This is a genomic window from Bacillus sp. MZGC1 (assembly GCF_002998605.1).
Taxonomy (GTDB): Bacteria; Bacillota; Bacilli; order Bacillales; family Bacillaceae; genus Bacillus.
The window spans coordinates 171,611-401,757 of sequence record NZ_PVRE01000003.1; the positions used below are offsets into that span (position 1 = coordinate 171,611).

Genomic DNA, 230,147 nt, shown 5'->3' on the forward strand with positions numbered 1-230,147 from the left:
TCATATTAAAATAATGATAATACAGGTTTTCATGTCTTAGGACATGGTTTTCAACATCACGATATGCGAGAGCTTTCGCTTCTTTGATCAATTGATGTGTCTCTGGTATTTCTTTTCCTGTCCAGTCTTGTTTCCCTGTCATTAAGTATTGCTCGATTTCCTCAAAGATTTTTGCAAAGTTGGCTTCAATCTGTTCGCTGTAGCGTTTGAGCTTTTTATCGACACTTGGCATATACAAGTTCATGATAAGTGCTACGCCAACACCAATTGTTATCAGCAGCAGCTCATTCCAGATGAGGTGAAGGGTAATCCCGCCAGACATGTATAAATGGAGAATGATGACTGAACTTGTGACAATCCCTTCTTTAATGCGGAGCAAAACGGTTGTCGGAATAAAGACAAGCAGCATCAGACCAATCACAAAAGGATGATACCCAATCAGATCGAAAAATAGATAAGAAAATAAAATGGCAAGACTGCATGCTGCAAAGCGGGCTCCCGATGCTAAGAGGGACCTTTTCTTTGTCACCTGAATACACAGAATCGTAATAATCCCGGCAGCCGAATAATTTTGAAGGCCGAGCAGTTGTGCAATATAAATGGCGATCGCTGTTCCTAGTGCTGTTTTCAGCGTTCGGTAGCCGATTTTAAACATGATGTGATTCACTCTTTTCTGTCTTGTTTCCATTCACTTTTGTGAAATGATGAACTTTTTTTACTTTCCCCATTATAATCAAAAAAAGAAGGAGATGTTAAGTCGCCTTCTCTTTTTTCTTTATAATATTTTTTGTAAGAAGTCTTGCGCGCGCTGTGACGACGGCGATTCAAAGAATTGCACAGGGTTTGCATCCTCTACAATTTTCCCATCATCCATAAAGATCACGCGGTCAGCCACTTCTTTTGCAAAGCCCATTTCATGTGTGACGATCACAAGTGTCATTCCAGATTGAGCAAGCTCTTTCATGACCTCTAGGACTTCCTTGACCATTTCTGGATCTAGTGCAGAAGTTGGTTCGTCAAACAGCATGATGTCTGGAGTCATCGCAAGCGCACGTGCAATTGCCACACGCTGCTTTTGACCGCCTGACAAACGGTTCGGAAAATCATCTTTTTTCTCTAAAAGCCCTACCTTTTTCAGCAGATCTTCAGCTTGTTTGATGCTGTCTTCCTTCGATTGATTCTTCACATTCATTGGCGCATACGTGATATTTTCCAGCACGGTTTTATGCGGGAACAGGTGGAAATGCTGAAACACCATTCCGATGTTCTCACGCACTTTGAGTGCATTGGTTTTTGGGTTTGTGATTTCGGTATCCTGAATTGTAATGACACCAGAAGTCGGCTTTTCAAGCAAGTTGATGCAGCGAAGAAACGTCGATTTTCCTGAACCAGATGGTCCAATGACTGCGACAACTTCCCCTTCTTTAATGGTGGTGTCGATCCCCTTTAATACTTCATTTTTGCCAAAAGATTTTGTGAGTTTCTCTATGTTAATCATTTGATTTTAACTTCCTTTCCACCGATTTGCCGACAAAGGTGAGAACAAGCACGATGACATAATAGATAAGACCCGCAAAAATTAGCGGTTCAAGATAATTATACGTGACGGCACCTGCTTGATAGGCTCGTCTCATGACATCTCCCAGTCCAATAACTGTCACAATAGCTGATTCTTTTGTCAGTGTAATCGTTTCATTCACAAGTGCAGGTGAAATATTTTTAAATGCCTGCGGAAGCAATAAGTCCTTCATCATTTTAGCATAAGGGATGCCTAAAGCAACGGCTGCTTCTTTTTGACCTTTATCAATCGCATTAATACCAGCACGAATAATTTCAGATACGTATGCCGCAGAGTTTAGTGAAAATGCGGCTACAGCAGCCCAGTATTGATCGATTTGAAACCCGAGAAGCTGAGGCAGACCAAAATAAATAATGAGCAATTGAAGCACAAGCGGTGTGCCTCGGAAGATGGATGTATAAAAATCTGCAAGCCAAATGAGCGGCTTAAATACACTAATTTTGCAAAGCGTTAATAAAATCCCTAAGATAAATCCAAGAAAAAGTGATACCACAACAATAGAAAGTGTGACCTTAAGCCCTTCTAAAATAAAGGGCATCTGAGGTATTACATCTTTAAAATCTAACATGACAGTCTCCTTTTTTATGCCTTCATACGAAATCAAAAAATAAAACAGGAAAAAAGTTCAACATAAGTTGAACTTTTCAGCGCTTTCTACTGAATTTTCATGAATGACGCTGATCCTTTTCCTGACTTATTTTTCATCAGCAAACCATTTTTTAATTAATTTATCAAGTTCGCCATTGTCTTGCATTTCTTTTAATGATTTATTAAATTTAGCTGTTAAGTCGCTATTTTTCTTGAATGCAATGGCTGAACCTTCGTTTGAACTATTCAATCCAAATGCTTGGAAGTCTTTTTCTTTTTTCAAATAACCAGCAGCTACTTTATCTTCAATAATGGCTGCATCAAAACGACCTGCTTTGATTTCTTGAATGATATCAGAGATTTTATTACGGTCTTCCACTTTTAAGTTATATTTCTTTTGCAAACCGTTTGCTTCATCCTGCTGGATTGAACCTAATTGAACGCCGACTGTTTTATCTTTTAAGTCTTTCTCTGTTTTCATTCCGCTAGATTTCTTTGAGACAACTAAGTTTTTAGCATTGTAATAAACATCAGAGAAATCTAATTGTTTTTTTCGTTTTTCTGTAGGGGTCATGCCTGCAAGGACAATATCAGCTTTATTTGTTTTAAGGGCTGATACAAGGCTTGCAAAATCCATATCTTGAATTTCTAGCTTGTAGCCGTTCTTTTTCGCTAGTGCTGTTGCAAGATCGACATCAAAACCGACAATTTTATCTCCGTCTTTTGATTCAAATGGCGGATAATCTGCCGATGTCGCCATAACGAGTGTTTTGTCATCTCCTGATGCGTTTGAATTATTAGAAGAAGTTCCGCAAGCTGCGAGTGCAGCTGCAAGACCAGCTGTCATAAGTAATAATAACCACTTTTTCATAAGATAATGCCTCCCAGTATTTAAAATCATGTATTGTTTTGAATATTTATTCACTATAATGTATTTTAAACACTTTCTTTTTAAGATGCAATAGTATTTTGCTAAAATTATTTTGATTCAATGGTCTTATAAAACAAAAAGCAGACCGATCTAAAGACCGGACTGCTTTATATTTCATCATTCAAACGTCACACGTTAAATTTCTTCGCAATGCTCATCGAATGCAGCTTGAAGCTTTGACACGACTTCCATTGGCTCGTGTCCTTCAATTTCATGACGTTCGACCATTTTAATGATCTTTCCATCTTTTAATAATGCAAAGGATGGTGAAGATGGCGGGAAGCCTTCAAAGTATTCACGGGCTCTTGCTGTTGCCTCTTTGTCTTGTCCAGCAAACACTGTCAACAATTGATCTGGACGCTTATCGTAATGAACAGAATAGCCTGCAGCTGGTCTTGCAATACCGCCAGCACATCCGCATACTGAATTCACCATCACAAGTGCTGTGCCTTTTTTAGACAGTGCTTCATCTACCTCTTCAGATGATGTAAGCTCAGTATAGCCTGCCTGTTTGATCTCTTCTCTCGCTTGTTTCACAATATCATTCATAAATAAATTAAAATCAATATTCATTGTCCGTCCACTCCTTTAGCATGCCAAAACCATTTTAACAACATCATATCAAGGAAAACGCCTGCGGGCAAATGTGTTGTCTTTTCATCCCCCCACTTTTTCCGAACATCGTTTATGAGCTGTCAAATTGGGGAAAAGTGATGATAAAGAGATGAAAGGGAGAACTGCGTGATGGCACAATTCAAAAAAGCGATGCTCATTTATAATGGAAATGCTGGACAAAAAAACATGGAAAAAATTCTCGGTCAAACAGTACCTCTTCTTTCTCTACATATTGATGAACTCATTCTTAAACCAACAAAACAGCCAAATGATGCTTATCAATTCTGTCGTGCAATTGATGAGACGATAGAATTGCTGATCATATTAGGCGGAGATGGAACCGTGCATGAATGCATGAATGGCATCGGCGGTTTAGAAAAAAGGCCGGCTGTAGCGATATTACCAGGCGGGACATGCAATGACTTTTCTCGAACGCTTGGTATTCCGCAACAAATGCAAAAAGCCGCTCAAATAATTGTAGACGGCATAGAAAAGAAGGTCGACTTAATCAAAGCAGGAGATCGATACTTGTTAAACTTTTGGGGCATCGGGCTGATTGCAGACACATCCAACAATATTAATGACAAGGAAAAAGCTGTACTCGGCAAAATCAGCTACTTCACAAGTGCCCTGCGCACCTTGCAGCAAACAGATCCTTTTCACGTACGAATTGAAACAGAGGAGGAAAGCTGGGAAGAAGAAGCCGTCATCGTTCTTGTCATGAATGGACATTTCATCGGGACAAATAAAATTGATTTGCCCAATGCAGCAATTGATGATGGGAAAGCAGAAATCTTAATTTGCAGAAATACGAGCTTCTCTGCTCTAAAAGAAATCTTTTCTATGAACCGGGAAGAACTGGAGGATTTCACCGGGGACCTCTCCCTCATTCAAGCATCCAATATTCAGATCCATACAAAGGAGGAAATGGATGCTGATACAGATGGCGAAGTGTATATGACAGCCCCAACTTCTTTAGAAGCGTTAAAACAGCATTTGACCTTTATTGTTCCAGCAGAATAAAGAAAACGCCCGAGATCATTCTTTTTCGGGCGTTTTTTTGATATAGCGTCTGTATAAATATTCAAGTGCATAGCCAAGCAGCGTCCCAGCAAGAAGAGAAATTCCTAAGAGGCTATTTGCTGCTCCTTTAAATCCACCGACAATCAGCAAGCAATACACAATTTGAATCATTGAAACGATTGATATGATGAGTAGTAATCTTTCAGGATGATTGCGTGATTTAGAAATATATCGAAGAAAAGCGAACGCAATTGCTGTGATAAACATGAGCCCAACCGTTAAAAACGCAAAAAAGTCTAATCCAGACATATCACCGCTCCTTTCTCATTATGTAGAAATCCCCCTCTCCATATCGGGAGGGGGACATTCTTGTTTTAGTAAACAGATGTCTGCTCGTCAATGCCTTCAAGGATTTGTTTTATTCGTTGAAGGAATCTGCCGCATACAAGACCATCAAGTACTCTGTGATCTAATGAAAGACAAAGGTTGACCATGTCTCTTGCTGCAATCATGCCGTTTACAATCATTGGACGCTTCACGATCGATTCTACTTGTAAAATCGCCGCTTGCGGGTAATTAATGATTCCCATGGATTGTATAGAACCAAATGATCCCGTGTTGTTTACAGTAAAGGTGCCGCCTTCCATGTCACTTTGCTTCAGCGTTCCTTGTCTCACCTTGGAAGCAAGCTCATGAATTTCTTTGGCGATGCCCTTAATCGTTTTTTCATCCGCATCCTTAATGACTGGAACAAAAAGAGCGTCATCAGTCGCAACAGCAATCGAGACATTGATTGCTTTCTTTTGAACAATTTTATCTCCAGCCCACATGCTGTTCATTTCTGGGAATTCCTTTAAGCCCTGAGCCACTGCTTTGACAAAGAACGCAAAGAACGTCAAATTAAAGCCTTCTTTTGCTTTAAATTGGTCCTTGAGCTGATTTCTTCTTGTCACAAGGTTTGTCACATCGACTTCCATCATCGTCCATGCGTGCGGAATTTCATGTTTGCTTCTCAGCATATTTGCCGCAATCGCCTGCCTAATTGGCGTGACTGGCAGTTCAACATCACCAGGCATTGTAGAGACGGAAGGGGCCGCTTTTGGTTTTGATGGCTGCGCAGGCTCCGGCTTTACCGCCTGTTCATTAACAGGTGCTGCCTTCTCTTGTACGCCGCCGTTTTCAATGAGCTGAAGTAAATCTTTTCTTGTGATTCGTCCGCCTGCTCCGGTTCCTTGAACAGCCGCTAAATCAATGCTGTGCTCATCTGCTAAACGAAGGACTGCTGGAGAGTAGCGTTTCTTTTGACTTTGATTCTCTTTTGTTTGATCTGCTTCAGGTGCTTCACTTTGCTCAGGTGCCGCTTCTTCTTTCGCACTCTGCTGCGAGCTGCCCTCTACTTCAATTTCACAGAACACTTCTCCTACTTGCAGCGTATCGCCTTCTTCAGCCGATAGCTTTGTAATCGTTCCTGTAAAAGATGACGGGACTTCTGCGTTCACTTTATCCGTCATGACTTCCGCAATCGGATCGTATTTATTCACATGATCGCCAGGTGAAACGAGCCATTTGCTAATGGTTCCTTCTGTTACACTTTCACCTAGCTGAGGCATTTTCATTTGTTCAATTGCCACTTGAAACCCTCCTCTTTCTTAAAACGCCGCTAGCTCTCTCATTTCAGCTTCTACCTTATCTGGATTGACCATGAAGAATTTTTCCATTGGCGGCGCATAAGGCATTGCCGGGATTTCTGGTCCGGCTAGACGTTTGATTGGTGCGTCTAAATCAAATAAGCAATGCTCCGAAATGATCGCCGCTACCTCACTCATGATGCTGCCCTCTTTTGTATCTTCCGTTAGAAGAAGCACTTTGCCTGTTTTTGATGCCGCTTCAATAATGGCTTCCTGATCGAGCGGGTACACTGTTCTCAAATCGAGAATATGCGCAGAAATGCCGTCTTTCGCAAGGCGGTCTGCTGCTTGCAGCGCAAAATGGACACAGAGGCCATATGTAATGACCGTGATATCATCGCCTTCACGTTTCACATCTGCTTTTCCAATAGGGAGTGTGTAATCCTCCTCAGGTACTTCTCCTTTGATGAGACGGTAGGCACGTTTGTGTTCAAAGAACAATACAGGATCTGGATCACGCACCGCAGCCTTTAAAAGACCTTTTACATCATAAGGTGTAGAAGGCATGACAATCTTCAAACCAGGCTGATTGGCAAAAATCGCTTCAACCGATTGTGAATGATAAAGCGCCCCGTGTACACCGCCCCCGTAAGGTGCGCGGATGACCATTGGACAGCTCCAATCGTTATTTGAGCGGTATCTGATTTTCGCAGCCTCTGAAATGATTTGGTTGATTGCAGGCATAATGAAATCCGCAAATTGCATCTCCGCAATTGGGCGCATTCCATACATCGCTGCCCCAATACCTACACCAGCAATGGCTGATTCTGCAAGAGGTGTATCCATGACGCGCGCCTCTCCGAATTGCTCATAAAGACCCGCTGTCGCTTTAAATACGCCGCCCTTTTTCCCGACATCCTCTCCGAGCACAAACACTTTTGGATCTCGTTCCATTTCTTCTTTCATCGCCAGTGTAATGGCGTCTATATATGACATAACAGGCATTTTTCTTCCCCCTTACTCCGCATACACGTAACGAAGTGCGCTTTCTGCATCAGCATAAGCAGCGTTTTCCGCTTCATCAGTCGCTTCGTTTACGATTTGCATGATTTCTTTTGTCATCTCTTCTTTCATTTCAGAAGTCATGACGTTTCCTTCAATTAAATACGTTTCATATTGGATGAGCGGATCTTTCTTTCTCGCTTCGAGCACTTCTTCTTTTTCTCGATAGCTTGAATCATCATCATCACTTGAATGCGCAGTTAAACGGTAAGAGATCGTTTCAATCAACGTTGGCCCTTCGCCTCTTGCCGCACGGTCTCTCGCTTCTTTGACAGCGGCATATACTTCAAGCGGATCATTGCCATCAACGGTTACACCAGGCATTCCGTACCCAATTGCACGATCTGAAATGCGTTCACATGCCACTTGTTTGTCATACGGCACGGAAATCGCGTACTTATTGTTTTCACACATGAAAATAACAGGCAGCTTATGCACAGCAGCGAAGTTAGCGCCTTCGTGGAAATCACCTTGGTTTGAAGAGCCCTCACCGAACGTGACAAAGCTGACAAAGTTTTTCTGCTCCAGACGTCCAGCAAGTGCAATCCCCACTGCATGAGGAACCTGCGTTGTGACAGGTGAAGATCCCGTCACAATTCGATTTGATTTTTGTCCAAAATGACCTGGCATCTGTCTTCCGCCCGAGTTTGGATCGTCTTGTTTTGCGAAACCAGACATCATTAAATCTTTGGCTGTCATCCCAAATGCGAGGACAACCCCCATATCACGGTAGTAAGGTAAGACGTAATCCTCTTCTCTATTGAGAGCAAAAGCAGCACCGACTTGCTGCGCTTCCTGCCCTTGACAAGAAATCACGAATGGAATTTTACCAGAACGGTTTAAAAGCCACATCCGTTCATCAATTTTCCTTGCTAGAAGCATTGTTCTATATATATCAATTGCTTGTTCATCTGATAATCCTAATTCCTGATGACGCATGTTACTCATCCTATTTCCCTCCTTGATTAAAAATGGATCGCCTTCCCGTCAACAGCAAGAGCTGCCTCACCAATCGCCTCTGATAAGGTTGGATGCGGGTGGATCGTTTGCCCCACTTCCCACGGCGTTGCATCAAGTACTTTGGCTAATCCAGCTTCAGATATCATATCTGTTACATGAGGACCAATCATATGAATCCCTAAAATATCATCTGTCTTTTGATCGGCAATGATTTTGACGAATCCATCAGATTCCCCGTACACAAGCGCTTTACCGATCGCCATAAATGGAAATTTTCCCATTTTCACTTCGAAGCCTTGCTCTTTTGCCGCCTGTTCAGTGAGTCCAACACTAGCGGTTTCTGGGTGAGAGTAGACACATTTAGATACGAGCGTTTCATCGAGCGGCTTTGGATCTTTCCCAGCCATATGTTCCACAGCAATCATGCCTTCGTGTGAAGCCACATGTGCCAGCTGAAGCCCGCCAATGACATCTCCTATTGCGTAAATATGCGATTCTTTCGTTTGATAATGTTCATTCACGACAATGCCTTGTTTTTCTGTTTGGATGTCCGTGTTTTCAAGACCAATGCCTTCAATATTTGGTACTCTGCCGACTGAAAGAAGAAGTTTTTCCGCTTCAAAAGTCTGAATGTCTCCATCCTTTTCTGCTTGAATCGTCACGAGATTCTCCTGCTTTTTGATGGTATCTGGCAGTACTTTCGCATTTTTCACAAAGGTGATGCCTTTTTTAGATAAAAGCTTTTCCATTTCTTTAGAAATGTCATGATCCTCTGTTGGCAATATGCGATCTGCAAATTCAATCACAGTCACCTTCACACCAAAATCATTGAGCATGGAAGCCCACTCAATTCCGATCACCCCGCCGCCGACAATGAGCATTGACTGTGGAAGCTCTGGCAGTTCAAGTGCATCATCTGATGAAAGAATGTGCGTCCCATCTGCTTCAAGCCCAGGCAGCACCCGCGGTCTTGAACCTGTCGCAATAATGACCTGCTTTGGAATGAGCATTTCATTTTCATCTCCATTTGCCATTTCTACGGAGATGGTTCCTGGCATTGGCGAAAAGATAGATGGACCAAGGATACGGCCGATCCCTTCATAGACATCAATTTTTCCTTGTTTCATTAAGTGTTTGACGCCGCCTGCTAGTTTCTCTACAATCTCTGTTTTTCTTTTCTGCACATTGGCAAATTGCAAGGCAATGCCGTTTGCCTCAACGCCAAAATCAGCAGCACGTTTGACGGTTTGATAGACTTCTGCACTTCTAAGCAGCGCTTTAGACGGAATGCATCCTTTATGCAGACATGTTCCGCCAAGCTTTTCTTTTTCTACAACTGCTGTTTTCAATCCAAGCTGTGAGGCACGGATGGCCGCTACATAGCCGCCTGTGCCTCCACCAAGAATGACGAGGTCATATTCAGTTGCCATGACTTGTCACTCCTTTCTTCATTCGTTGATCATTTGGGTATTCTTTCGGTGATTCTTCTTCTTTTAAAATACGAAGTGCACCTTCTGCTAAGGATTGCAGTTCATTTTCGCCTGGATACACGACAACATCTGAAATCCAGTCAATGTATCCTCTAATACTTGATGTAATTTGTTTGCTGTACGCAAGTCCGCCTGTTAACACAATGACGTCAACTGCTCCTTTTAAGACAGCACTAGCCGCACCGATTTCCTTGGCAATTTGATAGCACATCGCTTCATAAATCAGCGCCGCCCGTTCATCGCCTGCTTCAATCATGCGCTCCACTTTCACAGCATCTGTCGTGCCAAGGTAGCCCGCAAGTCCGCCTTCACCAATAATGCGTTTCAGCATTTCCTCTTGGCTATACTCACCAGAAAAGCAAAGATTGACGAGGTCACCTGTTGGCAGGGTCCCCGCTCGCTCCGGGCTGAAAGGTCCTTCGCCATGCAGTCCGTTATTGACATCAATGACTTTTCCTTTTTCATGTACACCAATGGTGATGCCGCCGCCCATATGCGTAATAATCATGTTCAAATCTTCGTAACGCTTCCCAAAGGATGCAGCCGTTTTTCTTGCGACTGCTTTTTGATTTAATGCATGGAAGATGCTTTTTCTTTCAATCGTTGGCAGCCCTGAAATACGAGCAATTGGTTTTAGTTCATCCACCACAACTGGATCGACAATAAAAGCTGGGATGTTCAGGCCAAGTGCAATTTCTCGTGCAATGATACCGCCCAGATTTGATGCATGCTGGCCGGCATATCCTTCTTTCAGGTCTTCCACCATTTGCTCATTGACTTCATATGTGCCTCCTTCGATAGGCCGGAGAAGGCCGCCGCGTGCGCACACTGCATCAAACTTTGAGATGTTCATCCCTTGTTCATGCAGCGTTTTCAGGATTGTTTCTTTACGAAATGAAAATTGATCAATGATATGTGGGAATTGCTTTAATTCCTCATCTGTATGTCTGAGTGTCGTTTCAAAAATAGATCGTTCATTGTGAAACACACCGATTTTTGTTGAAGTAGAGCCAGGATTAATTGTGAGAATACGCCATTCTTTTGTCAGCAAAAACAAAACCTCCGTTTCAACTCATTCTTCAAATTAGCGACGACTTAAAATATGTTGACCATTTTGCAGGAATTGGCTTCTTGATTTGCGCATTCTTTCAATTCGCTCCTCTGCCAATCGGTCTGCCGCTTTATAAGTCGGAATGGCATCACGGTTTGAAATTTCAATGACACGTTCAATATTTTGGTAAATACCTTCCACTTTTTTCATCGCACGATCTGCATTATAGCCATAAAGCTCATCAGCAACGTTAATCACGCCGCCTGCATTGATCACATAATCAGGTGCATAGACAATGCCCATTTCATGGATAAGATCGCCGTGATGCGTTTCTCTCAGCTGGTTATTGGCTGCACCTGCGATGACCTTTGCTTTCAACTTAGGAATCGTTACATCGTTAATCGTTGCACCAAGTGCACATGGTGCATAAATATCACATGCTTGATCATAAATATCGTCAGGGTCTACTGCTTTTGCACCAAAGTCTTCAACAGCTCGCTTTACAGAGTCTTTGTTGATATCTGTGACAATTAGCTGTGCACCTTCTTCGTGCAGGTGTTTACACAAATTGTAGGCCACATTCCCAACACCTTGGACAGCAATTGTTTTTCCTTCTAATGAATCGGTCCCAAATGCAGCTTTGGCAGCAGCTTTCATCCCTTTATATACACCGTAAGCCGTAACAGGAGACGGATTTCCGGAAGAACCAAATGCAGGAGAAATACCTGTCACAAAGTCTGTTTCTTCATGAATAAGATCCATGTCTTCTACCGTTGTACCGACATCCTCCGCTGTGATATAGCGGCCATTCAATCCTTGAATGTAGCGTCCAAACGCACGGAACATTTCTTCATTTTTATCTTTTCTCGGGTCACCGATGATGACTGTTTTCCCGCCGCCAAGATTCAGGCCTGCTGCTGCGTTTTTATAAGTCATCCCTCTTGCTAGACGTAACGCATCTTCGATCGCTGCTTCTTCGTTTTCATACGTCCACATTCTCGTCCCGCCTAGTGCTGGCCCAAGTGTTGTATCATGAATAGCAATAATGGCTTTTAAGCCAGACTGTTCATCCTGACAAAATACAAGCTGCTCATAATCGTATCGTTCCATATATTTAAAAAGTTCCATTGTTTATTCCTCCTATGACTTCCGCTTAATTTGATGTACAGATGGCAAGTGCAATTGAATAAAGCTTACTTTCGGCTGTATCCGATCGGCTTGTTAAGGCAATCGGCGCCTTCGCTCCTGCCACCACAGCTCCCACCTTTGCATGTGCAAAGTAGATGAGAGATTTATAAAGAATGTTCCCTGCTTCAATCGTTGGCACAAGCAAAATATCTGCATGACCGGCGACATCACTCGTAATATTTTTATGAGAAGCTGCCGTTTGAGAAATGGCATTGTCTAAAGCAAGAGGTCCATCAATGAGGCAGCCAGAAATTTGACCTCGCCTATTCATTTGTGCCATACTTGCCGCTGTCAAAGTTGAATCCATTGCCGGGTTCACGACCTCTACCGCAGATAACACTGCCACCTTTGGCATGTCGTTTCCGACAGCTTGTGCTACTTGAACAGCATTGATCGTGATCTCTTTGAGCATATTTAAATCGGGCGCGATGTTCATCGCAGAATCCGTGACATAAATAAAACGATCAAAGCCCGGCACTTCGAATGCCGCGACATGTGATAGGACACTCGCTGTCCGCAGCCCGTACTCTTTATTCAGTACCGCTTTTAAAAGAACGGCTGTCGGGACATGCCCCTTCATCAATATATCTGCATGCTTCTCACTCACTGCCTGCACGGCAATTTTGGCTGATTCTTCAGGAGAATCCGAATGAATAATATCTATCCAGTCCTCATTGATCTCATGCTGTTTCACCAGCTCCTTCAGGTTGCGTTTGTTCCCAACCAGCAGGAAGCGAGCGACCTTTCGTTCAATTGCCATCTTGATGGCATGAAGCACTTCTTCGTCTTCTGCATGAGCCACAGCAGCAGTTTTATTTTGCAGCTGGGCGGCTTTCATAATCAGATCGTCAAGCTTCATATATGTCCACCTTTCCTTATGCTCGGTTCATGGTTTTCATATGCAAGTTCTGTGCCAGCTTGAAATGCAGCGACATAAGGCATTTCGCATGAAATACATGCAATTTTTTGCAGGTAACATGCATTTTATTGCATGCTATCTTTTGCAAGTTGATATTTATCCATTTTATAGTAAAGGTTTCGAATGCTAATCCCTAACGTTTTCGCTGTTTTCGTGCGGTTGAATTGATGCTTTTCAAGGGTTTGTTTAATCAGCTGCGCTTCAAATGCCTCAACAGCATCCGAAAGTGTCTCTCCCTCAAATTGACTGACAGCCAGTTCCTGCTGCTCTTTTTCTTCCTGCTCTTCTGACTCCATGAAGGAAATATGATCTTCATCGATCCATTCTTCTTGCGGGTTCAAAAAGATCATGGCTCGTCCAAGGACATTTTCCAGTTCTCTTACGTTTCCAGGCCAGCTGTAGGATCGAAGTCTATCGAGCGCCCCTTCCGTTAAGCCGCTCACATTTCGTCCATAGTCTAAATTGATCTTCTGGATGAGACGTTTGCTTAAGGAGTCAATATCTTCAAGGCGCTGCCTTAGCGGCGGAATAGAGATCGGATATCTGTTCATGCGATAATATAAGTCCTCTCTGAACTTTCCTTCCGCCATCGCTTTTTCAATATTGACATTTGTTGCGGTGATCACACGTACATCAACAGGGATGGCTTTTGTTCCGCCTACTCTGACAATTTCTTTCTCCTGCATGACGCGTAATAATTTCGCTTGTGTACTTGGCGTCATTTCACCAATTTCATCCAAAAAAATACTGCCGTGATTTGCCTCTTCAAACAGCCCTTTTTTACCGCCGCGCCTTGCACCAGAAAACGCTCCTTCCTCGTAGCCAAAAAGCTCTGACTCTAAAAGGGTTTCCGATAAGGCCGCACAGTTGACTCTTACAAAGCGATTATATTTCCGGTCACTTTCATTGTGTATAGCGTGCGCGAACAGCTCTTTCCCAGTACCTGATTCTCCCCTGAGTAAGATGGTGGCTGGTGTTTTTGCCCCTAGCTTTGCCTGCTCAAGTGCCACAAGCATTTGCTCACTTTCTCCAATAATGTCTTCAAATGTGTACTTTGCCTCAAGTGTCCGGATGAGCTGTCTTGCTTTATTCAATTCATTGGTGAGTGATTGAATTTCTGATACGTCATGAATGACGCCGACACTGCCTTTTAGAATGCCATCAACGATCACTGGCGCTACGTTGACGATCACATCCTTCTTATTTGGTCCGACTTTCATTCTAACGCCTCGAACCGGCCTTCTCGTTTCAAGCACCTTCAAATGCATGCTTTCGCCTTCAGAAATATCCGCACCTGCTGGTTTGCCCACAACTTCTTTGTCTGTTAACCCCGTCATTTTCGTGTAAGCTCGGTTGATTAAAATTCCTTTCCCCTGCTCATCTACGACGGATATCGCTTCATCCGATGATTGAATAATAGCCTCAAGCATTGTCCGCACTTCTTTGAGGTTTGTGACTTCCTCCGCAAGCTCCACCGCATCTGTAATATCTTTGAAGATCGATAAAGCGCCCAGCATTCTTCCTGCGTCATCAATAATTGGCAAACGCGTTGTGACAATTTGTATTTGCTGATTCAGAAATTGTTTTTGATTAAATTCAGGCTCCCTCGATCTTAAAATATAGGGAAGCTTTGTGTTTGGAATGACTTCACGTATGTGACGGCCAATCGCATCTTTTTGCGAACATCCAACCATTTTGGCAGCCGACCGATTAAATAGGACGACTTCTTCATCCATATTAATAAAAATCATGCCATCGTTCGTTGCATTAAAAATGCGGTCATGTTTATAGGTTTGTTCCTTTAATATTTGAATGAGCTGATGCTTTTCTGACATTAATTCTGATATGACGTATGCCATCGAACTCGGAACAATGACAGCATGCTCTCGTTTTTCTTTCATCAGTTCTTTAAGCACAGCTGAACTGCCCGTTGTTTCAATGATGATATCAATGTCATCTTTTATGTATTCTTTCCAATCCGTTGTCGTATCGATTCCATTCTTTTTCGCTTCTACCATCCCCGGTGCCCCAAGATCAAGGTCGGCGATCGCAACGATTTGAATCATATTTGTTTTCAGCAATGTTTCAAGCAATATTGATCCACCGTGTCCTGCACCGACAATCAAGACTCTCTGCATCCCGTTACCCCTTTATATGAAAAAATTTGCACACCATATTTTTCCGTTGCAAAAAATTGCACAACTCTTATATTACCACGTTTTCCTTTCTTGACAAAATATTTTTTGAATTAGACAATGGAAGTAAATGACGTTTAAGGGGACATTTGATGGGGAGAATACTTGCATTAGTGATTATTTTAATACCTGGCGCGCTTGCTGCACTTGGGATTAAGCTGCTGCGTGACACGGTTTTCGGCATCATCATTGCACCATTTCCATTTTTATGGCTGCAAGGAATTGCAGGGTTGTTATTTTTAGGAGGAGGTCTTTATGTAGTCGCTGGCTTTATTTTATATAGAGACCGCAAACGCAATAAAGTGACCACCCGCTTTAAGCAGAGATAGACATGAAAAAAGACCCGCTTCTGATAGCAGGTCTTTATTTCATTTCTTCTCTTATTTTGACGGCTCTGTCAGGAAAATCAGTGAAAATTCCATCGACACCTAAGGAAAACATGCTTTTCATCTGCTTTTCACTGTTTACCGTAAATGGCCTGATCACTTGCTGAGCGGCACGGAGAGCCGACACGACTTCTTTTGTCACCCCTGCGCCCTTTATATTCGGATGATAACCTCTTGCAGGTACTGTTTTCAAGTACATCTCCGGCTGATGAATCACATCCATTGTGAGAACAGCAAGCTCAACATGCGGCATCAGCTTGTGAAAAAGAGCTAAACTCCCATGATGAAACGATGAGACAAGTACACGATCTTCTATTTGAAAGTGTTCAATTTGCTCCTTTACTTTCTCTTCAATACCAGGATATCGATAAATGGAATTTTTCAGTTCAATATTGATGATGAGTGATGGTTGCTGCGTCACTAACTCCAATACTTCCTCTAAAAGAGGAATGGATACAGCACCGGTTTCTTCATAGAAAGAATGACTCGCATCTCCTGCTTTTAACTCTTCATATGTATGGTCTTTCACTAAGCCCTTCATATTCGTTGTTCTGTTCAGCTTCTCATCGTGAATGACAGCAAGCTTGCCATCTTTCGTCAGCTGAACATCGAGCTCAATTCCGTCAGCTCCAGAATGGAGTGCATGCTCAAAGGCTATCATGGTATTTTCAGGGTAGATTCCTTTAAAACCTCTGTGTGCAAAAATTTTCGTCATAGGTCACCTCTAAGTATGATGCTTCCTTTCATTATGACGTGTCTCTTTTCATTTTTCCAGTTTGAGCACATAAAAAAACCTCTTCTGATTAGTACGAAGAGGCTCACAGGTAAATTCGATCACGTAATCGCTCTGATGGCTTGCTCTGTCGTCTCTGCGTCAAGAGCAAAAAGGGAAGAAACAACTGCGACTGCTGTAACGACGGTTACACCTAACAACAACTTTTTCATAAGATAACCTCCACTTTCTTTTGAAGTATTTGTGCATCGAATTTCTTTTCAAGAAAACGAATGGCGTTTTGATAGTCATTTCGTTCCTTGAAGTATTTCGATATTTGTTCAGACAAATCCTCAAGCTCCACATATAATCTATTTTTTTCTATGTAGTCTAATTTTTCAGAGAATACGTCTGCTGCTCCACTATTTTCGCACATCAAATCCAAAATTTCAAATTTTACTATATATTCATTATTTTGGATATCGCAGCTATACTGAATACCCTCTTTAATATATTCCTTCGCCTCTTGATCTCCTAGATGAACCAAGGCATTTGCCAGAACATATAAAGATTGGATGTAATAATGGCTATTGTCACGGTGAATTTGAATGCCCATCCCTTTTTTGGCATATTGTGCGCTTTTTTCATAATCAGGCTTCGCATAATAAAGAACGGCTAAATTGTGATAGCATTTCCCAATCAGCACTTCATTGTTAATGCGTTTACTTTTCTCAAGTGCTTCTTGGTATTTTTCTTCTGCTTCTTCAAATTGAAACAAATCAATACAATTACTTGCATGTAAAATCAAACTGTCAATCGCCTGCGCTGTATACTCTTCATGCGCTTTGAACGTATCGATGGCTTTTTTAATATGATTAATGGATATGAAATTTTGTTTCAGTTCGTAATAGATTGAAGCAACCTTATGGTGAAAAGTTCCTACTTCCAGGTCTTCATTCACACGTTTTAGGCGCTGTTCTGCAATTTTGTAAAAACTGATGGCTTCATCATACTTTTTCACATATGCAGCATATTGGCCTTTGTAAAAGTAAAAATAAAAATTAATAATGTCATCTGCTTTCTCATCGAGCGTTCCGACACTCTTCATAATGTGATTGGCTTTTTCAATATTTCCAAGTAACATTTCATGTCTGCCATTAACAAGCTGATAATAAAGGAGAACTTCACGGTCTTCATCTGTATTTTTTAGCAAATTCTGAATTTTCTCTTTATAGACAGCAGATTTTTCTAGGTCATTCTGAGAAATGACCCTCGTCCACTTGCTAATTTCGTTCGCTACCTCAGCAGAGTGGATTTTCAGCTTTCCCATAACCTCACCCTCTTCTTCTCATTATTATAGCATAGTAAAAGAATGTGAAAATTATTAAATTCGACAATGGGAATATTCAGTTCAAATGGCACAATCTCTAAGAAGCCAGTGACTTTAAAACGCCAACCAATCAGGTCAATAGAAATAGAACTTTCGATCTTATTTGCTTTATTTACCAAATCCATCAGACCTTTTCCTCTCATCCTTTTCCTTACGAATGAGCTTTTTCTTCTTCTATTTGAAGACCAAACAATTGATTGGCGTAGCTGATTACCACTAATTTATGACATACCCATTTCTTTCATGCTTTATTTTTCATTTTATTCCGAAAATAAAGCAAGCCGAGTTGTCCAAATGAAACAATAAGATGATTGTATCAATACAACCAATTTTTAACAATATTTTTCGAAATAAAAAAACGCCTCTTTGCAGAAACGTTTTTTTAAGAGAATGAACTAGCTAGCTCTATGCTCTAAGCGCAGACGATCAGCCACCATAGCAATAAATTCAGAATTGGTTGGTTTCGCTTTAGACATGCTGACTGTATAACCAAAGAGTGAGGAAATGGAATCGATGTTTCCTCTGCTCCAAGCAACTTCAATCGCATGACGAATCGCTCGTTCTACCCTGCTGGCAGTCGTGTTAAATTTCTTCGCGATGTCTGGGTACAACACTTTTGTGATGCTTCCGAGAAGCTCAATGTCATTGTACACCATCGAAATCGCTTCTCTTAAGTATAAATATCCTTTAATATGAGCGGGTACGCCAATCTCATGAATAATCGTCGTAATGCTCGCATCTAAGTTTTTACGTTTCGGTTCAGGTTTGTTCCGAAGGACACTGTTTTGGATAGATGAAGATCGATGTGTGACTTGTGTGCCGTTTCCACTGACTTGACGAATATGACCGACTAGGTTTTCCATATCAAATGGCTTTAAGATGAAATAGGATGCGCCCAAATCAACTGCTTTTTTCGTGACATCTTCTTGTCCAAACGCCGTTAGCATAATCACACTTGGCTGTTTGGTCATGTCATTGTTTTCACGGAGGCGTTCCAGTACAGCAAGACCGTCTAAATGAGGCATGATAATATCTAAGAGGAGAACGTCGGGCTCTTTATCTTTAAATAATGTCAGACATTCCTGACCATTATACGCCACGCCAAGTACTTCCATATCTTCCTGTCCCTCAATATACTCTGTCAAAAGGCCAACAAGCTCTCGATTGTCATCAGCTACACACACTTTAATTTTCTCCACGTTCTTTCCTCCCCAATGTCGATTCCTTTAGTCTTTTGCATTTCTCTTCTGAGTGTTCAATTCGACAAAACCATGCTATCCCCTTTAAAAAACTTTAATTTTCCGAATAATAGAGCATTATCTAGCTTTTTCTACGTTTTTCTTAACGAATCGACGATTATTGCAATTTGACAACATACTATTTTCCATTTTGTCGAAAAATCTCTTTTTCCTTATTTTATAACATGATGGCAGAGAAAGAAAGGGGAGAAAAAAACTGCCGGGAGATTCGCGGCAGTTTGATGATCAGCTTGCTTTTTTGTTTTTTTGATAAAGATCGATTCCTGCTTCTGACAGCATCCATTCAATGTGTACGCCGTACCCGCTTGTCGGATCATTGACAAATACGTGTGTGACCGCTCCAATGACCTTTCCGTTTTGGATGATGGGGCTTCCGCTCATGCCTTGGACGATACCGCCCGTTTTACTTAAAAGACGTTCATCTGTTATCTTCAATACCATCCCTTTTGTTGCCGGGAATTTCTGCGGTGTCGTGCTGACGATTTTAATATCAAACTTCTCCACTTTATCATGATCCACAACGGTTAAAATTTCTGCTGGACCTTCTTTTACTTCATTTGATAAAGCGACTGGAAGCGGTTTGTCTGATACATGATTTTCAAGCTTTTCGGTTAACGTACCAAAGATACCAAATGGGCTGTTGCGGGAGATATCCCCTATCGTTTTTCGTTCGGAAGAGAATCTCGCCAATTTTTCTCCAGGGTTGCCTCCTGTGCCTTTTTCAATTGATGTCACGGTTGATCTGACAATTTCACCATTGTTGACAACGATTGGTTTTTTTGTATCCATGTCAGAAATCACATGCCCAAGGGCACCATATTTTTTAGAAGATGGTTCAAAGAAGGTCATCGTGCCGATTCCTGCTGCGGAATCTCGAATGTAAAGACCAATTCGATAGGTGCCTTCACTTGCATCTTTTGCGGGTGTTAATGTTGTTTGAAAGGTTTTATGGTCTCTTTTTATGAGTAAACGAAGCGTTTCACCTGTTTTTCCTGCTTTCTGGATAAATGGGGTGAGGTCATTCATTTTCTCCATCTTTTGACCATTGATTTCAATGATCATATCCCCTGATTGAATGCCTGCGGCTTCGCCTGGTGATTTTTTGCCGTCTGCTGTTGTGATTTGATGAAAACCTACAACGAGAACTCCTACAGAGTGGAGCTTGACGCCAATGGATTGTCCTCCAGGAACTACTTTTAATTCAGGGAGAACGTCGACTTTTGTTTTCTTAATAGGAAATCCTTTAAAATCATAAACAATTTCGGCTTTTCCCGCCTTTTGTCCTGTCACTTCAAGCTGATTCTTTTTCTCTGAAAGACTAAAGGCTTGTGAAGAAGCATTGGCTGACGCTTCTATTGATGTGTCAATTGAGTGCTTCTGTTTTTCAAATACAGCAACATTTGTTGGAATGCTGATGTATTCCTTCACTATGCTCATAAACCCTGTACTTATTAAAGAAACAAGGAGAATCACACCAATGGCTTTTCTCATCTTTTCGGGCATTCATTTTTCACTCTCCTCGCTCCTTACCCACACCAGAACACTCATGTTTTGGCTACATCTTTACTTTTGCCTTCTTCGCTAGGATTTATAACCGGCACCTATAGAAAATGATTGGATAAATTGATAAAAGAAAAAGACGATTTCACGGGTATATACAGCGATTTTGACACAATATAAAAAAGGCAGCTGATTTTTCAGCTACCCTGTTGTTTTGACATCATTTGCTTGATGAAGCAATTCTTTTGCGTGCTGTTTTGTCAGCTCAGTGACTTCCACACCCGCAATCATCCTGCCAATTTCACTCACTTTTTCTTCATGACTTAATGGTTTGACGCTTGTCAGTGTTCTGCCGGCTTTAGAGCGTTTAGAAATGAAGAGATGCGTGTCAGCCATTGCTGCTACTTGCGGGAGGTGCGTAATGCAGAGCACTTGTGAGCCAGCCGCCACTTTGTAAATTTTTTCGGCAATCGCCTGTGCCACTCTGCCGCTTACGCCCGTATCCACCTCATCGAAAATAATGGACGTGACTTCTTGTTTGGCTGAGAAAATACTTTTCACGGCGAGCATGACACGTGAAATTTCTCCACCCGAGGCAACTTTTGATAAAGATTTCATCGGTTCGCCAGGATTAGTAGAGATCACAAATTGAGCTTGGTCGATTCCGTTTTTTCCAAGCTGGACGGGCTTTCCATCTAGCAGCGGATTATCCGTGCTGCTAAAAGGCGCATACCGAATGGAAAAGGATGTATCAAACGTTGACTTCTCCATATACAAATCTTTTAGTTCTGTTTGAATTTGCTTCGCTAGTTTTTTCGCCCATTTTTTACGAAGCTCTGAAACGTTAAGTGCTTCAAGCAGGGCATCACGGCTCATTGCATCCAGTTTGTTTTTAAGCGTCTGCAGGTGGCTGTCTCGATTTTGAATTTGATCTATTTCTTCTTCTATCTTCGCCGCATACTCCAAAATTTCCTCAACCGTTGTCCCATATTTTCGTTTTAACTGCTTCATTTCATTCAGCCTAGATTCAATAAAATCAAGACGTGCTGGGTCGAACTCTAATTGATCCAACATGCTTCGCATTTGGAACGTCGAATCCTCTAATAAGTAATAGGAGTTCGACACTTGTTCGGATAGCTTTTTCAGATCGTCGTTGATCTCAGAAACCTGCTCGAGCTCGCTTGATGACATGCCAACCCAATCAAGTCCTCCCTGCTCATTGCGCAAGGCATTATATGCGTTTTGAAGTGAGGAAAAGATTTTTTCGTAGTTGCTGATCTGATGGCGCTCTTCTTGAAGCTTCTCATCTTCTCCCGGCTCTAATTGTGCCGCTTCAATCTCCTCTAGCTGAAATTGCAGTAAATCTAACCGGTGCACCATCTCTTGCTCATTCTCAGAGAGCTGTTTTAGCTTTTGGGCTGTCTTTGTATATTGCTCATATGCTTCTTGATATTGTGACAAAGCAGGTGCAATTTCTTCTGCTCCAAATTGATCGAGCAAATGCAGATGATTTTCATCCTCCATCAATAACTGGTTATCGTGCTGCCCATGTATATCGAGCAAAAGGCGTCCTACCTCGCGTAAAAGTGAGATCGTGACAAGTTTGCCATTGATGCGGCAGATGCTTTTTCCGTTATTGTTAATATCACGGCGAAGAATCATCATTTCATCCGATGCGTCAATTCCCTGCTCTTCGCATAAAGCAAATACAGGGTGATCGGCTGGCACAAGAAAAAGCCCCTCCAGCTCTGCCTTTTTTTCACCATAACGAACAAATTCAGACGACCCTCTCCCTCCTACAAGAAGTGAGACTGCGTCAATCATGATGGATTTTCCAGCACCTGTTTCCCCTGTTAGGACTGTGAGTCCTTTTTCAAACGAAACCGTTAACTCTTCAATGATTGCAAAGTTTTTAATGGTTAGTTCTGCTAACACTCATTTGACACCTCTTTTTGTAAACCTGATTCTTTATAGAAGCTCTAAAATTTTGCTCGAAACTGTCTCCGTATCATCTGGTGTGCGGCAAATGATCAAAATGGTATCATCTCCGCAAATGGTTCCCATGATTTCTTCCCAATCTAAATTATCCATTAAAGCCCCAATGGCCTGAGCATTACCGGGCATGGTTTTGAGGACGATTAAATGACTGGCAGCATCCATTTTGATAAATGCATCCATTAAGGATCGCTTCAGTTTAGACAGCGGGTTAAACCGCTGATCCGCAGGAAGACTGTATTTATATGTTCCATTGTTCGTCGGCACTTTCACTAAATGTAATTCTTTAATATCTCTTGAAACGGTCGCTTGTGTGATGTTATATCCATCGGCTTTTAAAATATCGACTAGTTCATCCTGTGTTTCAATCTCTTGGCCCGCAATGATTTCCCTAATCTTAATATGCCTTTGACCTTTATTCATGTTTGACCCCCCTAGGCGTTTGATCTCAGTTTGTCTTTACGTTCTATGTTATATGAACCACAGTTCAAAAAACAAGCATTACGTGAGAATCGGTCAATTCTCGTCTTTTGACCATGTAAAAAGGAATAATAGCGAGCTATTATTCCTTTTGTTTCGATGATCTCATGTGTCAGCCGGCTCAGGGCTGTTTTTCTTTTCTTTCAATACAGAATGGGCTTCCTTGACGACCTTTTCAAGCTCTGAAGCCGGAAGTGCCGCATTCTCTTCTTGATCGGAATGAAGCACTAAATGAAGAAGGAACTCAATATTCCCGTCTCCACCAGTAATAGGCGAAAATGATACATCCTTTACATCATAGCCTTCTTTTGCAGCAAACTGATTCATCTCTTCCAGTACACCGAGGTGGACGGACGGATCTCGCACAATGCCTTTTTTCCCAACAAGCTCTCTGCCTGCTTCAAATTGAGGCTTGACGAGTGCAATACAGTCTCCGCCTGGGACAAGAATGTGCTTTAAAGCCGGCAGGATGAGTTTAAGTGAAATAAAAGAGACATCAATTGATGCTACTTCTGGCAACCCTTCAGTAAAATCTGCTGGGACGGAGTGACGGAAATTGGTGCGCTCCATGACGATTACCCTGTCATCCTGCCTTAATTTCCACGCAAGCTGATTGTAGCCAACATCAACAGCATATGATTTGACCGCTCCATTTTGAAGAGCACAATCTGTAAATCCGCCTGTTGATGAACCAATATCGATTAGCAATTTCCCTTCAACGGTTAAGTCGAATTCTTTGAGTGCTTTTTCGAGCTTTAACCCGCCGCGGCTCACATATTTCAGAGGGTTCCCCTTCACAGTGAGCGGAGTATCACGAGCGATTTTCTCTCCTGGTTTATCCAAACGGTTTTCATTTGAGTAAACGATCCCTGCCATGATGGCACGCTTTGCTTTCTCTCTCGTTTCCATTAGTCCTTGTTCGACTAATAAAACGTCAAGTCGTTCTTTCTTTGATGTCATGATCCAATTCCTTTTCTTGGTGCTGCGGGAAGCAGGTCACGTAAAGAGTCAGCAACGTGTGCTTTCGTCAGACCAATTTCTTCAAGCAGGGCATCAACACTTCCATGCTCAATAAATTCATCTGGAATGCCCATACGCTCTACTTTGATATGAGATGCTTTCTTATCGTGTATATATTCTAAGACGCTGCTGCCAAATCCGCCTTGGAGCACAGCTTCTTCAATCGTTAAAATCGGAATACCTTCAGAAAGAATGTCATTTAACATCGCTTCATCAAGAGGCTTAATAAAACGAGCATTGACGACACGAATTGATTTCCCTTCTTTTTGAAGTTCTTCTGCTGCTTGAAGCGCCATTTTAATCGTAGTACCAAATGTTAAAATGACAGCGTCCTTCCCTGGACGAAGAACCTCCCAGGACCCAATCGGAATGGTTTTCAGCTGTTCATCCATTTTGACACCCAGCCCATTACCGCGCGGGAAACGCATAGCAATAGGACCGTCATCGTACTGAATGGCTGTATTGACCATGTGCTGTCCTTCATTTTCATCTTTTGGCATCATAAGTACCATATTCGGCATATGACGCATAAAAGCAATATCAAACACACCTTGATGGGTTTCTCCATCTGCACCGACAAGTCCCGCACGATCAATGCCAATAAATACGTTGAGGTTCTGACGGCAAATATCGTGCAGCACTTGGTCATAGGCTCTTTGCAGGAACGTTGAATAAATCGCTAAAAATGGCTTCATGTCCTGCGTCGCAAGCCCAGCTGCCATTGTGGCTGCATGCTGTTCGGCAATTCCTACATCAAACATCCGCTCTGGAAATTCCTTCGCAAAGCCTTCAAGCTTTGAACCAACAGGCATCGCAGGCGTGATCGCAACAATCCGCTCATCTTCCCGCGCCAGCTTTCTGACCGTTTCACTGACGAGACCACTCCAAGACGGAGCTGCTGCTGCCGGTTTTACAAAATCACCGGTATCGATTTTGTATGGACCAGTACCGTGCCAAGTCCCGATTTTATCGGATTCTGCCGGTTGATAGCCTTTTCCTTTTTTCGTAATGACATGCAGAAGAACTGGACCTTTTGTTTTCTTTGCATATTCAAGATTTTCAAAAAGATCTTCATACGAATGTCCGTCTACAGGACCTAAGTAAGTAAATCCCATTTCCTCAAAAAACATGCCAGATACAAGTAAATATTTGAGGCTGTCTTTGATACGCTCTGCTGTGGCAGCAAGCTTTCCGCCTACAGCTGGAATGCGCTTGAATAAATATTCGAGCTCGTCCTTTACCCATTGGTATTTGCCTGCTGTACGTAATCTGCCAAGCATTGTGTGAATCGCACCAACGTTTGGTGCAATACTCATTTCATTGTCGTTTAATATGACAATCATATCTTTCTTTTCATCACCGATATGATTCAAAGCTTCCAGCGCCATCCCTCCGGTTAGTGCACCGTCTCCGATAATCGGCAGGATATATTCATCTGTCCCTTTAATATCACGCGCTGCCGCCATACCCATCGCACCAGATAACGAGGTTGAACTGTGACCTGTCTCCCAAACGTCATGTTCGCTTTCATTTCGTTTAGGAAAACCGCAAAGCCCTTTATATTGACGAAGTGTATCAAACTCCGACCCTCTTCCCGTTAACAGCTTATGAACGTAAGACTGATGTCCAACATCCCAGAGGAATTTGTCTTTTGGGCTGTCAAATACTTTATGAAGCGCAACAGTCAGTTCAACGACTCCCAGGTTCGGACCGATATGCCCGCCAGAGTTAGCTAAGGACTCAATTAAAAACATGCGAATGTCAGCGCTAAGCTCCTCTAATTCTGCATTTGACATTCCTTTTAGAAACGTTGGATTTTTTATTGATAAAAGATCCAATTAGGATCAACTCGCTTTCAACAAAATTTCTATATACAGCTATAATGCCTTATTCCTTTGAAAACCAATAGGGAATAAGAGTTGTCTCATCATAATAAACTGTTTACAGTTTACCACAATTGCTCGAGGACCCTCAAATCTAGGCTGTTTTTAATGATCTCTTGAGGCAATTAGATCACATAAATCATGCAGCAATTGCTGCTCTAATTGAAGATTTGAGACAATTTCTTTTGCACGTGTGATGTGCTCATGCAGTTTTTCTTTTGCTCCTGAAAGCGTTAATAAAGAAGGATATGTCGACTTTTCATTTGCTGTATCAGAGCCGACCCGTTTGCCGATTTTTTCTTCGTTTCCTTCAAGATCTAAAATGTCATCACGGATTTGAAACGCAATGCCAATATGATAGCTGAATTCCCTTAGCTTTTCGATATCGTCATCTGATGCTCCTGCCAGCATTGCACCTGCCGCGACGCTGAACGTAAGAAGCTTTCCTGTTTTACGGGCGTGAATGGATTCTAGTTCAGCAAGCGATACTTGTTTTTGCTCTGCTTCCATGTCGTCAAATTGACCGCCAACCATTCCTAGTGCACCTGCTGACTTTACAAGCTCCTCTACAATTCTGAGCTTTTGGTCAGCTGAGACGCTGCTAGACAGCTGTGATGTAATCAGGCGGAAGCTTTCTGTTAAAAGGGCATCACCTGCGAGAACCGCTGTTGCTTCTCCGTACACTTTATGATTTGTCGGTATTCCTCTGCGAAGGTCATCGTCGTCCATGCAAGGAAGGTCGTCATGTATCAATGAATACGTATGAATCATCTCAACTGCACAGCCGACAGGTATACCGTCTTCTTCGTTTTTACCGTAGGCATGTAATAGAGCAAGAACGAGAACAGGTCGAAGCCTTTTCCCGCCCGCTTTAAGAGAATAGAGCATAGAAGATTTCAGGTCTTCTGGAATCGTCAATTCCTGAACATATGTAAATAAATAATCTTCAATGGCCTGTTTTCGTGTTGTTAAAAATTCATTTAAATTACTTGTCACCAGCATCTGCCTCCTTCACTGAGAAGGGAGCCAGCTCACCGTCCTCTTTTAAAATGAAATCCATTTGCTTTTCAACATGCTGTAATTTTTCATGACAAAGCTTCGAAAGGGTCATGCCTTCTTGGAAATAATGAATGGCCTGCTCAAGTGGTACATCTCCTTCCTCGAGCTTTCCCACAATCTCCTCAAGACCTTTCATCGCCTCTTCAAATGTCATTTGTTCTTCTTTTTGTTTATTGGATTCTGTCATGATGATTGCCCCTCCTTCTCAATAACCTCACAAATCAGACGTCCATCTTTCATCGTGATAGTCAGCTGATCCTTCGTCTCTACTTGGTTCACACTTTTTATCAGTTCTTCTTCTTTATAGGCTAAGCTGTAGCCTCTTTCCATCACTTGAAGTGGATTTAATGCATTTAGTTTACCAAGAACCGATTGGAACTGCGAATGAATTGTTTTCATTTGCACATTCATACTGCGGATGAGCTGTTCTGATTCATTGGCGTGGCGTTTTTTCGCCTGAAGCAGCTGCTCTTTAGGATGAAGCGGCTTCAGCCTGTATGTTTGTCTGTCTAGTTGACTGCGTTTTTGCTCAATTTGTCTCGTCAGCTGTTTTTGAAAACGGTCAAATACCAAATCAAATTGCTGCTCTTTTTGCTCCTGTAATCGTTTTGGAAAACGGAAGGCATACGAGGATTGCAGCGCCACAAGACGGTCTTTCGCTTGTGAGGTTTGATTCTTTACCGCTCTTGTCAGCCGTATATCGATTGATTTGATTCGTTCAATTAAATCGGTCGTGCTTGGAACAGCAAGTTCGGCTGCTCCTGTTGGTGTGGGTGCTCTCATGTCTGCAGTGAAATCACTGATCGTAAAGTCTGTTTCGTGCCCAACTGCAGATATGATTGGAATGTCTGATGCGAAGATGGCCCTTGCGACAGCTTCTTCATTAAAGGCCCAAAGTTCTTCAATCGAACCGCCTCCTCTTCCGACAATCAAGACATCACAGAGCTGTTTTTCATTCGCTTCCTTGATCCGTTCTACGATGGAACGGGTCGCATGTTCACCTTGGACAAGCGCCGGAAGCACAATGATTTTCGCCTGCTGATAGCGCCGGTTGATGGTCGTAATGACATCTCGAACAGCAGCTCCTGTTGGAGATGTAATCACACCAACAACCTCTGGATATTCAGGAATTGGTTTTTTATAGCGCGCATCAAATAAGCCTTCACTTGCCAGCTTTTTCTTCAGCTCTTCATAAGCAAGATGAAGAGCACCAACACCATCAGGCTGCATTTCTTTTGCATATAATTGATAGTTGCCGCTTGGTTCATATACTTGAATCCCGCCGCGTACAAACACCTTCATTCCGCTCTTAGGAGAGAAAGGCAGCTTAGACGCAGAGCGCTGGAACATGACAGCTTGCATGCGTGCGTTTTCGTCTTTTAAGGTGAAGTACACATGTCCTCTTGAATGAATCTTTACATTGGATAGCTCACCTTTGATCCAAATATCTTCTAAATGCGGATCAACATCAAATTTTCTTTTTATGTATTTTGTAAGGGCTGTGACCGTCACAAAGGCTTTTTCACTCATGACGTATTCCTCCTCTTCAAAAACGCACATTCATCCACCAGCAGCATGCAGGTGGATGAATGGATAAAGCTTATGCTAATGTACGTTTTGCTGATTTAACCGTATTGTGTGCAAGCATCGTAATCGTCATTGGACCGACTCCGCCAGGGACTGGTGTGATATAAGAAGCTTTTTCTTTTGCCTCTTCAAAATCAACATCTCCAACAAGCTTCCCATTATCTAAACGATTGACTCCTACATCAATAACAATAGCGCCTTCTTTAATTTGGTCAGCTTTAATAAAGTTTGCTCGACCGACGGCAACAACTAAAATGTCCGCTTTCAACGTATGTTCTGAAATATTCACTGTTCTTGAATGGCAATAAGTAACCGTTGCGTTTTCGTTTAACAGCAATTGCCCTACTGGTTTACCGACAATATTGCTGCGTCCCACAACAACGACTTCTTTTCCAGAAAGATTAACACCCGTTTTGTTTAGTAATTCAACAATGCCTGCTGGTGTACATGGAAGGAATGTGTCCTCCCCAAGCAGCATTTTCCCGATATTCAATGGATGGAAACCATCAACATCTTTTTCAGGTGAAATACGTTCAATAACGGCTTTTTCAGAAATATGTTTTGGCAGTGGAAGCTGAACAAGAATCCCGTGGAATTGGTCGTTCGCATTGTACTGATCAATCAGCTGAAGCAATTCTTCTTCTGTTAAAGAAGCATCTAAATGGTCAAGCTGGAAATGCATCCCCATTGCTTCTGCTGCTTTCTTCTTCCCGCGCACGTAAGAAAGTGAAGCCGGATCATCACCGATTAGAATAACGGCAAGACCAGGTGTGACACCTTTTTGTTTTAGCTCTTCTACTTCTTTTGCTAATTGCTCACGCTTTTCTTTTGCTGTTTCTTTCCCATCGATGATTGTTGCTGTCATGTCGAATCCTCCTATTGCTGCTTTAGGTCGTTTTTAATGTTTGAAAGTACACCATTTACAAATTTCGGTGCTTTATCATCACCGAATAATTTGGCCAATTCAATCGCTTCATTCATCGAAACACTAAGCGGGATATCTTCTTGATACACCATCTCGTACACAGACAGCCTTAAAATGGCTCTGTCTACGTTTGCAATACGATCGAGTTTCCAATTCACTAGATGCTGTGAAATCATGTCATCGAGCTTGTCCTTTTGTTCAAGCACACCGAAAACCAGTTCCTCGAAAAAAGGATCTGATTCTTGTTCATCCAGCGCATGTGTAATGGCCTCTTTCGGATCAATATTGCTCACATCAATTTGAAATAATGTTTGTAGCGCCTTTTCTCTTGCAGTTCTTCTTTTCATTATTTACTCCTTTAACCACTTTATCCGCTTGTCGTTAAGCCATACAGAGATCATAACATATTTTGCCCATGGTCGCACCAAGATCCATGCGAGCTGTGACGAAAAACGAATCAATCAACGCGTGAGATCATTATTATTCGGAAATGACCCAAAAATGGGCTTTAAAAAACCAAAGAGGCAATGCCTCCTTGGTTTCACTTGAACTCTTTTTTTACATTTCTTGATCTACTTCAGCCTCAGATGCTTTAGTATCAAATTGAATACCAACGACATGAATATTGATTTCATTAATCGTCAAGGCAGTCATGTTCAAAAGAGTTTGACGGATATTTTCTTGGACAGCAGTGGATACCTTTGGAATGGATAGGCCAAATTGAACCACACAGTATACATCGATTGTGATGCCTTCATCAGAGACATCTACTTTCACACCTTTACGGTGATTTTTCTTACCAAAGCGTTCTGCTACATCAGCAGCGAAATTGCCGCGCATTTCGGCAATGCCTTCGACTTCTGAAGCGGCGATCCCAGCAATGACCTCAATCACTTCTGGTGCAATTTGCACTTTTCCCAATTGATCTTCATCAAGGTTCATTTCAAGCAAATTGTTTTCTGACACGATCATTCACCTCCGAAAGCTATGATTATTTCATGATTTGGTATGTTTCTAAAAACTTCGTATTAAAATTACCGCTCACAAATGTTTCATGCTCAAGCAATCTTAGATGGAATGGGATCGTTGTGTAGACTCCTTCAATGACGAATTCTTGAAGCGCGCGTTTCATTCTCGCAATCGCTTCTTCTCTCGTCTTACCATATGTGATCACCTTTGCAATCATACTATCGTAATATGGCGGAATCACATAGCCCGGATAAGCGGCAGAATCAACACGTACTCCTAGACCGCCTGGCGGAAGATACATTTTAATTTCACCAGCTGATGGCATGAAGTTTTTCTCTGGGTTCTCTGCATTAATACGGCATTCGATCGCCCATCCTGCATATACGACATCCTCTTGTGTAAGAGAAAGTTTTTCACCTGATGCAACTTTAATTTGTTCTTTGATCAAGTCAACACCTGTGACCATTTCTGTTACAGGATGCTCTACTTGAATACGGGTATTCATTTCCATGAAGTAGAATTTCTCTTCATTATAATCATAAATGAATTCGACTGTTCCAGCACCAGTGTATTCAACAGCTTCTGCTGCTTTTACGGCTGCTTCACCCATTTGCTCACGGATGTCTGCATTCAGCGCTGGTGATGGCGTTTCTTCAAGAAGCTTTTGCATTCTTCTTTGGATCGAGCAATCACGCTCTCCTAAGTGAATGGTATGGCCATGCTGATCTGCAAGCACTTGGATTTCCACGTGTCTAAAGTCTTCAATGAACTTCTCTAAATAGACGCCAGGGTTACCAAAGTTTTGCGCTGCTTCCTGCTGCGTGATGGTAACACCATTAATGAGCTCTTCTTCGGTACGAGCCACACGGATTCCTTTACCGCCTCCGCCGGCAGTTGCTTTAATAATGACAGGATACCCAATACTTGCTGCTGTTGAAACAGCATCATCAAGATCTTTTACAATTCCTTGAGAACCAGGAACAATCGGAACCCCGGCATTTTTCATTGTTTCCCTTGCGACATCTTTCGTTCCCATTTTGGAAATCGCTGACGCAGTTGGACCAACAAAGATGACATTGCATTCCTCGCAAAGCTCTGCAAAGTCTGCATTTTCAGCAAGGAAGCCGTATCCTGGATGGATGGCATCTGTCCCTGTTAATTTTGCTACACTGACAATATTCGTGACATTTAAATAACTATCTTTTGAAGCAGTCGGTCCGATGCAATATGCTTCATCAGCCATTTGAACATGAAGCGCATCGCGATCCGCTTCAGAAAATACCGCAACTGTTTCAATTCCAAGCTCTTTACAAGCGCGGATAATTCTAACTGCGATTTCTCCTCTGTTTGCAATTAATAGCTTTTTAATCATGATCGTACTCCTTACTCTGCTTTCACTAGAAAGAGGGGTTGTCCGAATTCTACAAGCTGACCGTTCTCAGCTAATACTTCGACGATTTCACCTTTTACTTCTGCTTCGATTTCATTAAACAGTTTCATCGCTTCTACGATGCACACAACTGTGTTTTCCTTCACCTTAGAACCTGTTGTCACGTATGGACCTGCTTCTGGTGAAGATGAAGCATAAAATGTGCCAACCATTGGGGATGTGATTTTATGCAGATTTTCAGACGCAGCTGCCTCTTGTGCAGGGGCTTCGGTCTGAGCTGGAGCTTGTGCTTTAGGAGCTTGTTGAGCTGGAGCTGCTTGGACAGGAGCCACTGGTGCCGCAACTTGCTGAACGACTTCTTTATTTTTCTTCAGTTTGATTTTTGCACCTTCGTTTTCGTACGTAAATTCATCAATTGTAGATTCGTCAATTAATTTAATCAGTTCATGAATTTCTTCAATTTTTAACATGGATTTGCACCCCTATGTATGGATTTATCTTTTTCTTATAGGCTAGTACTAAAAGTACATACTATAACCATCTTACAGGAGGATTTCAATGAATTCAACTACTATTGTGGCGAAGCGCCTCGCGAAAGCACCTTGGAGAGGGCGCCAAACCGCATCAAAAAACGCCCTTTTCGGCAAGGGCGCCTGTTCATTTTTTATTGATTGGAGGGCTCAAAAGTGACAGCTACGTTATCAAGACCTCTCATTTCTTTTGTGACCATATCAATAATATCGGCCGCTTGGGACTTTGATTTTTTGTCAGAACGAACCGTGATGCTCACTTTATCTCCTTCAGCACTCACTAGCGCATCTTTATATCCTTTTGTTTTAATTAAGGTTTCGAGCTGACGCTCCGTCCCTTCTGCCTCACTAAGCGCTGTCATTTGATCATACGCTTCACTTTTTTCTTGTGCTGTTGCATCATCACTGGATACGATTTCGTTGAACTCTTCGCGCTGTTTGCTTCGTTTATCTTCAAGCTCTAATCTGTATGTTGTAAAAAGCTCATCGTCTGTTTGCTCCGACACAGCCTTTCCTTCTTCACCGCTTGTTTCGATATCCTCTTGTTTGCCATTTGTTTCTTTGTCAGTGAACTTCTCATCAGTGCCTTTTTCCGTTCCTTTGTCCGTCCCTTTTTCTGTTTCAGTCTTTTTCTCTTCCGTTCCTTTTGATTTCATATCTTCTACTGTCACTGCATTTTCACCTTGTGGAGACATGATATAGTACACACTTAAGACGACAACTAAACTTAGCATCGTTAATAGCCAAACCGTTTGTTTTTTTAACATCATTCCGAATCCTCCTTGATTTTTTTAGGGGCAACAGCCACTCTATGGCTCGGTACATCAAGCACTCGTGTAACCGCTTCAATGATGGTTTTCTTTATTTGAACGTTGTCTACTCCTTGAGCAACAACGAGGACACCGCGAATATCTGGTTTTTTCGTTTGAACCACTACAGGTGTTTCTTCATTGCCATTTTTGATGATGACAATTTCTTCTTCTTTTGTTTGATCAGTGACACTTCGCACGCCGCCTTCTTTATCTGTTTCCTCGGTCGTTGTGCTTTTATTGGATTTGTTTTTTTCAAACACTTTTAAAGAAGTTGCGTCTACATTGACCACAATCGATACATCCTCAACGCCAATGATGGTCTCTAAAATTTCTTTCAGCTGATTTTCGTATTCTTGCTCCACATCCTCAATCGAATTCTTTGATTTACTTGACGATGCCGGCTTGAATACCTCCTGCTCTTGTGAGGATGTTTTTTTAGAAGCAGGAACAGCAGCCTGTTCTTTGCTTGATGGCGGTGACAAGATCTGACTGACTAACATGAAAGATACGCCGATGATGAATACAAGCAGCAAGTAATGGTGCTTCGTTAATTTTGGTTTCCCTTCACCTTTTTCAGGCGGCTGCAAGAATGATTTCAGCTTTTGTTTCCAGTCCTTGTTATTCATGATCTGCTGCGTCACCTCCCTCAATGTTCAGCGCAATGTGCTCAGGACTCGTATTCCAAACATCAGCAAGTGTCTCTTTCAACCTCGTGATCTCTTTGCTAGAAGATTCAGCGCTTTCCTCCTTTTGCGTGGAGAGATCAATGTCCACCTTTGCCACCGTTTCTACAGCATCACCTGTGAGCGGGGAAAGAACTGCTTTGATGCGAAATTGATCCGCCTCCATATTCTGATCCAGGTGCTCCTCATCTGCCAGCACTTCTACGTGTTTCATTTCATAGCTCTCCTTCTCCAGTGGCTCCTTTGCGCTTTTTTCTAGTTGGACAGCCATTTGCTTTAAAATATATGCACGCTGAGAGGCTTGTATTTCTTTTTTTTCTAAATTCATCTGATTTTTTATTTCTTCTGACTGTGCTTCTTCCTTCCCCTTCATCAATTCCGAAAAAATTTGGTCAGGGTCTGCCCGAAATAAAGCAAAGATCGGATTGAGCATCACCACAATCAGCAGCAGGCTGACGACCATTTTGGCATACTTTTGCATGCTTGAATTGGGAAGCAGAAGATCAATGACAATCGCAAATAAGATAAAGAGAATAATACTTGTGATCCATTCCGTGAGAAAACTCAAAAGGTGTCCCCTCCTTACTTCATCATCATGGTCAAGTTGCCAGCAGTGATAATGACGGTAATGCTTAAAAAGAACATGAGCGACACGACAGCAAGTGCGGCAAAGATATAAAGAACACTTTTTGAAATGACATCAAGACAGCTGATGATCGGTCCGCCTCCTAATGGCTGAAGAATGGCTGCGGCAAGCTTATATATAAGGGCTAGCGAGAGCACTTTAATCGCCGGGAAGGCGGCAATTGAAATGAGAATGGCAACGCCAACAAGTCCGACCGTATTTTTGAGTAACACAGAGGCACTGATCACGGTATCCGTCGCATCTGTAAACATTCTGCCAAGGACAGGGATGAAATTTCCGGTAATAAATTTGGCTGTACGAAGAGCGATTCCATCCGTAATTGCAGCAGATGCACCTTGCACAGAAATGACGCCAAGAAAGACAGTTAAAAAAACGGCTAACCCGCCTATCGCCACATTTCTTAACAGCTGGGCAAGCTGGGTGACCTTGTATTGTTCGGTCAGCGTACTGACAATGCTCAATATCGCAGATAAAAAGATAAGGGGAAGAACGACATATTGAATAAAAACGCCGCTCGTATTCATCAAAAATAAAATAACGGGATGAAAGAATCCGGCTGAGACAAGCCCGCCTGATGAAGCAATAAGTGCTAATAAAAGAGGAATAAGAGCAAGAATAAAACTGGTCATCGTTTGAATGGCTTCTGTTGCATAAGAAATCGCCACATGAAAGCTGTTGAGTGCAATAATGATCAGCACCATATAAACAAGAGCGTATGCGACTTTACTGACGGTGCTTTGCTCAAACGCATTCTGCAAAAGCTGCAAAAGCGAACAAAAGATGGTGAGTAAAATCAGTGTACCTAGGAGCTTTCCGTTTGCTATCACCTCGTGAAAAAGATAATGAACAAAGGCTTTCAGCCATGTTTGGGGAGACAGCTCTTTATCGCCATCAATCATTTCCTTCACTGTGCCTTTTTGGCTTTCTGGCAGAAAGCCGCCATACTCGTCCAATATGGTTTCCCAAAAGTCATTGATGGATTGAAGCTCTAGTGCATCAGCCTGTCCATTCGCCACTTCTTCTGCTGCTGGTTCTTCATTTGATAAAGGTACTTTCTCTTCTGCACCTGCATGCGGAGCGATCAGCCAGAAGAAAAGCATCAGTCCCATAACAGCTGTCACCCGTTTCATTGTCATCACCTCTTTTCAATTACGTCATGGACGGGATCATACCTAAGATGGTCTCAATGATGACTGTTAAAATAGGGACTGCCATGACCAAGATGAGAATTTTGCCGCCAAGCTCTATTTTTGATGCAATGGCGCCTTGTCCAGCATCTTTTGTCAGCTGGGCGCCGAATTCTGCAATATAGGCAATGCCAATAATTTTTAAAATGGTTTCAACATACTTCATATTGACGCCGGCGCTTGCCGCAATTTTTTCAATCATCGAGATAATGGCATAGATTTGATCAATTAAATAAAGAAAAATCACACATCCTGTAAAAACAACAAGCATAAAGGCGAAGGTCGGCTTTTGTTCTTTGACGATTAATGCTAAAAAAGTAGCGATTAAACCAAGTCCAACAATTTGTATGATTTCGATTTGTAAGCCCTCCCCTATCCTTGAAATAGAAATACGGCTTTAATCTTTTTAAACAAATCATCTACAATGGTTGCCACCATAAACAAAATGTAGATAAACCCAAGCAGCGTGACCCACTGAGCGTACTCCTTTTTCCCCATTTGATCTAAAATCGTATGGAGGAATGCCACAACGATGCCTACTCCCGCAATTTGAAAAATGACGTTTACATCAACGCCCATGCTCTCGACTCCCTTCCTCTCACATCAATAAAAGAATCAGTAGTAATCCGCTTAAAAATCCGAGACTTCTGACCATTTTTTCATTTTTCGCTTGGGCAATTTCAGCTTCCTTCTCCTCCGATTCCAAATGACCTAAAGCAAGCTTGATATACTTTTGCTGAGACGTGACATCATGCTGGCCAAGTGTTTCTCCAAAGTGCTTCAGTGCCTCATATTCGCCTTTTTTCAAAACGGTTTTTTTCCAAACATCCTCAAGACTCTCATTCCATGCATGCCGTGCCGAAAAAGTTCCGACTTTGAGTTTTTCTGCAAATTGTTCAAATAACCGATTCACAGGAGGACCTACTTGCGACGCAATTTGCTCTGCAGCCCGCGCTAGAGGCGTTTGCCCATACATAATTTCAGCTTCAAGAGACTGGAGCGCAAACCGAAGCTGCCGAATTTGTTTCGGCCGGTCGCTATATCGTTTGGCAAACTCGAACCCTCCCCAAGTCGTAGCCGCGACAATCAAGATAGCGCCAATGAGCTTTAACATACGTCCACTCCCCGCCTCCATTTCATCTCTTGTCCGTCTTGGTCATATATCCGCCTAATCGTGCCGGGACCATTCTTGCGATTTAATTCAACATATCGTTCAAATACTCGAAGCTCCCATAACGGCTTCAATGATGGGCGTCTATACACATCTTCAAGTGAATAGCCATGAACTGAGACGATAATGGTGACTCCGGCATGAATCGCTTCTAAAAGTGCCTGTACATCCTCGCTTTTTCCGATTTCATCGACAATCATGACCTCTGGACTCATAGATCGAATCATCATCATCAAACCTTCAGCCTTTGGACACGCATCGAGCACATCAACCCGGTGTCCAAACTGGTGCTGCGGCACCCCTCTTATACACCCAGCGATTTCGGAACGCTCATCTATAATGCCTGTTTTTTTAGGAGGAATTGCTTTTGTGCCAGTACTAGCCAGTCTTGCTACATCCCGCAATAATGTCGTTTTCCCTGTTTGCGGTGGACCGATGATGAGTGTATTGCACCAGTGCTCGTCATATAAATAAGGAAGAAAGGGAAGCGCAATCCCGATTTTTTCTTTTGCGATGCGGATATTAAATGAAGAGATATCTCTTAATCCTTTGACAATGCCGTTTTCAACGATCACCTTTCCTGCAATTCCCACCCGGTGTCCGCCAGATATGGTGATGTAGCCTTGCTTTAGCTCCTCTTCAAGTGTGTACATGCTGTAATTGCTCAGCCTGCCTAATAGCTGAGACGCATCTTCTCCTGTTGTGCGATAAGAAAGAAAGCGCGGTTTTCCTCTTTGCATCAATTCAATAGGACGATCCGTGCGAATGCGGATTTCTTCTATTTGATCCCATTCTGCTTCTTTTAGCAGTCTAAGTTCTTGTCCAATCGAGTGCGGGAGAATATCCAACAAACTCCGCAACGAATTCCCCTCCTTTTTTTCTTCTCTAAAATGTATGATGGGAGCCGTTAATTATGCCAAGCCGTTTCACTTATAGATCCCAACAAGAATAAACACGACACCAATGAAAATAAAGACGAGCTTGGCATAGGATAACTGCCCTGCAATTTGATAGATTCCAATCGTCATCGTGATAATAAAAATGAGCGGCCCAATGATCGCCAATATACTATTGATGACAACCGCTTTTCGAACGTCATTTGTGACTAAAATGAGGATGGCGGCCGTCAGTTCAATCGCTGCCGATAAGAACCTCATGCCGGCCATTGCAGCTACTGACGGATGGATGCCTGGGAAAAGAAATGGTTTCATATAGAACCTCCAGCTTTTTTTACACTATATGCTTGTCTAGATGGAAGTAGTCTTGTTTTTCAGAAAGGAAAAGAGATGAATGAGAGAATTGAGAGAAGGTCTGCCTTTTGAGGAGTCTTACATGTTTTACAATAAAAAAAGACTGTAAACACGACGTTTACAGTCAAAGCGTGTAGACAAACCCTCGCATTCGGTGTCAGTCCTGCGCGCCGATGCTCACGAATGGCAAATTCGCTCCGCTTCGGTGCTCGTCCTTCCTAGACTTCAAAGGTTTTCTATCACGCTGAAAAGAAGACAAAGGGCTAAAATAAACGTCATTTTAGCCCTTTGTCAACAATCTAAAAAGACTGTAAACACGAGGTTTACAGTCTTTCTTCGTTCATTACGCTCTTGACACGTATGAACCGTCTGATGTATTAATGACTAGTTTATCTCCTTGGTTCACAAAGAAAGGAACGTTGACGATTAAACCAGTTTCAGTTTTTGCAGGTTTTGAGCCACCTGATGTTGTGTCACCTTTAATACCAGGCTCTGTTTCTACTACTTCTAGTTCTACCGTGTTTGGAAGTTCTACTCCAAGTGTTTCAGCACCGTACATCACAATTTGAACTGACATATTTTCTAGCAAATATTTCAGCTCATCTTTAATTTGTGTTTCACTTAGTTCAAGCTGCTCATAAGAACTTGTATCCATGAAGACATGCTGGTCGCCATTTGCGTACAAGTACTGCATTGTTTTTGTTTCAATTTGAGCTTTCGCTACTTTTTCGCCTGCACGGAATGTTTTTTCTTGAATGGCACCAGTACGCAGGTTACGCAGTTTCGAACGAACAAACGCTGCGCCTTTCCCTGGCTTTACGTGTTGGAAATCCACTACACGCCAAATACCGCCGTCCACTTCAATTGTCAGGCCTGTACGAAAATCGTTTACTGAAATCATTTTGTCATCCTCCTACATTTCACCATCATAATATGATAAGTTCTTTCGGTGAGTGGGTCAATCGTTTATTGCCGTCAGCTGTCAGGACAATATCATCCTCAATTCTCACGCCGCCGACATCCGGCAAGTAAATTCCCGGCTCAACTGTCACGACCATTCCTTCTTCTAAGACGACCTCTGATCGTGAGGAAAGGCCTGGCGCTTCATGTACTTCCATCCCTAGCCCGTGGCCAGTTGAATGCCCGAAGTATTGACCATAGCCATACTTTTCAATGATGTCACGTGTGATGCGATCAGCTTCTTTTCCTGTTAAGCCTGGCTTGATTCTATCCACACCAGCGTTTTCTGCTTCTAATACGATATGATAAATTTCCTTTAGCTTATCGCTCGGTGTGCCGACAGCAATCGTTCTAGTCATATCAGAACAATAACCTTTATAGTAAGCACCAAAATCGAGTGTGACTAAATCACCAGATTCAATCACCTTTTCACTCGCTCTTCCGTGCGGCAGGCTTGAACGAACACCTGAGGCGACAATCATATCGAATGAAGATCCTTCAGCGCCTTCTTTTCTCATGAAAAATTCAAGCTCGTTCATGACAGCAATTTCCGTCAAGCCCGGCTTGATGTAAGTGAGAATATGATCAAAGGCGTGATCTGCAATCTTCGCAGCTTCCTCTAATATCTTAATCTCTTCACTAGACTTAATCAAGCGCAACTTTTCAACTGATTCTGAGACCGGAACAAGCTCTATATCGCCTGCTTTATCTGCATACTGCTGGTACGTGGCAAATGTCATATGATGTTGTTCAAACCCAAGGCGTTTTATCCCAAATTCCTTTGCCGTTTGGGCTGCGGTTTCCACGATGTTTCCTTTATGTTCAATAATGTCGTAGCCTTTTACTTGGTCCTTCGCTTGCTCTGTATAACGAAAATCCGTGATAAAAGCTGCCTGGTCCTTTGAAACAACTGCAAGACCGGCTGAGCCAGTAAAGCTGGTCATGTACTGTAAATTAAAGCTGCTCGTAATGACAAGACCATCGATCTCTAATTCAGATAAAAGTGTTCTTAACTTTTCAAGTTTCATGATACTGCTCCCCCTTCACTCACTAAATAACGAATCGCCAATTTATACCCTTCTAAACCAAGACCAACGATTTGCCCTTGGCATACTGGAGCAAGTACAGAATGATGGCGGAATTCCTCTCTCTTATGAACGTTTGAGATATGTACTTCGACGACGGATAAAGAAATACTTGCAATGGCATCTCTCAGCGCATAGCTGTAGTGTGTAAAAGCACCCGGGTTAAACACGACTCCATCGTACTGATCTTCTGCCTCGTGGAGCGCATCAATCAAATCCCCTTCGTGATTCGATTGAAAGAACGTTAACTGGATATTGGCTCTTTCTGCAAACTGGAACAAATCCGTTTCTAAATCTGTCAGCGTCTTACTTCCGTAAACAGCCGGCTCTCTTTTGCCAAGCCTATTTAAATTGGGCCCATTCAGCACAAGAAAATGAGGCATACAACCACTCCTTCACCCTAATTCAATCTATATCGAGATCTGTTTCTTTTTCATTAGAAACCTTTCGTTTCCAAAAATATTTTATCATATGAATAGGTGATTTACACTTTATTCTGTCTTTTTCCCGAGTGCCCTTGCAAGCTTCTGACTCGTTAATTCATTATATTCAAACGAAATACTGTACCCGACAAACATGCCATATAAAATATATAGGCAAAATGTCGTGACGATGGTGCTTTGCTGCAAATCTTGGACTTGCTTTACATCTGGGAAAATCGGATTAAATACGTAAAAAACGAGCAGCCATAAAAGCGCGCCATATATCAGCCCCATCCAATAGCCTTTGATTCGTTTTAAAACCCCATAATAAATAAAGGCTGCTCCAATCGATAAAACCCCTAAAAGCACAATACTAATAAAAGTGCCAAGTCCTCCCTTTTTCCACTCTCCGAGCACAAAAGGCTGAAGGAGCATATTGGGACTCACCTCTGAGAAATGAAACATATGGGTCAGAAACCCGATAAAGCCCCAAAAAACACCGCCAACAAAGCCTGTCGCAGCTGCTCTTGCCCACAGCGATGACGTTTGTACAGCCTGATTTGTCTCTTCTTGGTTTTTCTTTTCATCACGTTTCATTTGTGAACACCTCCAGCAAGTAGTATGTCCAAAATGTCATAAAAAAAAGGATTTCCATACGTGAGTGTAAAATTTTTATAACAGGGTATACTGGCTAAAAAGAGGTAGATAGAATTCTAGTAGATAATCGACTTGTGCGCTAGTGATTTCCCCTCATTTCCTGTACAATAAAGGTATAAGGAAATGCATGTAAATTACAGGAAACAGGCAGGTTGATGAAATATGTCCAATCAAACAAAACGTCCAGCATATGGAGGGCAGGCAGTTGTCGAAGGTGTCATGTTTGGAGGTAAAAAGAACTATGTGACAGCGATTCGGCGAAAGGATCAGTCCATTGAGTTTTTGAAGCTTCCCCGGACCTCCAATAAACGAACCGCCTTTCTCAAGAAAATCCCCTTTGTCAGGGGTGTTGCTGCACTTGTTGAAGCAAGCGCAAATGGCAGTAAGCACTTGAACTTCTCCAGCGAGCGCTATGACTTAGATCCTTCAGAAGATCATACTCTTGAAAAAGAACAAAAAAGCTCGAAATTATCCATGATTTTCGGCATTGCTGTAATCGGAGTTCTCTCTCTTCTCTTTAGTAAATTTGTCTTTACCCTAGTACCTGTCTTTTTAGCTGAACTGGTGCGGCCCGTCTTTTCAGGGAATTTCGCACAAATCGCAGTGGAAACATTCTTTAAACTGGTCCTGTTATTAGGCTACATTTACTTTATTTCCATGACCCCTTTAATTAAAAGGGTATTTCAATATCATGGCGCAGAACATAAAGTCATAAACTGCTATGAACAGAATCTTGACATCACAGTGGAAAATGTACAAAAACAATCACGGCTGCATTATCGATGCGGTAGCAGCTTTATTTTATTCACTGTCATTGTCGGAATGTTCGTCTATTTACTCGTACCGACAGATCCTTTATGGGTGAGAGTTCTGAATCGCTTGGCGCTCATTCCGGTTGTTCTGGGCATTTCATTTGAAGTGCTTCAGCTCACGAACAAACTCCGAGAAGTGCCTGTGCTTAAAGTGCTTGGCTATCCTGGCCTTTGGCTGCAATTGCTCACAACAAAAGAACCCTCTGACGATCAAGTCGAGGTAGCCATTGCAAGTTTTAATGAACTTCTTCGTTTAGAGGAAGCGTCTGAGAAACAAGCATCAGATTCTGCTCATCAAGTGATCTAACTTATAAATCCGGTAAATTCCTTCGGAGGTGGACAGTTATGAATCGCCGAGTACATCCTGCTTTTACCATTATTTTCGCTTTAGGTGTTTTGGGATTTGTGTATTTACTCACAACGAATCCAGGCAGACTTTTTACAATGCTGCTATCAGTTGTGATCATTGGAGCGGTTCTATTTTTCCTATTTAGATGGCTGATGAATCGAAGAACTGGAACAGAGGGCAATCTTTATCGTAAAGCAGTCAAACAATCAAAACGTCGCTACCAGCAGCCTAAACCAAAAACGAAAAGCCAGATGAAAAATCGGGTCACTCATTTGCGAAGCGTGCCGACTGACCACAAGTCTAAGCCCGTCCTTCTCAAAAAGAAAAGCCAAACACAGTTAACTGTGATTGAAGGCAAGAAAAACAAAAAGAAAAATCGCGCCTTGTTTTAAAATGTCCAGCTTTTTAAAAATTGCTCGGCTTTCTGTCTGCCTAGATCGACAAGCGCCTTTTTCTTTTCTGTCTTCAGATGAAAATCAGTGGCAATGACGTGTTCTACAGGAATAAAAATAACATGACGTTCGTGTTTTGTGGCAATGTGTCTTTCGTCATGAGCACCACGCATCGTTTCAAAAAGAGCGCCAAACAGTTCAAACGCATTGCGGATGGAGTGTTGAGGGCGTTCTTTTTCGTTTGGGGTTAATGTGACACCGACGAACGGTCTTTTTTTCTCTTCCGCAAACAACCAAATTGGAAAATTGCTAAGCACTCCTCCATCCACAATGGTACAAATGCCTTTTGATGACCTTAGTTTGACAGGCTCGAAAAAATACGGCAGGCTGCAACTCATCCGAATCGCCCTTGCAACGGAAAAGCGCTCTGGATTTAAGCCGTATGAAGGAAGGTCGTCTGGCAGCACGAGGATTTTCCCATTTGTTAAATCGGAGGCAACAATTTTCAGCGAATCTTTTTTGAGATCTCCAAATACGGTAACCCCTTTTCGTTTTAAAACGTCTGTCAGCCATTTTTCCAGCCGGTCGCCTTTGTACAGACCGAGGCGCCAGTAAATGGATACCCACCTGAGCATTTGAAACGGAATGAATTGGCATCTCCTGTCAAGTAAGTGATGTTCCTCCATTTCATCTAAAAGCTCCCGAATCTCCTGACTAGTAAAACCTGCTGCGATGAATGAAGCAATGATCGCTCCAGCACTTGTACCAGCAAGGCGGACAAATTGATATCCTCTCGCTTCAAGCGCTTCATAGGCACCCGCAAGTGCTGCCCCTTTAATGCCTCCACCTGAGAACACACCATCTATCTTCATCAAGGAGCCCCCTTTGATATCACGCTATTAATAGTGTAAGAGCATATGCTTTCAATTAGAACTTTAATCAAAAAGGACACCCATGCTGAGGGTGTCCTTTCAGCGCGCGGACAAACCCTCGCATTCGGTGTCAGGTCTGCGCTCCGGTGCTCACGAATGTCAAATTCGCTCCGCTCCGGTACTCGTCCTTCCTAGACTGCAAAGGTTTTCAAGTCACGCTGAAAAAACAGAAGACAAAGGGCTAAAATAAAGTTCATTTTAGCCCTTTGTCAACAATATGAAAGAACACCCTTGCTAAGGGTGTCCTTTTTCTTAAGATTCTTGATTTGTTTGTTCGTTTTTCTTTTGAATCGCTTTCAGCTGAACAGATCGCTCGTCGTTTTCTTCAAAGAATTGAACAAGATCGCCGATGCGGTCAATGCTGTTCCAGCTGAGATGATGTTCAATGCCTTCTACATCATCATAAATTTTCTCTTCATCTACACCAATGATTCTTAAAAATTGCTCTAGCAGTTCATGTCTGTATACGAGACGTTTTCCAATTTTTTTGCCTTTCGGGGTTAAAATTAGACCACGATACTTCTCATAAATGAGGTATTCATCTTTATCTAGCTTCTGAACCATTTTTGTTACAGAGGAGGGATGGACAGCGAGTGCTTCTGCAATATCAGAGACTCTGGCATATCCTTTTTCTTCTATCAGCATATATATTTGTTCAATGTAATCTTCCATACTAGGTGTAGTCATAAAACCCCTCCATAATGCACCTTTACTTAATAATCATAACAATTCTACACCATCGCCCATTAAAAAACAAGGAGTGTCCACTGTCTTAACGCTTGTAATTCCACTCGTCTGAGGCATATTTCGTTTTGGCGAGATGATGGACAAACGCTAATTCTTCATCTGTCAGCTCATAAGGCACAAGCTCAATATTTAACCCTTTTTCAAATCCTCGTTTAAACGCAACACGCGCATCGTCTATTGTACAAGTTCGGTCTGAGATTTCATTGATGGCGACCGCTTTGTTTTTAAAGCTCCGCTGCATCCGCTCTCTCACACGGTCGTTTGGATAAAGAAATAAATCGAACAATTTGTCCTCATCAAGGTCAATTAAGATGGAGCCGTGCTGGAGGATCACTCCTTTTTGTCTCGTTTGAGCACTGCCTGCTACCTTTCTGCCTTCTACGACAAGCTCATACCAGGAAGGAGCATCGAAGCATACAGACGATCTTGGATTTTTTAAGCTTTCTTTTTCTTTATCTGTACGAGGAATGGCAAAATATGCATCGAGTCCCAGTTCTTTAAAGCCCTCTAAAATGCCTTCTGAAATGACGCGGTATGCCTCTGTCACCGTCGCTGGCATTTCTGGATGTTCCTCTGACACAATCACGCTGTAGGTCAGCTCCTGATCATGAAGAACCCCCCGCCCTCCAGTTGGTCTACGGACAAACCCAAGACCATAGCGCTCGACTGCTTCCATGTTGATTTCCTTTTCAACATGCTGAAAATATCCAACAGACAATGTCGCCGGATTCCATCCATAAAAACGGATGACAGGCGGGATGAGCTTCTCACTATGCCAATAAAGCAAGGCTTCATCCATTGCCATGTTAAAGGCAGGGTCTTGATTTCCTGTATCAATGAAACACCATTTCTCTTTTTGCATATAAAAATCCCTTCTCTTTTACGTAGTCAATGTTAGATGATGGTGATGGCCACCGGTTTTCTCTCTTCATCAGTCTATCAAATAGGGAACGAATTGAAAATAATTCTTACCATTTATGATGACAAGTTTCTTTTGCTTTACTATAATAGTATTTGTCTAAAACGTACCATCAGACAGGCTACTGTGCTGATGCTCAAGAAGGAGTCGAGTTGTATTGTCAATATTCAACTATATCGTCCTCTCACTTTGTGGACTTTTCGTTCTTTATTCCATCGGCAGCTACATTTATCAGCAGCGCATTATGAAAACGCTGACGGAAGCAGAATTTATTAAAGGTTACCGCAAAGCTCAACTCATTGATGTGAGAGAGCCAAATGAGTTTGAAGGCGGACATATTTTAGGGGCAAGAAACATCCCCCTTTCCCAGCTAAAGCAGCGCAAAAATGAAATTCGTCCTGACAAGCCTGTTTATCTCTATTGCCAAAACAATTTAAGAAGCGGAAAAGCAGCTCAAACTTTACGTAAAAACGGCTGTCGTGAGATTTATAATTTAAAAGGCGGCTTTAAAAAATGGGGCGGCCGCATCAAAACAAAGAACTAACAAAAAAGACTCTGGGAGCGTGGTCCCCCTGAGTCTTTTTTTCTTTATCTTTCAAAAACGAGGACTGGATTCCGCGCGGCCTTTGTTTCGTCCATTCGTTTGACGACCGTCGTATGCGGCGCTTCCTGTACCACTTCTGGATTCTCTTCTGCTTCTTTGGCAATCTGAATCATCGCTTCGATGAAGGCATCAAGAGTTTCTTTTGATTCTGTTTCAGTTGGTTCAATCATGATACATTCCTCTACATTGAGCGGGAAGTAGATCGTTGGCGGATGATAGCCAAAATCAAGTAATCGTTTAGCAATATCGAGTGTCCGCACACCTAATTTTTTCTGACGTTTACCTGAAAGAACAAATTCATGCTTACAGTGACGGTCAAATGGCAAATCGAAATGAGCACTTAAGCGGCGCATCATATAGTTCGCATTTAACACGGCATTATCCGTTACAGCCTTTAGGCCGTCTGGACCCATAGAGCGAATGTACGCATATGCTCTGACGTTAATGCCAAAGTTGCCATAGAACGGCTTCACGCGGCCAATTGATTCTGGTCGATCATCATCAAAGTAAAAGCGGCCTTCCTTCTTCACAAGTACCGGCTTTGGCAAGTACGGAATCAAATCCTTTTTTACACCAACAGGACCTGAACCAGGGCCTCCGCCTCCATGTGGACCTGTAAAGGTTTTATGGAGATTTAAGTGAACGACGTCAAACCCCATATCCCCCGGTCTTGCTCTGCTTAAAACGGCATTCAAGTTGGCTCCGTCATAATAAAGCTTACCGCCAGCTCCATGAACGATTTCAGCCATTTCTAAAATATTTTCTTCGAATAGACCGAGTGTATTCGGATTCGTCAGCATTAAAGCAGCTGTTTCTTCATTGACAACACGGCGCAGGTCCTCTAAATCAACAAGCCCATTCGCATCAGATGCGACGGTAATGGTTTCAAATCCGGCCACTGTCGCAGATGCCGGGTTCGTTCCATGGGCAGAATCAGGCACAATGACTTTTGTTCGCTTATGGTCTCCTCTTGCTTCATGGTACGCACGGATCATCATGAGTCCTGTCCATTCCCCGTGTGCTCCTGCCGCAGGCTGTAATGTCACAGCGTCCATCCCAGTAATTTCTTCAAGATGAGCACCCAGGTCGTGGAGTAACTCTAATGCACCTTGCACAGTGTCTGCCTCCTGTAGTGGATGGACTTGCGCGAAGCCTGCAAGGCGTGCGACCTTTTCATTAATCTTCGGATTATATTTCATCGTACAAGAGCCAAGAGGATAAAATCCGGAATCGACCCCATGATTACGTCTTGATAATGCTGTATAATGACGCATGATATCAAGCTCAGATACTTCAGGAAGCTCAGCATCCTCATGACGGATATACGTGTCATCAAATAAAGACGGGATCTCCTGTTCAGGTACATCTAAATCAGGCAGGCTATAACCAATTCTTCCTTCTTTGGATAATTCAAAAATAAGCGGCTGATCTTGTTTATTCATGGCGATCCCCCAATTCCTTAATGAACGTATCAATTTCTTCTTTCGTTCTTAGCTCTGTTACGGCGACAAGCATGTGATGTTGAAGCTCTGGGTAGTCTATCCCTAAGTCATAGCCGCCGATGATTCCTTTTTCAAGCAATCGTTTATTGGCTTCTTTCACAGGCTCTTGTAATTTGATCACAAATTCATTAAAATGGGCCCCTTCTATATCAGCAAGCAGTCCATATGTTTGAGCCTGCATCTTAGCATAGTGCGCTTTTTGCACGTTTTGATAGGCGATGTCTTTGATGCCTGTTTTTCCGAGTGCTGTCATGGCAACGGAAGCGGCTAATGCATTTAATGCCTGATTCGAACAAATATTGGACGTCGCTTTATCTCTCCGAATATGCTGCTCACGCGCTTGAAGGGTCAGCACAAACCCACGAACACCATTTTCATCTTCTGTCTGCCCGACTAAACGACCTGGCACTTTTCGCATCAACTTTTTCGTCACAGCAAAATATCCGCAATGCGGCCCGCCAAACGCTGCTGGAATGCCAAACGGCTGTGCATCACCAACGACAATGTCTGCCCCAAGTTTACCTGGCGGCGTCAGTAACCCGAGTGCAAGCGGATTACTTGAGACAATGAACAGACTTTTTCCTTTATGCGCAATAGGTTCAATGTCTTTTAACGGTTCGACGACACCAAAGAAGTTTGGATATTGCATAAGAACTGCTGCTGTATCGTCACAGACGGCCTTCTCTAATGCTGCTAGATCCGTCTGCCCTTTTTTTGCAGGCACTTCAACAACTTCGATGTGCTGTCCTTTGGCGTATGTTTTTAGCACTGCTCTTGATTCAGGGTGAACCGTTTCAGAAACAACCACTTTTTTCTTTTTTGTGTGTCCCGCAGCCAGCATCGCCGCTTCAGCTAATGCCGTCCCGCCATCATACATCGAGGAGTTGGCAAGATCCATACCCGTCAGCTCAGCAATCATTGTTTGAAATTCAAAAATGGCTTGTAGTTCACCTTGCGAAATCTCCGGCTGATAAGGTGTGTATGCTGTATAAAATTCGGAACGTGAGATGACATGATCAACAATGACAGGCTGGTAATGATCATATACACCGGCACCAAGAAACGATGCATAGGAAACCGTATCCTTATTCTTTGCAGCTAATCGGGATAATTCCCTTACAAGCTCTGTTTCAGATGCGGCTTCTTTAATGTTGTATGCTCCTTTAAATCTCACTTTTTCTGGGATATCTGAAAAAAGCTCATCAATCGACTGAACGCCGATGACATCCAGCATTTCTTTTTGATCTCGCTCGGTTTGCGGCAGATACCTGTGCTTCATCCTCTATTCCCCCTCGTTATTTGGCTCTTTTATAAAATGGTGTTGCGACGATTTTAGCTTTTAGACGTTTTTTGCGAACTTGTACTTCCACCTCTGCCTGAAGCTGCGCCTGAGAAGATTCGATCAAAGCAAGCCCGACATTTTTCTTTAATGTTGGGGATTGTGTGCCGGTTGTGACAACCCCAATCTGCTTTTCTCCTGAAAAGACCGGATAGTCTGTGCGCGGAATCCCTTTATCGATCATTTCAATGCCGACAAGCTTTCGCTTCGCTCCCTCTTCTTTTTGCTTTTTGAGCGCTTCTTTGCCAATAAAATTGGCTTCTTTATCCGTTTTGACAGCAAAGCCAATCCCGCCTTCTAATGGAGAGATATCCTTTGTCAGCTCCTGGCCATAAAGCGGAAGTCTTGCTTCAAATCTTAAGGTGTCACGTGCACCGAGCCCGCACGGTATTAACCCTTTTGGCTCGCCTGCTTCTAATAAAGCCGACCAGATGTGGACCGCATCTTCTGACTGGCAGTAGATTTCAAAGCCGTCCTCCCCTGTGTAGCCCGTTCTTGAAACAAGCACTTCTTTTTGAGCGACCTCAGCTTTTGATAAAAATGTAAATGGCTTGAGAGATGTCACCTCTTCATCCGCCACATCTTTCATAATGTCAGCAGCAAGAGGTCCTTGAAGGGCTAGCAAGGCGATTTGATCCGAGACATTTTGGATCAATACGTCGTTCTCATCTTGATGCTGAAGCAGCCAATCCACATCTTTTTCAATATTTGATGCATTAATGACAAGCAGATAATTGTTCTTTTCTTTTTGATAGACGAGCAGATCATCCACCGTCCCGCCATCTTCATAGCACATGGCTGTATATAGTGCCTTACCGTCTGTCAGCTTAGACACATCATTGGTTAATAACCTTTGTAAAAAAGGAAGGGCATCTTGACCTTTGATTTCCACCTCACCCATGTGAGACACATCAAAAAGCCCTGCTTTTGTTCGAACAGCTTCATGTTCTTCTTTAATGGAAGAAAATTGGACAGGTAATTCCCAGCCCCCGAAGTCAATGGTTTTTGCGCCAAACGTTTCATACGCATGAAAAAGCGGTGTTCGTTTCAACATCAATCGTTTCCCCCTTTTTTCTTTCAGTGCAGATCACAAGCTGAATTTTCAGAAAAAAATCGCAGCAAAAAAGGACAGAGCGCTCCCTTTTATCAAAAAGAAGTCTCTGTCCTTGCACCTGAAAGTTTACAGCACAACAGCATTGTGCGTTTTCCCCTTTGGTGGTTTGCTAAAAATCGATGAGCAAACACTCTCCAGAGTTGCGTCCGGTAAGAGTACTTTTGCCTGAGAGATTCACTGAAACGATTCAGCTTGCTCCTTCGGCGCCTGCCAGTGCTAAATAACCGCCAAGTCTCTCCCCATACCATCATCCGCTCATATTCTTCACATTTATTGGACATACTATCAAAATGGGTGACTTATTTTCTAGATCACTTACCAACATCCTACCATTAGAAACGGATGAAGAGCAACAGAAAAATCATTAACATTTTTCAAACAAACATTCACTATCGTTCGCTTTTATTCATATATCTAGTCTTTTAAAGACCTCTTAAAAAATGAAGCGTTTAAATACAGAACAATTTTATCATTAACCTATTAGAAAGGCAGGCGATCACATTGAATATACAAACGATTTTTGATCAGGAATGGGCAAGTGAATTTCAGCAGCGGCTTGCAGCAGACGGCCCCTGGGCGAACTGGGACATGTACCGTTTAGCGACGCAGGTTCAAAAAGTCACAGCCATTGATTCATTTGAAGGACTGCAAGCTCCCGCGCACCTGCCTGCATTCACGCCTTTAAAACATCAGCTTGAAGTAGCCAGAAGAGTCGTAGAAGAGATGAACGGAAAAGCCATTTTAGCAGATGAAGTGGGACTTGGAAAAACCGTAGAAGCAGGACTCATTATCAAAGAATACATGATTCGTGGACTTGCAAAAAAAATTCTCATACTTGTCCCCGCCTCCCTTGTGTCTCAATGGGTACAGGAGCTGCGGACGAAATTTTACATTGATGCTGTTGAACAAAAAAAGAGCTACGTGTGGGAGCAGTGTGACGTCGTGGTTTCCTCCATTGATACAGCCAAAAGACAGCCGCATCGAGACACCATTTTATCAATTGCCTACGATATGGTCATTATTGATGAAGCACACAAACTGAAAAACAATAAAACGAAAAACTATGAATTTGTGAGAAATCTAAATAAGAAATTCTGCCTGCTGCTGACAGCGACACCTATCCAAAACCGTATCGGAGAAATATTTAATCTCGTTTCCCTTCTGAAGCCAGGCCACCTCGGGAATGAACATCAGTTTAAAGATGTCTTTGCCAAAAAGGATTTACAGCTTGAAGACCACGACCGATTAAAACAGCTTGTGAATAAAGTGATGATTCGTAACCGAAGGCAAGACACGGGCATCGAGTGGACAAAACGGCATGTCAAAACGATTTCCATTGATTTCTCTCCAACGGAACAAGCTTTATATGATGAAATCTGCAAGCTGAAAGAGAACCCGTCTTATACAAAGCACATGTTTTCCATCATGACCTTGGAACGTGAATGCTGTTCAAGCCGCGAGGCGGTCTATATGACGATTAAAAAAATGCAGGAAGATGAAAAACATATCCTTGGATCTTCTGCTATAGCGCAAATTATGGAGAAAATCAATCAAGTTCAGCAAAACACAAAGGCGCTTGAAGTCGTCAAGCTTATTCAGCAGTTAAATGAAAAGGTCATTATTTTCACCGAATACCGCGCGACACAAATATATTTACAATGGTTTCTTCAGCAAAATGGCATCAGCTCCGTTCCTTTTCGAGGCGGCTTTAAGCGGGGCAAAAAAGATTGGATGAAAGATTTATTTAGAGAACGGGCGCAAGTGTTAATTGCGACAGAAGCGGGCGGCGAAGGAATCAACCTTCAGTTTTGTAACCAAATCATCAACTACGATCTTCCGTGGAACCCGATGCGTCTAGAACAGCGAATTGGACGTATCCACCGCCTTGGACAAGAGCGAGATGTCCACATTTACAATATGGCAACAAACGGAACCGTTGAGGAACATATCTTAAAGCTTTTATATGAAAAAATTCAGCTGTTTGAAAACGTCATTGGCGATCTAGATGATATTTTAACGCGAATAGATATCAAAGATGCCGAAACAGAACTACATCAGATTCTCTTTCAGCACGAATCAGACGGAGACATGAAAAAGAAATTAACCCAGTTTGCTTCCTATTTATCAGAAGCAAAAACACCACTTTTAGAAAAAAGACAGCAAGGCTCATAAAGGAGAGTTGATCAATGGAGCAGCGTGACATACATACCTTTCTTCTCCGTTTCTTTCAGGCAAATCAATGCGACATACTAGAAGAAAGTGCAGGACATATGACCGTACAACTAACCATCGATATGGATAAATTGATTATGAACCGCCCTTTTTATTGGCACTGGCTTGAAAAAACTGGTGGTGTACCAGAGCCGCGGCAATTGACCCTCATCACCGATCAAAAAAAAGTGGATGATACGATTGAGGGTGAATTTATCCACTTTGGCTCCCCTCGTTTATTTCAAATATTTGAAGCTGTCAAACAGCAGGGCCGTTTTATCCGTCTCTATGAACGAGTCACTCCGCTCACGAACAACCAGATCGCACTCGAGCCATGGCTTGGTCTCAATGTGAAAATTTCTTATCTCGCAGATCGAAAGAAGGATAAACTTTTATCACTAGGACTTCATCTAATACGCGGAGAAGTCGTTGAACAATTTCAAGAAAAGCTGGAAACCCGTGAGCTGTCATCTCAAATTCCCGATTATTGCTTTACAATGAGTACAATGATCAAGCCAGAAAGCGGAGTCAAACGGCTCTATAGTCTAATGGAGCGTTACGCCCATGAGGAACCAGACAATTGGGCGGTGAGAGCTGTTCAAAAATGGAAAGAAGACACTGAACTTTTAAACCAATTTTATGAAGGGACTTCAGACACGTCTGTAGAATATGAAATAGAAAGACAAGCACTTAAAACTTTATACGAACCAAAAATCAGTCTTACGATTGAAAATGGCGGACTTTTTTACTTACAGCAAAAAAGAGGAGGTTGACCCATAGGTCCCCTCCCTTTCATGTGACATACAATTTTCGATCAGCCAAAAGCAACGTTTGTCTGTTTGTATTGGGCGGAAAAATGACGCAAGCAAACTATGAGGTCTTACCACCTGTGTCTTTCCATTTCATGCGTTAAGTGCCTGAAATACATGATTCAGTATTTTAGGAGGGTATTTGTATGGAAAAGAAAACGAACATATTAGACAGTGAATGGATTGAATTATTACTTGAAGCTCGTAAAGCAGGGCTAACAGTTGAAGAAGTCCGTCAATTCCTCAAATCAAGTGAAAAGTCCTCTGAGTCTCACCCTCTGGTAAGAAGTCATTCTATCAAACCTTTCTGAATGTGCTATAATATCGAAAGGAAGGTGATGACATTGATTGGCCAGCGTATTAAACAATACCGCAATGAAAAAGGCTACTCACTATCAGAACTGGCCGAAAAGGCTGGGGTAGCGAAGTCTTATTTAAGCTCAATAGAAAGAAACTTGCAAACAAACCCCTCCATTCAATTTCTTGAAAAAGTCTCCGCTGTTCTGGACGTCTCGGTTCATACACTGTTACACGAAAAAGATGAAACCGAATACGATGGTCAATTAGATAGTGAATGGGAAAAACTAGTTCGAGATGCAATGACATCAGGGGTTTCGAAAAAGCAATTTCGTGAATTTTTAGATTATCAAATCTGGAAAAAAAATCAAGAAGAGGAGTAAAGCGCACATTTTAGCGCATACTCCTCCAATTGCTATGCAGAGCTTGATATCAGTCTAAAGACTGGCTTTATTTTTTATCTTCGCTGTGTGCTTTTTCGTTTTCTTTCACGTAGCCTTTTTCATCCGTATGCTTTTTGGGATTGATCGTTAAACCATTCCACTGAGTCGCTTCGAAGGAAAGATCAATTTGAATCGCATCGCCTTGGTATTTATTTTGGATATAGTGACCAGCTTTATCCTTCGTCTGGTCATTGACAAATTCAATGATCATTTCCATTTTATCGTAATCAAACGGGTTCTTTGGAATGCCGTCATACTCTGGAGCCACTGTTCCATCAACAGTTGCTACATTAATCTTCCCACTTTCATGTAAAAACTTCTCATCGACGGCATGACGAAGCTTTTCAAATGCGGTCTGATCCTGTTTTGACGTTAGTTGATGCAAGTCAAGCAGGTTTGCATGGTCTAAGATAATATTTTTCGGATAACCATTTCCACCTTCGGCTCCAACCGTAAGAACACTCACCTGAAACTGGCTGAGAAATTCTTCAGCTGTATTCTTACCGCCATTCTTCGCGGAAGCTCCGTCTTGAAACTGGCTGTAATCAAGACTCATCAGCACTTGATTGATCGCAAGCGATCCTTTATTTTCAAAATGAAATTCTTTCTTGATCCGATCACCAGGTTTTAAGTTCGCAAGGTTGATGGCGCCGGAGTTCTCTTTTGCTGATAAATCCAGCTCTCCTGTCGAGTAGACCGCGTTTGCCTTTTCTACATCGTTAAACGCCGCCCATGTCCCCCCGCCGATTAATGCAAGGCCTAAAGCCCCTGATAATACACCTAAACGAATTGATCTTTTCTTTGCCATGAATGAACCCCCTAATAAATTGTTTTATTGAAACCTAATTAGGTTACAAACGAAAATTTAAGCTTGTTCCTCTGACATATGTAAATCAGCCGTGTGTCTTCGGTGTTTTGCAGCGCCCACAAAATGAAGAGTGGAATAAACGAGCAGCATCACACCTGGTATAATGAGCAGCAACGCAGTTCCAGCCGAAGTCCCTGCATACGATAGAAGCTTTCCTGCATAAGGAATGTTCACACCGGTATACTGCGCAGCCACCTGATCCGCTTTTACTAGCGTGCCGTCCTGATACATATTGTGGTCACCTTTCGTCTCAAAGGCTTTATTTGCTCCCTTTCCTTTCACCCCAACAATTCGGTGGGTCACATAAGACTGGTCCTGCTTCGTTTGAAACGTGATAATATCTCCTTTTTTAAGCGCCTCCGGTGAAGTCACTTCTTTTACGACAATGAGTGAGCCAGTCGAAAATTCTGGCTCCATTGATCCAGATAATACTTGCTTGAATTGATAACCGAAAATCTGAGGATCTCCCCCAGTAGTTCTTGAAGACAATGCGACAATAATACATGCAATCATCACCGTGAACACCACCACATAAAGAATACTTCCAGACATCTTCATCCATTTTTTCATGACCTCTTCTCCCCTTCGCCTATCATTGTTTCATTTCAAAGGCAGCTCCATTTAGGATGCCTTTTCCTGACACTTTGCGAGCTGCATATGTTTAGACCATATAAATGCTTCTTCAGATCCTTCAAAACCTTTAGGATAATAGATTTTAAACGCATAGATTCCATTCGTTTTTGCTTTATCTGTCGTGACAGTCGTTGTTTCTTGTGAAAGAAGAGACTGTATAGAGCCTTTTGCAAGAATATGACCATCTTGTAGCGGCTTCTGCTCACTTTTCACTTTATGTAATTCCCATTTCCATTCAGAGTGTGCAATAGATTGTCCACTATTTTTTAATGTCATGCTCAAGCTTTGAGGCGCGCAGACTGTTCCTTTGTTCATCGTTTGATCGATGAGTTCCAAATGACTTCTATCCCATTTGGTAGGCTGACAATGCTGATCCGTCTGTTCAAAATTTTCGCATGTTTTCATGACAAAGTTTGAGTGCTCAACATCGTTAAAAGAAGCGTTCGTTGTTGAGATCAAAAGAGATGTGAAAATCAAACAAATGGTACAAAAGAGTACAAAGAGCGACTGTTTCATTCATTCTCCAACTCCTTGAACGATTGTTCTTTAATAAGAACGATTACATACAGTATAAGGAAATACCTATAAAACCCAAAACGTCAAATTAGTCCATTTTGTTCTTAAACAAGAACTATTACGAGAAAATTCTTCCATTTTCTCATTCTTTCGCCGTATTCAATAATTTTTTGTGTGACATTTGTACTTCTTAAAAATTTACATAAAAGTGCAGCATTTGGTCAGAATAATAACAGGTGAGGTGATGTGAAGTGAAATATGGAAAGATGATAATCATGCTCAGTTTACTGTTGAGCCCTATGATACACGACGCCAATCCTGCTGATGCGAAAGGTTTCACTGCCGCCGCAGATCAATGGGAAACACGGGCAGTCAAAGAAGCAAAGAAACGATATCCGCTGGCACAAGTCTTATTCAAACAAAAAGTATGGGACCGTCATCGTGAGAAGGAATCTGTGAAACAGTATCATATTACGTTAAAAGACCACGCCAAAGAATTTGGGGTATTTGTCACTATTTCTTATAACCCTTACTCAAACAAGGTCAATAAAGTGATAGTTGTGGAAGAATACAGCTAAAGGGGCATAAAAAAACCGCCTGCTGGCGGCTTTTTACTTTCGTCGATGTCGCTGACGTTTTTTTAACATCATTGAAAACCCAAACGGCAGAACCCCAAATAAACGCTGTGAAAATGGCGGTTTCGTTTCCATTTTCTCTTGTTTATGTTCCTTCCTTTCGTCACGTGGTGTATTCATATATTTAATGATTTCCTGCGTCATATATTTTACATAGTCATTGGTTTTCAACACATTCACCTCTTCTTTCTTCAAGTGTTACCTAGAAGAGGATCATTTTATACACTGGCTATTCAGGGTTTGCCCATTTCATGATTTCACGGGTCTTCCAATCCAGCACCAGTTCCCGCTCATCTGATAAACCATCCTTTGTTTTCACACTGACTAACATGAGGATACGCTTTTTCTTTTGATCGCATGTCATCTGCTTCAATGTCACGCGGCCTTCTTCAGTGTCAATATGGGTATGCTGCTTTTCACACAAACGATGTAATGTACGGGCAGCTTCACTCGCCCCCACCCTGAAAAGCTGCTGTTTTTTATAAAAAGAAATCGTCAGCTCTGCACTTCTCAGCTCTTTTTGAAACCCTATCGTCATTGATCCTAGGATCAAGAGAAAAAATAGAATCGCAGCTAGTACATGCGGATAGATAAATCCTCCTTCTCTTTTCACGATGTAGGAACCACCCCTTTATATATGAAAAAAACGGCTTCATACACCTTACCAGATTCATCTGTGACTTTCAGGATGGCTCTATATTGATTCGTTCTGACACGAAATTCTTTCACCTTTTGCAATAAAGGAAGATGGCCTGCTTGATCCATTCGCTTCCGAAGCATCTCTTGATATGGCTCAATCGTTACCACTCGCCCTTGATCAGATACATACTCTAACGCTTTACCTCCTTGCACCGATCTAACAGCCGTTGCACGGCTTAATTCCTCATCTAATTGCAGGACAGTCTGTTTCCACTCCATTTGTGAAAATCGGTTAATCTCTTCAAAAGGACGGGCTTTCTCAGCTGTAGAAAAGATTAGTACACAGCCAAAAGAAAGGAACAAAAATAGCTGTAATTGCCACAAAGCCTGGACAAGGGTAAAACCTTGTTCACCGTTCAGCAACATGGTGAAAGCATATGGTCTGCTTTTTTTGTATTTTGTATGATACACATCCCTTCTCTTTACTCCAATTGAATACATATGTGACGTCGCCTCGTTTCTTTTTGACAGAAGGTTTTGTACCATCTATGAACGATTCATTCATCTGTTCATGCAAGATTTGGTAAGCTTCAAGTTTGGCTCTTACTTCATTTTTCCCTATCATGATTTTTTCATAGGCTGGCATGAGCACAAGGGCTGCAAATAGGAAGATATGACAAGCAAACAGCGCCTCAATCGTACTAAACCCTCTATTGTTTTTGAACATGGATTCGCCCGCTTCCTAAATAGATCGTGAGTTTATACGTTTGACTGCCAAATTGAATGATGAGAGACCCGCCGCTGCTTGGATGTCCGTTTACATTAAAATAGATACCTTGTGGAAATGTAGAAGCCTTAATGCTTCCCTTTTGTTGCTGAAAAGAAGTAATGACTTCGCCATCCTTCTGATCGATTACCTGATACGATACATGTGGCGGATGGAATTCAACATACACACGTGTTTTTTTGATAAATGCAGTATAAGCAGCCAATTGAAAATCTTGTTTCATGATGTTCACTTGTCTTTTGGCTTCAGCGTCTTCTATTAAATTGGGGATTTTTCCTCCTATGATCGACAATAGAATCGATAGAACAAGTAAGATCATTAGCTGTTCAATGAGGGTAAAACCCTTCTCATGAAAAATCAATTTATTCATGCTTCACATGGCCGTTTTGAATGACAATCGCTTTTCCATTAGGACACGTTAATCCCTTTTTGACATAGCCTTCTTTTTCTAATTCAGCTAAAGATGGTGTCTTGCCATCATGCTCTAATTCATATGCCATCACCTGTGTGCTCACCATTGATTTAAGCCCTTCACAGCCCTTTGCTTGAATCGTTTGGTGGTGACGAGTGATATTCGGGATGGTAATAAGTAAAAGAATCGAAATCACGAGCATGACAATTAACATTTCTAACAGGGTAAATCCTTTATCATTCATGTCTTTGTCCTCCTTCTTACACTTGCTCCATGAGTTGATACATTGGTAAAAGAATAGATAGATACACAATGAGTATAAGAAGTGCTGTCACACCATAGATCACCGGCTGCAGCCACGAAATCCATTTTTCAATTTTCAGCTCTGCATTCTCTAATAGAAATTGGCTGTACGTGTACATTTCTCTTGCAAGCATCCCGCTCGCTTCACCATGCTCGATGACGGCTGCAAAATGTTTCTCGAAAAAAGGAGACGAGCTTACTTGATGTGCCATGCTTTCTCCTTTTCTTAGCTCTTCAATCATCTGTTCTGATATTTCTTGAAGAAAGGGTAAGTAGCTTTGCTGTTTAAAAGCTAGCAAGCTCTCGTACATCGATAATCCAGCTTGAAGCAGTCCGCTTAACTGAAGAGAGAAAAGGTACGTATGCATCAGCCGCATTCCTTTATATAAAAAAGGAAACCTGCTTATCACCCTCAGCTTCTCAAGGGTGGACTTTTTCTTAAAAAAGACAGCATAGTATCCGGTCAAACAGATACACACACAGCCGATGAGGAGGAGAGAAACATGCAGCAATTGAAAAAGTCCAAACATACCTTGAATCAGCCATGACATTCGGGTATCCATCGAGGAGTACAAGAGAGAAAATTGAGGAATGATCATTTGTTGAACGAGTATGAGCACGACCAAAACCGTAAAGATGAGGAAGATCGGGTAACGTAACATGCGTTTAAACGTGTCTACCTGTTTGATTTTTTTCTCTAAAAACCGCGCGCTTTGTTCAAGTGCTTGTGCTAGACTGCCATGCTTTTCGGAGAAACTTAATATGGCAATGACTTCCCGCTGAAATTGGAGTCTCTCCAGCACCACATAAAAAGGCTCCCCTTCGAGCAGCCACTGAATGCCCGGTGTTAATTGTTGCTGCTGCTCATTCGACAACTGGATATTCACCATCGTTAATGCCTCAATCACTGTATATCCAGCCTGAATCAATTGAGCAAGTTTTGATAGACATTCCGCTTGGTCCTTTTTAGACCATGCTTTAGAGGCTTGCTTCTTCATAAACCCAGCGATGATAGGTGTTTTTCGATAAATAGCCTAGTGCCACTCCTTTACGAATTAATCTTTGCAGTGTTTCATATGACGAGTGAGCATATTCTCCTTTAGCCTCCTTGATACACTCACCTAGCTCCTTTCCGAACAGCAGTTCAAATACATTTGTTCGTCTGACCGATCGATTTAATTTACAGTAAAGCTGACATGTTTCTCCGCAAAAAGGACAGGTGAGCTCGATTAATCGCTGCGCAGCAATCGCAACCATCGTTTGTTCGAGTTCATTCATCGTGACACCAAATTCAAGCATACGATAAAGGGCTCCTTTTGCATTTTTCGCATGAAGCGTACTCATCACTAAATGGCCTGTCAGTGCTGCTCTAATTGCCGTTCGGGCCGTTTCGGCATCTCTTATTTCTCCTAGCACAATCAGATCTGGATCATGTCTTAAAATAGCACGTAATCCTGCGGCATATGTGATGCCGGCTTTTTCATTCACTTGAACCTGTAACACTTCTTCATTTCTTGTTTCCACAGGATCTTCAAGTGTAATAATATTTCGGTTGAAATTCTTTTTTGCAAACTGGATTAATGAATAAAGGGTTGTTGTTTTCCCTGAATTTGTTGGACCGGTAAATAAAATCAGCCCATGCGAATGATTCAAAAATGATAATAATCTGATGGAGGCTTTCGGAAATAGTGACAGATGTTTTATTTTTGGAACATGATCCTGCGGCAATATTCTAATCACTAAACTCTCATCATTTACAGTTGGTAAGGTAGACATCCGAATAAACACCTGGCCGCTTCTTAGCATCACAGCTAGTGACCCATTTTGCGGCCTCCTTTTTTCCCCGATATCCATGGATGATAAAAATTTAAAATGAGCAATGAGCCGCTCGCCGCTTTTTTTATCAATGGTTCGCTGCTGAATTAAATCTGAGTCTACGCGGAAAGATACCGACGCTTCCTTTTCTTTTGGAACAATATGCACATCAGATGCTCTCATGCGGCATGCTTCTTCTAGCAGCTCTTGTCCCAAATATTCAATACCATACAAATGGTTCACTCCCTTCTCTGACCATATTGTAAGTTGGAGGAACCTGTCTGACAAAAGAGCATTTTATCATTTTAACGACTAAGCATGCGAAAAAATCATCAGCTTGCGATGGAAAACGTGGTTTTTTAAAAAAGAGCATATAAAAAAACCTGACTTTTACAAGTGCAGGTTTTTTGGTCATGTGGCTTCTTGCGGCTGTTCTTCAAAAATACGAAATCCTCTTTTTTCTAAAGCTTTTGCAAGGCTGTGTTCAGTATTTACTTTTGAGAAATCAATGCCCAATTTCACGACGGTTTGAGCAATTTCTGGGCGGATGCCTGAAATAATCGTCTCGATTCCTAGAAGCTTCGCACTATCCACCACTTTAAAGAGCTGATAAGCAACCATCGTATCAACGACCGGTACGCCTGATATATCAATAAACAAATGCGTTAGACGCAGTCTTGAAGCCTGTTCTAGTACGGATTCTAGAATAATTTTGGCCCGGTACGTATCAATCTCTCCGATGAGCGGCAAAATCCCAATTTCCTTTGAAACTGGAATAACAGGAGCACTCAGTTCCTGAATCATCTCTCTTTGTGCATTTAGCTGACTCAGTGTCACACGGTCGTATTCTTCTGATAAACGCTCGATCATATTATCAAACGTGGAATGAAAATGCTGATTCCACCCGCACACATCTTGGAGCGTCACTTCAAGCTCGGTTTCTAGTATGAATTTCTCGATTCTCGAACAGAAAATCTGACGGAATATCTTAAATTGTCCAATGATTTCATATAAAGGCACCTCGTGAACGGCTCGATCACGTGCAATATCAACAGACCATTTTTTTAAATGATTTTCTACTTTGTCTGACAGCGTCACAAGCGTTGCTGCAATGGTTTGAATAAACGCTGTGTTCTGTTCCTTCAGCTTCATTTCCGTTTCCTCTGAAGCATGTTTGGAATATAATGAGCCTTCTTCTGTTCTTGTTTTCAGCCATTCTTCGGTCATGACAGGGGCTTCTTTTAGGATAAATTCATATAATTGCTTAGATTTTTCATTTTTCATTTACTTCTTCCGCTCCTTTTTCACTTAAAACTAGTGACATACAACTTTTATGTATAAATGACCGCAGATGGTGAACAATATCATTACACGTTTGATATTGGGCTATAGCCAAGTGGTAAGGCAATGGACTTTGACTCCGTGATCGTTGGTTCGAACCCAGCTAGCCCAGTTCAGCACAAAAACGAAGACGGCTGAAGAATGTTTCAGCTGATCTTCGTTTTTATTAGGAAACTGATTGATGAATCGCTTTCTTTTTTGATATTTTCATGAGTTCTCCGGGATTATAGCCTACTACTAATTTATTTCCATCAATGATAATTGGCCTCCGGAGCAGTTTTGGTTTTTCAATGAGAAGCTGAAGAACCTCGTTTACTTTTAAATCATTAATATTTAAATTTAAGCTTTTAAAAGCCTGGCTTCGTGTGGCTAAAATTTCATCCATTCCTTCTGTTGTTAAGGAAAGAATCTTTTTTAATTCATCTAGGGTTGGCGTTTCTCTGAAAAGGTGACGCTCTTTAAAATCAATTTGATTCGCCTTTAGCCAATGTTTTGTTTTGCGGCAAGACGTGCAGCTCGGGTATGAATAAAAAGTAATGTCACTCATTAGTCTTCCTCCTTAGGTCGTTAACCTTTTCTCTTATGGAGTAAGTACCCTCATGTATTTCGGCATAAACACGTTTTGATCACTTTTTCAAAAAAATTTTTTCTACTTGTAAAATAAATGTTCACACGTTGTCAAAAATGTAAATGTTTACATAACAAGTGGTGATCAGCTATAATATGAATCAAAGGGGTTTTTTTAAGGGGAGGGAAAGAAATGAATCGCATGTTCCGCGTGCTTGGCTTTTGGACGGGTATTTTTGCTGTCATGTTCTATTTAGGGCATATGAAAGATGCATCGCTGCTGTTCTTCGGTCAAACCGTTCTTTTTGTATTTTTATCCTACTTGAATTTATCCGAAAGAATGTATATTTACATTTTCGGAGCGTACTTGACGATTTTCTTTGCCGGATTTACATATTATTCGATCTTCATCATGGTTCCCGGTACCGGACATTAATTGAAAAAAGCGTCTCTTTAAAAAGAGATGCTTTTTTCATACCTGTGTTTAAAGAGAAAAACCATTGATAAACGGATTTTGCTCCTGCTCTGTGAGTACAGTGGTTTCACCGCCATGTCCACTTAAAACAAGAGTTGATTCTGGTAATGACAACAATTTGTTATGAATCGATTGAAGCAGCACTTCTTGACTGCCCCCTACTAAATCTGTTCTCCCGATGCCACCTTCGAATAACGTGTCACCAGAAATCACAAATCCTTCTTCCGCCGAATAGTAAGACACACTGCCTGGTGAATGCCCAGGTGTATGGAACATCTCTAATGTAAACGATCCAATTTGAAGAGTTCCTTCTGACGTAATTAATTTTTCTGCTTCTTTGACCGTAATTCCATTCCCAATCAATCGAGCTGAACCGTTTAATTCAGCGTTCGTCAGCCATTCCTTTTCATTCTCGTGTACATAGAGTGGCACTCCCCACTCTGCACGCACCTCATCTGCCGCACCGATATGATCAAAATGAGCATGTGTCAGTAAGACAGCAAGCGGTGTGAGCTGTTTTTCTTTTATATAGGAAATCAGCTTTTGTGCTTCACCGCCTGGATCAAAGATTAAGCATTCTCCGTGCTCATTTTTCCAAATATACGCATTCGCTTGTACATAGCCTAGTGGCATTCTTCTCCAATTCATTTTCATCACCTACTTTATTCATTCTTTTTTATTATGAAGGCTACACAATAAAAATTCAAACAATCGTCAACTGGAATCTACTCGACAAGCTTTATGAAAACGGTTAAAATGAAAAGAAAGGAAATCAAGGGGATTGATGACAAAGGGGGACTTTCACATGATGCTCGTCATTATTTTTGGTCTAGTCACGATTTTAGCTGCACTCGGGATCTATCGCTCACTTAAAAAAGTGAACGTACTTGCCATCGCTTTTGCTGGCGCGACATTTTTGGTTTTTGGATGGTTTACTGTCATGACCATCATCTATAGCGGTTATCCAACCGCACATTAAAAGCCTGCAAATAGCAGGCTTTTTTTATTGATTCAAGTGCTTATTCACGCTTTCTATTTTACTTGTAAGCGTTGTGGTTTGATCCCGCCTGTCATCAATGCGGATATTGGTCGCTACGCGGTGCAATCCCTTTTCAAAAGGTGCTTCATGAATGCGCTGAATGACTTCAAATAAAACAGATAATTCACCTTCAATTAACGTATTCATTGGTGTTAATTGATAATTAATTTTCCCTTCTTTTTGAAAGCCTTCTAAAATTCTTTGTACATCTGCTACATAAGCACTGACACTTGGTGTTTCAGTACCTATTGGAATGATGGTCACATCTGCTATGGCCATGTTTCTTGCCCCTTTCCATTGAATCCTAATGTTTTCTCGTCCTCATTGTAACCTATTCACAATCAATCATGCCATGCTCACGTTGCATTTAAAGAAGGTTTGTCTCGTTCTATCGTCAAATCCGCCCTCTCTACCTTCCCAATCTTTGTGAATAGAAGCAGGCATATCCCTGACACAGCTTCAATGATGCCGCCAGCCGCAATGACATACCCAGACCCAAATAGTGTCGCCATATAGCCGCCAATGAGAGCGCCTAACGGAATCATGAAGAAGGAGATCATGTTGATAATCGCATACACTTGCGGCTGATCCTCTGCTTTTACTGACAATTGAATCATTGTATGTTCAGGCACGTTGACTGCACTGATGGCAGCCCCTAAAGCAAAGGCTGATATAAACACAAGTGGTAAAAATGCGTTCATGCCTGTGATGAAGAACGAGATTCCATCAACGATCCCGGCACCTATAAACAGCAGCCCATACCGGTTCACTTTTACCTTTGTCAAAACAAACCCCATCAAGAAGGCACCTAGTGCCGTTGTGACTTTAATAAATGAATAGATAACTGGTCCACTATGTAAATCCTCTGTTAAATAAATAACAGACAATGCTTCCCATGGTGCTGCAGCGAAGTTTGAACAGACACAAAAAATCGCCAATGGAAACAAAATATGATGCCTTTTAACAAGTGAAAATCCCCGAATTAATCTTTTGCCGTATGATAACCCTTTTTTGGCTTTATCGATGATGACTTCTGTTTCATATGTAATCATTAATACCAATAAAGCGGAGAAGAGATAAAGAGGAATGATCACAAGCATTGTATACCCTACCCCTACAAACGCAATCATGACACCACAAATCGTTACCGTCACAAGCCTGACCACATGACTTGCTGATTGGATAGTTGCATTCGCTTTTTGTATGAGGTCCTCATGGACAAGCTTTGGAATAATTGATACGGACGCCGGTTCGTAGGAGCCACCAGTCGCCGAATGAAGCAGCATACAGCCAATCACAAGTGCTAATGGCGTGAAATCATAAAAGTAACTGACCACGATCACAAGGATTATCGCTCCTCTTGTTAAATCAGCAAAACACATCCAAAATTTCAATTGATGCGGCTTCATCATTGGGGTAATCAGCGGCCCAACAATGGCTTGCGGAACAAAGCTGACCGCAATAAAAAAAGCTGTTCCAATTGCCCCTTTCCCGCCTAGTACTAAAAGCCACAAGATGGTGTTGAAAGATAAACTATCAGCTGTTATTTTGCACATTTTAGAAATAAATAAGTAAGTGAAATTCCTTTTCCACAGGCTTTGAGCACTCAATGTTCGACATCTCCCTAAAACATATCCTTTTTTTTACATCCGTACTTTTCACAATAGCTCACAAGGCGGCCTTCGTCAATTGCTCTAACATTATTTTTATTGACAATAAGAAATTGATTCACGTTCAAATGTAAAAAGCACCTGACAGGTGCTTTTTAACACTTACATGCTTCCCATAACAGCCGCTTTGTTTTCTCATAGATGGTGTCAAATTGATTCATGGAAAGAGGATTTTTTCCTAGACCAAGCTCGACTGTATAGCCCTCATTGTGAAATTGATAAATAAACCAATCGCGATAGCCTGCATAGCTGTCAAGATATCGAACCGGTTTATAGCCGCTTACTTGCTCGAATCGTTTGACCGTTTCTTTTGAGATGGCAGGTTCGTGGCCAAGAAAACCCCAGTATATCTCTTCTCCTTGTGTATGGAGAGCGATCAGCCGGTCAAAGCGTTTTCGTAACGCTAGATTTGCCATCGCTTTCGCTTCTGGTTCTGTTAACGGCTCGCGCCCTGGAAACCCCCGATTGGACGGTGCCTTAGGCTCATGACGGTAGTATTCGACCTCCCAATAAGCTGGAAATTGATTGTTCAAATCCACCCCTCGAATATTTGCTTTCCACTCCTGATAATCAGCATATCCACCATGTAGCGGTGTGAATTCTTCACTGCTGAGACCTAGCGACTCAGGTCCATTCCGAACGAGGTCTACGCCATCTGGATTCACCATTGGCACGATGGAGAGAGCTGTGGTTCGCAGAATATGAACGGCTTCATGATGTCTTGCTTGCACCGGGTCAGATGCGGCTAAACACAGCGATTTCAGCCATTTTATTAAAACAGACGTCGTGATCCATTCATTTGCATGAAAAGAGGCATTCAAATGAATAGAATGTAAATGCTGAACAGGCTCTGTTCGGATTTCATAAATAGGTGTATCAAGCACTGAATGACCTATTATGCTGATTTGAAGAAAAGGAAATGCGGCTTTCAAGCGGCTCAGCTCTTCTTCTAATTGAGCACTATCATATTCAAAGGTTCCATTGATCCAATCATCGGATTGCTGCAGCCTGTAAGGCGCAATAAATTTCTGCAGCTCACCTATGGAAGAAAATGAATGGATGCCTTCCGGAAGTCTATATCCCGGTAAAAGAAGGTGATCAGTGCTTGTTTGATTGGATAAATGAAAAGCCGCATTCCCTATCCCTAACTGTTTTGCCACATTATCCTTTCCCGCTTCATCCAGCTGCCATTCAATTTTCCCAAACGACGTTGTCTTCATTTACATCCCTCCTCTCATACTATATGAGCCGGCAGACAAAAAAAGAAAACCTCTGCATCTAAAAATAGCAGAGGTTTTCTCATATGTTAGGACGCCTTTTTCAGCTTCGTTTCATCTTCTTTTTTGGATGGAGAATGGTCCGGGCTGTTCCGGTCATAAAATCTAAGGAGATCACCGTAGATGATTTGATCAGAGAATTGGAGCTCTTGCTTTGCCTTCTCTTCATAAGACTGACAAACGGTCTCATCATCTCTTGGCTCACCCGTTTCTTTATTGTAGCAAACTCCATCTGTGAAAACACTGTCCTTCGTAATAAAGCTGCCATCACGAAGCACGGTAAAGTCATTCTTATCTTTTGATAAAAGATCATGACCAAATTGAATCTGTTTACTTGTATCAATTCCTAAAAGATTGAGTATAGTTGGACGGATATCGACTTGACCGCCTACCGTATCAATTTCTTTTGGATGTTGATCTGTGATCCCTGGAATGTGTACAACAAACGGGACTTTTTGAAGCTGCACTTCTTCAAATGGCGTAATCTCTTTATTTAAAAATTGTCCCATTGCTTCGTTATGGTTTTCTGAAATTCCATAGTGATCCCCATATAAAACAAAGATGGAATTTTCGTACAAACCTGTTTCCTTCATCTTTTCAAAGAAAATCTTCAGCGCCTCATCTTGATAACGCACTGTAGGAAAGAACTTGTTTAACGTTTTGCTCTTAGAATCATATTCATCAATGAGCTTATCTTCTTCATCTAGATCAAATGGAAAGTGATTCGTTAATGTAATCAATCTCGTATAGAAAGGCTGCGGGATCGATTTCATCAATTCCGCTGACTGTTCAAAGAACGGACCATCTTTCAAGCCCCAGCCAACTGAGTTCTCTTCATTCACATCAAATGATTTAATATCAAAAAACTTATCGTAGCCAAAGCTATCGTAGATCAGGTCACGATTCCAGAAACTTTTGTTATTCGCATGAATAACAGAAGAGTGATACCCCTCATCCTTTAACAACTCAGGTGTGGCTGTATACTCATTGCTTGGGTTTGTGAAGAACACAGCCCCTCTTCCAAGTGGATAGAGAGAGTTATCAACAATAAACTCTGAGTCCGATGTTTTCCCTTGACCTGTTTGATGATAGAAATTAGTAAAGTTGTAGCTTTTCTTGATTAGTTTGTTTAAAAATGGGGTAATTTCTTTCCCATTTAATTTTTCATTGACCACAAAGCTCTGAGTAGACTCTAGGGAGACAAGAATGACATTTCGCCCTTTCGCTTGACCAAACGTTTTTTCATTACGGTCGGTTTGATTTGCGCTTACATAGTTTTCAATTTCCGTTAAGCTATTGCTGTCGGCAAGGGCTCGTTGAGCAGACTGCTTCGATTGCAACACTCCATCATAAATATGGAAATTATATAAGCTAATATTTTTCACCAGCATCTCACGGTCAAATGAGCGAGTGAGCAGTTCTGGTCTTTCTGTTTCAGCCAAACCAAGGTTAAAGAAGAAAGTGGCTGCCACAAATAAATAATAAGCTGCTCGTTCTTTTCGTGAAATGGTGACATCCGTTCTAAAGGAAGGCTGCTTTTTATAGAGCCACATTAAAATCATAATATCAACGAACATCAGAAAATCGACTGGTTCAATTAAAGAGGTAATACTTGACCCGAGGTCACCCATATTGTTTGTTTGAAATAGGACGGGGATGGTTAGAAAGTCACTATAGAATCGATAAAACACAATGTTAGCTAACAAAATGAATGTCAGGATAAAACTCATCACGATGATATATCGATTGCGATTTTTTTCTTTCATAAATAAACCGATACCGAAGATAAACAAGAGAAAGCTAAGCGGATTAATAAACAGGATAAACTCCTGCATGAAATTTTCTATTTTAATATTAAAGCTAGATTTATAGATAACATAGGTTTTGACCCACATTAACAATGTCGCAATCAGTAAAAATGAAATCGCCTTTAATCTTTTCTTTCGCATTGTAACCTCCTTATGCTCTAAGCATGCACTCAAGTTAGGGAATACCCTAATTATTGGTGCTTCTTCAAAAATAACTAAACTATATCTTATCCTGTATGTGCTGGAAAATCAATGTCTTTTTCCTCATGACAAACTTATGAATATGCTAAACATTTCATTTCATGCCCATCTATCGCTTTTTTTAATAAAAATGACATCATGATGACTTTTTTGTTTAAGACAGCCACTTGTTTTTTGCCATCCATGCACCACCGATGACTCCTGCATCGTTTCCGAGTGAAGCAATCACGACTTCGACATCATCAGCGCAAGGCGGAAATGCGTGATGTTTAACAACGCGCTCTACTTTACTGCGAAGAAGCTCCCCTGCTTTTGAAACACCGCCGCCAATGACGATTTTTGTTGGGTTTAACGCACTGGCAAGATTCGCTAAGACTAGTCCAAGATGAGTCGTCACTTCTTCTACGACACGTATGGCAAGATCATCTCCACTTTCAGCGGCCCTAAACACATCCTTTGCAGACAGCGAAGTGAGCGTGCCAAGTGAAGATGTATGCTGCTCCGTTTCTAATTTATCCTTTGCAAGCCGAACGATGCCAGTCGCAGATGCAATGGTTTCAATACAGCCTGTTCTTCCGCAGTTACACGGTGCTCCTTGGAATGGAACGGCACAAATATGGCCAATTTCTCCGCCAGCCCCAGTCTCACCTTGAACAACTTCACCATTTACAATAATACCGCCGCCAACACCCGTGCCAAGTGTGACCATCAGGATATTTTTTGCACCATCTCCTGCCCCCTTCCACATTTCACCGAGTGCAGCAATATTCGCATCATTTTCTATGACAGATGGAAGTCCTGTCTCTGCCTCCAGGTGATCTTTGAGTGGATAGTTTGTCCAGCCGAGATTCGTTGTTTTATAGACAATCCCAGATACTTTATCTACAGGCCCAGGTGCACCCATTCCAATCCCAATAAGCGCTGATTTTGGCATACTGATTTCGAGCAGTTTGTGGTCAATTGATTTGGCAATATCGACTGTGATCGTCTGCCCTGATTTATCCGTAGGAATCTCCCACTTATGCTGAATTTCACCATATAGATTAATGAACGCAAGCTTAATTGTCGTACCGCCAAGATCAACTCCTACAAACCAATCCCCTATCATATGCCCTCCACCTTCACATTGTTTTTCGATTTAATTTGGCTAGTTCCATTTGAAGAATAGTCATTGCGTTTGACCATTCGGTCCGGTCAATAATGCCCGATGTATACATTTCCTTCAGTTCATCTGCCATAAATTCTAATTCCACTTCACGATCTCCGAAATACACATAATTTCCAAATCTCATGAGCAGCTGCTGTACATCATATAACGTTTTCATTATTTCCACCATTTCTTCTCATCAACAGATAGGATAAGCGTATTCATAAATGCGCTTTCAGTCAAGTCATTCAATGTGTTTGCGTGCTTTCAATATATTGTTTCAGTTTTAAAAATTGATCATTTTTTGGATCTTGGTTTAACCCTTTCTCGATTAGATCCTCCGCTTTCGCTGTCTCTCCTTTTTCAACGTACAACAACGATAAATGATACAGTTTATTTGGATCATCAGGATCTTTTTTAAGCGACTTTTGTAAAAATTCAATCGCTTTGTCAAGGTGGCCGAGCTGCGCTTCCGATAGTGCATATATATGGAGAGCATCAGCTGATGCATCCTTTTGGTGTACATATTCCTCTAATCGTTTACTTGCTTCGTTATAGTTCTTCTCATCAAATAGACTTGCTGCCTCACTTACTGCCGCCGCTTCCTTTTGATCGTCTGAATGAAACCCTGTATACAGTCCAAAACCGCCAATCAACAGCAGAACAGCACTAGCAAGAAACATTTTGACAGGCTGCACCTGTTTAGGGAGCCGGACAGCTAAAGCGGCTAAAAAACCGCCAACCAGACCGCCAAGGTGCCCTGCGTTATCAATACCTGATACGGTGAAGCCTATCCCTAAATTGATAAGGATGATCACAATAATATTTGTCCCCATCGTTCGAAAGAATAGCTTGCGGTTAGAAATTGCTAAATATAATAGCGCACCTAAGCAGCCAAAGATCGCACCTGATGCACCGGCTGCGATGGCCGTATTAAAGACAAAGCTCGCAATGGAGCCAAAAATGCCGGAAATGAAATAGATGAGCAAAAATCTCCCTGAGCCATAAATTCTCTCAACAGCCGCTCCGACAGACCAAAGAGCAAATGTATTAAAGAGTAAATGCGTCAAGCCAATGTGCAAAAACATTGGTGTAATGAGGCGCCACCATTCTCCATCTAAGATCAGCCCATTATTTTTAGCACCAAACGCTGTTAAAGTCGCGGTATTGGTACTTCCGCCAGATAGTTCAAGCAAAAGAAACATCACCACTTGAACAGCGATGAGCAAGTAGGTGAAAATCGGTCTGCCATTTTGAAAAACGGCCCGTTCTCGTTCACGCTGCTTTTCCTGATCATTAAATGCTTGAAGTACATTCATTTTAAGCTGCATGACATCCTCAGCTGTGTCTCTCTTCGCCTCTTCTACATCCAATGTTACCGAGGTGTTCAGCCATTTTTGCAGCTCGTTTACATCGTGCTGAAGAGTGTCTGCGTTCAGTAATACAGGTGTAACCGTCACCTTTTGTTTTTTCTGCGGCTGACCGTTTAAGTCTTCCCAATCATCTACAGGATCGTCAGCTGTAAATTGGAGCTGCAAGAGATGAAGAGACCGTTTACGCATCGCCTCTCTCAGCTGATTCACCCGATACGTCTGCTCTTCGATATCTCGAACAATCTCCTGTCTAAAATTCACATCTTTTCTATATAGACGGATGAGATCATACCCTGAGTTTCTTGGTGCTTCAAAAAATATTTCATCTTCTGGATACGGACTTTGAATCATCTCGTACCCTTTTTGCCTTAATTCATCAACAACTCGCCAAAATAGACTATCTATGACATTCATTCATTCGCGCTCCATTTTTTACATTATTATAACAAGAATCGTTCTGATCCGCATTTCTGAACAAAAAAATCCCGGCTTCTGCGGGATTAGAATGCTTGGCGAATAAATTTCGTCCGAAAATATGGGATTTTCATCAGCCACTTAATAAAAAAGTGACGCACTTGATTTTGACCTAAGATCAAATTCATCAGCCGATAACGATTTTGCACGAGAACGAATGCAAACAATGTGAACACAATGCTCCAAATCATTTTATTCATCATATTCCCTCCTATGTTCGTATCGTGGCTTAAATAGGATTTGTTTATGCATGAACGATCATTTTTATCGCTTACAATGGTTCTTTTCATTAGCCGGCTTTCACAATCTAATCCCTTGTTCTTTTGATTGAATATAATAGACCTCTTCACACTCTGATTGATCATAAGAAACGTCATTATTCACTTCCTCCCACATATTACGGAAGTATCTTTTCTTTCCACGAAATTTTTTCAAAACGGACCTCCTAGCAAAATGCCACTACATGCAGATTTGTTGATCAATGTGAAATCATATTGCGTTTCACCCTACCGTTACTACAACTCTGATGAAAGGATCTCAACACAAAAAGCCCGTTCTTTGGACAATCAGCGGACTTTTACTTTTGATATAATATACCTTTTTCACTGACAATCATAGACACCGGTATGTCGTGTGCTTCAGACGGCACATGTGTGATTTGCTGTAAAGACAGACAAAGTGCAATGGTTACACCGTGATAGTCAGCTAAGTAGCGGTCATAATAGCCGCCCCCAAATCCAATCCGGTAGCCTTTTTGATCGAAGCATACCCCAGGCACAATGATTAAATCAATGGTTTCTTTATGTACAGCTGTTGATACTTGAGGGTCTGGTTCCAATAGCCCAAAGTAGCTGGATGTCATCTTTGTTTGCGGTGTATATTCATAAAACATCATCTCTTTTGTTTTCGGAAAACAGGTAGGGATACATACTGTTTTTCCTTCTTCCCACGCTTTTTCAATCAGAGGCATTGTCGGTATCTCTTTTCCTCTAGACATTGTCAAAGCGATCGTTTTCGCCTGTTTCCATGCTGGCAGCTGCAATAAGTACTCATGAAGTAAAGCCGTGCTGCGCTCAAACTCTTCAGCGCTTATCTGATCCAGCTTGGCTAATGTTTGAAGGCGAAGCTCCTTTTTCATAAAGATCATCTCCCATCATAAAAAAACAGCAGGAAAATTCCCTGCTGCTTACTTTGTTTCACGATGTAAAGTTTGTTTTTTATCACGTGAGCAATACTTTTTGAATTCAACGCGATCTGGATTGTTTCGCTTATTCTTTTTAGTAATATAGTTACGCTCACCGCATTCAGTGCAAGCTAGAGTAATATTTACGCGCATATTTTTCCCTCCAAACTAAAATCAATTCACATTCAGACCTAACTATAATACCACTTCTAGCTTAGGAATGCTAGAATGTTTTTTCACCAATTTCATTTTGAGTGCATTCACTTACATATCGCATGGTTATGTCATGAAAAATCGTCTGCTCCCCTATAAAACCTTATCCTTTGTCGTACTGTATACATGAGACCCCTCTTCTCCCCGCCTCTTTCATTTATTTTGACAGCGAAGCAAGGTTTCATACCCGTTTTACATATAAAAAGAAAAAAGATGAAAAAAAGGTGATTTTCTTCAGCAATTCCTTTTGAAACTAGCTTTTTTATGGTATAAAAAAGAAGGGTCGAAAACTGTCTGAAACAATCTTGAAAGCCTTTTATGGCTTTCAGCATAAAAATATGAATAAAAGGTGATGAAACATGGAAATTGCAATTATCGGATTGCTTGTTGTCAGTATTGTACTGATCGCATTCTCATATTTTCAAAGAGAGCCGATTAAAGAAGTCGAGCAGGAACTTGAAACACTTCAACTATCTGCAATGCAAGAAATCTATAAACTGAAAAAGAAAATGAAAGTGCTTGAAGAAGAATTACTTGAAACAAACATCGTCGTTCGCAAGCATTCAGAAATTGATCCATCCATCGCAAGACAGATCATTTCAAAGCACCAAAATGGCATGTCTCCTGAGGCCATTGCGCGCGCTGAGCATGTATCTGTAGAAGATGTCAACATGATCATTAAAGACAACGAGAGGGTGCTTGTATGACGAAAAAAAGCATCCAAACGTTTGCAGCAGGTATGATTCTTGCAACTGGGGTTCTTGCGATTGTCTTTTTTCTCACTGGGAAAGACGAGGCAGCAGCTGATACAACAACAAAAGAAACCCTCGCACAGAAAGTAACAGACACTGACGTGAAAAACTATTTAGACTCCAAAAAAGAAGTCACTGTCAGCCGTGAAACGTACCAGCAGCTTCTTGACTATAAAGAAAAAGCGCTGAAGGCAAATGAAGACAGCGATTCTAAGAGTGATAAACAAAAGCCTAAAGGCAAATCGATCAAATTCGTGATTAAAAACGGTATGAGTACAAGTGATGTTTCAGACATGCTTGAAAAGGACGGCATCATCAACTCGTCTAAAGATTTTAATGATTACGTAATTGACGCCGGCTACCATAAAGAAATTCGTGCAGGCAAGTTCAATTTAAAAACAGGGATGACGTTCAAACAGATTGTCAAAGCCTTAACAAAATAACAACAAAAGCCCTCTGGCGGCACTGACCTCCAGGGGGCTTTTCTTATCCAAATCGACCAGATATATAATCATTCGTTCTTTGATCGTTTGGCTCAGAAAACATCACATTCGTATCATTAACCTCAACAAGCTCCCCCATTAAGAAGAATGCCGTTCGGTCTGATACCCTAGCCGCTTGCTGCATGTTATGCGTCACAATGGCAATTGTATATTTCTCTTTCAATTTCATAATCAATTCTTCAATCTTTAATGTTGAGACAGGATCAAGCGCTGATGTTGGTTCATCCATTAATAAGATGTCTGGGCTTGTGGCAATGGCTCTTGCGATACAAAGACGCTGCTGCTGACCGCCAGAAAGACCTAGAGCGGGCGCACTTAATCGATCTTTCACTTCATCCCAAAGGGCAACATCTCGAAGCGCTTTTTCAGCGATTTCTTTCAATTGCTGCTTGCTCTTTACTCCGTGAATTCTTGGTCCGTATACGACATTATCAAAGATAGACTGAGGGAATGGATTCCCTTTTTGAAACACCATCCCGACATTTTTACGCAGCTCCACTAAATCGACACGGCCTTTTAAAATGTTGTCACCGTTATACATCATATCCCCGGTGATTTTCACACCTGGCACTGTTTTGACCATAAGATTTAACGTTTTAATAAAGGTTGACTTTCCGCAGCCGGATGGGCCGATAATCGCTGTGACTTCATGCTCTCTAATCGCTAAGTCAATATGCTTCAATGCATGATGCTGTCCATACCAAAGGTTCATATCATTCACACGAAACACTTCTTTTTTTGCTGTTTCAGTTGCTACTGCATTCATCAAATCCACCCGCCTTATCCAAATCGACCATTGATATAGTCTTCTGTTTTTTGCTGCGCAGGACGTGTAAAGATACGTTCTGTGGCATCATATTCTACTAGATCTCCGTTTAAGAAAAAGGCCGTACGATCTGATACACGGAGCGCTTGCTGCATGTTGTGTGTCACAATGACGATTGAATAATCATTTTTCAATTCCCCTAATAGTTCTTCAATTTTCGCATTTGAGATGGGGTCTAGGGCAGAAGCCGGTTCATCTAATAGCAGAACACTAGGTTTCATCGCAAGTGTACGTGCAATACAAAGGCGCTGCTGCTGACCGCCTGACAATGACAAAGCAGATCTGTGCAAACGATCTTTGACCTCATCCCATAGCGCCGCCTTTGTTAAGCTTTCCTCAACCGCATCATCAAGCACAGATTTTCTTTTTTCCCCGGCATACTTTAACGCATGGGTGATGTTATTGTAGATCGATTTAGGAAATGGATTTGGCTTTTGGAAGACCATGCCGATTTCTCTTCTTAAATTCACCACATTAATGCGGTCATCCAAAATATTTAACCCTTCGTACATGATCGCCCCTTCACTTCTCGCACCTGGAATTAAGTCGTTCATGCGGTTAATGCTGCGTAAAAAGGTAGACTTACCGCAGCCAGATGGGCCGATTAATGCGGTAATCGCATTCTTCTCGATCTCGAATGAAATGTGATTGACCGCTCTTTTTTCACCATAATAAATGCTTAAATCCTGCACCTGTAAAATCTGTTCCGCTTGAAGTGGAGCCTTTTTCGCTGCAATTTCTTTTTTTTCTGCCAGCATTTGAACCATATCCCCTTCACACCTCTCTCACATTATTTTGACGTAAGCTTTTTATGAATAAATGAACCAAGCCATCTAGCTGCTAAGTTGAACAATAAGACTGAAAGCACAAGTACGGCTGATGCACCATTTGCAATGGCTTCTGCATCTGGAATGATTCCTTGTGTATTGACGTTCCATATATGAACGGCTAATGTTTCAGCCGGTCTAAAAACATTCAGCGGTGACGTATCAGAAAAAGGACTCCAGTTTGTGAAATCAAGGCGCGGTGTTGAGAGACCTGCTGTAAAAAGAAGAGCTGCCGCCTCACCAAAGACTCTTCCTGATGCTAAAATCGCACCGGTGATAATAGACGGGAGCGCACCTGGAATAAGAACCGTCTTGACTGTATGCCACTTCGTTACACCAAGCGCAAGTGATGCTTCCTTTTGATCCTTCGGTACAGAGCGCAGTGCATCTTCTGTCACCCTGACCATCACCGGCAGGTTAAACACAGTGAGCGCCAGAGCTCCTCCAATGATCGTATAGCCCCAGCCTGTTAAATTCACAAACATGAGTAAACCAAACATCCCAATGACGATAGACGGAAGTGAAGACAGCACTTCAATACATGTACGAATAAAATCTGTGACTTTGTTTTGAGGTGCATACTCTGCCATATACACTCCCCCGCCGACGCCAAGCGGGACTGTGATCAGCATCGTAATAAACAAAATATAAAACGAGTTAAACAGCTGATCCCTGATGCCGCCGCCAGAGCCAATCGCACTTGAGCGGGTTGTCAAAAAGTCGAAATTTAATTCTTTTGCACCGTTGAAAATGATATAAGAAAACAAACCAACGAGAATCGCCGTAATAATGGCAGCACATAATCCAAATATAAATGTGGCAAAACGATCGGTCATTTTGCTATTCATTAAATCTTCCTCCTAGACGACAAGTATCTGATAATGAGTATGAACATAAATGATACAACTAGAAGGACAAGTCCCATTGACCAAAGTGTATTGTTCTCAACACTTCCATACGTTGTGTGACCCATGTTTAACGTAATAATGGTTGTTAATGTACCAGCTGTATCCATAATGCTCTCTGGTAAATTACGCGTGTTTCCAATGACCATCTGTACAGCAAGGGCTTCTCCAAATGCTCTAGCCATGCCGAGCACGACCGCTGTCATTAATGTTGGCAGAGCTGCCGGGACAAGCACACGTCTAATCGTTTGCCATCTTGTTGCGCCTAGTGCATACGATCCCTCACGTAAACTTTTTGGTAGTGAAGCCATTGCATCAGTCGCAATGGATGTAACGGTTGGCAGGATCATAATAGACAGGACAATCGTTCCTGCTAGCACGCTATGTCCTGAGCCGCTTGACTTGAAATGTCCGATAAACGGCACCAATACTGTAAGACCTATGAATCCGTAAACAACGGATGGAATCCCTACAAGCAATTCAATGACTGGCTGGAGGATTTTACGTCCCCAAGCAGGTGCAATTTCTGTCATAAAGATGGCGCCTGCGATGCCTAGCGGCGCTGCAATGAGTGCCGATAGGAGCGTGACGGCGATTGATCCAAAGATAAACGGAAATGCACCGTACTGCGGGTTTTCTGCTGTTGGGTTCCAATTGATACTGGTTAAGAACTCAATTGGGCTTACACCATTTACGATGAAAGATTGTAAACCCTTAATGCCAAGGAAGATGGTAATGGCGATGGATACAGCAATCATTAAGAATGCGCAGAATCTCACCAAAATACTTCCTCTTACTTCATCCATTTGCCTATTTTTCTTCGAGCTGATCAGTCGATCGCTCGCTTCTGTATGTTCTATCTGCTTCATCTTTTTCTACACTCCTATGAATGTCATAAAAGGAAAAGTGAAAAGCTCCACTTTTCCTTCATCAGCAATTCAAGACCTCTTACTTATCTGTTTGTTTGCCTGTTGCGTCTCTTTCTACTTTCATATTAGAAACTGAGATGTAACCTTGGTCTTTGACGATTTCTTTTTGTACTTCATCACTCATGAGGTAATCTAAGAATTGTTTTGCTAGACCATCCGGCTCACCTTTTGTATAAGAATGCTCGTAAGCCCAAATTGTATATTTACCGCTTTCTACATTGCTTTCTTCCGGTTTCACACCATCAATGCTAAGCGGTGTAATTTTGTCATCTGTTAAATAAGAGAATGCTAGGTATCCAATCGCACCTGGTGTTTCTGCAATCAGTTTTTTCACTGTGTTTGAAGAATCTTCTGTGATTCCTTCTGCAGGTGTTGCACCATCAAGTGCATACTTCACAAATGTTGCACGAGTTCCTGAAGAGTCAGGTCTGTTCACAAGAGTGATTTTTTGGTCTTTCCCGCCAAGCTCTTTCCAGTTTTTGATTTTACCAGTGAAGATTTTTTTCAATTCGTCCTTTGTGATGTCTTTGACACCCACTTCAGGGTTTACAGCTGCGGCCATTCCAACAACTGCTACTTTGTGGTCTGTTAAAGCTTTTGCGTCGATTCCGTCTTTCTCTTCTGCGAATACATCTGAGTTACCAATTTGTACAGATCCTTCTGACACTTGAGAAAGTCCAGTTCCTGAACCGCCGGCTTGCACTTGAATATCGGCTTTTGGATGTTTATCCATGAATTTTTCTGCTGCCGCAAGAACTAAAGGCTGCATCGCAGATGATCCTGAGATGGTAATGGAACCTGATGCCTCATCTTTGTTTGAAGCATTTCCTTTACTGTCTTTTGAATCTCCGCTTGAGCTGCTGTTTCCGCATGCTGTGACGAATGCTAACAATGCGATAGTAAGGAAAGTAAGCAGCCATAATTTGTTCTTTTTCATTTCAAGAATACCCCCTGAATAATTTGTCCTACGAGTAATACATTAAAGGTTCTTTATTAATTTCGTTTAAATGGAATGTTAAGGTTTTGTAAATGTCGAAGTTTTGTAGAATTCTTGCGATGTTTTTTATGCATTTTGTCAATTTATCTCGAATAATTTGAAGAAAACGTAAAAAAACGCCCACAAAAAGTGAGCGTTTTTACCTAGAAAAGGTCTAGTCATTTGTTTCTGCTTCATTTTCAATTTTATTTTTGTTCTTCGCTTGTGTATCATTGCTTTCCTGTTTTGATTTCAGCTCAAAGTACTTGTCTAGTACTTGTTCACCGATATCATTTGTAATTGGATAGCGCTGATTGTAGTCTTGATACACCCACGGTACAACGACGGAAATGGCCACTTCTGGATTATCAGCAGGCGCATACGCAACAAGAGTGGTGTTATACGTCGGTGTGCCGCGTTTGCTTTTAATTGGGCCGTCATAGAATGATTGAGCGGTCCCTGTTTTGCCAGCCGGGTTGTATTTTTTGTTGCCAAAGTTCGAATAGGCTGTCCCTCGTGGGTTCTGCATAACAAGCTTGAAGCCTTGCTGAACACGCTTGATCTCATCACTCGTCATGTCTAGCTTATTCAATACGTCCGGTTTGACGGATTCTGTCACAGCACCAATGCCGCGCTGCGGATCTGGCTCTCTCACTTCTTTAACAAGCTGCGGACGTAAACGATATCCGCCATTGGCAACTGTTGAAACGTATTGCGCCATTTGCAGCGGTGTAAACGTATCATACTGTCCAATTGCATAGTCAAGCAGGAGACCAGATTGTGTAGACGTTCCCCGGTAGCCTGTCGCTTCGTTTGGCAGGTCAATCCCTGTTTTGACCCCAAGACCAAATTTACTGAAATTATAGCGGAATGTATCAAAAGCTTTCGGATCGATTGGGAGCGGCTGGTTCTTACGATACTCCCCTTTTCCAACGGCAATCGCTGTTTTAAACATATACACGTTAGATGAACGCTCGAGTGCCGTTAAATCATTAATGAGTCCCATATTTTGATAGGATTTCTTGGGCGGTGACTGCGCGATATACAGCGGTTCATCGTACTGGGTACTTCCTATGTGAAGCACGCCTGTTTTATATCCCGTCAGTACAGTTGCCCCTTTGACAGCTGAGCCCATCGCATAAGATGATGTCATCGTTCCTAATGCGTAGTCATCAAATTTGTATTTTCCGTTTTTGTTTGAAATCTGTTTCCCCGCAACTGAGAGAACCTCTCCATTTCTCGGGTCCATCATGACAACAAACGCGCGATCAAGAAGCTCTGTTCCGCCTCTTTGTTTCGCACTTCTCAAGTTCTTTTCAACGATTTTTTCAACCGCTTTTTGCAGCTGAATATCAATGGTGAGCACAAGATCTTTCCCGCTCTTTCCTTCTGTTAGCACTTTAGAGCTTGTCACATTGCCCTCTTTATCGGTTGTGCTCTGTTCTTTTTCCTTTTGGCCTTGCAGGACATCTTCATATTGATATTCTAGATAGCTTTTTCCTACACGGTCATTTCGGCTGTAGCCGAGCGATAAATAATGTTCAAGAAGTGACTGCGGAAGTCCTTCATCACTTGAGGACACACTGCCGAGCATACTGCGGAGCAGTCCTTTATACGGATAGCTGCGTGACCAGTCTGTCGTGACATCCACACCTGGCAGCTCGTCCAAATGCTCAGAGACGTAAGCAATTTCGCTTGGCTTCACATCTTCATTTTTAATGAACTGAGGCGTAAGTGCATAGCCTGCATCCATTTGTCTTTTAATGGCAAGCACTTGTAAGTCTTTTTTCGTCAGTTGATTTAATTCTTTGTCCGTGATGCGTTTTAGTTGAAGCTCATATAGTTTATCATCAGAGACCTTATCGTCACCCTTTAATTCCGATTCCTTTTGAACAAGCTTTTTCGCTTCATTCGGATGCGTTAAGATCCAGAAATCTTTTTTGTCACGATCTGTGATTTTTTTCGTACTCACATGAATCATATCCGCTAATTTTGTTGCCACTTTGAGCCGCTCTTCTTGTGAAGTTGTCGAGGTTCTCGTATATGTAATGGCATTTAGCGCTTTATTGCTGACAATCGTATTATAGTTTCGATCGTAAATTTTTCCGCGCGGAGCAGATGAGCTGACATTCACATCTTCTTGTTTTTCTGCCTGCTTTTTATAATCTTCTCCATTGACAATTTGTACAAATCCGAGTCTCACAACAACACCAGTAAAAATAATAAACGCAGCTAAAAATAGTAAATTCAGCCGGAGTGGAAGTGTTTTGCGCCCTTCCTTTGCGTCTTTTTTGTTTTTCTTGTTTCTCATCACATCACCTTTTCTATCAAGAAAGAAATGGCACCCCTTTTTGTGTATAAAAGGTGCCATCATCATTTTAGCGGTTTTTCTATTATTTATCTAGAAATTTGATGTTCCATTGGTAAGAAATTTTACCTTTCTCCCTTAATAAGGTTCGTGTGAGAAACTGGCTTTTGACCGTCAGTCTCTTTCATATCAGCTGTTTTTTCTTTTAAATGAATATCTTTTACAAAATAATAAATGAGTGTGTGTCCCGCTCCAAGCACAACAAGAGAAGCAGGAATTCCGAGCTCATCACCTAGTAAGGTGACAGACAGAAGAAACAACACAATGGAACAAATACGGCCAGCATTTAAAAACAGCTCTCTGACCACAATATATTCAATTCGGGCTTTCCTTGCATACCTTGCATGACCGATGACATCGTATGTTAAGGATACATATGGAACAAGCAGAAGCGGGTATCCTATCGCAATGGCTACCGCATACATGAGAAGTGATACATAGGACAAGTGAAAGACGATTAAGAACAAGGCGCCGTATAAAATCAGCCCGCCAAGCATAATGGCTTTCTTTCGCCACTTTTTCTTAATCAAACGTGTAGCGAAGAAATAAGCGAAAAAGGCAACACCGGAGTTCACTAAACCAAACGTCCCGAGAGCAAGCTCACTGTTTGTTGCAATAAACACAAAGACACTAATTAAGAAGACAAAGACCCCTTCACGAAGCCCTTGAAAAAAGTGAGCTGTTGTAATCTTACGCCAATTCTCGTCGGCATGGCGTTCTTTCCATATTTGCTTGATGATAAATTTCCCTTTTGACTGCCTTCTCTTGAGGAAAAAGCTCATCACAACCGCGAGGGAAAACAAAAAAAGCGATAACGTGAAAATCACCGTATAGCCTGTATCATCCGTTAATTGAGAAATGACAATCCCCGCAATGAGAGGACCGATCATGCCAGCAGTAGATGACAGCACTCCGAGAAACCCATTAAAGAAATCTCTTGTTTCAGGCTCAGTGATCTCAAAGGTAAGTACGTTAAAAGCAAGCCAGTAAAAACCATAGCCGATCCCAAGGACACTCCCTAATAAAACAAGCCGCGCGGCCGCTTGCTCTCCTGCCATTAAGACAATTAAGTAAAAAGCGGCTAAAAAGATAACGCCGAAACGAAGGACAAACGCCCGGTCTATTTTTTTAGCGAGCCGGCCTGCGAATAAAAATGTAATGGGCTGAAGCACAACAATAGCCAGATTGTAAATCGCAAGATCCGTGAATTTCCCAGACTGTTTCCATAAATACACGTTTACAAACGTATTAGAAAGCGCAATGGCAAGTGCGTATAATCCGCCAATCGTGAGGAGGAGCATTAAATCTCTTGTAACATCCATGTCCCCGAACATTTTCTTTAATCTGCTCATATATTTCATTCTCCTTTTCTACACAATAGTCTGTCTCATCAAAAGGCAGATATGTAAAAAAAGGAGGGAAAATATAAAAAGACCTGCTTCTCTAAAGAGCAGGTCTTTTCAAATCAAATGATTTATTTAGCTTCGCTGTAAAGGCGAGCCACTTCATCCCAGTTCACAACATTCCAGAAAGCTGAAATGTAATCAGGACGACGGTTTTGGTAGTTTAGGTAGTAAGCATGCTCCCAAACGTCAAGTCCTAGAATTGGTGTTTTTCCTTCAGTTAAAGGAGAATCTTGGTTTGGCGTGCTTGTGATTTCAAGTTTGCCATTGTTCACAACAAGCCATGCCCAACCAGAACCAAAGCGTCCTGCAGCTGCTGCAGCGAAATCAGATTTGAATTTTTCAAATCCACCTAATTCTTTTTCAATTGCATCTGCAAGTTCACCAGTTGGTGCGCCGCCACCGTTTGGTGAAAGAAGCGTCCAGAATAATGAGTGGTTAGCATGTCCTCCGCCATTGTTACGTACAGCTGTACGGATGTTTTCAGGCACAGAGTTTAGGTTAGCCACTAGCTCTTCGATTGATTGATCTTCAAGAGCTGATACACCTTCGATTGCTTTGTTTAAGTTTGTTACGTATGTGTTGTGGTGTTTTGTGTGGTGAATCGTCATTGTTTCCTTGTCGATATGTGGTTCTAATGCATCGTAAGCATATGGTAATTCTGGAAGTTTAAAAGCCATGGTTAAATTCCTCCTTAGAAATGTATGTACTGAAATGCTTCCTTAGGTCGTAAGCAAGCAATTCAACCTACTCAAAGAGTATCAAAAGAATTGGCTTGTTTCAATGTTATTGCTCATGATCTGAAACATTTCAGTGTTTATTTTGTATTTAGCCCTTTAGAAAAAGTTTTAAACTCCCTTTTTCTATTTAGCGAAGGACATAAAATAAAAAGATGCCCAGCATCAGCGCTTGAATCAATCCTTTGGCAAATACACCTGATATAAACCCGATTAATGAGCCTAATCCCACTTTCACACTCGTCTTCACATCTTTTTGATGAACAAGGAGCTCTGCAATGACACTTCCGATAAATGGACCAATGATAATTCCTGCAACGGGAATCACAAAAGGACCGACTAATAACCCAATGGTGCTTCCCCAAATAGCTGCACGACTGCCGCCAAAACGCTTGACCCCAATGAGGTTTGAGACATAATCTGCCGCAAATAATACCGCGGTAAACACGGCTTGAATGAGCCAGAACGTCAGTGTAAGCGGCTCGAAGCTGAAAAAGAAACCATATAGAATAAATCCGAGAACCATAAAGACCACGCTAGGGATAATTGGATAAACAAGTCCAACAAACGCAATGATAAATGCACAGATAACCAGAATCCAATACAGCACGTCCAAGTCACTGCCGCCTCCTTTTTATATGCTGTATACATTATGCCTCATTCCATCTATCTTAACCAGCGATGAAGGCCATACTTGTACTTGATAGATAGACATTGATACAATATGAGAAATAGAAAAGAATGTAGGAAGTGAATTGATTGAACGTATTTAAACTATTGTTAAAAGGCATTTATTCTCCAAAAGATATTGCTAAAGCACGGTTTACAGGGATTGGCAAAGCGATTTTATTCATTTTTATCCTTTCGATTATCGCAGCAGTTCCTCAGGGTTATCATATGAGTCAGGAGATCTCGAATGCGATGTCAGGATTTCAGCATGTGATCAAAAAAGATTTACCTGATTTCTCAATCGAAAAAGGAAAGCTTCAAGCGGATCAAAGTGAACCGATAGAAAAAGAAGAAAACGGCATTACGATCATTTTTGATCCTGCTGAAAAAATAAAAGCAAGTGAGCTTGAATCAAAGCAAACAGCCATCGCATTATTAAAAGAAAAAGCAGTGATTGCCATTGATGGCCAAATGACAGATATCCCGTATCAGCTGCTTGGCGGAACGCTGACAAAAGACGAACTTGCCCGCGTCACAAATCAGAATCAAGCGATTATTATCCCAGTCATCTGTGTGCTGCTGTATCTATCAACTGCGGCTCTCATGTTCATTAGCGCAACTTTCCTTGCGATGCTTGGTACATTTATTAAACGCATGCAGCAAAAAGAGCTGTCTTTCCAAATGCTTTGGAAACTCTCTGCTTATTCACTCACATTAACAACGGTCTTTTTCGCCATCATGAGTGCATTAAACACGCCTGTTGCGAATTCATTTTTATTAAATTGGGTCATTAACTTTATCTTCTTATACCTTGTCGTAAAGGAAATACCCGCTAAACATAAACCACTTGTCAAAAGTTAATGAGTAAATGAAAGCTCCCCCAACTTGGAGGAGCTTTTTATGTATGTTCATGCTCTATGATTCATCTGGATGAATCATCGCAAACAAATAATGATCCTCCCACACGCCATTAATCTTTACTTTTTTACGATTCAGTCCCTCATTTTCAAAACCTGTCTTTTCAAGCACACGAATGGAACCTATATTACCCGGCTTTACTCCAGCCTCAATACGATGAAGGTGCAGTTCATCAAAGGCATAATCGATGATTAAACGAATGGCTTCTGTCATATACCCTTTCCCGCCATGCTTTTCATCAAGTACATACCCCAGCCAAGCTCCTTCTATTGGGCCTCTTACGACAGAACTTAATGAGATCGTCCCAATTAAAGCATCTGTTTCATTTAAGAAAATACCATGCATGTAAGCTTCATCCCGTGCACATCTTTCCACACTGCGCTGAATTCGTTCAATTTGACGAGATAACGTGAAAAAATCATCTTTGACCAAAGGTGTAAATTGCTGAAAATATGAGCGATTCTCAAGTTCAAGTGTGAATAGTGATTGTGCATCATTTTCTGTTAGCGTTCTTACATATATATGCTGACTTAGTTTCTTCATAAACTCCCCCTTCTTTTATTTTATCATAATGGTCATAGAAGCTTGAAAAAAGCACCGCCAAGCGTAAAACAAAGTGTTTTTTCAATTCATTACAAGACTCACTAGAACTAACTAGAACCACGCTTTCCAGCTTTTCTCCTCATTTTGGTTCTATCATTTCAGGACATGCATAGACTGAAGTAAACTCTTAAAAGCGGTGAGTGAAATGCGGCGTATTATTTTTTTGCTAATCAGTTTGTTTGTCCTTTTTATTATCTTTTTTGATTTAAAAAATGGCACCATTCCTGTTGAAGAAGGTCCAGCTGTCCCTGCAAATGCCTTTCAAACACCTGAGAAAAAAGCATATAAGAATGTGACTGTGAAACAAGGTGAAACCGTCGTCTCTATCGTCCATACAAGCAAGCCACTTGATGAAGTCATTGAAGATTTTGAAGAGCTGAATCAAGGCGTCAAAGCAAACGAAATTCGGGCAGGCAGCACATATAAGTTTCCGGTGTATAAGAGATAAAACGTTAATTCCTTGTCATTCATACAAAGAGACTGTTACAATATGAACTGTAAAACAAGACGTACATGGCAAATGATTGCTTGTACACTAAGGAGCGATTGACAAGTGAGTGAAGTCACACATCGTACTAAAACGCGTCCCGTCAAAGTGGGACCTTTAACTATAGGTGGAAATAATGAAGTTGTCATCCAAAGTATGGCAACAACCAAAACACATGATGTCGAAGCGACAGTAGCTGAAATTAAGCGTCTTGAAGAAGCAGGCTGTCAAATCGTGCGTGTCGCATGCCCAGACGAGCGTGCAGCAAATGCGATTGCGGATATTAAAAAACAAATCAACATCCCGCTTGTTGTCGATATTCATTTTGACTACAAGCTTGCACTGAAAGCCATTGAAGCAGGTGCAGACAAAATTCGAATCAACCCAGGGAACATCGGAAGACGAGAAAAAGTCGAAGCTGTTGTGAAAGCAGCAAAAGAAAAAGGCATTCCAATCCGTATTGGGGTAAACGCCGGTTCATTAGAGAAAAAAATTCTTGATAAATACGGCTACCCAACAGCAGATGGTATGGTCGAAAGTGCACTGCACCACATTAAAATTCTAGAAGATCTAGATTTTCATGATATCATCGTCAGCATGAAAGCATCTGATGTTAACCTAGCAATTGAGGCGTACGAAAAAGCGGCAAAAGCGTTTGATTACCCTCTTCACCTTGGGATTACTGAATCAGGTACATTATTTGCAGGTACAGTCAAAAGTGCAGCTGGTCTCGGCGCTATTTTGAATATGGGGATTGGGAATACACTTCGCATCTCATTAAGTGCTGATCCAGTTGAGGAAGTGAAAGTAGCACGTGAACTGTTGAAATCATTTGGTCTTGCAGCAAATGCAGCAACACTGATCTCTTGCCCAACTTGCGGCCGAATTGAAATCGACCTCATAAGCATTGCAAATGAAGTCGAAGAATATATCTCCACGATTAAAGCACCGATTAAAGTAGCTGTTCTTGGCTGCGCTGTAAACGGTCCAGGTGAAGCGCGCGAAGCTGACATCGGAATCGCCGGCGCTAGAGGCGAAGGCCTATTGTTCCGTAAAGGTGAAATTGTTCGTAAAGTGCCAGAAGAAACAATGGTCGAAGAACTGAAAAAAGAAATCGATAAAATCGCTGAAGAGCATTATGCAAAAATGGAAGCTGAAAAAGAAAAAGCGAACGCATAACAAAAAACGCCTGACGTCACTGTCAGGCGTTTTCCTGTTCTTGTTAAAAGAACGGGGTGATAAATATGCCAAGGATGACGGAAACAATTCCGATCCCGATTGACCATGCGCCAAGCGCATGTGCTCCTTTTCTTCTTGCAATATAACCAACGACGATTGCCGCTACTCCTAATAGCACCGGCAAGACAAATAGTGAGATAATCGCAATTGCGAGTGCTGTATAGCCTATCCCCTTACTGCCTGAATCGTCACCTGCTTGGTCACGTTCTCGTCTGTCTACTCGATCTCTTGAAGCCTGATATGGCTCTGCAATTTCAGCAGCTGTTTCCTCTAGATAGCCATCATCATTACTAAAGTTTGTGTCGATTTCACGATCATTTCTTCTGAAATCTTCGTCTCTTTCCATGATCAATTCCCCCTTTTGGTTAATAGAAAGGAGCTTTTTTAGTATGAGCAAAAATGTCTGTTTCATGTTTGCTAAAACTTGCTGGAATTGTGAATTGATTATGTTACACTTTAAGAGTATAAAAATGAGGAGTGTGGGCATGTTACGTTTAGGAATTGATATAGATGGCACAGTGACGGCGCAGGACACCTTTGTTCCCTATTTAAATAAGTCGTTTCGATGTGCCATGACACTAGATGATATGACAGAATATGATTTGACGAAGCTTTTAAATATTTCTCAAGAAGAATTTTGGGGCTGGATGAATGAGCATGAGCCTCTTATATATAAACAGGCAAAGCCTGCTAAGGATGCAAAAGAGATTCTTGATCAAATGAAACATCAACACAGGCTGATTTATATTACAGCAAGAAGGCAGCATCACGCGGATATCACCTACGAGTGGTTTCACAAACACCACGTGCACTATGATGACATTGAGCTGGTTGGCGGTCATCATAAGCTCGAAGCTGTTCAAAAGCACAAGATTGATGTGTTTTTCGAGGATCATCATGGGAATGCTACGATGATTGCAAAAGAGGCTGACATTCCGGTTATTCTTTTTAACTCCCCTTATAATCAAATGCCCCTTGAAGACAGGATTATACGCGTCAACAACTGGCAGGAAGCATCTCAATGGATCAAACAATACGAGCAGCGTTTGGAAACTGCTTATTAATGTAGAAAAGCCGATACTTTAATATATCGGCTTTTGATTGTGGACAAAGAATGCAAGGGTTTGTCTACATGCTGAAACCGATACGTTTAATGTATCGGCTTTTTTGATGGAACAAGCTGACCTTCTTTCATGAGAAAATGGTACAGTGCTCCCTTCATGCCTGCCTGATTCAAGTAGTAGCACGTTTCCAGCTTCACCTGAATATTCTTCCATGCATGCAGTGTATGTAAATGTTTCTCAATGCTTGATAGTAAATCCGGTCTTGCACTTACGCCGCCGCCTATGAGGATTTTCTCTGGATTAAGAACAGTTGCTACATTGTAAATGCCAATGGCGATTCGCTTATACCACTGATCCACCAGCTTCTCAATGGACGGATCGTGCTTTGCCTTTTCAAAAATTTCTTGACCGTCTATTTGAGTACTTTGCGGAATTCCTTGCTTTTCTTTATAGCTGCGAATTAATCCAGCCGTTGAAGCACTGCTGTTGAGTGTTGTAAATTGTCCATTTTCTGTCTCTGTCAGCATCATGCCAAATTCACCGCCGCGGAAGGAAGCCCCGCGCACAAGCTGACCGCCAGCGAAAAGACCACCGCCAACACCTGTCCCAATCGTCATACAAATAAAGCTGTCACAATCTTTCGCATGGCCACTATATTTTTCTGCAAGAGCTGCACAATTCGCATCATTTTCAACTTCAACACGAAGAGATGTTTTCTCTTCTAGCAGTGTTTTTACATTTTGACCATTTAAGGCGATGATGGCTCCTGCAAATTCTGTATAACCTGTTTCACTGTCCACAAAACCCGGAAGACTAATAGCGATTCCGCTGACATCCGACGTTCTTTGATATTGCTTGACCACATCCGCCATAGCTTCTAAAAACGGTTCAAGCTGCCGGCAGTTCGTTTGATAGTCACCGCTCGTGACCAGCTCCCCATCCTGATCCATTAATCCATGTTTTGTTCTCGTCCCGCCTACATCGAACACGACATAATACGCCACTTTTGACCCCTCCCTTTACTCCAAAAGACGCAAATTGCTGCATCGTACCTTGTTCTCATTTTAATGAAACAGCCGCCCTTTGTAAAACGTTTTCAAAAAGACAAAAGAAAAAGCCAGCTCTGCGGCTGGCTTTTTCATGAGTGAACTTCCTTCGGTTCGCAGGAAGGACACGTTCCGTAGATTTCGAATTTATGTCCGCTAATGTGATAATCCTCTAAATCGGCGTCTAGCTTGTCCATAGGACAGGCATCGATCTCCTTTGTTTTACCGCATGCAAGACAAATAAAGTGATGGTGGTGATGAGAAAATGAGCATTTAAAACGAAAAAGCTTCTCCCCTGACAATTCCGTTGTTTCTAATATACCTAAGTCTTCATATAGCGATAAGTTTCGATATATCGTATCAAAGCTAAGACCTGGGTAGTCTTCACTTAGTGCCGTCAGCACATTTTTAGCGGTCAAATATTTATCAGAATCAGAAAACAATTGAAGCATATCTTCACGTTTGCTTGTATATTTGTAGCCTTTTTCCTTTAATAAATCAAGCGCTTCTTGTACGTTCATGATGATTCCCCCTTCTGAATTTTCCAATACTAATACATCCGATTAAAATCAAAATGGACAGCATCACAATGGTTCCGCCTGGCGCTAAATCTAGATAATAGCTTAAGATTAATCCGGCCAATACAGACAATTCACCGAACAAGATCGAAAGGAAGATCGCTTGTTTGAATCCTTTGGCAATGCGGATACTTGCCGCAACAGGAAGCGTCATAAGCGCGGAGACAAGTAGTGTGCCTACGATACGCATTGATGCCGCAATGACGAGTGCGACGACTAAGATAAAAATAAAATGAATCCATTTCGCTGAAATACCAGAAGCCTTTGCATGCTCTTCATCAAAAGAAAGTAAAAACAATTCTTTATATAAAAGCACGACAACTAACACAACAACGAGTGAGATCCCAACAATAATCCAAAGATCTAATCTCGAAACCGCACTGACACTTCCGAACAAATAACTAAACAAATCGGTATTAAAGCCATTCGCTAGTGAAATAAAGATGACGGAAATCCCGATACCACCTGATAAAATAATAGGAATCGCAAGCTCCTGATAATGCTTATACACGGAGCGCAGACGTTCAATAAACAATGAACCGGCAACAGAAAACGCCATCCCTAAGTACAGCGGGCTCACCCCTGTCAAGAGGCCAAACTTTTTATCAAGGAATAAGCTTGCTGCAATACCGGCAAGTGATACGTGACTGAGGGCATCTGCAATCAGCGAGAGCCTTCTCACGACGATAAATACACCAAGTAAGGGCGCAATAAAGCCGATCAGCATTCCTGCGATAAACGCATTTTGTAAAAATTCATAATGAAAAAATGGAAATAGCATTATTCATGTCCCCCATGATGATGATGGTCGTGATGAATCACTTGAATGTCATGTCCGTAAAATTGAGATAACGCTTGATCATCCATTGAATCAAACGTTTCTGCATCCCCGTGGAAATGAAGTGTCTGATTTAAGCAAGCCACATGGGTGACTTTATCAGAAACGGTGCCAACGTCATGTGTGACGAGAATTAAAGACATTCCTTTTTCTTTGTTCAATGTTTCAAGCAGCTGATAAAAGCCTTCTACTGTCCGCTGATCTACCCCAACCGTCGGTTCATCTAAAATGAGCAGCTTTGGCTGACTGACGAGCGCACGGGCAATAAAAGCACGTTGCTGCTGACCACCTGAAAGTTCACCGATGTTTTGGTGCTTTAAATCTTGTATGCCAACTGAGCGAATGGCATCCTCAACTTGCCATTTGTCCTGCTTGCTCATTCGTTTGAATAAACCAATTTTCGCCGTCAATCCACTTGCAACGACCTCGTAAACAGAAGCAGGGAAACCCGTATTAAAACTATTCGCCTTTTGAGAAACAAATCCAATTTGATCCCAGTCTCTAAATTTTGACGCAGGCGTGCCAAATAGCTTTAATTCACCTTGCTGTGGTTTAATGAGCCCAAGCAGGCATTTTAATAAGGTTGTTTTACCAGATCCATTCGGTCCAACAAGTGCTAGAAAGTTCCCTTCCTCTACTGTTAAATGAATGTGATCAATGACATTTCGCTGTCCATACGAGTACGAAATATCCTTCATTTCAATAATTGGCTTTGCCATGAATCTTTCCACCTTTAATCAATATAAAAAGAATGATTACGATTTATACAACAAAAAGAAAATGGCTTTTGCCATTTTCTCTGTCCATACATATATTTCATTATATAAAAGAAAGATTAAAAAGTAAAATAAAAGCTAATGAATGGCTGTTTTGAACTTACCGCCTTTTGTTTCATGCGTATCCATAATCGTAATAAATGCTTGACCATCAATTTCAAATACAATGGATTTTAGCTTTGTAATTTCAAGTCTTGTGACAACGGCGTAGATGACATCCTTTTCTTCATCTGTATAACCGCCTTTCCCTCTCAGCTTTGTCGTTCCCCTGCCAAGTCGATGAAGAATCGCATCTGAAATTTCATCATAATAATCTGACACGATAATGACAGCTTTTGTTTCATCAAGCCCTTGAATGACAGCATCAATTGTTTTCATTGCCAAATAATATGTCATGACAGAATACATAGCCTGCTCTGGTCCGAAGACAAAGCCTGCCCAAATAAAAATGAACACATTGACGATCATGACAAACTCACCGACGGAGAAAGGAATTTTTTTCGTCAGAAGAATTCCTAAGATCTCTGTTCCATCCATTGAGCCTCCATTACGGATGACAAGTCCAACACCAAAACCAAGTAATAGCCCGCCAAATACAGTGGCTAAGATCGGCTGATTTGTAAATGCCTCTACATGATGGAGTGAAGATTCAATCACGGCTAAGCTGACAATCCCAATCACAGTGGAAATGAGAAACGTTTTCCCAATATGTTTGTATCCTGATATCATAAATGGAATATTTAAAATGACAACAATCGTCGCAAAATTGATGAATGGGTTATCTGTAAAGAGATAATCCAAAATAAGCGAAATGCCGATGATGCCTCCATCAATAATATTGTTTGGCACTAAAAATAATTCAATGCTGACTGCTGCGCATGCAGCTCCTACTAGAATCAGGAAAATTCTCAAAATAAAATGAGGCACTGATTCCTTTCTATGCTGTTTACTATTTGCCATACGTTCTCCCTTCTACACATGTTAAATTTTCAATAATCATTTTATTCACTTTACTATTTTAGCATTTCACAGGGTAAAATAAAATTTTTTGCACATTTTCCGTTTTCGCCCATACATTATTACAGAGGGGAGGAATGGAATTGATTTTAATTCAAAAAATTGTCCTGCAGCGGCTTAATCAGATCACAGCAAATGATCTGTTAAGGTATGCGAAACAGTATGGTGTCAGTTTAACGTCAAACCAAGCTGCCGAGGTGGCCAAACTCATGAATGGGAAAAACGTTAATATTTTTAATGATGCAGAGCGTAACCGGCTTCTTAAGCAAGTGGAAGCGATTACTTCTAAACAGACAGCTCAGACTGTCAATGATCTGTTTAATCAGTTTACAAGTTAAGCAAAAAAGGGCCGCATTTAGCGGCACCTCATGATGTTGTATGCTTTTTTACTGACCCTTAATTTTATCTAGTAAGCCTTCGTCAAATTGCTTTTCTTTCAGCATCTCAATTTCGAATTTGTAAGGTGGTTTTTTGTTCTTTTTATCTTCACCTACATAAGGCGTTTCTAAGATTTTGGGCACATCTTGAAGTTGCGGGTGATGCACAATATAGTTCAGTGCATCGAAGCCAATTTCACCAAAGCCGATATTTTCATGTCGGTCTTTTCTTGCGCCTTGTACGTTTTTACTGTCATTAATATGAAGAACCTTGATTCGGTCAATACCGACGATTCGATCAAATTCTTCTAACACCCCATCAAAGTCAGTTACAATCGGGTAACCAGCATCGTGTGTGTGACACGTATCAAAGCAGACAGAAAGTGCTTCGTTATGTGTCACTCCGTCGATAATTTGGGCAAGCTCTTCAAAGCTTCTTCCGCACTCTGATCCTTTGCCTGCCATTGTTTCAAGTGCAATTTGAACCTTTTGCCCTTTTACGATGACTTCGTTTAAACCTTCAATGATTTTTTGGATTCCTGCTTCTGGTCCTGCTCCGACATGTGCACCTGGGTGGAGAACAATCTGCCCTGCACCTAGCGCTTCTGTACGTTCAATCTCAGAGCGAAGGAAGTCCACGCCAAGCTCAAATGTCGCTGGATTGACGGTGTTCCCAATATTAATAATATACGGTGCATGTACGACGATATCTGTCATACCATGCTCTTTCATATGCGCTTGTCCAGCTTCAATATTGAGGTCTTCAATTTTTTTGCGGCGCGTATTTTGCGGTGCACCTGTATAAATCATAAACGTATTCGAACCATAAGAGGCAGCTTCTTGACTCGCTGCAAGAAGCATATGTTTTCCGCTCATGGATACATGTGAACCAATCTTCAACAATGTTTCCCCCTACTTTCCATTACGCTTTGACTTTCTACGTTCCTGTCTCTTGATTTTGTCCATCTCACGTGTCATTTTCTTTTTATATCCAGGTTTGACGGCTTTCGGTTTTCTCACAAGACGCTTTGCTTTTTCTTCAATTTCATTAGGTGCTTTTTTACGTCTTTGACGCTTCAAGCGGTCATCTGCATCTCGCCATTCGCCATGAACAATGGTTTTGTTTTCAAACACAACGCCCATTTTCTCGATTTGAATGAGTGCATCCTCATCAGCAAGCTCATAAATAGTCATCGCAATTCCAGATGAACCAGCTCGAGCTGTTCTACCAACACGGTGAACATAAAAATCAAGATCAGATGGAAGTTCATAGTTGATCACGTGGCTGACGCCTTTAATATCAATTCCGCGGGCTGCAAGATCAGATGCCACAATATAAGTGAACTCTAAATCATCAATTTGTTTCATTACTTTTTTACGTTCGCGCGGCGTTAATCCGCCATGAAGCACTCCAACTTTCATTCCTTTTTCTTGTAGGAATGATGCGATTTCATCAACGGTTGTTTTTGTATTGGCAAAAATGATGCCTAAATAAGGCTGTACATTCGTCACCATTTCATGAAGCAATTTTAGCTTGTCACGCTGTTTAGATGGGACTAAAATATGCTGAATGTTTTCAGCTGTAATTCGTTTTGGTTCAACATGGGCATATTTTGGATTGTCCATATATTTTTTCAGGAACGGCTTTAGTTTTTCTGGAATAGTTGCTGAGAACACAAGCATTTGCAGCTGTTCTGGCATTTGTGAACCAATACGGTCCACATCTTCTAGAAATCCCATATCCAGCATTAAATCCGCTTCATCAATGACAAGAGATGTCGCTTTGTAAACATTCAGCGCCTGCTCATGAATGAGGTCAGCAATACGTCCAGGTGTACCGACGACCAAATGCGGCTGGGTTTTTAGCTTTTGAATGGATTTCTGCTTGTCCGTTCCGCCAATGTAAAGCTTTGCTTTCATCTCTTCTTCTGGAGAGGCATTCTTTAAAATCGTTTGGGCTTCTTTGAAAATTTGATTGGCTAATTCTCTTGTAGGTGCAGTAATCACAACTTGTACTTGCTCTTTGCTTGGATCAATTGAATGAATAAGCGGCAATAAGTACGCGTGAGTTTTTCCTGTTCCTGTTTGTGATTGACCAATCACGCTTTCTCCTTTTAACACAGCAGGGATGATTCTTTTTTGAATATCAGTTGGCTCATAAAAGCCCAGTTCATGAATAGCATCTATAATAAAAGGCTTTAATTCATATGTCGTAAATTTTGTTTCGTTCATGTTTTCACTCCTTAAGGCAATGCCTTTTTGCTCATCTCCTCATTATAGCTGATTTTCAGCAAAAAAACCATGTCCGCTTTTCTTACAGGAAACCAATTGATGCTTCCTTGCATAACCTATGAAGAGAAAGAGAATGCAGTAAGGGAGGTACAAGTATGTTAGGGCAAAAGCCTATGGGCGATTTTCAGCCGCACCGTCCCTCACGCCGGCATCTTGGAAATGGCGGACAACCCGGGATTTTTCAAAGAGGGCAGCAGCCTCCTATCGAACAGCCTTTTCAAGGGCAAGGCAATCAATTTCAGCAAATGATACCTCGCTCCCCGTCTGTACAGGGAGGCGGTATACGCGGAATGGGCGGAATGCCAGGAGGCGAAAGCCGTGCACTAGGCGGCGGCACAGGAATGAAAGGCATGCTCGCTAAATTTCTTCCTGGCGCAGGGGGAGCAGGGGTCTCTGGAGGTGGTGCGGGATTACAAGGAATCCAGAGCTTCACAAATCCTGCGACCCTCTCAAGCATGTTAGGAAATGTACAAAAAGTGCTCGGTATGGCGCAGCAATTTACGCCAATGATTCAGCAATACGGTCCTTTAGTAAGAAATCTGCCTGCGATGATTAAGCTGTACAGTCAGCTCGGCAGTGCGGATGATGAAACAGGCGAAGATGAAGAACCTAAAGAGATCGGCGAGGAAACAGAAGTGCCGCAAGAAGAAGCAGCACGAGATGATGAAATAGAAGAAAACAAAGAACCAGAGGACATCCTCGTCAAAAAAGCAGCTCCTCACACATCATCTGCTCCTGAAGCAAAACCGAAAAAAAGACCTGGCAGTTCTGTTCCAAAACTATATGTCTAGTGATCTTTTAACGGCGAAGTGTTCACTGCGTATAACAATCTTTGATATATGCGCTTACTTTGGCTATAATGGAAGCTAGAGAATGATAAAAAGCCGTTTTTTACGGCTTTTTATATTGTTCTTCTCTAGAAGCACTTCCCTACAGGAGGACGAATAAATGAATGTAATTAAAATTTCGCCGCGTGGCTATTGCTATGGCGTTGTGGATGCAATGGTCATTGCTAAAAATGCCGCACTTGATAAAAACTTGCCACGCCCAATTTATATATTAGGTATGATTGTGCACAACAAGCACGTGACAGATGCCTTCGAAGAAGATGGGATCTACACACTGGACGGACCAAACCGCATGGACATTTTAAAGCAGGTTGAAAGCGGAACAGTCATTTTCACCGCTCACGGCGTTTCACCTGAGGTTCGTCAAATTGCAGAAGAAAAAGGCCTTATCACCATTGATGCAACCTGTCCCGATGTAACGAAAACACATGAACTCATTTCAGAGAAAACAGCCGATGGATATGACATTATTTATATTGGGAAAAAGGGTCATCCTGAGCCAGAGGGAGCTGTCGGAGTAGCTCCTGACAAGGTGCATCTTGTCGAAACAGAAGCCGACATTGAGGCGCTCGATTTAACATCAGATAAACTGCTCATCACCAATCAGACGACGATGTCTCAGTGGGATGTTCACGATCTAATGGAGCTGATTAAAGAGAAATACCCTCACGTCGAGTACCATCAAGAAATTTGTCTTGCGACACAGGTACGTCAGGAAGCTGTTTCCGAGCAAGCTGGCCAAGCTGATCTTACCATTGTTGTCGGCGATCCAAAAAGTAATAACTCCAACCGTCTGGCACAAGTGTCCATGGAGATTGCTGGAACGCAGGCTTACCGTATTGGTGACCTAAGTGAGCTCAAGCTGGAGTGGCTGCAAGGCGTAAATACCGTTGCCGTTACTGCTGGTGCTTCAACACCAACACCTATTACAAAGGAAGTCATACGTTTCTTAGAAAACTACGAGCCGGATGATGAAGCAACTTGGAAGATTGAACGGTCGGTTCCTCTTTCGAAAATACTACCGCGCGTGAAAACAAAGAAATAAAGAAAACGTCAGAGCATAGCAGCTCTGACGTTTTTTTGTTTACATAAATTGAAATGGGTTTGTGTTCGATTCAGAAACAAAGAGCTGTACATCATACTTTTTATCTGAACATAGCGATTGAAGCTTCGCCTTTACGCCCTCTTTCATAATCTTTTCTGCATAATGCCCTGGGTCCACTACGTTCAGCCCGAGCATCATGGCATCATGGGCGACATGGAAATAAAGATCCCCTGTCACATACACATCAGCACCCATTCTTTTCGCTTGATGAATGTATTTATTTCCGTCTCCGCCAAGCACAGCCACTTTTTTCACAACAGCGTCCTGATCACCTACAAAGCGAGCACCATTTACATCCAGCTTTGTCTTCACAAATCGTGTAAAATCTCCAAGGGTCATAGGCTCTCTTAGCTCCCCTATACGGCCAAGGCCTTTTTGAATAGGAGGAAGATCTGTCGTGTGTACACTATAAGCGACTTCTTCATAAGGATGTGCTTTGATCATTTCACGAATCACTTGTTTTTCTATACTTGCCGGGAAAATGGTTTCAATCCGCACTTCTTTGACAAATTCCAATTGACCGCTCTCACCAATGAACGGATCCGCATCTTCTGATGGCAAAAAGCTGCCTGTCCCCTGATTTGAAAACGCGCAATGGCTGTAGTTGCCAATATGGCCTGCGCCTGCATTTCCTAAAGCTGTACGGATGGCTTCTTCAAATTCCTGCGGGACATACAGGGCAAGCTGTTTGATTTGATCTTCATATGTCGGGACTAACACACTTGTTTCTTCAAGCTCTAAAGCCTCCGCAAGCAAGTCATTGACTCCTCCATCAGCCACATCTAAATTCGTATGTGCCACATATACCGCAATATCATGTTTGATGCATTTCTCAATGATCCGTCCAGCTGGCTGATCTGTCGCTACATGTTTTAACGGACGGAAGATCGGTGGATGGTGAGCAATAATGAGATCCACATTTCTTTCGATCGCCTCATCTACCACATTCACTAATACATCCAAGGTGATCATGACATTGTTTACCTTTTTATTTAACGTCCCAATCTGGAGACCGATTTTGTCACCTTCTACGGCATATGCCTTTGGTGAAAATTGTTCAAATAATTGGATGATTTCATGTCCGTTTACTGTTTTAGCCAACAGTCAAAACCTCCTTTAGAATCTTTATTTTTACATGCAGCTCTTCAAGGCGCTCCTTATTCTCTTCTGCCCGCGCTGCCTGCTGAATTTGACTTTCTATTTTCTCCATATGCTGAAGCTCTTGCATCCACTTGCGCCGGAAGACGTCGTTTTGCTCTTTCGCAAGAAACGGACCAACTAGCATGCCTGTTTCAATCGACATCCCTTCATAGGCTTTATCTTTGTCGCCTTTTTCTGCGATCATGATTTCGTATATTTTGCCATCCTCTTCTAAAATGACTTCATCCATCAATTCATACCCCTCTTGATAGAGCCATAAACGAATGTGGTGAGCATGGATATTTGGCTGAAGAATGAGCCTCTCATGGCCTGCGAGCTTATGCTTGCCATCATTTAAAATGCTTGCGATGAGTGCTCCGCCCATACCTGCAATCGTGATAGCATTCACTTCGCCCTTTTCAATAACTTCAAGGCCATTGCCTTTTCTGACCGAGATCTGGTCATCTAATTCAAGTCTATGTACTTGCTGCTTCGCCGATTGAAGCGGTCCCTCTGTAATTTCACCAGCAATGGCTTTTACTGCTTTTTGATGCAGGATCGCATAGCATGGCAAATAGGCATGATCTGAGCCGATATCAGCAAAGACGGCCTCATGCGGTAAAAAGTCTGCGACTCTTTTTAATCGTTTTGATAAATTCATTTCATTCATACGTATCACTACTTTTCTTTAATGTTCATACTTGTCTATCTTATATAAATTATGGACTTTTTAAAAGTCGTTTTCAAATGAAAAAAGCTCTTCTGATGAAAAAGAGCTTTTTGCGTAACATTATTTAATTTTGGATACCCATTCCGACATTTCATCGAGCTTTTCATTCGGGATCAGCCCGCCTGGCATCCCGTTGCCGCCTTCTTGAATTTTCTTCTTGATGTCTGCCACTTCAAGCTTGTCTCCAACGCCTTTTAATGCAGGACCTGCGCCGCCTTCATAGTTTTCCCCGTGACAGCTCAAACAGTTTTGCTTATACAATTCTTCCGGCGTCGCATTCGCTGTCTCTTCTTGTTTTTGCTCCTCGCCTCCAGAGGCGATTTTGTCTTCATCTTTCAACCCCTTCATTGATAAGAAAAAAGTGAGTCCAATACCTAAAATGGCAATCAATAAGAATGGTATAAGTGGATTCCGTTTCATTTCTTTCATCCTCCCCTTTGTGAAAACCCCTTTGAGACTATGCAAACAATTCTAATTCTACTTTAATTTTACAAAAAGTAAACGAATTATGATACAAAACTTTGGTCAAGTTCACAGATTAGACAAAAATGATGCAAGATGAGAAATGAAGCCTTCAGCACTTTTTGATGTATTTTTTATACATCTTTTCTCTAAGAACGTTGCAAATTCATTTGTTATTCAGTAAAATATAATCAGATTGAAAAAAGCGTTTTCATTTTTGATGAAGAAAGAACGGATCTCTTTCAAGATCCGTCCAGTTTCTACTCTAAGAAGTCTTTTAATCGTTTACTTCTGCTTGGGTGTCTTAATTTACGCAGAGCTTTCGCTTCAATTTGGCGGATACGCTCTCTTGTGACGCCGAACACCTTTCCAACCTCTTCTAACGTACGTGTTCTTCCGTCATCTAGTCCGAAGCGTAGTCTCAGTACATTTTCTTCACGGTCCGTTAGCGTGTCTAATACATCTTCAAGCTGCTCTTTTAACAATTCGTATGCAGCATGGTCAGATGGAGATGTCGCCTCTTGGTCTTCAATAAAATCACCAAGATGCGAGTCATCTTCTTCACCAATAGGTGTTTCTAAAGATACAGGCTCTTGCGCAATTTTAAGAATTTCTCTTACCTTTTCTGGAGTTAAATCCATGTCTTCAGCAATTTCCTCTGGCGTTGGTTCTCTGCCTAGGTCTTGCAGAAGCTGTCTTTGAACACGGATCAATTTATTAATGGTTTCCACCATATGAACCGGGATCCTGATTGTTCTGGCCTGATCGGCAATCGCACGCGTGATCGCCTGTCTAATCCACCAGGTTGCATATGTTGAGAATTTGTATCCTTTGCGGTAATCAAACTTCTCAACTGCCTTCATAAGACCCATGTTTCCTTCTTGAATCAAGTCAAGGAACAGCATACCACGACCGACGTAGCGTTTCGCGATGCTGACAACGAGACGAAGGTTTGCTTCCGCTAATCTTCTTTTTGATTCCTCATCGCCTTCTTCGATCTTTTGAGCATACGTAATTTCTTCTTTAGCAGATAACAAATTGACGCGTCCGATTTCTTTTAAGTACATACGAACAGGATCATTAATTTTGACACCTGGTGGTACGCTTAAATCATTCAGGTCAAATTCCTCTTCTGCTTTAGCCAGCTGCTGAACATTTGGGTCTTCTGTCTCTTCGTTTTCACTGATGAGCTCTACACCCTGTTCGCCTAAGTATTCATAGTATTCATCCATTTGGTCTGATTCAATTTCAAAGCTAGACATACGCTCTGCAATTTCTTCGTATGTTAAAACGCCCCGTTTTTTACCCGTTTCAGTGAGCTTATCTCTCACCTGTTCAAAGGTTAATTCAGTTTCGGTTTCGTGGGCTTGTTTATCAGCCATTATGGATCCCTCCTTCCAAAGCTTGCAACGAATTCTAAAGTAACTTGCGATTTGCTTTCGCTCTGCTTTTCTCTCTTTATCAAACAGATGAGCAAATAGGAATAAAATAAATAATGATGAAGGCAAGATGCTTGCGGTCTTATGCTCCTCCCGTAAAGGATTCATTGCCAGCCGTAAGTCTTGTCATAAATATTAGACGTATTACTTCAGCGAACGGTTCAACTGAATAATTTCTTTTGCAAGTGTTGCCGCTTTGAAGAAATCTTTTTGCCTCTCCGCTTCTGCACGTTCTAGTTCTTTTTCCTTTATCATTGACAAATTCCGATGATTCAACACTTTTTTTACATAATCACTTAATTCAGCTTCACTTAGTTCGTCTCCAACTTGAATCATGAATATATCCGTCAGAAGCTGATTGATAATATCATCTTCTATACGGTTCATCAGATGCTGCGGCGTTGGTTCTTTGCCTTCTTCATACAAAGCATAAATGTACGTGGCCAGCGCCCTGTGAGAATCTATATTAAATTCAATACCTACTCTGTCAAGTACTTTTCGGATCACGTCATCACTTTTTAACATATGAGCAAGCAGCATTCGCTCTGCATTTTCATATGCTGGCCGCAGACGCTTTCTTCTTACCTGTGTTGACAGATGTGCACGCCGTTTTTCAAGCCCGCTTTCTTCCTGTGTGCTTTTGGCTTCTTGCCGCTGCTGTTTTTCAAACAGCTCCAGTTGTTCTTTTAATGAATCAAGTGAGATCGAGAACTCTCCAGCAAGCTGTTTCATGTAAATCTCTTGTTCCAAGGAACCGTTTAACCGGCTAATTTCTCGGAGTACCTGCTTCATATAAGTAAGCCGGTCTCCTTCGTCAGATAAATTCTTTCCCCTACGGAAAAAGTTCATCTTAAAAGTCATTAATGTCACACTTGCATCTATGATGTCATTCCTAAATTTCTCGCCGCCATATTTACGAATGTAATCATCTGGATCAAGTCCATCTGGTATCATGGCAACGCGAACTTTACATCCTCTTTTTCCAAGCAAATCTGATGCTTTCATGGTGGCTTCATAACCGGCCGTGTCAGAGTCATAGCAAAGAATGATCTCTTCTACGTTACGTCTGAGAAGTTTTACGTGCTCTTCTGTTAGAGACGTACCCATTGTTGCAACACTTTCGCCGACACCTGATGTGACAGCTGAAATGACGTCAGCAAATCCTTCGAAAAGAACCGCCCGTTCGCGTTTTCGTATATGCATACGCGCGTCATGAAAGTGATAAAGCAGCTTACTTTTATGAAAAAGTGGCGTTTCAGGACTATTCATATACTTAGGCTGCTGATCACCAAGCGATCTTCCGGAAAAAGCGACGACTGTCCCATGATGATCATGAATGGGAAACATCACACGATCCCTAAAGCGGTCAAAAAAGCCTGTTCCGTTTTCACGTTGAATCAAAAGACCAGCCTTCTCCATCATCACAGGATCAAACCCTCGTTTTTCTAAAAACTTGGTCACGAAATCCCAAGAGTCAAGAGCATATCCGATCTCAAACTTGGCAATTGTTTCATCCGTAAAGCCTCTCGCCCGTAAATAATCGAGTGCGTTTTGACCTTCCTTTGTATTTACCAGCAAATGGTGGTAAAATTTCTTAAGAAGCTCATGCGCTTCAATCATTTTATGATCTGCAGTGTCCTCTTGCTGTGAGGAGCTGACCTGAGCATTTGCTACATGATCAGGCAAATCAATATGGTACTTATCAGCAACATATGAAACGGCTTCAATAAATGAGTAGCCTTCCATTTGTCTGAGGAACGAAAATACATTACCTCCTGCACCACAGCCAAAACAATGGAAGATTTGCTTATCTGCTGAAACAGAGAATGAAGGAGTATTTTCACCATGGAATGGACAAAGACCGAAGTAATTTCGACCTTGCTTTCTAAGCTGTACGTATTCTCCAATCACTTCGACAATGTCTGCGTTTTTTTGGATTTGCTCCAAAAGTTCATCTGGTATACGTTTGCTCATCCTATAACACTCCGTCGTACATTATTCGCCTTTTAATTCAAAAATCCTTCATGATTCGACAGGATTTTTTGTAGCTGCGCAATAAATCGCTTTTTATCCTCTTCTAAAAGCTTTTTGGGACCTTTTCCATATACACCTTTTCTTCGCTGTTTACTGGAAACATGTCTGCGTTCCAAATCAAAATCAATTGTTTCGTTTGTGTACATCCGTCCTCTTTCAGACAGTACAATGACCTGTCTTGGAAGCAGTAAGGAGGCAAGACCAATGTCTTGGGTGACGACAATATCATGCGCGGCAGCTGAGTTCGCAATGACTAAATCCGCTGCTTCCTTATGTGTATCTACAAACCGCCAATCTTCAAGTGGAGATCTTTTGGTTTGAAAATGCTCATATGAAGCAATGAACGTCACAGGTACTTGAAATTGAGATGCGACAGAAAGGATTTCGTCTTTTACAGGACAAGCATCTGCATCGACATAAATCGTCCTCTCTTGTTTATGTTCATTCAGGTGACTAATTCTCCATCCCTCCACCTTATTCCTGCTTTAGAGAAGCAAAAAGACCATACTTTCCCCCCATATAGCAAACAACAGTAAAACTCATTTTGTCGAAAAGTTATGTTCAGAATCACTTGACTTCTGCCAATATTAGTTTATTCGTTCTTGACTTAACTTAAACCTAAAATCAATCATTTTATCACAATTTTTTATTATAATACAAATGCAGCAAATATGCCATTGTTTTTGTTTACCCGTTTCCCACCATAGGAAAAACCCAGGAGGAGCATCCTGAGTTTATTCGGAACCTCTTTTGGTCAGCATTTGATGAATGACATTTGCCGTTTCCTCAACTGCTTTATTCGATACATCAACGACTTGACAGTTAATGCGGTCCACCACTTTTTCAAAATACTCTAGTTCTTCTTTAATCCGCTCAATGTTCGCATAAATTGCGCGATCATTTAAACCTAGAGATTTCAAACGCTCTTTACGAATATGATTTAGTTTGTCTGGACTGATTTTTAGACCGATGCATTTTTTTGGATCAACTGAAAATAACTCCTCTGGCGGATCTACTTCAGGAACAATTGGAACGTTCGCTACCTTCAGCCGTTTATGCGCCAAGTATTGAGATAGTGGTGTCTTAGATGTGCGTGATACACCGATGAGCACAATATCAGCCTTTAGAATGCCTCTTGGGTCTCTGCCGTCATCATACTTCACTGCGAACTCAATGGCTTCAACCTTTTTAAAATAGTCCTCATCTAATTGACGTACACGCCCCGGCTCATGTTTCGCTTCATTTCCATAAGCAGTCTCCATTTTATCGATGAGTGGTCCGATGATGTCATAATAAACGACTCCGTTTGCTTCTGCCTCTTCAATTAAGAATTGGCGCATTTCTGGCACAACAAGAGTAAAGCAGACGATTCCGTTATCTGCTTTCGCCAGTGAAATGACTTCTTTAATCGTACCGACATCCTCTACATACGGGATTCTTCTAATATTTGAATGGTCTGATGAGCCGCCATCAAATTGGCTAAGTGCCGCTTTGACCACGAGCTCTGCCGTTTCTCCTACTGAATCTGATACCACAAAAATTACGCGATTACTCATAACATCCCCTCGCAGTCTTCTGTAATTAGATTATTTCATTCTCCGATAAGCTAACAAGTATTTTCGTCATGTTTGTTTTCGTAATTCTGCCGACCACTTCAAAGCCTTTATCCGTATCTTTTATAACAGGAAGTGCATCTATCTGCTTTTCAATCAAGTGCTTCGCCACATCCATAATGAAATCTTCCTTGCGGCAAACGGTGATGTTCGGCATTCTTGTCATAATAATATGGACAGGGATAGATGGAAGCTCCTGTTTTCCAATACTTGCGCGAAGGAGGTCTTTCCTTGACAACACGCCTGTTAAAATAGAGTGATCATCCACAACGAATAATGTGCCCACATCCTCTAAAAACATCGTACAAATCGCATCATAAACTGAAACATTCTCATGTATCACCACTGGAATGGATTGAAAATCTTTTACTTGAAGTTTTTTCAGCTTATCTGCTAGAAGCTGCGTGCCTGTTTTTCCTGTGAAAAAGTAGCCGACCCTTGGTCTTGCTTCTAAAAAACCTGACATCGTTAATATGGCTAAATCCGGTCTGAGGGTCGCCCTAGTTAAGTTCAGCCGATCGGCGATATGCTCTCCAGTGATCGGACCATTCTCTTTGACAATCTGTAAAATCTGCTCTTGCCGTTTATTTAACTCGATTGTACTCACCACCTTTAAATAGAGAGAGCGAATCTTTACTTTATGTATATCATTTTCATAACTCATCATATTATAGCGCATCTTTGTCCGAATGAAACAAAAATCCACTCAAAAACCGTGAATTAAATGAGTAAAAAACGATTGCCCTTCGAAAAAGGCAACCGTTCTTAGGTATTTATTTTACAATTAAATTGTTCATATTCGCAAATGATTGAATGACTTTGGCTAGTTTGACCATTTGCGCCAAACGATTTCGCTTCAGCTTTTCATCATCCGCATGTACCATTGTGTGATCGAAATAATGAACAATCGGTGTTTTTAACGTATCTAGCGCCTCAAGTGCTGCGCTGTATTGCCCTGCTGCTACATGTTCCTTGACAGCTGTCTCTACTTGTTGATACGCCTCATATAGCTTTTGCTCATGCTCATTTTCAAACAGCTCAGGCTGAATCTCTGCATCTTCCCCTTTTTTACTGATTGAAATGACGCGTCCTAATGCTTCTGCCGTTTCTTTGAAGCTTTCTTGTTTCACGCTCTCTTCAAGAACAGCTGCTTTTTTCACGACTGCATAAGGTTCAATATTTTCAACATCCAGCACTGCATCGACAACATCATGACGGATATGCTCTGCTTGGAGGACATATTTTAAACGGTGTGTCAAAAATTCAATCAGAGCAGCTTCATGTTCTGCTTCTACTTGAGCAAGTGCCAAAAGCTCTTTAAATGAAATATTCCAATGACGATCGAGCAGGATTTGAACGATACCGCTCGCTTGTCTTCTCAGTCCATAAGGGTCTTGAGAGCCTGTTGGAATGACATCAATTGAGAAGAAGGAACAAATAGAATCCAGCTTATCTGCTACTGCCACAATCGCACCAATCAAAGTGGAGGGCGCCTCATCACCGGCAAAGCGCGGCATATAGTGCTCGTTGATGCTCTTTGCCACTTCTTCATGTTCGCCAAGTGCTTTTGCATATTTCTCGCCCATGATTCCTTGTAATTCTGGGAATTCATAGACCATTTGAGTCACAAGGTCAAATTTCGAAATACTTGCGGCTCTTGCCACACGCTCTGTCGTTTCGTCATCTGCACCGACATGTGCTGCTAAACGCGTCGCAATGTCAGTCACTCTCTTTAGCTTATCGCCAATTGTGCCAAGTTTCTCATGGAATACGACCTTATCAAGCTTCTTAATATTGTCTTCAATGACTAGTTTTTCGTCTTCTTTATAGAAGAAGGCAGCATCTGATAAACGTGCACGAAGTACTTTTTCGTTCCCTCTTGCGACATTTTCAAGCGCTTCACTGTTTCCATTTCTCACCGTAATAAAGTGCGGCAATAATTCCCCTTGCTCATTTTTCACAGGGAAATAACGCTGATGCTCTTTCATTGTCGTTACCAATACTTCTTCCGGCAATGCAAGGAATTCTTCTTCAAAGGAACCCGATAGCACCGTTGGGTATTCTACAAGATTGTTGACCTCTTCTAGAAGCTCAGGATCAACAGGAATCACCCATCCTTTTTCTGAAGCTAGAGCATTTAGCTGCTCGGTAATGGCTTGTTTTCTTTTATCTGAATCTGCAATGACAAATTGATCGCGCAATGTTTGCTCATAAGAAGCAGGCGAGTCGATGATGGCTGCCTTACCAAGGAAACGGTGTCCTCTTGTCTCACGGCCGCTTTTCACCCCAGCAATGTCAACAGGTACAATCTCCTCTCCAAATAAACAAACAATCCATTTAATCGGACGGATGTAGCGTAAATCTTTGCTTCCCCATCTCATGTTCTTTGGAAAACTTAATGAAGTGGCGATCTCACCTAATGCTGGCAGAAGGTCTTTAACTTGCTTTCCTTCTTCAAACTTCTGCACATGGACATAATCCACTCCTTTGATCTCTTTAAAATAGAGATCATCTGTTGAAGCACCTTGTCCGCGGGCAAAACCTTCCGCTGCTTTTGTCCAGTTGCCTTCCGCATCTTGCGCAATCTTTTTAGCCGGACCTTTTGCTTCTTCTTTGATGTCTTCTTGTTTTTCTGCGACACCTGTCATAAGTACAGCAAGACGTCTTGGTGAGTTAAATAGAGTAACATCTTCAAATGAAATGTTTTGCGTTTCAAACCACGTTTTTACTTTTTCGCCTAGCTGCTTTGTGCTTTCTGACATGAAGCGAGCCGGCATCTCTTCTAAGCCGATTTCGAGTAATACATCTTGTTTATTCATGAGAAGCCGCCTCCTCTTTTAGCATAGGGAATCCCAATTTTTCTCGTTCTTCATAATAGGTTTTGGCTACTTTTCTTGCTAACTGGCGCACTCTTCCGATATATCCAGTTCGCTCAGTAACAGAAATTGCGCCCTTTGCATCGAGCAGGTTAAACGTATGAGAGCATTTGAGCACATAATCGTATGCTGGGTGAACAAGCCCTTTGTCCATTTGGCTATGCGCTTCTTTCTCATAGGTCGTAAATAGCTCAAACAACATGTCAGTATTAGATGTTTCAAATGTATAAACAGAGTGCTCATATTCAGCCATTAGGAATAAATCTCTGACCGTAAATCCGTCAGTCCATTCAAGATCGAAGACATTTTCTTTGTCCTGAATGTAGGAAGCAAGACGTTCAATACCGTATGTGATTTCAACGGAAACAGGCTTACATTCCAAGCCGCCGACTTGCTGGAAATACGTGAATTGGGTGATTTCCATTCCATCAAGCCATACTTCCCAGCCAAGTCCTGCACAGCCAAGAGATGGGTTTTCCCAGTTGTCTTCGACAAAACGAATATCATGTTTCAGCGGGTCAATACCAAGCGCTTTCAATGATTCAAGATACAGTTCTTGAATATTGTCAGGTGACGGCTTAATGATCACTTGGAATTGATGATGCTGATACAATCTATTTGGGTTTTCTCCATATCTGCCATCAGCTGGGCGTCTTGAAGGCTCAACGTACGCTACCTTCCACGGCTCTGGGCCAATGCTTCTGAGGAACGTGTATGGACTCATCGTTCCGGCACCTTTTTCTGTGTCATACGCCTGCATTAATACGCAGCCTTCATTTGACCAATGCTTTTGCAGCGTCAAAATCATGTCTTGAATATTCAATGATCGCACCTCCATCTTTTCTACACCATCCACTATGTATAGCGGGTGGGTCTAGAACCCCGCAAAAGAACACAAAAACTCCCGTCTCTATGCTCGCAAGGCTCCTTGCAAACATAGGGACGAGAGTTTTTCCCGCGGTTCCACCCTATTTGCTGGTGTCGTAGCATCCAGCCGCTTTGTTTTACGTTGCTCAAGAATGCCTTTCGTTACGCCTCCATCCTTAGCTCACACCGCCCTAAGGTCGCTTTTAATGAATTCTGCGTAAGTACTTCTTTCTGTCAATGCAACATATTTTATCTTAGATGATCTTACAAAAAGTCATGGGAGATGTCAACTTTTGTTTTCCCCGCCCATTAGCTTTTTCATGGATTCCATCTGATTCATGAATTTTTTTGATTTCAAATAAAGGCCTGAATACTCTTCATAGTAGTGATCGAGCACTTGACGAATTTCTTGTTTCGTCTGCGGTTTCACATCAACCTGACCGAGCCTTGATAAATCAAAATAATGAAATAAACGGAGCAGCCTTGCAGCTGCTGGGGATAAGGGCAGTTTATACGGATCTTTAGAAAAGCAATTTTGGCAAATGAAGCCGTTATCTCTAATAGAGAAATGAAACTGCCCTTCTTTTTGACCACAATGGACACATTGATCAAGTTCAGGCTTCATTCCCATTACTGATAACATTTTGACCTCTACGATAAATAAGATAATATCAGCATCTGTGCCTTCATTCAGATGACGCAGAGATTGAAGCAGGAGCTCAAACAAATAAGGGTTTGGCTTTTTTTCTTCTGTGCCTTTATCGAGTAACTCTGTCATATATGCGGCATATGCGGTCAAAAATAAATCCTCCCGAATGGTTCGCATACTTTCAATCATTTCGCCTTGCTGGAGCGTTCCAAGTCCTGTTGATGATTGGATCAGAAAGGTTCCGTATAAAAACGGCTGGCTTATGGCTGACAGGCGGCTGTTTGATTTTTTTGCACCTCTTGCCATCACGCCAATTTTCCCATGTTCTCTAGTGAGCAGCGTGACAATTTTGTTTGTTTCGCCATAATCTGTTGTTCTAAGGACGATTCCTTCACTTTTAATGAGCATTTGTCTACACTCCGAGCATTGGAGGGGGTCAAGAATTATAAGATTGGAAAATCAAATCGTGCTATCTCTTCTTCAAGTACATCGGGTCTTTCCAGGTTCTCCTTTTCTAACTCTTTGAAAAGCAGATACGTGTCAACGCTTCCTGTTTGTGAAAATACGTTCCATGTAAAATTCAACATAAAAACCCCACCTTTCTTTATTAGAAGCAGCAACGCTACATCCAACATATTAATTTTATCTTGACCAAGCTACCTCCATTTCATGATAAACAATTTTTACTAATCGAACCGCACCATTGTCAGATTTTATGACAACAACAGCGATTTTTTAATATTCGTCTTCTCTAAATCCGAAGTCACGAAGGTGAGTGGATTTATTACGCCAGTCCTTCTGAACCTTTACCCAAAGCTCCAGATACACTTTTGAACCGAGAAGTGCTTCAATATCTCTGCGCGCTTTTTGTCCCACTTCTTTTAATAAGCTGCCTCGTTTACCAATGACGATCCCTTTTTGTGAATCACGTTCTACGACAATGGTCGCCGCAACATGGATCTTGCCATTTTCATCTGGCTTAATGGATTCGATCGCAACTGCAATACTGTGCGGGATCTCTTCTCTCGTTAAATGCAGCACTTTTTCACGAATTAATTCAGAAATAATAAACCGCTCTGGATGATCTGTTACTTGATCTGCCGGATAAAATTGAGGGCCCTCAGGAAGATAACCTTCAATCTGCTGAAGAAGCGTGTCAATGTTGTTTCCTTCAAGAGCTGAAATTGGCACAATTTCCTTAAATGGATAACGTGTGCGGTATTCATCAATTAAAAGGAACAGCTCATCTGGGTGAATTTGGTCGATTTTATTGACGACTAGGAATACCGGTGTAGATGTTTGCTTGAGTCGTTCAATGATGAATTCATCACCCTTGCCATAGCCTTCCTGTGCATTGATCATAAACAAGATCAGGTCGACTTCCTTCAGTGTATTTGTAGCCACTCTCATCATAAAGTCACCAAGCTTATGCTTAGGTTTATGAATCCCTGGTGTATCGATAAAGATCGTTTGTGACGTGTTTGTTGTCAAGACACCTTGCACTTTGTTTCGTGTCGTTTGGGGCTTATCACTCATGATGGCGATCTTTTGTCCAATCACACGATTAAGAAAGGTTGATTTTCCTACATTTGGTCTTCCAATAATTGATACAAATCCTGATTTGAAGCTTTCGTTAGTCATTTAAATCCTCCGGTGAAAATGCGCCTGGCAATAGTTCGTTTACTGTTGTTTCGTATATATGTCCTTTTAAGTTCGTTAGAATCACTGGCATATCAGGTGCACACAGCTCTGAAATGACCTGTCTGCATGCGCCGCACGGCGAAACAGGCCGGTCTGTATCAGCCACTACCGCTAGCATTTGAAACGATGTGATGCCTTCTGAATAGGCTTTAAAAAGTGCTGTTCTTTCCGCACAATTACACATGCCATATGCTGCATTTTCAATGTTGCAGCCGCCATACACTTTTCCATCATTCGACAATAATGCTGCACCGACTTTGAATTTTGAATAGGGTACATATGCAAAATCTCTTGCTTTAACTGCTTCTGAAATCAACTCTTGTTTGTTCATTCCTAGTTCCCACTTTCAGAAGAAATGGACCCACTGTCACATTTATATTTTACATAATTCACGTGACATTTTCACGCCCATTTCTAAAAATGTTAATAAATAGTAATATTGTTCTATTGCATGATCTTCGGTAAGAAGATGATCACCCCAATCATAACCGAAATCGCGGCGTAAACGCAAACAGCGCCTGCTGCAGCGTCCTTCGCTCTCTCTGCAAGAGGGTGCTTATCTTCTGTCATCAGGTCCACTGTATGTTCAATGGCTGTATTGACAAGTTCAAGCGCAAACATCCCCCCGCATAAAAGCAAAACGATCATCCATTCGTATGGTTCAATGTGAAACCAAAAGCCGCAGATCACCACGATGATGGCTGCGACTGTGTGAAATCGAAAATTCCGTTCATTCAAGAAAGTTCGCCATATTCCTCTAAATGCATAATAAAAACTCCGAAAAAAACGGGCAAGCGGCCTTCTTTTCTTACGAAGATCTTGAAAGGCCATAATCATCCAAGATCTTTGTCTGTTTGGCGAACATTTCTTTTTCATCTTCTTCTGTCATATGATCAAACCCGAGCAAATGAAGGAACCCATGAATGGTGAGGAATCCAAGCTCTCTCATAAAGGAATGTCCATATTCCTCTGCCTGCTCTTTCGTACGGTCCACACTAATGATGATGTCGCCGAGTACAGGCGGAATATCATCAGCACCAATGATTTCAATTTCCCCTTCTCCTTCTTCCTCAAGTGCAAAGGAGATGACATCCGTTGGTGCGTCTTTCCCGCGGTATTCTTTATTGATTTGATGAATCTCTTCATTCGAGACGATCGTCACTGATAGCTCCGCTTGATCTTTGACCTCAAGGGCATCTGCAGCGAACTGAAGAAGCTTTTCCACTTCTTCAAGCTGCTCTTTTGATACTTGTCCTGTTTCATCTATTAAATCGATTAACAATGTCATTTACTTCACCTTCTGCTTCGGGGCATCTGGATATTCAATCCGAGAATGAAAAATCCCCTTTAATGTTGTACAAATCGTTTGACCAATAATATTTAATTCTTTAAATGTCAGATCACATTCACTAAATTGCCCATCCTGCATTTTATCTGAAATAATGCCTTTGACGAGCTTTTCGATTCGCTCTGGATTTGGATTATGCATCGATCGTACTGCCGCTTCAACGCTGTCCGCTACAGAAATAATTGCCGCTTCTTTTGATTGCGGTTTTGGACCAGGATAACGGAATTCTTCCTCTGTCACCTGATCATCACGCTCTTTTGCCTTATAGTAAAAGAACTTTAACAGTGACTTCCCGTGATGCTGTTCTGCAATATCGACAAGCTCTTCAGGAAACTTCTTTTCTCTCAGCATATCAGCTCCATCTGTCGTATGGGCAATAATGATATTTTTACTTAGCTGAGGAGAAAGCTTGTCATGCGGATTATCAATGTTCATTTGGTTTTCGATAAAGTATTGCGGTCTTTTCGTTTTCCCAATGTCATGATAATAAGCGCCAACCCTTGCTAAAAGACCGTTTGCGCCAACTGCTTCACATGCAGCATCCGCTAAATTTGCCACCATGACACTATGATGATATGTACCTGGTGTCTCTGTTAAAATCTTTTTGAGCAGCGGATGATTTGGGTTTGATAATTCAATCAGCTTCATTGTTGAAAGGATGCCGAACATACTCTCAAACACAGGCATTAACCCAATGACCAAAATAGATGATGCAAACCCTGACACAAACGCCATCATGAGGTTCACACCGATTTCAAGCCCTGATGGTGAGGAGTTTTGGATCAGCGTAATGGATAGAACCACAAGGACATTCATTAAAGCGACCCAAAGCCCTGCCTGCAATATTTTTGAACGTGCATTATGCTTTCTCAAAAATAAAATGCCCGCCATCCCGTTCACAAGGTAATAAGCACAGATCACATAGTTAAAGACGCCGGTTACTCCTTGATTAAACATCATACTGCCGCAAAGAGCAAATACAAGGCCAGAGAAGATCGCTAGCCGCTCATTGATAAGCAGCTTGATCAGCATCGTGCCAAGTGCCACTGGTACCACATAACCTATCGTCGTATACTTCGTTTCCTGGAAGAGACTGAATACTTCCATGATGACTAAAATAATGGTGAAAATAAGCGAGTAGAGCAGCAACGACTTATTCTTATGAACAAGCGATTTTTTCCTCGTTTCAAGTGAATGAATAATCGCTGCTAAAAACAGACCAATCAATATCATAAGACCGCTTACAGGCTTAATCAAATTGGAGCTGTTTAAGAGGCCTGTCAGTTCTAATTTACGATACACTTCCCGGTCGATAAGTTCTCCTTCTTCGACTAAAATTTGCCCTTGCTTAATCTGAACGGGCTGAATATTATCAGCGGCTTCTTGTCTTTTCTTCTCTGTAGCCACTGGATCAAATACATAGTTTGGAATGATCGCAAATTCACCAATTTCTTTTGCTGCATTTAAGTATTTTGATGGAATTGAATTATTTTCAAGCTCTGTTTTCACTTGTTTTTTCTCATCTTGTAATTTCGCTGCTGTGATTTCTTTACTCATCAGTGAATTTACCACTGTGATGATGGAATCCTTAGTAAAAGAGAGATTTTCGTCACTTGCCTGAAGCAGTGCTTTGATGGATTGGTCTGAAACAGCCTCCTGCATATCTGATGTGAGTTTTTCTTTGACACGCTTGACCATTTCTTTATCTGATGGCGGATTCTCTTTTTCATCAGCTGCTTTCTTCTCTTCTTTAATGGCTTCAAAAAGGGAGGAGATGAGGTCAACACGATTGTCAGAATACGCTTTTTTGAGTGTATATTGATCCTCTACTTGATCTGTTGCTTCTTGCTTCTTTTCTTCTGTCGCTTCTTGATCATCGACGGTTGATGGAGAATAGATGGTCTGTTCGCTCACTGAAAATAAATCTAAGTCGAGCGATTCAGGCTTTACATGGAAGAAGAGCACCACGAATAGAATGGCTGCTAAACCTGCGTATAGCAAAACATTTAAATAACGTGAGCGCTCCATTTTCTGAGGTTCTTTTTTAGACAGTAGTCTTTTGCGCTGACTGTCTTTCTGATTCTTTCTCAAGGAAAGTACCTCCTTTTTTACTTTAAACCACGATCGAAACAAAATGACCCGATGAAGACGATCGGGTCACTAAGTTCATTTTTGCTTTTCGTATGCTCCGATGATCTTCGCCACAAGCGGGTGTCTGACCACATCTGTCTGGTCTAACTCAATAAATGAAATGCCCTTGATCTCTGCAAGCATGTCCTTTGCAGCTGCAAGACCAGACTGCATGCCTTTCGGCAGATCAATCTGTGTAATATCTCCTGTAATGACCATTTTAGAGCCAAACCCAAGTCTCGTCAAAAACATTTTCATTTGGGCAGGCGTTGTATTCTGCGCTTCATCTAAAATAACAAATGCATCATCGAGTGTCCGCCCTCTCATGTAGGCAAGAGGCGCTATTTCAATCACGCCGCGCTCGATTAAACGTTCCGTATGATCACTGCCAAGCACATCATGCAAGGCATCATATAGTGGTCTTAAATAAGGATCTACTTTTTCCTTTAGATCACCTGGTAAAAAGCCAAGACTCTCTCCTGCTTCAACAGCTGGTCTTGTCAGGATAATCCGTTTCACATGTCCATTTTTCAGTGCATGTACCGCGTTGACGACTGCCAAATACGTCTTCCCTGTTCCAGCTGGTCCAATTCCAAAGACCAGGTCATCTTTTTTCATCGCCGCAGCATATTCCCGCTGGCCAATGGTTTTTACCCTGATTGACTTCCCTTTAGCATTTTTCGTAATTTCATCTTCATACATATTTTCAAAATAATTGAGCTTGTCTTTTTGCGCCATTTTAATAGCATAGACGACATCCCGTTCAGAAATCTCAATTCCTTTTCGGATGAGATGTAAGAGAGATGTAATCAGACGGCTCGCTGTTTCTCTTGATGCTTCCTGACCAGAAACATACACTTTTTCTCCGCGCGTAATAATGGAGACATTCAGCTCGTTTTCCATCAGTTTCAGATAAGCATCTTGATTTCCAAATAAAGCAATCGCTTCGTTTGGGCTATCTAATTTTTGTTGAATTTCAAGTAAATGTTCTGTCATTCTCTAGTCTCCCTGAACAATAGGTGTTGGTTGAACAATATCTTCTATTACTTGGTAAAGGATGATTAACTTAACTTTACCATTCCCTGTTGTCTCGTGCAAAACTTTTTCACTTTTCACCTCTCCTGTTTGACCTAGCTTCTCTTCTAATTCTTTTTTACCCATTTTAATCCCTGCTTGAACCGCTTCTTTATTTGTGTATGTCCGATTTATTTTTTCACTTTCGCGTGTCATTTCTTTTTCATAGGAAAATGGGAGCTGGAAGTTTAAGAAATGTAGTGGGTGAACTTCTGTTTCTGTTTTTGGCTGCTTAAAATCATCCTTTTTAAAGGAAATGCCCCAAAATGGCATTGAACCTCCAAATGCGGAGAGCTTGTGCTTTGTCTTCATTTTACCCGTAAAGACATCAAAAGATGTTCGAAGAGGGACAGAAACTTCAGAACGGTACCACGTTTCACCATAAATTTTCGCTCTAGCACCCACCGTTTTTTGCTGGTCTTCGCTGCCGATGAGACCAGAGACGAGCATCTGCCCTTTCTTCACATGTTCGTCAACCGCGGCAAGCGGCTCCCCTTTTTCCACATACATTCTCGTGATGACAGCCTTCTTCTTGGCAACGATGTGCTGAGGACTCGTATATTTCTCTTCTTCCGGCTCATTTTTTTCCACAACTTTCATTTGAAATGTTGTACCGTTTAGTTCAACGCCGACCCATGTAATGCTTTGAATATTGGCGGTCAGTGATTTTTGAATTTTCTCAGGTGTTCCCATTAGAAACTGAAAACGGCCTTTTTGCACTCCAATCTCGTCTAAATGCTTTCTCATCTGATGTTCAGTTTCTGGATTGGCTCCTTTAATATCAATTTTCCACACCATGTTTGAAAGCGCCAATATCGTCGCTAGAAAACACACAATCCCAAGGGTAAACCCAATATTCTTCCTTGACCATAGGAGAAGAAACGGAAATCCCTTCTTTTGATGAAATGAACATGTCACTTCATGATGTCTTTGTACTTTTCTGAAGGCATGTACATCTGATAAGCGAATAAATAAGCGCACGCTGTCTTGACGGCGGCTCACTTGAAACATTGTGATCCCCTGTCTCGTGCACTCATTGATGAGCCGCTCAATGCCGTTTCCCTTGATCTCCACTTCCACTCTGCCAATAAAATAGGCGAACCATTTATTCTTCACACTTCTCCCCTCCGTCAGTTAAGAATCAATATAACGGACCTCATCGATTTTCCCTTCTAATAAGATCTCTTCTGGCAAAATCGTTTTAATCACAAAATCTTTCCCTGAAATAATGCATTGTCCTTGTTTGAGCATCAGCCTTACCTCTTGATCACTGAAAAGCAAAAGCCCTTTATGGTTCTCTATGTAAATGTGGAGTCTGCCAACCATCGTAATACGGGGAAGATCCATCATGACGTCTGGAGGGATTTCAAGTGTTCTTGTCAGCCATGCTTTAAGTCGATTTTTTCTTTTTCCCATTCAATAAGAACCCCTTCCCGCCCCATGTGTATGAGATCAAACTGAAAGATGGTGAGACTGATGAGAAAGCCTCTATATCATCCTATTCCTCAGCGGTTCAGATCATGCTAATGAATCCCGCAAAACAGCCGTTTCATCATTTTTACTGCGAGAAATCTCCATCAGGAAAAACAAAAAAGTCCCTTTATATAAAGGGACTTTCTTCTTTATCTTTTATATGGCCGTTTCATCGTTCTGTGCGGCTTTTTCGCGCGCGGCTCTCCAAATACTTCTCCAAGAAGCATGCCTTGAACAACAGTATTTTGGTTAAGCCTGTTAATGACGTACGGCTTCATTTCCGCAGCAGAAGCTTTCGGTCTGGTCAGCTGCCTTTCAAGAGATTTGAACTCTTTATTCAGCTCGCTTTTTCTTTCTTCCATTTCAGCTAGTGTAGCGGTATAACGATCCTGTAAGGACTGTGAACCTTGTTTCTTCATCCCGCCATGATCATGTACATCGCCGAAATCGTCCAACTGGTCTGTTTTGACTGGGTTCGGGCTGGTTTGTTCTGCTTTCTTTTGAGGCATAGGCTTATTCTGAGGAGCCGGCTTATGTTGCTGGTTGTTTTGTTCCTTCTCCTCTTGTTTGCCGATTTTCCCAAATACAGCAGAGATGATACCGATGATAATCGCAATTAGTAACGGATTTTCAAATAGAATGTCCATTGGGCTCCCTCCTTAAAGCGTGAGAGGATGCTTATTTGTTTTCATTATCAGATGGACCTTTTGTCATTTTACCAAATGAATCTCTCATATCCGTATCAGCATCGATATTCTTAATGTTCATGTAGTCCATGACTCCAATATTACCTTCGCGTAATGCTTCAGCCATTGCAAGTGGTACTTCAGCCTCTGCTTCTACGACTTTCGCGCGCATTTCTTCAACTCTTGCACGCATTTCTTGTTCTTGGGCAACAGCCATTGCGCGGCGTTCTTCCGCTTTCGCTTGTGCGATGTTTTTGTCTGCTTCTGCTTGGTCCGTTTGCAGAATCGCCCCGATGTTCTTACCGATATCCACATCTGCGATATCAATCGAGAGAATTTCAAACGCAGTACCTGAATCTAATCCTTTACCAAGAACCGTTTGAGAAATCATATCTGGATTTTCTAAAACCTTTTTATGATTATTTGATGAACCGATTGTAGAGACAATTCCTTCACCTACACGAGCAATGATTGTTTCTTCCCCTGCACCACCGACAAGTCGTTCGATGTTTGCGCGAACTGTAATACGTGCTTTGGCTTTTACTTCAATCCCGTCCATTGCCACACCAGAGATAAATGGTGTTTCAATGACTTTAGGATTTACACTCATTTGTACAGCTTCAAGTACGTCACGGCCTGCTAGGTCGATCGCTGCACAACGTGCAAAGTTCAATTCAATATTCGCACGTTGAGCCGCGATTAATGCGTTCACAACACGGTCAACGTTACCACCTGCCAGGTAGTGACTTTCTAATTGGTTAATCGTCACATCAAGACCTGCTTTATGTGCTTTGATGAGCGGATTGACCACTCGGTTTGGAATGACTCGACGAAGTCTCATTCCTACAAGTGTAAAAATGCTCACTCTTACGCCAGCCGCTAAGGCAGAAATCCACAGCATCACCGGTACAAAGGTGAAGAAGATCGATAGAACGATCAGACCTGCTGCGATAATCACAAATAATAGTAAAGTAGATGGATCCATTTTATTCCTCCTATAAAATCAGTTATCTATACTTTCCTCACGACAATGCGTGAGCCTTCCGCTTTGACGATTTTAACTTGTTCATCCTTGTCAATAAACGCACCTTCTGACACAACGTCAATGCGCTCATCTCCGAGTACAGCCGTCCCAGATGGGCGAAGCGCTGTTAATGTAACAGCGATCTGTCCAACAAGATCCTCTCTTGTTTCATTTGAGACATAACCGCTTTCTTTATTGGTTGAATCGGTTAAAATGAACTTTTTAAAAAATTTCATACGTTTCCCCAACACCTTTGTCAATAAAATAACTGCTATGATTGAAACAGCAGTGGCAATCAAGATGGAAATCGCCATTTCTGTAAAGCTTCCAGCTGCTAAAAATAAGCTGGCAACAACACAGATCAGTCCAATGACACCTACGATTCCCCCCGGCAAAAACAATTCCAGAATAATGAGCAATATCCCTGCTAAGAACAGGAACAACGTCTCATATCCTGCAAAACCAGCCACGAGATGTCCATAAAAGAATAAAAGAAGCGCTGTCACTCCCATGGTGCCTGGAACCCCAAAGCCAGGAGAATAGAGCTCAACAATTAACCCTAAGCTTGCGATGGATAAAAGGATTGGAATGACGATTGGGTGCGTGAGAAAGCGCGCAACCTTTTCAGCAAAGCTCACTTCATCGTATTGAACAGAAGCGTCTGCTAATTTCAGCTTCTGAAGCAAGTCATCTAAATTCTTCGCTTCACCTTCTGCGTAACCAAATTGAAGCGCTCGATCCGTATTAAAGGTGAGCAGTTCTCCTTTTGGTGCACCAGCATCCTTCGCATCTATGTCTGGATCAGCCATCGCAAGCGCATATTTCGGATCACGCCCCTGCTTTTCGGCAGCATCACTCATTTCAGCAAGCCATAGCGATTCAGATTTTTGATCGGCAGCATTGCCTTCCCCATCAATGATCGCAGCAGCTCCCATCTTTCCATTTGGGGTCATATAAATCTCGTCGGCATTTAGTGCAAGGAATGCCCCGGCTGAAAGCGCTCTATGATTCACAAATGCTGTCACAGGGATATCAGACGCACGAATGGTATCTGCAATCTCAAGCGCCGCATCGACTGCACCACCTGGTGTATTGATGTCTAGAATGATATGTTTCGCTCGTTCGGACTTTGCCTGCTCAAATGATCGTTCAATAAATTTAGAAAGTCCTTTTTCTACTGTATCTTCAATTGGGATAACATGAACTTTCTGATCTACTGATTTCGCGGTCAATTGAACCCCTAATAACAAGCATATTATAAAACAACTGAAGAGAGCAATAGAAATTTTTATTTTTTTCATCTATTTGGTGATCCCTCCTCTCTATCTTCCATTTTACCGTTCCTTTACATACGTTACAAATGTATCATAGGTTTCATTTTTATATGACAGAATGATGAAGGTATAAAAAAAGTACCCTTCTAACAATAGAAGGATACTTTTTTATTGAGACAGTTGCTCGCTGACAAGTCTGTTAATGACAGCACCATCAGCTTTACCTTTTACTTTTGGCATAATAGCGCTCATGACTTTACCCATATCAGCCTTCGATGAAGCACCTGTTTCAGCGATCGTTTCTTTCACGATCGTTTGCAGTTCTTCTTCAGAAAACTGTTCAGGTAAATAAACGTCTAAGATGTCAATCTCTTTTTGAACTTTATCTACTAAATCTAAGCGATTAGCTTTCGAAAATTCATGGAGGGAGTCTTTACGTTGCTTAATCTCGCGGGAAAGGACGGTTAGTTCCTCATCGCCGGTCAAACTGCCTTTCTTAAGCTTAATTGCTTCATTTTGGAGCGAAGCCTTTACCATACGAATGACAACAAGCTTGTCTTTCTCACGGTTTTTCATAAAAAGCTTCATATCAGTATTTAATTGCTCAAGAAGACTCATAAAATCCACCCTCTTTAGAATTTACGTTTTCTAGCAGCTTCAGACTTTTTCTTGCGCTTTACGCTAGGCTTTTCATAAAATTCACGCTTTCTTGCTTCTTGCAATGTTCCAGTTTTGGATACACTGCGTTTAAAGCGACGAAGAGCATCTTCAAGCGATTCGTTTTTTCTAACGACCGTTTTTGACATTCTCTTTCCCTCCCTCCGAATACACCAATCGACTGCATTAAAAAAAGATATACATGCAAAACATGTACCTAGACATTATAATATAAGCCTAGTGTGAGGTCAACTAAGTGATTTGGAAATATATTTTCGTCATGAGCAGGTAGACAAGTCCATATATTCATTGGTAAGAGGAGGACTTTTCTATGATGGCGATCATTTATTTTTGTGCACTTATTTTCATTTTTTTATGGTCAATGGGTTTGCTGAGAAAAGGATTAATGGCGCTTGCGTCGTCTCGTATTGAGAAATCACTTCTTCTCTTTACAGATCACCCAATAAAAGCATTCTTGGTCAGCATCGTATTTACAGGGATTCTTCAAAGCAGTTCAGCGTTTATGGTCATCGTGATCGGCTTTGTCAGTACAGGCATTCTCTCTTTTAAAAAATCCATTCCAATGATTCTTGGCACCAATATTGGCTCCACGTTTACAACAGAATTTATCGCCATTAAAATGGATGTTTTCATGTGGGTCTTAATCCTAGCTGGTCTAATATGCATCATGTTTGGCAGAAAATCTTTTAGGCATGCAGGAAAAAGTATATTTGGGCTCGGGATGATCTTTTTTTGTATTCAAGGCTTTTCTAAAATTGCAGGTATGATGACAAGTCAGCCTGAGACATTGCGCTTTCTTGAAATGATGCAGCATTCTGACTGGACGGCGCTGCTTTCGGGTACCATTTTCACAGCGATTGTTCATTCGAGCTCCGTCTGTATCGGCATTTTAATGGGGTTTATGAATGAAGGAACTGTTGGGCTTCAGGAAGGCATAAGCTTTGTGTTAGGGTCAAATATCGGGACATGTATTACAGCCGTAATGGCTGCCATATCTGGCGGCTATGCAGCACGTCAAACGGCTTATGCACACGTTTTGTTTAATGTGCTCGGCGTGCTTTTATGTCTCCCATTTCTCGCCATGATGACGGAATTCGTCGCCCTTCTTGCAAACGCTCCAGCCCAGCAAATTGCGCACTTCAGCCTGCTGTTTAATGTGGCAAGCTCTTTGCTTTTCTTCCCGTTCATTCATCCATTTCACACATTGATCTTATGTCTTTTACCAAATCAGTCAAAATAAAAAAACCAGCTTGCCCTTTTGGCAGCCGGTTTTTTTATCTATTATGAGGTCATTCTCACTTTGTCTGTTTGCACATCATCACTGATACGAACGAATTGTCCTTCGTTATAAGGATAACCCGCTTTCATGATTTTTACTTTGACCAAACGGCCGATCATGTCCTCTGTTCCTTCAAAAACAACCTTCATATAGTTATCCGTATATCCCACATAAAGATTGTGCTTTCCTTCTTGTTCTTTGAAGGATTCTTCCGGAATAATCTCTAGGACATCTCCTTCATAAGCTGATGCATATTCTTTCGCAAGCTGGTCAGAAAGAGCAATCAAGCGGTGGACGCGTTCGTTTTTCACATTTTCATCCACTTGATCTTCCATCCTTGCAGCTGGCGTACCTGTACGTTTGCTGTAAGGGAATACGTGTAGTTCAGAGAATTGATGGTCTTTGACAAAATTGTACGTTTCCAAAAACTCTTCCTCTGTTTCCCCAGGGAATCCAACAATCACATCAGAGGTGACAGCAAGGCCTGGCAATGCTTTTTTCAGCTTTGTTAAACGCTCTGCAAAGAATTCCATCGTATATTTACGGCGCATTCTTTTCAGGACTGTATTCGAGCCAGATTGAAGCGGGATGTGCAAGTGTCTGACAATCTTATCTGACTGATCAAGCACTTCAATCACTTCATCTGTAATTTGGCTTGCTTCGATAGATGAAATACGGATTCGTTTTAAACCGATGACACGTTCATCTAATTCTTTCAGAAGCTTTGCAAAGTTATAATCCTTTAAGTCTTCTCCGTATCCGCCTGTGTGAATACCTGTTAATACAATTTCTTTATAGCCGGCATCCACAAGCTGCTGCGCTTGGTTGATGACCTCTTCTGGATTACGAGAACGAAGAAGTCCGCGAGCCCAAGGAATAATGCAGAATGTACAGAAATTGTTACAGCCTTCTTGGATTTTTAATGAAGCGCGTGTTCTGTCTGTAAATGCAGGAACATCGAGTTCTTCAAACACACGTGCTTTCATGATATTGCCAACCCCATTAATCGGCTGTCTTTCTCTGCGATATTCTTCAATGTAACCGAGTAATTTATGTCTGTCTTGTGTTCCAACGACAATATCAACACCAGGAATCGCCATAATTTCTGCTGGAGATGTTTGCGCATAACAGCCTGTTACACAAATGACACCATCCGGGTTATGACGAATGGCTCTTCTAATAACTTGGCGGCTTTTCTTATCGCCTGTATTCGTGACCGTACATGTATTAATGACATATACGTCTGCTTTTGATTCATACTCTTTTCTTTCATAGCCTGCTTCTTTAAACAGCTGCCAGATCGCTTCTGTTTCATAGTGATTGACCTTACAGCCAAGTGTATGGAACGCTACTGTTCCCATCATGATTCACCTCTTAATAACTCTGTTTGATAAGATATAGCAGAAAGCGCGTAAAGAGGAGCTGTTTCCGTTCTTAAAATGCGTGGTCCGAGCCCGCAAATGACTGCACCAAGCGTTTCAAGCTCGTCAATCTCCTTTTCTGCCAAACCGCCTTCAGGGCCAAAAACCACGAGCAAGGTTTGTCCGCCTTTCATCTGTTGGAGCACAGTTTGAAAGCGGCTTTGCTCTCCTTCTTTCGATGATTCTTCGTATGCAACGACACATTTATCGAATTCACCAGCTAATTGAGTCAGCTCTTTAAACGTTGATACTGGATCAACACGAGGAATGATATTCCGGTAGGACTGCTCAGCTGCTTCTTTCGCGATTTTCTCCCAGCGTTCTCGTTTTTTATGTGACTTCTTTTGGTCAAGCTTTGTAATGGAACGAGCCGCTTGAAACGGGATAAATGCACTTGCGCCAAGCTCTGTGCCTTTTTGGATAATCAGCTCAAGCTTATCTCCTTTTGGGAGACCGCTCGCAATTGTTACTTTTACCGGAAGCTCTCTGTCCTGATTTGTCCAGCCTTCAACGTGACAAATGACTTCTTCCTTTGTTATTGTATCAATTTTACTGAGCGCTTCAAAGCCGTCTGTCGTTAAGCAAAGGATTTCCTGCCCTGCTTTCATGCGCATGACGTTGGAAAGGTGATGTACATCTTCACCTTTTATGACGATAGATCCCTTTGCGATCACTTCTTCTTTCGTGAGGTCGATAAAATATCGTTGCATACGTGTCCTGACACCTACTCGCTTTATTTTTTCGCTATAATGCTGACCCAATCTTCCATTGACAGCACTTCAACAATGTCAAAACCTGCTTCTTCTAGTGCTGTTTTGACTTGTAATTTCTTTTGTCCAATGATGCCTGATGTAATGAAATAGCCATCTTTCTTCAATAAGTCATAGGCTTGATCTGTAAAGCGCAAAATCACTTCTGCGAGAATGTTGGCGACGATCACATCACGTTCACCTGAAATCCCATCAAGTAAGTTGTTTTGCTTGACCGTCACTTGTTCGCTTACACCATTTAGTTCGATGTTTTGCTTCGCACTTTCAACCGCAACGGTGTCGAGATCAAAGGCTTGAATGTCCTTTGCACCAACCATCGCTGCTGCCACACTTAAAATCCCAGAGCCTGTTCCAACATCAATCACCGTATCGTTTTCCTTCACATAGCGCTCAAGCGCCTGAATACAAAGAACGGTTGTTGGATGTGTCCCTGTTCCAAATGCCATTCCTGGGTCCATTTCAATAATCAGTTCATCAGAATGAACCGGAGTATATTCTTCCCATGTTGGAACGATGGTGAATTTTTCAGAGTTTTTCACAGGATGATAGTATTTCTTCCATGCGGTGGCCCATTCCTCTTCATTTACTTCACAAATAGACAGCGTGTTTCGTCCAAGGTCAATATCGTATAGAAGAAGATTGTTGATGGCTTCTTTGATCTCATCTACCGTTTCCATCAAAAAGCTGTTCATTGGAAGATAGGCTTTGACGATGACCCCTTCATCAGGATAGTCATTCGGATCGAGCTGGTAGATCTCACCGTATACATTTTCACGTTCCTTGACTAAATCAAGCGGGTCCTCAATCACGACACCACTTGCACCTGCTTCATGCAAAATATTGGTGATCGGTTCCACCGCTTCATTTGTTGTATGGACGCTAATTTCTGACCACTTCAATACTACCAACTCCTTATCCGTCTTACTCGCCTTTAAATGCGCGTTTCACCTTATCGAAGAAGCTCATTTCTTGTTCGTCCGGTTTATTTCCGCTCACTTCAGCAAATTTTCTAATGATATCTTTTTGATTGTCCGTTAAATTTGTCGGTGTGACGACTCGTACAACGATATGCTGATCGCCTTGGCCATAGCCGCGTACATTTTTCACACCTTTTCCTTTGAGTCTAAACTTCGTGCCAGTTTGCGTGCCAGCAGGGACTTTCAATTTTACTTTACCGTGTAATGTCGGCACTTCAATTTCGTCACCTAATGCAGCCTGTGCAAAGGTTAGCGGCATTTCGCAGTAAATGTCATCTCCGTCACGTTCGAAGAATTCATGCGAACGCACATGGAACACAACAAATAGATCGCCTGGAGGCCCTCCATTTACACCTGGTTCCCCTTGACCAGACACTCTGAGCTGCTGACCATCGTCAACTCCTGCTGGAATCGTCACATTGATTTTCTTACGCTTACGCACTTTACCAGAGCCGCCACATGTAGAACATTTGTGATCGATTTGTTTTCCTGTTCCGCTGCAGTAGTTACATACTCTGCGATTGACCACTTTACCAAACGGAGTTGACTGCTCAACATTTAATTGACCAGAGCCGCCGCAATGTGAACAAGTCTTTGCTTCTGTCCCAGGCTTTGCCCCTGATCCATGACATGTTTCACATGATTCCTCGCGAGGGATTTCAATCGTTGCTTCTTTCCCAAATGCTGCTTCTTCAAATGAAAGCGTCATTGTATATTGCAAGTCTGCTCCTTGACGCGGTGCATTTGGATCTCTTCTTCTGGCTCCGCCGCCAAAAATACTAGAGAAAATGTCATCAAAGCCGCCGAAGCCGCCAAAGTCTCCTCCTCCGCCAAAACCGCCGCCGCCAAAGCCTTGGTTTGGATCGGTATGACCGAACTGGTCATATTGCGAACGTTTTTGATCGTCAGAAAGGGTTTCATAGGCTTCTTTTACTTCTTTGAATTTCTCATCTGAGCCAGCTTCTTTATTAATATCAGGGTGATACTTTTTTGAAAGCTTGCGGTATGCCTTTTTGATCTCGTCTTTTGAGGCGCTCTTACTCACGCCAAGCACTTCATAGTAATCACGCTTACTCATCTCTTCACACTCCCGATTTCTCACATAAATACGATTGTATCATTTTGATTTGACCTTTTTCAATTGCTTTCATCATTGGAAAGAAAAAAAGTCAAAGCCAAGAGATCCTGACTTTGACTTTCTGACGAGTACGTTTCAGCAGTCTTTTTCAAAAGTAAAGGTGATTATTTTTTCTCTTGATCGTCGTTTACTTCTTCGTATTCTGCATCCACTACATTGTCATCTGCTTTTTGAGCACCTTCAGCGCCGCCTTCTTGCTGAGCTTGTGCTTGTTTTGCAGCTTCTTCATAGAGCTTTGTCGTTAGTTCTTGAACGATTGTTTGCAGCTCATCTTTTTTCGCTTTGATGTCTTCAAGCTCGCCTTTTTCGATCGCAGCTTTTAGTGCATCTTTCGCGTCGTTTGCTTTTTTCACTTGCTCTTCATCGATTTTGCCTTCTAGATCTTTTAATGTTTTTTCAGTTGTAAACACTAATTGATCTGCTTCATTGCGCACTTCGATTTCTTCTTTTTTCTTCGCATCTGCTTCAGCATTTTCTTCTGCTTCTTTTACCATTTTTTCGATCTCATCATCAGAAAGACCTGAAGAAGATTTGATTGTGATGTTTTGCTCTTTGCCTGTACCCATATCTTTCGCACGTACGTTGACAATACCGTTTTTATCGATATCAAAAGATACTTCGATTTGTGGTACGCCGCGTGGTGCTGGCGGGATGTCAGTCAATTGGAAACGGCCTAATGTTTTGTTATCTGCTGCCATTGGGCGCTCACCTTGCAGGACATGGATGTCTACCGCTGTTTGGTTGTCAGCAGCCGTTGAGAATACTTGAGATTTACTTGTTGGAATGGTTGTATTACGTTCAATCAGCTTCGTGAATACGCCGCCCATTGTTTCAATTCCTAAAGAAAGTGGTGTTACGTCAAGAAGAACAACGTCTTTGACATCTCCTGTGATGACTCCACCTTGGATCGCCGCACCAAGAGCAACCACTTCATCAGGGTTTACACCTTTATGAGGCTCTTTGCCTGTTTCTTTTTTGATTGCTTCTTGTACTGCAGGAATACGAGTTGATCCACCAACAAGGATGACTTTATCAATCTCGCTAGCAGATAAACCAGCATCTTTCAAAGATTGACGTACAGGTGTCATTGTGCGCTCTACAAGATCTGCAGAAAGCTCTTCGAATTTAGCACGCGTCAGCGTTAATTCAAGGTGAAGAGGACCTGCTTCTCCAGCTGTGATAAATGGCAATGAGATTTGTGTAGAAGATACACCTGAAAGATCTTTTTTCGCTTTTTCAGCAGCATCTTTTAAACGCTGAAGCGCCATTTTATCTTTAGAAAGGTCAATACCATTTTCTTTTTTGAATTCAGCTACTAGGTGATCAATGATGACTTGGTCAAAATCGTCTCCACCAAGACGGTTGTCACCAGCAGTTGAGCGTACTTCAAAGACCCCGTCTCCAAGCTCAAGGATTGATACGTCAAATGTACCGCCGCCAAGGTCGTATACAAGAATCGTTTGATCTTCTTCTGTTTTATCTAAACCATACGCAAGTGCAGCTGCTGTTGGTTCGTTGATGATACGTTCTACTTCAAGACCAGCAATTTTACCAGCATCTTTTGTCGCTTGGCGTTCTGCATCGTTGAAGTAAGCAGGAACTGTGATTACAGCTTTTGTTACTTCTTCGCCAAGATAGCCTTCAGCATAAGATTTAAGGTGTTGAAGAATGATTGCAGAGATTTCCTGCGGTGTATAGTTCTTGCCTTCAACTTCTACTTTATAATCTGTACCCATATGTCTTTTAACAGACATGATTGTGTTCGGGTTTGTAATTGATTGACGTTTCGCTACTTCACCAACTTGGCGCTCTCCGTTTTTAAAAGCGACAACTGATGGTGTTGTACGTGCTCCTTCAGCGTTTGCAATAACTTTTGGCTCTCCGCCTTCAAGTACTGCAACACATGAGTTTGTTGTTCCTAAGTCAATCCCAATGATTTTACTCATAATCGATGACCTCCCATTATGTAGTTATTGATTTACTTTTACCATTGATGGACGAATAACTCGGTCTTTGAGTTTATAGCCCTTTTGCAATTCTTCTACTACGATATTTGAATCGACATTTTCATCTTCAACTTGCATGACGGCTTGATGAAGGTTTGGATCGAACTCTTTGCCGACAGCTTCAATCGGTTCAACGCCTTCATTTTTCAACGCTTCTACCAGCTGACGGTAAACCATTTGCATTCCTTCTAACAAACTTTTCGTCTGCTCATTGTCTGGATCAATTCCAAGCGCTCTTTCAAAGTTGTCAAGAGCTGGGAGAAGATCGCTGACAACATGTTGAGAACGATATTTTTGCACGGTCTCCACTTCAGTTCGAGCACGGCGTTTATAGTTTTCAAAATCTGCTTGAACACGCAGAATTTTGTTTTCTTTTTCATCTAGAAGCTGCTGCAATTCATCGATTTTCTCTTGGAAGGCAGACTGTTCATCATGTGTTACTTCCTCAGTATCTGCTTGAACTGCTTCTTCTTGTGCTTCAACCTCTGCTTCTTGCTCAGGTGTCTGTTTTTCTTCTGACATTGTGTTCACCTCCCTCAAAAGATTCAAGAATACGAAGGGGCAATGCCCCTATCTTTTATCACCCTACTCATCATACAAATTGGAAAGTGCGTTTGACAAGTCTTTTGATACATGATGCAAAAGACTAACGACTCGCCCGTAATCCATGCGGGTTGGACCGATGATGGCAATGGAGCCAAGTGATTTTTGATCAATCGAATAAGTGGCTGTGATCAAACTGCAGTTCTCCATTGCTTCCAAATTGTTTTCTGAACCGATTTTAATGGTGATTCCTTGCTGATTTGGATGAAACAGCTGCATGACATCATTCTTTTGCTCAATCAGCATCATGAGTGAGCGAATGCGGTCGATGTCATGAAACTCTGGCTGATTCAACATATTAATCTTCCCGCCAAAGAAAAGTTTTGATTCATTTTGTGTCGATGTAAATGTGTTGCCCAGCGCATCTAAAATGTGATCATAATCTTTTAAATGTGTGCGCAGAAGCATGACCACTTCTTTATACATCCTGTCCTTCAGCTGGTCCATTGGAACGCCAGCTAATCGGCTATTCAAAATATTCATCAGCTTCTCAATATCGGAGACATCGAGATGCTCAGAGAAGGTAATGGTTTTGTTTTCAACATGCCCGCTGTCTGTAATCATGATCGCTACTGCTTTGTTTGGCTGAACGGGGACAAGCTGAATTTGCTTTAATCGATTTTCACTCAGCTTTGGACCAAGCACAATCGATGTATAGTTTGTGAGATCTGATAAAATTTCCGCCGATTTTTGAACTGTTTTTTCCAGCTCAAAAATTTTCTCCTGAAAAGCCGACTGGATGAGCACAAGCTCTTTAGACGACAGTTTTCGCGGAGAGAGCAAATGATCTACATAATAACGATATCCTTTTTCTGAAGGAATTCTTCCAGATGAAGAATGGGTCTTTTCAATAAAACCAAGTTCCTCCAAATCAGCCATTTCGTTTCTAATCGTCGCAGAGCTGAATGTGATGTCCTCTTTTTTAGAAAGAGTCCTTGACCCCACTGGCTGCGCCGAACGAATAAAGTCATTAATGATGACTTGCAGAATCAAAAGCTGACGATTTGTTAACATCATCATCACCCCTGTTAGCACTCTCTTTCAACGAGTGCTAATTGTATAAACAAAATTACCAAACTCAAATTAAAATGTCAATTATAACTCACCGAGAAACGCTTGAAATACTTCATTTCCTAACAATTTCCCTTTTCTTGTTAAACGAATGCCGATGTCACCTTTTACAATGAGACCTTTTTCTTCTAATTCTTCAAGAACAGTGGAAAAAAGAGCTTCTGGTGCAACACCATATTTGGCTTGGAAGTCGGCACTTTTCACCCCTTCGATCTTTCGAAGGCCTAAGAACATTTCTTCTTCTATCTGCTCTGCTTTTGTGACCTGATGAGTTTCCTTATACGGGAACCCAGTTTGCTCAATCAGTTCCAAGTAATGCTTCACAGGCCCTGCGTTCACATTTCGGATGCCATCTACATACCCGTGTGCTCCTGCACCGAAACCGAAGTAGTCTTCATTGCTCCAATAGGTCAGGTTATGCTGGCTTTCAAAGCCAGGTTTTGCGTAATTGCTAATTTCGTATTGCTTTAATCCATGTCGCTCCATTTCATCCATCACAAGCTCATACATTTCAGCCTCACGTTCTTGCGGCGGTAAATGCAGTTTGCCTTTTTGCATTAAGTTGTAAAAAACTGTTTTCGGCTCCACAATCAGTGAGTAGACAGAATAATGCTCTGCCCCTAATGAGAAAGCTGTCTCAAGTGAATTCATCACATGATGCTTTTCTTGATGCGGCAATCCAAACATGAGGTCGAGGCTAATGTTGTCAAACCCAACCGCTCTTGCTCGCTGGAAAGACGTGAGGACATCTTTCTTTTGATGAACTCGTCCGATTTTTTTGAGTAAATCGTCTTCAAAGGTTTGCACCCCAAAGCTTAGCCGATTGACGCCGGCTGCTTTTAATACATGCAGCTTCTCGAGTGATAATTCATCTGGGTTCGCTTCCACTGCAAATTCAACCAGATGCTTTGCCGGTTTTAACACACGGTGAATGCTGTTCATGAGCTGGTCTAGCTGGCTGACGGTCAGTGATGTCGGCGTTCCCCCGCCAATAAAGATCGTCTTTAGTTCTTGCTCGCCCTTTTGCTCGATCGTGTGCTGCATCTCTTTTTCAAGAGCCGCTAAGTATTCATCGACTGGCTGCGTTTTAATGAAAAATTTATTAAAATCACAATAGTGGCAAATGTGCTCACAAAATGGAATATGAATGTATGCTGCTTTCATTTGATGACACCTTCTTTACAGGTAAAGAGCCGCAGTTTATCGCTGCGGCACCTTTGTTTGTTTTCGACTATAAACGCCAAGGCTGACATTGTAAAGCAGGTTGCCTTGAGGGTGTTATTTTTTTGGTGTGCTGTCGTCCATCTTCAGCACAGCCATAAATGCCTCTTGCGGGACTTCAACAGAGCCCACTTGTTTCATGCGCTTTTTCCCTTCTTTTTGCTTCTCAAGAAGCTTCCTTTTCCGGGAAATGTCTCCACCATAACATTTAGCAAGTACGTTTTTACGCATCGCTTTAATGGTAGAACGAGCCACGATTTTTTGTCCAATCGCTGCTTGAACTGGTACTTCAAAATGCTGGCGTGGAATGAGTTCTTTCAGCTTTTCTACGATGATTTTGCCTCGTTCATATGCGTAATCGCGGTGAACAATAAAGGAAAGGGCATCGATTTTTTCGCCATTCAGCATGATATCCATTTTCACTAGAGTAGATGGGCGGTAGCCAATCAGCTCATAATCAAAGGACGCATAGCCTTTTGTGTTGGACTTGAGCTGATCAAAGAATTCGTACACGATCTCCGCCAAAGGAATTTCGTACACAATGCTCACTCGGTTTGCATCAAGGTATTGCATATCAATGAAATTGCCGCGCTTTCCTTGGCAAAGCTCCATGACAGAGCCTACATAATCATTCGGCACCATCATTGTTGCTTTCACGTATGGTTCTTCAATTTTCTCAATCTTTTGCGGATCAGGCAGATTCGACGGGTTATCTACGACGATTTTTTCTCCGTCTGTCATATACACATCGTAAATAACACTTGGTGCTGTCGTAATAAGATCGATTTTGAATTCACGTTCAATCCGTTCTTGGATGATTTCCATATGAAGCATTCCAAGAAAGCCGCAGCGGAAACCGAAGCCAAGTGCTTGGGACGTCTCTGCCTCATATTGAAGGGAAGAATCATTTAATTCAAGCTTTTCTAAGGCTTCACGTAAGTCATTATATTTCGCTGTGTCAATTGGATAAAGTCCGCAGTACACCATTGGGTTCAGCTTTCTGTATCCTGGCAGCGCTTCTTTCGCTGGGTTCTCCGCACTTGTGATCGTATCCCCCACACGTGTATCACCGACATTTTTAATCGCTGCTGTTAAGTAGCCAACATCTCCAACAGTGAGTTCATCTGTCGGCATCGCTTTTGGTGTGAATACGCCGACTTCAAGCACTTCAAATTCTTTGCCCGTCGCCATCATTTTGATTTTCTGACCTGGTCTGACGGTTCCTTCAACAATTCGTATGTACGCAATAACGCCGCGATACGCATCGTAGAGAGAATCAAAAATAAGAGCTTGAAGCGGTGCTTCTGGGTCTCCAGCAGGTGCCGGCACCTTTTCGACGATTTGTTCTAAAATATCTTCGATCCCAATACCCGCCTTAGCAGAGGTGAGAACAGCTTCAGACGCATCCAACCCGATGACATCTTCAATTTCTTCTCTTACACGCTCAGGCTCTGCACTTGGCAGATCGATTTTATTGATAATCGGAAGAATCTCTAAGTTGTTATCAAGAGCTAAATAAACGTTCGCAAGTGTCTGTGCTTCAATTCCTTGTGCTGCATCTACTACAAGAATTGCACCTTCACAGGCAGCTAGGCTTCGAGATACCTCATAGGTGAAGTCGACATGCCCTGGTGTATCAATCAGGTGCATAATATATTCTTCTCCATCCTTCGCCTTATATTTCAGCTGGACAGAGTTTAATTTAATCGTTATGCCGCGTTCACGCTCTAAGTCCATGGAATCAAGTAATTGTTCTTTCATTTCTCGCTGAGTAATCGCCGCTGTTTTTTCCAAAATACGGTCCGCCAATGTGGATTTCCCATGGTCAATATGGGCGATAATGGAGAAATTTCGAATTCTTGATTGCCGTTCTAATCGTTTTTCTTTATCTGTCACAATCTATCACTCCTACTATAAAACGCGGGTTGCGCTAGCTTAGATTATATCAATAGGGCTGTAAAGATTCAATCGAAATCAAGAAAAGCCGCTCATCGGTCAGCGGCTTTAGTCATATAGTGTTGATTTGTTTATTTCCCATTCATCCACTCATAAAGAGAACGGGCTGCATGTGTCATGCCATCAGACAGCGCTTTTCCTGCCTTGGAGAAGGCATTAAAGCTCTCTATTTCCTCAAGCTGCTTTTGTTTTTCGGCAAGATCCTTTTCTGTAACAGCCGTTCCTAAGATAGAGGCTTCTCGTTCTTCATCTTCGTTCATTTGGATGGAGAACGCGCCTTTTAATTGCGGGTCATGGTAACCCTTCATTTGCAGCATGCCATTATTCGCCTGCTGCATTCCTAAAAAGACGCCAAATAGCAAGACTAGTCCTAAAATAATGGTTTTTCCAATAAATGATCCCATGCACCGTCACCACCTTAAGAGCGTTTTTTCTCATCCTTTGCTTTGCCGTTTACCTTTTCCGCGTCCCAGAAAATGTCGCTGAAGACATCAGCTGCTGCATTGGATGCATTTTTCAATTCTTCCATATTATTATCCACTCCGCCAAATTCTAAAAGAAGGGCTTTGTCGGATAAATCTTGATTATAAATTCCATTATCGCCAATTTCGCCTTTGGCAAACACACCGACACTAAGACCTTTATATTTTTTCTCCATCAAATGGTGGAACTCCGTCGCAAGCTTGAGGTTTTTCTCATAGCTTTGATTCTTCTTCCCTACAACAAACGCAATTCTCGCATATTTTTTTCCTTTGATCTCGACAGTGGTGTCTTTCTTTCTTCTTGAGTCACGGTGGATATCAATTAAGTATTCGAAGTCATCATTTTTCGCTAAGGCTTCTTTTACGACCAATCTTGATTCATTATAAGACTGGGGATACTTTAATCCTTTTTGCAGGAGCCTTTTTTCAACTTCCGTTTTGTCGACCGTATTCCCGATGCCTTGCTGATCAAGCGCCTTTCCGAACATATCGCCGACAAGGGTGACATTCACTTTTGAGTGCCGTGCATTGTTTGGATTCGTTTCTCCTTTTAAAAATGGTAAATATGATTCCGTATTATGCGTGTGGTAAATGTACACGGCTTTTCGTTTTCCTGTCGACCGGTCCGGCTCTTTCGCAGGCTTTTTCGGCACATCTTTGTCGAGCTTGTCCAGCTCTGCCAAATTTGCTTCTTTTTCATCTTGGATGACTTCACTTGGCGGCGGCGATTCCATTGGCATGTTGGTATAGTCTGTTCCTTCACCCGCTAAGATGATTTTTGTATCAAAATGTTCAAAACCTGGGAGTTCTCTCCCTAGAAAACTACGCGGGTCTTCTAAATTGATACTAGTCGCAAGCTTGAGTGACAGTCCAGAGAAATGAAACCCTTTTTGATCTTTCGGGACTGCTGAGGCGAAATATTGATTTTCCATACCCATTAATGTAGCGAAGAACGCTCCGGAAAGCTCATCTGCTACACCATATAGTGAGGCTTGCGGCCTCAGCTCTGGCTTTAAAGATGTCAACGCCCCTGACATCACAAACACCACAACAAGCGAGGCTATAAATAAGAAAATGCTTTTCACTACTTTTGTTCCATTAATCGCAACGACCAACTGTCGAGGACGGCGGGGTCTTTTTTTCATGATTTACTCCCTCCAGCACGCTTTCTAGTAATTACACTATGAGCGAGCTAGAGAAAGTAGAACCGATTAATGATTATAAGAACCCATGTTATCTTGAGAGATTTTTTGATGGAGTGCTGTATTTAATCCATTGGCGAGTACGTTTGCCATATCATCAATGAATGTATCCACTTCCTTAGGCGTGACCATTAAATTTTGCCCTAGCGGCGCAAGTACTTCATGGATCAGCTGCCGTTTCTCTTCTTCCGGAAGAGTCCCTACGATACCTAAAAATGATTGACGCGTTTCCTCATCTGGTAAGTCTTCTTCGTTTAGCACTTTTTTCTTCCCAAAAGTCAAACCAGCCGGCACAAGAGAGCGGGACGGCCGGTCATCTTTCAGTTCTCTACCAAAATGCTTTAAGACATAATCAATTGTGTCACTTGCAATGGTTACTGCATCTACCACTGTTGGAACGCCAATCGCAATCACTGGAATTCCCAACGTTTCTTTGCTTAATTCTTTCCGCTTATTCCCTACACCTGAACCGGGATGGATGCCTGTATCAGAGATTTGAATCGTGGTATTCACCCGTTCCACTGCACGAGCAGCAAGAGCATCGATTGCAATGACAAAATCAGGTTTGGACCGCTCGATTACACCTTGTATAATGTCGCTTGTTTCAATACCGGTCAGTCCCATCACTCCCGGTGATAAAGAGGACACTGGGCGATACCCTTCCTGTACATTTTCCGGCTGCAATTCAAAGAGATGCCGGGTCACAAGCAGGCTTTCAACCGTGAGCGGGCCTAGCGCATCTGGCGTGACATTCCAGTTTCCTAGTCCTACTACAAGACAGCTCGCATCAGCCTGAATGCCTCGGTCTTTTAAAAACTGAGCAAAATGACGCGCAAATACTTCGACGACTTTTTCCTGCATCTCAGAATCTTTCTCCCGAATGCCCTGCGCCTCAAGCGTCAAGTATGTTCCTGCCTTTTTGCTGGTCAGCTCCTCCCCTTCTTTCGTGATCTCCACTGTGCGTATACGGATGCCGTGCTCCTCTTTTTCCTTTTCGACAATCCCTTGAATTCCGTCCTTTTTGACGACATTCGGATCGTTCTCTTGTTCTAGTATCTCTTTTGTTTCAACAGCCAAGTCTGTCCGGATTTGATAAGCACTTAAATCAAGTTTCTGTTTCTCCATAAAAAGACTCCTTCCACCAAGTAATTAACAGTAGTCTTTCCATCTCTTTAAAGAAACATTCGAGCGCTTCATCAATGAAAAATACTTTACATTTATATTGCATTCTAAAGGTGTGTTTGATAGAATACAACTTGTTCTATTGTGAAGATTTAACCTTAAGACAATTGTGTTTAGGTTGTATCTTAGGAGGTGAAACACATGCCAAATATTAAATCAGCGATCAAACGTACAAAAACGAATAACGAACGCCGTGCACACAACGCAACAATCAAGTCTGCGATGCGTACTGCGATTAAACAAGTTGAAGTTTCTGTAGCTAACAACGATGCTGAGCAAGCAAAAGCTGCTCTTTCTTCTGCTGCAAAACGCATTGACAAAGCCGTTAAAACTGGTCTTGTACACAAAAACGCAGCTGCGCGTTACAAGTCAAGACTTGCTAAACAAGTAAACGGACTTTCTGCATAATGCTTGCAACGCCTCAGTGATGAGGCAACTGTTTAACTGTACGTCCGTCCTGACCGGCTCAGCCATTAGGACAGACTGGCAATTATACATCTAAACAAAAACGACCCTCTTTTTAGAAGGTCGTTTTTTTATGCTCAAGCGCCCAATAGTCGAAGCAGGAACAATTCTAACAATAGCTGCTTGTCCTTTTTACCGGTTTTCATTTCATAATCGATCGTTGATAGCTCTTTGACAATCTGCTTGAGCTCTTCTTCTGAAAACAGCCTTGCCTGATCCATAGCAAGTTTGACGCGGAATGGGTGGACTTTTAGATTTGAAGCAATTTGTTTTTGCCCATATCCTTGCTGAGCGAAATACTTCGTCTGCAAAATCAATCGAAATTGAGTTGATATGAGTGCTAATATTTTAATGGGTTCCTCATTTTGTTTCAGCAAATCATAAAACATCTGCATGGCCTCAGAGCGGCGTCTGTTGACAATTTGGTTAATTAATTCGAAAATATTCTGCTCTAAGCTTCTTGCAACGAGCTGATTGACATCCGCTAATTCAATTTCTTCTCGTTCTCCAATATATGTACTCAGCTTCCTGACCTCTTGAAACAATGAGGATAGACTCCCACCGCATAGCATCACAAGCTGCTCAGCCGCTTCAGATGTCATCGCCTTTCCTTCTGTTTTCACCAGTGTAATGGTGAAATCCGTTGTTTCTTTTGGGTTTAACTCTTTTGCCTCAACCATAGCCGCTTTCTTTTTTAGCAATTTGGTGATTTTCTTCCGTTCATCCAGCTTTTCATATGGTGCTAATAACACGAGAATGGTATAAGGCGCCGGCTTTTCTAAATAAGCTTCTAACACAGAAAGCTCATGCTCAATCTTCTCCTTTTTCTTTTCCGCTGTAAGAAAATAAGGATTCTTGATCACAACGAGCCGCCTTTCTCCCATAAACGGAAAGGTTTCTGCATCCGTCACAGCCTGTTCAAGCGGCACCTCTTCCATATCAAAGACGGAGTAATTAAAATCCTTCGTCTCCTCGTCTACTACAGCTTGTCTTAATTTAGCTGCTGTTTCTTGCAGTAAATACGTTTCTTTTCCATATAAGCAATAAACGGGATGGATATCCCCTCTTTTTAAATTGTTCCAAACTTCAAAGACCATAAATTGAATCCCTCTCTTTCACTTCCTCCTCTATCCTAAAGTGTGTGAAGACATTAGTAAAGAGGAAGCTGAAAGTGCCGCCTCCTCATTTATAGTAAACGTCTGGTGCAAGCTCCCGGGTCAGCTCGCTGTCAGACGATATTCATAAAATGATCATGAAAATGGAAAACGGTTACTTTACCTTCTAGCAATTCCAAATGAGTTCAAGTATACTAAAATTAGCCAGGAGGGATGAAAATGAATGAATTTGAAAAAAATGTTCAAAGCAAGCGGAATGATGTGACCGACTCAGCCGTTGGTTTTATCGTCACATTCGGATTTTTCGCCTCAATGTTTATTTTGGCAACAATTATACACCTCGTTGGATCTTAACTTCATGATTGCTAAATGACTGCCGTTTTGGCAGTTTTTTTATTGATTTTGTAAGATATCATATGGAGGTTGCGTGTAAAACGTTCCTTTTTTCTCAAGAAATTCATAGGTCACACTACCGTCTCGATCTGTGCGGTACACCTCCATTTGATGATCCTTTAGTTTTTTCAAAACTTCCTGATGAGGATGCTGATAACGATTGCGTTCACCAGCCGAAATGAGTGCATGCGACGGCTCCAGATGTCGAAGCCACTCCTCACTTGTTGACCCTTTACTCCCATGATGCCCAACCTTTAAGACATCCGCTCGCAGGTGGGGATAGGCTTCTATGATGTCTCGTTCCCCTTCTTGTTCAAGGTCTCCAGTGAACAGAAAACGTTTTCCGCCAAGAGTAAAAGCCAGAACGAGTGAATCATTGTTCTTACTTGTCACCCGGTCTTGCAAAGGGTGCAGAACCTCAAATATGTGCTCTCCAACTCGGAGCTGATCTCCTCTTTCTAATTCATCAATAAATATCCCTTTTTTAGCTGCTTCTTTTAGCAGCTTTGCGTCCTCTGGACTTCGGGCAAAGCCTTTTGGTATGGCCAGCCGCTTTACTTTATTTCGGTTGATTAAACGAACCGCTTCTCCCATGTGATCTTGATCCGCATGCGTGAGAATCAGCACATCAAGTTTTGCTATACCTTTAGAATGCAGAAACGGGATCAGCGTTTGATCACCGATCGTAGATACTTTACGTCTTTTTTTCCACGGTTCCTCTTCAAAAGAAAGTCTGCCCCCTGTATCCACAAGCAGATGCCCCTTTCGATAGGGCAGTTGAATAAACAAACTATCCCCCTGTCCTACATCCAGCATCGTGACCTCCCCTTTTTGGAGAAAGTTCGGAGTAAAAAAGTGTACACTCAAAACACCAATGGAAAAAAGAATTGGCACAGAATAGGATTTCACAGAAGCTTTGCACTCCATCACAAACAGCAGAAAAACAATGGCACTCACTTCCAGAAGAATATGCCACCAAGTAGATTTCATAAAAATCAAGTTAAACCCATCAAAAACTGCCATATGTGCTGACAACTGATGACTTAGCTGGATGACCGAATCAAGCAGCTGGAACAATGCTTGTCCAAAAGGGAGATAAATGATGGACAAAAGAAAAAAGAGTAAGGACAGAGGCAGTACAACCGTCGTATAAAAAGGGACAAACATCATATTCAATGGGATGCTCAGCAAAGAAAATTGCTGAAAATGATATAAAAGAACAGGAAGTGAGGCAAGCTGCGCAACAAAGGATATAAGGAATAACTGCATCACTGCACTTTTCGCTTGTGATAAGATTTTGGTCGATAACAAAATAAAGAACGTTACCACGAATGAAAGCTGAAATCCGATATCAAATAGATATAGAGGATGAATCGCTAATAAGAGTAAAAACGTTGCGCTTAATACGACAGCAGAAGGCTGTTTCATTTCTTTCGGCAGGCTCGTCATCACTAAATAGATTCCTGCCATGAGACAAGCTCTTAAAACCGATGGTGCAGCACCTGTCAAACAAGCATAAACAGGAAGAAAGAATAATAGAAGAATACGTGCTGTCTCTCTTGTCACACCGGCACGAAGCAGACACCAAAATAAACAGGCAAGAAGCGTTTGCACATGCAGTCCTGAGATCGCTAACAGATGAATAATGCCGAGCATTTGATAGTCTCTTAATGTGTCAGGATCAATCAACTCACGATCACCAAAAATAAGGGCCTGTACAATGCCTACAGAGTTTTTCGGCACATGATCTTCTAAGAATTTTAAGCCCTTTTGTCTCATCGCTTGAAGATAATAGGAAGGTCTGTCTTTTTTTGTACAGCCTTTGATTGACTGCGGTAAGAAAATGGCGCTAATGCCTTTTGATTTTAGAAATTGATCGTATTGAAACCCGTTAGGAATGGTTGCGTGTTTAGGCGGCCGAACATCACCTGTCATATGACAGCTCATACCTGGCTCTACATCTTTTAGCGCCTCTTTTTCACGCTCTGTTTGAATGGTATAGAAAGCGGCTAGCCGTTCATGTTCTGTTGACACAGTTGCTGAAAAACGATTGCCATCTGTTTTCGGAATACTTTCAATCACAACGGAGCCGGAAAGAAATTTTTCTTGTACAGGTTGATCCGTTTCAAAAAACTCATGAACCATAAAAATAAGAGTATAAACAGCTCCACATAGGCTGACCATCAGAAAGAGCCGGGGAATTTTTTTCAGTAGGCTGAGAAGTAATATGATGAGAAGAAAGAGAAGGAAATACATATGAAGATGATATGCAGCCAGAGCAATTCCAACAGCTGCTGAAATTGCCCCAAACGGCAAATAATTAAACATAGGAAGTAAATAATTGATTCGCCTTCTCATGCATAACGCGAATTTCTGTTTCACTAAGTCCTGATTCACTTAACTTGCCAATTAAATCTGCAACAAAGGCCAATTTTTCTTGATTTTTTAAGTCGATGATCATTTCATCCAGTTCAACTTGTTCCGTTTGAACACCTGCCTGCTCAAATAAATCAACGGCATATGGGTGATTTTTATAATCCTTTGCATAGTATACGGTTCGAATACCTGCTTGAATAATGGCTTTACAGCACTGCAAACAAGGAAAATGCGTGACATATATTTCAGCATCCGCTGTAGGTGCACCAAATTTGGCACATTGTAAAATAGCGTTCATTTCCGCATGGATGGTGCGAACGCAGTGATGATCAATGACATAGCATCCCACATCTGCACAATGGACATCACCAGCAATTGAGCCATTATATCCCCCTGCAATGATACGTTTGTCTCTGACGATGGTCGCCCCAACAGCTAACCGCTCACAGGTGCTTCGTAAAGCAAGCAAATGGCTTTGTGCCATAAAATATTGATTCCATGAAATTCTTTCCACGAGCTGATCCCTCCAGAATGATGGTTGGTATTAAGTGTACATGCCTTTCTTCTATACCGTCAATTCTACTTAACGGTCAATTCACTTTTCAGCCGTTCAATGGTCTTCTCCCCAAAACCTGAAATGTTCCGCAAATCTTCAATTTGTTGAAATTCCCCGTGTTCCTCTCTGTACGTAATGATGGCTTCTGCTTTAGCTGGCCCTATTCCGTTAATGGTTTGCAATTCCGCCGCATCAGCCTGATTGACATTGACACCTTGACTCTTTTCATTACCCGATGGAGCGTCAGTAGCTGCTATTTGCGTCTGCCTCTCCGCTTCTCCCTGCTTCCGGACATAAATCATCATACTGTCCTCTAATTTTGCTGCTTGATTGATTTCAATCGTGTCTGCTTTACTAGTAAAGCCCCCTGCTCTCCGGATCGCTTCTTCTACCCGTGCATCAGATTGAAACTTATAAACACCTGGTTTTTTCACAGCTCCTTTGACCTCTACAAAAATGGGAGATGATTCATGATCGGTCTTTTCTTGTTTGTCTTCTAATGTGACTTGTATGTCTTTATCTTCCTTCAATACACTTGGCTCTCTGCTGCTCTCCCTATTTCCTGCGAAAAGGAAAAAAGTGATGATGATCACGACCATGAGCCCAGCTCCGATATAAAGACTGTATTTTTTCAATGGAATGAGTCGCTTCACGTGCTCACGCTTCTTTCAATCATATTTTTCTATTGCTCAACATACTGTTTAGAAGATAACAGATCCTATGCGTCTAAGGAGGGAGAACGTTTGAATATAGGGATAATCGGTACAGGAAACATGGGTACCATACTTACTGAGGCATTTATTGAATCAAAGGCAGTCAATCCCTCATCCATCACCATCACAAACCGGACCATTGAAAAAGCGTTCAATATAAAAAAGAACCACCCAGAGCTTGAAGTTACGAAACAGCTTACAGGAGCTGTCACGAATAAAGATTTTATCTTTGTTTGTGTCAAACCACTTGATATTTATCCACTTTTAAAAGAGCTGAGCCCTCTTTTAACAGAGCACCAAACCATTGTCATCATCACAAGCCCGGTACATCCTGAACAGCTTCAGGATATCGTTCCTTGTCAAACAGCCCGGCTGATTCCAAGCATTACGAACCGCGCTTTATCAGGGGCGTCACTTTTAACATTTGGATCGTCATGCAATGTCGCGACGAAAACAGCGTTAAGACAGTTAGCTTCCTGCATTTCAACACCCGTTGAGATTCATCATTCGATTACAAGAGCGGCGTCAGATATCGTCAGCTGCGGTCCTGCCTTTATCAGCTTTCTCGTTCAGAAAATGATTGAAGCAGCTGTCGAAGAAACAGATATTTCTAAAGAAGAAGCCACCACCTTATCAGAAGATATGCTTGTAGGACTTGGCCGTTTGATTGAAAAAAGAGTCTATACCCTTCCGACACTGCAAGACAAAGTGTGTGTTAAAGGCGGCGTCACTGGTGAAGGGATTAAAGCACTTGAAGCAGGTGTTCAAGATATGTTTCACCGCCTCTTTCAAAACACCCATGAAAAATTCGATGAAGACCTTGAAGCGGTTGCGCATCAATACCCGCCAAGTGTGTTTACTGATGATCGCAGAAATTAATCATCTCTGCAACAAGCGAAAAAAGGGTTTTAAAAAACCATCGTTCCATTAAACGATGGTTTTTGGTTTCTTAGCTGAAATGAAATATCTTTCGGCTAATTCCCCAGGGACTTCATTTGTAAAATCAGCAGTCACTTCTATCTGTACAAAGCCAGCGGACTCAAGGAACGCCGCATATGTCTCAAATGGAAATGTGCGCTGTTCATGTGTCTCATCATAACGCTGATACACGTCTCCGTCCTTTACAAAAAAGCTTAAATCGTGAATGACCGAATACACGTCATCCCCTTTATCACTCTGCCAAATATAGCTGATCTCTTCATCCTGATCGGCATAAGTCGAACCTGGGAATACCTCTTCCATTTTATAAGGTGTATGAACATCAAAGAGTAAAACCCCATCTGCCTCTAAAAGCTGAAACATGTTTTTAAAGGTTTTTTTGACGTCATTTTCGTTTTTTAAGTAATTCAAGGAATCACAGCAAATAACCGCTGCTTGAAAGACTTGCTCAAAACCCGTAAGCTCTCTCATATCTTGGTGTAAAAATTGAATTGACTGCCTTTTCGCCTGTGCTTTTTGCTGCGCGAAGGCCAGCATTTCTTCACTGAGGTCAATTCCTGTGACTGTGTGGCCCTTTTCAGCTAACCGAAGAGAAATCTCTCCAGTTCCACAGCCAACATCAATAATGGCAGCATTCGGTTTGATATTCTGCTGGATCCACTGAACCCATTCATCATAAGGTGCATGTGTCATGAGCTCGTCATACACACCTGCAAACCCTTGATAAATCATGAGTTAATGCCAAGTGAAAGCGTTTCTCTCGGCGCATCTCCCCATAGCTTCTCTAGGTTGTAGTATCCTCTTTCTTCTTTGTGGAACACATGAGCAATGACATCACCAAGATCAATCAATACCCATCTTGCTTCATCAAAGCCTTCCATCTTCTTCACTTCGATCCCACTTTCCTCTGCAAGATGTTTTACTTCTCTTGCAATGGCCTGCACTTGCTTATCAGAGTTCCCGTGACAAATGAGAAAATAATCGGCAACAAGTGAGATTCCTTGCATATTAAGGGCAATAATATCCTCAGCCCGTTTATCATCGCATGCTCCTGCCGCGACGTTTAAAATTGATGATGAATCCATCCAAATTCCTCCTTAATTGTTCTTATGCACAAGCGAGTTGTAAGTAGCCAATGTATCTGGAAAGACTGGCTGATTCTTTTTCAATAAGAAGCTGATGGTGTTTTTTAGTGACTGAACCAGCGCGCTATCCAAATCATGCTCTGCTAACTCTCTTACTTCTTCAACACCAGGGAAATGACGTCCTGGTTCGATATAATCAGCGACATAAATGACCTTTTCAAGTAATGTCATGTTTGGCCTGCCTGATGTATGAAATTCAATGGCAGTTAAAATGTCTTGGTCGTTAATAGCTGCTTCCTTTTTAACCAGATAAGCACCAACCGGGGCATGCCAAAGCTCAGGCGAATATTCAAGCAATAGAGGGTTCATCTGTTTCTTCTGGATAATTCCCTTCATTTCTTCCTTTGGTCTAAATTTCGCATAATCATGAAAAATAGCGGCGATCTCTGCTTTTTTCACATCTGCACCGAACCGTTCCGCTAATGAAATGGCTGCACTCATGACCCCGAGTGTATGTGTATATCTATGCTCTGTTAACTGCTCTTTGACACAGTTCAATGCTTCTTCACGATTCATATAAATGATGCTCCTTTATATAACGCTCAACAGCTTTCGGTATCAAATAATCGACAGGTTTTTCCTGCTTTATTCGCTGCCTAATCAATGTCGATGATACATCAAAAGCTGGAACATCTGCAAATAAAAGAGGATATGCCGTACTTCCGGCATAACCCGGTCTTTTCATCCCAATAAAGGTAATCATCTGAAGCAAATCATCAATCCGATGCCATTTTGGCAAATACTCGACCATGTCAGCTCCAATCATAAAAAAGAACTCATCTTCAGGATGACGCTTCTTTAAAAGCTCCACCGTATCCACTGTATAAGATGGACCCTCTCGCTCCATTTCAATGAGCTCCAGCCGAAAATGTGGATTTGACTGGATCGCCGCTTCCACCATTTTCACTCGGTGACGACTATCTGCTCGTTTCCGGTCTGTTTTATGAGGGGGCTTGTGATTTGGGATAAACCACATTTCATCAAGCCCTACTTGAAAACGCACCTCATTCGCCATCAGCAAATGCCCATTATGAGGAGGATCAAACGTACCGCCAAACAACCCTATTTTTTTCATATCACATCCACCTTTACGGCAGCTTAATTTGTTTATTTCCCTTCGATTCTTTATAAAGGACAATCACATTTCCGATCGTTTGAACAAGTTCAGCTTTTGCACCTTTTACAAGTGCTTTCGCAACTTCCGTTTTGTCCTCGTCGCAGTTTTGTAATACGCTGACCTTTAACAGTTCTCTTACTTCAAGCGCCTCGGAAATTTGCTTGATCATATTGTCATTTACCCCGCCTTTTCCTACTTGAAAAATAGGTGATAAATGATGTGCTTTTGCACGTAAAAAACGTTTTTGTTTCCCTTTTAACATGGTGTTCCTCCTAATTTCTCTATCACAATTGACTTCATTTTTCTGGCGTCAGGCGTGATGCCTGTCCACAATTCAAAGGCTCTTGCTGCTTGTCCAACAAACATGCCGACACCATCTACTGTTTTCAAACCTAACCCGGCTGCATCTTTGAGCAGCTTTGTTTCTATTGGATTATACACAATATCACAAACGACCGCTGTTTTTTTTGCGTTTGCTAAAGAAATCGGGGTTTCTTCAACATTCGGGTACATACCGATTGAGGTCGTATGGATGATGACATCATATTCCCCAAGTCGTTCTTCTGCTGTCTTTAAAGTAATGGCACTAGATGTGATGTTCCCATCTGCACTTTCAATTAAAGCCTCAGCTTTTTCAATGGTGCGGTTGGTGATATCAAAGCTTTTCGGTGCATAGTCAGCGATTGTCGTATAAATCGCTCTTGCCGCTCCGCCAGCACCAATCATAAGAAATGACAGCTCTGATAATGGCTGATCCAAGGCTTCAAGCAATGAATGAAGAAAGCCCTCTCCATCTGTGTTGTACCCGACGAGCTGACCTCCTTCGAGCCGCACCGTATTGACTGCACGCAGGCGTTCAGCTGTCACATCAATTTTATCAAGGTACTGCATAATGTCTACCTTGTGCGGAACAGTGACGTTAAAGCCGCTTATTCCTAAGGCTTTCATACCGTGAATGGCATCTTTAAGGTCTTCGTCTTCTACTTGAAAGCCATGATAATGTCCATCAATCCCAGCATCCTTCAATGCTGCATTATGAATATCCGGAGACATTGAATGACCAACAGGGTTACCGATTAATCCGTATAAAGGTTTCAAGGTCTCTCCCCCTTTGAACATTTAAATTAACGAACGTCTCATAAACACATGAACGCCTTTTGGCGCATAGACTTTGATTTGCTTCCCTGCATCATTTGCCGTTACCCATCCTAAGCCTGAAAAGACGATGTCCATTTTCGGCTGATCAATCGTAAAGGTATGCGGAACGAGCGGAGGGAAATCTTCCATCCCCTCTTTTGATGGCGGTGATAGCAGTTCCCCGGCATGTTTTTCATATAAATCATCTGCGTTCTCTAACTTTGTTCTGTGTATGTTCAGCTCATTTGGCATATAGCAGACAAATGACGTTCTGCCGCCTTTTACATAATCAAATCGAGCAAGGCCGCCAAAATAAAGCGTTTGTGCTTCATTTAATTGGAACGTTCTCGGTTTCAATTCTTTTTTCGGCGTTAAGATCTTCAAGTCATTTTTGCTGACATAGTGCGCCATCTGATGACGGTTGATAATGCCCGGCGTATCAAATAGAGCAGATCCGTCATCAAGCGGGATCTCAATGGCATCAAGTGTTGTACCTGGATATTGGGATGTGGTGATCACGTTCTCTTCGCCAGATACTTCTTTGATGATTCGATTGATAAATGTTGATTTTCCAACATTCGTACAGCCGACGACATAGACATTTCTTCCCTCACGGTAATGATCGATCGCTTCCATCACCTCAGGTACGCCCTGACCTCTGCTTGCACTGATTAAGAAAACATCGATCGGGTTCAATCCGTTTTCTTTCGCTTCCCGTTTCATCCAATGAATCAGACGATCTTTTTTCACGGATTTCGGTAAAATATCTACTTTGTTGCCGACGAGTAAAATCGGATTACCACCGACAATACGACTCAGCCCATTGATCCAGCTTCCGTTAAAGTCAAAAATATCAACGACCTTTACAATCAGAGAATCTGTCTCTCCAATGCTGTGCAATATATTTAAAAAGTCGTCTTCTGTTAAAGAAACATCTTGTATTTCATTGTAGTTCTTTAACCTAAAACAGCGCTGACAGATCACATCTTCTTTCAATAGAGATGCTGCCGGCGCATATCCTAATTGATCTTTATCTTCCGTCTGAATGGCTACACCGCAGCCAATACAAACAACCTTTTCCATTATTACTCTTCCTCCCACTGAATGTGGCCCTTACGCTTTAAGGCTCCTAAAATTCTGCGTTCAATCTGCCTGTTAAACTTGGTGAAAAATCCGTCCGAGGCAGCGACAGGGACGACCAAAATCGTATGGAAGCCATGACGATTCCCGCCTAGTACATCGGTCATGAGCTGATCCCCAATGACCACCACATCTTCTTTTTTCAATTGCATATCAGAGACTGCCTTATTAAAGGCTCTTCCCATAGGCTTTTTCGCTTTATAAATAAACGGGATATGAACTGGTTCAGAAAAAAGCTTGACCCTTTTTTCATTATTGTTCGATACAATCGTCACTTGTATCCCGTGATCCTTCATTTCTTGAAACCATTCAATTAAGCGGGGCGTCGCACTTGGACGGTCCCATTCTACTAGTGTGTTATCTAAATCGGTAATAATTCCTTTTACATTTCGTTCTTTTAATTTTTGCGGTGAAATGTGGAAAATGCTTTTCACAAATTCATCCGGTAAGAAATACTTCTTTAGCACAATTTGCACCCTTTCTTCCCTTGGTTTTTCAGCGATGGTGTCGAATCAAATCACAATTTGTCTGTCTATCGAATACAATGAAAAAGTTTTCGACATATGACGAGGACCTTCAACAGGTGTGGATAATTTTACACACATTATCCACCTATATTTCATCACGCTTTCATTCAATTATAAACACTCTACCCACAAGTTATCCACTTCACCATGTGGATAACAGAACGATTGTTCTTGTTTCCCATTCATGGTAGATTAAAGGTACTTCAGAGACATTCGATCAACCTATGATGATATGTCTTTTCCTTAAGTTTTATGCCAACTTTTTCAGGGGAGGTGTTTTTCCCATCATATGGGTTTCTAGTATGAAAAAGCTGTCAGATGATTTACTTATAGAATCGTATTATAAAGCAAATGAAATGAACTTAAATCGCGACTTCATTGAATTAATTGAGACAGAAATGAAAAGACGTTCGCTCGGGCATATGCTCTCTGTTTCCTCTTAATTCCATTTCGCAGGAACCATGCCTCCCGAGCACTCTCCTTTTTTAAACTCAGGTGACTGATATTATATCACTTGCGCTATAGGCTTACTACTATTTTCCGTAAAAAACACCCCTTCTCATCAAAGAAGAGGTGTCTTATTTGCAAGGCTGTTCATTCCAAAACCATAACCCTCCGCCTACGACCAAAATGACCACAAGGAACACAACAAGAAAAGCGTAACCGATTCCTGCTCCTTGAGCTGGATAAGGTGAACACGCAGGGTAAGGATAAGGGCATCCCCACATATCAGTTACCTCCTTCTAGGAAGATATACTGTTAGACTATGCTGGATGGATGGTCTTGTTTAGGCAGATGGCCATCATTTAAAAATGTTTGATAACATCACGCTCTTTGATTTCGTTATAAATAATTCTTGCCCCTTTTGGCGTCATATGATTGCCAGAAGGGTCGATCAAACCTGATTGAATCAGCGCATTGTCACTATCTTCACCAGCTTCTCGGATGAACGCATTCCAATTGTCGACTAGCGGTACTTGCTGATCCTTGGCTATTTCTCTCGTAATGTCATTATAGGAATTTTGCCAAGCTCTTGCCCCGCCTCTCTCCGCAAAATAAGATGACTTATACCTAGAGTAGTAATACAAGCCCTTTTTTCCGCCTTCTACAACAGGTACACAGGTCATGAGAATCGGGGTAATGCCTTCTTTTCTACTTTCAGAAATGAAGTAGGATACATTTTCTTTAAATCGTTTTTTCGTCACGCGGGGATGTTTCCCATCTAAAATCGCCGCATCATTCGTACCGAACATGATGAGGACGTAAGTTGGTTTCTGCTTTAAAATATCCTGCTCAAAGCGAAGCTTCGCGTCTTCAGTTGTCTGCCCGCCAATGCCTGCATTCTTCACTTGAATTTGGCCGCGCTCGACGTTTTTCATGAGATTCACCCATTTTTCAGATGTTGGATAATCTCGAAAGTCCCAGTTTGATCCCCTTGTATTGCTGTCGCCAAATGCAATGACACTTTCTTGTTCTGGCTTTGAGCACCCAGCAGCGACACAAAGCAGGATAAAAAGGACAACACATTTCTTCACAACATTCACCTCCAAAAGCCCTCTTCATATAGTAAACGACAAGACTTTTGGTTTCAATGAATGACTGTTTTTGACGAATGCTTCCTATTGCAGGTGAACAGGTACATACGCTTTGTCATGATGCAGCAGTTCGCTCACTTTGACAAATTCATAGCCTCGATCCTTTAATTCAGGAATCACTTGTTTCAGTGCTTCTACCGTCTGCTTCCGATTGCCCCCGCCATCATGCAAAAGAATGATATCGCCGCCTTGAATATGATCAATAATCCGGCTCGCAATTTTGCGTGAGCCTGGTCTTGACCAGTCCTTCGGATCTTGCGTAAAGGACCACATGACCACATCATATCCTTGCTTTGACAAAATGCGGAATGATGTCATCGTCAAGCGGCCGCCAGGGGGGCGAAATAATAAGGGTCCGCCAGGCTGAAGTGAAGCGATATGAGCCGCTGATTCTTTTAATTCCTGCTTGATCTCCTTTGATGATAACAGGTCAAAATACGTATGATTCATCGTGTGATTGCCAAGCTCATTTCCTTCGTCCACAATCCGTTCTGCGATCTTTGGATATGCGTGAATCCGGCTTCCTACGACAAAAAAGCTGGCATTTACTTGATGCTGCTTCAGCACATCCAATATTTGATTCGTGTAAACTGGATGAGGTCCATCATCAAAGGTGATCGCAATCTTTTTCCGTTCCGCTCTCATGTCCCAAAAGGCATGTCCCGTTTTTTCAAGATCGACTCGTTTTAATGTATATGCCTCTACTTCATTAGGAACAAAAGCACATAGCAGCAATATACACATCAAGACATGCAACCCTCTCATTTGACCGCCTCCACAGAACATTCTTACAGATTAAATTGCCCGCTTTTTGATGAATCATTCAGCATTCATAGTCACGGTCCGCATCTCTGACTTCTTTTTTGACATAAAAAAAAGCCGGCCCATCAGGCCCGCTTTTTGTTTCACGTTTGGTTTCTCTCTTCAACTGTCGAACGTTGCTTAGAATTCATACAGACACTCTCCTTCTTGGATTTGATTTTGAGCCCATAATAATTTCTGATAATACTGGTTGGACTTCTGGTATTGTTGAGAGGCTTCTAAGGCTGTCGCAATTTCTAGTGAGATATCCTCTATATAAGAGTATAGGCTAAGTTTTTCCAAATAATCAATGGTTTTTTGCAGTTGTTCTTCATTCATTCCTTGAACATATAAAGCATCCAGATACTCAAACATATGACAAAACAGCTGGTCTTCATGCTTCTTTGCAGCTAATTTTCCATCTTCTAATATGCGGCGTGCTTCCACTTGTTCATTTTGTCTAAAAAGCAGTTTTGCCAGCGTATAGAGCGTATGCGGAAGCGTGGGAAGCTGCTCTTTACAGGCAATATCAGCCGATTCCGTTAAATAGCGTTCTGCTTCCTCTCTATAGCCCAGCTCCCCATAACATTTTCCTAAATTATAAAGCGCTGAACTGTATATCCGCGGATGATCAATCTGTGATGCGAGCTGTTTTGCCTTTTTTAAATGAGGCAGTGCCCGGTCTTTTCGTTTTAGATCTTGATAGTTTCCTGAGATAACAAAAAGACACTGAATGATGCGAATAGAGTAGGCATCATGCTGATCGTATATTTCCAGCGCCTTTAAAATATGATGCATCGAGACATGCGTTTGCTTCATTATATAGTAGGCTTCTGCTACTTTAAAATGAAACTCAGCCTGCTCAATATCATCAAATACCATGGACAGCTGTTTTTCTGCCACTCGATAATATTTGACGGCTTCTAAATATTCTTTTTGACTAAACTCATGCATGCCACGAAAAAATGCATGGTAATAATGCAGCATATCAGATAACTCATGATTGGAATTTTCGATTTTATCGACAAGATTAGATACTGAGAAAGGTTGATATTTTGAAGGGTGTATATAGTCAAGCATGATTTGGTGCCGAAAACACATGAGCTGATAATAAATCAGTAAATGCTGGTCCTCTTCCATCCGTTCAATTTCCGCTTCTACTTCTGCTTTCAGGATTTCCGCATCTGGAACACTGAACTGCCGTATCATTCGATACCATTCATTAATTTTCATACCTACATGTGAAGAAAGAACCTTCCCCATGTTCCGAAAAAACCCCTTCCTTTTCGGTCTAATATTACATATTTTAGCACGCTTCTTGACCGCCAAGCACCGCAAAGAAACCGCAAACATATGAGAAGGGCAGCAAAAACAGACGAACAGAAGCCCGTTTTTTTCGAAAAAGATGATTTTTTCATCGTACAGACACAGACAATCCCCCCTTCACATACATTTGAGGATATAGGCAGTGGCCTAAACATGGTGGAGGTGAAAATCGTGGCAGGAGTATTTACAGCGATGGGATTGATGGTCAAAGAATTGGTGTTCTTAGTGTCCTATGTCAAAAACAATGCCTTTCCACAGCCCCTTTCAGGAGATGATGAAAAAAAATACTTAGCCCTTATGGCACAGGGCGATGAACACGCGAGAAATATGCTGATTGAACATAACCTTCGGCTCGTCGCCCATATTGTCAAGAAATTTGAAAATACCGGGGAAGACGCTGAAGACCTCATCTCCATCGGGACGATCGGACTCATTAAAGCCATCGAAAGCTATTCCTCTGGAAAAGGAACAAAGCTGGCAACGTATGCGGCAAGGTGTATTGAAAACGAAATTCTGATGCATTTACGCGCACTCAAAAAAACTAAAAAGGATGTCTCCTTACATGACCCCATCGGTCAGGATAAAGAAGGCAACGAAATTTCTTTAATTGATGTCTTAAAATCAGAAAGTGAAGATGTGATCGATACCATTCAGCTCAACATGGAGCTTGAAAAAGTAAAGGAGTATATCGACATTCTCGACGGCCGAGAAAAAGAAGTCATCGTCGGCCGGTTCGGTCTTGATTTAAAGAAAGAAAAAACGCAGCGGGAAATAGCAAAGGAGCTCGGGATTTCGCGGAGCTATGTATCCCGTATTGAGAAGCGGGCGCTGATGAAGATGTTTCATGAGTTTTACCGGGCGGAGAAGGAGAAACGGAAGCGGGAGAAGGGGAAATAATATCAAAGAAGCCGGTCTAAATTCCGGCTTCTTTTCATTCCACTAAGCACTCAACATAATAAAACCATATCATTGGTTATGGAGCTTATTTCCATTACACTCCTTATATTCATTTGCCATCGTTTCTATACGTTTATGTGAATTATGGTTAAAAATGATAAGTCAAAACAAGGATTGTTCTTTACTTTTTCATCTTATTGATTAAGAATTTTAATCTCTAGTCTATATATAGTGTTTTTTATAAACAGACAGTAATTACCATGTCGTGGCATGTCTGTTAAAGTAACCACCTGTCTTAAATCCAACTTTTTTATAGGGAAAATTGGATGGCTAGTTCTCCATGTTTTATAATTACTGATACAGAACTCCGGCTTGCTGAAGTTTTTCTATCCTTTCAAAATCCTTTACATAAATGATCTCAATTTTTTGACTGCTTTCTTCATATTCCCCTTAAAAATTAATAATCACTTTCCCTTTTGGTCGTCCATTTGCGACTAGTTCTAGCGCTTCATTTACGTTGTCTATAGTAAATAGTATTGGATGAATTGCTGGAACAATGTTGTTTTCTTCAATGATTTTGGTAATCTCTTTAAGTTGTGCGCCGTCAGAACGAACGAAAATAAAATGATATTCCACGTTTTGTTTCTTAGCTTTGCGGTCATAATTTGCGCCAGCAAGGGAAAATAATATTCGTTTCCACAATGGGGAATTTAGGTATTTCCCGAAACGTTTATTTGGTCCTGTACGGAGAGAGAGCAATCTTCCGCCCGGTTTGATGATACTCAATTCACTGTCAAATTCTTTAGGTCCCAGTGTATCAATCACGTAATCCACATTCGACAACAAGCCAACATAGTTTTCTATTGCATAATCCAAATATTGGTCTGCACCCATTTCCAAAGTGCGTTCGCGCGCTTCTGAGTTGCCACTAACAATGACATTTAGGCCCATTTCCTTTGCTATTGGTACAGCCATTTGACCAAAGCTGCCTGATCCACCTGGAATGAAGACAGATTTACCTGACTGTGCCTCAAGTTCTTCATGTAGACCTTGATACGCTGTGAGTCCAGCCAGTGGTACAGCAGCGGCTTCCACGTAAGATAAATTTTTTGGCATGGGTGCAATTGCGGCAGCATCAATTGCGGCATATTCCGCAAAAGCACCAATTTTTTTAAGGGGAAGACGTGTATAGATGGCATCTCCTACGTGAAATTCTGTCACATTTTTTCCGATTTTTTCGATAACTCCTGTCAATTCATTACCAAGCGTTAATGGGAATTCATAATCTTGAATCAGTTTCACGCTGCCTGTAATAATTAACATTTCGAGTGGATTGACTGCCGCAGCTTTGACCTTTACCAAGACTTCGTTTTCATCGATTTCTGGAATTGGAATGTCATTGACTTTGGCATGGATATTTTTTGAATACTTGGTGATCTGAGCTGCTTTCATGAGTGTTTTCATTTTTTCATTAGCATCCTTCCTTGAGATTATTACAGCTGGTGTTCCCACACTCAATCAGTAGAACAGATGTTAGAGTTCATCAGCCCATAGCGTTCGAATGCAGTACACGTCAGCCAGTGTAGCGCAATTCATGCGTCAAGCATTTTTCAGTTGTATGCCTTTTTTAAGCATTACTGTCCATTTTGCAGGTTCAATTTAAAAACTACTTTTCATTCCCTTTTTTTGTTACAAAAATAGAGAGTCACTTCCCAGTCCCAAACTGTTTGTGGAACCTTGATATTTGCCATAAGTTATACTTATCTCTTGCGCTCTGCTACGTGTCATTGGTGCCATCGCTAAACGATTATGTTACCATATATATAAAAATTAGATTTAAAGGCTTTCTAGTATTGGAAAGATCGGCTTTCTCAACTTAAATTCATAGTTTTCATCTACAACCCCCACCACTTCATCTTTGTCATAAACCTCCATCATAAAACCTGCCATTTGCTTAGCTGTGTGGTACATAGGGAGATTTGCTTTGTAATCAAACTCTTTTATATCATTTGCATGTTTTGCGAATTCTGTTTCCGTCATTGCTGGTGCTAAAACTTTTGCCTTCATTTTCGCACCTTTCAGTTCAAGTTCTTTTGCAAGCCCTTCGGTGAAGGCACTAACATAATATTTAGAAGCAGAGTAAGCAACACTGCCAACAGCAATTACATATCCAAGTGCTGAGGATACGTTAATTAATTGAGTTCCCTCTACATCAGCATATTCTCTTACAAATAGTGTAGAAAGGATTGTCAAGGATTCTATGTTCACGCGTAACATGGTTTCTACTTTATCTAAATTCTGATCTATGACAGAAGAGGTTTCACCAAGACCAGCATTATTAATCCAAGTCTCAATTTGATACTCCTTTAAACTGTTATACAGTGTATATGCCTGATCTTTGACAGATAGGTCACTTGTCCGAATAATAACATCTAAACTAGGATTTATATTCTGAATGGTTGATTTAAGTTCTTCTAATTTATCTAATCTTCTAGCTGCAATAATTAAGTTTTTGCCACGAGCAGCAAATGCTAATGCTGTCTCATATCCGATACCTGAGCTTGCTCCTGTAATAACTGTGTACTTCATATTATTCTCTCCTTAAAAATATTTCTCCTTGTTCTTGACCATGTTTCAGTAGATCAAATAAGAAGGTTTCCGTCTTTATAAAAATCTCTGTAACTTTTTTAGTGAACGATTTATTCCAATACGAGATCTTGGCTAGATGGCAGATCATAATCAACTGCCACTCCCCCCTGGTCACCCTCAATTAGGTCAATGCCCTGTTCTTTGCTGTGTGGATCTGACCATACGGGTCACCATTTTGCGCGGCATCAGTCGTGGAAGGAATGCCATGAACCGGTTTCGAGCCCCTGGCATTATGAACGTCTTGCCGCGTAAGAAGCCTCGGTACCCTTCCTCAGCCACCTGCCCGGCCTCCATGATAGCACCACTCTGGAACAACTTCGATTCCCCAATACCCGAACGTTCAACAAAGCCGGTTGACGTCAGTCCCGGACATAGTGCCGTCACAGTCACCCCTGTACCGCTCAGTTCGTTCTCCAAAGCCTCAGTGAACGACAGCACGTACGCCTTCGTTGCGTAGTAAACCGACATCATAGGTCCTGGGAAGAAAGCCACCAACGAAGCCACATTCATCACGCCTCCTTGGCCCCGTTTGACCATATCCGGTAAGAACAGTTTCGTCATAACAGTCAGAGCCTTGATATTGACGTCAATCATATTCGTCTCTTGTTCTAACTGCGTCTCCAAGAACGTCCCGTACAAACCGAAGCCGGCATTATTGACAAGATAGTCTACGACGATCCCCTTCTCCTTGAGCTCCGCAAAAATCTCTTTCGGCACACCGGGTGAAGCCACATCCTTTGCGATGACCGTCGCTTGACTGCCATATCTTTTCCTATATTCCTTCGCGAGCTCCAAAAGCTTACCCTCGCTACGCGCCACCAGCACCAAATTATATCCTCCCTTGGCGAAACGATCCGCCAACTCTTTGCCAATTCCACCCGATACCCCGGTGATAAGAACAGTTTTTTTCATTTTACAGCACACCTCCATTTTTAGTTTAATTAAACCTTTAAAACGTTTTACAGCGTTTCTTACTGCGAGTTGTTACTATGGATGTAGGTTATCGATAATTGTAATTTTTGTATAAGAGGATTTATACTTGCCGCATATATCTCAACTGAGACCTCGCCATTATTTATTTTGGGCTTAGGGAAGTCTAAAAAAATTTGGTTTTTCACCGTAGTTTTCAATCACTTTCATGACAATCCTTCACATTTTTAATTAACGCACATGTATCTATTTATAAAGAATCTAAGAAAAAAAGATATGAATATCCCTAGATGGGATATTCATAATTAATTAAATTATTTTAAGAAAGGATAATCTGTATAGCCTTCTTTTCCTCCTGCATAGAGCGTGTTTTTATCAGGTTCGTTTAGAGGAGCACCTGAATGAATCCGTTCTACAAAGTCTGGATTAGCTAGTACCCAAGTGCCTACTGTGACAACATCTGCAATATTATTATCTACATCAGACGAAAGTTGATCTAGAGGACGACCTGGACGGTTAACAAGAAGTGCTTGGTCCCAAAGTTGACGCACATCTTTTAGGAATTGCTCGTTTCCAAAGTGCATTAAATGCAGATAAGCAAGGTTAAGCTTATTTAATTCACTTATTAAATAGCGATACATCTCAAGGCTATTCTCCCCCTCATCAATGCCTTGCAGTGTTCCTTGAGGAGAAAAACGGATGCCTGTTCTTTCTGCTCCTATTTCATCAACAACTGCTTTAGCTACTTCAATTGCGAATCGAGAACGCCCCTCAATCGTACCACCGTATGCATCTTGACGATGATTGGAGTTTTCACTAAGGAATTGTTGGATCAGATAACCATTCGCTCCGTGAATTTCAACTCCGTCTGCACCAGCTTCAATTGCTGAACGTGCTGCTAAACGAAACTCATTGATAACATCTTTTATCTCAAGCTCACTCAGTTCTCTTGGTGTTGGAATTTCTTTCATTCCTTCTGCCGTGAAAATTTCTACACCAGGTGCAATAGCTGACGGTGCAACTGCTTGGCGGTGGTGAGGTGTGTTATCAGGGTGTGATACACGTCCTACATGCATAAGCTGAATAAAAATATGACCGCCTTCACTATGAACTTTAGAAGTTACTTTTTTCCACCCTCTAATATGATTTTCTGTATAAATACCAGGTGTATTCGTGTAACCTTGCCCATCATCTGAAGGTTGGGTTCCTTCGCTTATAATTAAACCGACTGAAGCACGCTGACCATAGTACTCAGCTACTAAATCGCTCGGCGTACCATCTGGTAAAGCTCTATTTCTAGTCATCGGAGCCATACCTATACGATTTTTTAATTCAATGTTTCCAATACGAACTTTTTCAAATAATTTGCTCATATGAATACTCTCCTTTTTAATAAGAATTAGAATCAAGAAATAAATTTACGTGTTCTGCAAATAGTTCTGGATATTGAAACAGATGCCCGTGACCAGAATCAGGATATATAATCAGCTGTGCTTTGGGTAATTTCTCTGCTAAGATATAACTGTTTTTAGTCGGTACCATCACATCATTAACACCATTAGTAACAAGTACAGGGTGTTTGATGTTTTGTAACCATTCATAATCATGATTAGATTTTTGTTTAGCCCATTTTGCAAGTGCTTGTAATTGTGCCTCTTTTACTTGCTCTGAACTGTTTACTTTTTTCTGATTAAAAATTCTTTGTAGTGAAGCCATTCCTGCAGATTTACTTGTTTCAGTTTGTTCGTAGAAAAAGAACATAAAATCATTTATTCCATCTTCTTTCGTTCCGCCGTGACGATTCATTCTTTCAAAAATCTCTGGATTTGGATTAATACCAGCTTCAGGCGAAGTACCTGCCAAAATCATTTTTCTTACTAAATCTCCTTCTTGTAAAGCTAGCTCTTGTGCAACCATGCCACCAATGGAAAAACCAAGAATGTCGACTTGTTCTAATCCAAGTGCTTTTATAAATGTTGCTGTATCTTTTGCCATATCAGCAATTGTAGTAGGCGTTAGTCCATCGGTCTCACCAACCCCTTTATTGTCAAATAAGATTACTGGGCGTTTATTTGCAATAGGTTCAAGCATGTCTGGATCCCAGTTTTCCAACGTTCCTCTAAAGTGAACAAGAAATACTACTGGTATACCATCTTTTGTACCAAATCTCCTATATGCGTAACGAGTTCCTTCTGCTTCAATAAATTCTGATTCTGTTGGTATTTTAAAATTTCTCATTTTTGTGTTCCTCCTTAGAAATTAAAAAACGATTTATAACTATGCATTATGCTGGTTTGTTTCATGCTTATTTTAGAATGAACATTCTAAAAAGGGTAAAAAAAGAAAGCTAGTCCAACACTGAAAGTGCTAGAGAAATGATGCCTTCTAATTCTTTTTTACTGTAATCAGTTTTTATTAGTACTCTTATACCTACCAAATTGTTGTGTAAGAAACGAGATATGTTATCAGAATCGATTTCTTTTGATAGCTCTCCATTAGTTTGACCCTGTTTTATAAGGGAATTAAACATATCTTCAGTACGATTAAACATTTTTGTAACGATGCGCCCAATTTCTTTGTCCAACAAAGATAATTCAATGGCTGCATTTACTGATAGACATCCTTTTGGGTATTGTTTAATGGAATTCAGTACGAAAATAAAAAAATCACGTATCGCCTGTTTAATGGATGAAGTGCTGCTGATTATGCTTTCCATCTCATTAACGATGAGCTCTTCATAATGATGAAGGGAAGCTAAAAACAATGAACGCTTGTCGCCAAATGTGTCATATATACTCCTACGGTGTATCCCCATATGATCCACCAAATCTTGCATGGATGTTTTTTCATAGCCCTGTTCCCAAAATAACTCCATTGCTTTTCTTAATACTTCTTTTTCGTCAAACTCTTTACTTCTAGCCATTTTAATTCTCCTTAAAAAAATCCATGAACCAATACTAACAAAAACAAAAGTCATCATCCATTATAGAATGAACATTCTAAAATAAACACATGAATTACAAACCATGATTACATAATACCCTTTTTAGAACGATAAGTAAAGAATTATACTTCTGCGATGAACACCCATATGTCACCAAGTCTTGCATGAATGTTTTTTCATAACCCTGTTCCCAGAAAAGCCCCATTGTTTTCTTAATGCTCTTTTTTATCAAATTTATTTCTAGACATAATCCCACCTTAGAACGTATTACCTCTTAATTCTGAGAAAGGACTAAGAATCATTGATGCATTCATCCCTCCCTCATTCTAAAATAATAAAGAATGATCACTCTCGTTTGAGTAGCAAAACAGTTAGATCTAACGTGTTTCAAGCATAGCAAATTCAAGAACGATCGGTAAAGAATTTAGAATTCATCATATGTTTTATATGGTTAGCTTTCAATTAAACGTTTTAACTTAAGCTCAGTTTCAGTATTCTCAACTGGAGTATAGACGCTGCATCTTAAATCAGTATCTCCATGCACTTGTAACGAAGTAAGATTAAACAACATTTTACCTACCTTAGCATGACGAAACTCAATTAATACTTCAGGAGCAGAGCTTATCTCATTTTCATTCCAAATTTTATGAAACTCAGGATATACCTGTTCCATTTCTTGTATAAATTGCTCATACCAGTCATCAGCCACATACTGTCCATAATACGTTCTAAATATTGCGATATATCCTCTAACAAAATGCTCCCAATTCACTGCTAAACTTTTAAATTCCTTTCTTGCGAATAGTAAGCGTATGATATTCCTTTCTGCTGGGGTGATTTGTTCAAAATCCAAAAATACATTAGCTGCTGCTTGATTCCACCCAACAATCTGACTTCTTCTATCTGATATAATTGTTGGACAATAACGAAGTTCCTGCAAAATTTTCACTAAAGCCGGACTGATTTCCTTCTCCTTCTCATTTATAAAGGGTTGTTTCACTCCTTCCTCTAACGCTAGAGCATACAAATATCTCCTTTCATCGTTATTTAATTGTAATGCTCGAGAAATAGCATCTAATACCGAAGTAGACACTTTTATATCTCTACCTTGTTCTAACCATGTATACCATGTAAGACTTACACCGGCTAGTTGAGCCACTTCCTCTCTTCTTAGTCCTGGTGTTCTTCTGCGGGTTCCTACAGGTAAACCAACCATTTGAGGAGTAATTTTCGAACGTTGATTCTTTAGAAATTCTGATAAAGCTTGAAGTCTTGTTTCAGGTTTCATTAAAATCTCCTTTTTAAATAGTGCTAATTATACTAGGATAAACAACAACTTGTAATAGGATAACACAAAAGTTAAAGTTAATAAAAAATAAGGAGGGAATTATTATGAAAAGAGTTGTCATTACTGGAATGGGAATTATTTCGCCTCTAGGAAATGATGTAAATAGCTTTTGGAATCAACTAGTTAAAGGTCAATCGGGAATATCTCTAATTGATTCTTTTGATACTATTGATTATAAAACAAAGATAGCTGGAATGGTTCGTGATTTCGATGTAGATGGAATATTTGGGAGGAAAGAAGCCAAACGATTAGATCGATTTAGTCAGTTTGCTTTAGCAGCAGCCGAACAAGCATTAGAAAAATCACAATTACAGTTAGATAAGGTTGATCTTGAACGTTTAGGGGTATACGTTGGTTCAGGGATCGGAGGTATACAATCACTTGTTGATAATGTGAATGTATTAAATAAACGAGGTCCCGCAAGAGTAAGCCCTAGCCTTGTACCAATGATGATTTCAAATGCAGCTGCGGCTCAAATAAGTATTAGATTAGGGGCACAAGGCCCGTCATTATCACCAGTAACGGCCTGTTCAATCGGGAACACCTCTATTGGTGAGGCTTTCAATGCTATCCGAAATGATGAGGCAGATATTATATTTGCCGGTGGAGCAGAAGCTGCAATCACACAGTTATCTTTGGCTAGTTTTGGAAACGCCCATGCACTATCTACAAAAAACCAAGATCCAAGTCGAGCCAGCCGTCCGTTCGATACAGATAGAGATGGCTTTGTTATGAGTGAAGGCGCAGGTATTTTAGTATTAGAATCATTAGAAAACGCTATTCTTAGAGATGCGCCGATATTATGTGAAGTAGTGGGATACGGAGCTAGTTCAGATGCTCATCATATGGTAGCATCACACCCAGAAGGTAAGGGTGCCTACTTAGCAATGAAAAAAGCATTGAGAAGTGCAAATATATCAACAGGTGAAATTGATGTTATTAGTGCTCATGCAACAAGTACACAAATAGGTGATCGTTCAGAAATTCTAGCTATTAAGAAATTGTTTGGTGAACATTCCCGCAAAATTCCAACAACTGCAAACAAATCAATGACTGGTCACATGCTTGGTGCTGCTGGTGGAGTAGAAGCAATTGCTTTAGTGGAAAGTTTGAGACAAGGAATTATTCCTCCAACTATTAATGTAGAGAATTTAGATCCAGATTGCGACTTAGATGTTGTCTCAAAAACGCGAAATCTTCCAATGAAATATGGACTATCAAATTCTTTTGGCTTTGGCGGACATAATTCAGCAATCGTGTTAAAGAATTATGATTGAAGATCCACCTTTATAATTCAGAGGTGAAATAAATGCATCTACCAAGGGTTGAACACCCTTGGTTTCAATTTTAGACTTGAAATCTATCCGGCTCTGAGAGCGTACAAATAAAAAGCTCTATGAAGAGAGGACAATTTTGAGTGATACAGAAAGTATATTAAACGACTAATACTACTAACGATTTGAAATCTAATGAATGAATGGTGAATATATTGAACCACCACTTAGACGGTTTAAAGAAAATGATGACTGATGAAATACCTGACTCTCCAGTTAGGCAAATCCCTGGTTTTAAAGTATGAAGCTGTAGAAGGTAGAATAGTTATTGAGTTGAAAGCTTCTAAAAGAACTTCATAATCCGATGGGTACGTTACACGGTGGAATATTGTGTGACATCGCTAATGCCGCTATGGGTCGGTCTGCTTTTGCCAACACTCAAAAGGAACAATGGCAGAAGCAAAGTCATATGTGTATTTAGAGCTTTTCTTGCGGCAGGGGGAAATCCTACCATTCAATCAGCGGTTGTATACAGCCTCCTTCAATCTCAATAGAAAATTCGCCATTCCTTTGTTTCCAATAATCTTCGCGCTTTTGAAAGATAATATCTTTCATTATACTTCTCCCGGATTTTCCACTGGAGCTCCTGTGGGGCCATAATACAAAAACATAAAATCTCTCCTTCGGACCTATTCACCAACAACTTAATCAATTGTTCTATTTCCTTCAAATTTATAAAATGCATGTGTCTGTTGTTTTAATTTTAGCATGCTGAATAGCTTTGGGTTTAGCTTTTGAGCAGCTTCAGTGCTTACCCATTTTACTTCTTCAATATCATGATCCGGATCTAGAATGTTCATCTGCCCGCCGATGATTTCCGCAAAGAAGGTCACGATGAGTGCATGATGCATTTTATCGTGAAAGAATACTTCTCGAACCGAATGAAGTTCATTTACTTTGCAAACATACCCTGTCTCTTCTTTCACCTCACGGACCACGGCCTGCTGCAGGTGTTCACCTTTTTCTACAGTACCGCCTGGAAGTTCCCAATATCCCTTTACATTTTTGACCATTAACATATTTTCTTCCTCATCATAAATAATAGCTGATACTACGTCTACTCGTTTCAAAGAAATCCCCCCAACCATTCTCTGTTTACATCAATTGTCGAATAAATAGAACGAACTGTTCATTTCAATACATTCATTATACTGTATCCTTGATACAAGATAATGGATACAGAAACTAAATAGGAATTAGTCAGCAGATTGGAGGCCACAGCATGTGGATCATCATCATTTTACTTATTGTCCTCATTGGATTTACAGGGAATATCGTTTCTTTATTAAGACAAATGAAAGAGTCAAACGAGAAAATCATACAACTGTTAGAACATCAAAAACCGAAAAAATAAAAACCTCACCCTTTTAGAGAGAGGTTTTTAGAGTAAGCAATTATTCTTATCGTTTCTCATGAAGCAACATATATCTGATTCGACGAATATAATGCAGCGCAATATGACCGAGACATAAAATGAGCCCGATCATCGCAAGAATATAGATGGGCAGCATCAAACCAGGTACATAGTTGACGATAAAACCCAAACAAAACGCTGTCAGCATATATAGACTGATCAACCTCATCAATACCATCCGAAGCCCTCCCTTTCTACATTCACTTTAACATATTTTCCCTTTATTTTCATGATTGGCTTTTAAAAAAAGATGCGAATCCACTAAGATTCGCATGATCATTACGTATTCAATTCACCTTTCTTCGCGCGCGCTTCCTTCCACTGCTCAAGCTCTGAAACTGTTAATAATTGATATCCTTGTTTGGTCAATTCCTTGATAATCGTGACAGCTGCGTTTGCCGAGGTGTCATAGATGTCGTGCATTAAGACCGTTTCTCCGCTAGACGCATGTGTGAGAATGTAGTTGGCGACGTATTGGCTGTTGCGATATTTCCAGTCTTCAGGATCTACGTCCCAAAGCGTGACTTTCATGTTGACAGCTTCGTTGATCTGCCCATTTGTTCCACCATATGGCGGTCTAAAGTGAGTCGGTGTGAATCCGCCTGCTTTTTCAATAATTTGCTGCGTATCTTCTACTTGTTTGATAGCTTGTTTTAACGGCAGTCTTGTGAGTAAAGGATGGCTATAGGAATGATTTCCGATTTCATTCCCACCCTTTCTGATCTCACCCAGCATATCGGGGTAATATTGAACCCTGCTGCCTAATACAAAAAATGTCGCATGTCCTTTGTTTTCTTTTAAGGCTTTTAAGATTTTTGAGGTCGTGGATGGATTTGGTCCATCGTCAAATGTCAGGGCAATGGCTTTTTGATTTGGGTTGAATGTTGCCTGTTTTGGCAGTTTTACAAGCTTTCTTTTTGAGATCGGTTCTTTTTTCTCATTTTTGTTCTTTTCTTTATGAATATATTCAGGCTTTAACATGCCTTTAAGCACTGTTTTTTTAATCGCCAGCACTTGAGGGCCTTTTTTGTCTGGTGCGATTTGCCCTGCTGGAAAGTAGAATTCTATAAAACGATCCTTGATGGCAAAATACTGATAATGCTCTGCCGCAGGAGACGTTCCTTGTTTGAGCAAATGCTCATTTTCAGCAAGAGTGCGATCTTTTTTTAATTCCTCAAATGTCATTTGAGACAGTTTTTGCAGACTTTCTTTCTTTAATAAAAATAGATCATCTATAGATAAAAAATGCTGTTTCTTGAAATCAAAATTGAATATCTTCGTTTCATGTGCGCCTTTTACTCCGCCTTTCAATTCATATGTATTGAATTTGATCGCAGCAGTTTGTTTGGCATAATGAGTAATCTCGTAATCTATGTTTAATTCGTATCGATGATCTTCATCGACATCGCTTGCTTCACTAAATGATGTTTTGAATTTGTCGAGCGCTGTTTCTGCAAATCTTTTCATCTCTTGATCTAGCTTTTTTTGATGAAACACCGGATAGTTGACTGCATATCTCATGTATCTCCCGTCATTCACGAGGGTGACTATCTCAACTTCTTTGTAGCTCGCATCTGGTTCTACCTTCTTCTTCTCCGTCCCGCTTGCCTGCTGATTATGATAAAATGCAGCGATTCCGATGATGATTGCAAGTCCGCATAGGACGAGACTGATTTTCCATTTCATTGACACAATGATTCCCCTCTCGTGATGGCGCCATGTCTTGATGACGTGTGTTTGTAGGATAGACTTTCGGTGAACCCGATTTAGTTTGCAAAAAATAAATTTGTCACATTTTAGACATAATTTAAGAGAGGAATAGAAAAAAGGACTTGATTTCTCAGCCCTTTGATTATTTTTGCATATATAGTTGAAATAATTTCGTTTCTTCATCAATAGAACGTGCTCGATCAAATGCCGCTCTGACCGTCTTTGTATTGTTTAAGAGCTCGTACAGCATGGTCAAGACAAAGATAAATGCCGCATCTCCATCAATGTAATCATCAGGCGCTGTATAGGATAAAGCACCTGCTTCTAAAAAGGCTTCTGCAAGTTTTTTCTCACCTAGTGTGCAGCCGGTTGATATGACGTGAACCCCTTTTAATGAAGCATACCGCTTGATTTCATCCGCTCCAAAAGTTACACCTCTAGGCTCCCCATCTTCGTATACATCTTCCCCTAACTCCGGCATGAGAAACGCTCCTTCTTCCCCATGAAAAGATAAAAGAAAGTAGTCCGTCTCCCTTCTATTTCTCCCAGATAACACATCAATCAGATCATTGGGTCTGCCTATCCAATGCATATCGACTTTTGCACCAAAGTTCTCAAATGCTGCACGCAGGGCAAAAGATTCCAGCTCACTATTTGGTCCTGTTGCTAATGTAATGCGCATGGTCTGTTGTTCCACTTGTATCTCCTCCAAACGATGATAAAAATAAACCCATTTTTTCTTCATCTGCATATGTATCCGTCCATTTTAGTGCACTGATCAATACATTTGCTCGATGTCCTGTCGTTCTCGTGCGAAGGAAAGAGCTTCCGTCATCAAGACTTGCCTACTCCCTTTCCGCGGGCACCAGCCGTTACATACATCACTGCTACATTCGCTCGGTGCTTTAATTTCTGTAAGGTTTCTTGGATGAGCGTGACCGTCCCCACAAGCTGCCCCATAAAAGGTGCCAAAGGTCCACATAGATTGTGCCGAAGTAAAACGAGCCGCATATTTGTCTTTTGTATCTATTTGTTCTTCTTCATAGCTCATCGCAAAGCTCTCTGGATGTAATCGCAGTGCTTCTAGTCTTAATGCTGTAAATTCTTCAGCATCACCTGCGTTAACAATTGAATATTCAGACAACCACCTCCAACAGAATGATTGATACTTCCAATTTTATCTTGAAAGGAGGTTTTGATCAAAGGATATTGATCCCTTAGCACCAATCTCTTTTCCTACATGCAATTAGACATGCTTATCCATCTGCGAAAACAAGGTATTTCCGATCATGTTTACTCGTTTTATCCTAGCAAAAACGATTCTTTTCTCACTTATCTTTTGACCTTTTTTATATTAATCTATAACTAATTCATGAAAAAAAAGAAAAAAAAGGATTGCTATGAATGAAAAGATATCATAAGATAGAATAGTAATAAAAAGTCAAAAAAGGGAGGAATTTGATATGACAGAAACAAGAAACGAAATCAAACTACATGTTCTTTTTGGTGCTTTAGCAGTAGGTTTCCTTATGCTAGCTCTTTTTTCCTTCTCGCTACAGATGCTGCCAGTTGCTGATCTAGCAAAAGAATTTGGTATTCCAGGCAGTGTTGCAGCTGTTGTTTTGAACGTTGTTGAAGCGGGCGGAGCTGTTACAACAATCGTCTCCATTTTAACTGCTGTAGGATCAGGTGGTCTTTCTCTTATTGCAGCGGCTGGTAAAGAGACCATTCGTCAGTACCTTAAAGCCCAAATTAAGAAAAAAGGCCGTAAAGCCGTTATTGCTTGGTAATTCATTTTTATGACTCAATAGAAGGAGACTTTGTTCTCCTTCTATTTAAATTTTGATGCAGGTGAGAAGATGTTATATCCATTATTATCACTACTTCTATCAATTAGAATTCAACAACAATATTCAAATCTAGCTCAGTTTATAATACGTAAGGTTCCATTTTTCACATCGTTTTCTTCTAAACAGTACATATTATTTTCTTGTATCCTTGATACTTTATTCGGATGTATGATTGTAATCGTTATTTCTTCATTTCTTTACTCTCCGATCTATCAAATAGAATGGGAAAGTGCTTTTGTGATATTTTTGTTTCTTTTCTCTATCGTCAAAGGGATTGAATCTTATAGAAGAACTCATATTCTTCCTTTTGAAGAATTGATACAGCTTGCACCTGTTTCCTCAAGACACCTTTTCCAAACGCTTTTGTTTTCAGAACTGATCTGGTTGATGTTGACCAGTTTGAGTACTTATTTAATCTATTTTCTGTTTCAATATTCTATTGCTCAAACACATGATTGGATATTCTGGTTAAAGCATCTCAATGTCATGTTGACAGGTTTCTTCCTATTTATCGTCAGCAATAAGATATTTGGTGCTTACATCTATAATATTGTCGTGAAAAAAATCGGGATCATTCGTGTTCTTTTTTTCGCAAGCATCTCTTTACTTTTTTTCTTATTTGGAAGAGTCCTGATATTGAACATTATTTTCCCTTTTTATCACACCTTCCAACAACTTTTTCAGTCGATTTCATCGCTTGCAGAGGATTCGTTTTGGATTACACTTTCCAACAATTTGGTGGCTTTATATCAAAATGATCTTCAGCATATCCATCATGCTTTATTCTCAAAGGATTCTGTATTTCTACAATTTCAAGCGCTTTTCACTTCACCTGTCACATTTTTCGTGGTGATATTAGCAGCTATACTCGTCATGAAGAGTCCTGTACGCTGGATTCCAACTGGGAAAGATCATGATCAAAACTCAACACATTTTCGAGATTTATTTTATTGGTACTTTCAAGTACTTAATAAAATTCAAGGCTCGCTGTTTCAAAAGAATATGTTGATCCAAAAAGACCTCAAGGTGTTAAAAGAAAAAAGATGGCTGCTGTCTAAAGAGTTTTTTAATTATATGTTTATGTCATATGAAGCCTTCTTTTATATCGGGGTTATGACTAGTTTGATCTCCATTATTGATCATCCGGCTTTGCAGATTCAGCTGCTTTTTACATTAAATGTGATGATTTTAGCAAATCAAACGTATGAGATGAGAATGCTGACCCCTTCTATTTTTTCTTTAAGTGCTGAAAAAAAGAATATTTGGCTTTTTGAGCTTTCTCAAACATCTCTTATTCAGTTTTTCTTATCAAAAATCCAGTTATTTTATTGTTTATTTTCCATACCAGCTCTCTTTCTGCTATTCATTAATCTATCAATCATGGGTGTATATCAGCTTTTTGATATTCAGATGCTCATTCAATTTGTGGCATTAGGGATTGGTTTTTTCATTTTCCCTTTGATTCAGCTTTACTTGTTTCCATTTACAACGAAATTCAATTTTATTCATGAGCATGAAATAGGGACAACCAATGAGGAAATAGAAGTTATCGATAAAGGGCAGGCTTTTGCAAGAAACTTTCTTGTATTACCTTTTATGTACTACATGATCTTGACCTCTTTTCTACCTATTTTGCAGCAATCCTCAGGTCTCATAAACTTTCTGTTTGCTTTATATTTTGTGATCGTTTCATTGATCTGCTTGGTGTTATGCCGCAAGACCATCTATAAAGGGATTGAGTATGTTGAAAAAAATAAGATATTTTCTATCGGAGAATAGACTGATTTTACGCCTCGGCTACATTTATGCTGCTATCTTTATTGCAGCAGTGCTGATTGGTAGCCTTCTTCCTTATGATCAGATTCCTTATTTAAAAAAGGATGAAGAGATGTTTTTTCTATCTATTTTCTTAAACAATTTGCAAGTTGGGATGGCGATATTAGGGATCGGAGCTTTTACAGGCGGCATCATGGCTGCTGGCATTCTTTTTTACAACGGATACATTATTGGCAAACTAGTTCAGTATTTGATTGTCAATCAAGAAGTGCAGCAGATATTCACAGGATTACTGCCTCATGCTTTCGTAGAGATTCTTGGTTTCATCCTGTTTTCAATTGTCAGCTCTTTTCCTTTTATTTATCTTTATCGATTTATAAAAGGAGAAACAATTGATTTAAAAAAGTTGACTGTGACTGTGCTTCAATTGATTTTTGCAGCAATTGTTCTCTTATTCGCAGCATCTCTTTTAGAGGAATACGTTAGCCATGTACATCTACCATAGAAGAAAGGGGAATGTGGTTCCATGGAGCTACTTCTACGACCTAAGGAATTTTTCAATCAGAATCAATCGATTAAAACCATTGTAGGCCTTGTCTTACTATCATTATTTGTTTCGACTGTCTTTTTAACATTTTTTATTATTGATTTGTTAGTAGATGAACCGTTACCTGCTGGAAAACAAGTAGCCAGCATTGTTTTTATTTTTTTGCTGACGATCCCGCTTTATTTCATTTTGAATTTTCTCAGTACTGTTCTCACTTCAATTTATATGTATTTTTTTCATAAAGCTTTTATTTTACGCAAAATGTATCTTGTCATTTTGGTTTATAATGCATTTCTTTTATTAGTGAATAGTGCAGCGATCTATTGTGTGATGGTGTTACAATTAGACCACTATTTTATCTTGATCCAAGCAATTTCCTTCTTCATCAACTTATATCTTTTGCGCATCCTTTATGATGGCATCATTTACTATGCAGAAGGGTCGAAAAAGGCTGCCCTTGCGACAGTGATCTTGTATATGCTGGTGACCACTGTGTTTGTTATTGGAGGATTCATCAATGGCTAGTCTTCAAGTGTCTCAGCTATCTTTTCGCTATGAAACAACAGAAGAAAGCTCTCTCCTTCTCGATCAAGTTTCGTTTGATCTGAAAGGAAGTGATCGAGCTTGTATCATTGGAAAGAACGGCAGCGGTAAATCGACTCTTTTAAAGATCATCGCTGGTCTGCTTCCATCTGTATCAGAAACGATTTTACTCAACAAACAGCTTCACCCCAGGACCACTCAATATAAAAGTCTGGTGGCGTACATCCCTGATAAGCCTTTAGTCTATGATGCGCTCACTGGTCTTGAGCACATGGAGCTTGTTCAGTCTTTATGGAAAATGAACAAGTCAGAAAAAGAGTTATACAAAGAGACCTTTCTAACGCTTTGTGATGCATTTGATTTAACGCATGCCCTAAAGATGCCAGTCAAACAGTATTCATTGGGCATGAGATATAAACTTTTCTTTAATTGTATGGTGGCAAGATCTCCAGAGCTGATCATTCTTGATGAGCCTTTTACCTCTCTTGATGAGGCCTCACAGATACAATCGATTTCTTTATTAAAAAAAGAATTCTCACATCGATGTGTTTTATTTACCAGCCATCAGCGCTACCTTTATTCAGAATTAGGAAACCGTTTCTTCCAGCTGGATCAAGGACAATTAAACGAAGTGGAACGTTAGACATACAAAAGGCATCCCATAAAAGGATGCCTCTCTTCTTTTTCTCGATCACATTACCACTTACAGCGTTTCACTGGACGGCAGCAAGGTTTTTTGATATCCCTGCCGCAATCGTATTCTTCCACAATGTACTCGTTATGAGTAGATTGAGTGACAGGGTAGTAGTTTTCAATTCTTTTGATGTTTTTATTGACGTTTGTGATATGCGTTGGATGAATTTTTCTGATGGTTTGTTCATTCGTTGTCGTGTTGACAATTTGACGTGTGGGGAAAACAACCGTTTCATCTCCTCCTTGGTTTCCTCTGCGAGGACCAAAGAAAAAGTCATCTAATCGATTTCGGCTCATCTCAACACCCCTTCAAGTTGTCTTTCACTTACACTCTATCGTATGTAAGAAGCGCATTTCGTGACTAGATGCTTGTCTATTTTTAAAAAAATCCACTATTTATCTCGTTTTCTCTTTCTTTACAAAAGGGCAATTTTAACATATTATACAATATGATATATTGTGGTAGAAGAAATTGTGGCCCATAACCTTCCCACTTATCAAATACGAGGTGAACGATATGATCAATACGACACAACCAATCGAACGAAACAAGCTAGACATTGCACTTGAACTGACTCAATTGCATTTGAATCGATATGAAACGAATCATCCTGATCAGTTGAGTGAGGTTTATGCGAAATATTATGCGCTGCTTGAAGTGCTGGATTTATCTTCTTATGATCAATTGATTGATTTATTGCCCGCTGAGCTAAAACAGACGCTTGAGTAAAAAACCCCTCTATCCACATGGGATAGAGGGGTTTCTTTATACTCGTGCTGCCATATCTGTTTCGATTTGTTCTAAGCTTCTTCCTTTTGTTTCAACTAGCACAAAACGGGTGAATAATAGTCCGATTAAGCAGATGACACCAAATGAGGAGAAAATGACACCAAAGCTGAATTTGTCTGCCAGGATAGGGAACACGAGTCCAACAGCTAACGATCCCGTCCAGTTAAAGGCAGATGAAATACCTGCGCCGATACCTCTGACAGAAAGCGGGAAAATTTCGCCGATGATGATCCACGTGATCGGTGCCCATGAGAAGGCGTAGCACAAGATAAAGCAGCAAAGTGAAATTAAGGTCACCCAGTTTAAAATCCCTTCACTAACGCCAAGTGCACCTAATGCAGCTGGTGCAAAGAAAGAAAGAGCCATGCCCGTTCCCCCTACGGTGAGAATCGTTCGGCGGTCGAATCGGTCGACAAATTGTAAAAAAATCACGGTGGTGACGACAAAAATGACACCGACAATCACTGTAAAACCTGCGGCAACTTGAGGTGCAAGCCCTACATTTCGAGCAATACTTGTTGCATAGTACACAATGGAGTTCGCCCCTTGAATTTGCTGAAGGGTCGCCATCCCAACCCCTATGAAAAGAGCCATTCTGAATTTCTTTTGGAACAATTCGCGAATACCAGAGCGTTCTTCTTTCGCGACTTCTAAAATTTCCTGCATCTCTGCTTCAATTTCTTCACGAGAAGAGCGTAGTGATCCTAATACTTCCCGTGCTTTATGCGCCATTCCGTGTTTAATTAAATATCTCGGAGATTCAGGGAGCCTCAGCATACCAATATAAAGCACGATAGCAAATAAAGCGGCACTACCGAGCATCCAGCGCCAGCTGTCTGGAATAGGTTCAAACACAAATGCAACAATATAGCTCAGCAATAGTCCGCTCACGATCATGAGCTGATTGAGCCCAGACAATTTCCCGCGAATTTTAGCAGGAGCAATTTCAGACATGTATGCCGGCACCAAAGATGAGGCTGTACCAACGGCTGTTCCTAAAAAGATACGTGCAATGGTTAATGAAATCTCTTCTGGTGCAATAGCTGATCCGATCGCTCCGACAAAAAAGATAACGGATGAGACCAAAATAAGCTTTCTGCGGCCAAATTTATCCCCTAAGAGACCGCTTAAAATGGAGCCAATGATGGCCCCGCCCATTAATGAAGAGACAACGATTCCAAGCCATAATGGGCTGAGCTGAAATTCTTGCTGAATATGTCCCTCTGCCCCTGCAATAATCCCAATATCATATCCGAATAAGATGCCTGCAAAGGACCCGAAAAAGAAGATAAATTTGCTTGACACTTTTTTCTCCAAGTGGATGACCCCCTCACTTAATTAACCGCTTTCATTTCTCCCGGTGCTTCTACTGTAAACAGTAGAAGACGTTTCACCCTTCTATAAAACCACATATTCTGCATGAACAAGCTTTGTAAAATGAACAATTTGATCAACCGTTAAATTGAGGGATACGACTGTATGATGACCCCCGCCTTGCTTAATCCATGCTTTGACTCCGTCCTGAAAATTCGGCTTGATTTTCCAGAGCACACGTGCAACCGGTAAATGAGGTGCTGCTTCCTCCGGCTCAAAGGCTTCGACTTCTTGTATGAGCCATTTGAAATGAGTCCCAAAGTCAGCAATGGAAACAACAACACCTTCGCCTGCTTTTCCATCAAATACAAGGCGAGCTGGATCCTCCCTGTTTCCGATACCAAGTGGAGATACGACAATCACAGGTTTCGTATGGGCGAGCGCTGGATCTACTTCTAACATATGAGATTGCAGCACTGCTTCCTGTCCAGAGGACATTTCATACGTGTAGTCCTCCATAAAACCAGTGGATTGATGATGACTCATCACCTTTAATAATCGGTCCAGTGCAGCAGTTTTCCAATCGCCTTCCCCAGCAAAGCCATATCCCTTTGCCATCAGCCGCTGTACCGCAAGTCCTGGTAGCTGTTTCATTCCATGTAAATCTTCAAAGTTTGTCGTAAAGGCATTGTAGCCGCCTTCATCTAAGAAGCGTTTAATGGCGATTTCATAACGTGCTTGCACCTTGACACTTTTTTCCCATTCTTCAACTGAATACGTTCCATAATCCACATCATATTGCGTTAAATACTCCGCAAATAATGCATCTACTTCTGCTTCTTCTACTGCATTGACATATTCAACGAGATCGCCTATTCCAAAGTAATCAACGGTCCATCCTAGTTGAATCTGGGCTTCGATTTTATCGCCTTCTGTTACAGCCACGTGGCGCATGTTGTCACCAAACCTAGCCACTTTAATCTGAAAGCTCTCATGATAGGCAGCCGCCACGTCCATCCAATCAGCGATTTGCTGCTGTACGTCTGACTTAGACCAATGACCGGTTACAATTTGATTTTGTTTATTTAAGCGTGCATTGATATAGCCATATTCTCTGTCTCCATGTGCAGATTGATGAAGATTCATATAGTCCATGTTGATCGTGTCCCACGGAATCTTCTCATAATACTGTGTGACAAGATGCAAAAGAGGCTTTTGCAAAAGGTTGGTCCCGCGTATCCACATTTTTGCCGGTGAAAATGTATGCATCCACGTCATCACGCCGACAACCTCATCGCGATAATTGACCTCTTTCATGAGCTTTGTGATTTGATCCGCGCTGACAGCCAGCTCCTGAAGGATCACTGGGTAAGGAAGTAAACCACTCTCATTTAAGGCATCCGTCATCTTTTGTGCATCTGCTTTTACTTTCTGCAGTGCTTCATCTCCATATAAATGCTGCGATCCAACAATAAACCAGCATTCTTTATGTTGACTTGTTAACATAGAAATCCCTCTTTTCTTTATCTTGAAGGTTTTTGTCCGTAATAGGCATGTTCTCCATGTTTTCTTAAGTAATGTTTATCTAAAATTCGCTGCGGGAGAGGCTCCGCGTATTCGTTTAATTGCTTTGCGAACAGATTCATTTTGGCGACTTCATCTAAAATCACACTGTTTGTGACCGCACTTTTTGCATCTTTCCCCCACGTAAATGGGCCGTGACCTTGAAGCAATACACCTGGCACCGCCATCACATCTAGGTTTCTTTCCTCAAACGTTTCGATGATCAGCCGGCCCGTTTCTACTTCATAACCTCGATTGACTTCTTCTTCTGTCAGAAATCGAGCACATGGAACAGCGCCGTAAAATGTATCGGCATGCGTTGTGCCCATTGCCGGTAAATCAAGACCTGCCTGCGCCCAAACGGTTGCCCACATGGAATGGCTATGTGAAATACCGCCAATTTCCTCAAAGTGTTTGTAAAGAACAGCATGTGTTGCTGTATCTGATGAAGGGCTGAATTCCCCTTCCACTACTTCACCGTCAAAGTCGACAACAACCATGTCTTTTGCTGATAATTGGTCATACGCTATGCCGCTCGGCTTAATAACAAACAAACCACTGTCACGATCACACGCACTGACATTGCCCCATGTAAATTTCACAAGTCCGTATTTCGGCAAATCTAAATTCGCTTCAAATACTTCTTCTTTTAAACGCTCTAGCATACGGTTGTCACTCCTATCTTTGGCATCAGATGTGCTACTGCCGCTTCTTCAATCGGAAGGCCCTCTTGATAGCGCTTTAAAAATTCGTCAAAGCCTTTGACATCAAGCGGATCGGGTTTTATGAGCTCTTCTGATGTATGGGTAAACACTTGATGCGTGAGAAATTCAACCAATGTTTGCTTTTGATGGTGAACCATATAGGAAGCAAGGACAGCCATCCCAAACGCACCGCCTTCTCCCGCAGTGGAGACGACTGATACAGGTGTATCAAGCGCTGCTGCGACCATTTTTTGACCAACGAGCGGTGTTTTAAATAACCCCCCATGCCCTAGTAAACGATCAATCACAACCTGTTCATGTTCTTTTAAACGATCCATCCCTATTTTCATTGCGCCAAAAGCAGAAAAAAGATGGGTACGCATGAAATTAGCCAGATTAAAACGGCTTTCAGCTGATCTGACAAAAAGAGGCCTTCCTTCTGGCAGTCTTGTAATATTTTCACCAGAATAATAGCCATAACTTAAGAGTCCGCCGCCATCTCGATCTGCTTCTAAAGCCTGCTGCAATAAGGCTTCGTATACCTTTTCTGACGCCACTTGCATACCCAATGCTTCAAATGCCTCTCTGAATATATTCATCCAAGCATTTAAGTCACTTGTACAGTTGTTCGCATGAACCATTGCGACTGGCAGTCCGTCTGGTGTTGTGACCATATCCACTTCTGGATACACACCCTTTAGCTCCTGCTCTAGCACAATCATGGCAAAAACAGATGTCCCAACTGAAATGTTCCCTGTCCGTTTTTCTACACTGTTTGTTGCCACCATTCCCGTTCCAGCGTCACCTTCCGGCGGGCAAAATGGAATGCCTGGCTTCAAGTGTTTGCCTTGATCTAAAATGGCTGCTCCTGCTGCCGTTAACACGCCAGCCTCCTCGCCTGCTAAATAAACACGCGGCAGAAGGTGACGCAGCTTCCACGGGTAGCCTTTTTCTACGATCAAGTCTTCAAATTGATGGAGCATTACTTCATTGTAATCCTTCGTTTGTTCATCAATTGGAAACATGCCTGACGCATCACCAATGCCAATGGCCTGCTTTCCGGTTAACAGCCAGTGAATGTACCCTGATAGGGTGGTCATATATTCTAAACGGGAAAGATGTTTTTCCTCCTCTAATATCGCTTGGTACAGATGGGCAATGCTCCATCTTTCTGGAATATGAAATTGGAAGACATCCGTCAGTTTTTGACTCGCCTCAATGGTTGTTGCATTCCGCCATGTTCGGAATGGAACGAGGACCTCTCCTGTATGATCACATGCCACATAGCCATGCATCATAGCTGATACTCCAATTGAGCCAATGCTTTGAATGGTCACGCCATACCTTTGCTCGACTTGCTCTTTCATCTCCCGGTACGCCACTTGAAGACCTGTAATGATATCAATTAAGTTGTACGTCCAAATTCCTTCCTGGAGAGAACTTTCCCATTCAAATGTACCTTGAGCAATTGGCTGAAACGCTTCATCTATTAAAATGGCTTTAATTCGTGTTGAACCAAATTCAATCCCTAAAGATGTCCGTCCTTCTTTTAAGGCTTTGGTCGTCTCTTCATGATCCATTCTGCGTTCACCTCCATAGTTGATAGCGGTTTCAATTTTAATTTTCTAGATTCATTGATTCTCTGTGCACATTCACAATATAATATTTGTACGTACATATGTCAATATTAAATATAGTTGTACATACACAATATGACAAAAACCTTCACTTTTCTAAAGCTAACACGACAGAACGGGAAAGCGCCTGTTTTTGATTCGACAACCATGTTAAAATATGTCCATACAATTTCTTCTCAATCCGAGTAGATGATCAACTGAGAAAGAAGTGAAACGATGAAAAAGAAGTACCAGATCATTATCGATGATATAAAAAGCAAAATACTCACAGGGGATTACCGGATCGGGGAACGCATTCCAACCGAATCAAGCCTGCAGGAGATGTATCAAGTGAGCAGGCATACGGTTCGAAAGGCCATCTTAGAATTGTCGAGCGAAGGGTTTTTGCGAAGTGAAAAGGGCTCAGGTACATTTGTGACCAATCAATATCAAACAAAGCCTGCTGGACATGCACATATGAAAACGATTGGGGTTATCACGACATACATATCCGATTACATTTTCCCTTCTATTATTCGAGGCATTGAAAGCCGATTAAACGAAGAGAACTATTCTTTGTTACTGGCAAGTACGAATAATGATGTGGAACAGGAGAAAAAAGCGCTAGAAATGATGCTGTCCTTTGGTGTGGACGGACTCATTGTCGAGCCGACGAAAAGCAATTTATATAATCCGAACATCTCGTACTACCTATCTTTTAAAGAACAGGATGTACCGCTCATTATGATCAATGCCTATTATGAGCAGTTAGAGGTTCCTTTTCTCTGTTTAGATGATGTGAAATCCAGTTATTTAGCCACAAAAGAGCTGATCACCTCTGGACATAAGCAAATCGGCCTGATCTCAAAAACAGATGACTTACAGGGAAAGTACCGAATGAAGGGATATATTCAAGCGCTCGGTGAAGCCAAGCTTAACTTCCTGCCTGAGCACGTCCTCTTTTTCGATACAGAATCGAAGCAGCATTTGGGAGATGATATCAAAACTTTCTTAATAGAGCATCAGCATGAGCTGACTGCCCTTGTTTGCTATAACGACGAGGTTGGATTAGAAGTTGCCAATGTATGCAGTGACATCGGGCTGTCCATTCCAGAGGATCTCTCCATTATTGGACAGGATAATTCGTATATTGCCCAGAAAAATGCCCATGTGAAGCTGACAACATTGACCCACCCTCAGGAGCAAATGGGCCGGGATGCGGCAGACTGGATGATTAAAAAAGTTCAAGGAAAAAAGAATCTCACTCATCAAACCTTTTACGAACCTGAATTGGTTCCAGGTGAAACGATCAAACAAATGAATGCAAGAAAAAAATGAGCCCTTGCCGCAGGAGGCTCATTTTTTATATGATTAGATCTCTTCTTTAGGGGCAGGCACTGCGCATACGCCGTCTGCACATGCTGCTTCAAATGCATTGGCAGCCGCTTTCTCAGCTTGAGCTGCTTCTTCTGTCCATGCCGCTTCAAGTGCACGAAGGAAGGTATCGGCTGGCTGTGCACCTGCCACTGAATATTTGCCATTCAATAAGAAAAAAGGAACAGCAGAAATGCCAAGCTGTCTCGCCTCTTTTTCGTCTTTTCGTACATGATCTGCAAAATCTTCGCCGCTTAAAACTTGCTGTACTTCCTTCAGATCAAGACCTGCTTTTTCTGCAATTTCTAAAAGGGTTTGACGATCACCAACATGCTTTCCATCTGTAAAATACGCTTGAAACAGCTCTCCCATGACGAAATCGCCTTTCCCCATTTGACCAGCATATTGCGCCAATCGATGGGCATCAAAGGTGTTTGTCAACACGAGTGGATCAAATTGAAAATCGATTCCTTTCTCTTTGCCGGCCTGCTTCACCTGCTCATTCATCGCCATGGCCTGGCTGCGGCTCATCCCATATTTTTTGACGAGCATATCATGGACATCATAATCGACATCAACGGGTGCATGTGGATCAAGCTCAAAGCTTTTAAACTCGATTTCTACCTGTTCCTTTTGAGGGAATTGTTCAAGCGCTGTTTCTAGTTGTTTTTTTCCTATATAACAAAAAGGACAGGCGATATCTGACCAGATTTGTACTTTCATCTTCATCTTCCTTCCGAGCTTACGCTTTTTCTTTAACGATGTAACAATTATAGTTACATCAAATAGATGATGTCAAGATTCTGCTCTTGATTTAGATAAAAAAAGCCTCTCCTTCTAAGAAAGGAAAGGCTTTGAAAATATCTATTCTAAATTTGCATGGTGACCGTACATTGTATGTGTGTCGAGCTCTTTTATTTCCACTAAACGTAAAATGACCGCATCGTATGTCAGAAGAAGCGATTGCTCAAATAGCGAGCCCATTGGCTGAATGGTATGATGGCTTCCTTCCTTTTGATCCTTCGGCGCACCTGACAGTAAAATGACTTCATCCGATAGATCAGCTAGAGGTGAGTCAACTGAAAGCGTGAATGCTGCCACTTTTCCACCAATTGCTTTTGCCTTTTTTGCAAGGACTAGCAAGGTCTCTGTTCGACCAGAGCCGCTCCCCACAATCAAGAGATCTTCTTCTGTAAAGGAAGGAGTATTGGTCTCTCCGATCACATAAGCCTTGACGCCAATATGTGTGAGTCTCATGGCAAATGATTTTCCCATCAAACCAGATCTGCCAGCCCCTGACACAAAGACCTTTCTTGCAGTTAAAATGCTTGAGACAAGGCGCTCTGCCTGTTCGTCTTGAATATCCGGCGAGTGCTCAGAAAGCTCATTTAAAATGGCTTTCACATAGTCACTGGTCTTCATGATTGTGCGATCAGCTGCTTCATTTGTGCGGCTACTTCTGCTTTATTATCCTGGCTTGCGATACCGCCGCCGACAATGATCAAATCAGGATTTAATTTCACGACTTCAGGTAACGTATCAAGCTTAATCCCGCCTGCAATGGCTGTTTTCGCTTGTTTGACAACTTGTTTAATGGTCATAAGATCAGCAAATGAGTTTTGACCAACCGCTTGCAGATCATAGCCTGTGTGCACACAAATATAGTCGACTCCAAGCTCATCCAGCTCTTTTGCCCGGCCAGCGATATCTTTGATACCTATCATATCCACTAAAATCTGTTTCCCTCTTGCTTTCGCTTCTTTCACGGCTCCTTGAATGGACATATCTTCTGCCGCTGCAAGAATGGTCACGATATCTGCTCCAGCTTCAGATGCCTGCTGCACTTCATAGCCGGCAGCATCCATAATTTTCAGATCAGCGAGTACACGTAAATTCGGAAAAGCCTGTTTGACTTCTTTGACGGCACGCAAGCCTTCGTTGATCACAACAGGTGTCCCAATTTCGACCACATCAATAGATGCTTCTACTTCTTTGATCAGCTCAATCGCTTCTGGTATATTCACTAAATCTAATGCTAATTGTAATTTCATCAATGTTCACTCCCGTTTTTCATCTCATCTTCAAGAGCTCCGCGAATGATGCATCTTGAACGATGAAATGAGTATAACAACAGGAGTGAAGCAATCCAAGTACGCACTTTTTTTTTACATACTATACTTTTTCGCATATGGTCACAAAAAAGATACTGTCTTTCGACCAGTATCTTTTGCATGTATTACTATTTATCATCCTTTAAGAAATTGCTGTCGATATACTGTTTTCCCCAATCATACATCGCCTCTAAAATCGGCATTAAGCTTTCTCCTAGTTCTGTGAGGGAATACTCAACCTTTGGCGGAACGACAGGATAAACCTCCCGATGCACAATGTGATCTTCCTCTAATTCTCTTAACTGATTGACAAGCATTCTTTGCGTAATCCCAGGCATTAACGACTTTAGCTCACCAAACCGTTTTGTCCCTTCTCTGCCAAGGTGCCATAAAATCAGCATTTTCCACTTACCGCCGATAATATTCAGCGTCAGCTCTTTTTCGCAGTTGAACACTTTATTTTCCATACGTGATGACAACGACATACACTCCTTTTATTACAAACCATTTACCCTATATCATATACTGCGGCAAAATGGATTGCCTAGCATATGGTCTTCGTTATTGATTTTGTTTTTTGACAAAAGCCATCACAGCCTCTGTCATTTTTTGTGCTTCTTTTGGCGCTCTGTCTGATCCAAACCATTTATTCAAGTCACTGTGGCTCAGCGAATGGACCCGAAAGACAAACTTAGAACCTTTATCATGATTCAGTTTTTCTGCAAATCTGTACACCTCAGGGTTTTCCCAGCCTGTAACCAAATAGACAGGAGGTGCATTCTTTTGATTCATATAAGTGACAGGTGATGCCTTTGTCCAATTCTCCTCTTGTTTGCCAAAGACTTTTTTGTACGATGGGATGGCTTGTATAAATTGATTGAGGTTTAACGGCCCGTCTAGAACAACAATGGAATTGATCGTTTTTGGCGACAGCCCCACACGTTTTAAGTAGGTTGAATCTGTGGCAACCAGCGCCGTCAAATGACCGCCCGCTGAGTGACCCATGACATTGATTTTTGATGAATCGATTTGATATTCATCCGCATGATCCTTCACCCATTTAATGGCGTTTGCCGTATCATCTGCCATCTGCTCGTAGTTGGCATCAGGATGAAGCCTGTAATTCATTGAAACAAACACATACCCTTGACCGGTAAAATAATCAGCCTTTGAAGCGACTCTATTCTTATCGCCGCCTGTCCAGCCGCCGCCATGGAGATAGATCATGACTGGATGCTTCTTCTTTTTGTCTTCTTTGCCCTTCGGCATGTACATATCGAGTGTTTGCTGTTTGTTTTGTGTGTCTGCATAATGGATGTTCGTCGTCGGCTTAGGCTGGTTGAAGCGGAACACAAAGAATGCGCATACCAATAAGCCAGCGATGACTGCTGCAAATAAAAGCCACTTCATCATTCGATTCAATGTCATTGCACCTTTCTATGTTGGGATGGGGAAGCATGATTCGCACATATGTAGAGAGACTAGCCCGATTCATTTGAAACGACTTGTATGACTTGAACCGTTTCACAATAAAAAGAAAAATACTGTTCTTCATAATCTTAGACAAAGTAATTCAAACATTCCCAGCCTCTATCCAAAAGTTGAATGTTCAAAAAAAGAGAGGAATCGTTTGTTAACTCCAAATCTTTGATTTGAACAGAAGAGACGTTGGTAAATTTCAGATGAATGTCTGCTTTATGGGTTGCAGATTCGTATGGGATGTGTAGATGAATACAGTTGATCAAGTCGTAATGTTCATTATACTCTTTAAAATAGTGAAATTCATTGATTTGCTTTAGATGGTTGATATTGAAATCACGGATTTGTTTCTGGACTTTTTCATCTAAAAACCATGTCATCGTTTGTCCTCCAAGAGGTTATTATATAAGTGCAATGATTTGTTTTCTTGTTTCTTCATGGTATTGAACATAGGAATGCAATAAAGGATACGATTCAAGGATCTGTTGATACGTTTTGATTTGGGGATATTGCTCTTCAAATGACTGACGCAGCACGTTTAACTGTTTTTTCGGTATTCGTTTATGATCGACCACATAACTTAAGCTGCCTGCAACAAGTGAAAAAAACATATAAAAATCATCTGAGTACATACCAGTTTCTTCTTCAAAAGAGATGATATCATCTGGATAAGATGAATCTAATAAGTATTGATAACGTTGTTTTACATCATCGAATAAACATTGTTTATCACGGCTGATTTTCATGGATTTCTCCCCAACCTCTCATTGTTTTTAATTCTTATTTAGACGCTAATAAGATCTTCCTATACACTGCAAACAAATTCTTGTGAATCGAAACATACGTTTTTCGATTCTATTGCGAGTAACATCCCATTGATGTTAAATAGAAAATTTGCATTTGAATCAAATTCTTCAAGTAGTTCATTGTTCAAGTTCCCTGTATCATAAAGATGAAAGACAGATTTAAAATTTTCTATTTTACCCCTTCTGTTATTAATTCTTCAAATCTAGAATTACCTTACCACATTTATAAATCGTATTTCATGATGAGTGACATTTTGTAATTTTGATTATTTTATTTTCAATTATTCTCTTGAATTACTTTTTACTTATATTTGTAGAATAATTTTTAATTCTTGGACTTCTTTTGTATTACCTCTATAACAATATACTTACTTTAACTTTCGTAAAAGTTTATAAGGTTCCATAAAACTATATACCCTTTTGGCATATCTTCTCATGTTTAAAATTTGGGCAACAAATAAATAACAAAAAATGCGCCTTTTAGTGAATAAAATACTAAAAGGCACATTTCTACTAAAGCTATTTATATTTTCTTATCCATTCTTCCAAATCCTCTTCTGTGTGGAAATAGGAATTGGGAGCATCTTTCAAATCAATTCCACTTAGAAGAATCAGCATATCCCAAACTTTTTCATCATCGACTTCAGGATCATCTGCACTAACATAAATCTCAGCCCAATCAGAAACTTCTTCTCTCGTCATAGTCCCATTTAAGACTTTTTGTATTTTATTTATACAGTCTATCATTTCTGGTTCGACCATAAATTACCACTTCCCTATATACTGACCTTTACTGTTAAAGCGGTAATGCACTTTAACTTTACCATTTTGTGGTCTTACTTGTCTTACTTTACCACGATGATCAATAGTTTCATGCCATGTTCTCTTTTTTCCTGTTTTATAATTCCACTCTCTTACTACTCTTCTGCCCGCCATTTCCCCTTTTTTCTTAGCCGGTGTTACGTGGCCATAGTAACGGTAACGTCCCCCAGATAAATGCCTAACTTTTGCCTTGCCATATTTTTGTGATTGCTTATAATGTTCTTTTAATTTGCTATGCCTAGCAGCATTGTGGGCAATATTTGAAGATCGTTTAGCACGCTTTACTACTTTTAACACCTTAAATACCTTCCCAGGTCCAAAATTCGAAGCTGCTGCTAAAGCTGCGCCTTTCCAGCCCTTGCCTGATTTATAAGCTTTGTATCCATCATATACCGCAAATCCTGCATTGACAACAAACCATACCCAATGGCCGTCTGGATCGACATTCATGACCGGGTTGTTGTTTCCATAGGTATATCCGTTTTGATCTAGTGAATCTCCATCGCTTCCTGGGTCTGGATCTAGTGATAGGAATACGCCGTTTCTTGGTTCATAGTAGCGGGCGATTAAATAGTAAAGTCCTGTTTCTTCGTCGAAGCGGTAACCTGCATAGCGATATGGGTTTCCTTTTACTTCTTCATCTTCTTTTACCTTTGTTGGGACGCCCCATGTATCGTATTCGTACTCAGCAACGATTTTCCCTGCACTATTGGTCATGGCAATGACATCACCGTGTGCATTGTAGTGATAGAAATATTTGTTTTCATTTTGCGTGAATGATAGGAGTTGTCCACTCTCACCGTATGTGTATGCTTTTGTGACTTCGTTGTCTCCATCTGTTTCGTATAAAACATTCAAGCTGTCGCCGTCATAAAAGTAATTGGTGACTTTTCCATTCACTGTTTTTTGAATTCTATATCCACGCTCATCATATTTGTAAGTGACAAATGGCTTGTCTTCGCCTTTTTTCTTGATGGCCGTTATGTTATCTTCTGCATCCCATTCATAAAGGAATTGTCCGTCAGACGTTCGGTTGCCATTTTTGTCATAAGTTAAAGTCTCATCATTTACCTTTGTCAGTTGGTTCATGATGTTGAATGATGCGTTGATTGTTTTTTTTGTGCCATTTTTTTCAGTCGTAACTGTTTTTCTGTTTCCAAACCCATCATATGTGTACTCAATGACCGTGCCATCTGGATGACTTTCTTTGATCAATTGATCTAATTTTCCATATTCATAACGAATCTTCCCGTTGCTTCCTTGATCAACCGTTATTCTGTTTCCATTTTGATCATATTCGTAAGCTTCGTTTAAGATCGTCGTGCCTTGGCTTGTTCCAATATGCAAATTGTTGATTAAATTGCGCTCATCATAAGCAAAACTAGCACCACTGCCGTTACCTGTAATAAAGGACTGGACATTTCCATTTTCATCATAATCAAACGAATACGTAGAACTCGAATCCTTCATCTGAGTCATTTGATCAAGCTTATTGTAACTGAATTGGTTCGTCCCTTTTTGATTTCCGTGTGTCCACTCAAAAGATTTTAGTTTATCTGAATCGGCTGGATACGTCCAAGTTTGACTGCTGCCACGCTCTGTTAACTTTGTGATGCGGTTTTGTTGGTCGAACGTTCTGTTTTTGGTTGTGTTTTGTTCTTTGTTAACAACCGTTGTTTCGTTTCCGTTTTTATCATAGCTAAAGTTATATTTTTCTGTCCCATTGTATGACTTGGATTTCACTCGGTCTGTTCCATCATACGTGAGAGACACTTCATGTCCATTTGCAGAAATGGTTTTGATTAAGTTGCTATTCGCATCATATTCACTTTTCAACACATTCCCTAATGGATCAATGGTTTTTGTCAATTTGCCCATTAGGTCGTATTCGAATTGATACGTCTGATCTGACTCTGCACGAATGGTTTTCGACTGTTCATTGCCCTCTTTATCATACGTTCTCACAATGGATGTCCCGTTAGATAAAGTGATTTTCTTCAGCTGATCAGCCTGGTCATATTCGAATGTTGTTTTTTCGCCTTTCGCATCTGTTTCAGAGAGTTTTTTGCCTGTTTCATCGTAGGCAGATTGAGATGAGTAACCAAGCTCATCCTCTTCTTTAACTGCATAGTTCCCTTTCTCGTCGTAAGTGGTTTTCGTTAACAGACTACCTTCTACTAGACGGATATCATCAAACCAAACCGTTCCAGTCGCGCTTTTTTGGAAAACAATCTGCACGTCGACTTTTTTCAATGGTTTTGTTTTTGGTATAACAACCGCCGCTCGGTTCCACTCTTGTGTACCGGTTGGAAATTTCGCATTAAACGTTCCTGTTGTGCCATCTGTATACGTAACGGACGCTTGAAGTGAGTAATCATTTTCATTTGAGGCTTTGACATTTTCAGCCTTAGACATCCCAGTCAGGGTGACATACATAGATTGATCATTCGCACTTTGTTCAATCGGTACAGATTGTTTATAGATGGCATTTGCTTGAGATGAAGATGTTCTGGTCATTTTTAACGAAACGTCATCATTAAAGCCTTCTTCATTATCTAATGAACCACCTGTTCCGCTCCAGCTTGTTGTTTTATCCGTAAAGGAATTATTTTTGACTGGATTATAACTTGATGAAACTTCGCCTTTTTCCAGCTGAATCTCATCGAACCAGGCTTTTCCTTTTCCAGCCTTATCTCGATGATCTACTTCCATATAGATCACAGCTTTACCTGCATGAGACGGCGTCGTAAACGTGACTTGGCGTTTTGTCCAATCGTTTTTGCCTGATAATGTGCTGTAACCGTTGCTGATCCATTGAATTCGTTTGTTATTTGTATCTCTTAAATCAATGTTAAAAAATGCTCTTGCTTTCGTTAGCTCTGTCTTTATTTTTCCATTAAGTGTATACGTCGTATTTGGCTCTAGTGTCACTTCTTGAGTAGCAGAAGAATAGCCAAGTTCTGTTCCTTCAGTTGTCGATTGTGAACTGATTTCTAATACCCGGCCGCCAGATAACACACCACTTTTCCCAGCTGTTTGCGCTAATTTCCCGTCATCCTTAGATGCTGTAAGCTTCCAGCCAGTTAGCGTATCTTCAAAACTGCCATTTTTTAATATACTCGCACCTGCAGCAAGTTCTTTACTCGTTTGTACCAAATTCCCGTACGAGTCATAAATACTTGCTGAAGACATATTTCCACTTTGATCCGTTTCAGATACAGCATCTAATCCATCATAGGCGATATCTGTAATATCTCCTTCTGTATCTTTCACTTTAGTGACATCATTATTTTTGTTATACTCGTAGGTTTCTGTCCCATAAGCATCTTTCGCCTGAATGACGTTGCCATTTTTGTCATACGAATAGCTTTCTGTAGCTTTTCCTTTCTCTACATCATTTGGGTCAGTTTCTTCTACGATTTGATTGCCTTCATATTTCGTTTTAGTGGTGATTTTAAGCCCTTCCGCATCATCTACAACTTGAATTGGATTGGCTGCTTCGTTATACGTATACTGTATTTTTCGCCCGTTTGGCTGCGTTAGCATGAGTGTCTTTTTAGATAAATCATATGCATACTCAAAGGTTTCTTTTTTTGCATTAATTGCCTTGACTAAACGATGATTTTCATATTGATATTCTGTAAAAACAGGCTGATCTTTTGTACTGTTTTGAGAGAATTGTTTAATCAATCTGCCTTCTTTATCGTATTCATATGAGATACTTGTTCCATCTGAATCAATGACTTTCGTTAGTAAACCTGTATCATACTCATATGAAAGCTTTTTCCCTTTTGGTCCTTGAACCGAAATGATATGACCATCTTCATCATAATCCATTGTTATTTTTCGGCCAGATGCATCTTCCATTGAAGTGAGCTGATTGTTTTCGTTATATTTGTATGTCGTTGTATTTTTATGTCCATCTACAACCTTGGTGATCTTCCCACCGTTTTTACTAAAGTGCGCAAAGGTTTGATCCTTCGTTTTTAACATGTATTCATCTTTTGATTCCGTTAATTCAAGGAAAATACCTGTTGGTGGTTGATACGTACCATCTGCTTTTTTTGTAAAAACATGAGTTGTGGCATCTTCATCAAGATAGATGACACCTTCTTTTGTTGGCGTGATACTCGTTTCTACATCTGCGTACCACCCTTGACCAAACAGGTGGTCAGCTGCATCTAAATTATTGTAGGTTCGACCCATTCCAAGTCCTGGTCCTCTTCCATCAATCGACATTTCTTCTTCACTGACAATCACATTCCCAGTTGCACCATTAAGCTGACCGTCTGGTATATCAATAATCGACCAGTAATCCTCTGTTCCAAGGAATTCGGCCCCTTCATGGAATGTCGGGTTAAAGGCTGGTGTCGGAATCGTTTCTCCATTTGCATCGTAGGCGGAAAGGGTAAAGGAGTAGTTCTTGCGTCCTTTATAATTTCCATTTGCATTTTCATATACTGGTGATGGGTCTAGCGCTAATTCTCCACCCTTTCCATCTGTATGAAGCACATATTTCCCACTTTTAACTTCAGTAGGAGTCGGCCAAATATTCTTGTTTTGTGTTGTCCAATGATCGACATCACCCACATCAAATGATTGATATGCCTTACCATTATAGATGTTAATTTTATATCCTTTTGCATTTTTCACTTTGTCCCAATGTAAATTGATATAACCTGTTTGGCTCTCTTTTGTATTGGTATAAGCATAACCAGATAAAGCTTTCGGTCTAGATAAATCAGGTAAAGTTGGTCCAGCTGGCGGTGAAGCAATAGCTTCTCCATCTTTATTATAGGCAATCACTCTGAAGGAATAATGTTTTTGAGCCGCATCTCCTCCAGCATTTTTGTAAGTCGCACCAGGATGAATTGGAAGCTCTGCCCCTTTTTCATCTTGGAGGTGCAATGCATATTTACCTGCTTTGATCTCAGCAGCTGTCGGCCATACTTTTTTCCCTTTTGTTGACCATGAAGTTTGATTCCCAAGATCCAATGTCTCATAGCTTTTCCCATTAAACATTTGTATTTTATAACCGGTCGCACCGGAAACTGAATTCCAAGAAAGATCAAAGTAACCTGTTGCATTATTATTATTGAATCCTTTTGTACTAGGTGCTTTCGCTCTAGCCACATTCGGCATGACAGGTTTTACTTTTGCTGACATTGCGCCTTCACCTTGGTCAAAAATCGCACTTACAGCTACCCAATAATTTTTACTTGTTGCATAATTGCCACCTGAGTTTTTGTAAACTGGGGAAGGATCAACTGCTAATTCAGTTCCACCTTTTCCGTCTAAATGAAGTTTATATTTTTTAGCTGCAATCTCGCTTGCTGTTGGCCATATATTCTTTCCTTTTGTACTCCATGATGCCACATTTCCAACTGAAATGGCTTCATACTCTTTTCCGTTGTATAACCACACTTTGTAGCCTTTTGCACCAGCTACCTTTTTCCAACTTAAATTGAAGTAGCCTGTACCATTTCCATTACTAAAACCTTTTACAGTTGGTGCATTTGCCTGTGGAATGGTATACGTTACTTCAATGACTGGTTTATTGGTAGAGTTTGTTGATGAGATTATTTTTTTCCAATGGTCTTGCCCATTTCCATTTGCATGTAATTTAAAGCCATAGTTAGCTGTTCCGCTATTCCAAGCTTTGATGGTTGAAGTCACATCATAGCTCGCCCATTGTCCTTTATATACATTGGCTTTGCCGATGTTTTTGGAGCTTGGTTTATTGTTCCACGTTAGTTTTGTATGATCATAGTTGGCATTCACTGTATCCAGCCAAAGACCAGTAGCCTTCGTCCCGTAATATGAATGAGCAACATATGTTTTGAGCGTCGCTTTCGTTACATTCATATTTTGAATCGGTTTGAATGAGTTAAACTTCATGAACGCATAGTTTGTACCAGTTGTTTTATCGTAATAACCTGTTTTGAGTACATAACTTTTAAGTTTAGCGTCCCATTTTTGCGTAGAGGATGAATAATTTGTTGTTGGGTACTTACTCATGATAAATGTGTCTGCTGATACAGATAAAGAAGTCGAAGGATCGATAGACACAGGATAAACTCGTTCAGGATCTTTGAGCCATTTTTCATCTGCTGTCACATGAAGTAAATAGCCATCGTCTTCTTTTTCTAATTTAAAGCTCACATCTTCTGAGCGAGCCACTTCACCTGACTTTTCATCTAAATTAGAATCAGTCATAAACGGTTTCGGGACTTGAAAAATGGTCCGTTTTTTCTGATCGTAAAATGTAATAGAACCGTCTTCCTCAATTTCCCCAGTTAGATCTGTCTTTATTTTAAATGTAAATGAATTGTAGCCATCATATTGATTGAGTACAATATCTTCCTTGATGTTTTCATTAAAGGTGAATGATTGTAAATCTATATTTGGAAATACCTCTTCATATGTAAGCTCGTTGGTGTTCTCTTTAAATTGTGCAGAGGTATCTTTGGAGTTGATTTCTGATTTGTTTTTCCCTGAAGCTTTTAAAATTGAAAATTCAATTTGATGCTTCTTGTGTTCAAATGTCGCATATAGTCCTTGTTTCATTTGCTTTTGAAAAGTAGTTTCTAATTTCGCATTTTCTGTTTCTATTTCTTTTTTCGAGATCGTCTTTAATTCTGGAGAGATGGCCTCCCATTCTGCATCTGGAGCCTCTTTAATATGAATAGGATCAGGATACACCTCTTGTGTAAATACACCCTCTCCTTCATAAAAAAGTTTGCTGTTTTCTGTTCTTTCTGAAAGAACTTCTCCGTCTTTTCCAATTTCATCTTCGTCAATTCCTGCCATTTCCAGGGCTTTTGAATCATCAAACTCTTCTAAGCTGTTATGACTTGATTTTGTATTTTTGTCATGTTCTTCTGCAAAAATATCAGAAGGTAACATTGATAAAAGCATCACAAAGGCTAGTAGTGCCGCGATATTCCTTTTCCATTTTACTTTTCTTTTTAGGTTCATATTAATCTCCTTATCATATATTTGTAACATTTGTAACATTACGCCATATATAATAATACATTTGAAATGATACTTCAATATATTTCTATAAATATATCATTCTTTCAAACTAATCCATATATCATCAACTTATCTATATATCCCCTTTTTCACACATAAAAAAGCACCCTAAACGGATGCTTCTATCAAATGATATTTTTTCAAAATGCGATAGGTAATGTCTTTTGCTTCTATGCCTGTGCCTTTGATATTTGTGGCGAAGATGTAGGTTTTGTGTTCATGTTTGATAAAACCTACGTACCAGCCGATGTCTGATCCGGAGCCTGTTTTGCCGTATAGGGTGGCATGTTTCTCTTCTTCTTGTACCATCATTCGTTTGACTGTTCTCATGTTCTTTAGGTCAAATGGAAGAGTCTCTTCATATAGCTGTTTGAGGAAACGAACTTGTTCGATGGGAGAAATTCGCAGGGTACTGCTTAACCAAAATTGATCGATTCCGCCAGATATGTCTTTGTTCCCATAATAAATGGCTTTCACCCAATGATTCATGCGTTCTTCTCCAATGTCACGCGCCATGGCTTGATAGTACCAGACGACTGAATCTCTCATGCCGGAACCAAGTGTATGATCCCTATTCCAGTTATCAATCTCTCTTTTCACTCCGTCCCAATATTTGATGTCGTATTCATCTCTCACTGCGCCTGTTTGGAGTCCGATTAAGGAGTTTGCTACCTTAAATGTCGATTGAGGTGCAAAGCGCTCTTTCGCTCTTTTTTTGTTATACACCCAAGGGGACTTTTCTTTTACTTCTTGAATCACAAACGTGCCTTCCCGATCTTTCATGAATTCATCTACTGACCATGCTGGTGATGCTCCTTCAGTTGATGAAGGCTGGCTTATACAAAGTGCCATCAGCATCATGCCAGTAATGAGCCATTTTATATACTTTTTCTTCAAAACAATCGCTCCTTTTCCCATGATTCCATTGATTGTAGCATGTTGAGCGATGAGATATAAGGTACGCTTGTCCTCTTTTCTTTCAAACAAAAAAAGCCGGTTCATCCGGCTTTTTGCTGTATATTAGCTTTCTTTTTTCTCTTCAATGGCCTGCTTCGCGATTTTTGAAATCGTCATATCGTCCATTGGCGGGTTATGGAGCCCGGCCCGAATATCTCGATAGTAACGCTGCAGTGGACAGTCAAGGCTTAAGCTTTTTGCACCGACTAAACGCATGGCTTTATCGACAACTTGCAGACTGTGATTGACGACTGTATGTTTCACAGCGCCGAATTCATTGATTAACAGCTCTCTTTTCTCCGGCTTTTCATACAATGTCGTCGTTGAATAGATGACGTGACGTGCTTGCTTTAATAGTAAGTCGATTTCACCAATAAGTGTTTGGACATTTGGCAGATCACTAATCGTTCCGCTGATGCTGTTCGGTGAATGGGTGATGGCATACTGAACAGCATAGTCTCTTGCCGCTTGCGCAATCCCTAAATAGCAGGACGGAATATGTGCAATCCAAGGATTTAGCGTACCACCGCGTGGCCCTTTTTGCACCTCAACAAGCATGTCATCTGAAACCTTCACCTGATCTAAGATTAAATCATGACTTTCAGTTCCTCTCATGCCCACAACATTCCACGTTTCTTCTATTGAAACACCTTCTGTCTCACGATGAATTAAGAAGAAGCCCATGGCCTCTTTTTCTTCAATCCATACGCCGACTAAAAAGTATGTAAGTGCTGGTGACATCGTTGTGAAAATTTTACGTCCATTGATGATCCACTCATTACCTGATCTAGTGGCTGTTGTCCCAGGCTTCCCGCCTCTTGTTGGACTGCCTGTCTGCGCCTCGCTCACAGCACGGTTGACAAGGGCGCCCTTCTTCACTTCTTCCGCAAAGAATTGCAGCTGCTGCTCATTCCATTGTTTCTTTTCGTAGATTTCGCCTACAACCCCTTGGTGCCAGCCGATGGATAAGGCAGTCGCTCCGTCCATACTGCCGAGCGTCTCTTGAAACAGAACCATATCCTTCACAGATTGACCTCCGCCTCCGTATTCAGCAGGAAGAGACAACGTCGTATAGCCCATCTCTATTAATGATTCAATGTTTTTTTCAGGAAAATAAGCGCCTTCATCGTGTTCTTTTGCCGTTTGTTCGATCGTTTCACGAAGAGATTCTAGTTGATGAAGCCATGTTTTTTGAAAATCGGTATCAACAAATAATGCTTTAGACAAAACGTATCCAACTCCTCTGTATCTCACAATCTATCATATCTGATTTTTCCAATCGGAATAAATAAAACATACTTTACTTATAAGATTTAATGTGTTAAATTTTATCAATATTAAGTACATATGTCAAAGGAACGTGATGCTTTTATGATTTCAGCTACTAATCTACATAAATCTTATGGGCAGACCCATGTGTTAAAAGGCATTGATTTCACCGTACAAGAAGGTGAAGTGGTCGCCATTATTGGACCGAGCGGATCAGGAAAAACCACCCTTCTCCGCAGCTTAAACAGCCTTGATATTCCAGACAAAGGAGAGCTGACAGTTGGTGAAGCCACGATTCAATTTGAACGATATCATAAAAAAGATCTGCTAAAACTCAGGCAGCAATCTTCCATGGTGTTTCAACATTATCACTTGTTTCAGAATAAACGAGCACTTGAAAATATTACAGAAGGATTGATCGTGTCTCAAAACATGTCTAAAAAAGAAGCAGAAAAGGTCGGAGAGCAATTTTTAACGCGGATTGGACTGCTTCATAAAAAGGATGCATTTCCGAGTGAATTATCCGGCGGTCAGCAGCAGCGAATTGGCATAGCCCGCGCTCTTGCGATGAACCCTTCAGTGCTTTTGTTTGATGAACCTACGTCGGCACTGGACCCAGAGATGGTAGGAGAAATTCTTGAAATGATCAAAGATATTGCGAGCCAAGGAATGACAATGGTCATTGTGACACATGAAATTTCTTTTGCAAAGGACGTGGCGGATACGGTGATCTTTATGGCAGATGGCGAAATCGTTGAAAAAGGCTCACCAGAAGACGTCCTGTTGAAACCACAGCATGAACGAACGAAACAATTTTTATCAAGGATTCATCGCGGAATGTGGCAAGGATCGGAGAAAGACAAATGAAGCAAAAGACAGCATTCATGATGTCCGGTGTCCTTCTGTTTCTCCTTTCTCTGATTGGCTGCAGCAGTGTGAAAACCACGACAGATGACGGCAGACAAATTGTGAAAGTCGCACTGAGTGCAGAGGTCAATCCACCCTTTTTAGCAACAAATGACCGAAACGAACCGATTGGCTATAACATTGATTATTTAAATGAAGTGGAAAAGAGGCTTCCCCACGTACATTTTGATTACATTTTTGGCGAGGAAGAATCCAATTTAATCGGTGTAGGCGCAGGGAAGTTTGAAATGGCGGCTAATTGGTTTTTTAGTAACCCTGAACGTGAAAAGCGGTTCCTTTACCCTAAGGTCCCGTATGGCTATTCGATGACAGGTTTAATTGTGAATGAATCAGACAAGAAGATTCGATCGCTTGATGATATGACATCTAAAAAACTGGCTCCTGTCAGTCCTAGCGGAGGCTTGCGTTCGATATTAAATCAATATAATAAAGAGCATGATCCGGATATTCCACTGACGACCATTGAAAGTCCTTCAAATGAACTCAACTTAAAACGTGTTGAAAGCGGACGGTCCGATGCAGCATTTATGAACATTTCAACCTTTGATACCATTCAAAAGCATTTGAACCTAAAGGTCAAAGTTGGCGGCATTGTGTCAAAGGAGCCTATCTATCTTGTCTTACAGCCAAGCGAGAAGCAGCTTGCAGCAGATTTGGACCGGATCACACAAGAAATGATTGATGATGGAACACTGCCTAAGCTTGCGAAAAAGTGGTTTGGTGTTGATTTCTTTCAAAATATTGATGACATCTCAGAGCAAGGGGATCAAAATGAAGAAAGGAAGGAAGCGTCATGACGTTTACAGCTGGAGATTGGCTGCGCATCTTTTTACAGGTGCTTGAACGCCTGCCACTCACTTTTCTCATTATTACGGTGTCATTGTTTTTTGCTATCATCATCGGGTTGCTATTTGCTTTCATTCGTATCAAGCAAATCCCAGTGCTGAAGCAATTGGCTGTTATCTATTTATCTTTTACACGAAGTACGCCTTTAATTGTTCAGTTGTTTTTGATTTATTTTGGACTGCCTCAGCTTTTACTTGTCGCAGGGATTCAAATCAATCATTGGGATCGTGTGTTATTTGTGATGATGACGTTTTCTTTACATACTGGCGCTTATTTATCTGAAGTCTTTCGCAGTGCGTATTCATCTGTTGGGAAGGACCAGCTGGAGGCCGCCTACATTGTTGGGATGACAGATACACAGGCCTTGATCAGGATTATTATCCCGCAGGCCTTTCTCATTGCACTGCCAAACCTCGGAAATTACACCATTGATCTCGTGAAAGACACAGCGATTGCCTTTACAATCGGACTTATTGATATCATGGGACAGGTGAAGATCATTTTAGGAAATAACTACGGGATCGGCATGTTTGAAGTGTACGCGATCATTGCGATTGTGTATTGGCTCATTTGCATGAGCATTGAACTGATCACCATGCTGCTTGAAAGGAAATTTGTAAAAGGCCGCACCAGCCTGTCACGTTAAGGAGGCGATTTGATGCAAACCATTGATATTCAATTTGCGATTGACCAAGTACCTCATATTCTAAAAGGCGTTCCTTTTACTTTATTGATTGCACTCGTTTCCATGGCTGTGAGCCTTTTGATCGGATCTGTTTTTGCTTTCATTCGTCTCTTTCGCATTCCTGTACTCAGGCAGCTTGTGACACTCTATGTCTCCTTTTTTAGAGGAACGCCTCTTATTGTTCAGCTGTTCGCTTTCTTTTATGGACTCCCTTTTGTTCTAATCAAAGTGAGCGGTACATTCGGGCTGACCTTTCATCCAGATCTGGTCTCCCCATTAGCTGTTGCCCTCATTACCTTCAGCCTCCATTCAGCCGCCCATTTAACAGAGGTGGTTCGGAGTGCACTCCTTGCGGTAGACAAAGGGCAGCTTGAAGCGGCAAAAATTGTGGGTATGACGACGCGCCAGGCGATGATGCGCATTATTTTGCCGCAGGCCTTTGTGGTCGCCTTACCGAATCTAGGCAATCAGCTCATTCAGCTATTAAAAGCCACCTCTCTTTCGTTTACGATTGGAGTACTTGAAATCATGGGGATTTCCCGAATCATTGCGAATGACGGCTATCAGTTTTTAGAAACGTACCTCGTCTCTGCTTTGATCTATTGGCTGCTGAGCATTTTCTTTGAACTCGTTTTTGCCTTGTTAGAGAAACGTGTCAGCGTGTACGGAAGATCTCTCGGACGTTAAAAAAGCCGATCAGGCTCAAATACCTGACCGGCTTTTTTTATTCGCCTTTTTTCGGTGTGTTAAACAGTTCCTTTGGTGCGGGTTTTAGTTTTGGTGCGGAACCGAACACGACTGGTGCAGAAATATATCTGAATTCCCCTTTTCCATCCATGCTTCGGCCATATGCCCATCTGCCTTCCTTGCTTGCTTCTCCTCTTGAGAAGTTAAACAAATCGTAGGATACTTGCTGTTTTTCTAGTGAGCGCGGGAAGGTGGTTGGTACGACGACGTCCCCTTCTCGTTCTTCTAATTCTTTAATGGCCGCAAGCCACATATTTTGATGATATGTATCACGAGCAATAAGAAAAGAAAGCATATCCTTCACGCCGGGATCATCGGTCATTTCGTAGAGCCTTGTAACCTGAAGCCTCCCTTGTGATTCTGCATTTAAGTTGGCCCTAAAATCAGCCATTAAATTTCCACTTGCAATGATATACTTGGCATTCCACGGATACCCTTGACTATCTGCTGCCATAGCTCCTAAACCGGCAACAATTGCATGCTGAGGATTCATTCCACCCATGACAGCTGCAAGTGCTGGATCACTTTGATACGCCTGTTCTTGTTCTTTAACCGGTGCTTTATCTAGTAAACGCGCGATCATCGTCGCCAGCATTTCGACATGACCAATTTCCTCTGTCCCTATGTCAAACAATAAATCTCTGTATTTTTGATCTGCCCGGCAATTAAAGCCTTGAAATAAATATTGCATCATGACACTAATTTCTCCATATTGTCCGCCTAATACTTCTTGTAGCTTTTTCGCGTAAAGCGGATCAGGCTTTGAGGGCTTTGCTTCATATTGCAGTTCTTTGATGTGATAAAACATGATGTCATCTCCCTTATCAAAACATCTTTTCACTTATCACTATTCAACCACATGCCTCTTTATGAAAATGAGTAGAATATGTGCACAAAAAAAGAGAATGGCCTCTGCCATTCCCTTTGTCATCCTACTCAGCACTAACTAAAATTTTCACTTGATCTTTTTCATTGATTAATGCATGGAAACCATCCTCGATCACATCGTCCAGCTTGATTTTTTTCGTGACGAGCGTATCTGCAGAGAAATAGCCTTTTCTCATTAAGTTTAATACAGATGGGAATACGTCTCTGTAGCCGATAATTCCTTTGACTGTACGTTCTTTAATGACAATGTCATTTGGCAGAATTTCTGCGCCTTTTTCCCAAATGCTCACAATGACTGTTTCACCTGAAATTCTTGTTGATTGGATTGCTTGCTTCAATACTACAGGTACACCTGTCACTTCAAAAGAAACATCGACGCCACCGTTTGTACGGCTTGCGATTTCTTGAACAACATCTTCATATTGAGAAGGATCAACAATGATCGCTCCAAGCTCTTTAGCTTTTTCTTGGCGTTCTTTAGATAATTCTACTGCGTAAATATCAGTAGCACCAGCTGCTTTTAATGCTTCAATGACAAGTAAGCCAATTGGTCCGCAGCCAAACACAGCCGCTGTATCCCCAGCTTGTACTTTACTAGAACGAACAGCATATAAAGCAACTGCAGAAGGCTCTACAAGCGCACCTTGCTCATATGAGATTTCGTCTGGTAATAAATGAAGTAATTCTTCATCGACAGATACATATTCAGAGAATCCACCGCCGCCTCCGGCAAGTCCTAAAAAGCCCATGTTTTCATCTAAGTTGTAAGCACCTTGGTGGCCGTGAGTCGCAAAAATAGGCTCAACAACCACTCGGTCGCCTACTTTGTAATTGCTCACGCCTTCTCCTACTTCAACAACCTCACCAGAGAACTCGTGTCCCAGCGTAACGGGTGCTTTTTCTTTTGTAAGTGGATGAGGTTCATTCACTGGAATGAAAATCGGTCCTCCTAAATATTCATGTAAATCACTACCACAAATGCCGCACCATTTTACTTTTAGTTTCACTTTTCCTGGAGCAACTGTTGGTTCGTCAATTTCCTCTAGTCGAATGTCCTTTTGATCGTGCCAGCGTAGTGCTTTCATGTGTAAGACTCCTTTTCTCATCAATTTGATTAACTTACTTAAATAATCATAACATAATTTTTTTAATTTTCTAAGTAGGATGCACTATTTTTTTGACATTCAATGGACGAAAGATGACAAAACATAGTAATAAACAGACAAAAAGCATACATACACACCCGATGACAACGGAGGTTCGGATTGATAAAACATGTGCAAGTCCACCAGAGACCCCTGTCATCATCATCGTCAGAATGGCTTCAACCAAAGCATAAAAACTGGCTACCCTCCCCATGACCTCTACCGGGATATTCGTTTGATAGAAAGTCATAAAACCTGTGTTCGCAAATGCTAAGAAGAATGCTAGTATAAAAAAACCAACAGCGGCTACAAACAATGTGCTGGAAAAAGCATAAATGAGATAGCCACATGCAACAAACAAACTGCCAATCCCAAGCATGATCGAAACAGGCAGCCTCTCCACAATCACCGAATTGAGACCTGCGCCTGTGATGATGCCTGCCCCAGCTATACTGACAAGAAGACCATATTCTGTATCAGTCAGCAGCAGCACTTCTTTTGCAAAGGCTGTTTCAAGAGAGTCAATGGCAGTAGGAAGTACCGTGATGGCGGCACTAAACAACAAATACACCGCCATAATCTGGCGTGATGTCAAACTAAACCGAAGAACAAGCTTCGCATCCTCTTTTAACATTGAAAGGGAAAAGCCGTTTTGGCCAGCATCTTGTTTTAGCAAATTCGGTAAACACATCGTTAACAGAGCAGATATCAACAAGCAGATCGCATTTATATAAATTGAAAAAACAGGTGTACCGATTAAAAAAAGCAGACCTGCTGCTGCGGGTCCAAGTAAAAATCCACCCGATTGTAATAATGAGCGAATGGCATTAAACCGTTTTCGATTATCCGCCGGGATCAATCCTGTCATATATACCATCGAAGCTGGATGAAACATCGCTTGTGCCATTTGAATAAGAAACACCATCACATACAGGATCAGCAGATGTCCTGAAAATAACGCAAAGGGTACACATGCGATCAGGATAGCCCGGGTGATATCTAAGCTGATCATCACATTCCGCTGATTCAGCCTGTCAACCAAACTGCCAGACCAGCTGTTTGTCAAAAGAGCTGCAGCCGGTCTCAGCATATAGACGGCTGTTACAGCCAGCACAGAGCCCGTTTCTTGAAAAATGAGCAGATGGAGAGCAATCATATAAATCCATTCTCCTATGTTCGCAATTCCGATGGCTCCAAGCAGCAAACTCATATCCCGCCAATGTTTTTTCATAGCTGTTCCCCCTATTTGTCATAAAAAAATCCCGCCCCCAAGACATTTCTGTCTTGAGGACGGGATTTACTCCGCGTTGCCACCTCAGTTTATTCATCTGTTGCCAGATGAACCTTAGCAGGTCATCATGAACCCATCTCTGTAACGGGAGAATGTCGCTGCACCACCATCCGAAGGAATCCGGTGCAGAGCTAAGAGGCTTGGTTCCATCATGCTTCCCAGCTCCTTCTCAGCTTAACGGAGTTCTCTGTGCGGGACAGCTATGATGTACTCTTCTCTATTTGCGCTGTGTCTTTATTTCATCACGATCTTCAGCTGAATTGTTACATATTGTACTGCGCCTCGATCAAAGCGTCAATGTTTTTTTCAAGTTAATCAGCATAGATCATCTTTCTGGTCATGCCACCATCAACGACTAAATCTGTACCCGTCACAAATTGATTGTCTTCATCTGTTAAATAAAAGCAAGCCTTCACAATATCCTTTGGCGCCCCGACTCGATTGGAAAGATGCTGCTTGTGGTCGACCTCTCGAAGATTCTCCTCATCCTTCGTTTCAATCCATTCAGGGGAAATGCTATTCACCGTGATGTGATCCGGGCTAAAAGAAGCAGCCAAGGCATGAGTCAGTGCTGATATTCCGCCTTTTGATGCAGCATATGCTTCCGTATGAGGCTCTGACATGGTCGCGCGGGTGGATGAAATGTTCACAATAGAACCGCCTTTTGGATTCTCTTTTATATAACGTGCTGCTTCTCTTGCACATAGAAAAGTCCCTCTTAGGTTCGTATGTAACACACGATCCCACTCATCGACCGTTAATTCATAAGGCGATACTGTGCACATGACACCAGCATTATTGATGAGGATATCAATCGTTTTGCAGCGCTCCGCTGCAAACGACATTAAGTGTTGAATATCCTTCTCTTGTGTCACGTCCGTTTTTTTAAAATAAGCTTCTAACGATTCTTTTTTCAGCTCTTCCTCCAAACGCTTGCCCTTCTCTTCATCTATATCTGCAAGCACCACACGCGCTCCTCCTTTTGCATAGCCCCAGGCGATCGATTCACCAATTCCATTGGCTGCGCCTGTGATGACGACGGTTTTATTGTGAAAGTTCATCGTTTATTCAACCCTTTCTACATCAGATGTTGTCGTCTATCATACCATTTTGAGAAGTACGCATGAATAAAAAACCCCTCTATCGCAATTGAGAGCAATAGAGGGGTTTTTTAAACTAATAGAATGAAATGAAGAAAAGTAATTAATAGGATCGGATATTTTTCAAACCAATCACCATAAAAACAATCGTAAAAGCAGCTAAAACTGTTATGTCTAATAATAAGATTGAGTGATTGACAGTACCGCTCATGATCTCGCCAAAACCAGACATCATCCATGTTTGCGGTATAGCCAAAGAGATCTTCTTCATAATGTCTGGAACGATATCTAATGGCCAATAAATACCACCCAGCATGCATGATCCTACAATGATAATTGCACTAAATACTTCAGCTTGCTTTTTTGTATGAGATAAGATTGCAATCATAAAACCTAAACTCACAACAAGCCCTATAACAAATGATCCAAACACTAGAATAAGAATCAGGTTGCCTAAGTACACATGAAAGAACACAGATAAGACGGTCAAAAGAACACCCAGTTGTATCCATCCAAGGAGGAAATAAGCCATTAAATAGCCAAGCAGCACATATATTTTATGGATAGGACTCGAAAGCAATCTTTGCCATGTATAATCTTTATATTCCAAATGAATAGACGACACCGAGCTTGAGATCGCAAACATCATAAACATGATCGTAAAACCAAGTGGTATTAAATTTGGTTGCTGACTTGCTTGACTATCTAGATTGTCTTCATCCAATGAAATGGTGCCAGATTCGTTTAATTCTTTCAGTGCATTGATAAGAGAAACGCTATTCTGCTCTTTCACACCTTGATTGATCTGATAAATGATGGCCGCCGTCTCTTTTAAATAGGGAGCTAAGACCGCATATTCCTCTGTTTTCTTATAAACCGTCACATCAAAAATTTCTTTATTTTCTTTTAAATGGGATTTTAATTGATTCGTGACTGTAATAGACGCAACTGCCTTTTCATCGGATAATAATTCTTTTGCTTCACTTTTAGTCGCCTTTACCCAAAGAAATTTGGTGTTCTTTTCGAGAATCCGAAAAATTTCTTGATTCAGATTATCTTGACTAGGCTCTTGAATAAAAGCAACTGTAGGTTTCTTTTTATCAGATGCCGTACTTCCAAAAATAAAACTAAATACGATTGGCATAACAAATAAAAAAATAAGGGTCAAAGGGGACTTTAATGTTTCTTTTAGCTTTAAAGTAATAATGGCTGATATTTTATGCATAACGATGCTTCCTTTCAAAAGACATTCTGATTAAAGCAATGATGAAGAAAGCTAGTCCCATCCCGCAGCTAAGCAATAAACTGCTTTGAATTTCACTAAAATCAGCACCTGACATACTTTTCAAAAACATTTGGAGCGCAAGGGAATTAGGTAAGAAATAACTGATGTTGATCAACCATTGTGGAAATAAGTATAAGGGAATCATACTTCCACCTAAAGCAGCTAACACTTGAGTTCCTAAAATCCCAACACTGTTAAACGTTTTTTCTCTTTTGATAAAAGAACCAATCAGCACCCCGAAGCCCGCAGCATTAACTATAAAACTGCATCCTATCATGAAAACAGTAAAAGGCTCTCCCCAGTTCACCTTAAAGACAAAACTAGTAAATAAAATAATGATCGCAAGTTGAATCATACTCATCAAAAGAATACCCAATAACTTCCCAACGATGTAACTAGTATTGCTTAATTTTGATACAAGTAACCTTTTATAAACATCTTCCTCTTTTTCCTCTATCATACTGCCAACTAAGAAAACAACAGTCATTAATAAAAAAAGTACACCCATCCCGCCTGCGTAGTATTGGAAGGATGTAATCGGCTGGCTGTTGATATGAATATTCCTCTCGTTCACCAGTTCTTTTTTCAGTTGATCAGACACGATCTCCACTTCTTTACCTTGATTCAACGGTACCAGAATACGATTCATATGATAATTTTGAAAGAATTGCAAAACCACATTTTCTAGAACCATTTCTTGTAAGTTTGAATTAGGTCCTTTCAAGATATTCAATTGCACATGGTCATGATTCAATAAGCTTTTTTCAAAATCCGGCATGATGATTATACCCATTGTAATGTCTCTACTATTTAAATCTCTCTCTAGCTGATTTTTCGAGGTGACCTTCACATCAAATATGTCACTGAGTTCACTCTTAGACAATGTTGAAAGAAACATTTTACTTGTAGCGGACTTATCTTGATCTGTTATTCCTACTCGAAATGAATTGATCCTGATTTCACTATCTTTCTTCATGTTATCTCCAAATGCTGCACCTAATATAGCAATTAATATGATAGGCATAAAAAAAAGTGTAAAAAAGCTTTTTTTATCCCTAAAAAACAATAATAGATCTTTCAGTACAACCCAAATGCTCATATGCTCACCTCTAAACAGTCTAATCTCTCAAATTTTTACTAGTTAAATACAAAAAGACATTTTCTAAATTTGGTTCTACAATTTCTGCTGAGATAATTTGAATATTTAATGCGGTCACACCTTGAATGAGATGACTTAATAACTGCTGAGGGTGTTGATCAAATATTTTCATTTGATTTCCTTGAACCACGATTTCCTTTAAAGGGTCGACTTCATGTATGAATTGACGCACCCGGTCTATATCATTTTGTCCATGTTCACATTTTATGGTCAAAACAATTTCTCTTTGATTTCCGACAAGCTCACTTAATTCATGCTGATCCCCTAAAGCGATGATAGACCCATGATCCATAATGGCCATTCTTTCACATAAAAATTCGACTTCTTCCATGTAATGACTAGTATATATAATGGTCATTCCTTCTCCATTTAATGTCTTAACTGTTTCTAATATATGATTTCTAGATTGGGGATCTATGCCTACAGTAGGCTCATCCATGATTAATAGTTTCGGTTGATGCAATATCGCGCAACCGATATTCACTCTTCTTTTCATTCCTCCAGAGAATACTTTCACTTGATCATTCGCTCTATCTTCAAGACCAATTAGCTCAAGTGTTTCTTGTACTCTGCTTTTTAACTCTTTTCCTTTGAGTCCGTACATTCTCCCCCAAAATATTAAATTTTCTTTTGCTGTCAAATGTAAATATAAAGCGATCTCTTGCGGAACAATTCCTATCATTTCCTGCGCTTTTTTTGTTTCTTTTTTTAAATCTATACCTTCAATCATTATGGTGCCGCTTGTGGCATGGATCAGCCCTGACAAGATGCCAATCAATGTTGATTTCCCTGCACCATTCGGACCTAATAATCCAAATGATTCTCCTTTTTTTAAGTGAAAGTTTATCCCTTTTAATACCTGTTTATCTTCATAATTTTTCTTGATGTCGTGTACGTTTAGCAATCAATACCTCTCCCCTATTTTCTTCTTATTGAAGCCTGTATTTTACCTCTTCCTAGTCATTTAATATCAAATAAATTATCTGGTATGGTCTTCAACTATAGAATAATTTTTCCAATTTATATATTTTAACATGAGATGCATTACAGGAGAATAGTACAGGTCATTTTAAAATAGAACATAAAAAAACTTACAGGAATCCTCCTGTAAGTTTTTTCGATTAATTTCATTGAATCATTATTTAGAAATCATCCCATGCGGGTCAATCACAAATTTCTTCGCCACACCCGAATCAAAGTCGCTGTATCCTTGAGGAGCTTGATCAAGGTTAATGACGGTCGCATTTACCGCTTTGGCGATTTGTGCTCTTCCGCTTAAAATGGATTTCATTAGACTGCGGTGATATTGCATGACAGGGGTTTGACCTGTCACAAAGGTATGGGCTTTTGCCCAGCCAAGTCCAATTCGCACTTTCAGAGAACCAACTTTTGCATCAGCATCCACGGCACCTGGGTCTTCTGTGACGTAAAGCCCTGGGATTCCGAGCTTACCGCCAACTTTGGTAATATCCATAATTGTATTTAGAACGGTTGCAGGTGCTTCTCCTTGATCTCCATGACCTGAAGCTTCAAAGCCGACACAATCGACGGCACAGTCAACTTCTGGCTCTCCTAAGATATTCGTGATTTGTTCGCCGATTCGATCATGTTTTCGTAAATTGATCGTCTCACAGCCAAAGCTTCTGGCCTGCTCCAGCCTTTGTTCATTCAAATCACCGACAATTACCGCAGAGGCGCCAAGGAGCTGAGCGGAATGTGCTGCGGCAAGACCTACTGGCCCGGCACCAGCAATATATACAGTCGAACCAGGCTTTACTCCAGCCGTATAAACACCGTGAAAACCTGTCGGGAAAATATCGGAAAGCATCGTCAGATCAAGTATTTTCTCCATCGCTTGATCTTTGTCTGGAAATTTGAGCAGCTGAAAATCTGCATATGGGACCATGACGTACTCGGATTGGCCGCCAACCCATCCGCCCATATCGACGTATCCATAGGCAGAGCCTGGACGGTCCGGGTTTACATTTAAGCACACATGAGTTTTTTGTTCCTTGCACATGACGCAGCGTCCACAAGCAATATTAAATGGAACGGACACAAGGTCTCCTTTTTGAATAAACTCCACATCTCGTCCAACCTCAACGACTTCACCTGTAATTTCATGACCAAGGACTAGTCCTGCAGGCGCAGTGGTACGCCCTCTCACCATGTGCTGGTCACTTCCGCAAATATTCGTCGTCACTACTTTTAAAATGACGCCATGCTCACATTTGCGCCCCACATTGGCTTTCGGTACACCCGGGCCATCTCTTAAAATCAAATCAGGGTATCCAATATCCTCAACTGCTACATTTCCTGCTCCTTTATAAACGACACCTTTGTTTCCCGACATGTTTTCATTCCTCCCTTTTTGTTTAAAAATGAAGTCTCTACAATTTTCTCTATTTATGAAGCAATTCCCTGCTTCAAATGGCACAATGGATGAAAAAAAAAGCGAAGAATGTCTATCACGGAGAGAAAAATGTATCTTCCAGTCAAATAAAAAAGAAAATATTGAAAAAAAAGCTAAACTTTTGAAGAACGGTGTCGATATAAGAAATAAGCCAGACAGGTATCCTTAATCGACAAACAAATTCCTTATATATACTATCATTCCTTACACACCTGGCTGGCGCCTACATAACATTGAAAAGACTCTTCTGATGAAGAGTCTTTTTTAACTTTGCGTCCCATCAATCACGGATACAATTGTAAGCAAAGAGGCTCCTCTGACGAAGAGCCTCTTTTTAAACGCTTGTTCATTACCTGGGAAATATTTTCATCATTTTAAAGCTTTGATACAGATGTATGTATCATAGTGATAAACCGAAACTTCTCTAAAGTGATACGCTGAAAATAGGCGGCTGATCTCTTGTTCACTATACGATGAAAAAGATTGTGACCGTTTTTGTTCCTTCATCAGTTCCTGCTGTTGGAAAGATAAGAATACTTCTCCATCCACTTGAAGGACGCGGTACACTTCCTTCATGACCTGTTCAATATCCTTCAAGTAATAGATGGTCTGTACCGTAAATAATTTATTGAAGGATCTGTCTTCAAAAGGTAAATGCTCAGCTTTACCAAGAGTCACGACGGCTTTATCCTGTTCTACAAGCTTCTTATGTTTTCTTTTTGCATATTTGATCATATGACGAGAGGCATCCACTCCATATACTTTACCGCGATCAAGTTTTTCTGCTACCTTCGATAATGTCATGCCTCTTCCAGTTCCGATTTCTAAAATCCGGTCGTTTTCTTGTATATTTAAGAGTTGAATCGTCCATTCATTGATATTATGATGATTTTTTTCCATATAGCGGGCAACCCATTTTGAGAACAAGCCTTTTGGTTCCCTCATTTGTTTTCCAATCCAGCTTTGAATCAATGTTAACACCTGCTTTGCACCAGTAAATAAAACTATTTACGAATTTTCTTACTTTTCATATCGGCTCTCGCCTAACAAAGTTTAAGACCTAGTCCTAATTAGTTGTCATTGATTAGACGGCACCTTTTCAGAAAATGTTTCGCAGAACTTTAAAAAATTTTGATCTGAATAGGCGTTTTCATTAATTGTGCTCAGATTGATTTCGTTTTCTGCATGAGCTGCATATTTTATGAATGTATCTTGATTAGATAAAGGTGGTGCTAGATTATGGGCTTTGGTGGCGGTTATTCTGGAGACTGCGGTGGTTACGGTGGCGGTTTTGCAGGCGGATTCGCATTGCTTGTTGTACTGTTCATTTTGTTGATCATCATCGGTGCAAGCTGGATTTACTAATGTAAAAGGAGCAGGAAACGTATTGTTTCCTGCTCCTTTTCTTTAATACCAATAAGTTGGATAATTGTAATTGTACATATAGCGTCTAAGCATTTCTTGTTGCTCTCTTTGCATTCGGTATGGATTGCCGTACCCGTGCTTTAAGGAATGCGGAATGGACGTATACCCGTGCCCCACTGACGGAAACCTCATATATGGTGACATCGACATTCATTGATCACCTCACAATCTCCTTTTACGGATATCATATGTGCAGGTGATCAATGTGGAGCGTGTCTAAACCTGGTCCTTCTCCCTAGTATAACAATCAAGCATTGCAAGCATCATAAACATGTCAATCTCCTCCTTTTCCAATTTTTCTTTTCCTGTTTTAGTTCATATACTTTAGTTGTTTCTGCTTCATTTCTTCATAAATTGTTTCGACTTGTTGTTCATAAAGAACGGTCTCAATGTCTTTGTATTTACGCTGAATCGTCAATGTAATAAAGAATAAATGGATTGTCATATACGCTCACCTCCCTTCAGTTCGCAGCATGCGAAATAGCCCGCAGATCTTCTTTATCAGTTGACCTGCGGGCACACAAAAATGCAGATCAAAAGACAATGTCTTCCAACCTGCAATGGATGATGCGTGAAATCCTCGTTTACTTAAACAGTTTTGAAGCGTGCACCGTATAAGGTAAAGGAAGGACACGAGCTCTTCCACAGGCTGATGACATGATGAAATTGTTGGTTGAATTGATCACAAGTAGATACGAATAACATATTCTTCAGCCTCCTTTACGTTTTTAATTACTTTGTAAGTATATCCAGCAAGCACCATTTTGTAAACCTGTTTTTAGTAATATAGATGATTTTTGTGTTTTTGACTAAATTTCTACAGTTATTCTTGTCCGTTTGTCCAATACAATCAAAAAAGCCCCCTCACGTATATGAGGAGACTTTTCGAATTAATCTTCATCTAGTTCTTGCAGTTTCTTTTGAAAAAAGATCGCGCGTCTGACACAAAGAAAAGCTGCTAATAAGAAAACACAATCAATTCCCATCATCAGCATTTTTGGAGATGCTTCGATGTGCTGGTTCGGTATGATCGTACCAATATATAAAAAGGTGCTGACAGCAAGCAAAATAAAAGCGTACTGCTTGTAATCTGTCACTAAACCACTCCACTTTTTCTTCACTTGAATCACCTTCCTGTTTAACATGTCTATTGATAGCTTAACATAGTAAAAGAAAGGTAGTGGCATGTAAATCTATCCATTCACTAGTGCGTTTAGTCCTTGCTTCATATCATTCAGTAAATCATCCACATCTTCAATCCCAACGGATATACGAATTAAACCATCAGTGATGCCAAGCTCCTCCCGGCGGTCTTTCGGAATGGACGCATGAGTCATTCGAGCAGGAACAGAGATTAAGCTTTCAACCGCTCCAAGGCTTTCTGCGATTGTAAACAGCTTAAGCTGGCTTAAAAACACATCGACATGTTCTTCTTTTCCAATATCAAAAGAGATCATTCCGCCGAAGCCTGATGCTTGCGTTTTCGCAAGTTCATGTCCAGGGTGAGCACCAAGACCTGGGTAATAAACACGTGTGACCGCTGGATGTTGTTCTAGAAACTCAGCGATTTTCTGCGCATTTTGTTGATGTGCTTCCATTCTTAGTCCAAGCGTTTTGATCCCTCTCATGAGAAGCCATGAATCCTGCGGTCCAAGAATTCCACCTGTAGAATTTTGAACAAAATGAAGTTCTTCTCCAAGCTCTTTCGTCGCTGTTACAACAAGCCCGCCTACGACATCACTGTGGCCGCCTAAATATTTAGTGGCACTATGGAGGACAATGTCCGCCCCATATTCAATCGGTTTTTGGAAATAAGGTGTAAAAAATGTATTATCAACAATCATTAAGATGTTGGCTTCTTTTGTCAATTGGCCGATCGCTTTGAGATCAGTCATTTTCAGTAAAGGATTGGTTGGTGATTCAATGTAAACCGCTTTTGTTTCGGGTAAAATTGCTTTTTTCACCGCTTCAGGATCACTTGTGTCCACGAAGGTCGCATGAATGCCAATACGGTTTAGTACCTTTGTAATGACGCGGTAGGTTCCGCCGTACACGTCATCTGTCAGGACAATATGATCTCCGCTGTTAAACAGCATCATGACTGCCGTAATGGCAGCCATCCCTGAACCGAATGCGTAGCCGTTTGCTCCCCCTTCAAGATCACGTATGATGGTTTCAAGTGCCGTTCTTGTTGGATTCGCTGTTCTAGAATATTCATACCCTGTATGTTCGCCTGCTTTCGGCTGCTTATAAGTGCTCACTTGGTATATCGGAACAGACACAGCGCCCGTTTTTTCATCACCAGTTGTTCCGCTGTGTATCATCATTGTTTTTGGTTTCATTCTATTTTCCTCCCTCATAAATTCCTTTGCTTAAATAGCGTTCACTGCTGTCAGGAAAAATGGTGACAATGACTGTCCCAGGTGCTGCCTTCTTTGCTTCCTCTAAAGCGGCATATAATGCGGCACCTGAAGAGCTTCCAATGAGAACGCCTTCTTTTTCAGCAGCTTCTTTCACCATTTGGAAAGCATCATCATCACTGACCGTGTAAATCTCATCGAATAAAGCAGATTCCATATAATCTGGGATAAATTCAAGGCCGATTCCTTCCGTTCTATGCGGGCCCGGATCTCCTCCATTTAAAATCGATCCTTCAGGTTCGACAACAATTGTTTTTAACGCCGGGTGCTGCTCTTTTAAATAGGCAGCACACCCTTGAAAAGTTCCTCCAGATCCCGCTCCTGCCACAAACACATCGATGTTTCCTTGTAGGTCGGACCATAACTCTGGGCCAAGCGTTTTATAGTAAGTCAATGGATTTACTTGGTTTTTAAATTGTAAAACGCAATAGGCATTGTCAATGCTTGCCTCTAGTTCAAGGGCTCGATCAATCGCACCTTTCATGCCCTCTTTTCTTGGTGTATGATTAATCTCTGCACCGAGCGCCTTCATTAGCTGTTGTTTTTCTTGACTAAAATGTTCTGGTACGCAAAAAATGGTCCGCAATTGATGCTTTCTCGCACTGAGGGCAAGCCCAATTCCTGTGTTTCCAGCAGTTGCTTCAATGATGGTTCCGCCTGGACGCAATTTGCCAGATGCCAATGCTTCTCTTATGAGCATATCACCTAAACGATCTTTAATACTTCCACCCGGATTCATCATTTCAAGTTTTGCATACACCTCTACACCATCTGGGATGCCAATCCCTGACAGCTTTAAAAGCGGTGTGCGGCCAATTAATTCTGTAATATCCTTTATGACAGCCATATGATTCCCTTCCTTTGTATGGAAAAGAAGGGGGAACCCCCTTCTTTTATTGAGTTTGCTTTATCATACGCAAGACAAGGTCGGTTGAGTGAATCGCTGCTTGCTCAAGAAATTGATCAAAGGAGACATTGGATTCTTTCCCTGCAATATCAGATAGCGCTCGAACGACAACAAATGGCGTTCCAAAGAGCTGGCAAACTTGTGCAACAGCTGCGGCTTCCATTTCCACCGCATATAGTTCTGGAAACTTCTCTCTCACAAACGCTACACGATCCGGATCATTCATAAACGAATCTCCTGTTGCAATTGTTCCTTTTGCCACTTGAATATGATCGATCTCTAAAGCCGATTCCTCTGCCAGCTTCACAAGCTTTTCGTCTGCAGCGAAAGCAGCTGGCAACCCTGGTACTTGTCCGTATTCGTAATCAAAGATTGTCACATCCACATCATGATGTCGAACATCAGTAGAAATGACAATATCCCCTACATTTAATGTGTGATGGAAACCGCCAGCAGATCCTGTATTGATCACATAATCCGGCTGAAAGCGGTCAAGCAGAAGTGTTGTGCTGACCGCTGCATTTACTTTTCCAATCCCTGATTTTAATAAAATCACTTCTTTATCTTCATAAACACCTGTTGTGAATTCACACCCAGCGATGTTTTCTTGTGTAGCATTCTTTAGTTGATCTCTTAATATTGTCACTTCTTCTTCCATTGCACCTATGACTGCGATTTTCAAATCAAAAACATCCTTTCATTCCCTTTTCTTCGCTTCTACGATCCAAACAAAATCATTCATTTGATGAAAGGACGTGCTAAAACCTTCTTCTTCAAAGATTTGCTTTAGCACATCAATGGATGGATAATATTCCGTTTCTAAATCCTCAGCAAGCTGATCGAATCCTGCGGCTTTCGCTTTGTCGATTTCCGCTTGATGTGCTGCTTGATTTTGAAACATTGTATCAGCAAAGACTATTTTACCATCTGAGTGAAGGATGTTGCTATAGGTGTGAATGGCTTGTTTTTTTTCTTCGTCCGTTAAATGGTGGAAAGCATATGAACTGACAATCGTATCCGGCTCAAATGGCGGCGCTGGAAATGATAAAAAATCCCCATCATGAAATACATCGGGTACTCCCTTTTGAAGAGCCGCTTTCTTCATGGCGTCTGATGGTTCAACGCCAAACACGTTCTTATCAGCTGCGAGCAGTGCCACTGTTAGATTCCCCGTGCCGCTTCCAAACTCAAGAACATATTGACCTGCACGGCGAGTAATTTCTTTTAAAATGGCCGGATACCGGCGAAACACTTCTTCATACTGCTCATCATGACCACTTACCGTGTCGTCATAAGAGTCAGCCCAATGATCAAATAAAGAAAGAAACTCACGTCCCATTTTCTTTCCCTCCACTTTATCTATTTATTCCTATGCGTATAGTATGTTTTAATGCGTCGAACAGTTCCTATCCTACCACATCTTCTGTTTCTTTCCTACTAAAAAATACTGGGAGGGGTAGAAAAATATTTGCCCTTTTAGAGGAGAGAGATTAAGATGAATGAAGAGCATGGAGGGGTGAATCAAATGGATTTTCAGTTGGATTTTCTAAAGGATAAAATTGAATTCTTTGAAGCATCGTCTTTAAAAGAACTTGAACAAAAGATCCAAAAACAAATTGAACATAATCAGGCAATCTTGCTGACTGTTCATTCTGTCAGTCATCAAACGACTGTGATTGATGACCGGATTTTGTATACAGCGGTTGTTCATTTTAAGGCGAATATCTAAATAAAAAAGATAGCATATCTGCTATCTTTTTTTCATGTTTATTTTAATTTTTCAACCTTTACAGGTTTCCAGCCTTTTTCATCTACCCATGTGATTTCCACGCGGTAGCGTTCACCTGATGATTTTTCACGGATGGTTCCCTTTGCATCTTGAGGACCTCCGTTATTTCCTAACCAAAGAACTGTCATTTGATCTTCTGAAATCCCCGTCGCATAGGACATGGCTTTGATCATTTCTTTCCAGTCTTTTGAGTTAGAATCATAGGTTGCTGTATGTGAACCGGATTGCTCTGTTCCTACAGGCTCCCAGTCATCGCTTTCATATGTTTTGTCTACGTCACTCGTTTTGCCGCCGTCTGTTTCTTTGGCGTCTTTTAACGCATCTTTATTAGGCTCTTCTTCATCATCTGTCTTCTTCGTATCGTCGTCTTGATCAGATGAGTCCTCTTTTTTTGCATCTGCATCATCGGATGTGTCTTTCTTTTGATCTTTCACATCTTCTTCTGATTTTTGTTTATTTTCACTTGTTGCAGGCGCCGTTTTAGATGGTGCATCCGCTACATCTGTGTCTTTCGGTTTATTAAAAATTAACAAACTCGATGCGACAACCAAAATAAGCACCACAACGATACCAATTAATATGTTAAGCACCATATTCGCCTTTCTGCGCTTATCACGATGTTCAAATCGAGAATTTCTACTCAAAATCTCTGCACTCCTTTGCCTCGTTCCCTAAGTCGTTACTATTCTAACATGACATGAAGGGATGTTCTATGTCTGTTTCTTTTCAATTTCATTGACCTTTTTTACAATATCATAAAACGCATCATTTGTCTTAGCCCGGCCACTTGCCTCATCAAGGTGAACAACGACAAGAGCATATTTTGGTTTTCCCACCGGAAAGTACCCAGCAAACCACTTATGATAAAGCGGATTCCCCTTTTTATCTTTACTGCCGGTTTGGGCAGTGCCTGATTTCCCCGCTACATCAAATGGAAGATCTTGAAACCTTCTTCCTGTTCCTTTGTCAGACGTCACCACCTGCCTTAAGTACTTTTGCAGCTTTTGAGCTGTATAGCGGTCAATACTGTCTCCTTCCGGTCGTTTGTTTTGAAAGGTTAGCATCGTTGTTCCGTTTTGATACAGCACTTTTTCAGCGATTTTCACTTCTTTTCGTTCTCCGCCTCTCGCAATCGATGCCATCATATTGGCGATTTGCAAAGGAGTCGTTTTGACATTTTTTTGTCCTATTGCGGTTTGGGCAATGGCTTTTTTGACATGCTTGTCTCTTTTATCTCCCCACACACTGCCGGTTTCTTCACGATCAAACTGTTTGAAATGCTGCTTATGATAGACATCCCCTTCCCAGCCAGCTCGATCAATGAGTCCAAGCTTTGCAGCCGTCTTTTCGATGATTTGATCATCTGTTTGGATAAGCTTGCCAGCAAGTGTCGCAAAGGTATAATTACAGCTCTGCGAAAAGCTCTCAGACAGATTCAGCACTTCCTGCGTTCCTTCTGGCTCTCCATATAAATTCTTTCGACAGTCATACATCGTTTGTGGCTGGTCGAGGTTTTTTTCGATTGCTGCGGCAAGTACAGCGGTTTTAAAGACAGAGCCTGGTGCCATGGCAGTCAGCATATAATTTCTTGCCTCATGCCGGTTTTTGCTTGTGACATTTGGCGTACTCGCCATCGCCAGCACGCTGCTGCTTTCAATGTCGAGCAGAACGGCCCCGCCTTTTTCGACGTCTTGTTCTTTCAGAACTTTCTCCATTTCAGCTTGCATGTTTTCATCAATTGTTGTTTGAACCTGAAGAGGATAAAATGAATGAGCCTCTGCTGTATATTTGACGTCCATTCCAAACAAAGGGTTTCCCCTTCCGTCCACATGATATAACAATTTTGTGTCTTGCTCGGGTAATAGAAATTCGTCAAAGGTACTTTCTAGCCCAAAAGTACCGATTTCTGTACGGATGGAAAGCTCTTTTTTGTCAGGATAACGCTTTCTGAGCAATTCTGGATTTTCACTCGTGAAGCCTAATGTGTGGAGGGCAAGTCTTTTTTTGTCCTTCTCTTTCATATATACGCCGTAAACACCTGAATATTTCATATCATTGATGTCTTTCAGCTTTTTTTTCGTGATGTCATCTTTGAGAATCAGAGGTTTTTTGGTTTCTGTCAGCTGTTTTTTGAGTTCATCTTCTTCCATCTCGAGAATAGAGGCGGTTTGTTTTAAATGAGGAAGATCATATTGCAGAAAAGGAAATAAGATAACCGCGGGCTGTTCTTTTGTGAGAAGCGCTTCGCCGTTTCGATCTAAAAATTCACCGCGGCCATCTGAAATGACCACTTCTTCTGTACGCTGTTTGACACTTTCTTGTATTAAATTGATATCAAGCTTTGAAAAAGATTCTGTGAAGAACAGTTGAATTTCTGCCAGTCTCATGAGAAGACCGAGAAGCAGCATAAAAATAATAGCACCTGTCCATTGAATTCTACGTTTTTTGCGCATAAAAACACCTCGTCCCTATTGTGGACGAGGTGTTTATCGTATAAACGTGATTATGAAATTTTTACAATTTGGACGAACATTTCTCCGCCAGGTGTTTGAACGGTTACTTTGTCGTCTACTTGTTTGCCTAACAGACTTTTTGCGATTGGTGAATCGTTTGAAATCTTTCCTTCGAACGGATCAGCTTCTGCACTTCCAACGATAGTGTAAGACTCTTCTTCTCCGTCTGGTAATTCAACGAATGTGACTGTTTTACCAAGTGAGACAATATTTGAGTTTCCTTCATCTTCGATAATTTTGGCATTGCGAATCATATTATCAAGCGTTGTGATACGCCCTTCTACAAACGCTTGCTCTTCTTTAGCAGAATCATATTCCGAGTTCTCAGAGAGGTCTCCAAAGCTTCTAGCAATTTTAATACGCTCTACAACCTCTTTACGTTTAACCGTTTTCAAATATTCAAGCTCTTCTTCTAATTTACGTTTTCCTTCTTCTGTCATTGGAAATACTTTCTCTTGTGCCATGAATCATTCACTCCTTCTATTAATCCTCATCATACAAACTTTCTGCACGTGAGTGACGACTGAAATATACAAGAATGAGGACTTCTTCAGGCCCTCATTCCTTCTGTCCCATATTTGTAAAAGTCCATCTTACATGGCGTCCCTTTTAGATGCAACTATTATGCCTTTTTTCAGACAGAACCACTCTCAGTGGTCTAAAGATGATCTATCTTCATCGCACAAACTGTGGAAAGGCACAGGAAGCTCCTGTACCTCGTTCGCCATTTCGATCATATGTAGAAGAATAGCTTATCCATTCTCCATCTTCCAATACATAATATGGTCAGTGTACGATATGTCTATGCTATATTATTACAAAATTGCTTTTTGATCAAGAATTGTTTGAAAATTTGTGATGATTTGTTTGTCGTTTTTTTAATATACTATTACAAAATCGAAACAACTTCAATATTCAGCTTGAAAACGGCATTTTTCTACATCTATTTCACATCATTGTTTTCCTATCATACCAAATCTTTCATTCAAGGTGTTCCTTCTAAAAATATTTAAGCAGCTTCTACTTATAGAAACAAGTGAAATATTGGTATTTATTCTCTTTATCATGATGTTGAAAAGACCTTTACAATGTAAAGGTCTTTTTCTTCTCCACCATTTACTCTGCTCGGTTTTGAAGAATCGTTTGAATTTTTGTCACCATTAGGTCAATCGCCACATGGTTTTGGCCGCCTTCTGGGATGATGATATCGGCGTATCGCTTTGTCGGTTCAATGAATTGATTATGCATTGGTCTGACAACAGATACATACTGTTCAATCACAGAATCGATTGAACGGCCTCTTTCTTTTGTATCGCGTAAAATGCGGCGAATGATGCGAAGGTCTGCATCTGTATCAACATACAGTTTAATATCCATTAAGTCTCTCAGACGTTCATCTTCTAGTGCAAAGATGCCTTCAACGATGATGACATCCTTTGGTTCAACATGGACAGTCTCTTCTGAACGTGTGTTTAGCTTGAAATCATATATTGGTTTTTCAATGGATTCGTACCTTAGGAGCTGTTCCAAATGCTCAAACATCAGGTCATTGTCGAATGCAAGCGGATGATCATAATTCGTAAGCAAGCGCTCTTCAAATGGCATATGACTTTGATTTTTGTAATATAAATCTTGCTGAAGCATGAGGATGGAATGTCCTTTAAATTTTTCATAGATCGAATTGGTGACGCTCGTTTTACCTGAACCCGAGCCGCCAGCAATTCCAATGACAACTGGTTTACTCCTCATGTGCCTGTTATTTCCCCTTTCTCATCATGTTGCTAGGGTATACTTTTTGATCGAGCTTGAATTTTACGATTTGCAGCGGATGACGAGCGGCATCTAGTTCATTTCCTTTTTCATCCCAAATCGTCTCAATTTTGCATGTGAAATTCTCAATTTCTGGTCCGAAAAATTCGACTTCATCGCCAGCTTTAAAGAAGTTGCGCTGCTGCAATGTGACGATTTGTTCTTTTTCATCATAATGAAGAACGAGACCTGCGAAATCAAATGTCGTTTTCTTTCCATGAATGCCAAACATTTGTTCATCCGTTCCTGGTACACCTTCGAAAAAGGCTGGCGCTGTGTCACGGTTTGCGCATTTATCTAGTTCATCTAACCATTCCTGCTGAATGACAAAATTGTCCGGGTCAGCACAATAGGCGTCAATGACTTTGCGATATACACTCACGACAGTTGCCACATAATGAATTGATTTCATTCGCCCTTCGATTTTCAAGCTGTCAATTCCCATTTCGATCATTTGAGGAATGGATTCGACAAGCTTTAAGTCTTTTGGACTCATCGCAAATGGTGCGTCTTCCTCTCCAAACAATGGCGCTTCCTCAGAACCTTCTAGTTTATAAAGATCATAATCCCAGCGGCAGGACTGGCAGCAGCCTCCGCGGTTAGAATCTCTTGCCGTCATGTGGTTACTGAGCACGCAGCGGCCAGAGTAAGCAATACACATTGCACCGTGAATGAACGTTTCAATTTCAATATCGACCTTTTCTTTCATTTCTCTAATTTCCAGCGCACTTGTCTCGCGAGCAAGCACCACACGCTCAAGACCTTCTTCCTTCCAAAACTGAACAGCTTTCCAATTCGAAAGAGATTGCTGTGTGCTTAAATGGACTTCAAGCTTCGGGGCGACACGTTTACACGTTTCAATGATCAGCGGGTCAGCCACAATAATGCCCGCTACTCCAGCGCCTTCAATCCCTTGAAGGTATTCCTCAAGTCCGTCCATGTTTTCGTTGTGGGCAAAGATATTCGTTGTCACATAAATTCGTGCACCGTATTTGTTTGCAAATGCGACGCCTTCAGCCATTTCTTCAATTGAAAAGTTATCGGCATTTGAGCGAAGTCCAAATTCTTTCCCGCCAATAAAGACCGCGTCTGCTCCGTAATGTACAGCAATTTTCAGCTTTTCCAAGTTTCCTGCTGGTGCAAGCAGTTCTGGTTTTTTTGTAATGACACGTTTTCCATCAATTATTTCAGAAATACCATCTTTCAATAGTGCCATTTCCTCTGCCTCCTCTTATATTAATAAACCGTTTCTTTAAAGAAGAATCCTGTATCGATTGAACGGTTGACAGGCTGAATCTCTTCAATCCGCTCCACCCATTCATCTTTCTGATCTTCATAGGCTTCCTTATCAGTCACTAGTAAATCAATGGCTTTTCTATATAGTGACGTCACCTCTGTCATATAAGAAAGTGACTTTAAAATTCCGTCAATTTTAAATGAGTCAATGCCTGCGTCAACAAATTCTTCTAATTCGTCAATCATACACACATCATTAGGACTCATAATATGTGTGCCGTTTGCATCCTCGAAAATAGGGTATTTGTTTTGACGTTCCTGGTCATGAAGGAATAGTCCTTCCTCCATATTATTGCCTTCAACGTCCATTTGTTTGCCTTGGTATTCAAAGTAGTTGCCAATGAGCGTACGTTTCGATTGAAACATACATGTCATGCCATGAACTTGAATTTCGATTTCCACCTCAGCATTTTCTTTAATGTCGATTACACTGTCCATGTTCAGCTCTTTGGCAAGAACAGCACGCGTTGCGCCTTTTCTGCCCCAGTAGTTACAAGTGTAATAGTTTGTCCCAGTCGTTTCTGTACTCCAGTGGAGATTCAGGCTCACCCCAGTTTCCTTTGCGGCCATGATCACGGCTGGGTCTCCAAAGACGACGCCATCTACGTTTAATGCATCGAGAAAGGTTAAATAATCTCCAAGCAGCTGCACACGGTCATTATGAAAAATCGCGTTCATCGCCACATACACTTTTTTGTGATGCGCATGTGCCAGCTCAACCGTCTGTTTCACATCTTCTCTTGAAAACTCGCCTGCAAGACGAATACCGTATGTTTGTTCGCCTATGAAGAATGCATCAGCTCCCGCCTCGATTAATGGCAGTACGTCTGACACCTTGCTTGGCGTCACAAGCAATTCTGGTTTTTTCATGATTGGTCACCTCTTTTTGTACTAATGGCGATCCCGTCTCCAACTGGAATAATACACGTTTGGAAATCAGGGTTTGACATGAGCCATTGATTGTATCGATCAATTTTTCCAATTAATTGTTTTTTTCGTTTATCTTCAATTTCATCTTCATAGTTCGTTGCCACTAAGCCTTTGAATAATACGTTGTCTGTTATGATCATTCCGTCATGAGCAAGCATCGATTCAAACAGCTCAAAAAAACGTTTGTACTGCCCTTTTGCGGCATCAATAAAGATCACGTCATAGGGCGCCATCGTTTGGACCGTTTTAGCCGATTCCATGGCATCACCAAAGAACACGTGTATTCTTTCTTTTAACTTTAATTCCTCAATGTTCCGTGTCGCTTCTTCATAGCGTTTCGCATTTCGCTCAATCGTATAAATCTCAGCATCTGGCAGAGTTGTCGCCATTCGAATGGCGGAGTAGCCAATCGCTGTCCCAACCTCAAGAATTTTCTTCGGCTTTTTCATCGACAGCAGCTGCAGTAAAAGCTCGATGCTCACCTTTTCCATAATTGGCACATGGTGCTCTTTTGCGTATACCTCTAATTGAGCGATTGCATCAGGACTTGGGTGAATTAAATGTTCAATATAATCATTGATTTGATCATCTTCGATAGTCATTATTTGTCTAGCTCCTTCATGACCTGAAAAAGAAGAGTCCTGCCTATTGCAGCTCTCTTTCTCGTCAATCTTTCGTTCATCTAAGTAAAAACAACCCGATATATTTTACCACAAAGAAGTGGTAATTGCGAACCTATAAAATGGATATTTCAACGAAAAAAACTGCAGGCAATCTTGTATTGTCTACAGTCTTTTTCGATTCACATGTACATTAATTACTGCCTGTGATGTATTTTGCTTTCGCTTTGTTGTGCTCATTTAACGTTTTCGTAAAGACGACTTCTCCATTTTTCTTCGCAAGGAAATACACATAATCCGTTTTCTCTGGATGCAGTGCCGCTTTCCATGAAGATTCACCAGCATTTGCAATAGGTCCAGGCGGCAGCCCCTTGTTATTATACGTATTATAAGGAGATTTCACCTTAAGGTCTTTGTAATAAACGCGCGATTTATGCTCACCCAGTGCATAAAGAACGGTTGGGTCGGTTTGAAGCGGCATGTCCTTTTTCAACCGGTTATAAAATACACTGGAGATTTTTGCTCGATCCGTCTTTTCCGTCGCTTCCATTTCAATCAGTGATGCCATCGTTAACACATCATGTATGGACATGTTTGTCTTTTTCATGTCTTTTTCATACGTTTTCACGTATTGATCTGTTTGTTTAATCATTGTTTCAATGATCGTTTCGAGTGATTCATCCTCGCGATAAAATGGATACGTCGCAGGGAATAAATAACCTTCTAACGGATGTTTCACCTGTTTGCCATTTACCTGTGATGTCACCGTTTTCGGATATTTTTTCATTAACGTTTGAATAAACGCAGGATCATCAAGCTTTGCTTCCACTTCCTTGGCTGAAAAATGCGTCTGGTTTGCAATAATCGCCGCAATATCAGACAGCTGTTTTCCTTCTGGAATCACAAGCTGAAAGGCGTAGTCTGTCCCTCCAGATGTCAGCTTTTGAATCAGCTTGTCTGCGTCCATCGTTTGTTTTAAATGAAAATACCCCGCTTTAAATCCGGACGCATTTTTGTATTTTGCATAATAAGTGAAAATCGTGTCATTCGAAATGAGCCCATTTTCTTTTAAAATGCCCGCAATCTCACGGACAGATGTCCCATTTGGAATATGAATATTAATCGTTTGTTTGCTTTTTTGATCGACCGGTCCAAGTGCTGATTTAACATATAAAAAGCCTGATAATGCTGCAATGATGATGACAGCAAGAACAGATAACAGGACGATCCCCATTTTTCTTTTAAAAAATGGTCGTTTCTTTTGTTCTGAAAACATGCATGGCCCTCCTCACATCTAGCTTTTATAGTACATGATTCGACGGAGTTCGGCAATTACTTGCTCATGCATCTCATGACAGAACTTGACATAATACGGCTAAACCAACGCCGCCACCGCTTCCAATAGCAGCCATGACATAGCTTCCATTTGGTAAAGCGCGTGCTTCGTAAAATAGTCTCACCATCATAGCAGCTCCCGATGCGCTGTATGGATGACCAAGACAAAGTGCACCGCCTCTTTTATTGATCCGGTCATAAGGAATACCAAGCGTACGAGCAATCAACGCTATTTTCAGAGCAAAGGCTTCATTGATTTCAAACAGCGCTACATCCTCTGCCTTAATTTTCTCTTGATCTAGAAGTTTCTTGATCGCATCAATCGGCGCAGCAGCTGGAAAATGTGGATGCATCGCCGTCACAGCACTTCCAGCATATCGCAGCATCGGCTGAAAATCATTCGCCTCCGCTAACGCTCTTTCCATCACAACGACCGCTGCTGCCCCGTCTGCTTCTTTGCAGCTATTGGCGGCAGTCACAGTTCCCTTTCCCGGTGAAAATACAGGCTTTGCCCGCTGGATGAGCTTCTCCATCGGTCTTATTTTAGCGGCCGCTTCATCAATGCTCAGTCCGCTAATCGAAACAATTTCCTCTGAATATGTACCACGTTTGATTGAGTCTATACTTCTTTCCCAGCTTAATTGCGCATAATCATCTTGTTCTTTTCTTGTCACAGAAAATCTCGAGGCGGTCAGCTCTGCTGCTTCGCCCATAGCCGGATCTCCTATCCATTCAGGTGAAAAGCGGGCTCTTTCTTTCATTGGTGATCTGGAAATGCTCTCAGTCCCGCCAGCGATATACATTGAACCTTCCCCTGATTGAACCATGACGCAAGCTGTTCGGATTGCTTCAAGACCAGAGGCACACTGCCTATCAATCGTCATACCAGGAACGTGCAAAGAAAGCCCTGCTTCTAATGAGGACAGACGGGCCATATTTCCGCCGCCTCCTACAACATTGCCTAATATGACGTCGTCCGGCGTCATCCCTTGAGACAAATGCTGAATAAGGGGCGCGGCTAATTGCTCTGGACGATAATCCTTCAGCATCCCGTTTTTATCACCGAAGGGTGTCCGTTTTGCTTGTACGATTACTGCTTGCATGACAACTGCTCCTCCGCCCACTTTTTCATGCTGGCACGTGCTATTTTTCCCCCAGATGTTTCAATCATTTGATCAATGACAAGCCATTTTTTAGGCATCTTGTAGGCAGCCAATTTTTCTTTGACAGCTTGCCGAACCGTCTTTGTCTGCTGTCCTTCTTCAATAATGGCAACAGGAATTTCACCCCAATATGGGTCAGGAACGCCAACCACAATCGACCGCTTCACCTCGGGCTGTTCATTTAGCACGCGTTCAATTTCCTCCGGAAAAATATTCAGCCCCCCATAGACGATCATGCCATTCTCACGGCCGCTCATATACAAATAGCCGTCTTCATCCATCCAGCCCATATCATAAACTGTCAGCCACTCCTCCGGCGGTTTCACCTCATGTAAGTAGCCTGAAAAAGACATTGGGCTCTTCACATAAATTCTTCCTGTCTCATTTGGCTGGCAGACAGATTGATCGGCCCGCCTCACTTCAACTTGAATGGAAGAAAAGAGTCGTCCGACAGAAGAAGGTTTTTGCAGAAAGTCATTTGAAGATAAGTAGGAAACAAAGCTTAACTCTGATGTGCCGTAAAAATCAAAAAAAGTGACATGCGGATAGTTGGTGACAAGTTGTTTTTTTGATGAGATGCCCCAATCTGCTCCGGATGATATGACAAGAAGCGGGTTATCTCCCTCAAAAACATTAATTTGCAGTAACGATTCTGTCATTGTCGGGACAGTATACATAACAGTGATGTCTCCTGTCTCTAAAGCTTTCTTTGCTTTCACTGGCGTGAATTTTTCTAAAAGCGTCACTGTGCCGCCAAAGTATAGGGTACTGATGGCACCATATAAAAAGTGAGAGGATAAGAGTGTGCCTGCTATAAGAACATGATCTTGATGAGTGATTCCAAATGTAACCGCTGTCGTTCGAAAGCTTTCGATCCATGACTGCTGACGCCTGATAAAGGCTTTAGGTGAACCCGTTGATCCTGACGTAAATCCCATATAAAAGACAGGGTCGTTCTCGCTGTCGCTTTTGTTACCTTGTGTGATCAGGCTCATTCTTTCCTTCCATTCAGATAAAGAAAAAACCGGCATGTCTACGCTGTGTTTTTCAAATCTTTTCATATATCGATCCTCTATAATGACGAGAGCTGCCTCACTTAACAAGAGCTTTTCTACACATTCCTCATGGCCCCATCTCGGATCAAGCGGGATAGCTGTCCACCCTGCACAAGCAGCGCCAGCAAATATTTGCAAGAAAGAAGCACCATTTGATAATAAAAAAGCGACTCTTTTTTTCTCATGAGCCGTTCGTTGTAGCCATTGTGCCGATGTCTGGACACGTTCATACCACTCTTGATAAGTGACCCTTTCTTTTCCATCAATGATGGCGATATGATCTGGGTTCATTTCTGCATGTAATGCATAGCTATCCGTTATTCTGTTCAAACCGCACGCCTCCCTTTATGCACATCCCTTTTTCGATATGACATGGCCTCAATGATTTTCACCGTGAGAACGGCACACATGCCCGCTTTGATGAGATCACCTGGAATATAAATCAGACTAAGAAGAGCTGCCTGAGTGACCTTTATATCCATCATCATGGCTTGAAAAGGAATGCCGCATAGATACAAAATTCCAATACTGCATACCGCAAAGATCATAAAAAGACGCAGAGCGGTCACTTTTTTTAGTCGGTTCAGCCAAAAACTGATCATAAGAGCAGCCACTGGATAAGCTAATAAAAAACCTCCGCTTGGCCCAAAAAAGACTCCAATTCCGCCTCTCCCACCAGACAAAAGAGGTGCGCCTGCTGCCACAACCAAGAGGAACAGAAGTAAACTGATCAGTGCCTGTTTTGGTTTTAACAGCCCCCCAGCAAGCAAAAGACCTGCCGTTTGCAATGTGATTGGTACAGGTGTAAACGTAAGTAAAATCGGCGGGATCAACCCTAACATTCCGATAACCGCTGTCATTAACGCCATTTGCATCATATCTTGAATTTTCAACATTCATGCCCCTCACTCAATTCGTTATTAAAATTAGAGTAAAAGGTACAGCTTATTATGTCAACATAAAATAAAATAAAGTTAACATATTGATCGTAAAAAAAGACCTGTGAAGCAAGATCACCAAGATCCGTTCACAGGCCTTTTATTCGTTCTATTCTTCGTCTTCTTCTTGATCTAAGAACGTATTTAACGTTTCTTCAATCATGTCCCACTCTTCATCCGTTTCAATAGGCTCTAGCTCGCCATCTTCACCGTCTTCGTTCGGCGTGAAGCTTGATGCATGAATTTCAATTTCTTCATTGTCTTGCTCAGAAATTGGGTAGTAAAGAACATATGATTTGTTAAAATGGTCGCTTTCAAAAGTAAATAGTACTTCGCAAAGCTGTTCATTTCCATTATCATCAACGATTGTAATTTGCTTTTCTCCGTGTTCCATTTGATTCACCTCATTTTAATTTAAGCTGTCTAAATACCCTTGCAGGATCATAACAGCCGCCATTTTATCAATGACTTTTTTACGCTTTTGTCTGCTCACATCTGCAGAGATGAGCATTTTTTCCGCTGCCATTGTCGACAGACGCTCGTCCCAAAGCACAACAGGAACATTGTACGTGTTTTCTAACACTTTCGCAAATAATTGGCTGGCTTCGCCTCTAGGACCGACCGTACCGTTCATATTTTTTGGAAAGCCAAGTACGATTTTATCCGTTCCGTATTGCGCGACGATCTCAGACAGGCGGCTGAGACCGAAGTCTCCGCCTGCTTCATCAATTTTAATTGTTTCTATCCCTTGCGCTGTCCATCCCATTTCATCACTGATCGCAACACCAAGGGTTTTCGTGCCTAAATCCAAGCCTAAAATTCTCATGTTTTACGCCTCTTTATGTGTCTCTAAGTACGATTTAACCAATTCCTCAATTAATTCGTCTCGTTCTAGTTTACGAATTAGGTTGCGTGCATCCTGATGTCTTGGAATATAAGCAGGGTCGCCTGACAGCAAGTATCCGACAATTTGATTGATCGGGTTGTATCCTTTTTCTTGGAGTGCGTCATATACTGTAATGAGCACTTCATTCACATTGGTTTCAGCTGAATCATCAGAGAAGTTAAACTTCATTGTCTTATCAAATGAACTCACTGCTTCTTGCACCTCTCTTCCAACATTCTACTAGCAAGCTTTTTTCTAACCGCTCATCTAATACCATTATTCTACACTACATCGCCTGATTATAAAACGGATTTGACAGATTCTTCGACAGTTGCCAGTGCTTCTTCTAGCTTTTCCGGTTGTTTACCGCCTGCTTGTGCCATGTCTGGACGTCCGCCTCCGCCTCCGCCGCAGATTTCAGCTGCCTGCTTTACAAGTTTCCCTGCATGCAGACCTTTTTCGATGACGTCTTTTGTCACTCCTGCTGAAATGTTTACTTTTCCGTTTTGAACGGCTCCGAGCACAATGACAGCTGATCCTAATTTGGCTTTTAAGTCATCAACCATTGTTCTTAAATGGTTCATGTCTTTCGCGTTTACTTTTTCAGTTAACACTTTCACTCCGCCGATTTCTGTCACTTTCTCTAAAATAGAGCCTGCTTCAGCCTGGCTTAATTTTGCAAGAAGAGATTCGTTTTCTCTTTGAGCCTCTTTTAAATCTGCCTGCAATGCAGCGATACGTTTTGGTACGTCTTTCGTATTTGACTTCAGCTCACTCGCTGCCTGTTCTAAAATGGCCAGCTGATCATTTAATTCTTCGTATGCACCTTTACCAGTCACAGCCTCAATCCGGCGTGTTCCAGCACCAATACCCGATTCAGATGCAATTTTAAACAACCCGATTTCCGCCGTGTTTTGCACGTGACAGCCGCCGCATAGCTCGATGCTGTAATCGCCTACCTGGACCACGCGGACAATATCGCCATACTTCTCGCCAAAGAGCGCCATTGCACCCATTTCTTTTGCTTCAGCAATCGGCTTCAGGTCAATCGCAACAGAGATGCCTTCCCAGATTTTTTCGTTCACGATTTTTTCAATCTGAGACAATTCTTCTTTTGTCACTTGTCCAAAGTGAGAGAAATCAAAGCGAAGTCTGTTTTCATTCACCAATGATCCCGCTTGGTTCACGTGGCTGCCCAATACATCTTTTAGCGCCTGATGCAAAAGATGTGTCGCTGTATGGTTTTTCACAATGCCTTTTCGAAGAGCTGATTCCACTTCTGCAGTGACTTCAAGTCCTTTTTTGGCTGTACCGCTTACAACCACTCCCTCATGGACATGCTGACCGTTTGGCGCCTTTTTCACATCTTTAATGTCGATGATGACTTCAGCGCTTTTTAATGTCCCTTTATCAGCCACTTGTCCGCCGCTTTCCGCATAGAAAGGTGTTTCATCTAACAAGATTTGTACCGTATCGCCTTCATGTGCTTCTGTGACAATTTCACCATTTTGAAGCAATTCGACAATGTGGGCATCTGCCGTTAGATTTTCGTAGCCAACGAATGTGCTTTCTACTTTAATATCTCCTAGAGCGCCGCCTTGAACCTGCATACTGCCGACATCTTGTCTCGCTTTTCTTGCACGTTCACGCTGCTTCTCCATCTCAGCCTGGAAGCCTTCTCGATCCACTGTCATGTTCTCATCTTCTGCGTATTCTTCTGTCAGCTCGACAGGGAATCCATACGTGTCATACAGTTTAAAGACATCTTCACCTGAAATCTGCGTGTTGCCTTTGTCTCTTTCTTTTTTGATGACTTCTGACAAAATAGCTAACCCTTCGTTCAGTGTTTCATGGAAACGTTCTTCTTCATTTTTGATGACTTTCGCAATAAATTCTTCTTTTGCTTGTACATCTGGGTAGAAATCCTTCATGATTTCCGCCACAACTGGAACTAGGTCAAACATAAACGGGCGATGGATGTGAATGGTTTTTGCATAACGCACTGCACGGCGAAGCAAACGTCTTAACACATACCCTCGGCCTTCATTGGAAGGAAGCGCTCCATCACTTACAGCAAAGGCAACCGTCCGGATGTGGTCAGCAATGACTTTGAATGCTGTATCCTTTTCCTTTGTCTCGCCATAACTTTCTCCAGAAATGGTCTCAACTGCACGAATAATCGGCATGAATAGATCTGTATCAAAGTTCGTTGGCACGTTTTGAATGACGGATACCATTCGTTCAAGACCCATCCCTGTATCAATGTTTTTCTTCGGCAGCGGCGTGTATGACCCATCTGGATTATGGTTAAATTCAGAGAACACAAGGTTCCACACTTCTAGATAACGCTCATTTTCTCCGCCAGGATATAATTCTGGATCGTTCATGTCGTCACCGTATGATTCGCCGCGGTCATAGAAAATTTCCGTATTCGGTCCACTTGGGCCCTCGCCAATATCCCAGAAGTTTCCTTCAAGACGAATAATACGTTCTTCAGGAACACCGATTTTATCTCTCCATAGAACATACGCCTCTTCGTCCTCTGGATGGACAGTTACAGATAACAAATTCGGGTTAAAGCCAATCCACTCGTCACTTGTGAGGAATTCCCACGCCCATTCAATCGCTTCTTCTTTAAAATAATCACCAATAGAGAAGTTGCCGAGCATTTCAAAGAACGTATGATGGCGTGCTGTCTTTCCTACATTTTCAATATCATTTGTACGAATTGATTTTTGCGCGTTGCAAATACGCGGATTTTCAGGTACGACGCGGCCATCAAAGTATTTCTTTAATGTTGCCACGCCGCTGTTAATCCACAAAAGTGTCGGATCGTCATGCGGTACGAGTGACGCACTCGGTTCTACAGCATGTCCTTTTTCTTTAAAAAAGTCTAAAAACATTTGGCGTACTTGAGCTGAAGTTAAAGTTTTCATTCAAAAATCCTCCCTTATCATTCATCAATCTCCACACAAACGAAAAAACATCCCGCCCTATGCAAGCACAAAACGACTTACACAGGGACGAGATGCTCTCGCGGTACCACCCTGATTATAGACCTATTCGTCTATCACCTTCACATCCGATAACGCCGGAAGAGAGCGGCAGTGTTTATCTGCACTCGGGACTAGCTTCCGTTAAAGGTCTGATAAGGCTTTTCTCAGCAAAATAAAGCCTCTCTCTGCAACAGCTTTTTAACGTACTCGGGTCCGTCATTGAATTCAGTATGTATGAATCGAAATTATTATAGACAACTCGGCTCCTCTTGTCAATGAACGCTTCGTCTCATGAGGATATATTGCACAATGATCACCCTGATTATAGCAGCTGTAGGTACCGCTAAAATCATCCCAATTAAGCCAAATAACTCTCCTCCTGCGAGCAAAACAAGCATAATGACGACAGGATGCATATGAAGACTCCTCCCAACGATGATCGGGCTGAGGACGTTGCTTTCTAAAAATTGCAGCACTGCTACTGTAATCAGCACAATAATAACCGATTTGACCGAGATGGTAAACGCGATAAAGACAGCGGGAATCGCGCCAATAATCGGTCCAAAATACGGAATGACATTCGTTGCGCCAATCAGCATACCTAGGACAAGCGGATACGGGATATGAAACAGCCAGAGCACAATGGCTGCTGCACCGCCGATTAAGGAACAGACAAGCAGCTGCCCTCTAATATAATTACCAAGCGATTCATCAACTGCTTTCACAAACGCATGCCCCCTCTTTCGAAATGAGGGCGGCGTTAAATACCATGCAGCCCGCTTCATCGTATTCATGTCCTTCACCATATAAAAAACAAGAAAAGGAATGAGCGCTGCAACTAATGCGTAATCAAGTAATACTTTACAGCTAAGAATCATCCGCTCAGCGCCGTTAGCTGCATATGTCTCCGATTGAACAATCAAACGGTCCAGCCTGTCGTGAAGTCCGTCGGGCCAATGGCTAGTATGACGATGAATATGAGATAAGGCGCCATTATACGTTTCGGCAAGCACAGGAATTTGCTCTGACAGCTCATTTAACTGCTTAATCATGACAGGTGCCCCTTTATAAACCGCAAGCCCAATCCCGCCAAAAAACAGTACATAAATCAATAAGAGACTAACAGTCCTTGGTAAGCCCCCCGCGTGCAATCTTTCCACTATCGGATAAAGCAGATAAGAAATAAAAATAGCAATGAGAAGCGGAATCAGAACCGCCTTTAACAACAAAAAAATAGGCATCCATAACTCGTCGAGCTGCAGTAAAATGAGCAAGGATGCAAGGACAAGCAGGACCCCTGCAGCATATAACAGAAATTGGATCGGACGTTTCTTCACCTTTTTCACCTCTTTTCTTATTGTTTAACCTTCTTCTGCAATTATCCATGTAAATAAAATTTGTCCTAACTTTGTTAAAAATGAATACACATGAAACATACAGCTCCATCAAAAGTCACTAAAATATGTCCACTGAATATTCCATCATGTACAAGAGGAGGTTTTTCATGATCACATTCGAAGAAGTCAACAAGCATTATGGCCAGTTCCATGTACTTAAGGACATTAACCTACATATTCAAAAAGGTGAGGTGGTCGTGATCATCGGTCCTTCAGGATCAGGTAAAAGCACGATGCTCAGATGCATCAATCGTCTTGAAAGCATTGATGAGGGAAAGGTACTCGTCAACCAAGTGCCTGTTCAGCATCCGAAGACCAACATTAATCTTGTCAGGCAAAATATCGGGATGGTGTTTCAGCATTTTCATCTCTATCCTCATAAAACGGTGCTTGAAAATATTATGCTTGCGCCAATGAAGGTGAAAAAGGTGAGCAAGGAAGAAGCGAGGGAAACAGCCGAATTTTATTTACATAAAGTCGGCATTCCTGATAAGGCTGACGCCTACCCTTCAAGACTCTCAGGCGGACAGCAGCAGCGTGTTGCCATTGCAAGAGGGCTTGCGATGAAGCCAGAGGTCATGCTGTTCGACGAACCGACTTCGGCACTCGACCCAGAGATGATTGGAGAGGTACTAGATGTGATGAAGCAGCTCGCCCGAGAAGGAATGACCATGGTTGTCGTCACACATGAGATGGGGTTTGCCAGGGAAGTGGCCGACCGCATTGTCTTTATTGATGAAGGCAGAGTTCTTGAAGAGTCAACACCGGCTGCATTTTATGAGAAACCGCGTGAGAAACGCGCTCAGCTCTTTTTAAGCCGTATTTTAAATCACTAGGGGGAAAGATTTGATGAAAAAAATGAAACGCTTTGGCCTACTACTCTTTATGACTTGCTGTATTGCCGCTTTAGCTGCTTGCGGCTCTGCTGAAAAAGGCTCGACGAATGCAAAGCAAGGAAGCTCTTTAGAAGCCATTCAGAAAGACAAAAAAATCATATTCGGGGTCAAGAATGATACACGTCTCTTCGGTCTAAAAAATCCTAGCAGCGGAGATATCGAAGGATTTGATATCGATATAGCAAAAGCCATCGCAAAGGAAATGCTCGGTGATGAAGGAAAAGCAGAATTCAAAGAAGTGACATCGAAAACGAGAATTCCTTTACTGCAAAAAGGAGATATTCATGCGATCGTCGCAACCATGACGATTACCGAAGAGCGTAAAAAAGAAGTCAATTTCTCAGATGTTTACTTTGAAGCAGGACAATCACTGCTTGTGAAAAAAGGAAGCGACATTCAATCGATTGATGATCTTAAAAAAGGGACGAAAGTGCTTGCAGTGAAAGGATCTACTTCTTCTCAAAATATCCGCGAAAAAGCACCTGAAGCGTCTGTATTAGAATTTGAGAACTATCAGGAAGCTTTTACAGCTTTAAAATCAAACCAAGGGCAAGTGCTGACAACTGATAATGCGATCTTATTTGGTATGGCAGATGAGGATTCAAATTACGAAGTCGTCGGCGGCACCTTTACAGATGAGCCTTATGGCATTGCTGTAAAGAAAGGGGATCAGGAATTAACAACTGCGATCAATAAAGCCCTAAAAACCTTAAAAGACAATGGAGAGTATGACAAGATTCATCAAAAATGGATCAAAGAATAACCGTTTGACTTGTTAAGACCTATTATCTTAGGGTGAGCCGCTCATTGGCTCCCCTGTTGGTCAGGAAGGAAGTGAACTGATTGCTGCGGTTTTCCATTCTCACTGAAAACTTCAATCTTTATGTAGAAGGCTTTAAATATACCATTGGTGCAAGTGTCATTGCTTTGATTGGAAGCTTTTTGATCGGTACACTCATTGCCATTATGAGAATTGCGCCACTCAGGCCGCTCAACTGGTTAGGAACGGCTTATGTGGAATTTATTCGGAATATTCCGTTATTATTGATCACATTCGTTTTCTTCTTTGGTTTACCCGTGCTAGGTATTGTAGCAGATGGCTTCACCGCTGGCACCATTGCCCTTGCCATTTATACGTCTGCCTTTATTGCTGAAGCCATTCGCGCAGGGATACAAGCTGTACCGCTTGGACAAATGGAAGCCGCCCGCGCTTCAGGTCTATCCTATGGCGGGACGATGCGGTATATCATTCTGCCGCAAGCGATTAAAATTGTCATTCCCCCTCTTGGGAATCAATTTATTAACCTTGTCAAAAACTCCTCTATTTTAGGTGTCATTGCAGGGTTTGATCTCATGTATCAAGGAGACCTCATCGCTTCTAGAACATTTGTGACATTTGATGTCTACATCTTTGTTGCCATGTTCTATCTGCTATTAACGATTCCGCTCAGTATAGGCGTTGGTTATTTAGAAAAAAGATTAGCAAGAAGCCACTAGAAAGGAGGAAACACCATGGATTTTCTAGGTGCCTACCAGCCTGATCATCTCGCCTTTTTACTTGAAGGATTTGCTGTCACCTTAAAAGTGGCTTTTATCTCCATCATTTTGAGCTTTCTCATTGGATTAGTCATTGGCACATTGCGGTTCGCTCAAATTCCGGTTTTATCAAAGATACTTGCAGTCGTCGTAGAAACCATTCGAAACCTGCCGCTCTTATTGATCATCTTTTTTACGTATTTTGCACTGCCCGAAATCGGCATTAAGCTGAGCATTACAGCCTCGGCTATTGCAGCTTTAACCGTATTTGAATCAGCGATGCTGTCAGAAATTATTCGAAGCGG

Annotated in this window: 252 protein-coding genes, 1 tRNA gene, 1 pseudogene, 2 riboswitches and 1 other annotated feature (2 of these 257 running past the window's edge); of the genes and pseudogenes, 47 read left to right on the plus strand and 207 right to left on the minus strand. The window is 41.3% G+C overall.

The window, feature by feature from the left end; all coding sequences use genetic code 11:
- The 5 genes from C6Y06_RS10260 to C6Y06_RS10280 form a co-directional block, all read right to left on the minus strand.
- Positions 1–655 carry the 5' portion of an aromatic acid exporter family protein gene (locus C6Y06_RS10260; RefSeq protein WP_034661221.1) on the minus strand. Its footprint begins 299 nt before the window's first position, so the window shows 655 of its 954 coding nt (coding positions 1–655); it begins with the start codon at positions 653–655; the stop codon falls past the left edge of the window.
- Positions 656–775: 120 nt separating this feature from the next.
- Positions 776–1,498 (minus strand): arginine ABC transporter ATP-binding protein ArtM, encoded by a 723-nt coding sequence (artM, locus tag C6Y06_RS10265; RefSeq protein ID WP_034661222.1) that lies wholly within the window; start codon positions 1,496–1,498, stop codon positions 776–778.
- A complete protein-coding gene (gene artQ / locus C6Y06_RS10270; RefSeq protein WP_003215691.1) occupies positions 1,491–2,147 on the minus strand; it encodes an arginine ABC transporter permease ArtQ in 657 nt (218 codons plus the stop codon). Before artQ ends, artM begins: the two co-directional genes overlap by 8 nt.
- 126 nt (positions 2,148–2,273) lie before the next feature.
- Entirely contained in the window at positions 2,274–3,038 is a 765-nt protein-coding gene (locus C6Y06_RS10275; protein WP_012010505.1) for a transporter substrate-binding domain-containing protein, read from the minus strand.
- A 195-nt stretch (positions 3,039–3,233) separates the two neighbouring features.
- Entirely contained in the window at positions 3,234–3,671 is a 438-nt protein-coding gene (locus C6Y06_RS10280) for a BrxA/BrxB family bacilliredoxin (RefSeq protein ID WP_034661224.1), read from the minus strand.
- Positions 3,672–3,842: 171 nt separating this feature from the next.
- Between C6Y06_RS10280 and C6Y06_RS10285 the strand changes: the two genes are divergently transcribed.
- Positions 3,843–4,736, plus strand: coding sequence for a YegS/Rv2252/BmrU family lipid kinase (locus C6Y06_RS10285; RefSeq protein ID WP_060596809.1), 894 nt, complete (start codon positions 3,843–3,845; stop codon positions 4,734–4,736).
- A gap of 15 nt (positions 4,737–4,751) precedes the next feature.
- On the opposite strand, the gene C6Y06_RS10290 is transcribed toward C6Y06_RS10285, so the two are convergent.
- The 9 genes from C6Y06_RS10290 to C6Y06_RS10330 all read right to left on the minus strand — a co-directional run bounded on the left by C6Y06_RS10290 (position 4,752) and on the right by C6Y06_RS10330 (position 15,172).
- Complete coding sequence (locus tag C6Y06_RS10290) at positions 4,752–5,045, minus strand: YesK family protein (protein WP_034661226.1); 294 nt, start codon at positions 5,043–5,045, stop codon at positions 4,752–4,754.
- 65 nt (positions 5,046–5,110) lie between these two features.
- Positions 5,111–6,367 carry a dihydrolipoamide acetyltransferase family protein gene (locus C6Y06_RS10295; RefSeq protein WP_106036850.1) on the minus strand — a complete coding sequence of 419 codons (1,257 nt, stop codon included), beginning with the start codon at positions 6,365–6,367 and terminating at the stop codon, positions 5,111–5,113.
- An 18-nt stretch (positions 6,368–6,385) separates the two neighbouring features.
- Positions 6,386–7,369, minus strand: coding sequence for an alpha-ketoacid dehydrogenase subunit beta (locus C6Y06_RS10300; protein WP_034661229.1), 984 nt, complete (start codon positions 7,367–7,369; stop codon positions 6,386–6,388).
- Between the two features lie 12 nt (positions 7,370–7,381).
- Positions 7,382–8,374 (minus strand): thiamine pyrophosphate-dependent dehydrogenase E1 component subunit alpha, encoded by a 993-nt coding sequence (locus tag C6Y06_RS10305; protein WP_060596813.1) that lies wholly within the window; start codon positions 8,372–8,374, stop codon positions 7,382–7,384.
- A 17-nt stretch (positions 8,375–8,391) separates the two neighbouring features.
- A complete protein-coding gene (lpdA, locus tag C6Y06_RS10310) occupies positions 8,392–9,816 on the minus strand; it encodes a dihydrolipoyl dehydrogenase (RefSeq protein ID WP_060596814.1) in 1,425 nt (474 codons plus the stop codon).
- Positions 9,806–10,927, minus strand: coding sequence for a butyrate kinase (buk, locus tag C6Y06_RS10315; RefSeq protein WP_060596815.1), 1,122 nt, complete (start codon positions 10,925–10,927; stop codon positions 9,806–9,808). Before buk ends, lpdA begins: the two co-directional genes overlap by 11 nt.
- Positions 10,928–10,960: 33 nt before the next feature.
- Positions 10,961–12,055 carry a branched-chain amino acid dehydrogenase gene (gene bcd / locus C6Y06_RS10320; RefSeq protein WP_003215658.1) on the minus strand — a complete coding sequence of 365 codons (1,095 nt, stop codon included), beginning with the start codon at positions 12,053–12,055 and terminating at the stop codon, positions 10,961–10,963.
- Positions 12,056–12,080: 25 nt separating this feature from the next.
- Positions 12,081–12,974, minus strand: a complete 894-nt coding sequence (gene yqiS / locus C6Y06_RS10325; RefSeq protein WP_066030682.1) for a phosphate butyryltransferase — start codon at positions 12,972–12,974, stop codon at positions 12,081–12,083.
- Positions 12,975–13,099: 125 nt separating this feature from the next.
- Complete coding sequence (locus C6Y06_RS10330) at positions 13,100–15,172, minus strand: sigma-54 interaction domain-containing protein (RefSeq protein WP_106036851.1); 2,073 nt, start codon at positions 15,170–15,172, stop codon at positions 13,100–13,102.
- Positions 15,173–15,321: 149 nt separating this feature from the next.
- Between C6Y06_RS10330 and C6Y06_RS10335 the strand changes: the two genes are divergently transcribed.
- Positions 15,322–15,558 (plus strand): DUF2627 domain-containing protein, encoded by a 237-nt coding sequence (locus C6Y06_RS10335; protein ID WP_034661240.1) that lies wholly within the window; start codon positions 15,322–15,324, stop codon positions 15,556–15,558.
- Positions 15,559–15,592: 34 nt separating this feature from the next.
- Here C6Y06_RS10335 and C6Y06_RS10340 read toward each other — a convergent pair whose 3' ends face one another.
- From C6Y06_RS10340 to C6Y06_RS10490, 29 genes are all read right to left on the minus strand, one after another.
- On the minus strand, positions 15,593–16,330 hold the full coding sequence (locus tag C6Y06_RS10340) for a glycerophosphodiester phosphodiesterase (protein ID WP_060596816.1): 738 nt from the start codon (positions 16,328–16,330) through the stop codon (positions 15,593–15,595).
- 226 nt (positions 16,331–16,556) lie between these two features.
- Positions 16,557–17,657, minus strand: a complete 1,101-nt coding sequence (locus tag C6Y06_RS10345) for a Rap family tetratricopeptide repeat protein (protein ID WP_066030680.1) — start codon at positions 17,655–17,657, stop codon at positions 16,557–16,559.
- A gap of 455 nt (positions 17,658–18,112) precedes the next feature.
- Positions 18,113–18,916 (minus strand): sporulation transcription factor Spo0A, encoded by an 804-nt coding sequence (gene spo0A, locus C6Y06_RS10355; RefSeq protein ID WP_012010520.1) that lies wholly within the window; start codon positions 18,914–18,916, stop codon positions 18,113–18,115.
- A 285-nt stretch (positions 18,917–19,201) separates the two neighbouring features.
- Positions 19,202–20,479, minus strand: a complete 1,278-nt coding sequence (spoIVB, locus tag C6Y06_RS10360; protein WP_034661244.1) for a SpoIVB peptidase — start codon at positions 20,477–20,479, stop codon at positions 19,202–19,204.
- A 198-nt stretch (positions 20,480–20,677) separates the two neighbouring features.
- Positions 20,678–22,411 carry a DNA repair protein RecN gene (recN, locus tag C6Y06_RS10365; RefSeq protein WP_060596818.1) on the minus strand — a complete coding sequence of 578 codons (1,734 nt, stop codon included), beginning with the start codon at positions 22,409–22,411 and terminating at the stop codon, positions 20,678–20,680.
- A gap of 33 nt (positions 22,412–22,444) precedes the next feature.
- A complete protein-coding gene (gene ahrC, locus C6Y06_RS10370; RefSeq protein WP_034661246.1) occupies positions 22,445–22,894 on the minus strand; it encodes a transcriptional regulator AhrC/ArgR in 450 nt (149 codons plus the stop codon).
- A 162-nt stretch (positions 22,895–23,056) separates the two neighbouring features.
- Complete coding sequence (locus tag C6Y06_RS10375; RefSeq protein ID WP_060596819.1) at positions 23,057–23,911, minus strand: TlyA family RNA methyltransferase; 855 nt, start codon at positions 23,909–23,911, stop codon at positions 23,057–23,059.
- Positions 23,908–25,809: a 1-deoxy-D-xylulose-5-phosphate synthase gene (dxs, locus tag C6Y06_RS10380; protein ID WP_060596820.1), complete on the minus strand. Its 1,902-nt coding sequence runs from the start codon at positions 25,807–25,809 to the stop codon at positions 23,908–23,910. Before dxs ends, C6Y06_RS10375 begins: the two co-directional genes overlap by 4 nt.
- A 150-nt stretch (positions 25,810–25,959) precedes the next feature.
- Positions 25,960–26,856, minus strand: a complete 897-nt coding sequence (locus tag C6Y06_RS10385; RefSeq protein ID WP_189288356.1) for a polyprenyl synthetase family protein — start codon at positions 26,854–26,856, stop codon at positions 25,960–25,962.
- Positions 26,840–27,100, minus strand: coding sequence for an exodeoxyribonuclease VII small subunit (locus C6Y06_RS10390; protein WP_003215880.1), 261 nt, complete (start codon positions 27,098–27,100; stop codon positions 26,840–26,842). The genes C6Y06_RS10385 and C6Y06_RS10390 overlap by 17 nt, the downstream gene beginning before the upstream one ends.
- Positions 27,097–28,443 carry an exodeoxyribonuclease VII large subunit gene (gene xseA / locus C6Y06_RS10395; RefSeq protein ID WP_106031011.1) on the minus strand — a complete coding sequence of 449 codons (1,347 nt, stop codon included), beginning with the start codon at positions 28,441–28,443 and terminating at the stop codon, positions 27,097–27,099. Before xseA ends, C6Y06_RS10390 begins: the two co-directional genes overlap by 4 nt.
- 70 nt (positions 28,444–28,513) lie before the next feature.
- Positions 28,514–29,365, minus strand: coding sequence for a bifunctional methylenetetrahydrofolate dehydrogenase/methenyltetrahydrofolate cyclohydrolase FolD (gene folD, locus C6Y06_RS10400; protein ID WP_106031010.1), 852 nt, complete (start codon positions 29,363–29,365; stop codon positions 28,514–28,516).
- 11 nt (positions 29,366–29,376) lie between these two features.
- A complete protein-coding gene (gene nusB, locus C6Y06_RS10405; protein WP_034661255.1) occupies positions 29,377–29,772 on the minus strand; it encodes a transcription antitermination factor NusB in 396 nt (131 codons plus the stop codon).
- 211 nt (positions 29,773–29,983) lie between these two features.
- Entirely contained in the window at positions 29,984–30,391 is a 408-nt protein-coding gene (locus C6Y06_RS10410) for an Asp23/Gls24 family envelope stress response protein (protein WP_034661256.1), read from the minus strand.
- A 25-nt stretch (positions 30,392–30,416) separates the two neighbouring features.
- The gene (gene accC, locus C6Y06_RS10415; RefSeq protein ID WP_066030675.1) at positions 30,417–31,766 is read right to left on the minus strand and encodes an acetyl-CoA carboxylase biotin carboxylase subunit; all 1,350 of its coding nucleotides are present in this window, start codon (positions 31,764–31,766) and stop codon (positions 30,417–30,419) included.
- An 11-nt stretch (positions 31,767–31,777) separates the two neighbouring features.
- Positions 31,778–32,254 carry an acetyl-CoA carboxylase biotin carboxyl carrier protein gene (gene accB, locus C6Y06_RS10420; protein WP_034661259.1) on the minus strand — a complete coding sequence of 159 codons (477 nt, stop codon included), beginning with the start codon at positions 32,252–32,254 and terminating at the stop codon, positions 31,778–31,780.
- Positions 32,255–32,448: 194 nt separating this feature from the next.
- Positions 32,449–33,081, minus strand: a complete 633-nt coding sequence (locus C6Y06_RS10425) for a SpoIIIAH-like family protein (protein WP_189288360.1) — start codon at positions 33,079–33,081, stop codon at positions 32,449–32,451.
- Positions 33,081–33,752: a stage III sporulation protein AG gene (gene spoIIIAG / locus C6Y06_RS10430; RefSeq protein ID WP_034661260.1), complete on the minus strand. Its 672-nt coding sequence runs from the start codon at positions 33,750–33,752 to the stop codon at positions 33,081–33,083. The genes C6Y06_RS10425 and spoIIIAG overlap by 1 nt, the downstream gene beginning before the upstream one ends.
- On the minus strand, positions 33,745–34,377 hold the full coding sequence (gene spoIIIAF, locus C6Y06_RS10435) for a stage III sporulation protein AF (protein WP_060596824.1): 633 nt from the start codon (positions 34,375–34,377) through the stop codon (positions 33,745–33,747). The genes spoIIIAG and spoIIIAF overlap by 8 nt, the downstream gene beginning before the upstream one ends.
- Before the next feature lie 14 nt (positions 34,378–34,391).
- On the minus strand, positions 34,392–35,585 hold the full coding sequence (gene spoIIIAE, locus C6Y06_RS10440; RefSeq protein WP_034661263.1) for a stage III sporulation protein AE: 1,194 nt from the start codon (positions 35,583–35,585) through the stop codon (positions 34,392–34,394).
- A gap of 19 nt (positions 35,586–35,604) precedes the next feature.
- Positions 35,605–36,018: a stage III sporulation protein AD gene (spoIIIAD, locus tag C6Y06_RS10445; protein WP_087978339.1), complete on the minus strand. Its 414-nt coding sequence runs from the start codon at positions 36,016–36,018 to the stop codon at positions 35,605–35,607.
- Positions 36,015–36,221 carry a stage III sporulation protein AC gene (gene spoIIIAC, locus C6Y06_RS10450; protein ID WP_003153142.1) on the minus strand — a complete coding sequence of 69 codons (207 nt, stop codon included), beginning with the start codon at positions 36,219–36,221 and terminating at the stop codon, positions 36,015–36,017. Before spoIIIAC ends, spoIIIAD begins: the two co-directional genes overlap by 4 nt.
- Positions 36,222–36,240: 19 nt before the next feature.
- On the minus strand, positions 36,241–36,756 hold the full coding sequence (gene spoIIIAB, locus C6Y06_RS10455) for a stage III sporulation protein SpoIIIAB (protein ID WP_034661265.1): 516 nt from the start codon (positions 36,754–36,756) through the stop codon (positions 36,241–36,243).
- Positions 36,750–37,673 (minus strand): stage III sporulation protein AA, encoded by a 924-nt coding sequence (spoIIIAA, locus tag C6Y06_RS10460; protein WP_106036853.1) that lies wholly within the window; start codon positions 37,671–37,673, stop codon positions 36,750–36,752. The genes spoIIIAB and spoIIIAA overlap by 7 nt, the downstream gene beginning before the upstream one ends.
- Before the next feature lie 66 nt (positions 37,674–37,739).
- A complete protein-coding gene (locus tag C6Y06_RS10465; RefSeq protein ID WP_066030673.1) occupies positions 37,740–38,024 on the minus strand; it encodes a YqhV family protein in 285 nt (94 codons plus the stop codon).
- A gap of 382 nt (positions 38,025–38,406) precedes the next feature.
- The gene (gene efp, locus C6Y06_RS10475; protein ID WP_012010541.1) at positions 38,407–38,964 is read right to left on the minus strand and encodes an elongation factor P; all 558 of its coding nucleotides are present in this window, start codon (positions 38,962–38,964) and stop codon (positions 38,407–38,409) included.
- A 25-nt stretch (positions 38,965–38,989) separates the two neighbouring features.
- Positions 38,990–40,051, minus strand: coding sequence for a M24 family metallopeptidase (locus C6Y06_RS10480; protein ID WP_060596826.1), 1,062 nt, complete (start codon positions 40,049–40,051; stop codon positions 38,990–38,992).
- Positions 40,048–40,491, minus strand: coding sequence for a type II 3-dehydroquinate dehydratase (gene aroQ, locus C6Y06_RS10485; protein ID WP_003215787.1), 444 nt, complete (start codon positions 40,489–40,491; stop codon positions 40,048–40,050). Before aroQ ends, C6Y06_RS10480 begins: the two co-directional genes overlap by 4 nt.
- A 108-nt stretch (positions 40,492–40,599) precedes the next feature.
- Entirely contained in the window at positions 40,600–41,127 is a 528-nt protein-coding gene (locus C6Y06_RS10490; RefSeq protein ID WP_066030670.1) for a YqhR family membrane protein, read from the minus strand.
- Positions 41,128–41,349: 222 nt separating this feature from the next.
- Between C6Y06_RS10490 and C6Y06_RS10495 the strand changes: the two genes are divergently transcribed.
- Both C6Y06_RS10495 and C6Y06_RS10500 read left to right on the plus strand, forming a co-directional pair.
- Positions 41,350–42,306 carry a DUF1385 domain-containing protein gene (locus tag C6Y06_RS10495; RefSeq protein WP_060596827.1) on the plus strand — a complete coding sequence of 319 codons (957 nt, stop codon included), beginning with the start codon at positions 41,350–41,352 and terminating at the stop codon, positions 42,304–42,306.
- A 38-nt stretch (positions 42,307–42,344) separates the two neighbouring features.
- Complete coding sequence (locus C6Y06_RS10500; protein WP_106036854.1) at positions 42,345–42,740, plus strand: SA1362 family protein; 396 nt, start codon at positions 42,345–42,347, stop codon at positions 42,738–42,740.
- On the opposite strand, the gene C6Y06_RS10505 is transcribed toward C6Y06_RS10500, so the two are convergent.
- From C6Y06_RS10505 to C6Y06_RS10515, 3 genes are all read right to left on the minus strand, one after another.
- Positions 42,737–43,612 carry a patatin-like phospholipase family protein gene (locus C6Y06_RS10505; RefSeq protein ID WP_060596829.1) on the minus strand — a complete coding sequence of 292 codons (876 nt, stop codon included), beginning with the start codon at positions 43,610–43,612 and terminating at the stop codon, positions 42,737–42,739. The two genes, C6Y06_RS10500 and C6Y06_RS10505, sit on opposite strands and share 4 nt — an antisense overlap.
- Positions 43,613–43,924: 312 nt before the next feature.
- Positions 43,925–44,359 carry a transcriptional regulator MntR gene (mntR, locus tag C6Y06_RS10510; RefSeq protein ID WP_003215946.1) on the minus strand — a complete coding sequence of 145 codons (435 nt, stop codon included), beginning with the start codon at positions 44,357–44,359 and terminating at the stop codon, positions 43,925–43,927.
- 85 nt (positions 44,360–44,444) lie between these two features.
- Positions 44,445–45,281: a lipoate--protein ligase family protein gene (locus C6Y06_RS10515; protein WP_003216009.1), complete on the minus strand. Its 837-nt coding sequence runs from the start codon at positions 45,279–45,281 to the stop codon at positions 44,445–44,447.
- 220 nt (positions 45,282–45,501) lie between these two features.
- On the opposite strand from C6Y06_RS10515, the gene C6Y06_RS10520 reads away from it, so the two are divergent.
- Positions 45,502–45,882: a rhodanese-like domain-containing protein gene (locus tag C6Y06_RS10520; protein WP_024718853.1), complete on the plus strand. Its 381-nt coding sequence runs from the start codon at positions 45,502–45,504 to the stop codon at positions 45,880–45,882.
- A gap of 44 nt (positions 45,883–45,926) precedes the next feature.
- Here the strand turns inward: C6Y06_RS10520 and gcvPB are convergent, their stop codons facing one another.
- Genes gcvPB through gcvT form a run of 3 tightly spaced genes read right to left on the minus strand, consistent with a single transcriptional unit; the run spans position 45,927 to position 49,837 of the window.
- Positions 45,927–47,384, minus strand: coding sequence for an aminomethyl-transferring glycine dehydrogenase subunit GcvPB (gcvPB, locus tag C6Y06_RS10525; RefSeq protein ID WP_066030668.1), 1,458 nt, complete (start codon positions 47,382–47,384; stop codon positions 45,927–45,929).
- Positions 47,377–48,723: an aminomethyl-transferring glycine dehydrogenase subunit GcvPA gene (gene gcvPA, locus C6Y06_RS10530; protein ID WP_106036855.1), complete on the minus strand. Its 1,347-nt coding sequence runs from the start codon at positions 48,721–48,723 to the stop codon at positions 47,377–47,379. Before gcvPA ends, gcvPB begins: the two co-directional genes overlap by 8 nt.
- Before the next feature lie 16 nt (positions 48,724–48,739).
- Complete coding sequence (gcvT, locus tag C6Y06_RS10535; protein WP_106036856.1) at positions 48,740–49,837, minus strand: glycine cleavage system aminomethyltransferase GcvT; 1,098 nt, start codon at positions 49,835–49,837, stop codon at positions 48,740–48,742.
- A 104-nt stretch (positions 49,838–49,941) separates the two neighbouring features.
- A riboswitch (glycine riboswitch) is annotated at positions 49,942–50,037 on the minus strand.
- Positions 50,038–50,040: 3 nt separating this feature from the next.
- Positions 50,041–50,148, minus strand: a riboswitch (glycine riboswitch).
- A gap of 250 nt (positions 50,149–50,398) precedes the next feature.
- Between gcvT and C6Y06_RS10540 the strand changes: the two genes are divergently transcribed.
- The 4 genes from C6Y06_RS10540 (at position 50,399) to sinR (ending at position 53,597) form a co-directional block, all read left to right on the plus strand.
- Complete coding sequence (locus tag C6Y06_RS10540; RefSeq protein ID WP_106036857.1) at positions 50,399–52,069, plus strand: DEAD/DEAH box helicase; 1,671 nt, start codon at positions 50,399–50,401, stop codon at positions 52,067–52,069.
- 14 nt (positions 52,070–52,083) lie between these two features.
- Entirely contained in the window at positions 52,084–52,881 is a 798-nt protein-coding gene (locus tag C6Y06_RS10545; protein WP_034661279.1) for a YqhG family protein, read from the plus strand.
- A gap of 182 nt (positions 52,882–53,063) precedes the next feature.
- Complete coding sequence (locus tag C6Y06_RS10550) at positions 53,064–53,228, plus strand: anti-repressor SinI family protein (RefSeq protein WP_106031001.1); 165 nt, start codon at positions 53,064–53,066, stop codon at positions 53,226–53,228.
- A gap of 33 nt (positions 53,229–53,261) precedes the next feature.
- Entirely contained in the window at positions 53,262–53,597 is a 336-nt protein-coding gene (gene sinR / locus C6Y06_RS10555; protein WP_095285385.1) for a transcriptional regulator SinR, read from the plus strand.
- A 67-nt stretch (positions 53,598–53,664) separates the two neighbouring features.
- Here the strand turns inward: sinR and tasA are convergent, their stop codons facing one another.
- The 3 genes from tasA to tapA are packed head-to-tail and all read right to left on the minus strand — an operon-like array spanning position 53,665 to position 55,674.
- Entirely contained in the window at positions 53,665–54,465 is an 801-nt protein-coding gene (gene tasA, locus C6Y06_RS10560; protein ID WP_034661283.1) for a biofilm matrix protein TasA, read from the minus strand.
- Between the two features lie 57 nt (positions 54,466–54,522).
- Positions 54,523–55,095, minus strand: a complete 573-nt coding sequence (gene sipW, locus C6Y06_RS10565; protein WP_106036858.1) for a signal peptidase I SipW — start codon at positions 55,093–55,095, stop codon at positions 54,523–54,525.
- Between the two features lie 51 nt (positions 55,096–55,146).
- On the minus strand, positions 55,147–55,674 hold the full coding sequence (tapA, locus tag C6Y06_RS10570) for an amyloid fiber anchoring/assembly protein TapA (RefSeq protein WP_106036859.1): 528 nt from the start codon (positions 55,672–55,674) through the stop codon (positions 55,147–55,149).
- A gap of 299 nt (positions 55,675–55,973) precedes the next feature.
- On the opposite strand from tapA, the gene C6Y06_RS10575 reads away from it, so the two are divergent.
- Entirely contained in the window at positions 55,974–56,252 is a 279-nt protein-coding gene (locus C6Y06_RS10575) for a DUF3889 domain-containing protein (RefSeq protein WP_223251449.1), read from the plus strand.
- Between the two features lie 33 nt (positions 56,253–56,285).
- Here C6Y06_RS10575 and C6Y06_RS10580 read toward each other — a convergent pair whose 3' ends face one another.
- The 9 genes from C6Y06_RS10580 to C6Y06_RS10625 all read right to left on the minus strand — a co-directional run bounded on the left by C6Y06_RS10580 (position 56,286) and on the right by C6Y06_RS10625 (position 61,549).
- Positions 56,286–56,480 (minus strand): YqzE family protein, encoded by a 195-nt coding sequence (locus C6Y06_RS10580; RefSeq protein ID WP_024718846.1) that lies wholly within the window; start codon positions 56,478–56,480, stop codon positions 56,286–56,288.
- Between the two features lie 58 nt (positions 56,481–56,538).
- On the minus strand, positions 56,539–56,922 hold the full coding sequence (locus tag C6Y06_RS10585) for a competence type IV pilus minor pilin ComGG (RefSeq protein ID WP_034661288.1): 384 nt from the start codon (positions 56,920–56,922) through the stop codon (positions 56,539–56,541).
- Positions 56,919–57,419 carry a competence type IV pilus minor pilin ComGF gene (comGF, locus tag C6Y06_RS10590; RefSeq protein WP_034661289.1) on the minus strand — a complete coding sequence of 167 codons (501 nt, stop codon included), beginning with the start codon at positions 57,417–57,419 and terminating at the stop codon, positions 56,919–56,921. Before comGF ends, C6Y06_RS10585 begins: the two co-directional genes overlap by 4 nt.
- The gene (gene comGE, locus C6Y06_RS10595) at positions 57,358–57,675 is read right to left on the minus strand and encodes a competence type IV pilus minor pilin ComGE (RefSeq protein ID WP_034661291.1); all 318 of its coding nucleotides are present in this window, start codon (positions 57,673–57,675) and stop codon (positions 57,358–57,360) included. Before comGE ends, comGF begins: the two co-directional genes overlap by 62 nt.
- A complete protein-coding gene (gene comGD / locus C6Y06_RS10600) occupies positions 57,659–58,105 on the minus strand; it encodes a competence type IV pilus minor pilin ComGD (protein ID WP_106036861.1) in 447 nt (148 codons plus the stop codon). The genes comGE and comGD overlap by 17 nt, the downstream gene beginning before the upstream one ends.
- Positions 58,098–58,391, minus strand: coding sequence for a competence type IV pilus major pilin ComGC (comGC, locus tag C6Y06_RS10605; RefSeq protein ID WP_003217322.1), 294 nt, complete (start codon positions 58,389–58,391; stop codon positions 58,098–58,100). The genes comGD and comGC overlap by 8 nt, the downstream gene beginning before the upstream one ends.
- 16 nt (positions 58,392–58,407) lie before the next feature.
- The gene (comGB, locus tag C6Y06_RS10610) at positions 58,408–59,448 is read right to left on the minus strand and encodes a competence type IV pilus assembly protein ComGB (protein ID WP_060596835.1); all 1,041 of its coding nucleotides are present in this window, start codon (positions 59,446–59,448) and stop codon (positions 58,408–58,410) included.
- Entirely contained in the window at positions 59,429–60,499 is a 1,071-nt protein-coding gene (gene comGA / locus C6Y06_RS10615; protein ID WP_060596836.1) for a competence type IV pilus ATPase ComGA, read from the minus strand. Before comGA ends, comGB begins: the two co-directional genes overlap by 20 nt.
- A 177-nt stretch (positions 60,500–60,676) precedes the next feature.
- Positions 60,677–61,549: an STAS domain-containing protein gene (locus C6Y06_RS10625; protein ID WP_034661297.1), complete on the minus strand. Its 873-nt coding sequence runs from the start codon at positions 61,547–61,549 to the stop codon at positions 60,677–60,679.
- 98 nt (positions 61,550–61,647) lie between these two features.
- Between C6Y06_RS10625 and C6Y06_RS10630 the strand changes: the two genes are divergently transcribed.
- Positions 61,648–61,718: transfer RNA gene (locus C6Y06_RS10630), tRNA-Gln, on the plus strand.
- A 54-nt stretch (positions 61,719–61,772) separates the two neighbouring features.
- Here C6Y06_RS10630 and C6Y06_RS10635 read toward each other — a convergent pair.
- Entirely contained in the window at positions 61,773–62,153 is a 381-nt protein-coding gene (locus C6Y06_RS10635; protein ID WP_007501232.1) for a Spx/MgsR family RNA polymerase-binding regulatory protein, read from the minus strand.
- A 213-nt stretch (positions 62,154–62,366) separates the two neighbouring features.
- On the opposite strand from C6Y06_RS10635, the gene C6Y06_RS10640 reads away from it, so the two are divergent.
- Positions 62,367–62,609: a DUF2626 domain-containing protein gene (locus C6Y06_RS10640; RefSeq protein ID WP_003217440.1), complete on the plus strand. Its 243-nt coding sequence runs from the start codon at positions 62,367–62,369 to the stop codon at positions 62,607–62,609.
- A gap of 48 nt (positions 62,610–62,657) precedes the next feature.
- Here C6Y06_RS10640 and C6Y06_RS10645 read toward each other — a convergent pair whose 3' ends face one another.
- Entirely contained in the window at positions 62,658–63,296 is a 639-nt protein-coding gene (locus tag C6Y06_RS10645; protein WP_060596838.1) for an MBL fold metallo-hydrolase, read from the minus strand.
- Positions 63,297–63,453: 157 nt separating this feature from the next.
- On the opposite strand from C6Y06_RS10645, the gene C6Y06_RS10655 reads away from it, so the two are divergent.
- Positions 63,454–63,627, plus strand: coding sequence for a DUF2759 domain-containing protein (locus tag C6Y06_RS10655; RefSeq protein ID WP_003217333.1), 174 nt, complete (start codon positions 63,454–63,456; stop codon positions 63,625–63,627).
- A gap of 24 nt (positions 63,628–63,651) precedes the next feature.
- On the opposite strand, the gene C6Y06_RS10660 is transcribed toward C6Y06_RS10655, so the two are convergent.
- The 11 genes from C6Y06_RS10660 to rpmG all read right to left on the minus strand — a co-directional run bounded on the left by C6Y06_RS10660 (position 63,652) and on the right by rpmG (position 72,973).
- Positions 63,652–63,966: an MTH1187 family thiamine-binding protein gene (locus C6Y06_RS10660; protein WP_034662003.1), complete on the minus strand. Its 315-nt coding sequence runs from the start codon at positions 63,964–63,966 to the stop codon at positions 63,652–63,654.
- 77 nt (positions 63,967–64,043) lie between these two features.
- On the minus strand, positions 64,044–65,297 hold the full coding sequence (locus tag C6Y06_RS10665) for an MFS transporter (protein ID WP_060596687.1): 1,254 nt from the start codon (positions 65,295–65,297) through the stop codon (positions 64,044–64,046).
- Between the two features lie 155 nt (positions 65,298–65,452).
- A complete protein-coding gene (locus C6Y06_RS10670; RefSeq protein WP_106036862.1) occupies positions 65,453–66,577 on the minus strand; it encodes a M14 family metallopeptidase in 1,125 nt (374 codons plus the stop codon).
- 86 nt (positions 66,578–66,663) lie between these two features.
- A complete protein-coding gene (locus C6Y06_RS10675; protein ID WP_106036863.1) occupies positions 66,664–68,583 on the minus strand; it encodes an LTA synthase family protein in 1,920 nt (639 codons plus the stop codon).
- A 214-nt stretch (positions 68,584–68,797) separates the two neighbouring features.
- Positions 68,798–69,751: an ROK family glucokinase gene (locus C6Y06_RS10680; protein WP_106036864.1), complete on the minus strand. Its 954-nt coding sequence runs from the start codon at positions 69,749–69,751 to the stop codon at positions 68,798–68,800.
- A 13-nt stretch (positions 69,752–69,764) separates the two neighbouring features.
- Positions 69,765–69,968, minus strand: coding sequence for a YqgQ family protein (locus C6Y06_RS10685; RefSeq protein WP_008342322.1), 204 nt, complete (start codon positions 69,966–69,968; stop codon positions 69,765–69,767).
- Between the two features lie 70 nt (positions 69,969–70,038).
- Positions 70,039–71,577: a rhomboid family intramembrane serine protease gene (locus tag C6Y06_RS10690; protein ID WP_106036865.1), complete on the minus strand. Its 1,539-nt coding sequence runs from the start codon at positions 71,575–71,577 to the stop codon at positions 70,039–70,041.
- Positions 71,578–71,663: 86 nt separating this feature from the next.
- Complete coding sequence (locus C6Y06_RS20075) at positions 71,664–71,837, minus strand: hypothetical protein (protein WP_017367602.1); 174 nt, start codon at positions 71,835–71,837, stop codon at positions 71,664–71,666.
- 100 nt (positions 71,838–71,937) lie between these two features.
- Positions 71,938–72,072 carry a hypothetical protein gene (locus C6Y06_RS20450; RefSeq protein WP_258182066.1) on the minus strand — a complete coding sequence of 45 codons (135 nt, stop codon included), beginning with the start codon at positions 72,070–72,072 and terminating at the stop codon, positions 71,938–71,940.
- A 142-nt stretch (positions 72,073–72,214) separates the two neighbouring features.
- A complete protein-coding gene (locus tag C6Y06_RS10695; protein WP_106036866.1) occupies positions 72,215–72,775 on the minus strand; it encodes a 5-formyltetrahydrofolate cyclo-ligase in 561 nt (186 codons plus the stop codon).
- A gap of 48 nt (positions 72,776–72,823) precedes the next feature.
- The gene (rpmG, locus tag C6Y06_RS10700; protein ID WP_008360061.1) at positions 72,824–72,973 is read right to left on the minus strand and encodes a 50S ribosomal protein L33; all 150 of its coding nucleotides are present in this window, start codon (positions 72,971–72,973) and stop codon (positions 72,824–72,826) included.
- Between the two features lie 419 nt (positions 72,974–73,392).
- Here rpmG and C6Y06_RS10710 point away from each other — a divergent pair, with 419 nt between their 5' ends.
- Together C6Y06_RS10710 and C6Y06_RS10715 are read left to right on the plus strand one after the other, a co-directional pair.
- Positions 73,393–73,740 carry a hypothetical protein gene (locus tag C6Y06_RS10710; protein ID WP_003217285.1) on the plus strand — a complete coding sequence of 116 codons (348 nt, stop codon included), beginning with the start codon at positions 73,393–73,395 and terminating at the stop codon, positions 73,738–73,740.
- Complete coding sequence (locus tag C6Y06_RS10715) at positions 73,737–74,228, plus strand: endolytic transglycosylase MltG (RefSeq protein ID WP_106036867.1); 492 nt, start codon at positions 73,737–73,739, stop codon at positions 74,226–74,228. Before C6Y06_RS10710 ends, C6Y06_RS10715 begins: the two co-directional genes overlap by 4 nt.
- A 43-nt stretch (positions 74,229–74,271) precedes the next feature.
- On the opposite strand, the gene pstB (C6Y06_RS10720) is transcribed toward C6Y06_RS10715, so the two are convergent.
- From pstB (C6Y06_RS10720) to C6Y06_RS10760, 9 genes are all read right to left on the minus strand, one after another.
- On the minus strand, positions 74,272–75,054 hold the full coding sequence (gene pstB, locus C6Y06_RS10720; protein ID WP_066030657.1) for a phosphate ABC transporter ATP-binding protein PstB: 783 nt from the start codon (positions 75,052–75,054) through the stop codon (positions 74,272–74,274).
- A 14-nt stretch (positions 75,055–75,068) separates the two neighbouring features.
- Positions 75,069–75,881 (minus strand): phosphate ABC transporter ATP-binding protein PstB, encoded by an 813-nt coding sequence (gene pstB, locus C6Y06_RS10725; protein ID WP_034661308.1) that lies wholly within the window; start codon positions 75,879–75,881, stop codon positions 75,069–75,071.
- A gap of 23 nt (positions 75,882–75,904) precedes the next feature.
- Positions 75,905–76,789 (minus strand): phosphate ABC transporter permease PstA, encoded by an 885-nt coding sequence (pstA, locus tag C6Y06_RS10730; RefSeq protein WP_003217489.1) that lies wholly within the window; start codon positions 76,787–76,789, stop codon positions 75,905–75,907.
- Positions 76,789–77,715, minus strand: a complete 927-nt coding sequence (gene pstC / locus C6Y06_RS10735; protein WP_060596681.1) for a phosphate ABC transporter permease subunit PstC — start codon at positions 77,713–77,715, stop codon at positions 76,789–76,791. The genes pstA and pstC overlap by 1 nt, the downstream gene beginning before the upstream one ends.
- Positions 77,716–77,794: 79 nt before the next feature.
- Positions 77,795–78,712: a phosphate ABC transporter substrate-binding protein gene (locus C6Y06_RS10740; RefSeq protein WP_034661310.1), complete on the minus strand. Its 918-nt coding sequence runs from the start codon at positions 78,710–78,712 to the stop codon at positions 77,795–77,797.
- A gap of 214 nt (positions 78,713–78,926) precedes the next feature.
- Positions 78,927–81,062 (minus strand): peptidoglycan D,D-transpeptidase FtsI family protein, encoded by a 2,136-nt coding sequence (locus C6Y06_RS10745; RefSeq protein ID WP_060596704.1) that lies wholly within the window; start codon positions 81,060–81,062, stop codon positions 78,927–78,929.
- Between the two features lie 122 nt (positions 81,063–81,184).
- Positions 81,185–82,471, minus strand: a complete 1,287-nt coding sequence (locus C6Y06_RS10750) for an MFS transporter (RefSeq protein WP_060596680.1) — start codon at positions 82,469–82,471, stop codon at positions 81,185–81,187.
- 122 nt (positions 82,472–82,593) lie between these two features.
- A complete protein-coding gene (gene sodA / locus C6Y06_RS10755) occupies positions 82,594–83,202 on the minus strand; it encodes a superoxide dismutase SodA (protein ID WP_007501264.1) in 609 nt (202 codons plus the stop codon).
- A gap of 187 nt (positions 83,203–83,389) precedes the next feature.
- The gene (locus tag C6Y06_RS10760; RefSeq protein ID WP_060596679.1) at positions 83,390–83,875 is read right to left on the minus strand and encodes a DUF456 domain-containing protein; all 486 of its coding nucleotides are present in this window, start codon (positions 83,873–83,875) and stop codon (positions 83,390–83,392) included.
- Positions 83,876–84,018: 143 nt separating this feature from the next.
- Between C6Y06_RS10760 and C6Y06_RS10765 the strand changes: the two genes are divergently transcribed.
- On the plus strand, positions 84,019–84,789 hold the full coding sequence (locus C6Y06_RS10765; RefSeq protein WP_060596678.1) for a DUF1189 domain-containing protein: 771 nt from the start codon (positions 84,019–84,021) through the stop codon (positions 84,787–84,789).
- Between the two features lie 54 nt (positions 84,790–84,843).
- Here the strand turns inward: C6Y06_RS10765 and C6Y06_RS10770 are convergent, their stop codons facing one another.
- Positions 84,844–85,389 carry a GNAT family N-acetyltransferase gene (locus tag C6Y06_RS10770; RefSeq protein WP_060596677.1) on the minus strand — a complete coding sequence of 182 codons (546 nt, stop codon included), beginning with the start codon at positions 85,387–85,389 and terminating at the stop codon, positions 84,844–84,846.
- Positions 85,390–85,594: 205 nt separating this feature from the next.
- On the opposite strand from C6Y06_RS10770, the gene C6Y06_RS10775 reads away from it, so the two are divergent.
- Positions 85,595–85,897, plus strand: coding sequence for a hypothetical protein (locus C6Y06_RS10775; protein WP_003217371.1), 303 nt, complete (start codon positions 85,595–85,597; stop codon positions 85,895–85,897).
- 105 nt (positions 85,898–86,002) lie between these two features.
- Entirely contained in the window at positions 86,003–87,115 is a 1,113-nt protein-coding gene (gene ispG, locus C6Y06_RS10780) for a flavodoxin-dependent (E)-4-hydroxy-3-methylbut-2-enyl-diphosphate synthase (protein ID WP_106030988.1), read from the plus strand.
- 43 nt (positions 87,116–87,158) lie between these two features.
- Here the strand turns inward: ispG and C6Y06_RS10785 are convergent, their stop codons facing one another.
- Positions 87,159–87,521 carry a DUF308 domain-containing protein gene (locus C6Y06_RS10785; protein ID WP_060596674.1) on the minus strand — a complete coding sequence of 121 codons (363 nt, stop codon included), beginning with the start codon at positions 87,519–87,521 and terminating at the stop codon, positions 87,159–87,161.
- 139 nt (positions 87,522–87,660) lie between these two features.
- On the opposite strand from C6Y06_RS10785, the gene C6Y06_RS10790 reads away from it, so the two are divergent.
- Complete coding sequence (locus tag C6Y06_RS10790) at positions 87,661–88,239, plus strand: 5' nucleotidase, NT5C type (RefSeq protein WP_106036868.1); 579 nt, start codon at positions 87,661–87,663, stop codon at positions 88,237–88,239.
- Between the two features lie 86 nt (positions 88,240–88,325).
- Here C6Y06_RS10790 and C6Y06_RS10795 read toward each other — a convergent pair whose 3' ends face one another.
- The 5 genes from C6Y06_RS10795 to C6Y06_RS10815 all read right to left on the minus strand — a co-directional run bounded on the left by C6Y06_RS10795 (position 88,326) and on the right by C6Y06_RS10815 (position 92,437).
- Positions 88,326–89,243 (minus strand): ROK family protein, encoded by a 918-nt coding sequence (locus C6Y06_RS10795; RefSeq protein WP_060596672.1) that lies wholly within the window; start codon positions 89,241–89,243, stop codon positions 88,326–88,328.
- A gap of 134 nt (positions 89,244–89,377) precedes the next feature.
- A complete protein-coding gene (gene zur, locus C6Y06_RS10800; RefSeq protein ID WP_012010595.1) occupies positions 89,378–89,806 on the minus strand; it encodes a zinc uptake transcriptional repressor Zur in 429 nt (142 codons plus the stop codon).
- A complete protein-coding gene (locus tag C6Y06_RS10805; protein WP_060596671.1) occupies positions 89,784–90,644 on the minus strand; it encodes a metal ABC transporter permease in 861 nt (286 codons plus the stop codon). The genes zur and C6Y06_RS10805 overlap by 23 nt, the downstream gene beginning before the upstream one ends.
- Positions 90,644–91,420: a metal ABC transporter ATP-binding protein gene (locus tag C6Y06_RS10810; RefSeq protein ID WP_095285396.1), complete on the minus strand. Its 777-nt coding sequence runs from the start codon at positions 91,418–91,420 to the stop codon at positions 90,644–90,646. Before C6Y06_RS10810 ends, C6Y06_RS10805 begins: the two co-directional genes overlap by 1 nt.
- Before the next feature lie 135 nt (positions 91,421–91,555).
- Complete coding sequence (locus tag C6Y06_RS10815) at positions 91,556–92,437, minus strand: YitT family protein (RefSeq protein ID WP_066030651.1); 882 nt, start codon at positions 92,435–92,437, stop codon at positions 91,556–91,558.
- A 140-nt stretch (positions 92,438–92,577) separates the two neighbouring features.
- Here C6Y06_RS10815 and C6Y06_RS10820 point away from each other — a divergent pair, with 140 nt between their 5' ends.
- Positions 92,578–92,832: a DUF2624 domain-containing protein gene (locus tag C6Y06_RS10820; RefSeq protein ID WP_060596669.1), complete on the plus strand. Its 255-nt coding sequence runs from the start codon at positions 92,578–92,580 to the stop codon at positions 92,830–92,832.
- A 48-nt stretch (positions 92,833–92,880) separates the two neighbouring features.
- Here C6Y06_RS10820 and C6Y06_RS10825 read toward each other — a convergent pair whose 3' ends face one another.
- Together C6Y06_RS10825 and C6Y06_RS10830 are read right to left on the minus strand one after the other, a co-directional pair.
- Positions 92,881–93,774, minus strand: a complete 894-nt coding sequence (locus tag C6Y06_RS10825) for a deoxyribonuclease IV (protein ID WP_066030650.1) — start codon at positions 93,772–93,774, stop codon at positions 92,881–92,883.
- 9 nt (positions 93,775–93,783) lie between these two features.
- Positions 93,784–95,103 carry a DEAD/DEAH box helicase gene (locus C6Y06_RS10830; protein ID WP_060596668.1) on the minus strand — a complete coding sequence of 440 codons (1,320 nt, stop codon included), beginning with the start codon at positions 95,101–95,103 and terminating at the stop codon, positions 93,784–93,786.
- Between the two features lie 155 nt (positions 95,104–95,258).
- Between C6Y06_RS10830 and vrrA the strand changes: the two genes are divergently transcribed.
- Together vrrA and C6Y06_RS10840 are read left to right on the plus strand one after the other, a co-directional pair.
- Complete coding sequence (gene vrrA / locus C6Y06_RS10835) at positions 95,259–95,954, plus strand: VrrA/YqfQ family protein (RefSeq protein ID WP_066030649.1); 696 nt, start codon at positions 95,259–95,261, stop codon at positions 95,952–95,954.
- A 157-nt stretch (positions 95,955–96,111) separates the two neighbouring features.
- On the plus strand, positions 96,112–97,056 hold the full coding sequence (locus C6Y06_RS10840) for a 4-hydroxy-3-methylbut-2-enyl diphosphate reductase (protein WP_034661333.1): 945 nt from the start codon (positions 96,112–96,114) through the stop codon (positions 97,054–97,056).
- A gap of 39 nt (positions 97,057–97,095) precedes the next feature.
- Here C6Y06_RS10840 and C6Y06_RS10845 read toward each other — a convergent pair whose 3' ends face one another.
- From C6Y06_RS10845 to rpsU, 25 genes are all read right to left on the minus strand, one after another.
- On the minus strand, positions 97,096–98,217 hold the full coding sequence (locus C6Y06_RS10845) for a Nif3-like dinuclear metal center hexameric protein (protein ID WP_106036869.1): 1,122 nt from the start codon (positions 98,215–98,217) through the stop codon (positions 97,096–97,098).
- A complete protein-coding gene (locus C6Y06_RS10850) occupies positions 98,210–98,926 on the minus strand; it encodes a tRNA (adenine(22)-N(1))-methyltransferase (RefSeq protein ID WP_106030984.1) in 717 nt (238 codons plus the stop codon). The genes C6Y06_RS10845 and C6Y06_RS10850 overlap by 8 nt, the downstream gene beginning before the upstream one ends.
- Before the next feature lie 120 nt (positions 98,927–99,046).
- On the minus strand, positions 99,047–99,406 hold the full coding sequence (cccA, locus tag C6Y06_RS10855) for a cytochrome c550 (RefSeq protein WP_003217503.1): 360 nt from the start codon (positions 99,404–99,406) through the stop codon (positions 99,047–99,049).
- A 302-nt stretch (positions 99,407–99,708) separates the two neighbouring features.
- The gene (rpoD, locus tag C6Y06_RS10860) at positions 99,709–100,830 is read right to left on the minus strand and encodes an RNA polymerase sigma factor RpoD (protein WP_008342392.1); all 1,122 of its coding nucleotides are present in this window, start codon (positions 100,828–100,830) and stop codon (positions 99,709–99,711) included.
- A gap of 201 nt (positions 100,831–101,031) precedes the next feature.
- Positions 101,032–102,861 carry a DNA primase gene (gene dnaG, locus C6Y06_RS10865; RefSeq protein ID WP_106036870.1) on the minus strand — a complete coding sequence of 610 codons (1,830 nt, stop codon included), beginning with the start codon at positions 102,859–102,861 and terminating at the stop codon, positions 101,032–101,034.
- 32 nt (positions 102,862–102,893) lie between these two features.
- Complete coding sequence (locus C6Y06_RS10870) at positions 102,894–103,394, minus strand: YaiI/YqxD family protein (RefSeq protein ID WP_060596665.1); 501 nt, start codon at positions 103,392–103,394, stop codon at positions 102,894–102,896.
- A gap of 261 nt (positions 103,395–103,655) precedes the next feature.
- On the minus strand, positions 103,656–104,477 hold the full coding sequence (locus C6Y06_RS10875; RefSeq protein ID WP_008342399.1) for a pyruvate, water dikinase regulatory protein: 822 nt from the start codon (positions 104,475–104,477) through the stop codon (positions 103,656–103,658).
- A 25-nt stretch (positions 104,478–104,502) separates the two neighbouring features.
- Entirely contained in the window at positions 104,503–105,141 is a 639-nt protein-coding gene (gene ccpN / locus C6Y06_RS10880; protein ID WP_024423017.1) for a transcriptional regulator CcpN, read from the minus strand.
- A gap of 166 nt (positions 105,142–105,307) precedes the next feature.
- Positions 105,308–107,353 carry a glycine--tRNA ligase subunit beta gene (gene glyS / locus C6Y06_RS10885; RefSeq protein ID WP_106036871.1) on the minus strand — a complete coding sequence of 682 codons (2,046 nt, stop codon included), beginning with the start codon at positions 107,351–107,353 and terminating at the stop codon, positions 105,308–105,310.
- Complete coding sequence (gene glyQ, locus C6Y06_RS10890; protein ID WP_012010611.1) at positions 107,346–108,233, minus strand: glycine--tRNA ligase subunit alpha; 888 nt, start codon at positions 108,231–108,233, stop codon at positions 107,346–107,348. The genes glyS and glyQ overlap by 8 nt, the downstream gene beginning before the upstream one ends.
- A 330-nt stretch (positions 108,234–108,563) precedes the next feature.
- Positions 108,564–109,334: a DNA repair protein RecO gene (recO, locus tag C6Y06_RS10895; RefSeq protein WP_034661344.1), complete on the minus strand. Its 771-nt coding sequence runs from the start codon at positions 109,332–109,334 to the stop codon at positions 108,564–108,566.
- 35 nt (positions 109,335–109,369) lie between these two features.
- A complete protein-coding gene (locus C6Y06_RS10900) occupies positions 109,370–109,513 on the minus strand; it encodes a YqzL family protein (protein ID WP_003217288.1) in 144 nt (47 codons plus the stop codon).
- A gap of 148 nt (positions 109,514–109,661) precedes the next feature.
- A complete protein-coding gene (gene era, locus C6Y06_RS10905) occupies positions 109,662–110,567 on the minus strand; it encodes a GTPase Era (RefSeq protein ID WP_060596663.1) in 906 nt (301 codons plus the stop codon).
- Positions 110,560–110,958 carry a cytidine deaminase gene (locus tag C6Y06_RS10910; RefSeq protein WP_034661347.1) on the minus strand — a complete coding sequence of 133 codons (399 nt, stop codon included), beginning with the start codon at positions 110,956–110,958 and terminating at the stop codon, positions 110,560–110,562. Before C6Y06_RS10910 ends, era begins: the two co-directional genes overlap by 8 nt.
- Before the next feature lie 113 nt (positions 110,959–111,071).
- Positions 111,072–111,458: a diacylglycerol kinase family protein gene (locus C6Y06_RS10915; protein WP_060596662.1), complete on the minus strand. Its 387-nt coding sequence runs from the start codon at positions 111,456–111,458 to the stop codon at positions 111,072–111,074.
- Positions 111,436–111,915, minus strand: a complete 480-nt coding sequence (gene ybeY / locus C6Y06_RS10920; RefSeq protein WP_106036872.1) for an rRNA maturation RNase YbeY — start codon at positions 111,913–111,915, stop codon at positions 111,436–111,438. The genes C6Y06_RS10915 and ybeY overlap by 23 nt, the downstream gene beginning before the upstream one ends.
- Positions 111,916–114,027: an HD family phosphohydrolase gene (locus C6Y06_RS10925; RefSeq protein ID WP_374955736.1), complete on the minus strand. Its 2,112-nt coding sequence runs from the start codon at positions 114,025–114,027 to the stop codon at positions 111,916–111,918. It abuts the gene before it with no gap.
- Between the two features lie 114 nt (positions 114,028–114,141).
- Positions 114,142–115,101 carry a PhoH family protein gene (locus tag C6Y06_RS10930; RefSeq protein WP_060596660.1) on the minus strand — a complete coding sequence of 320 codons (960 nt, stop codon included), beginning with the start codon at positions 115,099–115,101 and terminating at the stop codon, positions 114,142–114,144.
- Positions 115,102–115,104: 3 nt separating this feature from the next.
- Positions 115,105–116,295: a sporulation protein YqfD gene (gene yqfD / locus C6Y06_RS10935; RefSeq protein ID WP_106030980.1), complete on the minus strand. Its 1,191-nt coding sequence runs from the start codon at positions 116,293–116,295 to the stop codon at positions 115,105–115,107.
- 18 nt (positions 116,296–116,313) lie between these two features.
- Positions 116,314–116,595 carry a sporulation protein YqfC gene (gene yqfC, locus C6Y06_RS10940; protein WP_012010618.1) on the minus strand — a complete coding sequence of 94 codons (282 nt, stop codon included), beginning with the start codon at positions 116,593–116,595 and terminating at the stop codon, positions 116,314–116,316.
- A gap of 206 nt (positions 116,596–116,801) precedes the next feature.
- The gene (locus tag C6Y06_RS10945; protein WP_106036874.1) at positions 116,802–117,299 is read right to left on the minus strand and encodes a hypothetical protein; all 498 of its coding nucleotides are present in this window, start codon (positions 117,297–117,299) and stop codon (positions 116,802–116,804) included.
- 31 nt (positions 117,300–117,330) lie between these two features.
- The gene (gene floA, locus C6Y06_RS10950; RefSeq protein ID WP_034661354.1) at positions 117,331–118,323 is read right to left on the minus strand and encodes a flotillin-like protein FloA; all 993 of its coding nucleotides are present in this window, start codon (positions 118,321–118,323) and stop codon (positions 117,331–117,333) included.
- Positions 118,324–118,349: 26 nt separating this feature from the next.
- Positions 118,350–119,663, minus strand: a complete 1,314-nt coding sequence (locus C6Y06_RS10955) for an NfeD family protein (protein ID WP_106036875.1) — start codon at positions 119,661–119,663, stop codon at positions 118,350–118,352.
- 141 nt (positions 119,664–119,804) lie between these two features.
- Positions 119,805–120,254 carry a GatB/YqeY domain-containing protein gene (locus C6Y06_RS10960; RefSeq protein ID WP_106036876.1) on the minus strand — a complete coding sequence of 150 codons (450 nt, stop codon included), beginning with the start codon at positions 120,252–120,254 and terminating at the stop codon, positions 119,805–119,807.
- Between the two features lie 14 nt (positions 120,255–120,268).
- Positions 120,269–120,442 carry a 30S ribosomal protein S21 gene (gene rpsU, locus C6Y06_RS10965; RefSeq protein ID WP_003152957.1) on the minus strand — a complete coding sequence of 58 codons (174 nt, stop codon included), beginning with the start codon at positions 120,440–120,442 and terminating at the stop codon, positions 120,269–120,271.
- Positions 120,443–120,624: 182 nt separating this feature from the next.
- Between rpsU and C6Y06_RS10970 the strand changes: the two genes are divergently transcribed.
- Positions 120,625–121,554 carry a Na/Pi symporter gene (locus tag C6Y06_RS10970; RefSeq protein WP_034661358.1) on the plus strand — a complete coding sequence of 310 codons (930 nt, stop codon included), beginning with the start codon at positions 120,625–120,627 and terminating at the stop codon, positions 121,552–121,554.
- Positions 121,555–121,595: 41 nt separating this feature from the next.
- Here the strand turns inward: C6Y06_RS10970 and mtaB are convergent, their stop codons facing one another.
- The 12 genes from mtaB to gpr all read right to left on the minus strand — a co-directional run bounded on the left by mtaB (position 121,596) and on the right by gpr (position 135,565).
- Positions 121,596–122,954 carry a tRNA (N(6)-L-threonylcarbamoyladenosine(37)-C(2))-methylthiotransferase MtaB gene (mtaB, locus tag C6Y06_RS10975; protein WP_034661359.1) on the minus strand — a complete coding sequence of 453 codons (1,359 nt, stop codon included), beginning with the start codon at positions 122,952–122,954 and terminating at the stop codon, positions 121,596–121,598.
- Complete coding sequence (locus C6Y06_RS10980; RefSeq protein WP_060596653.1) at positions 122,954–123,724, minus strand: 16S rRNA (uracil(1498)-N(3))-methyltransferase; 771 nt, start codon at positions 123,722–123,724, stop codon at positions 122,954–122,956. The genes mtaB and C6Y06_RS10980 overlap by 1 nt, the downstream gene beginning before the upstream one ends.
- A gap of 23 nt (positions 123,725–123,747) precedes the next feature.
- Positions 123,748–124,683, minus strand: a complete 936-nt coding sequence (prmA, locus tag C6Y06_RS10985; RefSeq protein ID WP_106036877.1) for a 50S ribosomal protein L11 methyltransferase — start codon at positions 124,681–124,683, stop codon at positions 123,748–123,750.
- 22 nt (positions 124,684–124,705) lie between these two features.
- Positions 124,706–125,839, minus strand: a complete 1,134-nt coding sequence (dnaJ, locus tag C6Y06_RS10990) for a molecular chaperone DnaJ (protein ID WP_003217525.1) — start codon at positions 125,837–125,839, stop codon at positions 124,706–124,708.
- Positions 125,840–126,003: 164 nt separating this feature from the next.
- Complete coding sequence (dnaK, locus tag C6Y06_RS10995; protein ID WP_034661361.1) at positions 126,004–127,845, minus strand: molecular chaperone DnaK; 1,842 nt, start codon at positions 127,843–127,845, stop codon at positions 126,004–126,006.
- 24 nt (positions 127,846–127,869) lie between these two features.
- Entirely contained in the window at positions 127,870–128,427 is a 558-nt protein-coding gene (gene grpE, locus C6Y06_RS11000) for a nucleotide exchange factor GrpE (protein WP_034661362.1), read from the minus strand.
- Between the two features lie 63 nt (positions 128,428–128,490).
- Complete coding sequence (gene hrcA, locus C6Y06_RS11005) at positions 128,491–129,522, minus strand: heat-inducible transcriptional repressor HrcA (protein WP_060596651.1); 1,032 nt, start codon at positions 129,520–129,522, stop codon at positions 128,491–128,493.
- An 81-nt stretch (positions 129,523–129,603) separates the two neighbouring features.
- The gene (gene hemW / locus C6Y06_RS11010) at positions 129,604–130,743 is read right to left on the minus strand and encodes a radical SAM family heme chaperone HemW (RefSeq protein ID WP_106036878.1); all 1,140 of its coding nucleotides are present in this window, start codon (positions 130,741–130,743) and stop codon (positions 129,604–129,606) included.
- Between the two features lie 114 nt (positions 130,744–130,857).
- On the minus strand, positions 130,858–132,696 hold the full coding sequence (lepA, locus tag C6Y06_RS11015) for a translation elongation factor 4 (RefSeq protein WP_060596649.1): 1,839 nt from the start codon (positions 132,694–132,696) through the stop codon (positions 130,858–130,860).
- A gap of 131 nt (positions 132,697–132,827) precedes the next feature.
- Positions 132,828–133,160 (minus strand): YqxA family protein, encoded by a 333-nt coding sequence (locus tag C6Y06_RS11020; RefSeq protein ID WP_106036879.1) that lies wholly within the window; start codon positions 133,158–133,160, stop codon positions 132,828–132,830.
- Positions 133,161–133,174: 14 nt separating this feature from the next.
- On the minus strand, positions 133,175–134,383 hold the full coding sequence (locus C6Y06_RS11025; protein WP_106036880.1) for a stage II sporulation protein P: 1,209 nt from the start codon (positions 134,381–134,383) through the stop codon (positions 133,175–133,177).
- Between the two features lie 66 nt (positions 134,384–134,449).
- A complete protein-coding gene (gene gpr, locus C6Y06_RS11030) occupies positions 134,450–135,565 on the minus strand; it encodes a GPR endopeptidase (RefSeq protein WP_034661368.1) in 1,116 nt (371 codons plus the stop codon).
- A gap of 198 nt (positions 135,566–135,763) precedes the next feature.
- Here gpr and rpsT point away from each other — a divergent pair, with 198 nt between their 5' ends.
- Positions 135,764–136,030 carry a 30S ribosomal protein S20 gene (gene rpsT / locus C6Y06_RS11035; protein ID WP_008342485.1) on the plus strand — a complete coding sequence of 89 codons (267 nt, stop codon included), beginning with the start codon at positions 135,764–135,766 and terminating at the stop codon, positions 136,028–136,030.
- Between the two features lie 134 nt (positions 136,031–136,164).
- Here rpsT and holA read toward each other — a convergent pair whose 3' ends face one another.
- Positions 136,165–137,184, minus strand: coding sequence for a DNA polymerase III subunit delta (gene holA / locus C6Y06_RS11040; RefSeq protein WP_060596647.1), 1,020 nt, complete (start codon positions 137,182–137,184; stop codon positions 136,165–136,167).
- Between the two features lie 237 nt (positions 137,185–137,421).
- On the opposite strand from holA, the gene C6Y06_RS11045 reads away from it, so the two are divergent.
- Positions 137,422–137,556, plus strand: a complete 135-nt coding sequence (locus C6Y06_RS11045; protein WP_012010638.1) for a YqzM family protein — start codon at positions 137,422–137,424, stop codon at positions 137,554–137,556.
- Between the two features lie 39 nt (positions 137,557–137,595).
- On the opposite strand, the gene C6Y06_RS11050 is transcribed toward C6Y06_RS11045, so the two are convergent.
- The 3 genes from C6Y06_RS11050 to C6Y06_RS11060 form a co-directional block, all read right to left on the minus strand.
- Positions 137,596–139,923, minus strand: a complete 2,328-nt coding sequence (locus C6Y06_RS11050) for a DNA internalization-related competence protein ComEC/Rec2 (RefSeq protein ID WP_106036881.1) — start codon at positions 139,921–139,923, stop codon at positions 137,596–137,598.
- On the minus strand, positions 139,916–140,485 hold the full coding sequence (locus C6Y06_RS11055; RefSeq protein WP_034661371.1) for a ComE operon protein 2: 570 nt from the start codon (positions 140,483–140,485) through the stop codon (positions 139,916–139,918). Before C6Y06_RS11055 ends, C6Y06_RS11050 begins: the two co-directional genes overlap by 8 nt.
- A gap of 65 nt (positions 140,486–140,550) precedes the next feature.
- A complete protein-coding gene (locus tag C6Y06_RS11060; protein WP_106036882.1) occupies positions 140,551–141,180 on the minus strand; it encodes a helix-hairpin-helix domain-containing protein in 630 nt (209 codons plus the stop codon).
- Positions 141,181–141,270: 90 nt separating this feature from the next.
- On the opposite strand from C6Y06_RS11060, the gene comER reads away from it, so the two are divergent.
- Complete coding sequence (comER, locus tag C6Y06_RS11065; protein ID WP_060596644.1) at positions 141,271–142,119, plus strand: late competence protein ComER; 849 nt, start codon at positions 141,271–141,273, stop codon at positions 142,117–142,119.
- A 48-nt stretch (positions 142,120–142,167) separates the two neighbouring features.
- Here the strand turns inward: comER and C6Y06_RS11070 are convergent, their stop codons facing one another.
- Genes C6Y06_RS11070 through C6Y06_RS11105 form a run of 8 tightly spaced genes read right to left on the minus strand, consistent with a single transcriptional unit; the run spans position 142,168 to position 147,185 of the window.
- Positions 142,168–142,911: a class I SAM-dependent DNA methyltransferase gene (locus tag C6Y06_RS11070; RefSeq protein ID WP_066030638.1), complete on the minus strand. Its 744-nt coding sequence runs from the start codon at positions 142,909–142,911 to the stop codon at positions 142,168–142,170.
- The gene (gene rsfS, locus C6Y06_RS11075; RefSeq protein ID WP_003217467.1) at positions 142,908–143,264 is read right to left on the minus strand and encodes a ribosome silencing factor; all 357 of its coding nucleotides are present in this window, start codon (positions 143,262–143,264) and stop codon (positions 142,908–142,910) included. Before rsfS ends, C6Y06_RS11070 begins: the two co-directional genes overlap by 4 nt.
- 12 nt (positions 143,265–143,276) lie before the next feature.
- Positions 143,277–143,840, minus strand: coding sequence for a bis(5'-nucleosyl)-tetraphosphatase (symmetrical) YqeK (yqeK, locus tag C6Y06_RS11080; protein ID WP_106036883.1), 564 nt, complete (start codon positions 143,838–143,840; stop codon positions 143,277–143,279).
- Positions 143,830–144,399, minus strand: coding sequence for a nicotinate-nucleotide adenylyltransferase (locus C6Y06_RS11085; RefSeq protein ID WP_060596641.1), 570 nt, complete (start codon positions 144,397–144,399; stop codon positions 143,830–143,832). Before C6Y06_RS11085 ends, yqeK begins: the two co-directional genes overlap by 11 nt.
- Positions 144,400–144,412: 13 nt before the next feature.
- Positions 144,413–144,703, minus strand: a complete 291-nt coding sequence (yhbY, locus tag C6Y06_RS11090) for a ribosome assembly RNA-binding protein YhbY (RefSeq protein ID WP_106036884.1) — start codon at positions 144,701–144,703, stop codon at positions 144,413–144,415.
- Positions 144,697–145,539: a shikimate dehydrogenase gene (gene aroE / locus C6Y06_RS11095; RefSeq protein ID WP_106036885.1), complete on the minus strand. Its 843-nt coding sequence runs from the start codon at positions 145,537–145,539 to the stop codon at positions 144,697–144,699. The genes yhbY and aroE overlap by 7 nt, the downstream gene beginning before the upstream one ends.
- A 21-nt stretch (positions 145,540–145,560) precedes the next feature.
- Positions 145,561–146,661 carry a ribosome biogenesis GTPase YqeH gene (gene yqeH / locus C6Y06_RS11100; RefSeq protein WP_034661381.1) on the minus strand — a complete coding sequence of 367 codons (1,101 nt, stop codon included), beginning with the start codon at positions 146,659–146,661 and terminating at the stop codon, positions 145,561–145,563.
- Positions 146,662–146,663: 2 nt separating this feature from the next.
- Positions 146,664–147,185 (minus strand): YqeG family HAD IIIA-type phosphatase, encoded by a 522-nt coding sequence (locus C6Y06_RS11105; RefSeq protein ID WP_034662006.1) that lies wholly within the window; start codon positions 147,183–147,185, stop codon positions 146,664–146,666.
- Positions 147,186–147,547: 362 nt separating this feature from the next.
- On the opposite strand from C6Y06_RS11105, the gene C6Y06_RS11110 reads away from it, so the two are divergent.
- Positions 147,548–147,688 (plus strand): sporulation histidine kinase inhibitor Sda, encoded by a 141-nt coding sequence (locus tag C6Y06_RS11110; RefSeq protein WP_003217327.1) that lies wholly within the window; start codon positions 147,548–147,550, stop codon positions 147,686–147,688.
- Between the two features lie 135 nt (positions 147,689–147,823).
- On the opposite strand, the gene C6Y06_RS20080 is transcribed toward C6Y06_RS11110, so the two are convergent.
- The 4 genes from C6Y06_RS20080 to C6Y06_RS11125 form a co-directional block, all read right to left on the minus strand.
- A complete protein-coding gene (locus C6Y06_RS20080) occupies positions 147,824–147,973 on the minus strand; it encodes a hypothetical protein (RefSeq protein WP_003217499.1) in 150 nt (49 codons plus the stop codon).
- Positions 147,974–148,051: 78 nt separating this feature from the next.
- A complete protein-coding gene (locus C6Y06_RS11115; protein WP_106036886.1) occupies positions 148,052–148,795 on the minus strand; it encodes an SGNH/GDSL hydrolase family protein in 744 nt (247 codons plus the stop codon).
- A 69-nt stretch (positions 148,796–148,864) separates the two neighbouring features.
- A complete protein-coding gene (locus C6Y06_RS11120; protein ID WP_106036887.1) occupies positions 148,865–149,605 on the minus strand; it encodes a polysaccharide deacetylase family protein in 741 nt (246 codons plus the stop codon).
- A 177-nt stretch (positions 149,606–149,782) separates the two neighbouring features.
- On the minus strand, positions 149,783–150,904 hold the full coding sequence (locus C6Y06_RS11125) for a Rap family tetratricopeptide repeat protein (RefSeq protein ID WP_034661385.1): 1,122 nt from the start codon (positions 150,902–150,904) through the stop codon (positions 149,783–149,785).
- Positions 150,905–151,138: 234 nt separating this feature from the next.
- On the opposite strand from C6Y06_RS11125, the gene sigK reads away from it, so the two are divergent.
- Positions 151,139–151,864 (plus strand): RNA polymerase sporulation sigma factor SigK, encoded by a 726-nt coding sequence (gene sigK / locus C6Y06_RS11130; protein ID WP_034620857.1) that lies wholly within the window; start codon positions 151,139–151,141, stop codon positions 151,862–151,864.
- Between the two features lie 450 nt (positions 151,865–152,314).
- Here sigK and C6Y06_RS11135 read toward each other — a convergent pair whose 3' ends face one another.
- The 8 genes and pseudogenes from C6Y06_RS11135 to C6Y06_RS11170 all read right to left on the minus strand — a co-directional run bounded on the left by C6Y06_RS11135 (position 152,315) and on the right by C6Y06_RS11170 (position 159,675).
- Entirely contained in the window at positions 152,315–153,328 is a 1,014-nt protein-coding gene (locus C6Y06_RS11135) for an NADP-dependent oxidoreductase (RefSeq protein WP_106036888.1), read from the minus strand.
- 372 nt (positions 153,329–153,700) lie between these two features.
- Positions 153,701–154,453, minus strand: coding sequence for an SDR family NAD(P)-dependent oxidoreductase (locus C6Y06_RS11140; protein WP_106036889.1), 753 nt, complete (start codon positions 154,451–154,453; stop codon positions 153,701–153,703).
- Between the two features lie 186 nt (positions 154,454–154,639).
- Positions 154,640–155,425 carry an SDR family NAD(P)-dependent oxidoreductase gene (locus C6Y06_RS11145; protein ID WP_003217300.1) on the minus strand — a complete coding sequence of 262 codons (786 nt, stop codon included), beginning with the start codon at positions 155,423–155,425 and terminating at the stop codon, positions 154,640–154,642.
- Positions 155,426–155,757: 332 nt separating this feature from the next.
- Positions 155,758–156,816 (minus strand): alkene reductase, encoded by a 1,059-nt coding sequence (locus C6Y06_RS11150; RefSeq protein ID WP_034661393.1) that lies wholly within the window; start codon positions 156,814–156,816, stop codon positions 155,758–155,760.
- Between the two features lie 16 nt (positions 156,817–156,832).
- On the minus strand, positions 156,833–157,681 hold the full coding sequence (locus C6Y06_RS11155) for an alpha/beta fold hydrolase (protein ID WP_034661396.1): 849 nt from the start codon (positions 157,679–157,681) through the stop codon (positions 156,833–156,835).
- A 109-nt stretch (positions 157,682–157,790) separates the two neighbouring features.
- Positions 157,791–158,366: a TetR/AcrR family transcriptional regulator gene (locus C6Y06_RS11160; RefSeq protein ID WP_106036890.1), complete on the minus strand. Its 576-nt coding sequence runs from the start codon at positions 158,364–158,366 to the stop codon at positions 157,791–157,793.
- 144 nt (positions 158,367–158,510) lie between these two features.
- Positions 158,511–158,635 (minus strand): annotated as a pseudogene (locus tag C6Y06_RS20320) (TetR/AcrR family transcriptional regulator); the annotation flags it as partial.
- 203 nt (positions 158,636–158,838) lie between these two features.
- On the minus strand, positions 158,839–159,675 hold the full coding sequence (locus C6Y06_RS11170) for a helix-turn-helix transcriptional regulator (protein ID WP_106031281.1): 837 nt from the start codon (positions 159,673–159,675) through the stop codon (positions 158,839–158,841).
- A 104-nt stretch (positions 159,676–159,779) separates the two neighbouring features.
- On the opposite strand from C6Y06_RS11170, the gene fabF reads away from it, so the two are divergent.
- The gene (fabF, locus tag C6Y06_RS11175; protein WP_003217365.1) at positions 159,780–161,012 is read left to right on the plus strand and encodes a beta-ketoacyl-ACP synthase II; all 1,233 of its coding nucleotides are present in this window, start codon (positions 159,780–159,782) and stop codon (positions 161,010–161,012) included.
- 701 nt (positions 161,013–161,713) lie between these two features.
- On the opposite strand, the gene C6Y06_RS11180 is transcribed toward fabF, so the two are convergent.
- A complete protein-coding gene (locus C6Y06_RS11180) occupies positions 161,714–162,139 on the minus strand; it encodes an NUDIX hydrolase (RefSeq protein WP_106036891.1) in 426 nt (141 codons plus the stop codon).
- Between the two features lie 152 nt (positions 162,140–162,291).
- Here C6Y06_RS11180 and C6Y06_RS20455 point away from each other — a divergent pair, with 152 nt between their 5' ends.
- Positions 162,292–162,423, plus strand: coding sequence for a hypothetical protein (locus C6Y06_RS20455; protein ID WP_003217310.1), 132 nt, complete (start codon positions 162,292–162,294; stop codon positions 162,421–162,423).
- A 46-nt stretch (positions 162,424–162,469) separates the two neighbouring features.
- On the opposite strand, the gene C6Y06_RS11185 is transcribed toward C6Y06_RS20455, so the two are convergent.
- The 4 genes from C6Y06_RS11185 to C6Y06_RS11200 all read right to left on the minus strand — a co-directional run bounded on the left by C6Y06_RS11185 (position 162,470) and on the right by C6Y06_RS11200 (position 165,337).
- The gene (locus tag C6Y06_RS11185; protein WP_060596631.1) at positions 162,470–162,661 is read right to left on the minus strand and encodes a hypothetical protein; all 192 of its coding nucleotides are present in this window, start codon (positions 162,659–162,661) and stop codon (positions 162,470–162,472) included.
- A 101-nt stretch (positions 162,662–162,762) separates the two neighbouring features.
- On the minus strand, positions 162,763–164,175 hold the full coding sequence (locus C6Y06_RS11190) for a polysaccharide deacetylase family protein (RefSeq protein ID WP_106036892.1): 1,413 nt from the start codon (positions 164,173–164,175) through the stop codon (positions 162,763–162,765).
- Positions 164,176–164,335: 160 nt separating this feature from the next.
- Positions 164,336–164,890, minus strand: a complete 555-nt coding sequence (locus C6Y06_RS11195; RefSeq protein ID WP_106036893.1) for a delta-aminolevulinic acid dehydratase — start codon at positions 164,888–164,890, stop codon at positions 164,336–164,338.
- An 81-nt stretch (positions 164,891–164,971) separates the two neighbouring features.
- Entirely contained in the window at positions 164,972–165,337 is a 366-nt protein-coding gene (locus C6Y06_RS11200; protein WP_223251446.1) for a hypothetical protein, read from the minus strand.
- A gap of 319 nt (positions 165,338–165,656) precedes the next feature.
- On the opposite strand from C6Y06_RS11200, the gene C6Y06_RS11205 reads away from it, so the two are divergent.
- The 5 genes from C6Y06_RS11205 (at position 165,657) to C6Y06_RS11225 (ending at position 169,552) form a co-directional block, all read left to right on the plus strand.
- Positions 165,657–165,983, plus strand: a complete 327-nt coding sequence (locus C6Y06_RS11205; RefSeq protein ID WP_034661404.1) for an uberolysin/carnocyclin family circular bacteriocin — start codon at positions 165,657–165,659, stop codon at positions 165,981–165,983.
- Positions 165,984–166,679: 696 nt separating this feature from the next.
- Positions 166,680–167,822, plus strand: coding sequence for a hypothetical protein (locus C6Y06_RS20325; RefSeq protein ID WP_223251447.1), 1,143 nt, complete (start codon positions 166,680–166,682; stop codon positions 167,820–167,822).
- On the plus strand, positions 167,785–168,324 hold the full coding sequence (locus tag C6Y06_RS11215) for a stage II sporulation protein M (RefSeq protein WP_223249893.1): 540 nt from the start codon (positions 167,785–167,787) through the stop codon (positions 168,322–168,324). Before C6Y06_RS20325 ends, C6Y06_RS11215 begins: the two co-directional genes overlap by 38 nt.
- Positions 168,325–168,345: 21 nt before the next feature.
- On the plus strand, positions 168,346–168,891 hold the full coding sequence (locus tag C6Y06_RS11220) for a hypothetical protein (RefSeq protein ID WP_066030632.1): 546 nt from the start codon (positions 168,346–168,348) through the stop codon (positions 168,889–168,891).
- Positions 168,884–169,552, plus strand: coding sequence for an ATP-binding cassette domain-containing protein (locus tag C6Y06_RS11225; RefSeq protein WP_106031277.1), 669 nt, complete (start codon positions 168,884–168,886; stop codon positions 169,550–169,552). Before C6Y06_RS11220 ends, C6Y06_RS11225 begins: the two co-directional genes overlap by 8 nt.
- 53 nt (positions 169,553–169,605) lie before the next feature.
- Here C6Y06_RS11225 and C6Y06_RS11230 read toward each other — a convergent pair whose 3' ends face one another.
- Positions 169,606–169,899, minus strand: coding sequence for a spore coat protein (locus C6Y06_RS11230; RefSeq protein ID WP_034661411.1), 294 nt, complete (start codon positions 169,897–169,899; stop codon positions 169,606–169,608).
- A 220-nt stretch (positions 169,900–170,119) separates the two neighbouring features.
- Here C6Y06_RS11230 and C6Y06_RS11235 point away from each other — a divergent pair, with 220 nt between their 5' ends.
- A complete protein-coding gene (locus C6Y06_RS11235) occupies positions 170,120–170,332 on the plus strand; it encodes a hypothetical protein (protein WP_060596628.1) in 213 nt (70 codons plus the stop codon).
- Between the two features lie 36 nt (positions 170,333–170,368).
- Here the strand turns inward: C6Y06_RS11235 and C6Y06_RS11240 are convergent, their stop codons facing one another.
- The 4 genes from C6Y06_RS11240 to C6Y06_RS11255 all read right to left on the minus strand — a co-directional run bounded on the left by C6Y06_RS11240 (position 170,369) and on the right by C6Y06_RS11255 (position 175,553).
- On the minus strand, positions 170,369–171,709 hold the full coding sequence (locus tag C6Y06_RS11240; protein WP_066030630.1) for a sugar porter family MFS transporter: 1,341 nt from the start codon (positions 171,707–171,709) through the stop codon (positions 170,369–170,371).
- An 81-nt stretch (positions 171,710–171,790) separates the two neighbouring features.
- A complete protein-coding gene (araA, locus tag C6Y06_RS11245; RefSeq protein ID WP_106036894.1) occupies positions 171,791–173,212 on the minus strand; it encodes an L-arabinose isomerase in 1,422 nt (473 codons plus the stop codon).
- A gap of 17 nt (positions 173,213–173,229) precedes the next feature.
- Entirely contained in the window at positions 173,230–173,934 is a 705-nt protein-coding gene (locus C6Y06_RS11250; RefSeq protein WP_106036895.1) for an L-ribulose-5-phosphate 4-epimerase, read from the minus strand.
- Positions 173,928–175,553 carry a xylulokinase gene (locus C6Y06_RS11255; RefSeq protein WP_106036896.1) on the minus strand — a complete coding sequence of 542 codons (1,626 nt, stop codon included), beginning with the start codon at positions 175,551–175,553 and terminating at the stop codon, positions 173,928–173,930. The genes C6Y06_RS11250 and C6Y06_RS11255 overlap by 7 nt, the downstream gene beginning before the upstream one ends.
- Before the next feature lie 273 nt (positions 175,554–175,826).
- Here C6Y06_RS11255 and C6Y06_RS11260 point away from each other — a divergent pair, with 273 nt between their 5' ends.
- Positions 175,827–176,927, plus strand: coding sequence for a GntR family transcriptional regulator (locus tag C6Y06_RS11260; protein WP_106036897.1), 1,101 nt, complete (start codon positions 175,827–175,829; stop codon positions 176,925–176,927).
- Positions 176,928–176,960: 33 nt separating this feature from the next.
- Here C6Y06_RS11260 and C6Y06_RS11265 read toward each other — a convergent pair whose 3' ends face one another.
- The 12 genes from C6Y06_RS11265 to C6Y06_RS11315 all read right to left on the minus strand — a co-directional run bounded on the left by C6Y06_RS11265 (position 176,961) and on the right by C6Y06_RS11315 (position 191,403).
- Entirely contained in the window at positions 176,961–177,686 is a 726-nt protein-coding gene (locus C6Y06_RS11265) for a DsbA family oxidoreductase (RefSeq protein WP_106036898.1), read from the minus strand.
- 141 nt (positions 177,687–177,827) lie between these two features.
- Positions 177,828–178,385, minus strand: coding sequence for a 6-phospho-3-hexuloisomerase (gene hxlB / locus C6Y06_RS11270; RefSeq protein WP_106036899.1), 558 nt, complete (start codon positions 178,383–178,385; stop codon positions 177,828–177,830).
- Complete coding sequence (gene hxlA, locus C6Y06_RS11275; RefSeq protein WP_024718772.1) at positions 178,382–179,014, minus strand: 3-hexulose-6-phosphate synthase; 633 nt, start codon at positions 179,012–179,014, stop codon at positions 178,382–178,384. The genes hxlB and hxlA overlap by 4 nt, the downstream gene beginning before the upstream one ends.
- 188 nt (positions 179,015–179,202) lie before the next feature.
- The gene (gene hxlR / locus C6Y06_RS11280; protein ID WP_060596621.1) at positions 179,203–179,559 is read right to left on the minus strand and encodes a transcriptional activator HxlR; all 357 of its coding nucleotides are present in this window, start codon (positions 179,557–179,559) and stop codon (positions 179,203–179,205) included.
- A gap of 76 nt (positions 179,560–179,635) precedes the next feature.
- Entirely contained in the window at positions 179,636–180,502 is an 867-nt protein-coding gene (locus C6Y06_RS11285) for an alpha/beta hydrolase (protein ID WP_060596620.1), read from the minus strand.
- A 131-nt stretch (positions 180,503–180,633) separates the two neighbouring features.
- Complete coding sequence (locus tag C6Y06_RS11290) at positions 180,634–180,933, minus strand: hypothetical protein (protein ID WP_223250479.1); 300 nt, start codon at positions 180,931–180,933, stop codon at positions 180,634–180,636.
- A gap of 21 nt (positions 180,934–180,954) precedes the next feature.
- Positions 180,955–181,299: a YxiJ family protein gene (locus tag C6Y06_RS11295; RefSeq protein ID WP_060596619.1), complete on the minus strand. Its 345-nt coding sequence runs from the start codon at positions 181,297–181,299 to the stop codon at positions 180,955–180,957.
- A 59-nt stretch (positions 181,300–181,358) separates the two neighbouring features.
- Positions 181,359–181,487, minus strand: a complete 129-nt coding sequence (locus tag C6Y06_RS20690) for a YxiG family protein (RefSeq protein WP_423190654.1) — start codon at positions 181,485–181,487, stop codon at positions 181,359–181,361.
- 391 nt (positions 181,488–181,878) lie between these two features.
- Positions 181,879–182,121: a DNA-binding protein gene (locus tag C6Y06_RS11300; protein WP_050943707.1), complete on the minus strand. Its 243-nt coding sequence runs from the start codon at positions 182,119–182,121 to the stop codon at positions 181,879–181,881.
- A gap of 3 nt (positions 182,122–182,124) precedes the next feature.
- On the minus strand, positions 182,125–189,159 hold the full coding sequence (locus tag C6Y06_RS11305; protein WP_106036900.1) for a DNRLRE domain-containing protein: 7,035 nt from the start codon (positions 189,157–189,159) through the stop codon (positions 182,125–182,127).
- A 168-nt stretch (positions 189,160–189,327) separates the two neighbouring features.
- Positions 189,328–190,116: a BPU family class D beta-lactamase gene (gene blaBPU, locus C6Y06_RS11310; RefSeq protein WP_106037006.1), complete on the minus strand. Its 789-nt coding sequence runs from the start codon at positions 190,114–190,116 to the stop codon at positions 189,328–189,330.
- Positions 190,117–190,239: 123 nt separating this feature from the next.
- Positions 190,240–191,403: an acyl-CoA dehydrogenase family protein gene (locus C6Y06_RS11315; protein WP_076840420.1), complete on the minus strand. Its 1,164-nt coding sequence runs from the start codon at positions 191,401–191,403 to the stop codon at positions 190,240–190,242.
- Positions 191,404–191,547: 144 nt separating this feature from the next.
- Between C6Y06_RS11315 and C6Y06_RS11320 the strand changes: the two genes are divergently transcribed.
- From C6Y06_RS11320 to C6Y06_RS11335, 4 genes are read left to right on the plus strand one after another with little or no spacing between them, the layout of a single operon-like run.
- Complete coding sequence (locus C6Y06_RS11320) at positions 191,548–192,312, plus strand: amino acid ABC transporter ATP-binding protein (protein ID WP_066030622.1); 765 nt, start codon at positions 191,548–191,550, stop codon at positions 192,310–192,312.
- Positions 192,309–193,169, plus strand: a complete 861-nt coding sequence (locus tag C6Y06_RS11325) for an amino acid ABC transporter substrate-binding protein (RefSeq protein ID WP_106036901.1) — start codon at positions 192,309–192,311, stop codon at positions 193,167–193,169. The genes C6Y06_RS11320 and C6Y06_RS11325 overlap by 4 nt, the downstream gene beginning before the upstream one ends.
- A complete protein-coding gene (locus tag C6Y06_RS11330) occupies positions 193,166–193,864 on the plus strand; it encodes an amino acid ABC transporter permease (RefSeq protein ID WP_095285488.1) in 699 nt (232 codons plus the stop codon). Before C6Y06_RS11325 ends, C6Y06_RS11330 begins: the two co-directional genes overlap by 4 nt.
- Positions 193,865–193,876: 12 nt before the next feature.
- Positions 193,877–194,590 (plus strand): amino acid ABC transporter permease, encoded by a 714-nt coding sequence (locus C6Y06_RS11335; protein ID WP_106036902.1) that lies wholly within the window; start codon positions 193,877–193,879, stop codon positions 194,588–194,590.
- A 37-nt stretch (positions 194,591–194,627) separates the two neighbouring features.
- On the opposite strand, the gene C6Y06_RS11340 is transcribed toward C6Y06_RS11335, so the two are convergent.
- The 9 genes from C6Y06_RS11340 to C6Y06_RS11380 form a co-directional block, all read right to left on the minus strand.
- Positions 194,628–195,458 (minus strand): manganese catalase, encoded by an 831-nt coding sequence (locus C6Y06_RS11340; protein WP_066030618.1) that lies wholly within the window; start codon positions 195,456–195,458, stop codon positions 194,628–194,630.
- Between the two features lie 124 nt (positions 195,459–195,582).
- Complete coding sequence (locus C6Y06_RS11345) at positions 195,583–196,623, minus strand: 2,3-butanediol dehydrogenase (protein ID WP_034661461.1); 1,041 nt, start codon at positions 196,621–196,623, stop codon at positions 195,583–195,585.
- A 70-nt stretch (positions 196,624–196,693) separates the two neighbouring features.
- Positions 196,694–197,914, minus strand: coding sequence for an MFS transporter (locus C6Y06_RS11350; protein ID WP_106036903.1), 1,221 nt, complete (start codon positions 197,912–197,914; stop codon positions 196,694–196,696).
- 371 nt (positions 197,915–198,285) lie between these two features.
- Positions 198,286–199,035 (minus strand): SDR family oxidoreductase, encoded by a 750-nt coding sequence (locus tag C6Y06_RS11355; protein ID WP_106036904.1) that lies wholly within the window; start codon positions 199,033–199,035, stop codon positions 198,286–198,288.
- 142 nt (positions 199,036–199,177) lie between these two features.
- Positions 199,178–200,299: an ABC transporter permease gene (locus C6Y06_RS11360; RefSeq protein WP_106036905.1), complete on the minus strand. Its 1,122-nt coding sequence runs from the start codon at positions 200,297–200,299 to the stop codon at positions 199,178–199,180.
- Positions 200,292–201,458, minus strand: a complete 1,167-nt coding sequence (locus tag C6Y06_RS11365; RefSeq protein ID WP_106036906.1) for an ABC transporter permease — start codon at positions 201,456–201,458, stop codon at positions 200,292–200,294. Before C6Y06_RS11365 ends, C6Y06_RS11360 begins: the two co-directional genes overlap by 8 nt.
- A 19-nt stretch (positions 201,459–201,477) precedes the next feature.
- Positions 201,478–202,422, minus strand: coding sequence for an ABC transporter ATP-binding protein (locus C6Y06_RS11370; protein WP_106036907.1), 945 nt, complete (start codon positions 202,420–202,422; stop codon positions 201,478–201,480).
- A 234-nt stretch (positions 202,423–202,656) separates the two neighbouring features.
- Positions 202,657–203,871, minus strand: coding sequence for a formaldehyde dehydrogenase, glutathione-independent (gene fdhA / locus C6Y06_RS11375; protein ID WP_106036908.1), 1,215 nt, complete (start codon positions 203,869–203,871; stop codon positions 202,657–202,659).
- A gap of 429 nt (positions 203,872–204,300) precedes the next feature.
- Positions 204,301–204,903 (minus strand): class I SAM-dependent methyltransferase, encoded by a 603-nt coding sequence (locus tag C6Y06_RS11380; protein WP_065098495.1) that lies wholly within the window; start codon positions 204,901–204,903, stop codon positions 204,301–204,303.
- Between the two features lie 267 nt (positions 204,904–205,170).
- Here C6Y06_RS11380 and C6Y06_RS20630 point away from each other — a divergent pair, with 267 nt between their 5' ends.
- Entirely contained in the window at positions 205,171–205,296 is a 126-nt protein-coding gene (locus tag C6Y06_RS20630) for a YjcZ family sporulation protein (RefSeq protein WP_080869492.1), read from the plus strand.
- Positions 205,297–205,338: 42 nt separating this feature from the next.
- On the opposite strand, the gene C6Y06_RS20085 is transcribed toward C6Y06_RS20630, so the two are convergent.
- From C6Y06_RS20085 to C6Y06_RS11415, 7 genes are all read right to left on the minus strand, one after another.
- Positions 205,339–205,500: a hypothetical protein gene (locus C6Y06_RS20085; protein ID WP_212040727.1), complete on the minus strand. Its 162-nt coding sequence runs from the start codon at positions 205,498–205,500 to the stop codon at positions 205,339–205,341.
- Between the two features lie 166 nt (positions 205,501–205,666).
- Positions 205,667–205,801, minus strand: coding sequence for a YrzI family small protein (locus C6Y06_RS11390; protein WP_106036909.1), 135 nt, complete (start codon positions 205,799–205,801; stop codon positions 205,667–205,669).
- Positions 205,802–206,246: 445 nt separating this feature from the next.
- Positions 206,247–206,477: a YrhC family protein gene (locus C6Y06_RS11395; protein WP_041815772.1), complete on the minus strand. Its 231-nt coding sequence runs from the start codon at positions 206,475–206,477 to the stop codon at positions 206,247–206,249.
- Positions 206,478–206,549: 72 nt separating this feature from the next.
- The gene (locus tag C6Y06_RS11400; protein ID WP_106036910.1) at positions 206,550–207,698 is read right to left on the minus strand and encodes a bifunctional cystathionine gamma-lyase/homocysteine desulfhydrase; all 1,149 of its coding nucleotides are present in this window, start codon (positions 207,696–207,698) and stop codon (positions 206,550–206,552) included.
- A 1-nt stretch (position 207,699) separates the two neighbouring features.
- A complete protein-coding gene (locus C6Y06_RS11405) occupies positions 207,700–208,623 on the minus strand; it encodes a PLP-dependent cysteine synthase family protein (RefSeq protein WP_106036911.1) in 924 nt (307 codons plus the stop codon).
- A 46-nt stretch (positions 208,624–208,669) separates the two neighbouring features.
- Positions 208,670–209,365, minus strand: a complete 696-nt coding sequence (mtnN, locus tag C6Y06_RS11410) for a 5'-methylthioadenosine/S-adenosylhomocysteine nucleosidase (protein WP_034661478.1) — start codon at positions 209,363–209,365, stop codon at positions 208,670–208,672.
- A 15-nt stretch (positions 209,366–209,380) separates the two neighbouring features.
- Positions 209,381–210,022, minus strand: a complete 642-nt coding sequence (locus C6Y06_RS11415; protein ID WP_106036912.1) for a class I SAM-dependent DNA methyltransferase — start codon at positions 210,020–210,022, stop codon at positions 209,381–209,383.
- A 186-nt stretch (positions 210,023–210,208) separates the two neighbouring features.
- On the opposite strand from C6Y06_RS11415, the gene C6Y06_RS11420 reads away from it, so the two are divergent.
- The gene (locus tag C6Y06_RS11420; RefSeq protein WP_034620637.1) at positions 210,209–210,412 is read left to right on the plus strand and encodes a YrzA family protein; all 204 of its coding nucleotides are present in this window, start codon (positions 210,209–210,211) and stop codon (positions 210,410–210,412) included.
- Between the two features lie 38 nt (positions 210,413–210,450).
- Here the strand turns inward: C6Y06_RS11420 and C6Y06_RS11425 are convergent, their stop codons facing one another.
- From C6Y06_RS11425 to C6Y06_RS11500, 16 genes are all read right to left on the minus strand, one after another.
- A complete protein-coding gene (locus C6Y06_RS11425) occupies positions 210,451–211,116 on the minus strand; it encodes a YrrS family protein (RefSeq protein WP_106036914.1) in 666 nt (221 codons plus the stop codon).
- Between the two features lie 66 nt (positions 211,117–211,182).
- Complete coding sequence (locus C6Y06_RS11430) at positions 211,183–212,925, minus strand: peptidoglycan D,D-transpeptidase FtsI family protein (RefSeq protein WP_106036915.1); 1,743 nt, start codon at positions 212,923–212,925, stop codon at positions 211,183–211,185.
- Between the two features lie 50 nt (positions 212,926–212,975).
- Positions 212,976–213,449 carry a transcription elongation factor GreA gene (greA, locus tag C6Y06_RS11435; RefSeq protein WP_007501433.1) on the minus strand — a complete coding sequence of 158 codons (474 nt, stop codon included), beginning with the start codon at positions 213,447–213,449 and terminating at the stop codon, positions 212,976–212,978.
- Between the two features lie 652 nt (positions 213,450–214,101).
- Complete coding sequence (gene udk, locus C6Y06_RS11440; protein ID WP_024423106.1) at positions 214,102–214,734, minus strand: uridine kinase; 633 nt, start codon at positions 214,732–214,734, stop codon at positions 214,102–214,104.
- 7 nt (positions 214,735–214,741) lie between these two features.
- A complete protein-coding gene (locus C6Y06_RS11445) occupies positions 214,742–216,010 on the minus strand; it encodes a peptidase U32 family protein (RefSeq protein ID WP_066030609.1) in 1,269 nt (422 codons plus the stop codon).
- Positions 216,011–216,030: 20 nt separating this feature from the next.
- Positions 216,031–216,960 carry a peptidase U32 family protein gene (locus C6Y06_RS11450; protein WP_106036916.1) on the minus strand — a complete coding sequence of 310 codons (930 nt, stop codon included), beginning with the start codon at positions 216,958–216,960 and terminating at the stop codon, positions 216,031–216,033.
- Positions 216,957–217,622, minus strand: a complete 666-nt coding sequence (locus C6Y06_RS11455) for an O-methyltransferase (protein ID WP_106036917.1) — start codon at positions 217,620–217,622, stop codon at positions 216,957–216,959. Before C6Y06_RS11455 ends, C6Y06_RS11450 begins: the two co-directional genes overlap by 4 nt.
- Positions 217,623–217,833: 211 nt before the next feature.
- Positions 217,834–218,916, minus strand: a complete 1,083-nt coding sequence (gene mltG, locus C6Y06_RS11460) for an endolytic transglycosylase MltG (protein ID WP_106036918.1) — start codon at positions 218,914–218,916, stop codon at positions 217,834–217,836.
- Between the two features lie 73 nt (positions 218,917–218,989).
- Positions 218,990–220,078, minus strand: a complete 1,089-nt coding sequence (locus C6Y06_RS11465; protein ID WP_106031253.1) for an acetyl-CoA C-acyltransferase — start codon at positions 220,076–220,078, stop codon at positions 218,990–218,992.
- Positions 220,066–221,523, minus strand: coding sequence for an acyl-CoA synthetase (locus C6Y06_RS11470; protein WP_106036919.1), 1,458 nt, complete (start codon positions 221,521–221,523; stop codon positions 220,066–220,068). The genes C6Y06_RS11465 and C6Y06_RS11470 overlap by 13 nt, the downstream gene beginning before the upstream one ends.
- Positions 221,520–222,089: a biotin transporter BioY gene (locus C6Y06_RS11475; RefSeq protein WP_223251059.1), complete on the minus strand. Its 570-nt coding sequence runs from the start codon at positions 222,087–222,089 to the stop codon at positions 221,520–221,522. Before C6Y06_RS11475 ends, C6Y06_RS11470 begins: the two co-directional genes overlap by 4 nt.
- Positions 222,090–222,240: 151 nt before the next feature.
- The gene (locus tag C6Y06_RS11480; protein WP_034321391.1) at positions 222,241–222,525 is read right to left on the minus strand and encodes a DUF1292 domain-containing protein; all 285 of its coding nucleotides are present in this window, start codon (positions 222,523–222,525) and stop codon (positions 222,241–222,243) included.
- A 15-nt stretch (positions 222,526–222,540) separates the two neighbouring features.
- The gene (ruvX, locus tag C6Y06_RS11485) at positions 222,541–222,957 is read right to left on the minus strand and encodes a Holliday junction resolvase RuvX (protein WP_034661502.1); all 417 of its coding nucleotides are present in this window, start codon (positions 222,955–222,957) and stop codon (positions 222,541–222,543) included.
- Positions 222,958–222,960: 3 nt separating this feature from the next.
- Positions 222,961–223,227 (minus strand): IreB family regulatory phosphoprotein, encoded by a 267-nt coding sequence (locus tag C6Y06_RS11490; RefSeq protein WP_024718370.1) that lies wholly within the window; start codon positions 223,225–223,227, stop codon positions 222,961–222,963.
- Positions 223,228–223,316: 89 nt separating this feature from the next.
- Positions 223,317–225,953 carry an alanine--tRNA ligase gene (gene alaS / locus C6Y06_RS11495; protein ID WP_106036920.1) on the minus strand — a complete coding sequence of 879 codons (2,637 nt, stop codon included), beginning with the start codon at positions 225,951–225,953 and terminating at the stop codon, positions 223,317–223,319.
- Positions 225,954–226,033: 80 nt separating this feature from the next.
- Positions 226,034–226,242 (minus strand) — a binding site (T-box leader).
- Between the two features lie 43 nt (positions 226,243–226,285).
- A complete protein-coding gene (locus C6Y06_RS11500; protein WP_106036921.1) occupies positions 226,286–227,350 on the minus strand; it encodes an AI-2E family transporter in 1,065 nt (354 codons plus the stop codon).
- A 167-nt stretch (positions 227,351–227,517) separates the two neighbouring features.
- On the opposite strand from C6Y06_RS11500, the gene C6Y06_RS11505 reads away from it, so the two are divergent.
- The 4 genes from C6Y06_RS11505 to C6Y06_RS11520 all read left to right on the plus strand — a co-directional run.
- Positions 227,518–228,246: an amino acid ABC transporter ATP-binding protein gene (locus tag C6Y06_RS11505; RefSeq protein ID WP_060596857.1), complete on the plus strand. Its 729-nt coding sequence runs from the start codon at positions 227,518–227,520 to the stop codon at positions 228,244–228,246.
- 13 nt (positions 228,247–228,259) lie between these two features.
- Complete coding sequence (locus C6Y06_RS11510) at positions 228,260–229,069, plus strand: transporter substrate-binding domain-containing protein (protein WP_095285500.1); 810 nt, start codon at positions 228,260–228,262, stop codon at positions 229,067–229,069.
- Positions 229,070–229,149: 80 nt separating this feature from the next.
- Entirely contained in the window at positions 229,150–229,803 is a 654-nt protein-coding gene (locus tag C6Y06_RS11515) for an amino acid ABC transporter permease (protein ID WP_060596859.1), read from the plus strand.
- A gap of 15 nt (positions 229,804–229,818) precedes the next feature.
- Positions 229,819–230,147 carry the 5' portion of an amino acid ABC transporter permease gene (locus C6Y06_RS11520; protein WP_003216394.1) on the plus strand. The gene runs 322 nt beyond the window's last position, so only the first 329 of its 651 coding nucleotides appear in the window; its start codon is at positions 229,819–229,821; its stop codon lies off the right edge, out of view.

Coding starts and splice junctions, on each gene's coding strand:
- C6Y06_RS11150 (WP_034661393.1), bottom strand. CDS start 156,816: ATGAGCAAATTATTTGAAAAAGTTCGTATTGGAAACATTGAATTAAAA.
- rpmG (WP_008360061.1), bottom strand. CDS start 72,973: ATGCGCGTAAATATTACTCTAGCTTGCACTGAATGCGGTGAGCGTAAC.
- floA (WP_034661354.1), bottom strand. CDS start 118,323: ATGGATCCATCTACTTTACTATTATTTGTGATTATCGCAGCAGGTCTG.
- spoIIIAG (WP_034661260.1), bottom strand. CDS start 33,752: ATGAATAACAAGGACTGGAAACAAAAGCTGAAATCATTCTTGCAGCCG.
- spoIVB (WP_034661244.1), bottom strand. CDS start 20,479: ATGCCCGAAAAGATGAGAAAAGCCATTGGTGTGATTCTCCTTGTTTCT.
- gcvPB (WP_066030668.1), bottom strand. CDS start 47,384: ATGAATAAACAAGATCAGCCGCTTATTTTTGAATTATCCAAAGAAGGA.
- C6Y06_RS10955 (WP_106036875.1), bottom strand. CDS start 119,663: ATGAAAAAAATAAAAATTTCTATTGCTCTCTTCAGTTGTTTTATAATA.
- artQ (WP_003215691.1), bottom strand. CDS start 2,147: ATGTTAGATTTTAAAGATGTAATACCTCAGATGCCCTTTATTTTAGAA.
- rpsT (WP_008342485.1), top strand. CDS start 135,764: ATGCCAAATATTAAATCAGCGATCAAACGTACAAAAACGAATAACGAA.
- C6Y06_RS20455 (WP_003217310.1), top strand. CDS start 162,292: ATGTGGATCATCATCATTTTACTTATTGTCCTCATTGGATTTACAGGG.
- C6Y06_RS10830 (WP_060596668.1), bottom strand. CDS start 95,103: ATGAACGAAACAAAATTTACGACATATGAATTAAAGCCTTTTATTATA.
- C6Y06_RS11135 (WP_106036888.1), bottom strand. CDS start 153,328: ATGAAAACACTCATGAAAGCAGCTCAGATCACCAAGTATTCAAAAAAT.
- C6Y06_RS10850 (WP_106030984.1), bottom strand. CDS start 98,926: ATGAATGAAATGAATTTATCAAAACGATTAAAAAGAGTCGCAGACTTT.
- C6Y06_RS11110 (WP_003217327.1), top strand. CDS start 147,548: ATGAAAAAGCTGTCAGATGATTTACTTATAGAATCGTATTATAAAGCA.
- C6Y06_RS10790 (WP_106036868.1), top strand. CDS start 87,661: ATGTTACGTTTAGGAATTGATATAGATGGCACAGTGACGGCGCAGGAC.
- C6Y06_RS10480 (WP_060596826.1), bottom strand. CDS start 40,051: ATGAAACTTGAAAAGTTAAGAACACTTTTATCTGAATTAGAGATCGAT.
- fabF (WP_003217365.1), top strand. CDS start 159,780: ATGAAAAGAGTTGTCATTACTGGAATGGGAATTATTTCGCCTCTAGGA.
- C6Y06_RS11415 (WP_106036912.1), bottom strand. CDS start 210,022: ATGGGACGTGAGTTTCTTTCTTTATTTGATCATTGGGCTGACTCTTAT.
- C6Y06_RS11445 (WP_066030609.1), bottom strand. CDS start 216,010: ATGGCACTATTGAAAGATGGTATTTCTGAAATAATTGATGGAAAACGT.
- holA (WP_060596647.1), bottom strand. CDS start 137,184: ATGGTCTTTGAAGTTTGGAACAATTTAAAAAGAGGGGATATCCATCCC.
- dnaG (WP_106036870.1), bottom strand. CDS start 102,861: ATGAGCAAACGTATACCAGATGAACTTTTGGAGCAAATCCAAAAAAAC.
- C6Y06_RS10290 (WP_034661226.1), bottom strand. CDS start 5,045: ATGTCTGGATTAGACTTTTTTGCGTTTTTAACGGTTGGGCTCATGTTT.
- yqiS (WP_066030682.1), bottom strand. CDS start 12,974: ATGAAGCTTGACGATCTGATTATGAAAGCCGCCCAGCTGCAAAATAAA.
- C6Y06_RS10495 (WP_060596827.1), top strand. CDS start 41,350: ATGTCCAATCAAACAAAACGTCCAGCATATGGAGGGCAGGCAGTTGTC.
- C6Y06_RS10575 (WP_223251449.1), top strand. CDS start 55,974: ATGATACACGACGCCAATCCTGCTGATGCGAAAGGTTTCACTGCCGCC.
- C6Y06_RS11145 (WP_003217300.1), bottom strand. CDS start 155,425: ATGAAAAAAACTGTTCTTATCACCGGGGTATCGGGTGGAATTGGCAAA.
- C6Y06_RS10970 (WP_034661358.1), top strand. CDS start 120,625: ATGATGGCGATCATTTATTTTTGTGCACTTATTTTCATTTTTTTATGG.
- C6Y06_RS11025 (WP_106036880.1), bottom strand. CDS start 134,383: ATGAAAAAAAGACCCCGCCGTCCTCGACAGTTGGTCGTTGCGATTAAT.
- C6Y06_RS10680 (WP_106036864.1), bottom strand. CDS start 69,751: ATGATAGGGGATTGGTTTGTAGGAGTTGATCTTGGCGGTACGACAATT.
- C6Y06_RS10945 (WP_106036874.1), bottom strand. CDS start 117,299: ATGGACATTCTATTTGAAAATCCGTTACTAATTGCGATTATCATCGGT.
- C6Y06_RS20085 (WP_212040727.1), bottom strand. CDS start 205,500: ATGTCACCATATATGAGGTTTCCGTCAGTGGGGCACGGGTATACGTCC.
- nusB (WP_034661255.1), bottom strand. CDS start 29,772: ATGAAAAGAAGAACTGCAAGAGAAAAGGCGCTACAAACATTATTTCAA.
- zur (WP_012010595.1), bottom strand. CDS start 89,806: ATGAACGTACAAGAAGCGCTTGATTTATTAAAGGAAAAAGGCTACAAA.
- spoIIIAE (WP_034661263.1), bottom strand. CDS start 35,585: ATGAAACGGGTGACAGCTGTTATGGGACTGATGCTTTTCTTCTGGCTG.
- hxlA (WP_024718772.1), bottom strand. CDS start 179,014: ATGAAATTACAATTAGCATTAGATTTAGTGAATATACCAGAAGCGATT.
- C6Y06_RS10810 (WP_095285396.1), bottom strand. CDS start 91,420: ATGGCAAAGCCAATTATTGAAATGAAGGATATTTCGTACTCGTATGGA.
- C6Y06_RS11360 (WP_106036905.1), bottom strand. CDS start 200,299: ATGCATAAAATATCAGCCATTATTACTTTAAAGCTAAAAGAAACATTA.
- C6Y06_RS10930 (WP_060596660.1), bottom strand. CDS start 115,101: ATGACAGAACATTTACTTGAAATTCAACAAAAATTAGATAGCCCAAAC.
- C6Y06_RS11250 (WP_106036895.1), bottom strand. CDS start 173,934: ATGCTAGAGCGTTTAAAAGAAGAAGTATTTGAAGCGAATTTAGATTTG.
- comGC (WP_003217322.1), bottom strand. CDS start 58,391: ATGAATGATAAAGGATTTACCCTGTTAGAAATGTTAATTGTCATGCTC.
- C6Y06_RS11215 (WP_223249893.1), top strand. CDS start 167,785: ATGTTGAAAAAAATAAGATATTTTCTATCGGAGAATAGACTGATTTTA.
- C6Y06_RS11255 (WP_106036896.1), bottom strand. CDS start 175,553: ATGGATCATGAAGAGACGACCAAAGCCTTAAAAGAAGGACGGACATCT.
- C6Y06_RS11320 (WP_066030622.1), top strand. CDS start 191,548: ATGATTTCAGCTACTAATCTACATAAATCTTATGGGCAGACCCATGTG.
- C6Y06_RS10840 (WP_034661333.1), top strand. CDS start 96,112: ATGAATGTAATTAAAATTTCGCCGCGTGGCTATTGCTATGGCGTTGTG.
- C6Y06_RS10390 (WP_003215880.1), bottom strand. CDS start 27,100: ATGACAGAATCCAATAAACAAAAAGAAGAACAAATGACATTTGAAGAG.
- C6Y06_RS10900 (WP_003217288.1), bottom strand. CDS start 109,513: ATGTTGAATTTTACATGGAACGTATTTTCACAAACAGGAAGCGTTGAC.
- gcvPA (WP_106036855.1), bottom strand. CDS start 48,723: ATGAAGCACAGGTATCTGCCGCAAACCGAGCGAGATCAAAAAGAAATG.
- sodA (WP_007501264.1), bottom strand. CDS start 83,202: ATGGCTTTTAAACTTCCAGAATTACCATATGCTTACGATGCATTAGAA.
- rsfS (WP_003217467.1), bottom strand. CDS start 143,264: ATGGATTCATCATCAATTTTAAACGTCGCGGCAGGAGCATGCGATGAT.
- araA (WP_106036894.1), bottom strand. CDS start 173,212: ATGTTAACAAGTCAACATAAAGAATGCTGGTTTATTGTTGGATCGCAG.
- C6Y06_RS11340 (WP_066030618.1), bottom strand. CDS start 195,458: ATGTTTTATCACATCAAAGAACTGCAATATGAAGCAAAGCCCTCAAAG.
- C6Y06_RS11450 (WP_106036916.1), bottom strand. CDS start 216,960: ATGAAAAAACCAGAATTGCTTGTGACGCCAAGCAAGGTGTCAGACGTA.
- C6Y06_RS11345 (WP_034661461.1), bottom strand. CDS start 196,623: ATGAAAGCACTACGCTGGCACGATCAAAAGGACATTCGACTAGAGGAA.
- C6Y06_RS20075 (WP_017367602.1), bottom strand. CDS start 71,837: ATGAATAAAATGATTTGGAGCATTGTGTTCACATTGTTTGCATTCGTT.
- grpE (WP_034661362.1), bottom strand. CDS start 128,427: ATGTCAGAAGAAAAACAGACACCTGAGCAAGAAGCAGAGGTTGAAGCA.
- C6Y06_RS10635 (WP_007501232.1), bottom strand. CDS start 62,153: ATGAGTGACATTACTTTTTATTCATACCCGAGCTGCACGTCTTGCCGC.
- vrrA (WP_066030649.1), top strand. CDS start 95,259: ATGTTAGGGCAAAAGCCTATGGGCGATTTTCAGCCGCACCGTCCCTCA.
- yqfC (WP_012010618.1), bottom strand. CDS start 116,595: ATGGGAAAAAGAAAAAATCGACTTAAAGCATGGCTGACAAGAACACTT.
- pstA (WP_003217489.1), bottom strand. CDS start 76,789: ATGAATAGCAAAATGACCGATCGTTTTGCCACATTTATATTTGGATTA.
- C6Y06_RS11430 (WP_106036915.1), bottom strand. CDS start 212,925: ATGCGCAAAAAACGTAGAATTCAATGGACAGGTGCTATTATTTTTATG.
- C6Y06_RS11300 (WP_050943707.1), bottom strand. CDS start 182,121: ATGGTCGAACCAGAAATGATAGACTGTATAAATAAAATACAAAAAGTC.
- C6Y06_RS11125 (WP_034661385.1), bottom strand. CDS start 150,904: ATGGGGAAGGTTCTTTCTTCACATGTAGGTATGAAAATTAATGAATGG.
- xseA (WP_106031011.1), bottom strand. CDS start 28,443: ATGAGTGAAAAAGCCTTTGTGACGGTCACAGCCCTTACAAAATACATA.
- C6Y06_RS10345 (WP_066030680.1), bottom strand. CDS start 17,657: ATGGGAAAGCTGAAAATCCACTCTGCTGAGGTAGCGAACGAAATTAGC.
- C6Y06_RS11185 (WP_060596631.1), bottom strand. CDS start 162,661: ATGGTATTGATGAGGTTGATCAGTCTATATATGCTGACAGCGTTTTGT.
- C6Y06_RS11335 (WP_106036902.1), top strand. CDS start 193,877: ATGCAAACCATTGATATTCAATTTGCGATTGACCAAGTACCTCATATT.
- C6Y06_RS10980 (WP_060596653.1), bottom strand. CDS start 123,724: ATGCAACGATATTTTATCGACCTCACGAAAGAAGAAGTGATCGCAAAG.
- C6Y06_RS10625 (WP_034661297.1), bottom strand. CDS start 61,549: ATGAAAAATGAAAAATCTAAGCAATTATATGAATTTATCCTAAAAGAA.
- C6Y06_RS10770 (WP_060596677.1), bottom strand. CDS start 85,389: ATGAAGAAACTAAGTCAGCATATATATGTAAGAACGCTAACAGAAAAT.
- C6Y06_RS11120 (WP_106036887.1), bottom strand. CDS start 149,605: ATGAGAGGGTTGCATGTCTTGATGTGTATATTGCTGCTATGTGCTTTT.
- dnaK (WP_034661361.1), bottom strand. CDS start 127,845: ATGAGTAAAATCATTGGGATTGACTTAGGAACAACAAACTCATGTGTT.
- comGB (WP_060596835.1), bottom strand. CDS start 59,448: ATGAAGAAGCAAGCCTCTAAAGCATGGTCTAAAAAGGACCAAGCGGAA.
- C6Y06_RS11265 (WP_106036898.1), bottom strand. CDS start 177,686: ATGAAAGTACAAATCTGGTCAGATATCGCCTGTCCTTTTTGTTATATA.
- C6Y06_RS10500 (WP_106036854.1), top strand. CDS start 42,345: ATGAATCGCCGAGTACATCCTGCTTTTACCATTATTTTCGCTTTAGGT.
- C6Y06_RS10645 (WP_060596838.1), bottom strand. CDS start 63,296: ATGAATTGGAGAAGAATGCCACTAGGCTATGTACAAGCGAATGCGTAT.
- C6Y06_RS11350 (WP_106036903.1), bottom strand. CDS start 197,914: ATGAAAAAACATTGGCGGGATATGAGTTTGCTGCTTGGAGCCATCGGA.
- C6Y06_RS10745 (WP_060596704.1), bottom strand. CDS start 81,062: ATGAGAAACAAGAAAAACAAAAAAGACGCAAAGGAAGGGCGCAAAACA.
- ahrC (WP_034661246.1), bottom strand. CDS start 22,894: ATGAATAAAGGTCAAAGGCATATTAAGATTAGGGAAATCATTGCGGGC.
- C6Y06_RS11230 (WP_034661411.1), bottom strand. CDS start 169,899: ATGAGCCGAAATCGATTAGATGACTTTTTCTTTGGTCCTCGCAGAGGA.
- mltG (WP_106036918.1), bottom strand. CDS start 218,916: ATGTTTTCAGAACAAAAGAAACGACCATTTTTTAAAAGAAAAATGGGG.
- C6Y06_RS11070 (WP_066030638.1), bottom strand. CDS start 142,911: ATGATTTATCAAGGGTTTGCAGGTGTGTATGACGAGCTCATGACACAT.
- C6Y06_RS11290 (WP_223250479.1), bottom strand. CDS start 180,933: ATGACATGGTTTTTAGATGAAAAAGTCCAGAAACAAATCCGTGATTTC.
- C6Y06_RS10375 (WP_060596819.1), bottom strand. CDS start 23,911: ATGACATCAAAGAAAGAACGACTTGACGTTTTATTAGTCGAACAAGGA.
- C6Y06_RS10875 (WP_008342399.1), bottom strand. CDS start 104,477: ATGAGTAATCGCGTAATTTTTGTGGTATCAGATTCAGTAGGAGAAACG.
- C6Y06_RS10305 (WP_060596813.1), bottom strand. CDS start 8,374: ATGAGTAACATGCGTCATCAGGAATTAGGATTATCAGATGAACAAGCA.
- C6Y06_RS10815 (WP_066030651.1), bottom strand. CDS start 92,437: ATGGCAAATAGTAAACAGCATAGAAAGGAATCAGTGCCTCATTTTATT.
- C6Y06_RS10685 (WP_008342322.1), bottom strand. CDS start 69,968: ATGAAAACGTTATATGATGTACAGCAGCTGCTCATGAGATTTGGAAAT.
- C6Y06_RS10660 (WP_034662003.1), bottom strand. CDS start 63,966: ATGGCCATAGCAGATGTGACCATCATTCCAATAGGTACTGAAACACCA.
- C6Y06_RS11050 (WP_106036881.1), bottom strand. CDS start 139,923: ATGTTTAATTATTTGCCGTTTGGGGCAATTTCAGCAGCTGTTGGAATT.
- C6Y06_RS10695 (WP_106036866.1), bottom strand. CDS start 72,775: ATGAAAAAGGAGCTTCGCCTTCAAACATTAGCCAAGCTGGATCAGATA.
- tapA (WP_106036859.1), bottom strand. CDS start 55,674: ATGAAACAGTCGCTCTTTGTACTCTTTTGTACCATTTGTTTGATTTTC.
- C6Y06_RS10740 (WP_034661310.1), bottom strand. CDS start 78,712: ATGAAAAAGAACAAATTATGGCTGCTTACTTTCCTTACTATCGCATTG.
- rpoD (WP_008342392.1), bottom strand. CDS start 100,830: ATGGCTGATAAACAAGCCCACGAAACCGAAACTGAATTAACCTTTGAA.
- efp (WP_012010541.1), bottom strand. CDS start 38,964: ATGATTTCAGTAAACGATTTTCGTACAGGCCTGACAATTGAAGTGGAC.
- mtaB (WP_034661359.1), bottom strand. CDS start 122,954: ATGGGAACAGTAGCGTTCCATACACTTGGCTGTAAGGTCAATCACTAT.
- era (WP_060596663.1), bottom strand. CDS start 110,567: ATGACTAACGAAAGCTTCAAATCAGGATTTGTATCAATTATTGGAAGA.
- C6Y06_RS10330 (WP_106036851.1), bottom strand. CDS start 15,172: ATGCAGAGAGTCTTGATTGTCGGTGCAGGACACGGTGGATCAATATTG.
- lpdA (WP_060596814.1), bottom strand. CDS start 9,816: ATGGCAACTGAATATGACCTCGTCATTCTTGGTGGAGGCACAGGCGGC.
- gpr (WP_034661368.1), bottom strand. CDS start 135,565: ATGGAGAAACAGAAACTTGATTTAAGTGCTTATCAAATCCGGACAGAC.
- C6Y06_RS11170 (WP_106031281.1), bottom strand. CDS start 159,675: ATGAAACCTGAAACAAGACTTCAAGCTTTATCAGAATTTCTAAAGAAT.
- C6Y06_RS11220 (WP_066030632.1), top strand. CDS start 168,346: ATGGAGCTACTTCTACGACCTAAGGAATTTTTCAATCAGAATCAATCG.
- C6Y06_RS10750 (WP_060596680.1), bottom strand. CDS start 82,471: ATGAGCAGATTAAAGAAAATGTTCGGGGACATGGATGTTACAAGAGAT.
- C6Y06_RS11160 (WP_106036890.1), bottom strand. CDS start 158,366: ATGGCTAGAAGTAAAGAGTTTGACGAAAAAGAAGTATTAAGAAAAGCA.
- rpsU (WP_003152957.1), bottom strand. CDS start 120,442: ATGTCAAAAACGGTCGTTAGAAAAAACGAATCGCTTGAAGATGCTCTT.
- cccA (WP_003217503.1), bottom strand. CDS start 99,406: ATGAAACGGAATCCACTTATACCATTCTTATTGATTGCCATTTTAGGT.
- C6Y06_RS11505 (WP_060596857.1), top strand. CDS start 227,518: ATGATCACATTCGAAGAAGTCAACAAGCATTATGGCCAGTTCCATGTA.
- C6Y06_RS20080 (WP_003217499.1), bottom strand. CDS start 147,973: ATGTGGGGATGCCCTTATCCTTACCCTGCGTGTTCACCTTATCCAGCT.
- alaS (WP_106036920.1), bottom strand. CDS start 225,953: ATGAAAACTTTAACTTCAGCTCAAGTACGCCAAATGTTTTTAGACTTT.
- C6Y06_RS11325 (WP_106036901.1), top strand. CDS start 192,309: ATGAAGCAAAAGACAGCATTCATGATGTCCGGTGTCCTTCTGTTTCTC.
- C6Y06_RS11205 (WP_034661404.1), top strand. CDS start 165,657: ATGACAGAAACAAGAAACGAAATCAAACTACATGTTCTTTTTGGTGCT.
- fdhA (WP_106036908.1), bottom strand. CDS start 203,871: ATGTCGGGAAACAAAGGTGTCGTTTATAAAGGAGCAGGAAATGTAGCA.
- C6Y06_RS10275 (WP_012010505.1), bottom strand. CDS start 3,038: ATGAAAAAGTGGTTATTATTACTTATGACAGCTGGTCTTGCAGCTGCA.
- C6Y06_RS10335 (WP_034661240.1), top strand. CDS start 15,322: ATGGGGAGAATACTTGCATTAGTGATTATTTTAATACCTGGCGCGCTT.
- pstB (WP_066030657.1), bottom strand. CDS start 75,054: ATGAATGCAGTAGCAACTGAAACAGCAAAAAAAGAAGTGTTTCGTGTG.
- C6Y06_RS11400 (WP_106036910.1), bottom strand. CDS start 207,698: ATGAAACCAAAAACAATGATGATACACAGCGGAACAACTGGTGATGAA.
- folD (WP_106031010.1), bottom strand. CDS start 29,365: ATGACAGCAACAATCATCGATGGGAAAGAAACAGCAAAAGAAAAGCGT.
- spoIIIAB (WP_034661265.1), bottom strand. CDS start 36,756: ATGTTAAAGCTCATTGGCGCTATCTTGATTGTCGCGGCTACGACTTGG.
- C6Y06_RS10775 (WP_003217371.1), top strand. CDS start 85,595: ATGCGGCGTATTATTTTTTTGCTAATCAGTTTGTTTGTCCTTTTTATT.
- tasA (WP_034661283.1), bottom strand. CDS start 54,465: ATGGCAAAGAAAAGATCAATTCGTTTAGGTGTATTATCAGGGGCTTTA.
- sipW (WP_106036858.1), bottom strand. CDS start 55,095: ATGAAAAAATGGATGAAGATGTCTGGAAGTATTCTTTATGTGGTGGTG.
- C6Y06_RS10805 (WP_060596671.1), bottom strand. CDS start 90,644: ATGCTATTTCCATTTTTTCATTATGAATTTTTACAAAATGCGTTTATC.
- mntR (WP_003215946.1), bottom strand. CDS start 44,359: ATGACTACACCTAGTATGGAAGATTACATTGAACAAATATATATGCTG.
- C6Y06_RS11365 (WP_106036906.1), bottom strand. CDS start 201,458: ATGAGCATTTGGGTTGTACTGAAAGATCTATTATTGTTTTTTAGGGAT.
- C6Y06_RS20630 (WP_080869492.1), top strand. CDS start 205,171: ATGGGCTTTGGTGGCGGTTATTCTGGAGACTGCGGTGGTTACGGTGGC.
- hxlR (WP_060596621.1), bottom strand. CDS start 179,559: ATGTCGTTGTCATCACGTATGGAAAATAAAGTGTTCAACTGCGAAAAA.
- C6Y06_RS11225 (WP_106031277.1), top strand. CDS start 168,884: ATGGCTAGTCTTCAAGTGTCTCAGCTATCTTTTCGCTATGAAACAACA.
- C6Y06_RS11475 (WP_223251059.1), bottom strand. CDS start 222,089: ATGTTGAAAATTCAAGATATGATGCAAATGGCGTTAATGACAGCGGTT.
- C6Y06_RS11390 (WP_106036909.1), bottom strand. CDS start 205,801: ATGACAATCCATTTATTCTTTATTACATTGACGATTCAGCGTAAATAC.
- recO (WP_034661344.1), bottom strand. CDS start 109,334: ATGCTCATTAAAAGTGAAGGAATCGTCCTTAGAACAACAGATTATGGC.
- accC (WP_066030675.1), bottom strand. CDS start 31,766: ATGATTAAAAAGCTATTAATTGCAAACAGAGGAGAAATCGCAGTTAGA.
- C6Y06_RS10550 (WP_106031001.1), top strand. CDS start 53,064: ATGGAAAAGAAAACGAACATATTAGACAGTGAATGGATTGAATTATTA.
- C6Y06_RS11155 (WP_034661396.1), bottom strand. CDS start 157,681: ATGAGAAATTTTAAAATACCAACAGAATCAGAATTTATTGAAGCAGAA.
- C6Y06_RS10425 (WP_189288360.1), bottom strand. CDS start 33,081: ATGTTAAAAAAACAAACGGTTTGGCTATTAACGATGCTAAGTTTAGTT.
- pstC (WP_060596681.1), bottom strand. CDS start 77,715: ATGAAGCAGATAGAACATACAGAAGCGAGCGATCGACTGATCAGCTCG.
- C6Y06_RS11260 (WP_106036897.1), top strand. CDS start 175,827: ATGAAAAAGAAGTACCAGATCATTATCGATGATATAAAAAGCAAAATA.
- hemW (WP_106036878.1), bottom strand. CDS start 130,743: ATGAAAGCAGCATACATTCATATTCCATTTTGTGAGCACATTTGCCAC.
- C6Y06_RS11355 (WP_106036904.1), bottom strand. CDS start 199,035: ATGAACTTTCACAATAAAACCGTCGTCATCACAGGCGCAGCCAATGGA.
- accB (WP_034661259.1), bottom strand. CDS start 32,254: ATGTTAAAAATTGAAGAAATTCATGAACTGATTAAATTAATTGACGAA.
- C6Y06_RS11465 (WP_106031253.1), bottom strand. CDS start 220,078: ATGCAAGCAGTAATCGTACAAGCAAAACGGACACCCTTCGGTGATAAA.
- C6Y06_RS10675 (WP_106036863.1), bottom strand. CDS start 68,583: ATGCGAAAGAAAAGATTAAAGGCGATTTCATTTTTACTGATTGCGACA.
- C6Y06_RS10515 (WP_003216009.1), bottom strand. CDS start 45,281: ATGCAAAAAGAGAAATGGTGTTTCATTGATACAGGAAATCAAGACCCT.
- C6Y06_RS10545 (WP_034661279.1), top strand. CDS start 52,084: ATGGAGCAGCGTGACATACATACCTTTCTTCTCCGTTTCTTTCAGGCA.
- aroQ (WP_003215787.1), bottom strand. CDS start 40,491: ATGCCTCATTTTCTTGTGCTGAATGGGCCCAATTTAAATAGGCTTGGC.
- C6Y06_RS11330 (WP_095285488.1), top strand. CDS start 193,166: ATGACGTTTACAGCTGGAGATTGGCTGCGCATCTTTTTACAGGTGCTT.
- C6Y06_RS10340 (WP_060596816.1), bottom strand. CDS start 16,330: ATGACGAAAATTTTTGCACACAGAGGTTTTAAAGGAATCTACCCTGAA.
- C6Y06_RS11480 (WP_034321391.1), bottom strand. CDS start 222,525: ATGGAACACGGAGAAAAGCAAATTACAATCGTTGATGATAATGGAAAT.
- C6Y06_RS10490 (WP_066030670.1), bottom strand. CDS start 41,127: ATGAAACGTGATGAAAAGAAAAACCAAGAAGAGACAAATCAGGCTGTA.
- comGD (WP_106036861.1), bottom strand. CDS start 58,105: ATGAATAAATTGATTTTTCATGAGAAGGGTTTTACCCTCATTGAACAG.
- hxlB (WP_106036899.1), bottom strand. CDS start 178,385: ATGAAGACCAGTGACTATGTGAAAGCCATTTTAAATGAGCTTTCTGAG.
- yqeH (WP_034661381.1), bottom strand. CDS start 146,661: ATGGAAAAGGTTGTTTGTATTGGCTGCGGTGTAGCCATTCAGACGGAA.
- C6Y06_RS10910 (WP_034661347.1), bottom strand. CDS start 110,958: ATGAACAAACAAGAGTTGATTTCAGAAGCAGTTAAAGCAAGAGATTTT.
- C6Y06_RS10385 (WP_189288356.1), bottom strand. CDS start 26,856: ATGCTGGTGACAAGTAATTTAAATGAATTTTTAACAACACGAAAACAG.
- C6Y06_RS11235 (WP_060596628.1), top strand. CDS start 170,120: ATGATCAATACGACACAACCAATCGAACGAAACAAGCTAGACATTGCA.
- artM (WP_034661222.1), bottom strand. CDS start 1,498: ATGATTAACATAGAGAAACTCACAAAATCTTTTGGCAAAAATGAAGTA.
- C6Y06_RS10285 (WP_060596809.1), top strand. CDS start 3,843: ATGGCACAATTCAAAAAAGCGATGCTCATTTATAATGGAAATGCTGGA.
- C6Y06_RS10960 (WP_106036876.1), bottom strand. CDS start 120,254: ATGAGTCTTCTTGAGCAATTAAATACTGATATGAAGCTTTTTATGAAA.
- C6Y06_RS11455 (WP_106036917.1), bottom strand. CDS start 217,622: ATGACTATCGAAGATGATCAAATCAATGATTATATTGAACATTTAATT.
- C6Y06_RS10715 (WP_106036867.1), top strand. CDS start 73,737: ATGACGAAAAAAAGCATCCAAACGTTTGCAGCAGGTATGATTCTTGCA.
- udk (WP_024423106.1), bottom strand. CDS start 214,734: ATGAGGAGTAAACCAGTTGTCATTGGAATTGCTGGCGGCTCGGGTTCA.
- C6Y06_RS10655 (WP_003217333.1), top strand. CDS start 63,454: ATGATGCTCGTCATTATTTTTGGTCTAGTCACGATTTTAGCTGCACTC.
- C6Y06_RS11140 (WP_106036889.1), bottom strand. CDS start 154,453: ATGAAGTACACAGTTATTACAGGAGCAAGCTCAGGTATCGGATATGAG.
- C6Y06_RS10640 (WP_003217440.1), top strand. CDS start 62,367: ATGAATCGCATGTTCCGCGTGCTTGGCTTTTGGACGGGTATTTTTGCT.
- C6Y06_RS10710 (WP_003217285.1), top strand. CDS start 73,393: ATGGAAATTGCAATTATCGGATTGCTTGTTGTCAGTATTGTACTGATC.
- glyS (WP_106036871.1), bottom strand. CDS start 107,353: ATGAATAAACAAGATGTATTACTCGAAATCGGCTTAGAAGAGATGCCG.
- C6Y06_RS11020 (WP_106036879.1), bottom strand. CDS start 133,160: ATGGGATCATTTATTGGAAAAACCATTATTTTAGGACTAGTCTTGCTA.
- bcd (WP_003215658.1), bottom strand. CDS start 12,055: ATGGAACTTTTTAAATATATGGAACGATACGATTATGAGCAGCTTGTA.
- C6Y06_RS11295 (WP_060596619.1), bottom strand. CDS start 181,299: ATGAAAATCAGCCGTGATAAACAATGTTTATTCGATGATGTAAAACAA.
- C6Y06_RS10785 (WP_060596674.1), bottom strand. CDS start 87,521: ATGGAAAGAGACGAAGATTTCAGAAGAAATGATCGTGAAATCGACACA.
- hrcA (WP_060596651.1), bottom strand. CDS start 129,522: ATGTTAACAAATCGTCAGCTTTTGATTCTGCAAGTCATCATTAATGAC.
- C6Y06_RS10915 (WP_060596662.1), bottom strand. CDS start 111,458: ATGGCCTTTCAAGATCTTCGTAAGAAAAGAAGGCCGCTTGCCCGTTTT.
- spoIIIAC (WP_003153142.1), bottom strand. CDS start 36,221: ATGGGCGTTGATGTAAACGTCATTTTTCAAATTGCGGGAGTAGGCATC.
- C6Y06_RS10300 (WP_034661229.1), bottom strand. CDS start 7,369: ATGCCTGTTATGTCATATATAGACGCCATTACACTGGCGATGAAAGAA.
- ybeY (WP_106036872.1), bottom strand. CDS start 111,915: ATGACATTGTTAATCGATTTAATAGATGAAACAGGACAAGTATCAAAA.
- yqeK (WP_106036883.1), bottom strand. CDS start 143,840: ATGAATCGTGAAGAAGCATTGAACTGTGTCAAAGAGCAGTTAACAGAG.
- C6Y06_RS11305 (WP_106036900.1), bottom strand. CDS start 189,159: ATGAACCTAAAAAGAAAAGTAAAATGGAAAAGGAATATCGCGGCACTA.
- dnaJ (WP_003217525.1), bottom strand. CDS start 125,839: ATGAGTAAGCGTGATTACTATGAAGTGCTTGGCGTGAGTAAGAGCGCC.
- pstB (WP_034661308.1), bottom strand. CDS start 75,881: ATGGTTCAAATGCTGGCAGAAAAAAAAGAAATTGCAGCGAAAAAGGCT.
- C6Y06_RS11045 (WP_012010638.1), top strand. CDS start 137,422: ATGAATGAATTTGAAAAAAATGTTCAAAGCAAGCGGAATGATGTGACC.
- greA (WP_007501433.1), bottom strand. CDS start 213,449: ATGGCACAAGAGAAAGTATTTCCAATGACAGAAGAAGGAAAACGTAAA.
- C6Y06_RS11510 (WP_095285500.1), top strand. CDS start 228,260: ATGAAAAAAATGAAACGCTTTGGCCTACTACTCTTTATGACTTGCTGT.
- C6Y06_RS11285 (WP_060596620.1), bottom strand. CDS start 180,502: ATGACATTGAATCGAATGATGAAGTGGCTTTTATTTGCAGCAGTCATC.
- ruvX (WP_034661502.1), bottom strand. CDS start 222,957: ATGAGAATTTTAGGCTTGGATTTAGGCACGAAAACCCTTGGTGTTGCG.
- C6Y06_RS11420 (WP_034620637.1), top strand. CDS start 210,209: ATGGATTTTCAGTTGGATTTTCTAAAGGATAAAATTGAATTCTTTGAA.
- comGE (WP_034661291.1), bottom strand. CDS start 57,675: ATGTTCAAAAACAATAGAGGGTTTAGTACGATTGAGGCGCTGTTTGCT.
- C6Y06_RS10690 (WP_106036865.1), bottom strand. CDS start 71,577: ATGAATGTCATAGATAGTCTATTTTGGCGAGTTGTTGATGAATTAAGG.
- yhbY (WP_106036884.1), bottom strand. CDS start 144,703: ATGTTAAAAGGGAAACAAAAACGTTTTTTACGTGCAAAAGCACATCAT.
- C6Y06_RS10505 (WP_060596829.1), bottom strand. CDS start 43,612: ATGAAGATAGATGGTGTGTTCTCAGGTGGAGGCATTAAAGGGGCAGCA.
- C6Y06_RS10465 (WP_066030673.1), bottom strand. CDS start 38,024: ATGAAACCATTTCTTTTCCCAGGCATCCATCCGTCAGTAGCTGCAATG.
- gcvT (WP_106036856.1), bottom strand. CDS start 49,837: ATGTTGAAACGAACACCGCTTTTTCATGCGTATGAAACGTTTGGCGCA.
- C6Y06_RS10280 (WP_034661224.1), bottom strand. CDS start 3,671: ATGAATATTGATTTTAATTTATTTATGAATGATATTGTGAAACAAGCG.
- C6Y06_RS11085 (WP_060596641.1), bottom strand. CDS start 144,399: ATGAAAAAAATAGGGTTGTTTGGCGGTACGTTTGATCCTCCTCATAAT.
- C6Y06_RS10670 (WP_106036862.1), bottom strand. CDS start 66,577: ATGAAGACAACGTCGTTTGGGAAAATTGAATGGCAGCTGGATGAAGCG.
- C6Y06_RS11405 (WP_106036911.1), bottom strand. CDS start 208,623: ATGGCTGTCATAAAGGATATTACAGAATTAATTGGCCGCACACCGCTT.